The organism is Arthrobacter sp. CMU6, from assembly GCF_059090205.1.
On the sequence record NZ_JBNHFL010000006.1, the window covers coordinates 1 to 178971 of the forward strand.

Below are 178971 nucleotides of genomic sequence, written 5' to 3' on the forward strand. Positions count from 1 at the left end.
GAAACGCCCGGTCCCATTCCGAACCCGGAAGCTAAGACCCACAGCGCCGATGGTACTGCACCCGGGAGGGTGTGGGAGAGTAGGTCACCGCCGGACAACCATTAAAAAAGGTCGAGAGCCCCAACCAGTTCCTGGTTGGGGCTCTCCCGCATTTAAACCACTCCTTCACACCCGCCCCCGGGCCCCCGGGCCGGCCGCCCTTCGGACGCTTCCTCAGATCCTGCCGTCGTTTCCCCGACCCTTCCTCAGATCCTGCGTGCTTTACTCAAACGCTCCTGCAGGCCCCGCCAGCTGTGAGGACGCGTCGGGGTTGGGGCGACGGGATGTGAGGACGCGTCGGGGTTCGGGCCACGGGATGTGAGGAAGCGTCCGGATCGAGGACGTCAGGTACTGGGGGTGGACCCCAGCCGGAGGCCGCTTTTGGGTTGAAATCCTTGAAATACCGGTGATTTAGGTCAAAAAGTCGCGGAAACACGCGGAATTTGTCCCCCTCCCGGGTGCAAGCTGGTAAGTTTTCGAACAGTGGCTTGCACGCACGCCGCATGCAGGATCCAGAATCAAGAGCGTCCAGGAGGACATACATGGCTAAGAACCGTAGTGAACTTGTTTCAGAGGTAGCAGGCAAGGCCGGCACCAGCCAGGCAGCCGTCAACTCCGTGCTCGATGCACTGTTCGAGGTTTTCGAATCTTCTGTCGCCGCCGGCGAGAAGATCACCATCCCGGGCTGGCTCGCAGTTGAGCGCACCGACCGTGCAGCCCGCACTGGCCGCAACCCGCAGACCGGCGAGACCATCCAGATTGCAGCCGGCCACAGCGTCAAGCTGACCGCAGGCTCCAAGCTGAAGGCCGCTGTCTCCAAGAAGTAGTCTTTCGCAGCTCAGAGGAGCGGCAACCCGCGGGTTGCCGCTCCTCTTGCTTTAACCGTCGATCGGCCCGACCGTCGATTGGCCCAGCCGTCGATTCGCCGCCTTGGCGACGGTAGCGGACAATGGATAGGTGCCCTCAGCAGCAAAACCCCTTACTCCGCAACCCGCGCCCGATTCGGGCACGCGGGCCACCGACAGTGCCTTCGGCATTCAGCGGGCCTGGCAGCTGGCCGGACTCGGTGCCCTCTTCCTGGGGCTGGTGGCTGCCTTGCTGTTCTCAGGTGCCGCGGCCGCCCGTGAAGTTTCCGACCCCGGTGCGCTGGTACGTTGGGGCCTGCCGGTCAGCAAGGCCGTCCACAATGTTTCCATTGCCGCTGTAGTCGGCGGGCTCATCTTCGCGGCAGGTATCCTGCCGCACAAGCTTGGTGGTGCGCGGGCGAAGGACAATGACGCGCCCGAGCACCCCGCCTTCACCCGCGCGCTTGCCATCGCCGCAGCCGCAGGCGTGGCCTGGACGCTGTCCGCCATTGCCGTCCTGGTACTGACGTACTCCGACGTGGCGGGCCAGGGCATCTCCGGGGATGCTGAGTTCACCCGTGCCCTCGTCTTCTTCATGACAGACATTGAAACGGGGCGCGCCTGGCTGGCCGTCACTATCATCGCCGCTGTCGTAACAACAGCCCTCTTCGGGGTGCGCTCCCTGACCGGGCTGGTGTTTACGCTGCTGCTGGCATTGATCGGCCTGGTCCCCACTGCACTAATCGGCCACTCCGCCAGCTCCAACGACCACGAGGGCGCCATCAACTCGCTGGGCCTGCACCTGGTGGGGGTCAGCGTCTGGGTAGGCGGCATCATCCTGCTCGCCCTCCTCTCCGGTATCCTCGCGCCGCGCAGCCAGGCCCGCAGCGGCCACACGTCCCAGCCGGGCGTCCTCGACATCACCGAACCGGTCCTCCGCCGGTTCTCGTCACTCGCAGGGTTCGCATTTGCGCTGGTACTCGCATCGGGCGTCATCAATGCCAGCATCCGCGTGACCAGCTGGGCTGACCTCTTCGGCTCGGCCTACGGGCAGCTGATCCTCGCGAAGTCCGCCGCCACCCTGGTGCTGGGCGGAATCGGCTTCATGCACCGGCAGTGGGTCATCCCGCAGCTAGCCCGTGCGGGGGCTGCCATGTCCGCCCGGCGCGTGCTTTGGCAGCTGATTCTCATCGAACTCCTCATTATGGGCGCCACGTCCGGCATCGCCGTCGCGCTGGGCCGCTCGGCGCCGCCGGAACCAACAACCTACGCTGCGGACGCGTCTCCGGCGTTCATCCTCTCCGGCTACGAGCTGCCCCCGGAACTGACGCCCGAACGCTGGTTGACCGAATGGCGCCTGGACTGGCTCTGGATCGCCGTCGCCATTTTCGGCCTGGTGTCCTACCTCCTGGGCGTGGCCAAGGTCCGGGCGCGCGGGGACAAGTGGGCCTGGTTCCGCACCACAAACTGGATCATCGGCCTGCTGGTGCTGACCTACATCACGTCCGGACCGCCGTCGGTATACGGCCGCGTACTGTTCTCGGCGCACATGGTGGACCACATGGCCCTCACCATGGTGGCCCCGATCTTCCTGGTGCTCGGCGCCCCCGTGACGCTTGCGCTCCGGGCCCTTCCGGCTCGGAAGGACGGGTCCCGCGGGCTCCGGGAATGGCTCCTGCTGTTCGTTCACTCGAAGTTCTCGCAGGTGGTCACGCACCCGCTGTTCGCTGCCGCCAACTTCGCCGGCTCCATCGTGCTGTTCTACTACTCGGATGCCTTCAGCCTCGCGATGCGGGAACATGTGGGCCACGAGCTGATGAACCTGCACTTTGCGCTGACCGGCTACATCTTCGTGCTCAGCATGATCGGCACCGACCCGCTTCCCCGCCGCGCGCCGTACCCCCTGCGGCTCCTGCTCCTGCTGGCCACCATGGGCTTCCACGCCTTCTTCGGGGTGGCCATCATGGGCGGCACCAACCTGCTGGCCGCCGACTACTTCGGCAACCTCGGCCGCAGCTGGGGCGCCCCGGCGCTCCTGGACCAGCAAATGGGCGGCGCCGTGGCCTGGGGCATCGGTGAAGTTCCCACGCTGCTGGTGGCGATCGGCGTCGCCATCATGTGGTCCAGGTCCGATGAACGCGAGACCCGCCGCACCGACCGAGCCGCGGACAGGAATAACGACGCCGATCTCACCGCTTACAACGATATGTTTGCCAAATTGGCTGAACGTGACGCCAAGCTGGCTGAACGCGACTCAAAGCTGGAAGGACGCTGATGAGCGAAACCGTACGCACCCACCACCGGGTCCGCGCCTCCGAACTGGTGGGCCGCAACTGGCTGAACACCGGCGGCAAGACCCTGGACCTCCACGCCCTCCGCGGCAAAATCGTGCTCCTGGACTTCTGGACCTTTTGCTGCATCAACTGCCTCCACGTGCTGGATGAGCTCCGGCCGCTGGAGGAAAAGTACTCCGACGTCCTGGTCACCGTGGGCGTGCACTCGCCGAAGTTCGAGCACGAGGCCGATCCCGTAGCCCTTGCAGCAGCCGTTGAGCGCTACGAGATCCACCACCCGGTCCTGGACGACCCCGAACTGGAAACCTGGAAGGCCTACACCGCCCGCGCCTGGCCCACCCTGGTGGTCATCGACCCTGAGGGCTACATCGTGGCGCACCTTTCGGGCGAAGGCCATGCGGACGGCCTCGGTGTCCTCATCGCCGAGCTGATCGCCGAGCACGAAGCCCGCGGCACCCTGCACCGCGGCAGCGGCCCCTACGTGGCCCCGGAGCCGACGTCGGGGACCCTGCGCTTCCCGGGGAAGGCGCTGTACCTTCCGTCCGGCCGTGGTTCAGCGTCCGACGCCGGTGCTGCCGCCGGCGCCGCTGACGCCGGCACCTGGCTTGTCACCGATACCGGCCACCACCGCGTTCTGGAGCTTGCCACCGACTTCCACACCGTACTGAACACGTACGGCTCCGGGGAGAAGGGCCACTTCGACGGTGCCGCCGGCACCGCCCGGTTCAACGAACCCCAGGGTCTAGTCCTGCTGCCGGAAGACGTGGCAGCAAAGACGGGCTACGACGTCGTAATTGCCGACTCCGTCAACCACCGCCTGCGGGGACTGTCCCTTGCGGACGGAACCGTCACCACCCTCGTGGGCAGCGGTGTGCAGCGGCTCCTCGAAACCGGGCCCGCCCGCGTGGACGAGGACGCGGCCGGCTTCACCGGACGCCTGGGCGACCACCCACTGGACGTGGCCCTCAGCTCGCCGTGGGATGTCGTCTGGTCCAGCAAGCTGAACGCCGTGGTGATCGCCATGGCCGGCGTGCACCAGATCTTCAGCTACGAGCCGCTCACCGGGGACGTCTCGATCGTCGCTGGCAACGGACTGGAAGGCCTGCTGGACGGACCCGCCCACGAAGCCTGGTTCGCGCAGCCTTCAGGCGTGGCCGAGGACGCCGACGGAAACATCTGGGTTGCGGACTCCGAAACCTCTGCCCTGCGCAAGCTGGTAATCGGCGACGACGGAACAGTCACCGTTGAATCAGCCGTGGGCAAGGGCCTGTTCGACTTCGGCTTCCGCGACGGCGAGGCGTCCGGGGCACGCCTGCAGCACCCGCTGGGCGTCACCGTGCTGCCGGACGGGTCCGTGGCCATCGCCGACACCTACAACGGTGCTGTGCGCCGCTACGATCCGGCCGCCGGTACCGTGTCCACCCTGGCCCGGGGACTTGCCGAGCCGTCCGACGTGATCGTCGACCACACCCAGGTGGCCGGTTCCGAGCCGCTGCTGGTGGTGGTGGAGGCGAACAAGCACCAGCTGGTGTACGTGCCCATCCCCAAGGAAGCCCAGCAGGTGGACGAGGGCGCCTCCCAGACGCACCGGCCCAAGAGCCCCGTGGCGCCCGGGCTGCTGGAGCTCGCGGTCCGCTTCACGGCGCCCACCGGGCAGAAGCTCGATGACCGCTGGGGAGACCCCACGCAGCTGAAGATTTCCTCCACCCCGCCGGAGCTGCTCGTGGCCGGCGGCGGGACCTCCGTGGGCCTGCTCCGTACGCTCGAGCTGGCCTCCGACGTTCCGGAGGGCATCCTGCACATCACGGCCCGCGCAGCCGCTTGCGACGGCCCAGAAACCGAAGACGGCGAGATCCCCGACCACGCCGCCTGCCACCTGTACCAGCAGGACTGGGGCATCCCTGTGGTGCTGCAGGCTGACGGCGACACTGATCTGGTGCTGGACCTGCGCGGCATGGACTAAAGGTTCCCGCTGTTCTGACCAAGCGGCCCGGCTTTCAGCCCTCACGGCGAGAAGGCTGGGCCGCCGGCGTTAATGGACCGCTGGCGTTAAGGGGCTGCCGCTGGCTTAGGGCAGCGGGCATGAGGGTGCGGCGGGCCAAAAGCGGGTTCCGGCTCAGCGGAACCTAGAAGGTGAGCAGCGGCGTGACCTTGATGGTGTCGCCGTCGATGTCCAGCCGCGTGGTGAAGCTGAAATCGTGCTCCACGTCCAGGGGCGAGACAACTCCGGTGAACAGGTCGATCTGCTCGGCGGTAATCTTTGCCTTGCCGTCCAGCGGCGCCACCACCCACCGGCCGTCAAATGGCTCGATGGTGATCTTCGGGTACTCGGTGATGCTCCACTTGATGGTCCCGTCCACCACACGGTTGTTGGTCACGTGGTAGAACGGGCAGTCGGGTTGAAGCTTCTGCTGCTGGCCGGCTTCGGCCGCGCACTTGTCGAGGAACTCCTTGACCCGGGCGGACACCGCCTGGTTCAGTTCGTCCGTGGCATGCGTGAGCAGGTTCAGCGGGGCAGCGGGAGCTTCCCGCCCGGAGACCGTGGCCCGCGTGGGGGGAGCTGCGAAGTACTGGCCGTTCAGGGACGCCTCGTACTCGCCCGGGTAGAACACGGCGAAGCTGTTGTGGCCGCCCGGCATGTTCACCGGCACACCGTTCATCGTTGCCTCGCTGGAGTTCACCACCGTGACGTCCACAGTGGGCAGGGTGGTCGGCACGAAGGACCACTTATGGAAGAACAGCCACTCGGTGCCCGTGCTCTCGAGCAGGAACTCGGTGTGCAGCTGGCTGCCGTCGATGGTGTAGTCCATCGGCACCATAACCCGGTTGCCGCCGCGCCCCACTGCGGCGCCGAGCCTGACGTTCGTGATCCGCGATGCCGACGTCTGCAGTGCAGTGCCGTCGAGCATGGCGGCATCGGCGTCCGGCACCGACGCGCGGAGCAGGCCAAGCGCCCGCTCGCCTTCGCCGTGCTGCAGGGCCTCCAGATATTCGCGCACGGGCTGCTGCGGACTGGCCACGGAGGAGTTGACCAGATTGACCGAAACGATGGCGCCAACGATGGCAAGCATGAGGCCCAGCAGCCATCCGGCCGCCGTCTTCACCAACGCTTGACTCATTTGCACGCCCCCCACGTTACCTGCAACGCCACGCAACTCTGGAGTAGCGCCGGTCCCCATGACGCCCGCCCGGTGCGCAGGAACGCCCGACGGCGGGGCCTCACCCGCCGCTTTTGGCGTTACCTTCCGCTAGCGGCGGCGCCGGGACGAGGTGCCGAAAACGCCCCGCAGGAGCTCCCGGCCGAGCTGCGTTCCCATGGACCGGGCCATGCTTTTCAGGCCGCTGCCAAGGACCCCGCCGAGGGCGCCGGTGATGTCGTCCATCATGCCGCCCGGCTGGGGAGCCTGACGCCTGGCCGGGGGCGGAGGTACGGAACGGCCGTCGGCCTGCCCGCTGCTGGGCTGGCTGCTGCCCGGCTGCCTGCTGCTGGGGCGGCCGAGGATCTCCTCCTCGATGCGGCGGGCTTCGTCGTCGATGGCTGTTGGGTCGGGACTGCCCGGGACGAACACCTCGGGCGACGGCACGGGCGGCTGCCCGGGTGCCGCGGCGCCCGTGGACGCCCCGGCCTTGCCGGTCAGCTTCTCGTACGCTGAGACGTTGTCCACCGCGGTGCCATACTTCGCGAGCAGCGCTGACCCCGCCACGGTGCTCCTGACCAGTTCGACGGCGCTGGGACCCATCACGGACTCCGGCGCCCGGAGGCGGGTCAGGGCAACCGGCGTCGGGGCTCCTCTTTCGTTCATCACCGTGATGACGGCTTCGCCGATGCCCGCTGACGTCAGGGTTTCCTCGAGGTCGTAGTCGCTGACCGGGAACGTGGAGACAGTGGCCTTGAGGGCCTTCGCATCCTCCGGCGTGAATGCCCGGAGGGCGTGCTGGACACGGTTGGCCAGCTGCCCCAGGACATCTGCAGGGACATCCTTCGGGGTCTGCGTGACGAAGAAGATGCCCACGCCCTTGGAGCGGATCAGCCGGACCGTGGTGGTGATGGCTTCCAGGAAGGCCTTGGAGGCGTCATTGAAGAGCAGGTGCGCCTCATCCAGGAAGAACACGAGCTTGGGCTTGTCGAGGTCGCCGGCTTCGGGCAGGTCCTCGAACAGATCCGCGAGCAGCCACATGAGGAAGGTGGAGAAGACCAACGGCTTGGTCTGCAGGGTGGGCAGCTCCAGGCAGCTGATGACGCCACGCCCGTCAGGCGCCGTGCGGAGCAGCTCTGCGGTGTCGAACTCGGGCTCGCCGAAGAACCGCTCCATGCCCTGCGCCTCGAGGGTCACCAGTTCGCGGAGGATGACGCCGGCAGTGGCCTTGGAGAGGCCGCCCAGGTCCTTGAGCGCTTCCTTGCCCTCGTCGGAGATGAGGAACTGGATGACGGCACGCAGATCCTTCAGATCCACCAGCTCAAGGTTGTTCTTGTCCGCAAAGTGGAACACGAGCTGGAGGCTGGATTCCTGCGTGTCGTTGAGCTCCAGGACCCGGGCGAGCAGGATGGGCCCGAACGACGTAATCGTGGCGCGGACGGGAATACCGTCGCCGTCCCCGCCGAGGGCCAGGAACTCCACCGGAAACGTCTTCCCTGACCACGCCTGCCCGATGCTCTCGGTCCGTTTGGCCAGCTTCTCGCTCCCGGCGGCCGCCGTGGCCAGCCCTGAAAGGTCGCCCTTGATGTCCGCCAGGAATACCGGCACCCCGGCGGTCGAGAGCTGCTCCGCCATCATGTGCAGGGTGACGGTCTTGCCTGTCCCGGTGGCGCCGGCCACGAGTCCGTGCCGGTTCATCATGGACAGCGGCAGCCGGACCGGCGCGTCCTTGTGCAGTTCGCCGTCGACGATGGCGGCGCCCAGCTCGATGGTGGCACCCTCCAGGGCGTAGCCCTTTTGGATGGTGCCTACTTTATCTGCGGTGGACTTGTTGGCCATGCCGCCAGCATAGCGGGAGGCGCATTGGCGGGATATGTGGACAGCGTCACCGGCGCGGAAAGAAATAACCCGGGCTCCGCCGTCGTTGTTCCCAATGTGCCGGTCCCCCGCGAAGCCGGCAGCTGCGCTCCCCCTACGAAAGGCCATCCCGCCGTGACTGTTCCCCTCTCCATCCTCGACCTGGCAACCATCGGCAAGGGCCAGACGGCGGCGGAGAGCTTTGCCGGGAGCGTCGCCATGGCCCAGCTGGCCGAAAAACTTGGCTACCGGCGGGTCTGGTACGCCGAGCACCACAACATGTCCTCCATCGCGTCCTCTGCCACGTCCGTGCTGATCGCCCACGTGGCCGCCCACACCGAGAGCATCAGGCTGGGTGCCGGCGGCGTGATGCTGCCCAACCATTCCCCGCTCACCATCGCCGAGCAGTTCGGCACGCTGGAGACACTGCATCCCGGCCGGATTGACCTGGGCCTCGGCCGTGCGCCCGGCAGCGACCAGAACACCATGCGCGCACTGCGCCGTGACCCGCATTCGGCCGACACCTTCCCGCAGGACGTCCTGGAGCTGCAGGGCTACCTCAGCGGGCCCACCCGCGTGCAGGGCGTGGAGGCGACGCCGGGCAGGGGCACCAACGTGCCCCTCTACATTCTGGGGTCATCCCTCTTCGGGGCAAGGCTGGCGGCGCAGCTGGGGCTGCCGTACGCCTTCGCCTCCCACTTCGCTCCGAACGCGCTGCAGGACGCCGTCGCCGTTTACCGCCGCGAGTTCAAGCCGTCAGAGCAGCTGGCAGCGCCGCACGTCATTGCCGGCGTCAACGTGGTGGCCGCCGACTCCGCCTCGGACGCCCAGGAAATGCTTCGCGCCACGATGCGTGCCCGTGTCTCACTGTTCTTCGGCGGCGGACGGCAGTTCACCGACGACGAAGCGGACATGATCCTGGATTCCCCCCAGGGACAGCACGTCTCGCAGATGATGAAGTACTCGGCCGTGGGCACCCCGGACGTCGTGCTGGAGTACCTGGACGGCTTTGCCCGGCACGCCGACGCCGACGAGCTCATCGTGGCGCACCAGAGCACCGGAACGGCAGAACGGCTGCGCTCGGTTGAACTCCTTGCCGAGGTAGCCGGACTGGTCGGCGTCTGACCCGCTGGGCCAACGAAATATTTGCCGCCGCCCTCCGGGTGTGCTTTGACTAAACCCGCAGGTCAAAGCGGGAGTAACGAATATCGGTGTCCTTATAGGGCAATTCAGGGCCCCGGTTGTTCAACAGATATCTTTGACTTGGGCCGGTGCGGAACCTAGCTTTAAGTGCGCAAGGTCTCAATCTAAACACTCATTGCCGGCTGGGTTGAATGTAGCGGTCTCAAATCACAACATGCCGTTGTCCCGCCCCGGATACCGCGGGCGGGGTAATTCGGTGTGCGCGATCCTGATTCGCCAGGCTGTCATTCACCGCCTGTGATTTGCCGGCTGCGCGGGGGGTGCTTTACGAATAAGGCATTTGCTCTGCCATAAAGCACTTCCCGCCATGGATCAGATGCAGGTAAATAACATGAAGATACGTCAGCGCCGCCGGCAGTGACAGCAACTCCGGCGCAACCAGCACATCGGCCTGGAAGACGCTCTCCAAGGTCAACCAGGCGGTTCTCAAGCCAGGTGACACCGTCAGTTTCCGCCGCGGCGACACCTTCAGTGGCGGCGTGGTCACCGCCCAAAGCGGAACCTCCACCGCCCCCATCACGCTGAACAGTTACGGCACGGGCAACGCGCCCATCGTCACCGGCGGAAAATCCGGAAACTGCATCCGCATCAACGGCAGCTACACCACCGTTGAGGGTCTCCGCGCCGTGGCCTGCGGCTACGCCGGCATCAGCGTTACCGGCGACCGCAATACTGTGCGGAACTCCAGTGCGTCCAACAATGCCGTGGGGCTCAAAGTGGGCACCGGCTCGGACTTCGGAAAATACACGGGAAATTCACTGACCAGCAACAACGTGATGAATGTGAACACGCCGGGCACTAATTGCGGGACGTCGGCGGCCGTGAACTGCAGTGACGACTCGGGTGCTTTTGGCGTGCTGATTAATGGCAACGACAACGAGTTTTCCAACAACAGCGTCAGCGGGTCCACCGGCAAGTCCTATGACTACAACCAGGACGGCGGTGCGTTCGAGATCTACAACGGCAACCGCAACAACATTCACCACAACGTGTCGCTGGACAACAACAACTTCTCCGAACTTGGCAGGTCCTCGGGAACCGCGGACGGCAACATCTTCCGCTACAACCTGATCCGCTCAACCTGCGGCGCCAACTGCTCCGAGGCCAAGGGCCTCATTGCCCGTGGAAACGGAACATCGTTCGGTCCCACCAACGGCACCGTTTTCGAGTTCAACACTGTCTACCTGACCGGCGCGCAGTCGCAGGCGCTCGTGTGCCACGCGACGTGCCCGGCCTCAACGGTGATCCGCGCCAACATCCTTGCGGGCGTCAAGAACTCCCTGTGGATCAATGGGTCGGGCTGGACCGAGAAGCAGAACGTCCTGAACGGCCCCGCCAACATCGCCCCCAACAGCACGTCCACGACGGCACCCACCCGCTTCGCGAATGCGCCGGCGGACCTCAGCCTCACCGGCACCAGCCCCGCCATCGACAGGGCCGGCAGCACGCCCTACACGGTGGACCTCATGAGCAAGCCTTCAGTGCAGAACGGCGACTGCGCCGGAACGGCCGCTGCCGATGCCGGAGCCTACGAATACGATTCGCCCAACTGCTGATTCCAGCCGGCAGGAACAGGGCCCTGCAAAGTTACACGAACGCAATAAGGGGGATATTCAGGGGAAACGGCCGCGGCAGACACTTTAGGAGTCCAAGACCGATTGGGGATTATCCGAAGGATTGCCGCGCATGCCCACTCCGCTCAACCAAACGGTGGCCGATTCCGCACTGCTGACCAAATCCCTTCCCCTGGGCCTGCTGCGGGCCTTCGTTCAGTCGGAGGCGTCCGACGACGGGCTCACACCCCAGTTGCTCGCTGAACTTAGGGTCCTGGCCCGGACCCCGGGGCTGCTCGTCGCCTGCAATTACGGCGGAACCCTGTGTGCCGCGGAGGGCATCTCCACGGAAACACTGCCGCTGGGCGGCGCGGCCATCGCCCTCAGGGCCCTGGCCGCCCTGCCCAACACGCACGCCGCCGTCATCTCGGGGAGATCCCTGCGTGACCTGGCCGCGGTCTCCAGGCTTCCCGCCGAGGTCCATCTGGTGGGCTCGCACGGGGCCGAGTTCGACATGGGATTCGCACACGGACTCTCGCTGGCCACCGAGTCGGTGCTGCAGCAGGCCAACCAGGCGCTGCTCGAAGCGGTGGGTGCCTACAAAGGAATCACCATCGAACGGAAACCCGTCGCGGTCTCGGTCCATACCAGGTCCGCCGCGCCGGATGTCGCGGCCAAGTGTGCCCGGAAGGCGGAGGAGGTTGCCCGGGCCCTTGGGCTGTTCTTCATTGTGGACGGCTCCGTCCTGGACCTGTCCGTGGTGCAGCCCTCCAAAGCCGATGCCCTGGACCACCTGCGGGCCCGGCTGGGTGTGAGCGCTGCGCTGTACGCGGGGGATGCCGTAAGCGACGAACTGGCGCTGGCCACGCTGCGCGGCCCGGACATGGGGCTGTGGGTGGGGGACCTGCCGTCGCAGGCGAAATACCGGCTGAAGGATCCGGAATCGTTCGCCAGGGTGCTGGGGATCCTCTTCGAGCTGCGCCGCGCCTGGCTTTTCGGTGAGGATGCCGTTGGCCTGGAGCGGCACTCCATGATCGGGAACGGCTCCTCCACGGCACTCCTGACGCCCGAGGCAAAAATTTGCTGGATGAGCCACCCCCTGCCGGACTCGGGCTCCCTCTTTGCCCACATCCTGGGAGGCGACGCGGCCGGGCACTTCTCCGTGGAGCCGGTCAAGGCGTCGAGGGTACTTGGCCAGCGGTACGTGGACAGCACCATGATCGTGGAAACACGGTGGGCGGACGTCACAGTAACCGACTATCTTGAGCCTGCCCCGGAAGGCATCACCAGCCTGGTCCGGGTGCTGTCCGGCACCGGCGCGGCCCGGATCGTCTTCGCGCCCCGGCCGGATTACGCCAATGCGCCCTTCAGCATGGAGGCGCGCGGCGGGGAGCTTCACGTCGTCGGCACGTCCGACCCCATCATCCTGCTGGCGCCGGATGTCAGCTTCGCCGTCACCTCGGACGGACGGCACGCCACGGCCACCGCCGAGGTCAACCTGCAGCACGGACCGGTTGTCCTCAACCTCCGGTGCGGCGATACGGAGCCCCAGCACGCGTCCTGGAAGGACAACGCAGGGACGGACGAAGCGGACCGCAGGGCCGCCGTCGCCCATCACTCCCGCCGCTGGGTCCAGAACCTGGCGCTGCCATCCGTCAAGCCGTCCCTGGTGCGGCGCTCGGCCCTGGTGCTGCGCGCGCTGGTCCACGAGCCCACCGGCGCGGTGCTCGCGGCCCCCACCACGTCCCTTCCGGAGGGCATCGGGGGGACCCGCAACTGGGACTACCGCTACTGCTGGCTGCGCGACGGCTCCATGACCGTCAGTGCCCTGGTGGATCTGGGGTCAACGGGGGAGGCCGACGGTTTCCTGAGGTGGCTGACAGGCATCCTGGCCAACGCCCCGGGGCCGGAGTGGCTGCATCCGCTGTATTCGGTCACCGGCGCGCCGCTGTCCACGGAGGCCATTATCGAGAGCCTGCCCGGATATGCGGGCTCGCGTCCCGTGCGGATCGGCAACGCCGCGGACCACCAGGTCCAGCTGGATGTCTTCGGCCCGATCGCCGAGCTAATCCACGGGCTGAGCGAGTCCCGGGGTTCGCTGGCGGACGAGCACTGGGAGCTGCTGGTCCAGATGGCCAGTGCCGTGCTGGCCCGGTGGCATGAGCCGGACCACGGCATCTGGGAGGCGCGCCGCGCACCGAGGCACCACGTCTACACCAAGGTGATGTGCTGGGTCGCCCTGGACCGGGCACTGCGCACCGCCACACGCCACGGCCGCAGCCCCGAACCTGCCTGGGCGGACACGGCCGCGACCATCCGCGAAGAGGTGCTCAGCGAGGGGTGGGACCACACCGCCGCGTCCTACACTGTGGCCTACGACAGCCCCGACCTCGACGCCGCCGTCCTGCACATCGGGCTGTCCGGCCTGCTCGACGTCACCGACCAGCGGTTCCTGGACACCGTCACCGCCGTGGAGCGGGAACTCCGCGTGGGACCCACGGTTTTCCGGTACAAGTACGACGACGGCCTGCCGGGCCTGGAGGGCGGGTTCCACATCTGCACCACCTGGCTGATCGAGGCGTACGTGGCGGTGGGCCGTATCGCCGAGGCCTGGGACCTCTTCGACCAGCTGGTCAACCTCTTCGGACCGACAGGGTTGTTGCCGGAGGAGTACGACCCCGGCACCGAGACGCACCTGGGGAACCACCCGCAGGCCTACTCGCATCTCGGCTTCATCCGCTGCGCCCGGCTTCTGGACCGGCACCAGCGGAGCTGACCCGGGCGGTCCCGGTTGGGGTTCCCGCCCGGGGGGCCATTAGGCCCGAGGGTTCCCAGGCACGAGGGTTCTTAGGCCCGGGAGGCCGCGAAAATCGCCGGCGCGGGGCCTTCCCCGGTGGCAAGGTCAGCAAGGATCCGGCCCACCACCGGCGTGAACTTGAAGCCGTGGCCGGCGAAGCCCGCCCCTATGATCACCGGGCCGATCCGGTCCAGCACGAAGTTGTGGTCCGGAGCGGTCGTGTACGTGCAGCTGATATCGGTCATGGCGTCGGCGTCCACGCCGGGCAGCCAGTCCCTGGCGTACTGCTGCAGGGCGGCGCGCTGGCGCGGTTCGGGCAGGTAGGACCGCCTGTCCGGGTCCACCACGGGGCCCACTCCATGCCAGCCCGCCTTGACGCCCTCGCCGGGGGTGAGCATGCCGTACACGGGGGAGTAGAAGCCCGCGTAGTCGCCGCCCTCGCCGGGGAAATGGTTGAATCCGGGCCAGGTTGCGCCGTCGTCGGTGATGCCGAAGTGCGCGGGCTGCTCCTGCGTGACCGTCAGGCGCGGGGTGGCAATTGAGCCTGCGAGCAGCTTGGAGGTCCAGCCGCCAACGGTGACCACCGCCTGCCTGGCGGTGAGCACCTCCGTCCGCCCGCCGCCGTCCACGGTGAGCCGGACGCCGTCGTCGAGTATTTCCAGCCCCACAACCTTCACGCCGTGCCGGACGGCGGCGCCGTTGCGTGCCGCGAGCCGCTGGAACGCCGGGAGGGCGGCCTCGGGGTTGAGCTGGCCGCCGTCGGGCATGTGGAGCACCTGCTGGTCGAAGCGGATGCCGCGCCAGCGCTCGCCTGCCTCGGCGATCGGCACGAAGTCAGCCCGCAGTCCGGCGCTGTTCAGTGCCGCGTGGATCTCGCCGAGGCGGGGGTCAGGGCCGTGGTTGACGACGCCGGTGCGCGCGAGCAGCCGTTCGCCGCTCTCATCTTCGAGCTCGGCCCAGAGCTTCAGCGTTTCGGCCAGCATGGCCACGTACTCGGGCTCGGCGTAGGCAAGGCTCAGGTTCCGGGTGGCGCCGTGCGAGGCGCCCTTGTGGTGGCCGGGCGTGAACTGCTCGAGCAGCGTCACGTCGCGACCGCGGGCGGCCAGCGCCCAGGCGGCTGCGGAACCCATGGCTCCGCCTCCGATGATCACGGTGTCCAGGGTGCTGTTCAAGATTTCCTCCAGTTCGGGCGGCAGACGCGCGGAGCGGTCGGGGACGGGGCGGCAGTTATGCCAGAAGCAGGGCCACACCGATCATCGCAGGCACGGCAACGATCGTGGTGATCAGGACGGTGTCCTTGGCAACCGTAAGCCCGGCCTTGTACCGGCTGGCGGCGACGAACACATTCTGCGCGGTGGGCAGGGCGGACGTGACCACCACGGCGAACAGCGCGGGGCCGTCCAGCCCGAGGGCGAAGCGCGCGAAGAGATACGCGATCGCCGGGTGCACGAAGAGCTTGAAGCCGCTGGCCAGCAGGGCATCGGTTCTCCGGCCGGCCGCTGCCTGCAGCGGCTTTGACCCGTTCAGGCTCATGCCGAAGGCCATCAGCATGGCAGGAATTGCGGCGCCGCCGATCAGGTGGATGGGTTCCAGGAGCAGCGGCGGGACCTGCCACCCTGTGCCGGCGACCAGCAGGCCGAGGGCTGAACCGACGATCATGGGGTTCTTCAGGATCAGCATGACGAACCGGAGCGGCGTGGTGCGGTGCGAGCTGGTGGTGGCATCAAGGGCCATGAGGAAAATCGGCGTGAAAAAGGCCAGCTGAAAGATCAGCAGGGGAGCCACATGGCTGGCGTCGCCGAGGACGTACACGGCAATCGGGATGCCCAGGTTGGCGGAGTTGGCCAGCGATGCGCTCATGGACGACATCAGTGATTCCGGAACGGTGCGCTTGAGCAGGAACCTGACGATGACGAAGAACAGGGCAGCGGTGGTGACAGCGCCGACTGCCGCCACCAGCAGCGGCGCGGCGAACACGTCCCGCAGGCTCGCCCTGCTCAGCGTCTCGAAGAGCAGCGCGGGACTGGCCACGAAGAAGGTCAGCCCGCTCAGGACCTGGCGGGCATTCTCGCCGAGGATTTTCCGCCTGCCCACGAACATGCCCACCAGGATGATGGACCAGACCACAAAAAAGCCTGCGAGGACGCCTAGCACGGGGTCGCCGCCGGGGGCAGGCTAGGGCAGGGGGTGGCATCCACCATCCCAGCCTAATCAGATTTATTCAGCCGCGGTCCACGTTGTGGCGGGGATCTCGCTGCTGCGCCGGCTTGTATGCTTCCGCGTGGGTCCCCCGCGCGCTGGCTCTGCTGCTAGCTCAGCGCAGCGTTGTTTAGCGCGAACGGTGGCCTCATCAGGCCCGGTGTGAGGCCTTCGGCGGGGTCATTGCCCAGCTGGATGATGCGGTTGTCCTTGTCCACATGGACAACCCTGGGCTCGTACGCCTTGGCTTCCTCGGTGGTCATCTGCGCGTAGGTGATCAGAATGACGGTGTCGTTCTCATGCACCAGATGGGCAGCAGGGCCGTTGATCCCGATGACGCCGGAACCCCGTTCGCCGGCGATGGTGTACGTCTCGAGGCGGGCGCCGTTGGTGACATCCACAATGGCCACGAGCTCGCCAGGCAGGATGTCGGCAGCGTCGAGCAGGTCCAGGTCAACGGTGACGGAACCCACGTAGTGCAGGTCAGCGTGCGTGACGGTGGCCCGGTGGATCTTGGACTTAAACATTGTGCGATTCATAACGTCAACAGTCTAACGCCGGGGTCAACGCTTGGCTGTGAGCCAGGGAACACCCGCTACACGACTTCTCCGCTGGCTGCTGCGCCATTAATTGGTCCCTCGGTGCCGGCTGCTTGCGTTGCCGGCGTCGCCGCGGGGGCGCCGGAGGCGTCCGCGCCGGTGTCGATTTCCTGGGCAGCCGCGATGGTGGCGGCCGTGGAGGCGAGGATTTCGCGGGCGGCGAGGATGGCGGGGCGCTGCGCCCCGGAGCGCCGCACGGACGTGAAGACTGTGCGCCTCGGCTTGCCGGGGAGATCCAGCAGCTCGGCCGTGGTGCCCCGGCCGGTCCATACCAGGTCCGGCATCAGGGCGACGGCGTTTCCGGACTCGATCAGGCGGATCTGGGCCTGGAGGTCTGCTGTTTCAAAGCGGACATCGGGCTCGAAGCCTGCACTCCGGCAGGCCTGCTCTGCCCAGTGCCGCGACGCCGCGCCGCGCGGTTCCATCACCCAGGGCATCTCTGCGGTGTCTGCGAGTGAATCGATCTTCCTCCTGCCCTCGGCAGCCGGCGGGACTGCAAGCCGGATGGCGTCACTCGTGAGACGTACGCGGTCCAGCTCGGGGTAGCGGGGCGCCGCGTGGCCGGGGTACTGCTCGGCGATGACCAGGTCGAAGTCCCGGGCCCACGTTTCATGCAGCGCCGTCTCCGGTTCGCGCTGAGTCATTTCGATCCGGACCTCGGGGTAGGTCGTGGCCAGGCGGGTCAGCGCATCCGGCATGAGCGCAAGCGCTGCGGACTGGAAGACGGCGATTCGTACCGTGCCCGAAACCGTGGTCAGGGATGCCGCCAGGTCGGCCTCCGCCTGCTCCAGTGTTTCCAGCAGATGGGCTGTATGTGCCACCAGAACCTCAGCCTGCGGCGTCAGCTGCACGCGGCGCCCGGTTTTCCTGAGCAGTTCCACCCCGACTTCCTTCTCAAGGAGGGCCAATTGTTGGGAGACTGAGGAAGGACTGTACTGCAGGGCTGCGGCCACCTCGGCGAGCGTGCCCCGTATCTTCAGCTCGCGGAGCAGCCTCAACCGGCGGACATCAAGCATGGGCTGTTCCTTGGTTTACACAAATGAATAGTTGGACTAACGAATACTGGTTAGAAGTATGCACTTTATCTAATGCAACACTGCTTGCATACTAAACAGATTGAGTTACCCCCATCACAGGGCGAAATGATGGGGCCGCACCTACGCAGGAGTCCCGATGAGTACAACAGATCCGTCGCAGTCAATCTTGAGGCGCAAGCCCATTGACGACATCGAAGTAGAGAACAAGCACAGCGGCCTATTCAAGTCCCTCGGGCTGTGGCAGCTGACCGCCATCGGCGTCGGCGGGATCATCGGCGTCGGCATTTTTTCGCTGGCAGGCCTTGTGGCGCACGGCAGTGCTGACACTCCTGGCGTCGGACCTGCGGTGCTGATTTCCTTCCTGATCGCCGGCCTGGCCTCGGCCGCCGCGGCGCTGTCCTACGCAGAATTCGCCGGCATGATTCCGCGCGCCGGCTCGGCATACACCTACGGCTACGTGGCCCTGGGCGAAATCATCGGCTGGTTCATCGGCTGGGACCTGCTGTTGGAGTACATCGCGATTGTGGCCGTGGTGGCTATCGGTATCTCCGGTTACTTCGATGCCTTCCTGTCCGGCATCGGGATCCACATGCCCGTATGGATGACCTCCACCCCGGACGAAGGCAAGGGCGGCATCGTCAACATCCCCGCCATCGTCGTCTGCCTGCTGGTGACGTGGATCCTCTCCCGCGGGACCAAGACGTTCGGCCGGTTCGAACTCGTGGCCGTTGCCATCAAGGTCGTGCTGATTCTGTTCATCATCGGATTGGGCGTCTTCTACATCAACGCCGAGAACTTCAACCCGTTCATGCCCAGCGGCTTTGGACCCGTCCTGGCGGGCTCGGCCACCGTGTTCTTCGCCGTGTTCGGTTACGACGCCATGAGTACAGCGGCCGAAGAGGCGACCGACGGCAAGAAGCACATGCCAAAGGCCATCATCCTGTCCCTCGTCATCGCCATGCTGCTCTACGTTGCCGCCACCCTCGTGCTCACCGGAATGCAGAACTACAAGGACATCGATCCGGCTGCAGGCTTCGCGTCGGCGTTCCAGGGCGTCGGCCTCCCCGTCATCGCCACCATCATCTCGGTCTTCGCCGTGCTGTCCATTCTCACCGTGATGCTGACGTTCCTCCTCGGCGTCACCCGCGTGTGGTTCTCCATGAGCCGTGACGGCCTTCTCCCCGGCTGGTTCTCGAAGACGGACCGGCACGGAACCCCGCAGCGCGTGACCTGGATCGGCGGCATTGCGTCCGCGCTTCTGGCCGGCGTGTTCCCCATCAAGGCCGTCGCCGACCTCACCAACATCGGTATCCTCGCCGCGTTCGTGGTGGTGTGCGTTTCCGTGATCATCTTCCGCTACACCAAGCCGGACGCGCCCCGGACCTTCCGCCTGCCGCTGATGCCGGTGGTCCCCGCATTCGGTGTCCTGGCTTCCGCCTTCCTAATGTTCCAGCTGCACTGGGAAACCTGGCTGCGCTTCGGCATCTGGCTCGTGATCGGCCTGGTGATCTACTTCGCCTACGGCAAACGGCACTCCCTGATGAACCCGAACAGCCCGCGGCACGACGAGGCCGTGGAGATGCACACGCCCGTGTAGTTCTCCCTGTTCGCGCGCCTTACCGATGAACCCTCCCGCACCCCAGGTGCGGGAGGGTTCTTCTTTTGGCGGCGAAAGGTGATGGAGGGTTTGGATCTGGCGGCGAAAGGTGAGGGAGCGTTTGGGTTACCTGACCCTTCCTCACTTCTCGCAGCAAATCAGGCGACCCTTCCTCACTTCTCCGCGACTGCGGGGGCTGCATTTTGGGGTGTCCGGCGGGGCCACAGAATGATCGGTTTTTCTAAGGTGTATTGCTCAGAAAAGATCGCTTTATCTTAAGAGACTCGAGGCTCATACTGATGAATAAGACGATCCCACCGCACTGAAAGAACGAGGACAGCCATGACCAACACCGCAACGGATCACCGCGTGCAGGCAGGCAAGGGCGCCGCTGTTACCGGCGCCGTCGCCACCCCCTCGGCAGGGTCCAACGTCGCCGAAGCGACTGCCCTGGCCACGGACGCAGTCGCCCTCGTCCGCCGCTGGCTCACCGAAGCCAGCAAGTTTCCCGTGGACGCATCCGCTGAGCAGCTTGCTGGCGTCCTCAAGGACCCGAACGGCCTGGACTTCACCGTGGGCTTCGTCGACGGCGTGGTCCGTCCCGAGGACCTGCACGTGGCCGCCCGCAACCTCGCTGCCCTCGCCCCCAAGGTTCCCGCCTTCCTGCCCTGGTACATGCGCCGCGCTGTCCAGATGGGCGGCCTCATGGCACCGGTCCTGCCGCAGGTTGTCATTCCCGTGGCCCGCAAGGTCCTCCGCGAGATGGTGGGCCACCTGATCGTTGACGCCACCGACTCCAAGCTCGGCCCGGCCATTGCCAAGATCCGCAAGGACGGCATCAAGCTCAACGTGAACCTGCTCGGCGAGGCCGTGTTGGGCGAGCACGAGGCCTCCCGCCGGCTCGAGGGAACCCACACGCTGCTGGCCCGCCCGGACGTGGACTACGTCTCCATCAAGGTGTCCTCCACCGTGGCCCCGCACTCCGCCTGGGCCTTCGACGAGGCCGTGGAGCACGTCGTCGAGAAGCTCACGCCGCTGTTCGCCCGCGCCGCCTCCTTCTCCAAGCCCAAGTTCATCAACCTGGACATGGAGGAGTACAAGGACCTGGACATGACCATCGCGGTCTTCACCCGGATCCTGGACAAGCCCGAGTTCAAGAACCTGGAAGCCGGCATCGTGCTCCAGGCCTACCTTCCGGACGCGCTCGCCGCCATGATCCGGCTGCAGGACTGGGCTGCCGCACGCCGCGCCGGCGGCGGCGCAGCCATCAAGGTCCGCGTGGTCAAGGGCGCAAACCTTCCCATGGAGCAGGTGGAAGCCTCGCTGCACGACTGGCCGCTGGCCACGTGGGGCACCAAGCTCGACTCGGACATCAACTACAAGCGCGTCATCAACTACGCGCTGCACCCGGACCGGATCGGCAACATCCGCATCGGCGTCGCCGGCCACAACCTGTTCGACATCGCCTTCGCCTGGCTGCTGGCCAAGCAGCGCGGCGTCGAGTCGGGCATCGAATTCGAGATGCTGCTCGGCATGGCGCAGGGCCAGGCCGAAGCGGTCAAGAAGGACGTCGGCTCCCTGCTGCTCTACACGCCCGTGGTGCACCCGGCCGAATTCGACGTCGCCATCGCCTACTTGATCCGCCGGCTCGAAGAGGGCGCCAGCCAGGAAAACTTCATGTCCGCCGTCTTCGAGCTCAGCGAGAACGAAGGACTGTTCGAGCGCGAAAAGCAGCGCTTCCTGTCCTCCCTGCAGGAGCTCGACGACGAGGTGCCGCAGCCGAACCGCCTGCAGAACCGCAACGAGCCGGCAGAGCTGATGCCCCGCACCGGCTTCCGGAACACGCCGGACACCGATCCGTCCCTGCCCGCCAACCGCGACTGGGGCCGGGCCATCCTGGAGCGCGTTCCGGCCTCGACCTTGGGCAACGCCTCCGTCGAAGCCGCCACCATCACTGACGCTGACACCCTCAACAAGGTGATCGCCACCGCCGTCGAGAAGGGCAAGGCCTGGGGCGAGCTCTCCGGCAACGAGCGCGCCGAGATCCTGCACCGCGCCGGTGACGTCCTCGAGGCCCGCCGCGCGGACCTGCTCGAGGTGATGGCCAGCGAGACCGGCAAGACCATCGACCAGGGCGACCCCGAGGTCAGCGAGGCCGTTGACTTCGCCCACTACTACGCCGAGTCCGCCCGCAAGCTGGACCAGGTGGACGGTGCCACCTTCGTTCCGGCGAAGCTCACCGTGGTCACTCCGCCGTGGAACTTCCCGGTGGCCATCCCCGCCGGTTCCACGCTCGCGGCACTGGCCGCCGGTTCCGCCGTCGTGATCAAGCCGGCCAAGCAGGCCCGCCGCAGCGGCGCCGTGATGATCGAGGCACTGTGGGAGGCCGGCGTGCCGCGGGACGTGCTCACCATGGTGCAGCTGGGTGAACGCGAGCTCGGCCAGCAGCTGATCTCGCACCCGGCCGTTGACCGCGTTATCCTCACCGGCGGCTACGAGACCGCTGAACTGTTCCGTTCCTTCCGCAAGGACCTGCCGCTGCTGGCCGAAACCAGCGGCAAGAACGCGATCATCGTCACCCCCAGCGCCGACCTGGACCTCGCCGCCAAGGACGTGGCCTATTCAGCCTTCGGCCACGCCGGACAGAAGTGCTCCGCAGCCTCGCTGGTAATCCTGGTGGGCTCCGTTGCCACCTCGAAGCGGTTCCGCAACCAGCTGATCGACGCCGTGACCTCCCTCAAGGTGGGCTACCCGCAGGACCCCACCAGCCAGATGGGTCCGATCATCGAACCGGCCAAGGGCAAGCTGCTCAACGCGCTGACCACCCTGGGCGAGGGTGAGAACTGGGCCGTCGAGCCCCGCAAGCTCGACGACACCGGCCGGCTCTGGAGCCCGGGCGTGCGCTACGGCGTCAAGCGCGGCTCCTACTTCCACCTGACCGAATTCTTCGGCCCCGTCCTCGGCGTTATGACCGCGGACACCCTGGAAGAGGCCATCGCTATCCAGAACCAGATCGAGTACGGCCTCACCGCCGGCCTGCACTCACTCAACACCGGCGAGCTGGGGCTCTGGCTGGACACCATCCAGGCAGGCAACCTCTACATCAACCGCGGCATCACCGGTGCCATCGTGCAGCGCCAGCCGTTCGGCGGTTGGAAGAAGTCTGCAGTTGGCGCCGGCACCAAGGCTGGCGGCCCGAATTACCTCGCGGGCCTCGGCGACTGGACCAGCGCAGAGAGCACCCAGGGCGCCGCGGCGGGCATCGCCAACCGCAGGGTGCAGCGCCTCGTGGAAGCCGTGAAGGGCGAACTCGGCGCTGCCGACATCGAGGCCCTGCAGCGGGCGCTGGGCTCCGACGCCCTGGCTTGGGCGGACGAATTCGGCACCGCCAAGGACGTCTCGGGCCTGAGCGCCGAGCGGAACATCTTCCGCTACCGTGCGCTGCCGGTCACCGTCCGGCTGTCCGACGGCGGATCCCTCCGGGCGCTCGTCCGGACAGTTGCCGCCGGCGTACTTGCCGGTGCCCCGGTCACTGTTTCGTCCGGCGTCGAACTTCCCGCCCAGCTGCGTTCCGTACTCACCGGGCTGGACATCCCCGTGACGGTGGAGGACGACGCCGCGTGGCTGGCATCCGCGGGCCGTCTCGCCGCGGCGGGCAAGCTGTCCGGCGGACGCATCCGCCTGATCGGCGGCTCTGCAGCCGATCTCGCCGAGGCTACCGGCGGCCGCCCGGACCTGGCCATCTACGCCCACGAGGTGACGGAGGCCGGCCGTATCGAGATGCTGCCGTTCCTGCACGAGCAGGCCGTCAGCATTACGGCGCACCGCTTCGGCACACCGAACCACCTCTCCGATTCACTGATCTAGGGGCCGCTGATCCAGCGAACCCCACCAGGGCAATAGATCGGGCGGGCACCCTCCAGGTGCCCGCCCGATCTATTTGTCTTTGCTGCTTAGCCCAGATACCAGCCAGGCGGGGCCCATGATGCGGGGACACTGTGTGCGGAAAAGTCCTCGCAGCGCGTGCAGGTGTACGCCACTTCGCCCAGTTTCCGGACGGTGCCGTCCTGGCGGTGCTTGGGCGGCACGAAGGACTCGAGGTAGATGAACTCGTCTGTTCCGCACTTTTCGCAGTTGGGCTGGCCGACATATTCGGCGTCCACGGTCATGGAGTGGCGGGTATAGCGGGGGTTTGCGGCTGTGGTCACGGTGTACCTATCCCGAACAGGCGGGCGTCGTTGCCAAGCATGTTCGTTGTCGAAACCTGTGTGTTGACAGCCGCTGCATGACCGCAACATTCACAGCATAGGCCAGCTGCGAACCGTTATCAATCATTTTTCCGGGTGCAGCCCTGCCTCCAAACCCCGCTGTGGCGCCGGCTAACGCCCGCTGCAGCGCCAGCCGCAGCGCCCGCGGTGCCGCTAAACGGGCTTCTTCAGGGTCCGTCCCATGATGGCCTGGGTCAGGGCGTCGATGACCTCGGAGTTCGCCAACGGGTTCCTGATCAGCGTGAAATCGACATCCCCCACGGGCGGTAGCTCGAAGCGCCGGGTGATGATTTTCAGGTCCTCCGGCACCAGCGAGGACGGCATCACGGCCACCCCGATGCCGGCACGGACGGCCGCCAGGACCCCGCTGATCTGCTTGGTGGTGCACGTGATGCGCCACGTCCGGCCCACGGATTCGAGGGCGTCGATGGCAAGCTTGCGGCTCAGGCTGGGCGCCGGGTACGCGATCAGCGGCACGGGCTGGCCCGGCTCCAGTGCGGTCTGTTCGAGTCCCACCCAGGAAAAAGTGTCGTGCTGGACCACGGTGCCGTCCTTGGCTCCGGCCACCCACTTGACGAAGACGAGGTCCAGCTGGCCGGAATTCAGGCGCTTGTACAGCTGGTCGCTCTGGCCCACGGTGAGCTCGAGGTTGATCTGCGGGTAGATCTGCCGGAACTCACGCAGGATGCGCGGCAGCCCGGTAATGGCGAGGTCATCGGCGGTGCCGAAGCGCAGGCGACCGCGCATGGCCGAGCCGGAAAAATAGCGGGCGGCGGCATCGTGGGCCGCGAGGATGTTCCGTGCGAAGCCCGCCATGGCATCGCCGTTGTCCGTCAGCCTGACGTCCCTCGTGTCCCGGCTGATCAGCGTCCGCTTGGCGGCAGCCTCAAGCTTGCGCACGTGCTGGCTGACCGTCGGCTGGGCCAGGCCCAGGCGTTCTGCCGCCTTGGTGAAGCTCAGCGTTTCGGCGACGGCGAGGAACGAGCGGAGCTGGGCCGGTTCAAACATTCGTCCTCCTCGACCACCGGGCATCATTACGTTAAGCAATGATAGTTATAGGAGCAATAGTCTTCCACAATCGAAGGTGCGCGCCCTAGCGTTGAGGACATCCCCGCCGGCCCGCTCACCTGAGGAAACCCCTGTGACACCCCCACCGCCGCCACCGGCCACCGTCACCCAGCCCGTCGCCGTCGTCAGTGAACGTCTTCCGTGGCGCCACACCTTCATCTCACTCCGTGTTCCCAACTTCCGGCTCTTCGCCACGGGCCACTTCATTGCCGTGATCGCCATCTGGATGCAGCGAATCGCCCAGGACTGGCTGGTGCTCCAGCTCTCCGGTTCGGTCACCGCCGTGGGCTTCACGGTGGCGCTGCAGTTCCTGCCATCCCTCCTCCTCGGACCGTGGGGCGGAATGGTCGCGGACCGGTTCTCCAAGCGCAGGATCCTCATCATGTGCCAGAGCGCAGCGGCCGTCCTCGCCGCTGCCCTCGCCGCCCTCGCACTTACCGGGAGGATCGAGGTGTGGCACGTCTACGTCATCGCGCTGGTGCTCGGCCTGGTCACCGTGCTGGACCAGCCCGCCCGGCAGGTGTTCGTCCATGAGCTGGTGGGGCCGCGGTACCTGCGCAACGCCATCAGCGTGAACTCGACGACGTTCCAGCTGGGCGGGCTCATCGGTCCGGCGATCGCCGGGGTGCTGCTGACCGCCGTCGGCGCCGGCTGGGCCTTCGCCGCCAATGCCGCGGCGTGCTGCTCCACGGTGGCAATGCTCCTGCTGCTGCGCCGGGACGAACTGTTCGTCAGCGCGCCGGCACCCAAGTCCAAGGGCATGCTGCGCGAAGGGCTGCGGTACGCGCTGGGCAAGCCCACCATCTACTGGCCGTGGCTCATGGTGGGGTTCATCTCCGTGTTCGCCATGAGCCTGCCCGTGCTGCTGGCGGCTTTCGCGGACCGCGTGTACGGAATCGGCGCCGGCGGTTACGGCATGCTGAATGCCCTGGTGGCACTCGGGGCGCTGACCGGGGCGGTCGCCTCCACCCGGCGCCGGCAGCTCCGGCTGCGGTCAGTGGTCCTGGCGGCGGGTATGTACGGGCTGATGCTGTGCCTTTCGGCCGCCGTCCCCACCCTGCTGCTCTTCGGCGCCGCGCTGGTGCTGTCCGGGTTCTGGTGCCTGATGTTCCTTACCGCCTCCAACCAGCTTGTGCAGACCAGCTCCAACATGAGCATCCGCGGCCGCGTCATGAGCCTGTACATCATGGTGCTGATCGGCGGCCAGGCCCTCGGCGGACCGATGATCGGTTTCATTGCCGAGCACCTTGATCCGCACACGGGACTGCTGGTGGCAGGAGGGGTGCCGGCGCTCGCGGCGGCGACTGTCGCCGTCGTGCTTGCCCGCAAAGGTGGGCTGAGGCTGAAGGTGGACCTGCGGAACCGGCGGGGACCGCTGCGGGTGGTGCGCCGGGTGGCATGACGCCGCGGGCAGCGGATTCAAGGGTGGCTTGGAGCGGCTGACGGGAATCGAACCCGCGTATCAAGCTTGGGAAGCTAGCGCTCTACCATTGAGCTACAGCCGCAGTCGCACCGGAAACTGCCCGGGGCAGAACCTAGCTTAGCGCAGTTGTGCGGCGGCGCCGGCCATCTGGATCCCGAGTCCCCGCGCGTCGGGAAAGCCGGCCAAAAAGGCCTCCCGTAACTGTTCGGTAAAGGCCCGGGCGGTGCGCGGACGAGGGCCGGCGCGGGTGACTATCCTGAATCTCGTTAGCTGCAGTATGGGGAACGGGCTACGCAATACAGGCCCGACGTCGGAAAAGGATCCCCATGGCAGGTGCAGAACACGAGGTTCTCGTTGCGCGCGACGCCATGACGGTCTATTCATTCCTCCTGGACGGCGCGAATCTGCCCAGATGGCAGGCCGACGTCCGGAGCATAGGGCTCAGTTCGGGCAGCGCCGGCAGCGTGGGAGCGAGGTACCAGGTCACCATGGACGGGCCGCAGGGCCAGCCTGTGACGCGCAATTACGAGATCACCCAGGCGCGGCCCGGCGCCGAAATCCAGTTCCAGGTGGTGGCCGGTCCGTCACTCCTGCGCGGCGGTTTTTACCTCAGCACCGAGCGCGCCGGGACCCGGGTGCGGTTTGCACTGGAGGCCCCGGCACTCGGTTTCTGGAGCTTCCTCCGTCCGGCATACCGGCGCCAGCTCCGGGCGGCCGTGGGACAGCTGGCGAAGCTGCCCGGTGTTATCGAAGAGCGGACGACGGCGGACTGAGACTTCCGCTTTTATGCTAGAGCCTATTGGGCCAGCCGCTGGCCGGCCCACGGTCCGGGGACGGCCGACGGCGGTGACAGGACTCCGCCGTCAAGGTTCCAGTACTGCACGGGGCCCGCTTGCCCGGCGGTGCCGGTGCGCTGCAGAACCAGGCCGGCCGAGTAGGCGCCGGTGACGCCGCGCAGTGCGCGGACGGCTGTCACATCACCCCACCCGCTGGCGACCAGTGTCCGGGCTTCGGCTTTGGGCGACGGCCCTCCGGAACCCCGGTACAGCAGAACGTTTCCGTCGCTTTGGCGGGCCAGCAGGTCCTGGAAACCGTCGCCGTCGTAATCCGCCATGGCGAGACGCGTCGCGGAGACGCCCGAGGCGATGAGGGTGCGCTGGACCAGGTCTCCGGTGCCCCGGTTGGGGTAGAGCCAGAGGTTTGAGTCGGAGTCGAGGGCCAGCAGCTCGGGCAGGCGGTTGGTGGAGCACCAACCGCCCACTGCCAGCGTCAGTCCCGCCCAGCCGGACTGCCCGAGCGTGACCGGTGCCAGGAAGCCGCCCGTCAGCTGCCCGGGATAGAGGGTGAGACGGCCGTCGGACCATTGCGCCAGCACATCGAAGACGCCATCCCGGTCCCAGTCGGTAACGAAAACCTGCCGCGTGGGCGTGAAGCCGGAGCCGATGGTTTCGGGCGGTCCGAACTGTCCGGCGCCCAGTGCGGGCCGGTTGATGAGCTGCCCCGCTGCGTCGACCGAGACGATGTCCCCGGGGCTCCTGATGGCCGCTGTCGCGAGATCGAGAGTGGGCGGCATGTGCTTGACCAGGGGCTCGCACGCATCGGCCGGCTGTACGGGAACTGAGGTGCTGCCGCCCGGAGCGGCCGTGGTGCCGGCGGGGAGCGCCGAGTAGCCAAAGAAGTTCACGACGCCCCACATGGTGTAGCGGCTGGGGGTGGTTTGCCAGTTCCCGTCGGTGAAGGTGATGCCGATGCCGACCACGTTGAACCGGGGATCGGTGAGTATGGCGTTGTGGGCCGGCGAATTCTTCCACCATTCGACGAGCTGCGCGGCATCGCGGTCCCAGCGGACGGCAATGACCTCGCCTGCGCCGTTGTTCGGAGCCAGGGCGCGCGCGTCCGTCCAGAAATTCGCCCGGTGTTCAATGACCTCGCGGGAAGCGATGCTGTCCGACCATTCCTGCGCCATGCCGGCGACCGTCGCGTGGTACTTCACGGCTGGCAGGCCCAAGGACGCCCGATAGGTGTTGATGGCGTTGAAGACGGCGCCCACCTCGGCGGTGTTGCTGTCCGGCACCAGCGCCTGCGTCGTCAGCGGGCCCCTTGCGGCGCCGCCCGACTCCGTCCGGGCCGTGTATTGCGGTGTGGTGAAGGCATCCGCAGGGGCTGAGAGCGGCGGGATCGAAGCTGGTTCCGGCGGTCCCGCGGGCCCTGCGGGTTGGGAGGTCGGGGCCGGCGCGGGCGCGGGCTGTGGGGCGTGGCTTCGGGCGGCGGTTGGCTCCTGGGCGGCGGGTGCTGGGCCCGGCACGGCCGGAGTTGCAGCCGGCGTCGTCCCAGCCGGTGCTGCGGTGTCGGCCGGACCGGTGAGTGGAAGCCCGGGTGAGGGAACAACGGGGGCCGGACCGCCGTCGTCGGGCATGGCCGGGGACGCCGCAGAGGCGGCCGGCGGGGCAGCCGCGGTGCCCGGTCCGGCGTCAGTGGCGGCATCCGGTCCGGCGGTGGTGGTGCCCTGCCGGGAGGCAACGGCATCGGAAATGCCGGCGCGTGCCACTGTTGTGCTGCCACCCGTGGTTGGCTGGCCGCCTGCCGCGGGAGTCGCCAGCGCCAAGGCGCAGGCGAGTGCAACAGCGGCCTTGGCCGCAATCCTGTTCAAAATATCCCCAGCTCTATTTCTGACCGTGTGACGTGAGACCGCCGGCCTGATTGTTCACGCAACACTAGCGCCAGGGCAGGGGAGCGGCAATGGTATTTTTGACGGTGTGCTGATCTCTGACCGCGACATTCGTGCCGAAATTGATTCCGAACGGATCGTCCTCGATCCGTACGAAGCCGCGATGGTCCAGCCGTCCTCGGTGGATGTGCGGATTGACCGCTTTTTCCGGCTGTTCGACAACCACAAATACGCGCACATCGACCCCGCCGAAGAGCAGCCCGAGCTGACCCGGCTGGTGGAGGTGGAGGAGGGCGAAGCGTTCATCCTGCACCCCGGTGAATTCGTGCTCGGCTCCACTTACGAAACCGTCACGCTGCCGGACGACATCGCCGCGCGCCTCGAGGGCAAGTCCTCGCTAGGGCGCCTCGGCCTGCTGACGCACTCCACGGCCGGCTTCATCGATCCCGGTTTCTCGGGGCACGTCACGCTGGAACTTTCCAACATGGCCACGCTGCCCATCAAGCTCTGGCCGGGCATGAAGATCGGCCAGCTCTGCTTCTTCCGGCTGACCTCCGCCGCGGAGTTCCCCTACGGATCCGGCGAGTACGGCAACCGCTACCAGGGCCAGCGCGGACCCACCGCAAGCCGCAGCCACCTGAACTTCCACCGGACCGACATCTAGCGCGGCCTTCCTCGGGCCGGCCTTCCAGCGCCCAGGTCACGCGCCTAGAGGTGAGATCCCTTGGCTTGGGCGCTTCGTAAACGCCGACATCTCACCTCTCGATGGGCGGAGTAAGAAGACCCGGAACCAGCTCAGGCCGGGACAGGTTCCGGCCGCGCCGGGCGGGAGAATTTCTTGACGAGGGGTTCGACGTAGCGGGCAGCCAGCGGGCCGAGAACCGCCATAATCAGGACGTACGCCGTGGCCAGGGCGGCGAGCTCGTTCGTGACCGCCCCGGATGTCACGGCGAGGCCGGCGATGACAATGGAGAACTCGCCCCGGGCTATGAGCGCGGCTCCTGCGCGGAAGCGTCCCGGACGCGCTATGCCTGCACGCTTGGCGGCCCAGGCTCCGGTGATGATCTTGGTGACGGCGGTGAGCACCGCGAGTAAAAGCGCCCACGCCAGCACCGGCGGAATGGAGGTGGGGTCGGTGTTGAGCCCGAAAGCCACGAAGAAGATGGCGGCAAACAGGTCCCGCAGAGGCTCCAGGATCCGCGTCGCACTGTGGGCCGTGGCGCCGGAGATCGCGATGCCGAGCATGAAGGCGCCCACCGCGGCGGACACCTGCAGCGCCGCCGCCACGCCCGATACCAGCAGGGCGGCCCCCAGCAGGTTCAGCAGGAAAACCTCCGAATTTTCACTGTGCACGGCCTTGGAGACGTGGTGCCCGTGCCGCAGGGCCACCAGCAGCACCACGGTGACGACCGCCAGCGAAACGCCCACGGTCTGCAGGCCGCCCAGGAAGCTGATCCCGGCCAGCGTGGCGGTGAGGATCGGCAGGTAGATCGCCATGGCCAGGTCCTCGAAGACCAGGATGGAGAGGACCACGGGCGTCTCGCGGTTACCGATACGGCCAAGGTCTGTGATGACCTTGGCCGCGATGCCCGACGACGATATATACGTGACGCCGCCCATAACCATGGCGCCCACAACTCCCCAGCCGAGGAGCGCAGCCAGGGCAGCGCCGGGAACGAAGTTCAGGACGAAGTCGAGGATGCCCGCTTTCCACGATCTGCGCAGGCCGGTTACGAGTTCCGTCGCCGTATATTCCAGACCGAGCATCAGCAGGAGCAGGATGACGCCGATCTCACCAGAGAGGTGGGAAAACTCCTTCATGCCGCTGAGCTCCACCACGCCGCCGGCCCCGAAGCATAGTCCGCCCACCAAGTACAGCGGGATGGGGGACATCCCGATCCGCCCCGCGAGCCTCGCCAACAGACCGAGGCAGAACACGACTGCCCCCAATTCGATGAGGAACAGGGCCACGCGGTCCATGCGGGTCAGCCGTTGCGCAGGATGTCGGCCGCGGCGTCCAATCCTTCTTGGGTGCCCACGGCGACCAGCAGGTCACCGGGGTGAAGGAGGACGTCGGGGCCGGGCGAAGGAACCACCTCGCCTTCACGCATGATCGCCACAATTGAAACGCCGCACCTGGTGCGGATGCGGGCTTTGCCCATGGGCTGGTTCTGGAACGGGGAGTCCGCGGCAATGGAGAACTGCCGGGTGGCGATGCCGGGAATCTCCCGATGGGCCTCGGTCAGCGTCATGGCAAGGTGCTGGCCTCCCAGCAGATTTCCCAGGCATGCGGCCTCCTCGCTGGTCAGCGGAATCGAGGCCTGGCATGTGTCCGGATCATCCCAGGTGGAAACGAACAGCTCGGTCTGGCCCTCGCGCAGCTCCACCACCCCGATCCGCCGGCCGGATGCGGTCATGAAGTCCTTGCGCCTGCCCAGGCCCGGGAGGTCTGTCTCTTCCATGTACATAACATCAGCCTAGTCCGCGAACCTGCGATTTCGATTGAAACCGTGGGCCCTGCGGGGGCTTAAATGTCGGTTCGCGCCAGGTCCGGGGCCCCAAGTGTACGTTCGCGCCCAGAGCCGGGTCAGGACTGCGGGACGACCGCGATCTCGGCTTCGCTCGGGGCCTTGACCGGCAGGAGGACCAGCAGCCCCGCGAGCAGCACCACCATGATGCCGAGGATGCCCCAGCGCTGCGCTTCCCCTGGGGCCACCAGGGGAGTGGCAAGAGTGATGCACAGGGTGAACAGGGCGGGTGCGAGGAAGCTGACGGCCCGGCCGGTGGTCGCGTACAGGCCGAAGAGCTCACCGGATTCGCCCTGCGGGGCCAGCCGGGCGAGGTAGGCGCGGGAGGAGGACTGGGCGGGGCCGACGAACAGGCAGAGGAACAGGCCGAAAACCCAGAACGTCGTGGAACCCGACCAGGGCACACCGAAGAACGTGTGGTTGTCGTTGCCGAGCACCAGGATCACCGTTCCGGCGACCAGCAGGCCGGTGAGGGAGCCGATGATCACGGCCTTGGGGCCCACCCTGTCGTCCAGGAAGCCACCGATGATCGCGCCGACGGCCGCCACGATGTTGCCGAAGATGGCGAAGAAGATGACCTGCGGCAGGGCGAAGCCGAAGGTGCCGGCCGCGATGATCCCGCCGAAGGTGAAGACCGCCGCGAGCCCGTCACGGAAGATGGCGCTCGCCAGCAGGAAGAAGATGGTGTGCGGGCTGGTCCGGTAGATCGCCTTGATCCTGCGCGCCAGCAGGCCGTACGACGCCAGGAAGCCGAGGCTCGCCGCCCGCTTCGGCTTGGGCAGTTCCGGGACCGCGAACATCACCGGCATCGCGAAGATGAAGAACCACAGGGCGGAGAACACCGCCACCAGGCGGATATTCAGGCTGTCCTGGGTGGAGGCGCCGAACCAATCGAAGCGCGGCTGCACGAAAAGTTGGAGCACGATGAGCAGCGCCACGATGCCGCCGAGGTAGCCCATGCCCCAGCCGAACCCGCTGACCTTGCCGATGTTCCGCGGCGTCGAGATCTGCGCCAGCATGGCGTTGTAGTTGACGCCCGCGAACTCGAAGAACACATTGGCCAAGGCGATCAGGGACACTCCCAGGAGGAGGAACTCTGGCCGCGGAAACACGAAGAAGCACAGTGCGGTCAGGACGGCGACGGCGGCCGTGTTCACTCCCAGCCAGAGCTTGCGGCGGCCCCCGTTGTCCGACCGCTGGCCCGTGACGGGCGCCAGCAGCGCGATGGCCGCCCCCGCGATGGCCAGCGCTCCGCCGAGCACAGCTGAGGCCCGGTCTTCGCCGCCGAACGCCTGGGAGGTCAGGTAGACGGTGAAGACGAACGTCGTCATGACCGCGTTGAACGCCGCCGACCCCCAGTCCCACGCCGCCCAGGCCAGGACCCGGCCCTTGCCGGACGCCCCGGGACCTGCTTCAAGTTCCGACGACGGCTGCGTTGCCTCGGATGCGGCTGCGGAGTTCATACGCCGATGCTATCCGCCCATGGCGAACAGGGAATGGAAACTCTCCCGCAGGCTCGCGAAAGTTGCCCTGGCCGCGCCAGCGCGGGGAAAACTGTCGGTTTCCCCTTGATAAACTGTCCGGACCGAACCCAACGAATGACCGCCTGCTCCAACTTTTGATAACCGAATTCTGACTTTGCGGAGATACCAGTGATCACAGTCCTTGCCGTGCACTTCGCGGTGGCCGCTGTGGCGCCGTTCGTCTTCCGGAAGTTCGGCCGCAACTCGTTCTATGCGCTGGCCGCGGTGCCCGCCGGTTCATTCGTCTGGCTTCTGTTCCAGCACACCGCCGTCTACGGCACCGAAGCGCCGGCAACGACAGGAGCCTCCGCGCGGGCCGGCACCCCCGCCGAAACCTTCTCTTGGATTCCAAGCCTGGGCCTCGAATTCGCCTTCCGCATGGACGCCCTGGCATGGGTCATGTCGCTGCTGGTCCTGGGCGTCGGCGCCCTGGTGCTGGTCTACTGCGCACGTTACTTCAAGGACAAGGACAGCTACCTCGGCGGGTTCGGTGCGCAGCTGCTGGCCTTCGCCGGGGCGATGTTCGGGCTGGTCACGGCGGATGACCTGCTGATGATGTTCATCTTCTGGGAACTCACCACCGTCCTGTCCTACCTCCTGATCGGCTACGCCCGGACAAGGCTGGCTGCCCGCCGCTCCGCGCTGCAGGCCCTCATGGTCACCACCGCCGGCGGCCTGGCCATGCTCGTCGGCCTGGTCATGCTCGGCACCACAGCCGGCACCTACCGGATTTCTGGCATCCTCGAACAGGCGCCGCAGCTGGTCTCCGGACCGGCAGCGGGAGCCGTGGGCGCTGCCGTCGTCCTCATCCTGACCGGTGCGGTGACCAAATCCGCGCTGGTCCCCTTCCACTTCTGGCTTCCGGGCGCCATGGCCGCACCGACTCCCGTGAGCGCGTACCTGCACGCCGCAGCGATGGTGAAGGCCGGCGTGTACATCGTGGCGCGCCTCGCCCCCGGCTTCACCGACACCGCCTACTGGCTGCCGGTGGTCCTCGGGCTAGGGTTGGCCACCATGCTGGTGGGCGGCTACCGGGCACTGCGCCAGACGGACATCAAGCTCATCCTGGCCTACGGCACCGTGAGCCAGCTGGGGTTCATCACCATGGTGGTGGGTCTCGGCAAGCCCGACGCCGCGCTCGCCGGCCTGGCCATGCTGCTGGCGCACGGACTCTTCAAAGCCACACTCTTCCTTGTGGTGGGCATCATCGACCACCAGTCCGGCACGCGCGACATCCGCAAGCTCTCGGGCGTGTTCCGCTCCTCCCGGGCCCTCGGCGTCGTGGCCGGCGTCGGCGCCGCCTCCATGGCCGGCATCCCGCTGCTGGGCGGCTTCGTGGCCAAGGAGTCGGTGCTCGAGGCGTTCGTGCACTTCGCCGCCGCGCCCGGCTACGGCCCATGGGGCACGGTGGTCCTCGGCGGCGTGGTGCTTGGCTCCGTGCTGACCTTCGCCTACAGCGCCCGCTTCATGTGGGGCGCCTTTGCCGTGAAGCCGGGCGTTGAGCGCACCCCGTTCAAGGCCATCCGCCCCTCCTTCCTGGCGGCCCCCGCCATCCTGAGCGTCCTCACCATCGCTTACGGCCTGTGGCCGGTTCCGGTGGATGCGTGGATCCAGCCCTACGCGGCACTGTTCACCGGGGGAACGCACGACGCCGCTACTGCGGCAGGTGCCGCAGGGCACCTCGCGCTGTGGCATGGGCTGACCCCTGCCCTGGGTCTGACCGCCATCACCTTCGCAGCCGGCGCGGCAATGTTCTACGGACGGGCGGTCGTGGACCGGATCCAGAGCGCCGTTCCGCCCTGGTTCGACGCCGACCGCGGCTACCAGCTGACCATAGGCGCGCTGGACGATGTCGCCGTGTGGATCACCGGACGCACGCAGCGTGGTTCGCTGTATTTCTACCTGGCCGTGATCCTCAGTGTGGCCTTCGCCCTGCCCCTATCGGCCCTGATTGCGGCGAACAAGCCCCTTCCCGAGGGGCTGTATTTCGTCGACCCCAACTCGCCGCTACAGCTGGTGGCGGGAGCCGGGATCGTGATCGGGGCACTCGCCGCCGTCCGGGCCAACAAGCGCTTCCTTGCCGTGCTCATGGTTTCCGTCACCGGCTACGGCATCGCGCTGATGTTCGCGCTGCAGGGCGCCCCTGACCTGGCCCTGACGCAGATGCTCGTGGAGACCATCATCCTGGTGGCGTTCGTGCTTGCCATGCGCAGCCTCCCGGCGGAGCTGCGGGACCGCACCCGGGGCAAGTACCGGCTGGTCCGCGTGATCATCGGCCTGTCCTTCGGCGCAACCATGGTCTTCGCCGCCATCCACGCCATGGGCGCCCGCATCGCCACGCCCGTTTCCCTCGAGTTCCCCAAGCTGGCCTACGAGGGCGGCGGCGGGCTCAACATCGTCAACGTCACCCTCGTGGACATCCGCGCCTGGGACACCTTCGGTGAGATCTCCGTGCTGGCCCTGGCCGCCACCGGCGTGGCAAGCCTCATCTTTGTCCGTGGCCGCGGGGACCGGCTGCGCACGGCGTCCGCGGTGGCTGAAGGGACCGTGGGCCGCCGGCACGGCGTGGACAAATCCTCGCGGGACGGCGCCGCCCTGGCCTTGACCCGGAAGTTCGCCTCGGCCACGCGGGACCCGTGGCTCGTTGCCGGACGCACGCTGGCACCGGAGCGCCGCTCCATCATCTTCGAGGTGGTCACCAGGCTGATCTTCCACTCGATGATCATCTTCTCGCTGTACCTGCTGCTGGCCGGGCACAACCTCCCGGGCGGCGGCTTTGCCGGCGGCCTCATGGCCGGACTGGCCCTCACCCTGCGCTACCTTGCAGGCGGCCGCTTCGAACTGCGGGAAGCCACCCCCATCAGCGCCGGCACGCTGCTCGGAATCGGCCTGGCCACGGCCGCGTTGTCCGGCGCCGCGCCCGTTTTCTTGGGCGGCCAGGTGTTCCAGAGCGCCATCATCGAATTCTGGCTGCCGGTCTTTGGCGACATCAAGTTCGTCACCTCCACCATCTTCGACACCGGCGTCTACATCGTCGTCGTCGGCCTGGTGCTGGACGTGCTCCGCAGCCTTGGCGCCGAGATCGACGAGCACTTTGAAGAGCGTCCCCTGCATCTGGACGCGCAGGAGGGCGACGAGGGCAGCGAAGAGGTGCCCGGCGGCGTCCCGGCCGGATCGATCCGAGGCGGCACTTCATGACCGTTAACCTGACCCTGCTGACCGTCATGGGCGCCCTCTACGCCTGCGGCATCTACCTGATCCTGGAACGCAGCCTCACGCGCGTGCTGCTGGGGCTGATGCTGCTGGCCAACGCCACCAACCTGCTGATCCTTGCCACCGGCGGCTACGCCGGGCTGGCCCCCTTCTTCAGCAAGGCCACGGACCCAGGGGCCTACAACGACCCCCTGCCGCAGGCACTGATCCTGACGTCCATCGTCATTTCCTTCGCGGTCACCGCGTTCATGCTGGGCATCATCTACCGAACCTGGGTGCTTGCCCGCCAGGACGACATCCAGGACGACATCGAGGACCGCCGCGTGGCCGAAACACCCAGCTTCGACGCGGAGGACGACGCCGTCATCCCCGTGGAAACCTCCGAATTCCCGTTGCCCATGCGCGGACCGGACGGCTCCGCCGCGCCGGAGCCGGCGGCGACAGTCGAGGCAGGCGGGCGGACCCTCCTGGCCGAGCACGCGGCGCTGGAGGAGAAACCGGGATCCGCCAACGTCACCCCTGCCACAAACCCGGATGGAGGGGCGAAGTGAACCTCGCAAGCCTCGCCCCGCTCGCCGTCGTACTTCCCATCCTGGGGGCGGCGCTGACGTTCGTGCTTATCCGGCACTCCCGCGCGCAGCGCGCGGTAAGCATCGGCCTGCTCTCGCTCACCCTGCTGCTGGAGTGCCTCCTGCTGGCGTCCGTCTGGAACGGCGGCACGGCGGCGGTGAACATCGGCGGCTGGGTGCCGCCGTGGGGAATCGTCCTGGTAGTGGACCAGTTCTCCTCCCTCATGCTCGTGGTGTCCTCCGCGGTGAGCCTGGCCGTCCTCGTGTATGCCACCGGCCAGGGCATGGCCGACGGCGACCAGGACGCCCCGGTTTCGATCTTCCACCCCACCTACCTGATCCTCGTGGCCGGGGTCTCCAATGCGTTCCTCTCCGGGGACCTGTTCAACCTCTACGTCGGCTTCGAGATCCTGCTGACGGCAAGCTATGTGCTGATGACCCTCGGCGGCACAGGCCCGCGCATCCGTGCGGGGGTCACCTACGTGGTGGTCTCGGTGGTCTCCTCGGTGCTGTTCCTGATTGCCATCGCGATGGTCTACGGCGCAACCGGCACCATCAACATGGCGGACCTGGCCATCAAGCTGTCCGAACTGGACCAGGGAACCAAGACGCTCCTGCACGTCATGCTGCTGGTTGCCTTCGGCATCAAGGCCGCCGTCTTCCCCCTGTCCTTCTGGCTTCCGGACTCCTACCCCACCGCGCCGGCCCCGGTCACTGCCGTGTTCGCCGGCCTGCTGACCAAAGTGGGCGTCTACGCCATGGTCCGCACGGAAACCCTGCTGTTCCCCGGCGACAGCCTCAACACGCCGCTGATGGTGGTGGCGCTGCTGACCATGGTCGTCGGCATCCTGGGTGCCCTCGCCCAGAGCGACATCAAGCGTCTGCTGTCCTTCACCCTGGTCAGCCACATCGGCTACATGGTGTTCGGCCTGGCGATGTCCTCCGTGGCAGGCCTCGCCGCTGCCGTGTTCTACGTGGCCCACCACATCACCATCCAGACCAGCCTCTTCCTGGTCACCGGACTGATCGAGCGCCGCGGCGGCAGCTCCTCGGTGGACCGGCTCGCCGGGCTGGCCAAACTGTCCCCACTGCTGGCCCTGCTGTTCTTCGTGCCCGCCATGAACCTGGCCGGCATCCCGCCGTTCTCGGGTTTCCTCGGCAAGCTCGGCCTGATCCAGGCCGGCATCGGGCTGGGAACCCCGCTGGCCTACGCCCTGGTGATCGGCGGCGTGCTGACAAGCCTCCTGACCCTCCTGGCCGTCGCCCGGGTATGGAACCGTGCCTTCTGGCGCAAGGCCGAGGATGCTGAGCACCCCGACCCGGTACTCCTGGCGGTCCCCGTCCCGGAAAAGGGCACGACGGCGGTGCGCCTCCTGCCCCGGACCATGGTCGGGTCCACGCTGGGCCTGGTGGTGCTGGGCGTGGCGCTCACCGTCTTCGCCGGACCTCTTTTCCAGGTGGCGGACCAGTCCGCCGCGGCCATGCTGGACAGGTCCGCTTACATCCAGGCGGTGCTCGGTGACGCCGCGCCCGTTCCGGCCCTGGCGCTGAACGGAGGCGGAAAGTGAGCCGGAAAAGGGTGTCCCTGCGGCAGGAACTGCCGCTGCTGGTCTGGCTGGTCATCGTCTGGGGAGCACTCTGGCAGGACTTCAGCCCCGGCAACCTGCTCTTCGGCGCCCTGCTCGCGGTTGCGGTGGCGCGCCTGTTCTACCTGCCGCCGGTGGAGCTGAGCGGCCGGTTCAACGTGCTGCGGGCCGTTCCGTTCGCGGCGGTGTTCCTCGGCAGGGTGGTGGCCGCCAGCTGCCAGGTGTTCTACCTTGCGGTGGCCCAGGGGCCCAAGGTGACCAACGCCGTCGTCGCTGTTCCGTTGCGCAGCCATTCGGACCTGATGGTGACGGCGACCGGCCACGTGATCTCCCTGATCCCGGGGTCACTGGTTGTGGAGATGGACAGATCCACCTCCACGCTCTACATCCACGGACTGAACGTCCGCAACGGCGAGGATGTCCTCAAGCTGCGCAAGGAAGTCCGGGACACCGAAGCGGGGCTCATCAGGATCATGGGAACCAAGGAAGAGCTTGCCGCCCTGAACCAGGAGGTTGGCGCATGATGGAGCTGGTCCTCACCGTCACGGCTGTGGCGCTGGCCCTCGCCGCCGCGGGCGCGATCATCCGGATCGCCCGCGGCCCCTCGCTGCTGGACCGGGTCCTCGCCGCGGATGTGCTGCTGGCCATCCTCGGGGCGGCGCTGTGCATCGACATGGCCGTGAACCGGCACCTGAACAACCTGATGCTGGTGGTGGCGGTGTCCGTCATCGGGTTCATCGGCTCGGTCACGGTGGCCCGCTTCGTGGCCGACAGGCGGGAGCAGCCCAATGAGTCCTGAACCGAGTGCCGTGGATACCGTGATCGATGCTGTATCGGCCGTGTTCATGGTGGCGGGCGCGCTGATGTCCCTCGCCGCCGCCATCGGCCTGATCCGCTTCCCGGACTTGATGAGCCGCATGCACGCCGCCACCAAGCCGCAGGTGCTCGGGCTGTTCCTGCTGCTGGCGGCGGTGGGGCTGCAGCTGCGCACCTGGTGGGTGTGGCCGGTGCTGGTCGTGGCCTGGATCTTCCAGCTGCTCACCGCGCCGGTCTCGGCCCATATGGTGGGCCGCGCCGGCTACCGCACCAAACACCTCCACAAGGAGCTGCTCAGCACCGATGAGCTGGAGGCTGTGGTGCTGAAGGCCGCCAAGGCGGCCCGTGCATCGGAAGAGGACGACGGCGGCAACCGCACCTCTGGTTGAACCGGTAACCGTACAGCCGGTTTGAGCCCGTAGAACCGGGACGCCAGCACTGCCCGGTGCTCGGGCCGTGCGCCGCTAGACGATGTCCTGGGTCTTGGCGAAGCGGGTGATGGCCCGCTGGGTGCCGCGGTTGGCCAGCACCTGGATCACTGCGCTTACCGAGGCGGAGACGAGCGCGAACGTCAGGGCCGTGCGCAGCGTGGTGGGGACGTCGTCCTTGTCGCCTTTGGGGGGCTTTCTCCCGGTGACCTTTTCCCAGATGGTATCGACGGCCTTGGTGCCGGCGAAGCCTGCCAGCAGGCTGACGCCGGTGCCAAGCAGCTTGATGAAGAAACTCATTCCGGAACTCCTCGCGTGATGAACACTGGTCTTTCCCTAGCCTATCGGCATGGACCGGTGGATTTCCCGCAACGCCTGCACCACGAGGTCGTGGTCCGCCTTCTGCGGCAGCCCGGACACCGTGACCACGGCCACCGCGCCGACATCCCGGACATAGATGGGGAAGGCTCCGCCGTGGGCGGCATAGGCGGACTGGTCGAACCAGGCGTTGTCCTCGATCCGGCCCCCGCCCACCCTGCCGCGCAGGCCAACCAGCAGCGAGGGCTCCTCGTAGCGCACGGCAGTCCGCTGCTTGGCCCGCACCCAGCCCTCGTTGTCCGGGGTGGCGCCCTCAAGGGCAACGTGGAAGAGGACCTGTTCGCCCTTGGTGATGTCGATGGCGATGGGCAGATTGTCCTCCTTACCGCGTTCCACCAGTTCCAGGCCAAGCGCCAGGGCATCGTCCTTGCTGAACCTCGGGAACTGCAGTTCGGCGATTTCACCCTCGATCTGACCGATCAGGGCTTCCAGGGATCCCGCGGGCTGGTCCTCGGCGGAATCGGGGTCAAAGGCGGGCAGGGCAGCGCTGCCGGAGTCCTGTTGCGTCATGGCCACCAATGTACTCCGGACCGCCGTCCCGGCAGCGCAGGATGACTTCCGGATTGTGACGGCACCCCGCGTTCCCGGGGCCGCCGAGGTGTAAACTGGACCCGCCCACAAGGGCGGATTTATCACGACAGGGGAGCGCCGCCGTCGGGATGCAAAGGCAACTGCCAGCGCAACCGCGGATGGGCGCTGAGAGTGCGGACAGCCGCAGACCCTCGAACCTGATCCGGCTAGTACCGGCGCAAGGGAGTCGAGTTCTCAAAGTGCCCGGCAGCAGGTGGCCCAGCCACCGGCAACCGGGGGAACGCTTTCCCCTCCTGTTCCTCAGGAGGATCATCATGACAACTGCAGCAATCAAGAAGACCAGCTACAACTGGCGCGTGGCCGACATCGTGGTGGCGGCGCTCATCGCCGTTGCCGGCGGCGTGATCTTCTGGGCCTGGTCCCAGGGCGCCAACCTCATCTCCACCCCGGTCAACGCCGTCTACCCGCCGCTGACAGGCCTGTACGCAGGCGGCTGGATGATTCCGGCGGTCCTGGGCATGCTCATCATCCGCAAGCCCGGCGCGGCGCTGTTCTGCGAAACGGTGGCTGCCACGGGCGAGCTCCTCATGGGCTCGCAGTACGGCACCACGGTGCTGATCTCCGGTGTCCTTCAGGGCCTGGGCGCGGAGCTCGTGTTCGCCGCGCTGGTGTACCGGAAGTTCAACCTCCCGGCTTCGCTGCTTGCGGGTGCCGGCGCCGGCCTGTTCTGCGGCCTCAACGACTCGTTTGCGCCGTGGGGCTGGAACATCGCCTACGCCGCCGGCGACAAGCTCGCGTACATCATCTTCACGGCCATTTCCGGCGCGATCATCGCCGGTGCCCTGTCCTGGATCGCCACCCGCGGCCTGGCCAAGACGGGCGTGCTGAGTTCCTTCGCGTCCCGCAAGGCAGCCACGGAGCCCGTCTTCAACTGATGCCCGCATCCCACGACGGCGGCGTCCGCCCCGCCGCGGTTCACGCCCGCGGGTGGGGCTGGCGCCACGCCGGCCGCACCAAACCCGCCGTCCATGCCCTGGATTTGGACATCCGGCCCGGCGAACGGGTCCTGCTGCTCGGCCCGTCCGGGGCCGGCAAGTCCACGCTGCTCCACGCCCTGGCCGGTGTGCTGGGGGACAGCGACGAAGGCACCGGTTCCGCTGACAGCGACGACGCGGACGAGAGCGGCGAGCTGCTCATCGACGGCGCGTCCCCACGCGCGCAGCGGGGCCGTGCCGGACTCATGCAGCAGGACCCGGAAACCCAAGTGGTCCTCTCCCGCCTCGGCGACGACGTCGCCTTCGGCGCCGAGAACCTCTCCGTGCCGCGCGATGAGATCTGGCGCCGCGTGCACGAGGCACTGGACGACGTCGGACTCTCGCACCTGCCGCTGGACCACCCGACGTCGGCCCTGTCCGGCGGCCAGAAGCAGCGCCTGGCGCTCGCCGGTATCCTGGCGATGCGTCCTGGACTCATCCTGCTGGACGAGCCCACCGCGAACCTCGACCCCGCCGGCGTCCTGGAGGTCCGGGACGCCGTGGGCCGCAGCCTCGACAAGACCGGGGCCACCATGGTGGTGGTGGAGCATCGGGTGGCGGCCTGGAAAGACCTGGTGGACCGCATCGTGGTCCTGCAGCCGGGATCCGCCGTGAACGGCGCGGTGCTTATCGACGGGACACCGGACGAGGTCCTCGAACAGGCCCGCGGGATGCTTACCGCCGCTGGTGTCTGGGTCCCGGGCTACGTCCCCGAAACACGCCGCCGCCTGGCGGCCGGTATCCCCGGCAGTGACAGCGGCCAGCTGCTGCTCGCCGCCGAAAAGCTCGCAGTGTCGCGGGAACGGCCCCGGCGCCGCGGCTTCCGCTCCGTGCCGCCCGAGCCCGTATTGCGGGACGTCACGGCGCAGGTCCGCGCGGGGGAGGCGCTGACCGTCACCGGCCCCAACGGCGCCGGCAAGTCCACGTTCGCGCTGACCCTCGCCGGACTGCTGCCGCCGGTGGACGGCAAGGTCTCCGCGACTGTTGAGCTGAGCGGCGGAGCCGGAATCGACCCCTACAAGTGGCGGGCCGAACAGCTGATCGCCCGGATCGGCACAGTGTTCCAGGAACCTGAGCACCAATTCGTCACCGGCCGCGTCCTGGACGAGCTGCAGTTCGGACCGCGCCATCTGGGCCACGGCGAAGAGCGCGTCGACGAGCTGCTGGAGCGCCTGCGCCTCACGCATCTCGTGGACGCCAACCCGTACACCCTGTCCGGCGGGGAGAAACGCCGGCTGTCCGTGGCCACTGTCCTGGCCGCCCACCCGCAGGTGCTGGTCCTGGACGAGCCCACGTTCGGCCAGGACGCCAACACCTGGGCGGAGCTTGCCTCATTCCTTTCCGAGCTGCTCGACGCCGGCACGGCCGTGGTGTCCGTGACGCACGACGAGGAGTTCACCCATGTGCTCGGCGGCACCGAGCTGCGGCTGGGCTCCGGCGGGCGGTCCGGGCCTCGGTCGGCGGAACCGACGTCAGAACAGGCGGCGACATGAGGGACGCGCTGACACTCGCCGGAAACCGGGCCGTGCTGACACGCGCCAATCCGCTGGCCAAGTTCGCCGCGGTCTTCCTGATCACCCTGGTCCTGGCGCTGTCCATCGACTGGATGTCCGCCTCGGTGGCGCTCGCCTGCGAGCTGCTGGTCTTTCCGCTGGCCGGGCTGACGTTTTCGCTGCTGTGGCAGCGCGGCTGGCCGCTGATCCTGGCTGCAGCCGTGGGCGGCTGGAGCACCTCCATCCTGGCGCCCGACAGCGGAAGGATACTGCTCGACGTCGGCCTCTGGTCCATGAGCGAAGGTTCCCTTCAGCTGGGGCTGGGTTTTCTGCTGCGGGGCCTGGCCATTGCCCTGCCTGCGGTGCTGCTGATGAGCTGCACCGATCCCACCGACCTGGCTGACGCTCTGGCCCAGAAGGCGCGGCTGCCGCATCGTTTTGTGCTGGGGACGCTGGCTGCGATGCGGCTGGTCGGGCTGATGGCCGAGGAATGGCAGACCATCGGCATGGCCCGGCGTGCCCGCGGCGTCGGATCCCGCGGCAACCCGTGGCAACGGATGCGCGCCACCCTGGGGCAAAGCTTCGGCCTCCTGGTCCAGGCGATCCGCCGGGCCACCCGGCTGGCCGTGACCATGGAGGCCCGCGGATTCGGTGGGGCCAGCAGGACCTGGGCGCGGGTGTCCACTTACAGTGTGCTGGACATCTGGGTAGTGCTCGGCGGCGTCCTCATTGCAGCCGGCGCCGTGGCCGCCGCGCTGTGGGCCGGCACGTGGAACATGGTGTGGCTGGAGGGCCCCTAACCCCCGGTCCGCGCCATCCGGACCTCGGCCAGCCCTTCCCAGTCTTCGATCGTGTCCCGGTCACCGGTGAAGACGAAGCCGTTGCGCCGGTAAAAGGCCTGGGCGCGCGGGTTTTCCTCGGCGACCCACAGCCCGGCCGGCTCCTTCCCGATTGCGGCATCGAGCAGTGCCTGGCCGAGCCCGATGCCTTGGTGGGAGGCGAGGAGGTAGATGCCCCAGAGCTCGGTCTGCTCCCGCACCCCGTCCCCGGGCGACAGCGAGCCGGCAAACCCCACCAGGTTGGTGCCGTCGACCGCCACGTATTGCCGAGCCGCATGCGGACCGGCCAGAAGGTGCCGCCACATGGCCAGCCGTCCTTCCACACCCTGCCTGGCCATAAAGCCCGGTGACAGCAGGTGTGAGTAGGTTTCGCGCCAGCATTCCAGGTGGAGCCGGGCCAGGGCCTCAGCATCTTCGGCCGTCGCCTGGCGGACGCTGCAGGTGTGATCCATGCGGCCGAGTCTAACGCTGGCGGCCGTGGATCTCAGATGCATGAGTGGTTGTGGTCGAAGCCGTCGGCCACGAACTGGGTGAGGACAACCTTGCCCCCTGCGGTGAGGGGCGCCGCGGAACACATGCTCTTCGCCTCGGCGGCGGTGTGCGCTCCGGCAAGCCAGGTTGGCAGAGTGTAGAGGCTGCTGGCTGATCCCACGTCGCCCACAATCTGCCCCCACTGCCGGGCGGAGGAGTAGATTCCCACCCTGGCGCCGATGCTGTGGAAGAAGTCGGCCATGCCTTCGAGGTCCGCCCGGTTTGCGTTCCTGTCGCCCGACCAGCTGTTGCCTGTCTCCACGTCCAGCCACCAGAGGTATGTCTCAGGCTCGGGGACGGTGCGGAGGTAGGCGTCGTCAAAAGCCTTCGCGTACCCGTACATATAGGCGCATGCCGCGTCCTCCTGCCCCTGGCAGGTGCCGTACGGGTTGGCCACGGCCTCGCCGCCGTACTCGTTGTTCGTCGGCCACCAGGAGCCCCGCAGCCCCGGGTTGGCTGTGTTCACATAGAGCGCCAGGCGGGGCTGGCCCGTCCCGCCGGCCGAGTCATCCGCCCAGTCAAGCTGCTGGTGGAGGCACGGGTTCGTGGTGTTCGCCACCCCGTTGTTTACCCCGACAATCGCGAACGCAGGGTCGTCAGGCAGGTCGCCGCCGCACTGCGGCCAGGAGACGTCGTTGCCCAGCAGGGCTTCGTTGCCAGGCAGGGCCGGAGCGGACCCTGGCCGCTGCCGCGCGGGCTGCCGGTCCGCCGGCTGCGGGGCCGGCCGAGACGCGGGTGGCTGCGCCTGCGCGGCGCCGCTGGGAGTGGCGGAGGCCCTCGGTGCCGCCTGGGTGACGGCTGGTTCGGGTGCCGGTGGCGCGCCGTCGTCGAGCCTTGGTCCCGGGATAAAACCCACTGCGGTCGCGACCATGAAGGACAGCAGCGCTGAAGCCCGGCGCCCTGCGGGGCGCCTCCTGGACAGCCCAGCGGAGCTGAAAATGGACACGGCGGCCTCCCGTTCCCTTGTGGCCGCAACACGTACCGCTAGCTTGCTCCCGGATATGCTCCGTGGTCAAGGCGGGCATGGGACGCTTGACTAGGTGCGCGTACGCCTCCACGGATCCTGTCACGCGACTCCGGCCCGTTACTCAATATTTATGCGTGTAACGGGTATATCAAGGGAGCTTGACTCAGCTCCGCCGCTGAAAAAGCGACTTGATAACTCATATCTGATATATTTTTATTCATGACTCAACAGACCGCTGAACACGTCGGCCTTCTGCTCCGCGACGCCCGCGGCCAGAAGGGGTGGACCCAGGGCCAGCTTGCCGCCGAACTCGGCACCAGCCAGAGCGCCGTGGCCCGCATGGAACAGGGCAAACAGAACCTGAGCCTCAAAATGATCCAGCGGCTGGAGGCGATCTTCGGCCGAAGCATCGTCCAGCTCGGAAAACCCCAGATGACCCACCTCCGCGTGGAGGGCGGCCGGACGCTTTCGGGCTCCGTTGACGTCAACACCAGCAAAAACGCCGGGGTCGCCCTGCTTTGCGCCAGCCTCATCAACCGCGGCACCACGACGCTGCGGCGGCTGGCCCGGATCGAGGAAGTCAACCGCATCGTCGAGGTTCTGAGCAGCATCGGCGTCGAATGCACCTGGCTCAACGGCAACGACCTCCGCCTGCGCCGTCCCGCGGACCTTGACCTGGCGTCCATGGACGTCGAGGCCGCACGCCGGACCCGCAGCGTAATCATGCTGCTGGGCCCGCTGCTTGATGAGACGGATGAATACCGGCTGCCCTACGCCGGCGGCTGCGATCTGGGCATCCGCACCGTGGAACCGCACATGCAGGCACTGCGGCAGTTTGGCCTGTCCGTGGAGGCCAGCTCAGGCTTTTACGCCGTGCAGGCGCCCCCGACCGACGAGCTCGACCGTTCCTTCGTGCTGACCGAACGCGGCGACACCGTAACTGAAAACGCCATCATGGCGGCTGCCCACCGCTGCGGCACCACGGTCATCCGCAACGCCAGCCCCAACTACATGGTCCAGGATCTCTGCTTCTACCTGCAGCGGCTGGGCGTGGAGATCGACGGCGTCGGAACCACCACGCTGAAGATCACCGGCAAACCGATCATCGACGTCGACATCGAGTACTTCCCCTCGGAAGACCCCATCGAGGCGATGAGCCTCATCACTGCCGGGATCGTCACCAACTCCGAGGTGACCATCCGCCGCGTGCCCATCGAATTCATGGAGATCGAGCTGGCCACGCTGGAGCAGATGGGCCAGCAGCTGGAGGTCTCCGGCGAGTACATGGCCCGCAATGGCCGCACCCGGCTGGTGGACGTGACCACCAAGCCCTCCGAGCTGCGTGCGCCCGAGGACAAGATCCACCCCATGCCGTTCCCCGGGCTGAACATCGACAACCTGCCGTTCTTCGCGGTGATCGCCGGCAACGCCGAGGGCCAGACCATGATCCACGACTGGGTCTACGAGAACCGCGCCATCTACCTGACGGAACTGAACAAGCTGGGCGCCCGCGTGCAGCTGCTGGACCCGCACCGGATCTACGTCAACGGCCCCACCCGGTGGCGTGCCGCGGAGGTGGGCTGCCCGCCCGCGCTGCGTCCCGCCGCCTGCCTGCTGCTGGCCATGCTGGCGGCCAGAGGTGTGTCCGAGCTGCGCAACATCTATGTCATTGAGCGCGGTTACGAGGACCTCGCCGAGCGGCTCAACACCATCGGTGCCAAAATCGAGTACTTCCAGGACTGACCCACACGGGCGCGAACGGACACTTAAGCACCCCCAGGGAAGCGCGAACGGACACTTAAGCACCCCTTGACCTGCCGGTTAAGGGCCATAAGTGCCCGTTCGCGCTTCGTCATGTCGGGGACGTTTTCGCGGGTCTGGCGCACAATGTAGGCATGCGGACTTTTGGCGTGGAGGAAGAGCTCCTGATCGTTGATCCGGACAGCGGGGAACCGCTGGCGCTCGCCGATGCCCTGTTGGCGGGCCGCAAACTCGCCGCCGACGACGCCCCGGGCAAGCCCCGGCTGGTGAAGAAAATAGCCGAACCCAAGTGCGACGACGACGAAATGGGCTTGAGTGCCGAACTCAAGCTTGAGCAGATCGAGACGCAGACCCGTCCGTGCCTGGACCATGCGGAACTGCTGCGGCAGATCCACGCCGGCAGGGCACTGGCCAACGAGGCCGCCCAGGGCCACGGCGCCCGGATTGCTGCCCTGGCCACGTCACCGATGGCCCTCTCCAGCCACACCACGCCGGACCCGCGCTACGCCAAAATGCTGGAACGGTTCGGCCTGACCGCCCAGGAACAGCTCACCTGCGGCTTCCACGTCCACACCTATATCGAATCCCCGGACGAAGGCGTGGCCGTGTTGGACCGTATCCGGGACAAGCTGGCCGTCCTGATCGCGCTCAGCGCCAACTCGCCGTTCTGGAACGGCGTGGAGACCGGGTTCGAGAGCTACCGGACGCAGGCATGGAACCGCTGGCCGTCGTCGGGCCCGTCCGCCATTTACGGCAGCCTGTCCTCCTACCGCCGGCTCGTGACCCGGCTGCTGGACAGCGGCGTGGTGCTGGACGAGGGCATGATCTACTTCGACGCTCGGCTTTCCCGGAACCACCCCACCGTGGAGGTGCGGGTGGCGGACGTCTGCCTCCGTGCCGAGGACGCAGCGCTCATTGCCGTCCTGGTCCGTGCGCTCGTGGAATCTGCGTGCCGGGAATGGCGTGAGGGTGTGGATCCGGCGCCCGTGCCAACAGTGCTGCTGCGGATGGCCTCATGGCAGGCCAGCAACTTTGGCCTGCGCGGTGAACTGCTGGACTTCGGCAGCTTCCGGCCGGTGCCCGCCGAGGACGTGGTGCGCTCGCTGGTGGACTATCTGGAACCGGTGCTGGCCGAGAACGGCGAGCTGGACCTGGCCCGGGCCGGCATCGAGGAGATCTTCGCGCGCGGCACCGGCGCGGCTGAACAGCGCAACGTCCGGCAGGTGGTGCTGGACAAAGCCGAGCCCGACGACGGCGGGCTGGGTGCCGTCGTCGCGCACGCCGTGCGGGCCACGCTGAAGGGGACCGCCGCGGACACGGATCCCGACGGTGAACCCGCTCCGGAACTGCTGCGCGTCCGCCAGCTCTGACCCGAACACCCTCCGACCGCGAACCCGCGCGAAAGAACGGGAGCGCGAGCGGACACATGGGGCCCCTCCACGCGCGCGTTTTTTGGCCTTATCTGTCCGTTCGCGCTGGTGGAGCAGGGATGTTTCCGATGGTCATTTTCCGGTAAACCGCCTGAAATGTCGGCTGGCTAGTGTGGAACCACAAGAACTGCCCGCGGAAGGAACGGACCATGCGCGTTGGACTCATCAGGGCTATGACCACCACAGACCGGCGTCTGCTCAACTCGCACGGAAGGCTGCTGCGCGAGACCTTCGGGTTCGATGTCACGACGCGGTGCATTCCGGACCAGCCTTCCGGAGTCTATGACGCTGAGTCGCTGCAGCGTGCCGTGCCGAAGGTGGTGGAACTTGCCCTGGACATGGCGCCGGACGTCGACGCGCTGGTCATCAGCTGCGCCGCCGATCCCGGTTTGCCGGAGGCGCGGGCCCTGCTGGACATCCCCGTGGTGGGCGCCGGCTCCGCATCTGCGGCTGCGGCCCTCGCCTTCGGCGGCCGGGTGGGTGTGCTGGGCCTGAAACACTCAGTGCCGGGTCCCATTTCCGATGCCCTGGGCGACCGGATGCTCCTGATCGACGGCGCCGAGAGCGCGGAGACGCCCGACGGCTTCCTGCTTCCAACTGGCATCTTCGACGCGCTCGCAGCCGCCCACATGCTGGTGGACGCGGGAGCGGACGTCATCCTGGAGGCCAGCACTGGCCTGACGAGCATTGGCATGGCGGACGTCCTGCGGCGCAGGTTCGCGATACCTGTCATTGACCCCGTCATGGCCGCCGGCTCCATGCTCATCTCCGCCGTGGCATCCCGCGAGCTTCAGGCGGTGTGAGCCGTCCGCCGCTTGATTCTGTCCCGGAGCGAAGGCCAGCCGCCCCGGCCAAAGACGCCCATGACCCGCGTGCACAGTGCCCAGTAAGCCACCCCGGCTGCCAGGGACGCTGCCACGGCAAGCACCGGGCTGATTGTATCCAGCAGCGGGTAGACCAGCCAGTGCACGAGGTACGCGTAGAGGGAAGCGCTGGCCAGCAGGACCGCCAGCCGCTGCAGCCCCTTGGGCACCGGGACGGTGGGCAGCCAGGTGAGCAGCAGGATTCCGGCAACAAGGGTCAGCTCACGCTGTGTATCCCCGAAGAAGCATCCGGGGACCGTGAGGACCGCGAGGACGGATAATGCACCCCGCTGAACCCATGTCCGGGTCCTGGCAATGGCCCACCCCAGGGCAAACAGCCACAGGGTCGGCGACGGGTGGGGGATGCCGGGATCAACGATGTCATAGCGCGAGAGCAGCGCGAGGCCAGTGAGGGCTAGCGGAAAGAGCAGCGGGAACCGACGCTCCGCGCGGTCCGCCCAGGGTATGGCCAGCAGGGCGGTCATGCCCAGGAGGATGTACACCAGGACTTCGATGAACCAGAAATGCCACTGCGTGGTCACGGCTTCGGGACCGACCACGGAGTTGAGGAGCAGGACGTTGGCGACCGTGTACCGGTCGGTGATCAGGTAGGCCACCCCGATGAAGGCCACACTGGGCACCGCCACCCGTGACAGGCTGGTGAGTTGGCGCCGGAACCGGGGAAGCCGTTCCCCGCTGAGCTGGAACCGGGCGAAGTTGTACCCGGCGACCGCCATAAGTACGTGGGCCATTCCCGGCCATTTCATCAGCCCCACGTGGGTGCTGACGATGAGCACGATGGCCACGGCCCTGAGCACGATGCTGGTTTCGAGCGGGGCAACGAACCGGCGCATCTTCCTAGCAGGTTTTCTCCCCGCGGGCTGCTCCAGGTCGCGGACCGGCGTCACATGCCAGTCCGGGGGGAGATGCCCCAACAGCTGCTCCAGCCGGACGGACGTGGCCACATAGGACAGCGAATCGCCGCCGAGGGAGACGAACGTGTCGCCGTCGCCGATGTCCGTGCGCTCGAGCGTGTCGCGGAAGATCCGGTGCACATTGTCTGGTCCGGAGTCGGCCGGCTCCGGTTGTGGCATGGCAGTCTGTGACAGTGCAAGGACGGCCGGGTAGTCCACCTTGCCGGTGCCCAGGCGGGGGAGACGCTCGACGGCGTGCAGCTCCAGGGCCGCACGCGGTAGCCCGATGCCCTGCGCGAGGACCTTGGCCAGCAGCTGCGTGTCGTGGCTGCCCTCGACCGCGACGACGAGGCCCTCGTCGGTGCCCGCGCTCGCCGCTTCAACGCCGAGGTCGGCCAGGATGCGCTCCACCTGGCCGAGGTCCACCCGGAGGCCGACGATCTTGACGAACCTGCTGCGCCGCCCCACCACCTCGAAGACACCGGCGGGGTGCTTCCTGGCCAGATCTCCGGTACGGAGTTCGTGGACCGTGCGGCCGGCGCCGAGATCCTCCGCAGTCTCCGCGTAGCCGAGCATGACATTGGGTCCGGTGTAGACGAGTTCGCCGTGCTCGAGGCCGGGAACGGGGTCAATGCGGAAGGCACCGCCCGGCACCGGGATGCCAATGGCACCGGGGTGCTCGGCGGCCAGCCCGGGCGGAAGGTAGGCCATCCGGGCGGTGGCCTCCGTCTGGCCGTACATGACGAACAGTTCCCAGCCCTTCCGCCGGCCGAGTTCCGCGTAGCTCTGCACACGTTCGGGGGCGAGCCGGCCGCCGGCCTGGGTCACATAGCGCAGGCCGGGGAGGTCCATCCCGGCAAAGCCCACGCGTTCGAGCAGTTCGAAGGTGTATGGCACCGCGGCGAAGGACGTTGCCCCGCCAGCGCGGAAAAGCTCCCAGAAGCACGGGTCAACAACGGACAGGTCGGTGAGCACCAGGCCCGCGCCCCGGAGCAGGTGGCTGTTGATCACGGACAGCCCGTAGCAGTAGGACATCGGCAGCGTGGTTGCGGCGCGGTCGGCCGGGCCGATGTTCAGGTACTCGGCAATCGATTCCGCATTGGCCTGCAGATTGGTGGCGGACAGGCGCACCAGCTTGGGCGAGCCGGTGGACCCGGATGTGCTGAGCAGAAGCGCCAAGTCCGGATGGAGTTCATGCCGGGTGCCCGCCCTGCGTTCCTCGAGCACCGTCTGCCCGTCGGCGGAACGCAGCACGACGTCTGGATCGTACGCGGCCACCAGGGACTCTAGCGCCGCCGGCTTGTCCTCCGGAAGCAGGATCAGCGGGTGGCCGCCGACGAGTGCGGCAAGGTAGGCCACCAGGGATTCGACGTCGTTCGCCGCAGCCAATGCCACCAGGCGGCGCTGGGTGCCCAGCCGGAGCGCGAGGGCATCAACCCTGTCGGCGAGTTCCCGGTAGGTGAGAGTGAAATTGTCGGTGAGGATTGCGGGCCTGTCCCCGTGGCCTGCGAGATCGGCGGCGAAGGGCACCCGCGCGAAATCAAGCTGCGTGGTCACCGGAAGATGATATTAGTTAAGGCTTACCTAAGTAAAACCGTCCGGCTTCCTGTTACGCGTGCCATACTCAGTCCGTGGCTGAGACCTATGCCTTTCGTGCGCAGCTGTGGCTCTACCCGGGCGAAGCCGCCTGGCACTTCATTACGTTGCCGGTGGACATTTCGGAGGAGATCCACGAGGAGTCCGCGGGTCACCGCAAGGGGTTCGGCTCGGTGAAGGTGACGGCACACATCGCCGGCCATCAGTGGCAGACCTCGGTCTTTCCGGACGCCGGCAGCGGCTCGTACCTGCTGCCGGTCAAGAAGGCCGTGCGGATGGCGGCCCACATAACCGCGGGGGACGACGTCGAGGTCCGGCTGATCGTCGGCAACTAGGAGCCAGTCAGCCCAAAGGCACCATGTGGCGACGGCGGCTAGGCCGCCCCGGTCCAGCGGGCAGGCGCCGCTGCTGGCCTGCGCAGCGGCGTTCCGGTGGCATCCGACGCCGTGCGCTTGGTGCCGAAGCCCTGCCTTCGGTGGTCTGCCCGTGCTGACAAAGGCGTCTGGGCAGGTACCTGCGGCTTCGCACGCGGGTGCTCCGCGGGCTGGGCCGTGACCTGGGGTCCAGCCGGGGAGAGATCAGTGATGAGCCCCGTCCCGGCGCATTCGCGTACGTCGGCGATTGCGGCCGCGGCCGCACGCTTGTCCTCGAACGGTGCGGAGATTGCGAGGACGATTCCATTGGGGGCCTTCAGCCGGAACCGGAACTGGGACTCTGCATCAACAAAAACTTCAAATACTCCGGCCATGGCGGTCCTTCCGGTCAGGGAGGCTGCGCGCAGCGTCTTCGCGGCCGCAGCCCCGAACGCATCGCTGCGTCTGTCCTTGGGTGGTGCTGAACCAACAGGGGTTTCATCGGTTCATCGGTGTTATTCGAGTCTGCCCAGTGCGCACGGAGCCTCACAAGACCATCCGTGTAAACCCTGGGTAAACCCTGCCTGCCCACCCACTAAACCGCGCCGCAGCCTCGTTCTCAAGGACAGCCGAAACGAACGGACGCGCAGCACAACCCACGTTCAAAGCCCGCCATGGGAAGTAATAGCCGGACGACGAAGGGCCGCAAAAACTCAGATCTGCTTGAGAGCCTGCTCCAGGTCCGCGATGAGGTCATCCGCATCTTCCAGGCCCACGGACAGCCGCACCACCCCGTCGCTCAGTCCGATCGCGGCGCGTCCTTCGGGCCCCATGGCCCGGTGCGTTGTGGTGGCGGGGTGGGTGATCAGGGATTTGGCGTCGCCCAGGTTGTTGGAGATGTCAATGATTTTCAGGGCGTCCAGCAGCGCAAAGGCGGCTTCCTTGCCCGACTGGCCTGCCGTCGTCGCAAGCTCCAGCGTCAGGACGGTGCCGCCGGCCTTCATCTGCTTGGCCGCCAGTTCGAACTGTGGGTGCGATTTGAGCAGCGGGTACTTGACCCAGTTGACGGCGGGCTGGGTCTCCAGCCATTCGGCCAGGCGCAGCGCCGTGGCGGAGGAGTGGTTCACGCGGAGCGCCATGGTCTCCAGGCCCTTGGTGAGCACCCAGGCGTTGAACGAGGAAAGCGCCGGGCCGGTGTGGCGCATGAGCTGCTTGACCGGCCCGTCGATGAATTCCTTGGTGCCCAGGATGGCGCCGCCCATCACCCGGCCCTGGCCGTCGATGTGCTTGGTGCCGGAGTAGACCACCACGTCGGCGCCCAGGTCTCCGCAGCGCTGCAGCAGCGGGGTGGCGAAGACGTTGTCCGCCACCACCTTGGCGCCGGCGGCGTGGGCGAGCTCGCTGACCGCTGCGATGTCCACGATTTCCTGCATGGGGTTGGACGGGGATTCGAAGAAGACGGCCGTGGTGGGCACCGAGAGGGCCACACGCCACTGCTCGAGGTCCGGACCGTCCACGAACACGGTCTCCACACCCCAGCGCGGCAGGATTTCGTTAAGGATCACGAAGCAGGAGCCGAACAGGGAACGGCTGGCGACCACGCGGTCCCCGGCCGCGAGCAGCGCGCCAAGGGCGGTGAACACAGCGGACATGCCGGACGCCGTCGCAAAGCATGCCTCCGTGCCTTCCAGCAGCCGGAGCCGTTCCTGGAAGGTGGCCACGGACGGGTTGCCGTAGCGCGAGTAGACGAAGCGCTCATCCTCGCCGGTGAAGGCGCGTTCGGCGGCAGCGGCGGACTCGTAAACAAAGCCGGAGTTCAGGAAGACAGGCTCGGTGGTCTCTTGGAAATTGGTGCGGTCAAGCCCGCCGCGGACGGCCTGGGTGTCCGGGCTCCAGCCGGCGGCGTCGTGATTAAAGGTCAACTTAGTTCTTTCCCAGGTTCGTCGGCAGGCCGCGGTTCTTCCAGCCGTTCACGGTGCGCTCACCGTAGCGGTCGGGTTCGCCCTCGAAGCCTTCGAGGACGTTGTAGGCGGTGAAACCGGCCTGGGTGGCGGCGATGGCCGCGGCGATGGAGCGCTGGCCGGAGCGGCACAGGAACAGCAGCTCCACCCGGGTGTCCTCAGGCGCCTGCTGCTTCAGCTGCTCGATGAAGTCGGGGTTGGGAATGCCGCCGGGAAAGGTCCACTGGATGAACAGCGGATCATTCCGCTGATCGTTCGCGGACGCGGTTTCCGGGATGCCGATGTGCGCCCATTCACCCTCGGTCCGCACGTCCACCAGAACGGCACCCTGCTCGAGCCTGGCCCACGCGTCCTGCGGGGTGAGGTCTCCGGCGTAGCTCATGCGTGGCCCTCGTAGGCTTCTTCGCTAAGGTCGTCGTCGGAGTCCAGCCGGTCCACGGCGGTGGCGACGGCAGCATCTGCGGACGCGATGGCGGCAGGCAGGATGAGGGCCTGGGCCACGATGACAGTGGTGCCGTTGAAGGTTGCGGCAGGGCTGCCGTGCAGGACGTATCCCTCGGCCAGGGCGGCCGAGATGCGCTCACAGAATGCGCGGTCGTCCGGACCCGTGACCAGGCGGTAGGACAGCTTTTCCTCAGGTTTATCCTGCTGGGACGGCAGTGTTGCAACGGTGGGGGCGTCTGACATGACGGATCTCCTTTTCTCACGCTTGCAGCTCGAAGTGGTCGATATGCCGAGTATTCACCTGAGGCACCCCGCCGTGGAAGGAGGGTTGCCGACCGGCCAGTCAGGGCTTAATGCCGGTACTCATTACTCCCCAAAAACGTAACACTGACGGCGGCGGTGCGCACCGCCGCCGCCGTCATCTTCCGTAACGCATCCGGACACTGCCGGTCAGGGCAATCGACGCGCTGCGGTTACAAAGCCGGTGGCCGGGAGGATAATGACGGGAGATGACCCGCCGTAACGCCGGATGAAACCAGGCTGCAGTGAATGATTCGCCCGCGAATACAGTGACTCCCATGCTGCACTTTGGATGGTTTGTGGGCCATGGCTTCGGGGTTCAGGGCTGGGGGACGCCCGGCTACGGAATCGGTTATGACTGGAAGAAGCCCGCCCCCTACCAGCATGCGGTCCGGGAGTTCGAACGGGCCGGGCTGGACCTGTTCATCATCGAGGATTCGCTCACCGTCCCCGACACCTATGGCGGCAGCGCGGAGGTCTCGCTGGCGCAGGCGTCCTTTGCGCCGAAGCACGATCCGCTGGCCCTGGTGCCGTACCTGCTCTCCGCCACGGAGCACCTCGGTATTGTTCCCACCATCAGCGCCTCCTTCTATCCGCCGTTCACCGCCGCCCGGCTGCTGGCCACGCTGCAGCACTTCTCCAACGGGCAGCTGGGCTGGAACGTGGTGACCTCGGGCAGCGACCTCGCCGCGCAGAACTACGGGCTGGACCAGCAGATCGAGCACGACCTCCGCTACGAGAAGGCCGAGGAGTTCGTGGACGTTGTGCGCAAGCTCTGGCGCAGCTGGGAACCGGACGCCATCCTTGAGGACACGCAGGCAGGCATCTTCGCTGACCACACCAAGGTCCGGCCGATCCACCACGACGGGGAGTTCTTCAAGGTCCGGGGACCGCTGAACACGGCGCCGCTGCCGGAGGAACCGGTGCTGGTGCAGGCGGGGGCATCGCCGCGGGGCAAGGCCTTCGCCGGTGCGAACGCGGATGTTGCCATAGCCCTTGCCCGTGGCGTGGACGGCATGAAGGCGTATCGGGACTCCATCCGCGCCGAGGCTGCCGGGGCCGGCCGGAACCCCGACGACGTCAAGGTCCTGTTCGTCCTCAAACCCACGGTGACCGGTTCCCGGGCCGAAGCCGAGGAGCTGCGGGCTGCCCGCCGGGAGCTCACGCAGCGGGACATCGACAGCCAGCTCAACTCCATCTCCTATCTGTCCGTGATCGACTTCAAGCAGTTCGACCTTGACGAGCCACTCCCGGAGCTCAGCACCAACAGCAACCAGGGCACGCTGGAGCACTTCTCCAAGGCCGCGCCGCCGGGCTCCACCCTGCGGCAAATCCTGCAGGCCCGCAGCGGCGGCGCCGGCGACAGCATCATCGGCACCGCGGAGGAAATCGCCGACTACCTCGAGGAAACCGGGGCGGCAGTGGGCGGCGACGGGTTCCTCTTCTCCGGCTTCGTGGATCCGGCCACCATCCACGGCGTGCTGGACAGGCTGGCGCCGGTGCTTCGGAGCCGGGGACTGCTGCGGACGAGCTACGGCGACGGCGGATTCCGCCGGAACCTGCTGGACTTTTAGCGCCATGACAGGAGCCAGGGAGCACGACGGGCCGATGCCGGGCCTCCGGCACGGCACCTTCCTGATCGGCACGGCCCACATCCGTGCCGACGACGTGGCGGCAGCGGCCGCCGATCCCGGAGTCGAGGTGGTCCTCAGCGCCGAAGCCCTCGAGCTCGTGGGCCTCTCCCGTGAGGTGGTGCAGGCGGCCATCGATTCCGGCCACCGCGTCTACGGCCTGAACACCCTGCTCGGCTCCGGCCGTGACACGGCCGTGGAGCAGGAATCCATCCTTGACTTCCAGCTGCAGGTGGTGCGCTACCACCACAGCGGCGTCGGCGCGCTGCTGGACCGCGATGAAGTGCGCGCCCTCATCCTGGCAAGGCTCATCGGGTTCACCCGCGGAGGCTCGGGCGTGCGTCCGGAGACTGCCCGGTTCTACGCCGAGCTGCTCAACAGGGACGTGGTGCCGGCCGTTCCGCGCGACGGGTCCGTCGGCTCGTCGGACCTCACCCAGCTGGCGGCCGTTGCCGCCGTCGCCATCGGTGAGGGACAGGCGCTGACTCCCGACGGCGGCCTGCAGGACGGCGCGGAAGCGCTCACCGCCGCCGGGCTGGAACCGCTGGTCCTGGCGCCGGGCGAGGCCCTGGCGCTGGTCAGCGCCAACTCCTATTCGATCGGCGCCGGGGCGCTGGAGCTCCGCCGCCTCCGGTGGCTCGCCGATCTGGCGGACACCGCGCTGGCGCTGTCACTTGAGGCCACTGCCAGGTACGACGGCGGAGGGAACCTCAGCCCGTTCTCGCCGGCTGTGCAGTCTGCCAAGGCGGTGGACGGCCAGCGCGTCTCGGCGGCCAACGTCCGGCGCCTGGTGCGCGGCGGCTGGCTGGAGGATCCGCGGCGCCAGGTATCTGTCCAGGATGCCCTGTCCTTCCGCGCCGCACCGCAGACCCATGGTGCGTTCCGGAGCCAAGTGACGGCCTTGGCCGGGGCGCTCGAGGTGGAGCTCAACGGCAGGGGCGATAACCCCCTCACGGACATAGCCTCCGGCCGGATGGTGTCCGGCGGAAACTTCCAGCCCATGCAGCTGGCCCTGGCCTTCGAGGCGCTGCGGCTGGGGCTCGCACATGTGGGAATCAGCAGCGAGCGGCGGATCGCCAAGCTCTATCCGCCGCAGCGCCTGATCCGGCAGCTCAACCTCGAGGCGGCCCGGGCCGGCACCCCGCTGGCGTCCGAAGACCTGCCGGGACTGCTGTGGTACTCGGCCGCGGGATTGCTGGCGGAGCTGAAGTTCCTGGCGGCGCCAGCCACCCTCGGCGCCCCCACCCTGTCCGCGGACGTCGAGGACCACTCCACGCTTGCCCCGCTGGCCCTCCAGCAGCTGGAGCGCTCGGTGGAGGCCGCGGCCAATCTCCTCACCATCGAGGCGCTGACGGCCTCCTACCTGTTGGCGGAGGCACAGGACACGGATCTGCGGGAAGCGGAGACCCGGCGGCTGGGAGCAGCCACCGGCGCCGTAGTGGCGCGGCTGTCGGAGCTGCTGGCCGGGCAGCTGCCGGCGGCGGTGCTGGTTGACAGCGCGCGCGCTGCACTGGGGGAGCTGCTGGCAGGGCTGCCCGAATTACGGATACCGGACGCGGGTGGGCCGAATGGCTCCAGCCCGGATGATGGGGGAGGAGAATCATGACCACTGTGACAGGAAGCGGCAGCCAGCCAAGGCACGTGGTACCCATACTGGACCCGGCCGTGGACGCCGACGAGGTGCTGGCACGGGTGGGCAACACTCCGCTAGTGCCGCTGGACGTGCTGAGCCGCGGGCTGGGAAGCACCGTCTTCGTCAAACTCGAATCGGAGAACCCCGGCGGTTCCATCAAGGACCGGACCGCGTTGAGCATGGTCCGGGCGGCCGAGCGCAGCGGAGAGCTGCAGCCCGGCGGGACCATCGTGGAAAGCACCTCCGGGAACACCGGAATCGGGCTCGCCCTGATCGGGGCGCTGACCGGCCACCCGGTGGTGGTGGTCACGGGTGACTCCATTTCCTCGGAGAAGCTGGAGGCCCTCAACCGGTACGGGGCACGGGTGGTGTTCACCGACTGGAGCGCGCCCTCGGATTCGCCGGAGAACGCGCGGGCGGTGGCGGCCCGGATCACGGCCGAAATCCCCGGTGCCTGGCGTCCGCTGCAGTTCGACAATCCTGCCAACCCGCGGGCGCACTATGAGGGGACGGCGCCGGAGATCTGGGAGCAGACGGCGGGCCGGGTGACGCACTTCGTCGCAGGCGTGGGCACCGGCGGCACCATCAGCGGGAACGGACGGTACCTCAAGGAGAAGTCCGGGGGGCACGTGGAGGTGATCGGCGCGGACCCCTACGGCTCGGTCTACAGCGGCGGGCACCCCGGCCAGATCCTGGTGGACGGCGTGGGCAACTCCTGGCCCAAACCCGACTGGCCGAAGGTCTTCGACCGCGGCCTGCTGGACCGGTTCCTGCGGATTCCAAACGACGAGGTGTACACCACGCTGCACCGGCTGCTCAACGACGAAGGCCTGTCCCTGGGGCCGTCGTCGGGCCTGACGGTGGCGGCAGCACTCCGGGTGGCCAGGGCGGCGCCGCCCGGGTCAGTGGTGGTGGCGATCGCACCGGACACGGGCAGCAACTACCAGAGCAAGGCCTTCAATCCTGTGTGGCTGGCTGACAACCACATCCGCCTGGCCACGGATCTTGCGGAGGACTAGGTCAGGAGGCCGGGCCGCTGGTGGCCGTCTCGCTTTCGGAACGGATCCAGGCATTCCAGTCCAGCGGGTGGACGGAGGGCCTGCCCAGCAGGTAGCCCTGCGCAGCGGCCATGCCAAGTTCGGTCACGGCCTCGAGCTCCTCCGGCGTCTCCACGCCCTGGGCTCCGACCACGGCGTCAATGTACCGGGCCAGTTCGGCCATGGCCGCGGCCCTCAGGCGCTGGCCCGGGGAGTCCTCAATGCCCGCAATAAAACTCCGGTCCAGCTTGATGATGTCCGGGTGAAGTTCCAGGACCTGGTCCATGGACGTGAAGCCGACCTCGGCGCCGTTCACGGCGATCCGCAATCCGCGGCGCCGCAGCGGGGCGAGGGCGGCCGTCAGGGTTGGGTACTGCTCGAGGGGGACCGCGCCATTGAGGTCGATGACGATCCGTTCCATAGCCAGCTGGGAATGTTCCAGCAGTCCCGGGATCCTGGGGTCCGCGCATGTGGCGGGCGTCAGGTTCAGGGCGATGAACATGTGATCGGGCACCGCCTGCGCCGCAGAAAGGGCCCGGTGCAGTGCCGCGAGCTCAAGGTCGGTGCCCAGCCCCACGGACTCTGCCTCGTTGAACCAGTGGTCCGCGCTGGCACCGTCGTCGCTGACGAAGCGGGTCAGGGCCTCGACGCCGATCACGTGCCCTTCCGGAAGCCGGCGGATCGGCTGGAATGCGGTCATCAGCATCCTGTCGGCAAGGATGGCTTCAATCCGGTTCCTGCTGCGCCGCGTGAAGGGTACAGGCTCAGGCGCTGCCACGGCCTGGGATGGCTCGCCCACCGGGACGGCGCCGTTTTCGGCGTTGGCCAGCTCGGTGGTGGCGGTGAGGTGCTCGAGCAGCACGTGTTCGGGATTAGCCGGGTGGGCTTCGAGCAGGGCGCGCAGCTGGGCGCGGGTCCACGCGCTGGCCGGATCTGATTCGGCCAGCAGTTCAGTGATGATCTGGTGGGCTTGCCAGCGCACAGTCATCTCCCCCATGTCCGCCGGCTGCGCTGCCTTGGCCCCCAGGCCCGTGGGTAGTGAGTCCGTCAATGCGGGAAGGGAGTTCTCGTCCCAAGACATCGGCTATTCCTTTATGCGTACTCATTCCGGCTGAGCCCGGAACCAGACCGCGTGTCAGTACCCCTGCGGGTACGGGCAGTTGGCCGTGGAAGAAGACTACAACGCGGGGCACCGGCTTGTCCCGCATTTTTTTGAACGGTGCTATTTCGTTACTCGATGCCGGCAAACAGTTCGTTCAGCTCGGCGGTCAGCTGCTTACGGAGGGCCGGCGTGCCGATTTCGCGCCCGTCAATGTGATTGACCGGGGCCAGGAGGCGGATGCTGGAAATCAGCCAGACGGCGTCGGCATCCGCGAGGTCCTGGGGCTTCAGCGGGCCGTAGCCCAGTTCCCAGCCGGCGGCCTTGGCCGCGGCGAACAGGGCGCCCTGTGAGGTTCCGGGGAGAATGCCGCTGTCCAGCTGCGGCGTGACGAGTCGCTTAACTGTTGTGCCGTCGTCGTTCTTCTCCACGTTCGCCAGCAGCACGGTGGACGTGGGGCCCTCCAGCACGCGCCCGTCCGAGGATGTGAAGATGACATCATCCGCCCCCTGTTTGTGGGCATGGCGCAGCGCGGCCATGTTCACCGCGTAGGACAGGGTCTTGGCGCCGAGCAGCAGCCACGGGGCACGCTCGGCTGCATCGCTGTCGTACCCGCGGTCAAGGAGGATGACGTCGATGCCGGTCTCGCGCTGGCGCCGGCCGGCGGCTGCCACCGGGGACACCTGCACCCAGCAGGTGGGGGCGGAGGCGCCCTCGACGCCGCGGGTGACGATGAGCTTCACCACAGCCTCGTCCAGCTCCGGGGAGGAAGCGGGATTGTCGGAGCGGAACGCCGCGACCCCCGTCCCGACCGCACGGCGCCAGTGGTCCTGGCCCGGAATCTCCAGGTCCAGTGCCTGCGCCGACCGGTCCAGCCGGTCCAGGTGTGCCTGGATCTTCCGCGTGTGGCCGGCGACGGCGAGCATGGACTCGAACACCCCGTCACCGCGGGTGGCGCCCAGATCGGTGGCCATCAGCTGCGGCTTTTCGGGGTCGGCAAGCCGGCCGTTCTCATAGTCCGGATCCAGGAACACCAGCACTGTGTGGGAGGTACGAGAGGTCATGCCTCAAGCTTAGTGCGGCCGGTGCCCTATAGGCTGGCCTCACCGCTCCATACGGAATGGCTGCGAGGGTAAGAAATAACGGGGGTTTCATCTGTGTTGTGGCCATTTCCGCTTGCGGAAACACTGCCGGCCTGGCTGATCCTGCTGCTCAGCGGAGTGGACCTGGTCATCAGGGTGCTGGCCGTGGGCATCATCCCGGGCAACCGGCGGCCCACCACGGCCATGGCCTGGCTGCTGGGCATCTTCTTCGTGCCTGCCCTGGGACTGATCCTCTTCCTGCTCTTCGGCAACTTCAGGCTCTCGCGCCGCCGCACCGAGCAGCAGCAGCTGGTCAACGAGCGGGTCCGGGCTGGCAGCGCGGCGCTTTCCGACGTCGCCAGCGAGTATTCCGGCCCCGAATGGGTCCTCTCCGCGGCCGAACTCAACCGCCGGCTCGGGTCGATTCCCCTGGTGGACGGCAACCATGTGGAGCTGCTTCCCGGCTACCCTGACTCCATCCGCGCCATGACCGAGGCAGTCCGCAAGGCCAAGCACTTCGTCAACGCCGAGTTCTACATCATGAGCACGGACCACGTCACTGACGACCTCCTCACGGCCCTCGAGGAGGCGGCGGACCGCGGCGTCCAGGTCCGCGTGCTGTTCGACCACATCGGAACGCTGCGCGTGAAGGGGTACAACAAGCTCCTGAAACGGCTCAAGGCCAGCCGCATCCAGTGGCGGCGGATGCTGCCGCTGCTGCCCATCCACGGCCAGTGGCGCCGGCCGGACCTGCGCAACCACCGCAAGATCATGGTGATCGACGGCGTCGTCGCGTTCACGGGATCGCAGAACCTGATCGAGCCCTCCTACAACAACCCCAAGCACCGCAAGGCCGGCCGAGAATGGATCGAGCTGATGGCGTGCCTGCGGGGGCCGATAGTTCCCACCCTCAATGTCGTCTTTGCCACCGACTGGCTCAGCGAAACGGACGAGTCACTGGAGGACCAGCTGCAGCTGCCCGCCGGGCCGGCGGCGGGCAGCGTCACCGCCCAGGTGGTGCCCAGCGGCCCCGGCTTCACCACGGAGAACAACCTCCGGCTCTTCAACACGTTGATCTACTCGGCGCAGCACCGGATATCCGTCTGCAGCCCCTACTTCGTGCCCGATGACTCCCTGCTCTACGCCATCACCACCGCAGCGCAGCGCGGCGTGGACGTGGAACTGTTCGTCTCCGAGAAGGGCGACCAGTTCCTGGTCCACCACGCCCAGCAGTCCTACTACGAGGCCCTGCTGCGGGCCGGCGTCCGGATCTACCTCTACAAGGCGCCGTTCGTGCTCCACGCCAAACACTTCACCATCGACGACGAAGTGGCAGTCCTGGGCTCCAGCAACATGGACATGAGGTCCTTCTCCCTGAACCTGGAGGTTTCGGTGATGCTGCTGGGCGCGGACATCGTCAACAGCATGCGCGCGGTGGAGGACACCTACCGCGACATCTCCCATGAGCTGAAGCTCGAGGACTGGATGCGCCGGCCCCTCGCGGCAAGGTACGTGGACAACGTGGCCCGCCTCACCGCCACGGTCCAATAGAAGCGCGCCGGCAGCCCGCCACCCCTGGAGTTTTGTCCATTTGTCGCGGCTCGGAGGCCCTTTAGCTCGCGATATCTGGACAAAAACTCAATCGGGGAAGGCGGACCCCAGGGTGGAGAGCACACCGTAGGCCTTGGTGCGGATTTCCTCGTACTCGTCCTGGGGCACGGAATCGGCAGTGATGGCCCCCCCGACGCCGAGGCTGAGCCTTACCTTTCCGCCCGGAGCGTCCTCCTGCACCACCAGGGTGCGGATCGCCACGGCCAGATCCGTGGCGCCGTTCAGCGAGAAGTACCCGATCGCCCCGGAATAGACACCGCGCGGACCATCCTCCAGCCGGTCCAGGATGGCCATGGTGCTGATCTTCGGCGCCCCGGTCATCGAGCCGGCCGGGAAACAGGCAGCCACGGCCTCGGCCCGCGGCGACCCGGGCAGGAGAACAGCGTCGATGGTGCTCACCAGCTGGTGCACCGTGGCATAGCTTTCGATCTCGCACAGCCGGCTGACGGTCACTGATCCCGGCTCCGCGAAGTGGCTGAGGTCGTTCCGGAGCAGGTCCACGATCATGATGTTTTCCGCCCGGTCCTTCAGGGAAGTGGCCAGGTCGTGGCGGAGGGCGGCGTCGGTGTCCGGGTCAGCAGCCCGGCGGCGGGTTCCCTTGATCGGCTCGGCACGCATGCCGCCGTCGGACGCTATCCGCAGGAAGCGCTCCGGCGACGTGCTGGCCACCGATAGCCCGCCAAACCGCAGGTAACTCGCAAACGGCGCGGGGTTCTGCCGCCGGAGGGCAAGGTACGCCGCCCACGGGTCGAGCGCCCGCACCTCCGCTTCGAGGGTGGTGGTGAGGCAGACCTCGTAGGAATTCCCTTCGGCGATCTGGTGCTGTGCTTCGGCGATCTTGCGCTTGTAGCTCGCCTCGCTGTCCCGGCCGGCAAATGCCGGCGCCGTGTTGTGGGCCTGCGCGGCGGCATTTTCCGCCGCAAGTCCGACGCCGTTGCTGCCGCCGGCAACAGCCGCGGCGGTCACCGCATCACGGGCGCGGGCGAGCCAGTCCGCGGCGTCCGGCGCGTCCAGGGCCAGCAGCCACACCGCGTTGTCCGTGTGGTCCAGGACGGCGGCCCGGCCGGCAAAGATCAGGCCCGCATCAGGAGTGCCCGAGGGAATGTCTTGCCCGCCGGTTTCACGCTTCAGCTCATAGCCGAGGTAGCCCAGCCAGCCCAGCGTGAAGTCGCACGGGTAGGCCTCCGGTCCGCGCACCGCCTTCCGTCCCCACACGGTCTCCAGCCAGCGGAAGAACGGGCCGGACACGCTGGCCGTGGCGCATCCGGCGGTGATCCGGGTGACTCCGGAACTGTGCAGGACAGACTGGCCGAACGTGCCGCCGTCGTCCGCCAAAATACTGAAGCGGCTGCGTTCCGCCGCGGGGGTTCCCTGGCCGGTACCGGCTGTGCCGGCCGAACGCAGGGATGAGTCCAGCCAGACCGCGTTCCGGGACGTCCCGCACAAAGCCTGAAAAAGCGCGGCAGGATCAGGGCCGGCGTCGATGCGTTCCGCCAGCAGGCGCAGGCCGCGGCGCGACGACAGCTCGGGAACCAGGGCGCTGGTGAGCGCGGGCAGATAGGTGAGGGCCTGCAGGGCGTCCACGGGGGCGGTGCCGTCCGCGCGGTTGAGGACCCGGACGTCGGCGTGCCGCGGAATGTCGTCCGCGGCCAGGAGCTCCGCCTCCTGCCCGGCCCACTGGTCCCAGTACGGCTCGTACGTCTCGCCATCGCGGGCCAGCGCCCGGGTGCGGCGTTCGGCGTCGGGGGCGTCCGCCCAGATGACGGCGTCCAGGAGCGGCCTGGCCGCGGCGGCGGCTGCCCCGACGCCCTCCACGATGACGATCTCGGCGGGCAGCGTGACCCGGGGGTCGCCGTCGTGATGGGTTTTCCAGTCCCAGCTTATCCACGTGGCCGCTTCGCCGCGGCTCAGGGGCGCCAGCACCGTGGTGACGTAGCGTTCGATGCCGGCGGAGAGTCCGTCCCAGCCGGGATAGATGTCCTCCAGGTGGAACAGCGAGACCTTGTGGTGGTTCCGCAGCGTGGCCGCGAGTTCGATGGCCAATGTGGTTTTACCTGCGCCGGACCGCCCGTCAATGGCGATGATCACAGGTGCGGGGGTCATGAAATAGAGCGTACCTGCTGGCTGTCCCCAACCTGGACGTTGTGAAGCGGGCTGACGCCGGCAGCGAGGCTGTGACGCTTGCCGCTGCGTGTCCGGTGCCCGTCCATCCGGACCGGAGCAGCGACTGTGTCTGCTTCGTTCCGCCCGGCAAGCAGCGCGTCCTGCCTGATGGCGTCCTGCACGTAGCGGACGATGCCCGGGACAGCGGCCTGGACCTGGTCCCATACGGCCTCGAAGTCGGCGTGGCCGCCGTACCAGGGGTCCTCGATGCCCTGCTCGAGCGGATCGCGGTCCTCGAGGGCGGGGTCGAAGCTGCGGAGCATGCGGATCCTGGACAGCGACTCGTCGTCCGGGGCGGAAGCCCGGAGCCAGCCGTAGTGGTCCACGTCCAGCGCCAGTATGAGGTGCCGCTCGGTGAACCATTGGGATTGCCATTCCCGTGCAATGTGCCGGTCCGAGGAAAGGTTGTGGGTGGTGAGTTTCCGTGCCGCCCGGGGGTCGATGGGGCGCCCGGCCTCGTAGGCGGTGGTGCCCGCGGAATCAACGGTCACGAGGTCGGCGAGCCCGGCTTCCGCGAAGGCGGCACTCAGCATCAGCTCGGCCATGGGCGAGCGGCAGATGTTGCCGGTGCAGACGGTGATGACGCGGTATGGGCTCGTCGTTGAGTTCATTGGCTAAGCATGGAGGATGCCGGCCCTCCTTGGCTAGTAAGTGTCCTTATTATCAGCAGGCTTCGTAAAGTTCGTGAATTTTCCTGTCACAAGATTGCCAAGGTACCCGGCCGGGACTAGTGGATGAACGCCAGCAGCACGCCCACCGCGACGAACAGGACGCCGAAAATCCTGTTGAGCACGGTCTGGCCGTGGGCATTGTGGGTAAAGCGCTGGAACGATTTCGCCGCCGCCGCGAAGAAGAACCACATGACGAGGATGTCGATGAGAACCACGGTCGCCGCAAGGACGGCGTACTGGGGGAGGAGTGGGCTGGCGGGCCGGATGAACTGCGGCATGAACGCCAGGAAGAACACGATGGCCTTGGGGTTGAGCAGGTTGACCCACAGGCCCCTGCGGAACATGGACCAGGCAGGCTCGTTCCGGAGCGCGGCGACCTTCTCCTGGTCCAGGTCCGGCTTGCGCAGGAACTGCCGAATGCCGAGGTACACCAAATAGGCGGCACCGGCGTAGCGGATTGCGTTGAAGGCGACCTCGGAGCCGGCAACCAGGACGCCCACGCCGAGGGCAACAACAATGACGTGCAGAATCAGGGCGGCCTGTTGCCCCAGGATGCCCCAGATGGAGCGCTTGAAGCCGGCGGTCAGCGAATTGCTCATGGTGTTGATGGCGCCTGCGCCCGGAGTGAAGCTGATGAGGACGCCGGCGCCCGCGAGGGCCAGCCAAAGGGAGAATTGCACCCGTCAAGCTTAGTCGGCCTGTGGGGTGGGCTGTCCCGCGGGACGGTTTACCGGCGCTGACGGATTGGAGGAACTTCAGGCCCGGGCGATGACCTCGCCGTTGGGAATGAGGAACCAGCCGTCGTCGGTGGAGCCCCAGCGGTGCCAGCCGGCCGAGATGCGCGTGAGGTCGGCCTCCTGCGCGAAGCCGTACTCGAGGGCCTGCTCCGCAAAGGCCGAATGCAGCACGCGCTCGCCCCACACCCTGGCCTGCCAGCGGCGCTGCTGGCCCGTGGCGTAGAGCCAGTTGCTGCTGGTCGGCGCCACATCCGTGAAGCCCGCGGCCTGGGCCCACGAGACGAGCCTGCGGCCGGCGTCGGGCTCGGCGCCGTTGCGGCGGGCGATCCGCTGGTAGAGCTCCATCCACTCGTCGAGCTCGGGGATGGCGGGATACCAGCTCATGCCGTGGAAGTCCGCATCGCGGACGGCAACGATGCCGCCAGGCCTGGCCACCCGCCGCATTTCCCGCAGCGCCTCCACAGGATCGGTCAGGTGCTGCAGGACCTGGTGGGCGTGGACCACATCGAAGGTGTCGTCCTCGAAATCAAGGTCGTAGATGTTGCCCGCCACGAACTCCACGTTCTTTACGCCGCGGTCGGCCGCCAGCTCGCGGGCGTGGGTGATCACGTCGGGGGAGCGGTCCAGCCCCGTCACGTTTCCGGGGGCCACCAGCAGCGCGAAGTCGCACGTGATACTGCCCGGCCCGCACCCGACGTCGAGCACCGATACGCCAGGGGTAAGGTGCGGGATGACGAACGCGGCCGAATTTTCAGCTGTCCGCGAGGCATGGGCCCGGACCACGGACTCGTGGTGGCCGTGAGTGTAGACATCTTCGGGCTGCTGCGCGCTCATAGGGAAACGCTACTCCTTCTCCGCCTTCCGGACAGGTAGCAGCTTCGGACATGTAACAGGGGGCCGTTACGGCGCGCCGGAGGCTTCCTGGCTGGCCTGGACCGTTGCCGCGATCATCGCGTCCATGAACCGGGCGGCCGTCTCGAGTTCCTGCGCGGTGAACCCGGCCATGGCACTGTCCATGTGCCGGGCTAGGGGCGTGAACATGGCGGAGCCGTCCCGGTAGGCCTTGTCCGTCATCCGGAGCTGCACCTGCCGCCGGTCCTGCCCTTCGCGCACGCGGACCAGATGCCCCGAGCCGCACAACCGGTCGATCAGCGCCGTGGTGGCCGGGGAGCTGAGGTTCAGTTCCTTCCGCAGGGTTCCCGGGGTCACGACGTCACCATTTGCTGCGTGCCTCATGACGACGGCGAGGGCGTTGAGGTCGGTTCGGTGCATGCCGTTCCGGCCGCCCGCAGAGTCGACGTAGCGGTTGGCTTCCAAGGTGAACTCCTGAAGGAGCCGCACGAGGGGATGCGGTGTACCCGGGCTGGCGGATGCAGGCCTGTCGGGCTTCTGCGGGATGCCAGGGTTCCCGGCCATGTCCGCCTCCTCTCCTCGGTGTTGCCTTCCGGAGTTTACAGCCCGGGTGCCGGCCAGCCATCGGGAAACGGTAAATGTATCTCCATGGTAGAGATAGTCTAGGCTGGAATCACCATCGACGGCGGCCTGAAATGGCTGTCCCGCCCAGGAGGTCTTCCCAATGAACCAGGTCTTCCCTAAGCACCAGGCAGCCCGCACCCCGAGCATCCCGTACTGGCTTCGGTGGCTCATCCCGGTAGTCCTCGTGGTCGGCTGGGTGGCCATAGCCGGCGTCGGTGGGCCCACGTTCGGCAGGCTGGATGAGGTTTCGTCCAATGACCAGGCGTCCTTCCTTCCGGCCGGAGCGGAGGCCACCAAGGCCCGCGAGTGGCAGCAGAAGTTCCAGGACTCCGGCGAGGTGCCCGCCGTCGTCGTTATTGAAAGCGGCAGCGCCCTCACCCCGTCACAGCTGGGTGAGGCGGCCGCCCTCAAGGCCAGCCTGGAAGACCTGCAGCTGGGCAGCGCGGTGGTGGGGCCGGTCCCGTCGCAGGACCAGAAGGCCGTGCAGTTCATCGTGTCCATTGCGGCAGCGGAGCCGGCGGACGCCGTCGCAGAGTTGCGCAGCGAGGTACGGGCGACGGCTCCGGACGGCACGCAGACCTTCGTCACCGGTCCCGCTGGGCTCGCTGCCGACCTCACGGGAGCCTTCGCCGGCATCGACGGCATCCTGCTGCTCGTCGCGCTGGCAGCAGTGTTTGTCATCCTGCTGGTTGTCTACCGCTCCCTGATCCTGCCCTTCGCCGTGCTCCTGACCTCCGTGTTCGCACTGTGCGCCGCCATCCTGCTGGTGTTCGGCATGGCGAAGGCGGGCTGGATCCAGCTCAACGGCCAGAGCCAGGGCATCCTCTCCATCCTGGTAATCGGCGCCGCCACCGACTACGCCCTGCTCTACGTGGCCCGGCTCCGTGAGGCGTTCGAGCACACGGCCAACCGCACCGCCGCCGCGCTCGCCGCCTGGCGGGCCTCCTTCGCCCCGATCCTGGCCTCGGGCGCCACGGTTGCGATCGCCCTGCTGTGCCTGCTGTTTTCCGACCTCAACTCCAACAAGGCGCTGGGCCCGGTGGCGGCCGCGGGCATCGTGTGCTCCCTGTTCGCGGCGCTCACCCTGCTCCCGGCCTTCGCGGCACTCCTGGGGCGTGCCGCGTTCTGGCCGTTCCGGCCCAGGCTCCTGCCCGAAGAGGCGCGTGAGCCGGAGCTGACCACTGGCCTGGAGGGCCAGAAGGGGCTCTGGCGCGCCACCGGAACACTGGTGTCGCGGCGTCCCCGCACTGTGTGGATGGTATCCGTTCTCCTGCTGGTGGTGGCCTCGGCCGGGATCCTGCAGCTGAAGGCCAGCGGCGTGCCGCAGACGGCCGTCATCCTTAGCGCCTCCAACGCGGTGGACGGCCAGGAGGCCCTGGCGCGCCATTTCGACGCCGGCAGCGGCAGTCCCGTGGTCATCATCGCCAGCCAGGGCAAAGCCGGGGAAGTCCTCGAAGCGGTCAAGGCCGCCGACGGCGTGGGTGCCGCCTATCAACTCGCAGAGGGCAGTGTGCCCATCACGGGAGCCCCGGGAACGCCTGCCAGCCCGGCCGTGCGCGACGGCAGGGTGCTCCTCAACGCCACCCTCGACTTCGCGGCCGATTCTGATGCGGCGGAGAATGCCGTGGCAGTGATGCGGACCAGCTTGAAAAGCGTGGACCCCGGTGCCCTGGTGGGCGGCGTGACCGCCACTGCGCTGGACACGAACACCACGGCCCAGCGCGACCTCGCCACCATCATCCCCGTTGTCCTGGCCGTCATCCTCCTCATCCTCATGGTGCTGCTGCGGTCCGTCCTTGCACCCGTCCTGCTTGTTGCCTCGGTGGTCCTTTCCTACGCGGCCGCCATGGGTGTTTCCGCCCTGGTATTCAACAACATTCTGGGCTTCCCGGGAGCCGACGCCACGGTGCCGCTGTTCGGCTTCGTGTTCCTGGTGGCACTGGGTGTGGACTACAACATCTTCCTGATGAGCCGGGTTCGCGAGGAGTCGCTGAAGCACGGGACCCGGCCCGGGATCCTGCGCGGACTGGGCGTGACGGGGAGTGTGATCACCTCCGCCGGGGTGGTCCTGGCCGCCACGTTTGCCGCCCTGGGTGTCATCCCCATCATGTTCCTGGTGCAGCTGGCGTTCATCGTGGCGTTCGGGGTGCTGCTGGACACCGTGCTGGTCCGCTCGCTCCTGGTTCCCGCCCTGGCCTACGACCTGGGCCGGCGCATCTGGTGGCCCGGTAAGCTCGGCCGGCCCGAGGCGCAGGAAGCCAGCAAGCGGGAAGGCCCGGCGGAAGTTCTCATCCGCTAGCCTTCGGCGCTAGGTTCCGGCTTGGGTCCCCGCCGGCGTTCCTGCCGGCGTCCCCGCCGGCGTCCCTGCCCGGACCCGCTGCGAGCTCTGAGCGCCACCACTTCACGGTCTCCGCGGCTGCCGCCTGCAGGGGAGCCGGATGGAGGCCCATTTGCTCCTCACTGGCCCGCGAATCCATGACGAACGGCCGCTGGAACTGGTACAGCATCTCGCTGAGTTCCCGCGTGTCGGCCGAGAAGAGCCCCAGGGTGCGCAGGACCCAGCCCGGCACGGCCCGCACCTTCGCGGGCGGCACGCCGGCAGCGGCTGCGAAGGCCTCTGCGATCTGGCGCTGCGTGAGCGGCGGGTTGGTGGGCGCGTGCAGAACCCGGTTCCATAGTTCAGGCTTCCCGGCGGCCAGGATCATCGCCGCGGCCAAATCCGGAACGTAGGTGAAGGAATGCGGCTGGTCCGCGCTTCCCACCACCTGCACCGGGCGCCGGGCGAGGACGGCCGGCACCATGCGCTCGCCTGCGTGGGCCATCCGGACGCGGGGACCGAAAAAGTCGCCCGCCACCACGGACACGGTGTCAGTGGCGCTCGCAGCCCGCGCCCGCAGCAGCGCCGCGCGGATGCCGCGTTTGCCGCCCCGGGCCTCCCGCGGGCTGTCTTCGGTCATCACCCGCTCGGGATCGCTGTAGGAGTAGAGGCTTTCGGGAAAAACGACGACGGCGCCTGCCCTGCCTGCCGCCATGACCGCCTGCTCGGCCGCCGGTAGCTCTCGTTCCCAGGCCGCTGCGCTGTAGGACGATGCATGGATGCAGTGGAAGACCGCCGCCGCTCCTTCGAAGGCGTCTCCCAGCAGGCCCGGGTTGGCGACGTCCGCCTTCAGCTTCTCGACGTGCGGGTGGTCGGGCCCGCCGCCGGAGCGTGTGAGAAGGCGGACCCGCTCGCCCCGCTCCGCCAGCTGCTCTGCCACCGTCCAGCCCACGGGACCGGCGCCGGTGACCACATAGAGATCGGACATTGAATTTCTCCTTCGTGCGGATGGTTCCGGATGCTGCCAGCGGCGGATGAGAGCAGTGCTCTCGAAATAGAGGATCCTGTGGCCGATAGGCAAAGTCAAGAGCAGTGCTCTCAATTGTTGACGCTGCTCTGATCCGTGCCATGCTGGGCTGATGCCAGCCACCTCTCAGACCGCTGGCGGGGAACTCCGGACCCCGCGTGAACGGGCGCGTGCGCAGACCATCGCCGACATCATCCGGCTTGGCCGGCAGCACCTGGCGGAACGTGGCGCTGCCGCGCTGTCGCTCCGTGCCGTCGCCCGCGACCTCGGTGTGGTGTCCTCCGCCGTGTACCGGTACGTCGGGAGCCGCGACGAACTGCTGACCCTCCTGCTCGTGGATGCCTACAACGATCTCGGGGATGCCGTGGATGCCGCCGTCGAATCTGTTCCCGCGGAAGAACCCAGGAGCCGGTTCGCTGAGCTCGCCCGCGCCGTCCGCGGGTGGGCCCTCCGTGAGCCGGCGCGCTACGGCCTCCTGTTCGGCAGTCCGGTGCCTGGCTACCAGGCCCCGGCGGAGCGGACCACGGCGCCCGGCACGCGGGTGGTCAACAGTTTGGTGCAGATTCTGGACACCGCGCACCGGGCCGGACGCCTTGCCCTGCGCGCGGCTTCCGCAGTGCCCGCACCCCTGGCTGCCGACCTCGAGTCAATCCGGCGTGAGCTGGGCGTGGAGGTGCCGGACGCCCTGCTGGCCCGCGGCACCCTCGTCTGGACCTCACTCTTTGGCGCCGTCAGCTTTGAAGTGTTCGGGCAGTACGGCGCCGGTACCTTTTCCGCGCGGGACGAACTGTTCGAGCATCACATCGCCGTACTGGCGGATCTCGCCGGGCTGTAGCGCGGCCGGACTGGCCTCGGGTCCAGCCAACCGGGTCGACCCCGCCCGGCGGCGGCATCGGCCCCCTGTTGCTGCCCGGGCTAGCTGAGTAGACTGCCACTGCGTCCGGTCCAGGCGCGCCCAGTCCTTTCGAAGGAGTGATCAACCGATGACCGAAAACAGTCAGTCCGGCGACGCAGGCAAAACGCACAACAGCTCCCGGAATCCGGCACTCGAGGGGGACAGCGGCCAGTACGTGGAGGGTGATTACGGTGATGCCGGTGTGACCGGGCGGGAGCCGGCCGCCGAGGCCAAGGGCGAATACGCGGGAGGGGACTACGGACAAGCGGGAACTGTTGAGCCGTCCGCCGAGGCCGAAGAAGGCGAGTATCCGGAAGGCGACTATGGCCGGGCCGGCACCGTCGGCCAGGAGTTGCCTGGCGACGGGGAAGGCGAATACCCCGAGGGTGACTACGGCGCCGCCGGCACGGCCCCGGAAGGCGGCGCCGCCGAAGATCTGAAGGACGAGCTCATCGAGGGCCAGGTCAATGCACCGCGGAATGACGACGGCGGCACCTCCTCGGGAGGATAGGCGCTCGGGAGTAGGCGCCGGTTCACGCTGGGCGTAATCCGCCATCCATTTAGTGAAAAACCCCCGGTTTACGCGGATATCCCGTGGGCCAACCGGGGGTTCTTCTCTGTCGTCATGCTGCCCGGGCGCAAAGTTGAGCGTAGCTGACTCAAGTTTCGATTGACTTAAATTCTGTGCTGAGTAAAGTTGAGTGCAGATCGCTCAAGGAAGTGGGCGAGCCCAAGTTTCCACGGAAAGAAGGAAGCAACACATGTCACGTGCAGTAGGTATCGACCTCGGAACCACCAACTCCGTCGTCTCCGTTCTCGAAGGTGGCGAGCCCACCGTTATTGCCAACGCCGAGGGTGGCCGCACCACGCCGTCGGTCGTTGCGTTCTCCAAGTCCGGCGAAGTCCTGGTCGGCGAAATCGCCAAGCGCCAGGCCGTCAACAACATCGAGCGCACCATCGCCTCCGTCAAGCGCCACATGGGCACCGACTGGACGGTCGCCATCGACGACAAGAAGTACACGCCGCAGGAAATCTCCGCCCGTATCCTCATGAAGCTGAAGAACGACGCCGAGTCCTACCTCGGTGAAAAGGTCACCGACGCTGTGATCACCGTTCCGGCCTACTTCAATGACGCCGAGCGCCAGGCCACGAAGGAAGCCGGCGAAATCGCCGGCCTGAACGTCCTGCGCATCGTCAACGAGCCCACCGCAGCTGCCCTGGCCTACGGCCTGGACAAGGGCAAGGAAGACGAACTCATCCTGGTCTTCGACCTCGGTGGCGGCACGTTCGACGTCTCCCTGCTGGAAGTCGGCAAGGACGAGGACGACTTCTCCACCATCCAGGTGCGTGCCACCGCTGGTGACAACCGCCTCGGCGGCGACGACTGGGACAACCGCGTCGTCGAGTACCTGCTGAACCAGCTCAAGGTCAAGGGCATCGACCTGTCCAAGGACAAGATCGCCCTCCAGCGCCTCCGCGAAGCTGCCGAGCAGGCCAAGAAGGAACTCTCCTCCTCCACCAGCACCAACGTCTCGCTCCAGTACCTCTCCGTCACCCCGGACGGCCCGGTCCACCTGGACGAGCAGCTGACCCGCGCCAAGTTCCAGGACCTGACCAAGGACCTGCTCGAGCGCACCAAGAAGCCGTTCCACGACGTCATCAAGGAAGCCGGCATCAAGCTTTCCGACATCGACCACATCGTGCTCGTCGGCGGCTCCACCCGCATGCCCGCCGTCTCCGACCTCGTGAAGGAACTCGCCGGCGGCAAGGAGCCCAACAAGGGCGTCAACCCGGACGAGGTTGTGGCTGTTGGCGCAGCCCTGCAGGCCGGCGTGCTGAAGGGTGAGCGCAAGGACGTTCTCCTGATCGACGTCACCCCGCTGTCGCTGGGCATCGAAACCAAGGGCGGCGTCATGACGCACCTGATCGAGCGCAACACGGCCATCCCCACCAAGCGGTCCGAGACCTTCACCACGGCTGATGACAACCAGCCGTCCGTGGCCATCCAGGTCTTCCAGGGCGAGCGTGAATTCACCCGCGACAACAAGCCGCTGGGCACGTTCGAACTGACCGGCATCGCGCCGGCCCCGCGCGGCGTCCCGCAGGTCGAGGTCACCTTCGACATCGACGCCAACGGCATCGTGCACGTCTCGGCGAAGGACAAGGGCACCGGCAAGGAACAGTCCATGACCATCACCGGCGGCACCGCGCTCTCCAAGGAAGACATCGACCGCATGGTCAAGGACGCCGAGGAGCACGCAGCCGAGGACAAGGCACGCCGTGAGGCCACCGACACCCGCAACACCGCCGAGCAGCTCGCCTACTCCGTGGACAAGCTGATCGCCGACAACAGCGACAAGCTGCCGGAAGAGGTCAAGACCGAGGTCCAGGCCGACGTCGACGCCCTCAAGAAGGCCCTCGAAGGCACCGACGACGCCGCCGTCAAGACCGCGTTTGAGAAGCTGCAGGCTTCCCAGACCAAGCTCGGCGAGGCCATCTACGCCCAGGCCGGTTCCCCGGACGGCGCCACCGGCGCTGCAGGTGCTGAAGGTGCCGCTGCCGGCGGAAGCAAGGCTGACGAGGACATCGTCGACGCCGAGATCGTCGACGAAGAAGAGAAGAAGTAACCATGCCGCATCACGGTAACGAAGAAGAGCACGACTCTTCCCGAGACCAGAGCAGCAAGCGCGACGAGCCGGTCATCCGGGACCACCGCAAGGTGGACCCGGTGACCGGGGAGGCCCGGCATCCGGAGGGCACACAGTCCTCCGCGCCGGAAGCTGATTCCGACGGCGACGCCCTCGCCCAGGCTGAGGAAATCCTCAACCAGGTCGAGGTGCCCGCCGAGGAATCCGTGGCGCAGGGCACCGAGGCCGCCGCGGCGGCGGAGCTGAAGAACGACCTGCTCCGCCTGCAGGCCGAGTACGTCAACTACCGCAAGCGCGTCGAACGTGACCGCGCCGTGGCAGGGGAGATGGCCGTCATCGGCGTCCTGAACTCCCTGCTCCCGGTGCTGGATGACGTCGACGCCGCCCGCCAGCACGGTGACCTCGCGGACGGCCCGTTCGCCGCGATCGCCACCAAGCTGGAGAATGCGCTGAAGACGTACGGCCTGACCCGCATCGATGAGACCGGCGTGGAGTTCGATCCGAACATCCACGAGGCCCTCATCCAGCAGCCCGGCGATGACATCGAAGTTGACACCGTCAGCCAGGTGCTCCGCTCCGGCTACAAGTCAGGCGAGCGGGTCCTCCGGGCAGCCCAGGTCATCGTCGCAGTTCCGGCGTAGGTTCTATCCTCCACGCCGTAGCGGATGAGGGGCCCCGTCCGGGTTCCCTCATCCGCTACGGCGTTCAGCGGTAATCTCGCCTTAACGCTTTTGTACTTTGAAAGGAAACGCCATTGGCTAGCCAGGACTGGGTGGACAAGGACTTTTACAAGATCCTTGGTGTTGCCAAGGACGCTTCCGACGCTGACATTAAGAAGGCTTACCGGAAGCTCGCTCGGCAGCACCACCCTGACACGAACTCCGGGGATACTGCTGCGGAGAAGAAGTTCAAGGACATCTCCGAGGCGTACTCCGTGCTGTCGGATCCTGATGAGCGGCAGCAGTATGACGCCATCCGGGCCATGGGCGGCGGCGCGCGCTTTGCTCCGCACGGCGCGGGCAGCACCGCTAACGGCGGCTTCGAGGACCTCTTCGGCGGGCTGTTCACCGGCGGCGGCGGCCGCCACTCCGGCGGGTTCAGCACCGCCGGCGGCATCCCGCCCGAGTTCGCCGACCTGTTCGGCGGCGGCTTCGGCGGCGCGGGCGGCCCTGCCGGTTACCAGCGCGCACCGCAGAAGGGTGCCGACCGGACGGCCAGCACCAGCATTTCCTTCGCCGGATCCATCCGCGGAACCACGATCGGGCTGCGCGAACCGGACGGCGAGGTCATTGACGTCCGGGTGCCCGCTGGCATCAAGGACGGCCAGAAGGTGCGCGTCCGCGGCAAGGGCCAGTACGGCCCGGCGGGCAACGGGGACCTGCTGGTCACCGTCAACGTCAAGCCCCATGACTTTTACACCCGCGACGGCGACAACCTCCGGATCCATGTGCCCGTCAGCTTCCCGGAGGCTGCCTTGGGGGCCGACATCGAGGTTCCCACGATCGACGGCGAACACGTCCGGGTCCGGGTTCCCGCCGGCACCCCGTCGGGACGCACGCTCAGGGTCAAGGGCCGTGGCGTCAAAACGTCGAAGGGCACGGGGGACCTGCTGGTGACCATCGACGTCGCCGTACCCCAGAACCTGAGCAAGGAAGCCGAGGAGGCCGTGAAAGCATTTGCCGCCGCCACCACCGGCTCGGACGTCCGCCAGGGCCTGGCAGCCAAGGCCCGGCTTTAGGGACGGGTGCCGGCCGTGGACATCAATTTCGATCAGCCGATCTTCGTCATTTCGGTGGCCGCCGAGCTCGCCGACATGCACCCGCAGACGCTCCGCCAGTACGACCGGCTGGGCATCGTCTCGCCCAGCCGGGCGCCGGGCAAGTCCCGCCGCTACTCCCAGCGGGACGTGAACCGGCTCCGTGAGGTGCAGCGACTGTCCCATGAGGGCGTCTCGCTCGAAGGCATCAAGCGCATCCTGGAACTCGAAAACCAGGTTGCTGCCCTGCAGCACCGGGTGAGCGAACTGACCGAGGAACTGGGCCGCCGTCGTGAGCTGTTGGAGTCCCGGATCTTTGCCGCCGGCACCGCCGGTGACGTGGTGAGCCTGGCGCGGGGCCAGCGCCCCCGGCCCCGTTCGCAGGCCGTGGTGGTGTGGCGGCCACGCGGCGACGCCTAGCCAACCCCGTCTAACCCGTCCCGCCTTCCCCATTGCCAGAATCAGGTGCAGTGCCACAATAGGGTGCAGCGCCGGAACGGGGCCACCAGCCGCAATGCCGCGGCACCGGCTCCCGGGCAGAAGGGACGCAGGGTCATGACCTACATCAAGGACTTTGACCAGCTGGGACGCAACGATCTGGACGAGGCAGGCGGCAAGGGTGCCAACCTCGGCGAGCTGGCCAGGGCGGGCTTCCCGGTGCCGCCCGGCTTCGTGCTCACCACGGCGGCCTACCAGGACTTCGTCAACGCGAACGGGATCGCCGGCCGCATCCTTGAGCTCGCCGCACTCCCTGCAAGCGCATCGAATGATGACTATGACGCCGCCGCCGGGCAGATCCGGGCCCTGTTTGCCGAGAGCACGATGCCCGAGGAGATTGGCGGCGAACTCCGTGCGGCCTACGGGCGGCTGAGCCACCACACGGTGGCCGGAACAGGCGACGAAGCCGGTGCGGAGCCCAGCGGCGACCATGCCGCGCGGGTGGCAATTCGCTCCTCAGCCACCGCGGAAGACCTCGCCTCCGCCAGTTTCGCCGGGCAGCAGGACACGTACCTGAACGTCTCCGGGCCCGACTCCCTCGTCGCTGCCGTCATCAACTGCTGGGTGTCGCTGTGGAACGCCCGCGCCATGGCGTACCGTTCCCGGAACGGCGTCGACCCGGCCACCGTTCGCCTCGCCGTGGTCATCCAGGCGATGGTCGATGCAGAGGCCGCCGGCGTGCTGTTCACCGCCAACCCTGCCACCGGCCGCCGCGACCAGGTGGTGATCAGCGCCGCCTGGGGGCTGGGCGAATCCGTGGTCAGCGGGGCCGTCACCACGGACGACGTGGTGGTGGACGCCGCGTCCGGCCGCGTGGCGCAGCGCCGGACGGCGGACAAGGAGGTCATGACCGTCTACGACGGAACGGGCACCAGGGAGCAGCCGGTCCCCGACGGGAAGCGCCGGGCGCCCGTGCTCGACAACGACGCGGCGGCCGCGCTGGCCCGCCAGGGAACCGCCATCGCCAAGCACTTCGGGGTGCCCCAGGACATCGAGTGGGCGCAGGCGGCCGGGGACTTCTTCATTCTGCAGGCCCGTCCCATCACCGCCCTGTCCGAGCCCTCGGCCGATCCCCCGACGGAGTGGCCGCTGCCCTACCCGAACGGCATGTACTTCCGGGCCAGCATCGTTGAACAGCTGCCGGACCCGTTGTCGCCCCTGTTCGCCGACCTCATCGACGGCGCCGTGGTGCGGTCACTGAACGCCCTGCTGAATGAGGCATTCGGCAAGAGCGTGGTGCGGCCCGGGGACGTCTCGCTGCCCACCGTCAACGGCTACGCGTACTACTACTACAACAACGCCGGAATGCGGCGGGTGATGGGCAAGTCCCTGACGGCGATGCGCGCGCTGGCCCAGGGCAAGGCCCACATGGGAATCAAGGGCTGGCGCGACCACTCGCATCCGAAGTACCGCGGACTCGTGAAGTTCTGGGCTGCCAAGCCGCCGGCGGACCGTCCGGCCGCCGAATTGCTGGCGGGAATCTCGGCGCTGCTGGACGCCGGCGCGGCGTACTACACCGCCGTGCAGTCCATCATCCCCATCGCCGCAACCAGCGAGATCATGTTCCGGAGCTACTACGACAAGCTCGTCCGCCGGCCCGGCGACCCCTCCGCGGAGGTTTTCCTCCTCGGTTACGACAGCGAACCCATCCGCGCGGAGAAATCCCTGTACGACCTTGCAGCGTGGACCCGCGAGAGGCCGCAGCTTGCCTCGGCCGTCACGGAAGGATCAGCGGCCGGCATCGCCGAAGCTCTCCGCAGCGGAACGCCTCCTGCGGGCGCGGGCGGGAACGTGGACCAGGAAGACTGGAACCAGTGGCGTTCCCGTCTCCAGCGGCACCTGGACCGTTACGGGCATGCCGTCTACAACCTGGACTTCATCAATCCCGTGCCCGCCGATGACCCCTCCGCCCTGCTGGAGACCCTGCGGTATTTCGTGCGGGGGCAGGGGAAGGACCCGCACGAGCGCCAGCAGCGCTCAGCCGACCGGCGGGAAGCGCAGAGCCGGCTGGTCAGCGCCAGGCTCGGGCCACGCCGCCGGGCCGTCTTCCGCAGGCTGCTGCGCTGGGCGCAGAAGGCGGCGCCCGTCCGCGAGGACGCGCTGGCCGACGTCGGACTCGCCTGGCCGCTGATGCGCCGGATGCTGCTGGAACTGGGGGAGCGGCTCACAGCCTCGGGTGTCATCGCCGCGCCGTCCGACATCTTCTGGCTCCGCCTCGACGAACTCCGCAACGCCATCGACTTCGGGCTTGCCACCCACGGCGCGGCCATCACCGGAACGGACCGGCCGGTGCGTGCGGAGGCCGTTGAACAGCGCAAGATGCTGTGGCGGGGCCAGCGGAAAGCCGCGGCCCCGCAGCTGCTGCCCGAGAGCCGCTGGATGGAACGGGCCTTTGGCAGCATGATGCCGGCGCGTTCGGTGCAGCGGTCCGGTGACGTCATCACCGGCGTTGGCGCGAGTTCCGGGCAGGTGAGCGCGGCGGCCCGGCTGCTGCACGGCCCCGACGACTTCGCCTCCATGCAGCCTGGCGAGGTGCTGGTGGCACGGATGACCACTCCCGCATGGACACCGCTGTTTGCGATGGCGTCCGGCGTCGTCACCGATGTTGGCGGACCTCTGAGCCACAGCTCGATTGTCGCCCGGGAATACGGCATTCCCGCAGTCCTTGGAACGGGCGTGGCTACCCAGCGGGTTTCCAGCGGACAGCACGTGACGGTCGACGGCGACGCAGGCACCGTTACGCTCGACGGTTCCGGGGCTATCGAGGGTACCTGAACCCTGGATGCGGGAGTGCACCACGGCGGGCCAAAATGTCACTGCCTCCTGACATGCTGTGGTTATGGATGGCAAAGCAACGGTGGAGACGATGAAGGGCATTGTGTCCGGCGTCGCTGCGTTGGCTGTTGTTGTGCGTCGGGCCGCCGGGACTGACGGTGCTGATCCTGTTGCGGGTGTGGATCCTGCTGCGGCTGATCCGCTTCGGGACCGGGCGGATGCATGTTTGGACGGCTTGGCTGAGTTGGGCAGCCTGGAGGCCCGGCTGGCGGCTCTGAAAGTCCATTTGGCCGCGGGGTATTCGACCCTTGACGAGGCCTTGGCGGGACCGGCCACTTCGGCGCAGGAGGGCAGCGCCCGGGAAATGTCCGTGACCGCTGAGGTCGCGGGTGCCCTGACCGTGAGCGAACGCAGTGCCGGCGCCCTGCTGTGCGAGGCGCTGACCCTGACCACCGAGCGGCCAGTGACGCTTTCCGCGCTGGAGTCAGGGCGGATTTCCTTTCAGCACGCGCGGATCTTGTGTGACGAAACAGCCAACCTGGAGCCCGCCGCGGCCCCGGCTCTGGAAGCCCATTTTCTCGACCCGGACGCTCCCGGGTACGCGCGCGGATGCTTTGCCGGGGAACTGGTCCGCGGGCAGGTTCCGGGCCAAGGCGCGGTACTGGCGGGAGCGGCATCATCCGGTCAGCATCGAGGCCCGGCACCGGAGCAGTGTGAAGGACCGCCGGCTGGAGTATGTGCCGGACCGGGACGGCATGGCCTGGCTCTCCGCGTACCTGCCCGCGGACCAGGCTGCCGCGATCTGGGACCGCGCCACTACCGCCGCCCGCGCCCTGCAGGGCCCCGCCGAGTCCCGGACCCTGACCCAGTTGCGCGTGGACGTTGCGGCTGCGTGGCTGGTGCGCGGGGTGGCTGAACGAAGCCCGTCTCCGGCGGCGCAGGTCCTGGTCACGGTTCCGGTGTTCTCGCTGCTCGGCCTGACCGAGGAACCAGCCACACTCGACGGGTACGGGCCGATCCCGCCGTCCATGGCCCGCCGGCTCGTCGCCGACGGCGCTTCATCATTTTTTCGGGTCCCGACCGATCCGCGGGACGGAGCTCCGCTGGAGATCGGGCGCACCAGCTACCGGCTCACCAAGCCAATGCGCCAATGGCTCCGGCTCAGAGACGCGCGGTGCACCTTCCCGGCCTGCAACAACCACTCCCTCGACAACGACGCCGACCACATCCTCGCCTGGTCCGCTGGCGGCGGCACCGGCGTCACGAACCTTGGCCAGCCCTGCCCCAAACACCACAGACTCAAACACACCACAGCCTGGAAACCTGTCGGAGCCACGCGGGACACCCCACCCGGCTGGATCTCACCGTCGGCCCGCTCCTACCCCAGCGAACAACAGGGCTGGGAACCACCACACTGTCCCGAGACGTTGCCTGGCCAGGAATGGCAGGATCCACCGATCCCACCAGAGCCGCCTCACTGGCCTGCGCCACCGGATGAGTTAGACGAGCCCTATGAGCCAGACCAGCTCTGTGAGCCAGACGAGCCCAATGACTTCGGTTGCATAGACGACCCCGGGGTCCTCGCGGGACTGAGCACGTCGCTGCCTTTGGATCCATGGCCCGACTGGTGCACACGAGCGGCCGCCTAAGGGGCGCCATATTCCGACGTACCAAACCGCAATTCCGAGGGGGTCCTGCCGTTCACGGAACGCTACGGAGTCAGCGCCCGGATCGGGTCCTGCCGTTCACGGAACGCTACGGAGTCAGCGTCCTGATGGGGGAACCGTCCAGCCATGCCCTGACGTCCTCGAGTGCGCCGCCGAAGAACGCCCGGTAGCTGGCGTCGGTCACGTATCCAAGATGCGGGGTTAGCAGGGTCCGTGGGGCGTCAAGGAGGGGATGGGCGGCCGGCAGCGGTTCCTGGTCGAACACGTCGAGTGCCGCCCCGCGGATCCAGCCCTCATGCAGCGCGGTGACGAGCGCCTGCTGGTCCACCAGGGGGCCGCGGGCGGTATTTACCAGCACGCCGTCCGGGCCGAGCAGCCGCAGTTCGCGTTCACCGACTGTTCCCTCCGAACGGGGCGACAGCCGCAGATGCAGGGACACGACGTCGGACTCCCGGAACAACTCGTCTTTGCCGACCTTCCGTGCGCCTGCCGCCGTAGCGGCCTCCTCGGTCAGGTTCTGGCTCCAGGCCAGCACCTCCATACCGAAGGCCCGGCCGTAGCCGGCGATCCGCGTTCCGATCTTCCCGAGCCCCACAATTCCAAGGGTCCTGCCGGACAGTTCGAAGCCGACGCCAGTCTGCCACCGCCCGTCGCGCAATGCGGCTTCCTCCTGCGTCAGGTTCCGGGCAAACGCCAGCAGCAGTGCCCACGTCAGCTCGGGCGCGGCCGCGGGGGAGCCGCCCGTTCCAGAGACGGTGATCCCCAGCCGTGATGCTGCCACCACGTCGATCGAGGCGTTGGCCGCGCCCGTGGTGACCAGCAGTTTCAGCCGGGGCAGCTTTTCGAGGATGCGGCCGGGAAACGGCGTCCGCTCCCGCATGGCAATGATGATGTCGGCCTCCCGCAGCGCTTCCACAGCCTCCGATTCGGAGGCGAAGTGATGGTTGTACACGGTGACGGCGACGCCACGCTGCTCGAGGGAGCTCCAATCGGCAAAGCGGTGTGCCACACGCTGGTAATCATCGAGAATGGCGAGCTGGTGCATGCTGTCCTTCTGCTGGAAATGAGGCCTGGCCGGAAACAAAATCTGCGCTGAAGCCAAATACGGCTTAAACGAAAGAGGTAGGAACCCGCTGGTGTGCGGGCCCCTACCTCCTGAGGCTAGCTGGCCTTGACGGCGAGCACGGGACAGGATGCCTCCAGCAGGATCTGCTGGGCCGTGCTGCCCATGATCAGCTTCCCAACCGGGGTCCTCTTCCTGAGGCCGATCACGATGAGTTCGGCCCGGTATTTCTCCGCGGCATCCAGCACCTCGTTGGCTGCGTCGTTGCCGCGGACGGGCTGGAGCACCAAGTGGTCGATCCCTTCCTGCTCCAGCCGTTGCGTCACCTCGTTGATGTCCGCAGCCTGGGCGTACCGTTTGTCCACGATGGCATCTCCGCGGGAGGAGTTGATGATGACCAGCCGGCTTTGGCTCTTGTGTGCCTCAGTGATGGCGCGGTCCAGGGCTGCGGTCCCCTCAGCCGTGGGGACGTAGCCGACGATGATGCTCACGGGTTCTCCTGTCCGTGGTTGGCGTGGTTGGCGTGGTTGGCGTAGTTGGCTTCCGCGGCATCTGCGCGGCGGCGGCCGGCATCATCACGTCGCACAGCCGCAGGTGCCTCGACAGCGGGTGAAAGATACGAGCCGGCTGCGGGTTCCTCATCCGAGGGGCCATCGGCAGGTCCACCCGCCATGACAAGCCCGGCGTTCCGCGGCCGCAGGCGGCGCCAGAGCTTTGCGAGGAGCGGCCAGGCCAGAACCAGGGCCACGATGATGTAAACGACGACGGCGATCGGCTCGCTCCACAGGCCGGACACGTCGCCCGCGCTCAGTTGCAGGGTCTTCCGCAGCTGGCCTTCGGCACGAGGCCCAAGGATGAGGCCGAGGATCAGCGGCAGCACGGGCAGGCCGTAGCGGCGCATCAGGAAGCCGAGCGCGCCCAGGACCAGCAGGATCACCAGGTCGAAGGCCTGCAGGTTCACTGCGTAGGCGCCCAGCGTGGCGAAAAACAGGATGCCGGCGTACAGGTAGGGCCGGGGCAGCCGGAGCAGCTTGGCCCACACCGGTGCCAGGGGCAGGTTCACCAGAAGGAGCAGCAGGTTACCGATGAAGAGGCTGGCGATCAGCGCCCAGACAAGGGGTCCTTCATTGGCGAACAGGAGCGGTCCGGGCTGGATGCCGAACTGCACGAACGCTGCGAGCATGACGGCGGCCGTGGCGTTCGTCGGCAGGCCCAGCGCCAGCATCGGGGTCAGCGTGCCGGCCGCGGCGGCGTTGTTGGCAGCCTCGGGTCCGGCGACGCCTTCGATGGCGCCCTTGCCGAACTCCTCAGGGTGCTTGGACAGCCGCTTCTCGGTCACATAGGACAGGAAAGTAGGGATCTCGGCGCCGCCGGCGGGCAATGCCCCGAAGGGGAAACCCAGGGCGGTGCCGCGCAGCCACGGTTTCCAGGACCGCTTCCAGTCCTGCTTGCCCATCCACGGCCGGCCGACGGGAATGATCTGCAGTGGGGTACGGCGCAGGTGCGCCGCGACCCAGAGGGCCTCGCCGACGGCGAAGATCGCCACCGCGACAACGACGACGTCGAGGCCGTCGGCCAGCAGGGGCTGGCCGAAGGTGAGGCGACGCTGGCCTGTCACGGAGTCGATACCCACCAGGCCGATGGCCAGGCCGAGGCCGAGGGAAGCAAAGCCGCGCAGCCGTGAGGCACCCAGGACTGCAGTGACTGCCAGCAGCGCGAGCACCATGATGGCCAAGTAGCTCGGCGAACCGAGGCTGACGGCGAACTGGACGACGATCGGCGCGAAGACCACCAGGAGGGTGGTGCCGATGGTGCCGGCGACGAACGAGCCGATGGCCGCCGTCGCGAGGGCCTGGGCGGCCTTGCCGGCCTTGGCCATCCTGTTGCCTTCAATGGCCGTGATCACCGAGGACGATTCGCCGGGGGTGTTAAGCAGGATCGACGTTGTCGAGCCGCCGTACATGCCGCCGTAGTAGATGCCCGCGAACATGATGAAGGCGCTGGTCGGTTCCAGGACGGTTGTCACGGGAAGCAGCAGGGCCACGGTCATGGCCGGGCCGATGCCGGGCAGGACGCCGACGGCGGTGCCCAGCAGGACGCCGATGAACGCGTACAGGAGGTTCATGGGGGTCAGCGCCGTCGCGAACCCGTCCATGAGTGAGGACACGATGTCCATCTAGAGAATCCCTTCAAGGAGCCCGGCGGGAAGTCCGATGCCGAGGCCGAGGTAGAAGCCGTAGAAGGTCAGCAGGGCAAGCGCCAAGGAGATCAGTCCGTCACGGACGTAGTGGCGGCTTCCGAGCGCCCAGACGCTGCCCCAGAAGAGCACCGTTCCGGAGATGACCCAGCCGGCCCAGTCGATGAGCAGGATGTTGGCGATGAAGGCGCCGGCCAGCGGGAGGACGGTCTTCCAGTCGCTGGGGTGGGTCAGGTCGACGTCCTCGCCGGCCTCAGCCTCGCCGCGGCCGCCGCGCAAGACGTTCACGGCCAGCATCACGGCGCAAACCACCAGGAGTGCTCCCACGACGATGGGCAGGGTCTTGGGGCCCACCGGGTCTGACTGGGAGTAGGGCACAACCAGGCGCGTTGCGTCCAGGAGGACCAAGGCGCCGACCGCCCCGAGCAGGGCTGCGACGCCCAGCTCGGAGCGGCCTTTAAGGCGGGTGGACAGAGAGGTCACGCCAGGCCGAGCTTCGTCAGAACGTCGGCAACGCGCTTGTCCTGGTCGGTGAGGAAGGACTTGAATTCGTCGCCGGTGATGAAGGCATCGGTCCAGCCGCGCGTCTTCAGGGTCTCCTTCCAGGCTGCCGACTCATGCATCTTCTCCAGGGTGGCGATCAGGGCGTCGCGGTCGGCGTCGCTGACGCCGGGGGGAGCCACGATGCCGCGCCAGTTGGTGAACACCAGGTCGATGTTGGATTCCTTGAGCGTGGGGGCGTCAACGCCTTCCAGCCGCTTTTCGCCGCTGGTCGCCAGCACGCGGATGTCTCCGGACTTGATCTGCTGGATGTATTCGCCGGCTCCGGAAGCCGCGAAGCCGAGCTTGTTGCCGATGATGGCCGGGAGCAGGTCGCCGCCGCCGTCGTAGGAAACGAAGTTGACCTTCTTGGCGTCGATGCCTACGGCGCCTGCGAGCTGCATGGGCAGGAGGTGGTCCGGGCCGCCGGGCGACGAGCCGCCGCCGACGCTGACCTTGGACGGGTCCTTCTTCCAGGCGGTGACAAGATCGTCGATGGTCTTGTACGGGGAGTCCTTGGAGACCATGATGGCGCCGGGCTCTTCAATGAGCTTCGCCAGCGGGGTGGTGTCGGTCAGCTTGGACTCGGACTTGTTGGTGTAGCTGGCGCCGACGACGCCCAGGCCCATGAGCATGGCGAGGTCGCCGTTGCCTTTTTCGTTGACGATGCGGGCCAGGCCGACGGTGCCGCCGGCGCCGGCCAGGTTGAAGACCTCCGGGTTGGTGGCCAGCTTCTCGTCCTCGAGAACCTTCGCCGCGGCGCGGGCCGTGGTGTCGTAACCGCCGCCCGCGGTGTTCGGCACCATGATGCGAAGCCCGGTAAGGGGGGCGGTGCTGGCTCCGCTCGTGGAGGGGCCGGCGGCAGTCTTGCCGGTTGCTCCGCAGCCTGAGGCCATCAGGGCGATGCCTGCCGCCACTGCCGCAACGCGCAATGCGCTCAATCCGCGCATGTTGTTCCTCTTCTCGTTGAATCCGTTGATCGGGGGTGCTTCCGATGCTAGGGCCGAACGTGACGGGGCTCACTCTTGTGTAAGCAGAGAAAGTTAAGTTCATTTCGTTCACGTTTCCGCTGTCCAACAGGGCGGCAAACGAAGGGGTAGGCCCGGTACCGTGTCAGGTATAGTTCACCCCACCCACGGATCCACAGGAAGAACAGCAGCACATGACTCGACGGCGAGGAATGTCCCTTGCGGGGCAGTATCTTCGGCTGCAGCTCCTCATTGTGCTGGCTGTGCTGGTGGCCGTGGTGGCGATCTCCCTGGCACAGTCGGCTGCAGCCTTTGAAAGGGTCGAGGGCCGCCTTTCGCTTTCAGCAGCCGAGACGTTGGCGGCCAACCCTGCAGTCCGCAGCCTGCTGCCGGATGCCCAGCCCCAGGGCAACTCCGTGCTCCCCTCGGTGTCAGAGGCGGTGCGGACCATTTCGGGTTCGTCCCAGGTGGCGCTGGCCCGTGCCGACCGGACGGTGGTGACGTCGTCGGACCCGTCCCAGGAGGGCCGGAAGCTGGAACTCGGCGACAGCGCGGTGATGTCCGGGAGGGCCTGGACGGGTGTTGTTGGAACGGGGGCAGGGGAAGCGGTCGCCGCGCACGTGCCGGTACTGGACGACGCCGGGAAAATGGTCGGAATTGCCGTGGTTGGCAGGAACTACCCTTCCGTGCTGGAGCGGCTGGGCGATGCGGTTCCGAACCTGCTGACGTACCTGGGCGTGGCGAGTGTCCTGGGTGTGGCAGGCTCGCTCCTGCTGGCCCGCCGGGTCAAGCGCCAGACGCTGGGCATGGAGCCGGACGAGATCACAGGCCTGGTGGAGAACCGGGAGGCCATGCTGCACGGGCTCAAGGAGGGCGTGGTTGCACTGGACCCCCAGGAGCGGATCACGGTGGTCAACGACAGTGCGCGGAGCCTGCTGAACCTGCCGCACGACTGCGTGGGCAAGGACCTGGGCAGCCTTGCCGTGCCGGCGGCGCTGCGCGAGGTCCTCACTGAGGACCAGCCAGGCTCGGACCGGCTGGTGCTGGTGGGGGAGAAGCTGCTGGTCCTGAACCGGATGCCCATGCGCTCGCACGGACGCGTGATCGGCTCGGTCACCACCCTGCGCGACCGGACGGAACTGGCGTCGTTGGAGCGCGAGCTGGGTACGACGCGGACGGCCACCGACACCCTCCGGGCACAGGCACACGAGTTCGCCAACCAGCTGCACACGATCTCGGGCCTGATCCAGATCGGCGAGTATGACGCCGTCGTGCAGTTCGTCAACGGCACGACGTCGAACCGGACCCGCCTGAATGACGACGTGACCAGCAGGATCGAAGACCCCGCCCTCGCCGCCCTGCTCATTGCAAAGTCCAGTCTCGCCGCCGAGCGCGGGGTGTCCCTGCAGCTCGCAGAGGAATCCCGGCTGGGCAGGGTGGATGAGGAACTGTCCCGTGACCTGACCACTGTGGTGGGCAACCTGGTGGACAACGCCCTCGACGCCGTCACCAACACCGCCGAAGCGAAGGTCGAGGTGCTGATCGGAGAGGACGACGGCGGCGTCCGGGTTGACGTGCGGGACTCGGGACCGGGGGTCCCGGTGGAGGTCATGGACGACATTTTCCGGCAGGGGTTCAGTACCAAGAACTCGCCCGACGGCGGCCGCGGCTATGGCCTGGCGCTCGCCAAGGTGGTCTGTCAGCGGCGGGGCGGGCGGCTCACGGTGCAGAACGACCACGGTGCGGTGTTTACGGCACTGCTGATGCGCAGAACTGCTGACGCGTAAGGGAGAGCAGCTTTGATCAAGGTACTTATCGTCGACGACGACTTCATGGTGGCCAAAGTCCACGCCGGCTTTATCCAGCGAACGCCGGGTTTCGCCGTCGTCGGGGTGGCGCACACGGGCGCGCAGGCGGTGCTGGAGACCGCACGGCTGCAGCCGGACCTGGTGCTGCTGGACATCCACCTGCCCGACGTCAACGGACTGGACCTGATGCACCAGCTGCGGGATGTGGCGCCCGAACTGGACGTGCTGGTCATCAGTGCTGCGCGCGAGGTGGAGACCGTGCGGAAGGCGCTTCGCGGCGGGATCGTCCACTACCTGATCAAGCCTTTTTCGCAGACCGACCTGCAGGAGCGGCTGGAGCACTACCGCAACACCTACCAGAGCCTCGACTCGTCCAAGGACGTGGCGGAGCAGTCGGACGTCAACCGCGTGTTCGGGCTCGAACGCGCGGACCGTCCCCTGCCGAAGGGCTGCAGTGCCGAGACGCTCCAGGTGGTGGAGAAGGCGCTGCGCGCCGCGGGGGCCGACGTGTCGGCAGCGGAACTGGCCATTGAGGTGGGGACGTCACGCGTCAGCGCGCGGCGCTATCTGGAGTACCTCAACGATGAGGGGCTGGTAGACGTGACACTCAAGTACGGCGTCGGACGTCCCGAACGGCGGTATGTCTGGAAGACGGGGTGAGCGGCGCTCTCACCAGGGCGCACGCTTGTCAGGGCCGCGCCCTGACGGCCTCGATGCCCTGCAGCGCGCTGACGGTGACGGCGTCAACGTCAGCCGTCCCGTCCACGCTTACCAGCAGCGCGCGCCGGCCGTAGCGCTCGATGACGGGCTCCGTTTCCTGCCGGTACAGCTCCAGCCGGTGGCGGATAACATCCTCAGTGTCATCGCTGCGACCCTCCGCCTCGGAGCGGAGCAGCAGCCGCCGGACGATCTCGTCGTCATGGGCGGTAATTTCCACCACGGCGTCGAGTCTGGTCCCTGCCGCGTCCAAGAGGCTGTCTAGGTCGTCCATCTGGCTCACGTTGCGCGGATAGCCGTCCAGCAGGAAGCCGTTCCGCGCGTCCCGTTCCTGCAGCCGCTCCCGCAGCATGGCGGTGGTGAGGTTATCCGGAACAAGGTTGCCGGCGTCGAGGAATTCCTTGATTTCCCGGCCCAGGGCGGAGCCGTTGGCCAGATGGCTGCGGAACATGTCTCCGGTGGAGATCTCGGGGATGTGCAGCTGTCCGCTGAGCCGGTGCGCCTGGGTGCCTTTGCCCGAGCCGGGCGGGCCGATGAGCAGGATGCGGGTCATGCTTTTGGTCCGATCTGCCGAGAAAGCACGCTACGGCCCATTGTTCCCCCCGCCTCCTCCCGCCGCAATGGACCGCAATGGATCGGTGCCCAGCTGCCCCGTTGTTCGCTGCTCCGAGGTGTCCTGCCGGGGTCATCACACCTGGTCAGATGCCAGCGGCGCGTTCCTCCAGGAGCTCCCGGGTGCGCTGGTTCCTGGCCAGTCCGGCGGCCGCCACGAATTCGGAGCGCGCCTCCGCGGTCCGCCCAAGCCGGACCAGCAGTTCCCCGCGGACGCTGGGCAGCAGGTGCGTTCCGCGCAGGGCCCCTCCGGCGGCGAGGCCGTCCACGATGGCCAGCGCGGCCGCCGGTCCGGTGGCCATGGACACCGCCACGGCCCTGTTCAGTTCCACCACGGGACTGGGAGCGATCCTGCCCAGCGCCTCGTAGAGCAGGACGATGCGCTGCCAGTCAGTGTCCTCGACGCTAGGCGCCATGGAGTGGCATTCGGCGATCGCGGCCTGCAGCGCGTAGTTGCCGCGGCCCCGGCCCAGCCCGTCGCAGCGGCGCAGGGCGGCCTGGCCCCGGCCAATCTGGGCACGGTCCCACCGGGTCCGGTCCTGGTCCGCCAGCAGGATCGGAGACCCGTCGGGAGCGGTCCGGGCGGGGAATCGGGACGCCTGGAACTCCATCAGGGCCACCAGCCCGTGGGCCTCCGGTTCGCTGGGGACCAGCCCGGCCAGGATGCGCCCGATCCGCAGGGCCTCGTGGGCCAGGTCTGGCCTGATCCACACATCTCCCGTGGTGGCGGCGTACCCTTCGGTGAACATCAGATAGACGACGCCGAGGACTGCTCCCAGCCGGGCGCCCCACTCGTTGGGCTCGGGAACCTCAAATGGCACCCGGGCCGCCGCCAGCGTTTTCTTGGCCCGCACGATGCGCTGCTGCACGGTGGCGACGGGAACGAGGAACAGCCTTGCGATCTCCTCGGTGGTGAGGCCGCCCACCACGCGCAGCGTCAGCGCCATCTGGGCCTCCCGGGAGAGGACCGGGTGGCAGGCGGCGAACACGAGCCTGAGCACGTCGTCCTCCAGCGGAACCCAGGCCACGCCGTCGTCGTCTTCCAAGTCCCGGGCCATGGCCCGGTACCGCTCCTCCAGCCGCTCGGACCGGCGCCACGCGTCGATGGCCTTGCGCTTGGCGACGGCGGTGAGCCAGGCGGCAGGATTGTCCGGCGTCCCGGATTCCGGCCATTGAGCCAGGGCCTCGGCCAAGGCTTCCTGGGCCAGATCCTCCGCGAAGCCAACGTCTCGGGTGGCACGGGCGAGGGCGGCGACGATGCGGGCACCGTCGATGCGCCACAGGGCATCAACGCGGCGCCGGACCGCAGCCGCAGCCTCCTCCATCGCCGCCCCTCCGTTCACAGCCCTTTCGTTCACCGCCCGCTCCGTCCCCGTCAGGTCTTCCCGGCTCCGTCAGCGGTCCGTCAGCCGGCTCAAGGCTGGTTCAGCTCCTGGCGCCACACTGCTTCCTTCTTGATGTACTCGTTGTCCGCAAAGTCGGCGAAGTCGTCGGCCTCGGCAATCCGGCGGACCTCAAGCTTCGATCCGGGACCAAGCGGGCAGCGGCTGGCCCACTCCTTCGCCTCCTCTTTGGAGGCCACCTGGACAATCCAAAAGCCGTTGAACAGCTCGTGCGTTTCGCCGTAGGGGCCGTCCGTCACCACGGGCGGTTCTTCGGAGAAATCGACCACGAAGGCCGAGCCCTCGGACAGGTCGGTCAGGCCTTCACCGGCGAGCATGACGCCCGCCTTGATGAGCTGTTCGTTGTAGGCGCCCATCTGGTTGAGGATCTCCTCGAACGGAACCTGCTTCGATGCCTCGATGGCTTCGTCCGTGGCGCGCATGATGAACATGTACTTCATGGTTCTCTCCTTGCCTTGACGTGGACGCTGTGTGCGTCCGTCTACTATTCCGTCGAACAGGTTTTGCGGAAATCGACAGGCAGCCACGAATTTTTTGCGGGCGGGCCTGTGCGGAGCGGGCGGGGTCAGGGAAGCCACATGCAGCTCTCGGTGCAGGCGGCGGTTCAGGCGGTGCCGAAGGGGTTGTCGATGGCGAACTTCCATCCCTCGCGTCCCTTGCGCAGGACGTCTGCCGTTGTGCCGTGGAGGTCCACGCTGCTGCCGTCTGCCGCCGTGCCCTTAATGGCCCATTCGGCTATGGCGAGGGCAATATCGCCGAGGATGTAGACGTGGCGCGTAGTCATCCTCATGGGCAGCCCCGCCTGCAGGAATCCCATCATCGCGTTGACGCTGTCTTCGCCCGTCGTGGGCACGCCGGGCTGGGGAACAAACACCGCATCCGGCTCGAAGAATTCCAGCATTCCGTCGACGTCCCTGGCATTAAAGCGCGCGGCCCACGCCATGTGGATGGCATGCGGATCCGTAATTCCCACGGTGCCCTCCCCAGGACTCCTTCGCTCTGAGGTGGGCAATCTATCAGCAGCCGGGTGTGGACGCCAGAGGCAAACTGCACGTTGCCGGAGGCGCCTAGCCGCGCCGGCGGACCTCGATCTGGCCGTCGTTAACGCGGGCTTCGTAACTTGGCTGGGGGGTGGTTGCCGGCCCCCTGACTATGTGGCCGTCCCCGAGCCGGAACGTGCTGCCGTGCCAGGGGCAGGTGACGCAGCCCTCCGCGACTGTTCCCTCCTCGAGCGGCCCTCCCATGTGGCTGCACACGCTGTCCAGAGCCAGGATCCCGGCCCCGGAGCGGTACAGCAGGACCGAGATTTTGCCCGCGTCCACTTTTCGGTGCTCCCCGTCTCCGAGTTCGGACTCGGCCAGGACGGGCGTCCACTCCCGCGGGCCTGTCCTGCCTGCGGTCTTGTTGACGTTGACCGCATTGCTGAAGCTGAGGTGGCCGCCGAGGAAGCCGCCGAACATCAGTACACCGAAGCCGGCCAGCCCAAGGGCCTTTCCGATGCTCCGGCTGCCGGAGGCCCGGGCAACGGCAGAGGACGAGAACAGGCAGAGCGCCGATCCGTTGGCAACCGCGTGGACCAGGCCCACCCGCCGTGACTTTCCCTGCGTGTCGGACCAGTCGTTGAGGCCGGCGGCTGCGGTTGGGACCGCCGTTGCTATCCCGACGGCGATCAGGATGTCCGCGGCTTGCTCGGAAGCGGGCCCTCCCGCGGTGTCCAGGACAGTTGCCATGGTCCAGGCCCCGATGGGGAAATCCGTCAGGACGGGATGCAGCGGATGGCCAAGTGACGAGCCGCTGAGGGCGTTGCGGACCGGCCGCGGCTGCACTGCTTTACCAACGGCCTTGGAGATGGTGGAAGCCACCCCGTCCAGCCGGTCGAAGTGTTCAATGGCATCAATCAACTCATGCAACGGGTTCACGGCGGACTCCTTGGGCCTGGCGGTCAGGACAGGTGGTGCACCAAAGTGTGCATCCGCCGTCGCCCCGGTGACAAGGTGCCTGCAGACTGGACTCCGGTAACGTACTTTCACATGCCGCTGTCATTGCTCCGAATATCCCGCGACCCCGCCGCCCCCGTTTCCGAGGGGCTGGTCAGGCCGGTCATGGCGGGCATAGTGACGGCGCTTGTCGGCTTCACCTCGACCTTCGCCGTGATTCTCTCCGGCCTCCGTGCCGTGGGGGCAAATTCGCAGCAGGCATCGAGCGGCCTGCTGGCTCTTTGCTTGGTGGTGGGCGCGGGCGTTGTGCTCCTCGCCTGGCGGAGCCGGCTTCCGGTAACACTCGCCTGGTCGACGCCGGGGGCCGCCCTGCTGGCCGTCGCCGGCGTTCCCGACGGCGGGTGGGCCGCCGCCGTCGGCGCCTTTCTGGTGACCGGGGTTCTGATCGCTGTGACGGGGATGGTCCGCCCTTTGGGCAGGCTCATCAGCAGCATCCCGACGCCCTTGGCGCAGGCCATGCTGGCGGGGGTTCTGCTGCCCTTGTGCCTCGCCCCCGTGAAGGCGCTGCAGACCGCTCCGCTCCTGGTGGTTCCGGTGCTGCTGTGCTGGCTGGTGCTGTCACGGTTCGCGCCCCGCTGGTCGGTGCCCGGCGCGCTGGCCGTGGCGCTCGCGGGCATCGTGGTCCAGGTGGTTGCTGACGGACGGGCTGTGCCGGCGGACGGTCTGCTGCCGGTGATGGAGTGGACCACGCCTTCGTGGTCACTGGGCGCCGTGGCGGGCATCGCACTGCCGCTGTACATCGTCACCATGGCATCCCAGAACGTTCCCGGAGTGGCGGTCCTGGGGTCCTTCGGTTACCGGGCGCCATGGCGTGCCTCCATGCTGGTCACCGGTGCCGGCACGTTGGTGGCTGCGCCGTTCGGCGGCCACGCCATCAACCTTGCCGCTCTCAGCGCCGCTTTGGCCGCCGGGGAGGAAGCAGGCGCCGACCGAAGCCGGCGCTGGGTGGCAGGCTTTGTCTCCGGGCTGGCCTACCTCCTTCTGGGAGGCTTCTCCGCCGGGCTGGCCGCGCTGGTGGCTGCGGCTCCGCCGGGCGTGCTGGAAGCCGTCGCCGGACTCGCCCTGCTGGGCACGCTCGCAAGCTCAGCCGCCTCGGCGCTGGCGGAAGCCGGCGAACGGACGGGCGCCGTCGTGACCTTCCTCGTGGCCGCATCAGGGCTGAGTTTCATGGGTATCGGCGCGGCGTTCTGGGCCCTCCTGGCAGGGCTTCTGGTCCGGGAGGTCCTCAAGGACCGGAACAAGCCGCCGGGCAAGGCAGCGGGTTAATTGCCGGCAGCCCGCTGTGTTCTGTGTTCGGCAGCCGGGTAGACGCCAAGGATCCATACCTCGGTAGTGAAGAAGTCCAACTCCTCCAGCGCAAGCTTCAGCGGCAGGTCCTCGGGGTGCCCCTCGACATCCGCCATGAACATGGTTGCGGCAAACTCGTTGCCCACCATGTAGCTTTCGAGCCGGGTCATGTTGACGCCGTTCGTGGCGAAGCCGCCCAAGGCCTTGTAGAGCGCGGAGGGGACGTTCCGCACACGGAACACGAAGCTCGTGACTGCCGGTCCGGGCAGGGTTTTCCGGGCCGGCAATTCCGTCTCCCTGGCAAGGACTACAAAACGTGTGGTGTTGGAGGGGTCGTCCTCCACCGCGGAAGCCAGAACCTCAAGGCCGTAGAGCTCGGCGGCCAGCGGCGGCGCCAGGGACAGCTTGGTGGGATCGTTCCACTCGCGCACCTCACGGGCCGACCCTGCGGTATCGCCGGCGATCACAGGTTTGAGGCCGGCCTCACGAATCAGCTTCCGGCACTGGCCCAGGGCGTGAATGTGGCTGTGGACCTCGGTAGCCCCCTCGATGGTGCTGCCGGGGATGCCGAGCAGGTCGAAGTGGATGGGCAGGAAAAACTCTCCCACGATCTGCAGGCCCGAGTGTGGCAGCAGCAGGTGGATGTCCGCCACCCGGCCGGCGATGGAGTTTTCGATCGGGATCATGGCCAGATCCGTCTCGCCGCTGGACACCAGCTCGAAAGCGTCCTCGAAGCTGGCGCAGGGAATGCTCTTCAGGCCGGGGTACATCTGCTTGCAGGCTATATCTGAGTTGGCGCCGGGCTCACCCTGGAACGCAATTTTCTGGGCCATGCTCCGTATGATGTCACGCCCGGCGCCGCCTCACCCAAATGGTGGTGTCACCTCTTCGCGTAGTCGGAGAACCCTTGCCAGTCGATCACCACGCAGGCTTCATCGCCCACGGTCCAAGCATCATGTCCGGGCGGGATGATCCCGAAATCGCCGGGCCCGAACTCGATCTCCTCGCCGTCATCCATGACGACCTTCATCCGGCCGGAGACGAAGTATCCCATGTGGGCGGCCTGGCAACTGTCCGTCTTGGCGATCGGTTTGACATGCTCTGACCACCGCCAGCCTGGCTCGAACGTGGCCCGGCCGACGGCGCCACGCTCCATATTGACCAGTTGGAGCTGGCCCTTGCCGTCCTCGAACGGCCGGGTCTCCTCCGGGGAATCGAAACTCATGCGGATTGGGCCTGGCATCTTAACCTCCTGTGGTGGACATTCCTGATTCGGGGATGAAAGCCCTGGAATGCAGATACGGCTGCCTGTTATGGCACTTTGTAGGCCCGGGTCGCAGGGATGTCAAGGACTGAAAAGTCCGCTCAGACATCGGGGTCACGGACGTGGGCGCACTGGTCGAGCAACCCGCGGAGGGTCCTCAGGGCGGCGAGGGCCCGGCGGCTCACCATGGCGGGAGAAATGCCGAACTGCACTGCCACCTCGGCCACCGTGAGCCGACCGTAGTGCAGGGCCAGCAGGACGTCCCGTTGCTCCAGATCGAGCATCATCAGGGCCTCGCTGACGCGGGAGTCCGCCGGCTCGCTTTGGGCATTGACCATGGAGACAGGCTGGCGCGGTGGCCTTTGGGATTCCTGACGGCGCGCACCCCAAAACTGGGCGGCCCGGCCGCTGCAGCCCTTCTCCCGGACGCCGGGTATCAGGCGCCGCGTGGGCACCGCCCCTTCGGTGTGGGCGGCCGCCTACTGGGCGGCGTCAAACCCGGCGAGCAGACGGCGCGAGGCGGTTTGCATGTGTGAGCGCATCGTCGCGGTGACGGCGGCGGGGTCATGGGCTTCCAGTGCGGTGAAGATTTCGCGGTGTTCCTTGAGCGCTGCGGCGGCGTGGCCTTCGTCGGTCAGGGCGCGGTCAACCCAGATGCGAAGCAGTGAGCGGATGCTTTGGAGCAGTTCGCGGAGTACCTGGTTGCCCGAGCTGACAGCGATCTCGCGGTGGAAGGCGGCGTCTGCCTCGACGAACGCGGCCAGGTCGTCGAGGTTGTCTTCCATGGCCTGCAGATTGCCCCGCATGCGGTCCAGCGCTGCATCGTTGATGCGCTCGGCGGCCAGCTGCGCTGCCTGCACCTCGAGCCCGCTCCGGAGCTCCACCAGCTCTCGGGTGCGGGGAGCGCCCAGCATGAGGCCCCAGCTCAGCGTGCGGGGCAGCAGTTCCGAGATGCCGTCCCGCAGGTACGTTCCCGATCCCGGCCTGACAATCACGATGCCCAAGATCTCCAGGGCCGCCAGGGCTTCGCGGACGGCTGAGCGTCCCACGCCAAGGGACGCGGCAAGTGTCCGCTCAGCCGGAAGCCGGGTTCCGACCGCTATGTCCCCACTGGTGAAGTAGGCCAGCAGGCGTTCCGCGACCTCGGATACCACCGACCCCTGTTCCATGGAGCCAAGGGCGGCGCTGATCTTGGCCGTAGCGGCTGCGGAGTTCTCGGACATCTTCAAAGCGTAGCAACCGGCTGACCAATCTCCGGAGAAAAGGGACGTAAACAGATAAATTCGTCAACCGGTTGACCAATTTGTCCTTCCGGCCGTATGGTTGATCTCACAACGCGTAGCCAATGCCGGTCTCCTTCCGGCGGACGGCATTGAGACAAAACCCCCAAGCATCCAGAGCAGGACGCGCCCGGGGCTACCAACATCTAGGAGTCAACGTGGACACCACACAATCGGTGGTCGAAAGATCTGCAATCAGGAAAGTGGCAATCCGGCTGGTGCCGTTTGTCGCTTTGATGTTCTTCATCAACTACCTGGACCGCACGGCCATCTCCTTTGCCGGCCCCAACGGCATGAACACGGACCTCGCCCTCTCCGCGGCGCAGTTCGGCTTCGCGTCCGGTGTCTTCTTCATCGGCTACATCCTGCTCGAGGTTCCCAGCAACCTGGCCCTGCACAAGTTCGGCGCCCGGCGCTGGCTTGCCCGCATCATGGTCAGCTGGGGCATCGTCTCGCTCCTGTTCACCTGGGTGGGCAACGTTGAGCAGCTCTACATCCTGCGCTTCATCCTCGGTGTGGCCGAGGCCGGCTTCTTCCCGGGCGCCATCCTCTTCCTGAGCCTCTGGGTCCCGGCCCGGCACCGCAGCAAGATCCTTGCCCTGTTCTACCTGGCCCAGCCCCTGACCACCGTCATCGGTGCCCCGTTGGCCGGCCTCCTCATCCAGCAGCACGGCCTCTTCGGACTCGCAGGCTGGCGCGTCATGTTCTTCGGCGTCGCACTCCCTGCGATCATCATCGGCGTCATCGCGTGGTTCTACCTGGCCGATTCCCCGGCCAAGGCCAAGTGGCTGACGGCCGAGGAGAAGACCTGGCTGACCGGTGCCCTGGAGAAGGAAAAGAAGGAAACCGCCGCCAGCAACAAGCACGTCAGCGTCCGCACCGTCTTCGGCAACGGCCGCGTCTGGATGCTGGCCGCCATCTACTTTGGCTTCATCTACGGCCTCTACGCCCTCGGGTTCTTCCTGCCCACCATCATCGCGGGCTTCGAAGGCATCTACGGCACCAAGTTCGATGTTTTCCAGAAGGGCCTCATCACCGCGATTCCGTACCTGCCGGCAGCTTTCGCCCTGTACTTCTGGTCCAAGGACGCCACCAAGCGGGGCGTCAAGACCTGGCACATCGCCATCCCTGCCCTCATCGGCGGACTGAGCATCCCGCTGGCCCTGTTCGCGGGGTCACCGGCCGCCACGATCGCCGTCATCACCATCACAGCGATGTCGATCTTCGCCGCACTCCCCAACTTCTGGACCGTTCCCACGCAGTTCCTCACCGGCGCAGCAGCCGCTGCCGGCATCGCGCTGATCAACACGGTGGGCAACCTGGCCGGCTTCAGTGCCGGCTACATCACCGGCTGGCTGAAGGACTGGACCGGCGGCTACACAGTGCCCATGTTCGTCGTCGGTGGCTTCATGCTCCTGTCCTGCATCCTCATGGTGGCACTGAGCCGCGCCGGCAAGGTCAGCGAAGGTGTGCCTGCCGAGGCGCTTGACCCCGCGGGCGCCGGACACCACTCGGAGCCCTAGCCCCCAACCCCAACCGGTGGTCGAGCCTGTCGAGACCAGATATCGACAGGCTCAATCACCGGTCCGACAAGACCCGCCCCACACCCGTACCGACTTCCGCTAGTTAGGCCCAGGAGCTCCCAATGACCCGCCTGTTCAATGAACCCGCAGCGTTCGCTGATGAGATGATCGAGGGCTTTGTTGCCTCCCACGGCCGGTGGGTGCGGCGCGTTTCCGGCGGCGTGGCCCGCAGCACGAAGAGCACCCCGGATACCGTGGCACTGGTGATCGGCGGCGGCTCCGGGCACTATCCGGCGTTCGCCGGCCTCGTGGGCCAGGGCCTGGCCCACGGCGCCGCGATGGGCAACCTCTTTGCCTCACCCTCGGCGCAGCAGGTCTACGGCGTCGCCAAGGCCGCCAACAACGGCGCGGGCGTCCTGCTGGGCTACGGCAACTACGCCGGCGACGTCCTGCACTTCACCCAGGCCCAGGAGCGCCTCCGCCGTGAGGGCATCGACTGCCGCAGCATCGCCGTTACGGACGACGTCTCTTCCGCTCCGCTGGAGGAACGCCACAAGCGGCGCGGCATCGCCGGCGACCTGACGGTCTTCAAGGTCGCGGCCGCCGCAGCCGAGGCCGGCTACAGCATGGACCGCATCGTCGAAATCGCCGAACGCGCCAACGACCGCACCCGCTCCGTCGGCGTCGCATTCACCGGCTGCACCCTCCCCGGGGCCGAGAAGCCGCTGTTCACCGTCCCCGAGGGGCGGATGGCCGTGGGCATGGGCATCCACGGCGAGCCGGGCATCGATGAAACGGACATCCCGACGGCGGATGAACTCGCCGAACTGCTCGTGGGCAAGCTGCTCACCGAGGTACCGGAGGGCCTTCAGGTCCGGGGGGCACGCGTGGTCCCGATCCTCAACGGCCTCGGCAGCGTCAAGTACGAGGAACTGTTCGTGGTCTACCGCCGCGTCGCGCAGCTCCTCGCCGAGGCCGGCCTGGAAGCTGTTGACCCGCAGGTGGGCGAGCTGGTCACCAGCTTCGACATGGGCGGCACCTCGCTGACCGTGTTCTGGCTCGACGAGGAACTCGAAACCCTCTGGAACGCACCTGCCGACGCCCCGGCCTTCCGCCGCGGCGCCGTCACGGCCGCCGCCCTGAACGCCGACGAGATGTCCGCGGAAGCGGCAGAGGATGTGGCGATCCCGGAAGCCACGAACGAATCGCGGGCAGCCGCAGTCCGCGTCCTGGCCGCCCTCGCCGCCGCCAAGGACATCATCGACGCGAACGTCGAGGAACTGGGCCGCATCGATGCAATCGCCGGCGACGGCGACCACGGTATCGGCATGGAGCGCGGTGTCAGGGCAGCGGTCGAGGCCGCAACAGACGCCGTCGAACGCGGTGCCGGAGCGGCCAGCACCCTGCACCGGGCCGCCGACGCCTGGGCCGACCGGGCCGGCGGCACCTCCGGTGCGCTCTGGGGCATGGCCCTGCGGGCAGTCGGGGACGCGGTCGGGGACAGCAGCACGCCCGACGCCGGCGCTGTCGCCGCCGGGGTGGCGGAGGCCGCCGCCTCGATCATGGGCTTTGGCAAGGCCAAGGTGGGCGACAAGACCCTCGTGGACGTGCTGGTTCCGTTCCGCGACGCCCTGGCCGACGCCGTCGGCTCCGGGCAGTCCCTCACCGACGCCTGGGGCGCGGCAGCCACCGTGGCCCAGCAGGCCGCGGAGGAAACCGCCAACCTGCTGCCCCTCATGGGCAGGGCACGCCCGCACGCCGAGAAGAGCCTGGGCACCCCGGACGCCGGAGCCGTATCCATGGCGCTGATCGTCCGCGCAATCCACAACACCTTCGCCGAGGCGAAAGCTGCAGCAACCACCACTAAGGAGAACGCATGAGCGCCAAACTGCGCCTGGTCGTCGGTTCCGACGACGCCGGATTCGAGTACAAGGAAGCCCTGAAGGCGGACCTGGAGGCCAGTGAGCTGGTCGAGTCCGTGCAGGACGTCGGAGTGGATGCCACCAGCCACACCCCGTACCCGTCCGTGGCCATCGCCGCCGCCGAACTCATCGCCGCCGGCAAGGCCGACCGCGCCCTGCTGGTCTGCGGCACGGGCCTCGGCGTCGCGATCGCCGCGAACAAGGTCCCCGGCGTCCGCGCCGTCACCGCGCACGACAGCTTCTCCGTTGAGCGCTCCATCCTGAGCAACAACGCCCAGGTCCTCACCTTCGGCCAGCGCGTCGTGGGCCTGGAACTCGCCCGCCGCCTCGCCAAGGAATGGCTGACCTACACCTTTGACGAGTCCTCGGCCTCCGCCGAGAAAGTCACCCTGATTAAGGACTACGAAGGTGTCACTTCCTGCTAACCCCTCCACCGCCGGCGGCAGTGCACGCGCTTCGTCCGGCTCCGCGCAGCCAAAGGCCATCATCGGCGTCAGCCTGAAGATGTACTTCGGCTACGAGCGCACCCTGGACTGGTGCCGGGACGTGGCCGAGATCGCCTCGGCCCACCCGGCCGTCCGCAGCGGCGATATCGAACTGTTCGCCCTGCCGGCCCATCCGGTGCTGCCCGAGTGCGCGCGGATCCTGTCCGCCGCCGGGGCGGCTGCAGGCGCCCAGGACATTTTCTGGGAGGACGAAGGAGCATTCACCGGCGAGGTCAGCGGCAAGATGGTGGCCGAAACCGGCGGCCGGTACGCCGAGGTGGGCCACGCCGAGCGGCGCCGCATCTTCGGCGAGGACGACGACGTAATCGGGCTGAAGACCGCGGCCGCCTACCGCAACGGCCTCACCCCGGTGCTGTGCGTGGGTGAACCCGTCAGCGGCACCGCGGCAGATGCCATCAAGCACTGCATCCGTGAAATCGACGGCGTCCTGAACCGTGCCGGAAGCCTCGGCAGCACCGGGCGCACCATCGTGGCGTACGAGCCGCAGTGGGCCATCGGTGCAGCCGAACCGGCCTCGCCGGAGTTCATCAGCGAAGTCATCACCGGACTGGACGCCCACCTGCGCAGCCGCCCGGGCCAGGAAGACAGCCGGGTTATTTACGGCGGCAGTGCCGGTCCAGGCCTCATCAGCCAGCTCGGCCCCGCCGTCAACGGACTGTTCCTGGGACGCTTCGCCCACAACCCGGCCGCGGTTCGGGACATCCTGGACGAGGCCGCACAGCGGCTCGGCCTGGAGTCCGCACTGCTGGAACCAGTTGGGGGAGGGGCATGAGCGCCGCGGGTGGCCAGGGTTCACGGATCGGCTTGAGCAGCTACGCGTTCTTCTGGCAGCTTTCGGACCGGGTTTCCCGTCCGCTGAGCATCCACGAGGCGCTGGAGCGGACCGCGGCGCTGGGCGTGGACCTGTTCCAGATCTGCGACTACGCACCGCTGGAAACCATGGGCGACGAGGAACTGCGGGCCGTGCGGGCCACCGCCGACTCGCTCGGAATCAGCCTGGAGGTGGGCACCAAGGGCATCCGCCCGGAGCACCTGCGCCGGTTCCTGCACATCGCCAGGATCCTTGGCGCGCCGCTGCTGCGGACCATGTTCAACACGCCGGGCCACACCCCGACGGCGGACGAGGCGGTGGAGATCTTCACCGAGGTCCTGCCCGAGTTCAAGGCAGCCGGAGTGCGGATCGCAGTGGAGACCTACGAGCAGGTCCCCACTTCCCGGATCCTGGAGGTCGTGGAGCGCGTCGGAAGCCTGTACCTGGGCGTGTGCAGCGACCCCGCCAATACCGTGGCGGCCCTGGAGTCGCCGCGCGAGGTGATTGACGCCATCGCACCCCACGTCCTGAACATGCACATCAAAGACTTTGCGTTCAGCCGCAAGGAGGGGTGGGTCGGGTTCACATACTCCGGCGCGCCGCTCGGCGAAGGCCTTCTGGACTACGACTACATGGCCCGGAAGCTTCAGCCCAAAGAAAGAAACATCAACCAGATCGTCGAACACTGGCTGCCGTGGCAGGACTCCGAGGACGAAACCATCCGCCTCGAAAACCAGTGGACCAAGCAAAGCCTCGATTTCCTAAGGAGCAAATGAAATGTCTGCAGAACAGTTGACCGTCGCCGTTATCGGAGCCGGAGGCAAGATGGGAATGCGCGTTTCCCGGAACCTCCAGAAGTCCAGCCACACCGTGTTCTACTCCGAGAATTCACCCGCCGGCCAGGACCGCGTCCGCGCCGAAGGCCGGGAAATCACCGCCACCGACGAAGCCGTCAAGGGCGCCGACGTCGTAATCCTCGCCGTTCCGGACACCGTCCTGGGCGTCGTGTCCCAGGGTGTGGTCCCGCAGATGAAGTCCGGCGCCATCCTCCTCACGCTCGACCCGGCCGCCGCCTACGCCGGCCTGCTCGCCCAGCGCGAGGACGTCGTCCAGGCCGTGGCCCACCCCTGCCACCCCTCCGTGTTCCTGGAGCGCACCACCAAGGAAGAGTGGGCCGACACCTTCGGCGGCGAGGGCGCTCCGCAGAACGTCGTCGCAGCGATCGACGAGGACGCCACGGAGGCCACCAAGGCTGCCGCCGAGGCCACCATCCGCGTCATTTACGCCCCCGTGATCGACGTCCACTGGGTCACCGTGAAGCAGCTCGCCATCCTCGAGCCCACCCTCGTGGAGACCGTGGCCTGCATGATCGGCACCCTGCTCAACGAGGCGCTGCACGAGACCGTCCACACCGCCGGCGTGCCCGAGGAAGCCGCCAAGGCCATGCTGTTCGGCCACGTGCAGATCGCACTGACCAACGCCCTGCGCGGCTCCAACCCGTTCTCGGAGGCCTGCGAAATCGCCATCCAGTACGGCAAGGACACCATCATCAAGGATGACTGGAAGAAGATCTTCGACGACTCCGAGCTCGACAGCGTCATCGCCAAGATGCTGAAGCTGGACGCCGTCAAGCGCTAAGGCAGCGCGCCAAAAACCCGGCCTAATCGGCAATGGGTCCGTCCCCTGGGGCGGACCCATTGCCGTTTAAGCGCTGATGCCAAAGTAAGCGCTGATGCCAAAGATTTCCGGCCGGTAAAATCTTTCCCGGACCATCCGATGTCGGGCGCGTGCCGCTCTCGTTTGACTTGAACAGCGCCGGATTTTCCTACCGGCTCTGTGGGCCTGAGGCTCCGGGGACGAGCTCTTAGTGGGCTGCCCAGGCTTTATGCAAACGAATGGATTAGTTCCCAAGTTTTCGCTTCATGTCCGGCCTGACCTCGTGTTTCTTCTCACGGCAGGCACCCTTGCGGCCTCCATCGGGGCGTCAATAGCGTGGATCAGGACCCTTCGAACGAGCTAAGGACTGATATGCCCTCGCCAGCCGCCATGGATCCAGGCCCCATCCACCCCGGCAGGAGCCGGATACCACTCCTGGCACGCCTGACATCCGGCCTCCGCTGGGACCTTCCTGCATCCCTCGTGGTGTTCCTCGTTGCCGTCCCGCTGTCGCTCGGCATCGCCGCGGCGTCGGGCGCTCCGGTCATGGCCGGGCTGATCGCGGCTGCTGTCGGCGGCATCGTGGCCGGCAGCCTGGGCGGCGCACCGCTGCAGGTCAGCGGCCCCGCAGCCGGCCTGACGGTCATCGTGGCCGGCCTCATAGAACAGTTCGGCTGGCCCGTCACCTGCGCCATCACCGTAGCGGCCGGGGTCCTGCAGGTGCTGCTGGGGATGGCGCGGGTGGGACGCGTGGCGCTGGCCATCGCACCCGTGGTGGTGCATGCCATGCTCGCCGGCATCGGCATCATCATCGTCCTGCAGCAGCTGCATGTGATACTCGGCGCCGAAGCGGGCGAGGCTGCACTGCATAACATCCTGGCCCTGCCGGACAGCCTCGCAGCCGTCGACCCGCAGGCCGCCTTCCTGGGGGCTGTGGTCATCGCACTGCTCGCCGGATGGAAGCACATGCCGGCCGCAATCCGCCGGGTGCCCGGTCCGCTCGTTGCCGTTGTGGCAGCGACGCTGCTGTCGCTGCCGTTCAATTCCGACGTCGACCGGATCACCTTCGACGGGTCGCTGCTGGACGCCCTCTCCCTTCCGCACCTGCCGCAGGGGGAGTGGACCGCCATCGCGGTGGGCGTCGTGACCATCGCACTGGTGGCCAGCGTCGAGTCGCTGCTGTCCGCCGTCGCCGTCGACAAGATGCACCACGGCCAGCGGACGGATTTCAACCGCGAGCTTCTCGGCCAGGGCGCCGCCAACGTGACGTCGGGCATGCTGGGCGGGCTTCCCGTCACCGGTGTGATCGTCCGCAGCGCCACCAACCTTGACGCCGGTGCTCGGACCCGCAAATCCGCCATCCTTCACGGCATCTGGGTCCTCGTCTGTTCGCTGCTGCTGGCGGGAGTCATCCAGCTGGTACCCCAGGCCGTGCTTGCCGGGCTGCTCATCATGATCGGGATCCGGCTCGTGAAGGTGGCTGATTTCCAGACGGCGCGTGTCACCGGTGACCTGGCCGTCTACGCCGCCACGCTGCTCACGGTGGTGTTCGTCAACCTTCTCGCCGGGGTGCTGATCGGCCTCGCCCTGGCCGTGCTGCTGGTCGTATGGCGCGTGGTCCGGGCCAGCATCCACGCCGAGCCCCTCGCCGGAGCAGCTGAAGGCCGCTGGCGGGTGGTCATCGACGGGTCCTGCACGTTCCTGTCGCTTCCCCGCCTGAGCAAGGTGCTGGCCGCGGTGCCGCCGGCGGCCCACGTCACGGTGGAGCTCGACGTCGACTACCTGGACCACCCGGTCCACGACACCCTGGAGGCCTGGCGCGTCCGGCACGTCAACAACGGCGGCAGCGTCGATATTGAAGAAACCGGCACCGCCACCCTGCATGCCGCCCAGGCGGGAACCCCCGCACGCGGGTCATCACGCTCCGCACTGCGCGGCGGCTTCGCCCCGTGGCGGAGCTGGCAGCGGCACAGCGCACCGCTGGCCGCAGGGGCAGCCGGGCATGTCCCGGCCCCGGTCCGCTCGGTGCTCAACGGGGTGGACAGCTACCACCGCCGGCACGCCCACCTGCTGCGGCCGCACGTCCAGGAGCTGTCCGCCTTCCAGGATCCCGACACGCTGTTCATCACCTGCGCCGACTCCCGGCTGGTGCCCAACCTGATCACCAGCAGCGGCCCGGGTGACCTGTTCACGGTCAGGAACGTGGGCAACGTGGTGGGAAGCGACCGCCTCGAACCGTCGGTCGAGGCATCGCTGAAGTTCGCCCTCGACGAGCTGTCTGTCACCTCGGTGGTGGTCTGCGGCCACTCCAGCTGCGGCGCCATGACGGCCCTGCTCGCCGGACCTTCCGGGGACAAGAGTCCGGAAGGCCGGGAGGAACGTTGCCCCGTGGAGTCCTGGCTGGACCACGGCCGGCCGAGCCTGGAGTCATTCCACGCGGGCCATCCCGTCCAGGTTGCCGCGGAGCAGGCCGGGTACGGAGCGGTGGACCAGCTGGCCATGGTCAACGTTGCCGTCCAGCTCGAGCGGCTGCAGCGGCACGCCACCCTGCAGGACGCCGTCCGGAACGGTGACGTCCATGTGACCGGCCTGTTCTATGACATCGCCACGGCCCGGGTCCTGCAGATCACGCCCACCGGCATCAGCCACCTGGATCCGCTGCCGCGGGCGGAGGAGCTGTCGCCGGCCTGACGGGAGCTAAGCCAGATCTGAACAGAGTGCGCAGTCCGGCGGCTAATCAGCGAAAGGCCGTCGGACTGCGTACCGCTGCGTAGGGGCGAGTGCTGCGGCCGGCAAAGACGGGTAGCCGGCCCCCGTGACTTGCCGGACCTTGCGCCGTTGAATGGTCACACGCAAGCCGGCGAGGTCGCCGGAAAAGGGAATTACGGCGGAGGAGACGACATGGAAGGGTGCAGGCCATGAATTCCGGGACGGCGTCAGCGGCACAGTTCGCCGGATCCTTGCCGGGGTCCATCCTGCTGACGCTGGCACAGGCCGTGGTGGTGGTGTGCGCCTGTTCCGACATGGTCCGCCTGCTCTCGGTGCCACGCTCCCACCGGCGGTACCTGGCCAACACCGTCTTCCGCACCCTGGCACCGCCGGCGATCCTGGCCACCGCGCTGAGGGCACTGCTGGATGCTGCCACCGGCGTGTGGCCGAACGTCACAGCCGGGATGTTTGTGCTGGTGGTGCTGATCTACCGCTGGCGCACCGACACGGATGAGGACAGTTGGTGGAAAGGCAAGGGCAAGGCCCTGGGACGGTGGTTCAGTAAGCGCAGTGCCTTCGGTCTCCGGCCGGCCCCGGCCGCCGCGATGCAGGGCTGGCTGCTGGCTGGGAACCGCGGCCCGCAGTATCCGTCAGTCGTTGAAGAGCCCCGCCAGGTCCTCCGCCGTTAGCGCACCGCCCGAGAGCGCATCGCCCTCCATCACGTCGGCGAACAGCTGTGACTTCCTGGCCTTGAGCGCCATGACCTTTTCCTCGATGGTGTCCTTGGCAACCAGCCGGTACACCATGACGTTCCTGGCCTGGCCGATGCGGTGCGTGCGGTCCACGGCCTGCGCCTCTGATGCCGGGTTCCACCACGGGTCGAGCAGGAACACGTAGTCCGCCTCGGTCAGGTTCAGGCCGAACCCGCCGGCCTTGAGGCTGATCAGGAATACCGGTGCCGTGCCGTTCTTGAACTCGTTGACGACGTCGGTACGGTTCCGGGTGCCGCCGTCGAGATAGCAGAACTCAATGTTTTCCTCGATGAGGCGCTCGCGGACCTTGCCGAGGAAGCCGGTGAACTGGCTGAAAATGAGGGCGCGGTGGCCCTCGGCCACGAGGTCCTCCAGCTGCTCGAACAACACGTCCAGCTTGCTCGACCGCACGCCGGACAGGGACTCATCCACCAGCGAGGCGTCCAGGCTGAGCTGGCGCAGCAGCGTCAGCGACTGGAAGATGGTGAAGCGGTTCTTGTTCACGTCCTCGATGAGGCCCAGGATCTTTTGCCGCTCACGCTGCAGGTGGGTCTGGTAAACCTTCTGGTGCCGCGGGTTGAGCACCACCTCCAGGACCTGTTCCTGTTTGGGAGGCAGGTCCTTGATGACCTGCTCCTTGGTGCGGCGCATCATGAGCGGACGGACCCGACGGCGGAGCTTGTCCAGCTGCCCCTTGTCGCCGTTCTTCTCCACCGGCTTCTGGTAATACTCCGCGAAGCGCGACGGGCTGGCGAACAGCCCGGGCGCCACGATGGACGTCAGGGCCCAGAACTCCATGAGGTTGTTCTCCAGCGGCGTGCCGGTGATGGCCAGTTTGAACGCCGCCGGAAGCTTGCGGGCGCACTGGTAGGCCTTGGACTGGTGGTTCTTGACGAACTGCGCCTCGTCCAGCACCAGCCCCGCCCAGCGCCGTCCGGCATAGGACTCGTAGTCGATCCGGAACAGTGCATAGGACGTGATGACGATGTCCGCCCCGGCCATGGCCTCGGCGGGACTGGCGCCGCTTTTGGCGAAGGTCTCGCCGACGGCACGGACCGTAAGGCCCGGCGCGAAGCGTGCCGCTTCGGCCTCCCAGTTGCCCACGACGCTGGTGGGCGCCACCACCAAAAAGGGCGTGCCGCCGTCGTTCCCTGGTTTGGGGGCCGCTGGTTTGGGGTCCGCTGTTGTGGCGTCCGTTTCCGTTGCGTCCCCTTTCCCGGCGTCCGCGGAAGACGCGGCGTGTTCCTTGGCTGCGCACATCAGGGCCAGCGCCTGGACCGTCTTTCCCAGGCCCATGTCATCGGCGAGCACGCCGCCGAGGCTGTGGCGGTACAGGAAGCTCAGCCAGTTGTAGCCTTCGAGCTGGTACGGGCGCAGCTCGGCGTTGAGCGTGGCCGGGAGCGGCAGGCCCTGGACGCCCTCCTCCAGCAGCCCGCCCACCGCCGCGCGCCAGGCAGCCGCCTGCTCATCCACGATCCCCAGCTGGGCAAGTTCATCCCAGAGGCCGGCCTGGAACCGGCTGATCTGCAGCGGGGCGTCCTTGTTGTCCTGAAGGCTGCGGGCCTCGTCGATCAGCGCCCGCAGCTGGTGCAGCTCGGGCAGGTCGAGGGAGAAGTACGCACCGCTGGGCAGCAGCATGCGCGTCTGCCCGGCGGCGAGGGCGGAGAAGAGGGCCGCGAAGGACACCGGCTGGCCCTCGAGGGTGATCACGATGCCAAGGTCAAACCAGTCGCGTTGGTCCGTGGCTTTCGTGGAAATCGCCACCACCGGCGCCTCTTCGGCCTCCCGGTAGTCCGCGATGTCGCCGGAGGTGTCCACGTCGACGCCGGGGGTCGCCTTCAGCCGGGGGAGGACCTCCTCCGTGAACGCCAGGGTGTCCAGCCCGCTCAGCTCCGCGGTGGCCGCGAGCCGTGGCGTGCCCCAGCCGCCGGTGGCTGACTCGCCGAGCTTGGGCACCACGTCCCAGGGCTGGCCCACAGCCTCCAGGATGCGGGCCTCGGCCGGATCGTCACGGTAGCCGTGGTCGCCGGGATGGCGCCAGAGCGGCTGTGCGGTGACGATGCTTCCGGACTTGTAGTGCCACTCCCAGTGCAGGCGCACGCGGTGGTCGGTGCCGTAGTTGGCCAGCAGCGAGAGCGTCGGAAGGGCGAGCTCGGGCAGCTCGACGGACTCGTCCGCCGCCGTCACCCGCGCGGTCTGCTTCAGTTTGGGGTAGAAGCCGGTGAGGAAGCGGCCTTCATCACGAGCGGGGATGTGCAGCGTGCTGCCGGCCGTGACGAAGGCCAGCAGTTCCTCGCTAAGGCCGCTCTCGAGCGGCGCAAGCGTGATGGTCTCGTCCGCGGCGACCCCCGGCAGCGCGTCCGCGCTGGAGGTGAGGAATATGCCGTGCGCCGGGCGGCCGATGGTGCCCACCGACGCCGGATCGACCTCGGTGCCGCCGACCGTGATGGTGGACGCCAGCTCCAGGCCCCCGTCCTGGGTGTCATTCCCGTAGCGGCCCAGGTTAAGGCCCAAAGTGGCGGGCTCCGCCGCCACTTTCACGGGTTCCTGGCCGCGGCTGTGCACCAGTGCGACGCCGACCTGCCGGGCTTCCTCCAGCAGGCTCCACATGTTCTTGCCGGCGAAGGTGTTAAGCCCCAGCCAGAGGGACGAGGAAGAGAACGCCGCCCGGTTCGCGCCGGCGGTGTGTGCGGCGAGGAAGGCCTGCAGCCACTCCACATGCGCCTGGTTGCACTCGCGCTTGAAGCTCAGGTAGCTCAGCGTGTTCCAGGAGACGTCGCCGCGGATCCAGTTGCCCTTGGCACCCATGATCACCGGGCGGGCCTTGAGCTGGCGGACGCTGCGGAGCGGATCCCGGCGGCCGGTGTAGGAGAAGTGCGGGGCCGGTTCCTCCACCTCGAACTGCAGGGCCAGGGGAGTGCCGCCGCTTTGCTGGGCAGGGCCGGCCTGCGAAATGAGGGGGCTGAGCGCCTGCTCCCAGTCCGAGAGCGCCGGCACGGACTTGTCCCGCGACACCCGAGAGACGTCAGCGGGGGACAGCAGCTGCACCCTCACCGCCGCGTTGTCCTCGGCCGCGAACAGGAGCGCGGCCACGTGCTTGCAGTCCTTGCGGACCGGGCAGCTGCAGACGCCCACGGTGCAGCTCCAGCCGCCGCCCTTGCGGACCAGCTTGGCCGTGGTGGAATAGGGCACCTCGGAGCCGCCGCGGACCTTGCCGAGCATGAGCCCGGTGGAGGGCTCGAACGATATTCCGGAGACACGGCCGCCCATGGCATAGGCGAGCCCGGCCGCCAGGGAACGGTCGTTGATCGCGGGGGTCTGGATTGCCAGTGCCGCACTGTCGTCCGGTTGGGAAGGCATGGGTGCGCGCTACTTTCGGCAGGTCGAAAATCTGCAGGTTATCTGATCCATCTTAGTCGGGCGGGAGGGGCCCTCAAATTTGCCGCCGCCCGCCGTCGGGCTCTCCTGTTTTTGCCCCCTAGGGCTGCGGCGCAAACTTCGCCTGACGTTCACTTCGCCCTAAACCTGCGGGCTGCCGGCGGCACGTACGTTGAGAGAGTCCTGAGCACCACCGGCTTTCTGCAGTAAGGATTTCCCATGACTTCCAGCGAATACCCCGTTGTCCTGACCGTCGAAGGCGCCGCAGGCGTCGCCGGCGCCAGTGACGAAGAGATCGTTGATTCAAACGTTGCCGTGGTGAACACCATGTACCAGGAGCTCCTCGGCTCGGGGGAGATCGCACCCAACGCCCTGCGCAGCTACTTCGCGGACTTCTACCTGACGCAGTCCCTGGGCGGCGGCTTTGCGCAGTACGTCTTCACCGCCCCGGACCGTGAGGAGCTTGACGCCTACATCCGCGAGGGCCTCGAAGGCATGGGCGCCGCCGGGCACGTTGACCTCTTCGACCGCACGGTGGAGGCATTCGAGTCCCTGTCCGAGGAGGAAACGGACATCTACCTGGACGGCGGGGCCGACGCCGGTGGATCTGAGGAGGACGGCGAGGTCCGGGAACGCGTTCAGGCCATGGAGGACCTCGACGCCGAATTCGAATCGCTCCTCGAAACGGAGGACATCGTGGCCCTCAACGCGGCGTGGCTGCGCAGCCAGGAAGACCTGCTGGTCCTGACCGACGACGAGCTCACCGCACACATCGCCAAGCGCGTGGCGGCGCTGCCGGACCTCGAGGAGCGGCGCGCCGAGGCCGAGGAAGAGGCACTGGAGAACGCCCCGGAATTCGAGGTCATCATCCGCGAGCTGTGCGACATCGCCGGGTACGAGCTGCAGAAAATCACCCTGGGCGATCCGAACTACGAGCACAACGGCGAGACGGTGCTCGCCTGGCGCTTCAGCACCGACCACGGCGACTTCCTCATGATCGAGGACGACGACGAGGCCTTCATGCTCAACCCGGACACCAAGGAAATCGTGGCCGCCGTGGAGTTCGAAGAGCTGGACGAGGACCTCGTAGAGGCATAGCGCTGCGGGGCGGGCCGGCGTTTCCGGCGCCGGCCGGCCCCCTGTGCGTCCGCCCTGTTGAGGGGGCGCACGGTTTTCCTTCAAGGTTTCCGCAGGGTGCCGTCCGGATACTGGCATCCTCTTCAGATCATGGACCTGAAGAGGATCACCTCGCTGGGTCTCAGCCGGGTGAAGTCTGGGGCCTTTGAGGGGAGCTTTCCATGAAACCTGCAAGAATTCGTCCACGCCTGGCAGCCGCCGTCACGGCCGGCGCACTGCTTGCGCTGGCCGTTCCAACCGCGGCTGTTCCGGCTTTCGCCGTCATCAGTGACCCGGGTACGCACGTCATCACTGTTTTCCCGGAACGGGACATGGTCTCGGCCGAAGGATACGCGGACAGTGACCGTCCCACCATCCAGGTGCTTCGCGGCGGAACGGTCATTGGCACGGCCTCGAACCTGGTGCCTGTCGGCGGCATCGTGGAAGTCAACCATCCGCCTGCAGGGTGCTGGGAAGGAACCACTCCGGACATCCGGTCCGGTGACGTGATCCGTGTCCTGACAGCGCCCGACGTCGGCGACCAGACGTTCGTGGGCAACGTCGTCGTCACGCAGCCGGCCACCAAGATCGACGCCGGCACCGTGGTGATGAAGGGTACCGCGATTGCGCCCGGCGGAGGGCAGCTCCCGGCGGACCAGCTGGAAGCCAGGGTCGTTGCGGCCAACCAGGAGTTTGCGCTCAACGGGCGGCGCACGCTGCGTGCCAGTGCCCCCGGGGCCGGGGACGACGGCGTCATTTCCTACGACGGGCCGGGCCTCACCACCTGGACCGCTACCTGGACGGGCCTCACCGGCGTTGGTGCCGACGGCGTGTCCGATGCAGACCGCGCGGTCTCGGCCACCAACGCGGAAAGCCGGGGCATGTGGCTGGGGCGCAACGCCGCCATCGGCAACGAAGTCACGATTTTCGAGTACGGGGCCATCGGCGGACCTGCCGGCCCGGAGTGCACAGCACCCCTGGCCAAGGGGCCGAGCACGCCTGACCTGACCGCGGCAAGTGACACCGGCCGCCTGAACACGGACAACATCACGCGCAGCACCACCCCCAGCTTCACGGGTGCCGTTGCGCTGGCGGACGCCGCCAGCGTCAACCTCTACATCGACGGCGTGGCGAGCGGCTCGGCAACGGTGGCTGCGAACGGCAGCTACTCGATCACGTCCAACCGGCCGCTGGCCAACGGCCGCCACACCGTGACGGCCGGCGAGGTCAGCCCGGGCGGAGTCGAAACACGCTCCGTCGGGTCTTTGGCCTTCACCGTCGACACGGTGGCACCTTCGGTGTCCGCCAAGGCTCCGGCCATCAACCAGCTGATGGTCAGCCAGACGGCCAACGTCACGGCAACCTTCAGCGAAGCGATCACCGGCCTGGGAACCGCATCCTTCACCCTGAAGAACTCCGCAGGGTCGGTCCTTGCCGCTCCGGTCACGTGGAACGCCACCACCCGGGTTGCCACAATGAACCCGAATGCAACACTGGCGGCTGACCGCAAACACACCGCAACGCTGACGGCGGGCATCACGGACATCGCGGGCAACCCGATCGCTGCTAACTCCTGGGCGTTCACCACGGGACCGCAGCCGACGGTCGTTGGCCGGACACCGGCAATCAATGCAACCCGCGTGAGCCGGACCGCCAACGTCACGGCAACCACCAGTGAGAGGGTGACGGGCGTTACAACGGGCACCTTTGCCCTGCGGAAGGCGGGCACCACAGGCGTAATACCCGCTGTTGTCAGCTACAACTCCACCACGCGGGTAGCAACACTGAACCCTAGCGTGACCCTGGCTGCCAACACGAAGTACACCGCGGTGGTTTCCATCAGCATCCGCGACCTTGCCGGAAACCCGATGGTGAACACCTCATGGAGTTTCACAACCGGCCCCTAAGCAGTTACTGGCAAGAGCCGCGCGCTCCGGCCCGGTGCCGCCCGAAAGGGCAGCGCCGGGCCGGAGCCGTGTCCGGCGCGTGTGAAGAGTGATGCTTGACACATGCAAAACGTTTTGTGTACTCTCGTTCACACCGAACCAAAACGTTTTGCAAAGGAAGTCGATGACGACGCGAGTAGGGATACGCGAAGTGGCCAAGGCCGCCGGAGTCTCAGTGACCACTGTGTCCCACGCACTTAACGACGCCACCAGCTCACGGGTCAAAGCGGAAACCCAGCAGCACGTCCGGGACGTGGCCAGGAACCTTGGCTACGCTCCCAACCGGCTCGCCAGCGGGCTGCGCAACCAGCGCTCTCAGATCCTCGGCCTGGTCAGCGATGAGATCACCACCACGCCCTTCGCCGGGGCCATGATCCGCGGGGCGCAGGACGCAGCCTATGAGCGGGGCTACGTGGTCATGGTCGTGAACTCGGGCCTGGACAGCGAGCTCGAACACCGCGAAATCACCATGCTTCAGCAGCACCAGGTGGACGGCGTGGTGTACGCCCGGCTGTACCACCAGGGAGTCGAACTGCCGCCGGCACTCTCCGGGATCCCGACCGTGCTGCTGGATGCCGTCACAGGGGACCCCTCGGTCTCCTCCATAGTCCCGGACGAGGTCGACGCTGCCGAAACCGCCGTGGAAGCGCTCATCCGGGCCGGCCACACGCGGATCGGAATGATCAACAACGTGGACGACATTCCCGCTACGCACGGCCGGCTGGAAGGATTCCACAATGCCCTGCGCCGCCATGGCATAGAGCACGATCCGCGGCACCTCGTCATCGCCGAGCCGGAGACCTCGGGTGGCCGCAAGGCAGCTCTGGCTCTTCTCGGCCAGCCCGGCAGGCCAACGGCCCTGTTCTGTTTCAGTGACAGGGTGGCCATGGGCGCGTACCAGGCGGCCGCAGCGCTGGGACTGTCCGTCCCGGAGGATGTTTCGGTTGTCGGCATCGACAACCTGGAACTGATTGCAGACTCGCTGTGGCCGGGCCTGACCACGGTGGCCCTGCCGCACTACGACATGGGGCGATGGGCGGTCAACCGCGTTCTTGACGACGTTGACAACCCGGGCACGCCGCCGGAACAGGTGCGGCTGGCCTGTCCCCTGATCGAACGCGGCTCCGTGGGGCCGCCCAGGACCTGACAACACTCCAGAACATCAACCAGCACTCCCACCACCCGGGTGCCCAAACGAGAAAGGGACGCAGCCGTTGCAGCGGCCACGCCCCTTCAGGACCTCCGGGCCAATCATCCACGCGCAAAATCAGCAGAAAGACTGGACCTCCATGAACAAGCGATTCACACGGATCCTGGCCACCAGCATAGCCGCGGCGGCACTCCTGGGCAGCCTCGCTGCCTGCGGCAAGGGCAGCGCGTCCGCCACGACCGAAGACGGCAACGAGATCACGATGTGGACTCACAACGCGGGCAACCCTGACGAGCTCGCCGCCATCAAGGCCATCGTCGACAAGTACAACAAGAGCGGCGCCGCGAAGGCCCAAATCAAGGTGCAGGCATTCCCGCAGGACTCCTACAACGACTCCGTGGTCTCGGCCGCCGCTGCCGGGAAGCTGCCGTGCATCGTGGACATCGACGGGCCCAACGTGCCCAACTGGGCCTGGGCCAAGTACCTGACCCCGCTGAAGCTCTCGGCCGACCTGTCCAAGAACCTCCCCAGCACCGTCGCCAAGTGGGAGGGCGAAACGTACGCGGTGGGTTACTACGACGTCGCCCTCGCCATGCTGGCCCGCGCCTCCGACCTCAAGGCGGCCGGCGTCCGCGCGGCCACGGTGGAAAAGCCGTGGACCAAGGAGGAATTCCAGGACGCGCTGACCAAGCTCAAGGCCATGGGCAAGTGGCAGTACCCACTCGACATGGGGACTGCCGGCACCGGCGAGTGGCTGCCCTACGCTTACTCGCCGCTGCTTCAGTCCTTCGGCGGAGACCTCGTCAACCGCGACGGCTTCCAGTCGGCGGACGGGGCCCTCAATGGAGAGAAAGCTGTGGAATGGGCCGGGTGGTTCCGCGGACTCGCGGATCAGGGCTTCATGGCCAAGAAGAGCGGCAAGGATTCCACCCAGGACTTCCTGAACAACAAGAGCGGCATCGTCTACACCGGCTCCTGGGCCGCGGACAAGGCGCGCAAGGCGCTCGGCAAGGATCTGGCGGTCATGCCTACCGTTGACCTCGGCAACGGCCCGAAGATCGGTGGCGCCTCGTGGCAGTGGGGCGTGACCAGCGGCTGCAAGAACTCCGAGGCCGCGATGGACTACCTCTCCTACTCGCTGAAACCGGAAAACATCGCCGCCGTGGCCAAGGCAACAGGAACCATCCCGGCTACCGATGAAGCTGCAGCCCTGATCCCCGCCTTCGCCGAGGGAGGCGAAAACAGGGTGTTCATGGACATCTCCCGCCAGCAGGCCGTCATGCGGCCGGAAACGCCTGCGTACCCGTTCATCGCGACGGAGTACGGCAAAGCCGTCCAGGACATCCTGGCCGGGGCAGACCCCAAGACTGTCCTGGACAAGGCGGTCAAAGCGATTGACGCCAACATCAAGTCCAACGGCGGCTACAAGAACTAGCCGGCTGCCGAAAGGCGGGACGACGGCGGCACGCAACTGCCGCCGTCGTCCTCCCTCCGGCACTGACTGTCAACGGAGACTCCCATGACAACCACCCAGCTTCCCACCGGCCGCCGCCAGGCCGTTCCCCCGACGGCGGCGCCGGCTCCCGCTACTCCGCGCCGCCGTCCCGGCCGTCTGCGCGAACAGCTCAGCGGCTGGGGCATGATCGCCCCCGCTGCCATCCTGCTCCTTGCCTTCGTCTTCCTCCCCGCGATCCTCGGCTTCGGCCTTGCCTTCACGAACGCCCGCCTCATCTCCCCGCGGCCCGTGGAGTTCGTCGGGATGGACAACTTTGCCCGGCTCTTCACCGACCCCACATTCTGGCGGGCGCTCCTGAACGTCAGCTACTTCGCTGTGGTGGTGGTGCCGGTGCAGTCGGGCCTCGCACTGGCCATGGCGCTGCTGATCAACAAGAAGTTCCGCGGCGTGAACTTCTTCCGCACTGTCTACTTCCTCCCTGTGGTCACGTCCATGGTGGTGGTGTCGCTGCTCTGGCTCTTCATGTACCGCAAGGACGGGCTGATCAACGAGCTGCTGTCCACGTTCAGCTTCGGCCTGATCCCGGGCGCCGACTGGCTGAACGATCCCGCCACCGCCATGCCGGCCATCATCGCGCTCTCCATCTGGCAGGCCGCCGGTTTCCACATGATCATCTGGCTGGCCGGGCTGCAAAGCATCTCCGGCGAGCTGTACGAGGCAGCCCAGCTGGACGGGGCAAGCCGCTGGCACCAGTTCCGGTACGTGACCTGGCCGGGCCTGAAGCACACCCGCACCCTCGTCCTGGTGACCATCACCATCCAGGCCCTTGGCCTCTTCGACCAGGTGAGCGTCATGACGCAGGGCGGCCCGCTCGACTCGACGACCACCATCATTTACGAGGCGGTCCGCTCCGGCTTCAAGCAGCAGGAGACCTCCTACGCTTCCGCCATCTCGCTCGTATTCTTCGTCCTGGTACTGCTGATCTCGGCTGTCCAGCGCTACCTGACCCGAGAGAAGGACTGAAGTGAAAAACGTGCTCCGCCTCAATTCGATCGGCGCCATGGCCGTGCGCATCCTGTTTGCCGCCGTCGCCGCCTTCCCCATCGTGTTCATGCTCGTGTCCTCGCTCAAGCCGGACCAGCAGATCTTCGGTGACATGTCCTCCGTTGCGGCCTTCCTGCCCATCGGCAACATCTCGCTGGACAACTACACCGCCGTCTTCGACCGGGTTCCGGCCGCGCGCTTCCTCATCAACTCCGTCGGTGTTTCCGCGGTGACAGTGGTGCTGGGAATCTTTGTCAACAGCCTGTGCGCCTTCGCGCTGTCCCGCATGCAGGTCCGCGGCAAGCGCGTCGTGTTCACGGCGATCCTGGCAACCCTCATCGTGCCGTTCCAGACTCTCGCCCTGCCGCTGGTGTGGTGGGTGAACCAGCTGCCCTACTTCGAACTCAACGGCTTCAGCCTGGAGATCTCGAAGGGCTGGCTGGACACCTACCAGGTGCAGATCATTCCGTTCATCGCCAATGCGTTCTCCATCTACCTCTACCACCAGTACTTCGAGTCCATCCCCAAGGAACTGGACGAGGCCGCCAGGATCGACGGTGCCGGCTGGTTCAAGATCTACCGCCAGGTGGTCATGCCGCTCGCCGGGCCCGCCACGGCCACCGTGGCCATCCTGACATTCCTGCCCGCATGGAACTCCTACCTCTGGCCGCTCATGGTGGTCCAGTCCGAGGAGCTTCGCCCGGTGATGATCGGCATCCAGTACTTCTTCCAGCTCAACGTCTCATGGGGCGAGGTGATGGCCTACGCTTCCCTGATCACGGTGCCCGTGGTCATCCTGTTCATCGCGTTCCAACGTTCCTTCATCAACAGCATCGCCTCCAGCGGTGTCAAAGGCTGATCCCGTTTCTAGTTCGAAAGCGAACCATGACTTCCCTGAATGCAACGCCCGCGCTCGACTGCCGCTACCGGCCCAAATGGCACTACGCTGCCGAGCGCAACTGGCTGAACGACCCCAACGGGCTGGTGTACGCCAACGGCGTCTACCACCTCTTCTACCAGCACAATCCGCAGGGCAATATCTGGGGCAACATGTCCTGGGGCCATGCCACCTCGACGGACCTGCTCCACTGGGACGAGCAGCCTGTCGCCATAGCGTGTGATGAGCAGGAGGCCATCTTCTCCGGGTCAGCCGTGGTGGATGTCCACAACACCAGCGGGTTCGGTGCGCGGGGAGTGCCGCCGCTGGTGGCGGTCTACACCAGTGCCTACTCCCCGGCGTCACCACTTGCCGGGCGGCAGGCGCAGTCCCTGGCGTACAGCACGGACGGCGGCGCCACCTGGACGAAGTATGTGGGGAACCCGGTGCTGGACCGGGCGTCCGCGGACTTCCGGGACCCCAAGGTTTTTTGGTACGACGGCGCGGCCGGAGGCTACTGGGTGATGGTTGCCGTAGAGGCACTTGAGCATGAAGTGGTTCTCTACAAGTCCTCGGACCTGAAGTCCTGGGAGTACCTGAGCACCTTCGGTCCGGCGAACGCCACGGACGGCGTCTGGGAGTGCCCGGACCTGTTCGAACTGCCCGTGGACGGCGACGCCGGAAACACCCGGTGGGTGCTGGTGGTCAACCTGAGCCCCGGCGGAATCGCCGGCGGCTCCGGCGGCCAGTACTTCATTGGAACGTTCGACGGCGTGGCGTTCCGTTCCGAAACCACTGTCACCGAGGGCATGCAAACCGACGACAGCCGGATGCCGGATTACGGCTGGCTTGACTGGGGCCGGGACTACTACGCCGCCGTGTCCTTCAGCAACGCTCCCGGCGGGCGCCGCCTCATGATCGGCTGGATGAACAACTGGCAATACGCGGCCAGCACCCCCTCAGACGGCTGGCGCAGCGCGATGTCACTGGTCCGTGAGGTCCGGCTGGAGACCCGCGCCGGCCGCCCGGTGCTCGTCCAGGCGGCCTTGGACCCGTTCCAGGCTTCCGGTACGGAGCTGTTTACCGCCGGACCGGAACAGCTGGCAGACGGCGTGCGGTGGCTGCCCGCTGAGGCCTCCGGGGATGTGCTGCGCATCGAGGCCGAATTCCGGCCAGGTTCGGCGGGCAAAGTCGGGCTGGTGCTGCGCTCCGGTGAGGCCGGCAGCATGCAGGAACGGACCGTGCTGGCTTACTCCACCTTGACTGGCGAGCTCAGCCTGGACCGCACCGCGTCCGGAAACGTCGGGTTCCATGCCGATTTTCCGTCCGTAGAGCGGGTACCGGTTTACCTGGACGGCAGCGGCCTGCTGCGGCTGAGGATCTTCCTTGACCGCTGCTCGGTGGAGGTCTTTGCCCAGGACGGGCTGGTGACCCTTACGGACCAGATCTTCCCGGCCGAGTCCAGCACCGCCGTCGGGATCCTTGCCGAAGGCGACGGGGCCACCCTGGTAAGCCTCAGCGTCACCGGCTGACCCCATCGAAAACCGGCCGTTGGGTTGATCTCGTCGACACCCTCGCTGGTTGAGCTTGTCGACACCCTCGCTGGTTGAGCTTGACGAAACCGGGATGAGTGCCGCTGGTTGAGCTTGTCGAAACCTGGTGGGCAGCAATTGTCCACATACCGTCGGTGGGTGCTTGCTCTGGAATGAACCCCCGCGACCATGCTCGCGGCATGTCCCATGTATACATGCTTCGGTGCTCGGACGGCTCCTACTACGTCGGCAGCACTGTGAATCTCGAAGTTCGGATCTGCCAGCACCAAGCTGGAGACGGCGCAGCGTACACACGCCGACGACGACCAATAGAGCTGGTCTGGGCGGAGGAATATGACCGTGTCGACGAAGCCTATGCCCGCGAAAAACAAGTTCAAGGATGGAGCCGAGCCAAGCGAGAGGCGTTGATCCAGGGGAACTACCAAGCGTTGCCGCGTCTCTCGGCCAGCAGGCCGAGCCCCGCCGATCGACCGTCCGCTGGTTGAGCTTGTCGAACCTTCGCTGGTTGAGCTTGTCGAAACCTTGATCTCGACAGGCTCGATCAGCGGTGGATGGCTCGATCGGCGGTGCCTGGATCTCGACGGGCTCGATCAGCGGATCAGCGGCCGGCGGTGGCGGCGCTGGTCAGCTGTTTTGCTCGAGCGCCGTCTCCAGGAAGTCCAGGAATTCCTGGTCCACCTGGTCCTCCGAGGTGAGCCGGACCTTGCGATCGAAGAAATCGCCCTCGCGGACCTTGACCGCCTTGAGGCGCTCCCCAATCGGCGCCTCAAGGCGGAGCGTCACATCCACTGCTGTGTTGTTTGCCCGGGTCACCTGTGCGAACTTCCGGCGGCTGCTGTGCAGCGATACGTAGCCTTTGCGCATCTGGATTGCCACGCCCGGATGGGCTGCGGCCCATGCCAGGAGGGTGTTGGCGATGGGCCGCAGGTTCGGGTGGTCCATGTACTGGCCATCAAGGAGTTCATCGGCGTCCTGCAGCATGAACCCGGGATAGCCGAACATTTCCCAGGACACGGCGTATTGGGCGTAGCCCGTGATTCCGTGCTCGGCACGCATCCATTCGCGCAGCTCCGCGTCGCTCTTCACTCCGGCGGAGCGTCCCTGCTCCGCCCACCAATGAACGTCATGTCCTGACTTCCGCAGCAGCAGTGCCTGGTTGCTGTCCACCATGGACTGCCAGGTTCCGGCCGCTGCTTTCAGATCGTGTGGATTCGCCATGCTCCGATGGTAGTGCCGGCGCCCCCGACGAGGCGCCGGCCCATCCGTGCAGGCTTTACTTGATCATGGTCCCGTCGGGTGCCACGAGGTACCAGACGTTGCCGACACCCTGGCCGGTGATGTCCCCGGGGGCCTTGTCCTTCTCCCACAGGTAGACGGGCATGCCGTTGACCGTCACCTGCTTCTTGCCGTCGGGCGTATCAATGGTGCCGACCGTCCCCGTTACGCCCTCGACCTTGGGGGTGTCCGTGGCAGCAATCACCGGAGGCCACTTCACGAGGCAGTCGCCAGTGCAGTTGCTCTTGCCTGAATCCTTGACATCCTTCGTGAAGTAGTAGACGCTCATGCCTTTGCCGTCCACCACGATGTCACCCTTGCTGGACGACGCCGTCTTGAGGTCCACCGTGGCGCTGTCGCTGGCGGACGCGGTGGCGGACGCGCTGGCGGTGGTGGCCGGTGACTCGGTGGCCGGGGCCGGCGCCGTAGTGGTGGTGGTTGTGCCGGATCCGCCGCCGCAGGCGGTCAGCGAGGCGGCAAGGGCCATAACTGCGAGGCCAACGCTCAGTTGCTTCTTCATGTGCTGCTCCTTGGCTCGGGCCGGCAGACTGAGGGACCGGCGCTATCTGGAATGACGCACAAAGGTGAAGAATGGTTCAAAGAATCTGACGCTGACCGGAAGTGAACTTATCGCCGGCCGCCGACGTCGTATTTGCCAGGAAGGCCGGCCCTCGGATCCGGCTTCATAGGTCATTGCAGGGAGGCCGAAGGTGCCGCTGGATGAGGACTTGGTTGCAGCGATCTACCGCGAGCACGGAACTGCACTCCGCCGGTTTGTGCTCAGTGCTTCCCGCGACCCGCACCTTGCCGACGACATCGTGCAGGAAACAGTGCTCCGCGTCTGGCAGCAGGCGCCCAAGATCACGGGCAGCATGCGCAGCTACCTGTTCCGGACTGCCCGGAACATAATGATCGACAACTACCGGAAAGCCCAGCGCCGGCCGCTGGAAGCCGAGGACCGTGACATCGCGGACCCGGAGGAGGCCACCGGACGGGTTGACGATCTCCTGAACAAGGTACTGATGGAGGAAGCGCTGCTGCGACTGAGTTCGGAACACCGTGATGTGCTGGTGGCACTGCACTACCGGCGGTTCACGGTGGGTGAGGCGGCGGTACAGCTGAACATTCCGAGCGGAACGGTGAAATCCAGGGCGTTCTACGCGGTGAAGGCCCTGCGGACAATACTCGACGAAATGGGTGTGGAACGGTGAACGGCAAGGAAGTCCATGAGCTGCTGGGGGCGTACCTGCTGGGAGGGCTCGACGACGCGGACAGGCTGCGCTTCAAGGACCACCTCAAGCATTGTGGCACATGCCGCGATGAACTGTCGGACCTGGAATCCCTGCCGGGACTGCTGGATGCCGTGCCTGTCCCGGACGCCGTGGCGCTCGCCGTCCCGGCGGCCCGCAGGCCCGGATCGGACGCCGCGTCACCCGAACCTGCCCCCGTTCCCCGGCCGGTTCTGGACGAACTGGCTGCCCGCCGTCGTAATTCCCGACAGCGGCTCACGGCCCTTGTGGGGGTGGTGGCGGCGGCCTGCCTGGCTCTGGGATTTGCGGCGGCGCCGCTCTTTGATCCCGCCGACAAGCCCGACGCCAGCTACTCGGTCAAGGCCGATACCGGCATGCAGGTCACGGTGGGAATGGTCAAGAAAACCTGGGGTACCGAACTGGCGGTCGACGGCCGGAGCCTGCCCCAGAACGGACGGCTTTCACTGTGGGTGAAGGACCGTGCCGGGGTTGAGGACCGGGCCTGTGCGTGGATGGCGACGCCGAGCGGAAGGGTCCGGGTCACCAGCGCTACCCCGCTGCAGTACACGAGCATCGCCAGCGTCGAGGTGCGCAACGACCGGCAGCAGACCATTGCCGTCATTTCCGTGCCGGGCACGTGAACTGTCCCGGCGCCTGAACCGCTGCGGCAGATTTGCATCCTGGCGGAGTCACATCCTGGCGAGGCGCGCCCGCACCACCGTGAAGGCCCCGTAGCAGATGAGCCCGGCGCCCACCGCGGCAAGCACGTACACCCCGTAGGGCTGTTCCCGCAGTGCGTGGAGCCCGCCGTCGAGGCCTGTGGACTGCTCGGGATGGGCGGTCACTGCCGCGATAACCACCAGCAGGCCTGTCACGAACAGCGCAACGCCTTTGGCGACATACCCCGCTATGCCCAGGGTGGTGACGGCTTTGCGCCCGCCCGGGGTCGACGGGGGATTGATGTGCTTTTCAAAAGACTTTTTGAACCCGCGGACAACATAGACGATCCCGACGACGGCCACGGCGGCCCCGATCAGCACCAGGAGCAGCACGCCGCCCGGTGCCTTCATCAGGTTGACCGTGAAGTCGCTGGTTGATTCCCGGGTGTCCTTGCCGGCGCCCCGCGCGAAGGCGGCCAGCGTGATGGCCAGGCCGGCATAAACGGCCGCCTGCGCCCCGGCCTTCAGCTTCTTGCCGGCCTTGTCCTTGGCGGGTAGGTGTTCGAAATCGAAAATTGCGTCACTGGCCTGCCACAGGGCCAGGGCCACACATCCGGCGAAGCTGAACCACAGGAGCAGGGGGCCGGCGGGCTGGGTGGCAAGTTCGGCGACAGCGCCGCTGACGTCCGCTTGCCCGCCTCCGCCTCTGGCGAGCCCGAAGGCAATGAGACCGACCAGGATGTGGAGCACACCGCTGGCGGCAAAGCCGCCGCGCGCCAGCATTTCGAGGGGCTTCGAGTTCGTGGCTTCCTCGGCCTTGCCGGCTGCGCTTCTCAATTCTCGTTTGATGACCGTTCCTTCGCGCCGGCAGCTGCTGTGGCACTCCGCCACACGACTTATCGTGCCACGGCGGGCCGCCGGGGAACAGAGGCCCCGGATAGGCATCGATCGGGCGTCGCTGCGGCGCCGAATGCCGGGGACGGAGTTGCCGGATTCGCGGGCTGGCGCGGCCCGATCCGGCCATCCGGCGCTGCTAAATCCGGCGGTAGCAGAGGTCGAAAATCATGCGGCCGGCTTCGTGGGCCTTGTTCTCGAAGCTGGTGCGGATCCGTCCCTCGAAACGCGGGGCCCAGCCGCCTCGTTCGTCGATGCCCTCGTTGGGTCCCGTGTGTTCCGTGCTCACGGGTGCCCGCCCCTCTTTCACCGGCGCGCCGCCCACCAGCGACTCGACGCCGGTCTGCCACACGTGGGTAAGGGGACTCTCGGGGCCGCTGCGCTCGCCGTCGTGAAGGTTTTCGAATGCCTCGGATCCGGCGAGGACGTCGCGGACGTGCACGGCGTAGTTGGACCAGTCGGTGGCGATGCGCCAGAGGCCGCCCGGCTTCAGCGCCTTCGCGGCGAGCTCGGCGAATTCGGGCTGGATCAGGCGGCGCTTGTGGTGCCGGGACTTGTGCCAGGGGTCCGGGAAGAAGACCCAGAGTTCGCTGACCGAGCCGGCCGGCAGCATGGTGGCGAGGACCTCGGGGGCGTTCGCCTCCACCACGCGCACGTTGGTCAGGCCACGGCTGTTGATCTTGATCATGGTGTTGGCCAGGCCGGGAGTGTAGACCTCCACGGCGAGGAAGTCCTTGTCCGGGTTTTCCTCTGCGGCGTGGCAGACGGCCTCACCCAGGCCCGAGCCGATCTCGACGATCAGCGGCGCCCGGCGTCCGAACTCGGCTTCGGCGTCGAACGAGTAGTCGGGGTGGACCGACGTGTTGGCCACGTGGCGGGGCACGTCGATGGCCCAGCGGCCGGAGTGTTCCTCCCAGGCCGCCTGGCGTCGCCCTTGCAGCCGGGTTCCGCGGCGAACGAAGCTGACCGGCCGTCCGCCGTAGGTTCCGTAGGAGGCCTGGCTTCCCGGCGTGACCGGCCGGGGCTGGTTCGGATTTGCCGGCGGCTGCGGGGTTTCGGGAGTTTCGCTCATCCCATCCAGAATACCGGCGGTCCGCAGGGCCAACTGCCCGTTTCCGCCCGGTGCCGGCGGGCGTACAGTATTGCTATTCCACCGGCCGCCCAAGCGAAACGCTGATGAGCTGCCCGTGTCCCTCGGGACGTTTTCCCGCCGCGACGGCGGATGAATGCATGACAACGCAGCTTCAGGAAACGCTATGGAACCATTTGCCTTCCCCTCCGAACCCGTGAAGTCCTTCGGCACCATAGCCATTCTTGGGGCCGGACCGGCGGGGCTGCTACTCGCCATCGCCCTTGCCCGGCGGGGCCTTTTCGCCACAGTCATCGAGCGCGACGTCGCTCCGGACATTGCACCCCGGTTCAACCCGGACCGTTCCTACACCATCGACATTTCGGGACATGGGCTCAAGGCGCTCCGCCACATCGACGCCGTGGCCGAGTTCGACCGACGGATGTACCGGTTTAAGGGGCTCAAGATCCCCGGGCGCGGAACGGAGGAGTGGACGCTGCCCGGGTGGACCGGCTCGCGGGGCGACATCCTCCGGGCACTTATGTCGGTACTGGGCGGGTACGGGGACAGGGTGGCTATGGAGTTCGAAACCAACGTGGAAGCCGTCGACCCCGTCACAGGGTCACTGACATCCCGGCAGCGATCCGGGGAAGCGATTGTCAGGAGCTTCGACCTGCTCGTAGGCGCGGACGGAGCCGGGTCCACTGTCCGTTCGTCACTGCAATCCCACGTGCCCGGGTTCACGGTCACCTCCAAGTCCTTTCCCAATTACTGCACAATGATTGAGCTCGACAATGTGGGTGATCGGCTGGACAAGCACTATCTCCACGGCCTCTCCACCCGGCCGTTCTGCGTGGCCGGTGCGATCCGGGGGGACGATGACGGCCAGGACTCGGCCAGGTGGTTCTGCGCCATCGGAACCAAAGACCGGATCGGCTTTGCCGGGGCTGGGGAAGCCCGGAAGTTCCTGCAGCACCGGTGCCCCCGCGTTCTGGAATTCGCCGGCGACGAACAGGTCCGGGCCTTTGCGGGCCGGACGTGCTACCACATTGGACGCAGCCTGACCTGTTCCCAGTTCCATGGCGGGAAGGCCGTGTTGATCGGGGACGCCGCCGCGCCCTACCCGCCGATCGGGCAGGGAGTGAACGGCGCCATGGAGTCAGCAATGGTCCTTGACGAGTGCATTGGGGATGCCGGCAGTTCACCTGGCTCCTTGCCCCGGGCGGCCGCCCAATACACGGAGCGGTGGAAGCCGGAAGCTGATGCAGTGTCCTGGATCAGCGAACGAAGCCTCTTCGAAAACCGGTTCCACACGGTCCGCGCGCTGGCCACATCAATGTTGGGCGTGAGCATCTTCGAGCAGGCAAAAAGCGCGGAAGTGCCGTACTCCCAGGTGCGCCGCCGGGCCGAGCGGCTCTGGCCGCTGTGGGCCCGCTGATCCTGCGCCGGCAGGCTGGCGGGTCACGAGAAGGCATCAAATTCGCCTATGAACAAGGGGAGGACAATTAGGGCGGTTGCCGCGGCTGCCACGATCAGGCCGGCGACACCTGTGCGCCGTACACTGGCGCCTTGGGTTGACCGTCTGACGGCAAGGATCCCGAAGGTCAGGGACAGTATTGCAAGCAGCGCAGGCAGGCTGTAGAAGACGACGTTCGCCACCCACTCCATCCCATTGCTGCCTGTGTCAGGCCGGGTGAACAGCATGGCCAGAATAGCGAAATACGCGGTGACGAAGGCGCTGGGCAGGATCAGCACGCCACACACCAGGCTGGCCACCGCAAGGCCGTACCCGGAAGGGCTCTGGTAGCCACGGCCCGGCGTGCCCGGACCAGACCCCAAAGGACCCTGTGCCCAAGGACCCGGACCCGCTCGTTGCCCTCCCACCTCGGGGCCTGCGGGGCCGTGCGGTGGTGGCGGATCGCTGGACTCCGGGGCCTGCGGAAAGCTCATGGTTCTCCTCATGGATTCGGCCGGCCGGCTCCCTGGCCGGCTACGTGCCAGCCAGACTATTGGCCCGCGTGCGGCGGGGGATACCGTACTGCGCCTGTATGTGGATAAGTCCAGTAGGCAACGTGCCGCCGGTGGCCTAGGCCCCGGCACGCACTGTGGTCCTGCAACAATGGGCGGGTGATCGACGCCCAGAACTCACGCCAACACGACGGCACTCCGCCGCAACGCAAGGCCGCCGGCACCGCGGACACGCTCATCGACGCAGAGGCGGACGACGTTCCCGCCGCTGAACCCACCCGGGTGATCGGACGCCGGGCCCTGGCCTACCTGGGACTGTGCCTGGTGCTGATCGGGCTGAACCTGCGGACGGTGTTCTCGAGTTTTTCCGCGGTACTCCCCGAGGTGGCGTCCGACGCCGGCCTGCCCGGCTGGGCGGTGGTGGTGCTGACCACGGTGCCGGTGACCCTGCTCGGCGTGTTTGCGCCGCTGGCACCGGTGCTGGCCCGCAGGTTCGGTACGGAACGGGTCCTGCTCGGGGCGATGGCGGTGCTGACAGCCGGCCTGCTCCTGCGGCCCGCCGAGGTCCCGGGCGCCGGGCATCTTCCGGCGCTGTTCGCCGGAACGGCAGCCTGCGGGGCCGCCATTGCGCTGTGCAACGTGCTGTTGCCCGGGCTGGTGAAGCGGGACTTCCCGCACCGACTCGGCCTGATGGGCGGCCTGTACACCACCGCCATCTGCGCCTCGGCCGCCCTGGGTGCCGGATTCACCTACCCCGTTTTCAGCGCTACCGGACAGTGGACTTCGGCGCTGTGGTTCTGGGCGGCACCGGCCGCCGTCGTGCTTTTGCTCTTCCTGCCGGTGGCGGTACGGCAGCGGCACGGGCAGCACTCAGCCGTGCGGGAGGGCGTGAATGTGTGGCGCTCGGCGGTGGCCTGGCAGGTCACGATCTTCATGGTGCTGCAGGCGATGATGTCCTTCAGCGTCTTCGCCTGGCTCGCGCCGATCCTGCGCGAACGCGGCGTGGATGGCGGAACGGCCGGGCTGATCGTGTCGGCGTCCATTGTGCTGCAGATGCTCGGCTCGCTGTTCGCGCCAGCACTTGCCGCCCGGTTCCGCGACCAGAGGGCGATCAACACCGTGGTGGCCCTCATGACCGGCGGCGGCTTTGCCCTGAGCATCTTCGGCCCGCTCGAGCTGGTCTGGGTCTGGACGGGCCTGCTGGGGCTGGGCCAGGGAAGCCTCACCGCCGTCGCCCTGACAATGATCATGCTCCGCACCCGCGACGGGCACACCGCAGCCCACCTCTCCGGCATGATGCAGGGGGTGGGCTACGGGCTCGGCTCCACCGGCACGCTGCTGGTGGGTCAGCTGCACCAGGGCACCGGATCGTTTGCTGCGGCGGGGGTCCTGTTCCTGGTGGTGGGAACGCTGGCGGCGGTGTTCGGCTACCGGGCGGGACGCGACAGGTTTATCGGGGGCTAGTGCGCCAGGTCCTTGCCCTTGGTCTCGGGGATGGTGAAGATGAACGCCACGCTGACGGCCAGCAGCACCACCGCGTAGACGTTGAACAGATCCGGCATGTGGACGGTGGTGCCCAGCCACTGCTGCAGGTACGGGGCCGTCCCGCCGAACACTGCCACGCAGATGGAGTACGGCACGCCCACGCCCACGGTGCGGATGCTTGTGGGGAACAACTCGGCGTAGACGGCCGGAACGATGGCGGCGCTCGCGGCGATGAAGATGAGCATCACGGACATGCCCACGGCCAGCTGCCAGGCGGAATCCTTCAGCAGCCACGTCATCGGGAAGTGCATCACGGCGGAGCCGATCGCACCGGCCCACAGCACCTTCTTGCGTCCGATCCGGTCGGACAGCTTGCCCCAGACCGGAAGCGCGGCAATGAAGACGATGTTCCCGATGACGCCGGCCCAGAGGGCCTCACCGCGGTCGATCTTCAGGGCGGTGGTCGCGTAGCTGGGAGCGACGACGCCCCAGATGTAGTAGATGACGGTCAGGCCCACGGTCAGGCCGATCACCTGCAGGGCCTGCTTCCGGTACCGGACGATCTGCGGCCAGAGCGGGGCGCGTTTCTCCGTTGCGGTCTCGCCCTCGAAGACGTCCGTTTCGTGCAGCCGGGACCGCATGATCAGCGCGTACAGGCCCATCGCGGCTCCGATGAGGAACGGGATGCGCCAGCCCCAGGCGTTCATGACCTCGGTGGTGAGCGCCATGTTGAGCACCGCGCCCAGCAGGGTTCCAAACAGGATCCCGACCGTCCCGGAGGTGTAGATCAGCGTGGCCCAGAAGCCGCGGTGTTCCCGGGGCGCCATTTCAGAGAGATAAGTCTGCGACGACGGCAGTTCGCCGCCGTGTGCCAGGCCCTGGACCAGCCGGGCCACCAGCAGCATCAGGGAAGCGAAGGCTCCGACGCTGGCGAACGTGGGGGCGATGCCGATCATGAGGCTGCCCAGGGACGCCAGGCCGACGGCGAGCGTCATGGACGCCTTGCGGCCCACCCGGTCACCGATCCAGCCAAACAGGAAACCGCCGAAAGGACGGGCCACGAAGCCGACGGCGAAGATCGCCAGCGTGGACAGCACGGCTGAGGCGGGGTCGGACTTGCTGAACAGCTGGCTGGCGATGAACGGGGTGAAGGTGGCGTAGATGGCCCAGTCGTACCATTCAACGGCGTTTCCGATACCGGTGCCTACGATGGTTTTGCGGGTCGAGGTGCTGTTCTGGTGCTGGGCGTTGATGATGGCGGTCATGGTTGTCTCCCTGGAGTGGGCGGGCTAGAGAGCCGGGACGGAAGCGGGGACCCGGGTGCCGGCGGCGGCCAGGGCATCCAGGCGGCTGATGGCGAGTTCCGCGTAGAGCGCGGCACCGTCCGCCAGCACGCCGTCGTCGAACGTTGCGTACGGCGAGTGGTTGAACGGGGAGGTGGCGTGGTCCGCGTCCTGGGGGACGGCGCTCAGCCCGACAAAGGTGCCGGGCACCTCGGCCAGGACCCGGGAGAAGTCCTCGGAGCCGCTGAGCGGCGTGGCCCACCGGGAGAGCCGCGAGTCGCCGAACAGTTCGGTGATGACCTTTTCCGCTGTGTGCGTCTCGTCCTGGTCGGTGATGGTGAGCGGGTATTCCTGCTGGTAGTCCACATCGACGTCGAGGCCGTGCGCCGCTGCGATGCCCTTGAGCAGCCGCGGCACGGCATCCATCATCCGCTGCCGGTTCTGCTCGGAGAACGTGCGGATGGTGGCTTCGATGCGGGCCGTTTCCGGGATGACGTTGCGCTTGGTGCCTGCGTGGAGCACCCCGACGGAGAGGACCACGGGATCGAACATGTTGAACTGGCGGGTGACCATCACCTGCAGGGCCGTGACCATCTCGGCTGCAGCCGTCACGGGATCCTTGGCCGAATGCGGGGCGGAGCCGTGGCCGCCGGCGCCGAGCACGGTGACAACCAGGCCGTCGGAGGCGCTGAGCATCACGCCGGGCTTGGTGCAGAACGTTCCGTGCGGCTCGAGGGAGGAGAACACGTGCATGCCGTAGGCCGCGTCCACGCGCCTGCCGGGCGCGTCCAGGACGCCTTCGCGGATCATGTAGCTGGCGCCGTCGCAACCTTCCTCGCCGGGCTGGAACATCAGGACGACGTCGCCCGCCAGCCGGTGCCGGCGCTCGGCGAGGAGGGTGGCCGCGCCCGTGAGCATGGAGGTGTGGAGGTCATGGCCGCACGCGTGCATCGCGCCGTCGATGGTGGAGGTGTAGTCGACGCCGGTCTTCTCCTGGACGGGAAGCCCGTCCATGTCCGCCCGGAGCAGGACGGCGGGTGCGGTGCCTGCAGCGACGCCGGAACCGCCGCCCCGCAGGACCGCGGTGACCGACGTCGTCTCCTTGCCCAGGGTGATTTCGTACGGGAGGCCCTCCAGCGCCGTAAGTACCTTTTCCTGGGTCCGCGGCAGCTGCAGTCCGATTTCAGGTTCCCGGTGCAGGTCGTGGCGGAACCGGGCAAGGTCTTCCTGCATCTGGCGGGCGTCTGCGGCAATCGGCACGTGTTCTCCTCGTTGGTGGTCCGGTGCTGTGGGTCTATTCTGGAGTGGCCTGCTTCACATCTGGCTGAAGTGCTGGAAAAATGCAAAACCAAGCGCCACTATGCAGGATTCATGCAGGACCGCTGGGAAAGGAAAGTCGCTGGACGTCACGGAGGAGGATCTCGCGCTGATCAACGCCCTGCAGATCGCGCCGCGGCTGAGCTGGGCCGACGCCGCAGAGGTCCTGGGCGTGCACGCCACCACACTGGCAGCGCGGTGGGAGCGCCTCACCGCCGCCGGCGCCGCATGGGTCACCGCGCACCCGATGGGGGATCCGCAGAAGATGTGCCTGGCGTTCGTCGACGTCGAATGCGAGCTGCACCGGCGGGCGGAGGTCACCCAGGCACTCGCTGCTGTGCCCGAGATCGTCACCGTGGAGGAGGCGGCGAGCAACCGGGACCTGATGCTGACGGTCATCACCGGTTCGCTGCAGCACTTCACCGCTGTGGCGTCGAAGCTGCACGCCATTGAAGGGCTGGTCAAGTACCAGACCTCCCTTGCCACGCGGCTGCACACCGGCGCCTACGCCTGGCGCATCAACGTCCTCAACCGCAGCCAGCTCCAGGCGCTCCGGGCCCTCGCCGGACCCGAGGCTGCGGGGTCGGCGCCCTCCGCGGCGGTGGGGGAGCCGCTGCCCGCCAGCCACCTCGCGATCCTGCCGTTCCTGTCGAAGGACGGCCGGGCCACCGCGGCGGAAATCGCCAGGGCGCTGGACCGGCATCCGGCCACCGTGCAGCGCCAGCTGAACCGGGTGCTCGCCAGCGGCGTCCTCTCCTTCCGCTGCGAGATTGCGCAGAGGTATTCGGGCTTCCCGGTGACCTGCCACTGGTTCGCCAACGTCCCGCCCGGCCAGCATGAAGCGGCGGCCGAGGAGCTCCGCGGCTTCCGGAATGTGCGGTTGAGCGCCTCCACCACCGGGCGCACCAACTTCGTCATCATCATGTGGCTGCAGTCGCTCGCCGACGTCATGACCGCCGAGCTGGCCCTTCAGCAGCGCATCCCGGGCATCGAGCTGGTGGAGAGCGTCGTCATGCTGCGGACCGTCAAGCGCGTGGGCTGGATGCTCAACCCCGATTCGACGGCCAGCGGTGACGTTGTGGCCGTGACCACCGGCGCCCCTGAGCTGGTGGGCTGACCGTGCGCGAATCAGCCGTGTCCGCTCCGCCCGGCGCCGGGATCCTCCAGCGGCCCTACCTGCTGGTGACGGTGGGCGCCTGCGCCCTGGTGTTCCTGGCCGCGTTCGAGTCCCTCGCGGTCACCACCGTCATGCCCGTGGTGAGCCGGGAACTCGGCGGGGCCGGCCTGTACGCGCTCGCCTTCGCGGGGCCGCTGGCCACCGGCGTGATCGGCATGGTGGGCGCCGGAAACTGGTCCGACAGGCGCGGGCCCGTCGGCCCGCTGCTCGCCTCGGTGGCGGTCTTCGCACTGGGCCTGCTGGTGGCGGGCACGGCCGGCACCATGTGGGCGGTGGTGGCCGGCCGGCTGGTGCAGGGGCTGGGCGGCGGGGCCATGACGGTGGCCCTGTACGTGGTGGTGGCGCGGGTCTATCCGGCCGTCCTGCACCCCAAGATCTTCGCCGCCTTCTCCGCCGCGTGGGTGATCCCGTCGCTCGTGGGGCCGTTCGCCGCCGGCCTCGTGGCCCAGTTGGCGAGCTGGCACTGGGTGTTCCTCGGCGTCGTCGTGCTGGTGCTGCCGGCCCTGGCGATGCTGTTGCCTGCCCTGCGCGGCGTCAGGTCCGGCAACGCCAACGGCAACACCAACGGGAACGGTTCAGGCGGCAACGGTTCCGGCGGCGGAAGCGCGTCAGAGCCGGCGGCTGCCCCGGTGCCCTGGGCGCCGGGACGGCTGGCCTGGGCGGCCCTGGCCGCGCTGGCGGTACTGGGCCTGAACCTGTCCGCCGGGATTCCGGTGGCCGGGCCGCTCCTGGCGGGGGCCGCCGTCGTAATTGCGCTGCTGGCCGTCAGGCCGCTGGTGCCGCGCGGAACCCTCACGGCCCGGCGGGGCCTGCCCAGCGTGATCCTCATCCGCGGACTGGTTGCGGCCGGTTTCTTCGGTGCAGAGGTCTACCTCCCGTACTTGCTCGTGGAGCGCTACGCCTTCTCGCCCACCTTCGCCGGCCTCACGCTGACCGGCGGAGCCCTTGCCTGGGCGGCGGCGTCGGGCGTCCAGAGCCGTCTGGGCGGGAGGCTGGGCAGCCCGGTCGCCGTGCGGATCGGCTCGGTGATGGTGCTGCTGGCGATCGCCCTGGCCCTGATGACCACCGCGCTTGGCTGGCCGGCCGCCGTCGCAATTGCCGGCTGGGTCCTTGCCGGCGGCGGCATGGGACTCATGTATCCGCGGCTGAGCGTGATGACGCTGGCACTTTCCACGCCGGACACGGAGGGTTTCAACAGCTCGGCGATGTCCATTTCCGACTCGCTCGGGGGTGCCCTCTCGCTCGCCGCCACGGGGATCGTGTTCACGGCGTTTACGACGACGGCGGCCTCCTTCGCCGGCGTCTTCGTGCTGACCGCGGTGATCGCCGCAGCCGCGGTCGCCATAGCGCCCCGCGTCGCCCGCTAGTGGAGTTTTTGTCCACGTATCGCGACTTAGCCCGCCTCGAAGTCGCGATACGTGGACAAAACTCCAACGGAAGTCAGATGCGGGGGAGGACCTTGTAGTAGAGGTGGGTCACGGCGTCGCCCTGGATCACGGCTGTCTGCTCCAGCTTCACCGGGGCCGCGGCAAGGTTGTCGAAGAACCGGATGCCGTGGCCGAGGATCCACGGCGCCAGGTTCACCCGGATCTCCTCCACCAGTCCGGCGTCGATCGCCTGCCGGATGATGTCCGGACCGGCCAGGGCCACGTCCTTGTCCCCGGCCAGCGCGGTGGCGGCCCTCACCGCGTCCGCGAAGCCGGTGGTGACAAACGTGTACGGGATGCCGTCGCGGGGCCAGCCGTCCGGGACCGAATGGCTGAGGACCACGATGGGGCAGTCGATGGGGTGCTGGCCGCCCCAGCCGTCCGTCAGGTCGAAGATGCGGCGGCCCACCAGCATTGCACCGGCCGTGGACATGGTGCGCCGCAGGTGCATGGCGCTGGCTTCGGTCACATGCCAGGTCATGTCCGGCCTGGCCGTGGAGACCTCCACGGGGCCGTTGTTGTACCAGTCGAACAGGCCGTTGACGGAGTCGTCGGGGAGGGCGATGAAGCCGTCCAGGGACATCGTCATCTCGGCGACCAACCTGGCCATCCATGCGCTCCTCTTGATGGGTGTGGAGTTTTTGTCCAGATGTCGCGGGTTGGGGGCCCCTGAAGTCGCGATATCTGGACAAGAACTCCTGTCTAGGTGGGTGGTGGCTGCAGACGCGTGGCCCGCAGGACGGCGTCGGCGAGCACGGCCGACTGCCCGTCCGGACCAGTGGCCTCCCGTTCCCGGCTGGCTGCAACATCCACACGCCACCCCGGCGGGGCGATGCCGAGCTCGGCCGCGGCCTGCTCCGCCGTGAAGAACATCTCCGATGCCGCATGGCCCTCGCCCCCGTGCGAATGGCTGCGCCCCCCGGCGTGGCCGTCCTCGTCTTGGCTCTCGTCCGGCTGGCTGTCCTCCGAGATGCTTCGCCAGGGCGGCAGGCCGTCGGGGTGGTGGCCGACAATCAGCAGCGTCCCGCCCGGGCGCACCGCATCCGCGGCCACCCGGTGCGGCCGCTGCCACGGGGCCTCGGTGGAGTGCAGGAACTGGGCGGACACGAGATCGAACTGCTCCTCCGGCGCCCACGCGTCAAGGTCGCGCTGCAGCCACGTGATGCGTTTCCCGGCTGCTGAGGCCGCGGTATGCTGTTTGGCCCGTTCCAGCGCGACGGCGGAGACGTCTACCGCTGTCACCTTCCAGCCCTGCTCGGCGAGCCACAGGGCATCGGCGCCCTCTCCGCAGCCCAGGTCCAGGGCAGTCCCGGGCTCCAGCCCGGCCGCTTCGGCCACCAGCTGCGGGTTGGGCCGGCCGCTCCACACCCGCGGCCGGCTCCGGTACATCTCGTCCCAGTGGCGCGCGGCGGCGTCGTTCCCCTCGTGGTCCATGGGACATACCCTGCCACAGAATCCGGGGTCCAACTAGGACACGTCAGGGAAAGCCAGGACCCGTCAGGGAAGCAGGACAACCACGTTTTGCGATTCGTCCGCGAACACCGGATAGCTGCGCAGGTGACCGGTGCCGGTGGTCGAGCAGCCGGTCTCCAGCTCAAACGCATGCTGGTGCAGCGGGCAGACCACCACGGAGCGGTCGATGGTGCCGTCGGCGATAGGGCCGCCCTTGTGCGGGCAGACGGCGGACACCGCGCGGAGGGACCCGTCCCGGAGGCGGAACACCGCGATCTGTTCACCGCCCACGCCGTACGCCCGCCCCTCGCCCACGGGGATCTGGTCCATGGGACCGAGGACGTGCTGCCCGCCGCCGGGCAATCCGGCGGACAGCCCCGCGCCGGGCACTCCGGCGCTCATCGGAGCGGCACCTGGGGTAGCACCTCGAGCGGGAGCGAAGTGCGGAACTGGCCGGGGGTGAAGGGGCTGCTGCCTTCATTCCACGGGTCCACGTAGGCGTCCACCGACTCCTGTATGGCGGCGTCCAGCTGCGCCGCCAGGCCATCGGTGTCGTCCACGATGACCGCACGGAGGTGTTCGATCCCCACGCGCGGCACGAAGGCATACGTGCGTTCAAGCCAGTTGGCGCGTTCGCGGTAGTACTGCATGAACCGCCCGGCCAGCAGCGTCACGGTCTCGGGATCGTCTACGGTGGCCAGCAGGTCGCCCTTGCGGATGTGGGCGCCCGCAGCGCCGCCGACGTAGATCTCCCAGCGTCCGCCGTCGACCGCTACCACGCCCACGTCCTTGACCAGCGATTCAGCGCAGTTCCGCGGACAGCCTGACACCGCGAGCTTCAGTTTGGCCGGCGACTCGATGCCCTGGAACCGCGACTCAATCTCGATGCCCAGCTTCGTCGAATCACCCGTGCCGAAGCGGCAGAACTCCTGCCCCACGCAGGTCTTGACGGTCCGGAAGCTCTTTCCGTACGCGTAGCCGGACGGCATGTCCAGGTCCGCCCAGACCTTCGGCAGGTCCTCCTTCGGAACGCCGAGCAGGTCGATCCGCTGCCCGCCCGTCAGCTTCACCATGGGGATGTTGTATTTGTCCGCAACGTCGGCGATCCGGCGGAGCTGGTCCGGGGAGGTCACCCCGCCCTTCATCTGCGGTACCACCGAGAAGGTGCCGTCGCGCTGGATGTTGGCGTGGACGCGGTCGTTGACGAACCGCGCGTCGCGCTCGTCGATGTACTTACCGGCCCACATCATCTTCAGCAGGGACGCCAGGCCCATCTTGGATTTCGCGTCCTCTGCGCCGCCCGGCGCCAGCGCCGCGAATACGGCAGACACGGACCGCAGGCCCTGCTCCCGGATCGCCGCCATCAGTGCGGCCTTCTCCAACGGCACACCGGGAACGTAGTACGCCGCCGCGGGGTCCTCCTCCACAGCACCGTCGGCGGCCCATTCCACCACCTGACGGACCAGCAGCTTGCAGGAGCCGCAGCCCTTGCCGGCCCGGGTGGCGTCCATGACGCCGGACAGTGTGGTGCAGCCGCCCTTGACTGTGTCAGTGATGGCCTGTTTGCTGACGCCGTTGCAGTTGCAGACCTGGGCATCGCCGTCGAGTTCGGCCACACCGGCTTCCTCGCCGGGTCCGCCGAGATCGAACAGCAGCGAGACCCGTTCCTCAGGCAGCGGCAGCCCGCGGTCGAACGCCTGCGTCAGGTAGGCCACCTTCCGGCTGTCCCCGAGCAGCGTTGCGCCCACGATCTTGCTGTCGCGGATCACGACGGACTTGAACACGCCCCTGCTGGGCTCGGAAAACACCACGTGCTCGTCAGTGTCCCGTTCCGGCGCCTGGAGCCCCATGGAAGCGACGTCGACGCCGGCCACCTTGAGTTTCGTGGCTGTGCGGGAGCCCAGGTAGGCGGCCTTCGGGTTGGCTCCGGTGACGTGGTCGGCCAGCACTGCGGCCTGCTCCCACAGCGGCGCCACCAGCCCATAGACCTCGCCGCGGTGCTGGACGCATTCACCGACGGCGTAGATCTCGTCCTCGTCCGGAACGCGCATGTGGTCGTCCACCACGATGGCCCGCTCCACCGGCAGGCCGCTGGTCACGGCCACCTCCACATTGGGGCGGATTCCGGCGGCTACCACCACCATGTCGCAAGCGATGTCCGGCGCGTCCCGCAGCTGGACGCCGCGCACCTTGTCGCCGCCCAGGATGGCAGTCGTCCGGCTGCTCGTATGGACCCGGATCCCGAGCGCCTCGACGCTCCGGCGCAGGACAGCGCCGCCGTCGGGCCCCATTTGTGCGTTCATCAGGTGCCCGCCGGAATGGACGACGTCGACGCCGATGCCGTGGCTTTGCAGGCCCCGGGCGGCTTCCAGCCCCAGCAGTCCGCCCCCGATTACGACGGCGCGCCGGTGGTGGTCCTGCTGGGCATAGGAGACCATGCCCCGGGTGTCGTCGATGGTGCGGAAGGCGAACACTCCTGGCAGCAGCCGCCCGCCTGGCGTATAGAGGCCTTCGACGGCGGGCATGAACGAGCGGCTGCCGGTGGCGATGATCAGGACGTCGTACGGGGTGGCCCGGCTGTCGTCGGAAAAGACCAGCTTGGCGAAGCGGTCGATTTTCTCGACCCGGACGCCCGCGTGCAGCGTGATGTCGTTCTCGCGGTACCAGTCCAGCGAATTCAGGAAAATGCCGCCGGCGTCCTCCTCGCCGGACAGGACATGGCTGAGCATGATGCGGTTGTAGTTGCCGTAGGGCTCGTCGCCGAACATGGTGATCCGGTGCTGTACAGCCCCGCCGCGGGCCAGGATTTCCTCGACGGCGCGGGCACCGGCCATCCCGTTGCCGATCACCACGAGCCGGCGCCGGGCATCACCCGGCGTGCTCCGCCCGGAGCGGCTGGCAAGGGCGGTCATCAGTGCTCCACCATGCCCATGTCGACCACGACCGATCCGCTGACCCCTGTGTCCGCCAGCAGCCTCAGCTCGATCAGCGAGCCGCCGTCGATGTCCTCCACGACGCGCAGCGGCACGTGGACGTCACCCCTGGCCGCAATCGGGAAGTACCGCATGGGCACGCCATCGCGCATCAGCACCACCGTGATCAGTTCCCCGGACGAGTTGCCGCCGCGGAAATACAGGGTCTGGTTGATGACGCCGTCCGGGACGAAGTGCGAGAGCTGGCTGTGGATGGGCACGGCTTTTTCGAGCCCGGCACCGTCGAACGGGAAGATGCCCTGAAGGAAGATGTTCTTCAAGATCACGGTTCAGATCCTTTCGGCGGAGGAACACTGCGGGCACTGGCATCAGCCCGGTATGACTCCATCCTTCGCCGCACGTGTTACAGCGCCCGGCGGCCCGTGTAATTTCCGCATAACACCTTCCTCACCGTCTTCCGGGCGGGCACCCTGCGGAGGAAAGCAGGAGAAGGAAAGCAAGAACCGCGCTGCGGACCACCGGGGTGGCCGCAGCGCGGTTCTTGAGGATGCTGCCCTGTTGGGGCGGAAGGATCTAGCCCTTGGCGGTGCCGGCGGCGGGGATGCTGGCGCCCTCCGCCTTCCATTCCGCGAGACGGGCCTGCTGCAGCGGCGTCTGGCGGTTGAAGTACCAGGCGGCGCCCAGCAGCAGGAACCACACGGGTGCCACTACCAGCGCGAGGCGGGTGTCCTCGGCCTGGGCAAGCGCCACCAGCATGAACACGAAGAACGCCAGGACTACGTAGGGCATGAAGGCAGAACCCGGCATCTTGAAGGCGGACGCCTCGTGGAGTTCCGGCCGGCGGCGGCGGAACACGATGTAGCTGATGAGGATCATCGACCAGACGAACATGGTCAGCACCGATGCCACGGAGGTGACGATGGTGAAGGCGCCGATCACGGAGTCGCCCGCGTACAGCAGGACCAGGCCGGCCAGCAGGAAGATGCAGGAAAACAGCAGTGCGTTCTGCGGAACCTTGCGGGAGCTCAGCTTGCCGAAAGCCTTGGGAGCATTGCCATCCTGGGCGAGGCCATAGACCATGCGCGAGGTGGAGTAGATGCCCGAGTTGGCGCTGGAGGCGGCCGAGGTCAGGACCACCAGGTTGATCACGACGGCGGCAATCCCCAGGCCGGCGAGGGTGAACATGCCGATGAACGGGCTGCTGGCGGAGTCGATGCTGCGCCACGGGTTGACGGCCATGATGACCACCAGGGCGCCCACGTAGAAGAGCAGGACGCGGATCGGGATCGAGTTGATGGCCCGGGGAAGGTTCTTTTCCGGATCCTTGGTTTCCGCGGCCGCAGTGCCCACGAGTTCGATGCCGGCGAAGGCGAAGATGGCGATCTGGAAACCGAGGATGAAGCCGAACATGCCGTGCGGGAACATGCCGCCGTCGTTCCACATGTTCGCCAGGTTGGCCACCGCGCCGCTCGGCGAGGTGAAGTTGGTGGCGATCATGACCACACCGGTGGCGATCAGGGCGAGGATAGCCACCACCTTGATGATGGCGAACCAGAATTCCGCTTCGCCGAAGGCCTTGACTGTGGGGAGGTTCAGCAGAATGAGTACCACGGGGGTGATCAGTGCAGGGATCCAGAGGGGCGTGCCCGGAGCGAGCTTGTCCACGTAGCCGGCGATGGCCACGATATCGGCCACGCCCGTCACCACCCAGAAGAACCAGTACGACCAGCCGGTGAAGAAGCCTGCCCAGGGGCCCAGGATGTCGCCGGCGAAGTCGCTGAAGGACTTGTAGTTCAGGTTGGAGAGCAGGATCTCGCCCATGGCCCGCATCACAAAGAACAGCATGAAGCCGATGATCATGTACACGAAGATGACGGACGGGCCGGCAAGGGAGATGGTCTTGCCGGAGCCCATGAACAGGCCGGTGCCGATGGCGCCGCCGATAGCCAAAAGCTGGATGTGGCGGTTGCCAAGTCCGCGGGCGAGGTGCGGTTCCCTGCTCTGGCCGGGTTCATCACGTTCTGTGGAGGGTTGAACGGAAATGCTGGTGGTGCGTTCAGACATCAAGTCTTCTTCCTTGTCACAGGTGCCGGCACGTGCGGGAGGTTGCCGTGCCGGCCGCGTCGGTCCGCCGGAGATGTGACGGAACTAACAATTGGGATGGTGTTAAGACTATGAGCGGCGGAGCGCGGCAAGTGCGCGCCTGCCGCCCGCACCGCATGGCGGCGGGCAGGCGGGAGGCCTGCGGCCCGGGCGGATCGGCGCGGCAGGAGAAGCGCATTCCCGCAGTCCAGCCGGGAATCGCGCCCGTCAGCGGGAAATTCGCAGTGGGCCCGAAACCCCGCAATAGTCTTCGACATATGTCCAGCATGACAGCCTCAAAAGTCGTCCATTGTTGTCCGTGAGCTGCGTCACGCAATACCGGGCGGCGGTGGGAAGGGGTGAACAGCGCGGTCGGCCCCCCGAACCGAAGCCGCCACGGAACCCGAAAGGGCCAGAGCCGAAGCCGGAAGGGGTCGGAAAGGGCCAGGAAGCGGCGCCGGAAAGGGCCCGCGGGGCGTGATGCTAGACTGGTGGAACTTGATGTGCAGTGATGCCCGCTTTTGGTGGGCTTTTTTCATGTGAGAGGCACATCCTGCGTCGATGAACGCTATTGGTCCCGGCGGCCGCTGTTTGAACATGGCAGCAGCCCGGTTGATCACCTGACTTTTCTTCGGCGACCCCCTGGGCCAACCGGCGTAGGGGGCCGATATCCGCTGGATACCGCCTGAAAGACCCTGATAAACGCATATGACTACTTTTGCTGCCCTCGGCACGCCCAAGGCACTCGCCGACACGCTGACCGCCCAGGGAATCACTGAGCCGTTCCCCATTCAGGTCAAAACCCTGCCGGACACCCTGGCCGGCCGCGACGTCCTGGGCCGTGGCCGCACCGGCTCCGGTAAGACCATCGCCTTCGCCGTCCCGCTGGTTGCCCGCCTCGCCGAGCGCGAAGCCGCCTACTTCCGCAAGCCGGGCCGCCCCCTGGGTCTGGTCCTGGCACCCACCCGTGAACTGGCCACCCAGATCAACGCGACGATCGAGCCGCTGGCCAAGGCCATGGGCCTGAACACCACCGTGATCTACGGCGGCATCTCCCAGGCGCGCCAGGAAAAGGCGCTGCGCGCCGGCGTCGACATCGTCATCGCCTGCCCGGGCCGGCTGGAGGACCTGATCCGCCAGCGCATCCTGACCCTCGAAGCCGTCGAGGTGACGGTGCTCGACGAGGCCGACCACATGGCCGACCTCGGCTTCCTGCCCGTGGTCAAGAAGCTCATGGACATGACCCCGAGCCAGGGCCAGCGCCTGCTGTTCTCCGCCACGCTGGACAACGGCGTGGACAAGATCGTCCAGCGCTACCTGTCCAACCCGCTGACCCACTCCGTGGACGATCCGCAGGCCGCGGTGACCACCATGGAGCACCACGTGCTGGTGGTCAACGACCAGACCGTCAAGAAGCAGCTGATCGTCGAGCTGGCCTCCGGCGCCGGCCGTCGCGTGCTGTTCATGCGGACCAAGCACCACGCCCGTAAGCTGGCCAAGACCCTGACCGACGCCGGGATCCCCGCCGTCGACCTGCACGGCAACCTGTCGCAGAACGCCCGTGACCGCAACCTCGCCGAGTTCTCCTCCGGGGACGTCCGCGTCCTGGTGGCTACCGACGTCGCCGCCCGCGGTGTCCACGTCGACGACGTCGAGCTGGTCATCCACGTGGACCCGCCCACCGAACACAAGGCTTACCTGCACCGCTCCGGCCGTACCGCCCGCGCCGGCTCCGACGGTACCGTGGTCACGCTGACCCTGCCCGAGCAGCAGACGGACGTCCGGAAGCTCATGAAGGCTGCCGGCGTCGAGGTCACCTTCGAGCGCGTCACGGCCGGCTCGCCGATCGTGGCCGGGCTGGTGGGCGAAATGGCCGACAAGATCGATCCCCGCACCCGTGCGGCACTGCTCGCAGCGAAGGCTGCGCAGCAGGGTGGCGGCAAGTCCACCGGTGCCAACGCCGAGCGCAAGCGCGCACGCCGCCAGGCATCACCCACGGCCGGTGGCCGGGGCGGCCGCGGAGGCCGCGGACGGGTTGCCGCCGAGGCTCCCCGCACGGACCTCCCCCGCGCCGAACGCCGTGCCGCAGCCTACGAGGGCCGCGCCGCTGCCCGCGACGCTGTAGAGCGCGTGGCTGAGCAGAACGAGGACCGCGCCACCGCGGCAGCTGCGGCCCGCCGCAACGCCCGCGGCCGCGGCACCGCCGCCAGCACGCACCGCAACGACGTCCCTGCCGCTGGTGGCCGCTCCTCGGCCGGCCGCGGTTCGGATGGGCGCGCGGCAGAGGGCCGGGGCGATTCCCGCTTTACGCGCAGCGAATCCCCCCGTGGCGGCACCGGCCGCCCGAGCAGCGGCGGCCAGCGGACCGGGCGTCCCGCCACGGGCCAGCGGGCAGCAGCCGGCAGCAAGGCCGGCGGCAGCGCCCCGGTCTGGTCCTCCACCAGCGGCGGCACGTCCGGCGGCTCGTACTCGGGCGGTTCCTCCGCGGGCGGCAGCGGCCGCTCCGGTGACGGCCGTCCGGCCCGGAAGTCCCCGCGCCGCGCGTCGGCCCCGGCGTCGAACGAGCGCCGCGGCCGCTAGAACCTGACCGGTGGTTGGGCTTGCCGAAACCCGGGTTTCGGCAAGCTCAACCACCGGCTTTTTAATACCCGGGTTCACCAGCCGCGGGCGCGCCACTCCTCAAGGTGCGGGCGTTCCGCGCCGAGCGTGGTGGGCTTGCCGTGGCCCGGGTGCACCACGGTGTCGTCCGGGTAGACGCCGAAGATCCGCTCGGTGACGTCCGCGAGCAGCTGGTTGAACCGTTCCGGGTCCTTCTGGGTGTTGCCCACGCCGCCGGGGAACAGCGAGTCACCGGAGAAGATGTGGGCGGGTCCCTCCGGATCCTGGTAGACCAGCGCCACCGAACCGGGGGTGTGGCCGCGCAGGTGGACGGCGGTGACGTCGAACCCGTCGAAGTTCCCGACGTCGCCGTGGTCCAGCAGCACGTCCACCGGCACGGGCAGTTCCGGGGCGTCGTCCGTGCCGGCTGCGGTCGTCGCACCGGTGGCTGCGACGAGGCCCGGCAGGGCCCGCACGTGGTCCCAGTGCTGGTGCGTTGTGGCGATGAGTGCCAGCTTCGCCTCGCTGGACGTGTCCGCCGCGGCGTCCGCGAGCAGGCCCTGGATGGCGGGCAGGTCATCCGCGGCGTCAATCAGCAGCTGCGCCCCGGACTCCCTGGCCGTCAACAGATACACGTTGTTGTCCATCTCGCTGACCGAGATCCGGCGGATGGTGATGTCCCGAAGTGAATGAATGAGCGTGTCCATCAGCCCAGTCTAGGGATGAGCCCCGTCATGGGATTCAGCCGGCTCGGGAGCGGCATCGGTACCGCGCCGACGGGAAGGGGCCGCCGGCAGCATCTTGAGCCCGGCCGCGCATCCCACAATGCCCGCGATGAACAGCACCTTGAGGAGACTGAAGGGCTCGACGCCGGTGGCCATGGCCCAGCCGACCGTCAGGGCCGCGCCGATCCCCACCCAAACCGCGTAGGCGGTGCCGAGAGGGATCTGTTTCACCGCCATGCCCAGGCCCTGCATGCTGAGGGCGGCCGTCGCAACGAAGACAACGGTGGGCAGCGGCCGGGTCAGGCCCTCGGACAGGCCCAGTGCCGTGGCCCAGACGGCTTCCAGGACGGCGGAGGCGAGCAGGATAATCCAGGCTGTGGCTGGCTTCGCGAGCATTACGCCACCGCCTTCAGGCCAACCACGCACGCGGCGATACCGGCGAGCAGCAGCAGCCGCGCCGCCGTCGGCCGTTCAACTTTGGCCACGATTGCGTAGGCGGACGTCAGCACCACGCCCACGCCCACCCACACCGCGTAGGCGGTGCCGGTGGGAATGGACTGCATCGCGATGCCGAGGCCTGCGGTGCTGGCCACGACCGCGACGAGGAAGAGGGCCCCGGCGGCAACCCGGCGCCGTCCCGAAGACTGGGACGCCCGGTGCAGCGCTGCCGCCCACACCGCCTCGAGGGCGCCGGAAAGAATGAGGATGAACCACGACATGACAGATCCTTTGGCCAGTCTTGTCGCGCACCGGGTACTGAACCGTCGTCCGGAGGTCCGGGAAGGGGACCTTGGCATTTACCCTAGCAACGCCCGACGGCGGCGGCCACCGTTGGTGGCAAATCTCACCACCCTAGGCGTGGTTAGGTTTCCCGGTCAGAGCCTGCCGCCGGCCGCTTCCGGTGCCGCGGCGTCACGGCCGCCGTCGCCGATGGTTTCACGGGCAACGAAGTTCTCGATGTCGAAGGAGTTGTCCGCCCGCTCGGCGATGTTCAGAAGCGTGGTCATCGAGGCGACCTCCTCCACCTGTTCCTTGAGGAACCAGAGCATGAACTGCTCGCCGAGCGCGTCATCCTCGGCCCGTGCCGCGCGGAACAGGCTTTCGATGCTGCGGGTGACTTCTTTCTCCTGCTGGAGTGCGAGCCTGAGCGGGTCCGTTACCGAAGCAAAGTCGTTGCGGACGGCGGGCACCCCAGGGATGGGGACGGCGACGCCGCGGTCCACCATGTACTGGACCATCATCATGGCGTGGTTGCGTTCCTCCACCGACTGCCGGTAGAAGTACCTGGCCAACTGCGGCAGGTCCTGGTTGGTGAACCAGACCGCCACGGCAATGTACTGCTGCGAGGCCGCGAATTCGTTGCCGATCTGGAGCAGCAGGAGATCACTGAATTTTGACTTGGTCATGGCACCGAGTCTAGGTTCCGGCACCGGCCGGGACCAGAGCTGTCTAGTCCGTCACCGGATCAAGGGACACCACGGCCAGGAAACCGCGGCCCAGGATTTCCGGCGTCTGGCTGTCCGAGCCCACCACCGCGTCGTAGCGGCCGAGTTCCACGGGCGCGCTGTCCTGGCCGCCGCTGCCGGACCCGGCGCCAGCCGAACTGCCGGCTTTCCCTGGGCTGACCGTGGCCTGGCCCTGCAGCAGGATGCCCAGCTGGCCCTCGAACACTGGATGGGCCCGCTTCTTGGACAGCTCCACGATGGAGGTGTACGCCTTGAAGGCGCCTTCCCGGGCGATGACGTTGAGGTTGCGGATATCCCCGGTGGGCAGGGCAGAGGAGGAGGCCGCGCCGCCAGGAAAGCGGAAAGGCCGGTACTTTTCGAGCGGGTGCTCGGCCCCGTCCACGGCCAGCAACAGCAGTTCGCCCTCGACGACGGTCAGCACCCGCTCCATACCCGGAAAGGCGGAGTGCTCCCCGGCACTGGTGACGTCGGCAATGCTGACCCGCCAGTCCCACGCCCCGTCGCCGGAAGTCCCGTCGCCGGAAGAAGCGGCCCCGGCGGAAGCGCCGCCACGATGGCTGGCCAGTTCACGGGTGACCCCGCCGCCGTTGCGCCAGGGCTGGGGTTTGAGGTCGGAGAACCGGATGATCTGCATCAGCCCAGCCTATCCGCGCGTTGCCCGGACACTCCCTCCCGCGTAAAGTCGGCGACGGATCGCTGCAGTGGTGGGCGACGCTTTCAACAACGAGGAGCCGGTGAATGTTCGTCAAAATCTGCGGCCTGAGCACGCCTGAATCAGTCCGGGAGGCCGTGGAAGCCGGAGCGGACGCCGTCGGCTTTGTCCTGACGGCCAGCCCCCGCGTGGTTTCACCCGCGCAGGTCACCCAGCTCGTGAAGGCCGTGCCTGACGGCGTGGCCGCCGTCGGCGTCTTCCGTGCCGAACCGGCCGCCGACGCGGTGGCGATTGCCCGCGCCGCCGGGCTGAGCTGGATCCAGCTCCACGGCGAGCGCACACCGGGCGACGTGAAAACAGCGCACGACGCCGGCATGAAGGTCATCCGCGCCGTCACCATGGGTGACAAGCCGGACGCATTCGCCGACTGGGGAGAGGAACTGCTGCTCATCGACGCCGCGGTTCCCGGTTCCGGCGAGGCCTGGGACTACGGTTCCGTGCGCGCCAAAGGCCTGGAGGGACGGCAATGGCTCCTGGCCGGCGGCCTCGACCCCGCCAACGTGTCCCAGGCCGCCCGCGACGCCGGAGCATGGGGCGTGGACGTCTCCTCCGGCGTCGAACAAAGCAGGGGCGTAAAGGACCTGGCCAAGATCAGGGCGTTCGTGGCAGCAGCCAAAGGCTGACCGCCCCCGTGACTCCGCCGGTAACAGTCGGCGGCGCCAGGACACCCGCGGCTCCCCTCTACGCTGCCGGCTTCGTGACCGCGTTCGGAGCCCACAGCATTGCCGCCGGCATGGGTGCGCAGAGCGGCAACATCGGCCTGACCCTGCTGAACCTGGGAATCCTGCTGGCCGTCTACGACATCTCCGAGGTGTTCCTCAAGCCCGTCTTCGGTGCGTTGAGTGACCGGATCGGCGCCAAACCGGTCATCGTCGGCGGACTCACCGGCTTCGCGGCCCTGTCCCTGATCGGCCTGTGGGCCGCCGACCCGCTGCTGCTGGGCCTTGCCCGCCTGGGCCAGGGGGCCGCCGCGTCGGCGTTCTCCCCGGCGTCCTCCGCGATGGTGGCCCGGCTGTCGGCGGGGAAGAACGCAGGCACCTTCTTCGGCAGGTACGGGTCCTGGAAGAGCCTTGGATATGTGATCGGCCCGCTGCTCGGCGCCGGGCTGATTGCCGCCGGCGGCTTTGCGCTGCTGTTCGGGGCGCTGTCCGCCCTTGCCGCGGCCACTGCCGTGTGGGTCCTTCTGGCCGTGCCGCACCTGCCGCCGCTCCCGCGCCAGCGGTACACCGTGCTGGACCTGGCGCGGCAGGTGGCTGAGCGCAGGTTCCTGGTGCCCACCCTGGTGCTGGCAGCATCGATGGGGGCCATGGGGGCGGCTATCGGTTTCCTCCCGGCCCTTGCCGTGCAGCACGGCCTGGACCCGCTGGCGGGCACCGCCGCCGTCAGCGTGCTGGCCGTGGCCTCACTGCTGGTCCAGCCGCGGGTTGGAGCGATGCGCGACATGCACCGGATCGGCGACGCCGGCGGCATGCGCACCGGCCTGCTGCTCACCGCCGCCGGGGTTGCCCTCGTGGCCGCAGCGCCGGGACCGGTCACTATTTTTATCGCCGCGGCGGTCATTGGCGCCGGTGTCGGCGCGGCCACCCCTCTGGGTTTTGCGCATTTGGCGGACAGCACGCCGAAGGACAGGATGGGTCGGACCATGGGCTCGGCCGAACTGGGACGCGAACTCGGCGACGCCGGCGGCCCGCTCCTGGTGGGAGCCGTCGCCACCGCGGCCTCGCTTCCGCTCGGGCTAGGGTTGCTCGCACTGCTGGTCGCGGCAGCCGGGATACCGCACCTCAGTCCAAAGGCGGTTGCTGCCACGGGTGAAGGTCGGCAGGCTGAAGGTTAAGGGTTAAATCAGGGCAGACCCCGGGGCACGGGAAGCTTCCCTACCGGCAGAATGGACGGATGAAGACACTCCTGAACATCATCTGGCTGGTTTTCGGCGGTTTCTGGCTGGCGCTCGGCTACTTCGCCGCCGGGATCATCTGCTGCCTGCTCATCGTGACCATCCCCTGGGGCATCGCCTCCTTCCGGATCGCGTCCTACACCCTGTGGCCCTTCGGGCGGATGGTGGTGGATAAGCCGGGCGGAAATGGCGTGTTTTCGCTGCTCGGCAACGTGATCTGGCTGCTGGTGGCCGGCATCTGGATCGCCATAGGGCATGTGGTCACTGCCGTCGCCATGGCCCTGACCATCATCGGGATCCCGCTGGCCATCGCCAACCTGAAGCTGATTCCGGTGTCCCTGATGCCGCTGGGCAAGCAGATCGTGCCCACGGACAGGCCATTCATCACCGCCTACCGCTGACCCCACGCCGGCCTGTCAGTCCGGGCGAAGCCCCGGTCAGGCCAGTTCGCCCTGCAGGTTCCGCCGGGCGGCGTCAAGCCACAGCTTTCGGGCCCGCTCGGTATGGAAGAGCGGGTCCAGTGCCAGCAGTTGGCGGACGACGGCGGCCCTTCCGGCCGCGAAATCGGCGTCGCCAATGTGCGCATAGTCTTCCCGGACGGCAGCAACGTACCGGGCGTAGGACTCCGGCTCCCCGCCCAGAACGGACAGGTCTGCGTCGCAGAGGAGGGCGCCGTCGTCGTCCCCCGCTGCCGGCCGGTGGTCCGACGTGAGCCGGACCAGCCGCGCGACTTCTGCCACGTCGGCCTCCGCCAGGCCAGCCTGGCCGAGCCTGAGCTCGGCGAGCCGGGCGGATTCCTCCTCGTCCTGGCCGGCAACGCCCCGGTAGACGGCGTCGTGGAACCAGGCCGCCAGCAGCACGGTGCGCGGCGGCCGGGCGGGTGCGGTGAGCAGGTCCAGGGCTTCCAGCACGGCGAGCAGGTGGGTGCAGCCGTGATACCTGCGGTGGCTCTCGCTCCAGCGGTCCAGCAGATCCAGGAACAGGGCATCATGGCCCGGCATCACCATGTTCCACCGCGTGAGCAGGGGCGTTTTGAGGGACTTCGTCCGGCTGCGCGCCGGGATCCGGAGCCCGCTGGCGATCAGTTTACGGACCAGGACCCGTGCCTCCACCGGAATGGCGCCGGCGGCCACCAGATCGTCATAGCGGCGCTGCGGGACGTCGTAGTGGTCGCCGTCGAATGCCCGCTCCGGGATGCCCGCGGCGGTGGCGAAGGCGTGCAGTTCCGCCAGGGAGGTGTCCGAAATCAGGTGCGAGAACAGTGTTTCGTGGGCAGGCCAGAGCGGCGGATCGAGATAGACGGCCATGGGGGAGAGTCTAGTCGGCGCCCGCCCGCACCACCGCCCCGCATTGGCCTACTTCTGTTCGATGCCGAAGCTGTCCGTGAAGGTGTAACCGGCCGCCGGTACGAACCGTGCTGAGAGTCGGTCCGCGGTGGCGGTCACGTCCAGGGTGCCGAGGGCGGCGTCGCGGTTCTTCCCGGACGAAGCAGCAAAGTAGGGGGATTCTGGATCCTGGATGTTGACGTCGTAGAGCCCCACGCCACCGGTTCCCACGGTGGCGAACACCGTTCCAGCGCCCTGAACCATGGCATTGTCAGCGTCCGCGAGGCAGCCTCCGGCGAACGTGTCCGGCACCAGCGCCGGGCAATCCTGGCCGCGGCCCAGCTGATGGCTCCGCTGGTAGTTATGGTCGTGGCCCGTCAGCACCAGGTCCGCCTTCTTGTCGATGAGCAGGTTGGTGAAATCGCGGCCGGCCTGGCAGTCGTACTTGCCCACGCTGAGGCACGGCGTGTGCATGCCGACGACGGTCCACGGGATCTTCTTGGACCTCGCACCGGCAAGCGCGGCAGCTGTCCACTGCCAGCGCTCACTGCCCCTGGAGTAGTCCAGGGTGTTTCCGTCGTGGAACTTGATGCCGGGGGACACCATGATGAAGCGCACCAGCGGGTCCCGTTCCGGGTAGTCGGCGTACCACTGGATTCCGTACTCGCCCTGGAGCCCCGGAAGTTTGTTGGGCAGGCATTTGACGATGTTGGCAATGTCACCGTCGTGGCCGTCGCTCTCGTGGTTTCCCGTGACCACCTGGTAGGGAAAGTCCCCGCCCAGCTTGCCGGCGACCATGTCGCAGAACTCCTGCTCGCGGCCGGCCTCGTAGGAGAAATCCCCGAGGGCCAGGTTCAGCTCGGGACGCAGGCCGGACACGGTATCGAGAACCTCACGTGCTCCCGTACTCAGCCCAATATCGCCCTGGGCCGTGAAATGGACGGCGGCCGGCGATGTGGCCGGGGCTGACTGTGTTGCCGAGGAAGGGGCAGCCGGCGAGGGGGTCTCCACGGGGCCGGGCGGCTCTGAAGTCGCCGGCGGTCCGTTCCCGGTCGCAGGCGGCGGACCCGACGGCGCCGGAGGCGTGCCGGGCTGGCATGCGCTGAGCAGCAGCATCAGCGAAAGAACGGCGGCCGGGACCACGCCGGAGCATCTCCGCTGTTGTGACGGTCCAGTCATAATCCCTCGCATCACGGAACTGAGCCTGATGCCGCTGCAGGCCGGGAGAACAGTAAGTACTGCTAGGCCCTCAGGGTAATGCCGGCAGCCCTGCCAGGCCAGATGTGGCCCTGCATCCCCCGCTATGACAATTTCGGTCATAAACATGACACGGCACCTTTGGCAGGGACATCGCGGGCGGCAGCACCACCACCGTTTCAGCCGCCCCCTTCGTGGCGCAAATTTCCTTCGACTCCGCAGGCGCCAACGTGGAGTGCACCGGCAGCCAAGTCGCAGTGAGCTGGGTCATCACGGCCAAGCACTGCAACTCCACGAGCCTGGGGTCGGTCCGGCTGGGCAGCAGCTACCTCGGAACCGGAAGTGCGGTCCGTTCAGTGGCCGCACGCTACGCGGCGCCGGCCGGCGACGTCCTGCTGCTGAAGCTGGCCACGTCGTACTACGGTTCCTTCGTTGGCCTGTCCGGTTCCTTTCCTGCCACCGGAACGCCCTCGACGGTGTATGGCTGGGGCGACCAGTCCGAGGGATCCGGCGCCATGTCCTACTACCTCAAGGCGGCGGGCGTCTCGGTGGTCTGGCAGGGCGTGGACAACCATGGCGGCCCCTCCGTCCGGACGCGGTCGGACAGTGGCCACCCGCTCAGTGGCGACGCCGCGGGCCGCTGATCATGAACGGCAAACTGGCGGGGGTCCGGTCCACATGGACATCCTGCCAACCCGGAACCCTCGAATTACACCGGCTACTGCAACGACCACGCCTCCGTGGTCCGCAGCCTCGCCTGGATCACCAGCGTCTCGGGGGTTCGGGGCTCGTAGGGGTTACATCCCGGGCAGGTCCAAGGTCTCGTACACCTGGATGCTGGCACCGGGCATCATGAGGTGGGGATGCCCTTCGAGCAGGGCCAGAGCGCCGTCCATGTCCTCGGCCTGCAAGATGCCGTATCCACCGACGCTTGTGTTCGTGTCCGAGGTGCCCGACTGGCTGACCTCCTTGCCGGCACCCAGGGGCTGGCCCATGTCCACGATGCCGTTGCCGGCCCGGGACGCCCACTCCATCCATGCCTTCATGCCCTCCTGTGCGGCCTCGGGGGAGCTCTCCGCCATCTGGGATTGTGCCGACTGCGGTGCGTTGTAAAGAACTACAAACTTCTTCATTGCCGGTCCTGTCTGTGGAGCAGTGGTCTTCGGGTTGTGGACTGCTGGGGCAGGCGCTGTCGGTTGCGGTCTGTCTATCCGTGGACCGGCGCCCCCAGGGCATGACCCTCGCAGCCACAGATCGATCCTAGGGGGATTCGGCCTGCGGGGATACAGTTCAAGGACCACCGTTCACGGAAAATTCGCCCGGCCACCGGTGGGAGTTTCGCTGTGGGAAAACTTGGCTTGAAGACCCAAAAAAGCAAAGTTGAGCGTAGTAGACTCAAGTTAGCTAACCGTCTTCGAAAGGAGCTCTCTTTGGACGTCAAATTCACCACCAAGAGCCAGGAGGCTCTTTCGGCTGCCGCCATGAACGCCTCCACGGCCGGGAATCCGCAGGTGGAACCCGCCCACCTGCTCAAGGCACTGATGGATCAGCGGGAGGGTGTCGCCGTCGCACTCCTCCGCGCCACTGGAGCGGACCCGGACGCTGTCAGCGTCCAGGCCAGTACCGCCATCAAGGCACTGCCCGCCACATCCGGAAGCTCGGTCCAGCAGGCCCAGCTGTCGCGGCCTTCCCTGCAGGCGATCCAGAACGCCCAAAGCGAGGCAGACAAGCTGGGTGATTCCTTCGTCTCCACCGAGCACCTGCTGCTGGGGCTCTCGGCCGGGAGTGACGGCGTAGGCAGGCTGCTGCGCGACGCCGGCGCGTCCCACGAGGCGCTGGCCGCTGCACTTCCGGGTGTCCGCGGCGACCGCAAGGTCAACTCTCCCGATCCCGAAAACACTTTCCAAGCCCTCGAGAAGTTCGGCACCGACCTCACCGCGGTGGCGCGTTCCGGGAAGCTCGATCCGGTCATTGGCCGTGACAGTGAAATCCGGCGCGTCGTGCAGGTGCTCAGCCGCCGGACCAAGAACAACCCCGTGCTGATTGGCGAACCGGGCGTCGGCAAGACCGCCGTTGTGGAGGGCCTGGCCCAGCGGATGGTTGCCGGCGACGTGCCGGAGAGCCTTCGGGGCAAAACCCTGATCGCCCTGGACCTGGCCTCCATGGTGGCCGGTGCCAAGTACCGCGGCGAGTTTGAGGAGCGGCTCAAGGCCGTCCTTGAGGAGATTAAGAACTCCGAAGGCCGGATCGTCACGTTCATCGATGAGCTGCATACCGTGGTGGGGGCCGGTGCCAGCGGCGAAAGTGCCATGGACGCCGGTAACATGCTCAAGCCGATGCTGGCCCGGGGCGAGCTCCGGCTGATCGGCGCCACCACCCTCGACGAGTACCGCGAGAACATCGAGAAGGACCCCGCCCTGGAGCGGCGCTTCCAGCAGGTGTACGTCGGTGAGCCCAGCGTGGACGACACCATCGGCATCCTCCGCGGACTGAAGGAGCGGTACGAGGCCCACCACAAGGTCGCCATTGCCGACTCTGCGCTGGTCGCTGCCGCGACACTGTCCAACCGCTACATTTCCGGCCGGCAGCTGCCGGACAAGGCGATCGACCTCGTGGACGAGGCCGCCTCCCGGCTGCGGATGGAGATCGACTCCGCCCCCGAAGAAATCGACCAGCTGCGGCGCTCCGTCGACCGGCTCACCATGGAGGAGCTCGCCCTGCAGGGCGAGACGGACGCCGCGTCCGTTGAGCGGCTCGCTGCCTTGCGGGCGGACATGGCGGACAAGAAGGAGCAGCTGGCCGGCCTGAACGCCCGCTGGGAGGCGGAGAAGGCGGGCCTGAACCGCGTGGGCGACCTGAAGGCAAAGCTGGATGAGCTGCGGTCCACGGCGGACAAGGCGCAGCGCGAGGGGGACCTGGAGACGGCGTCGCGGATCCTTTATGGAGAAATCCCGGCGCTGGAGCGCGAACTGAACGCCGCCGCCGAGGCGGAGGCCGCCGTCGCCGACAAGTCCGCGCTGATGGTGGCCGAGGAAGTCACCGCCACTGACATCGCCGAGGTCATCGCGGCGTGGACCGGCATTCCGGCCGGCCGCATGCTGCAGGGCGAAAGCCAGAAGCTGCTGCACATGGAGGAGGAACTGGGCAAGCGGCTGATCGGCCAGTCCAAGGCCGTCACGGCCGTGTCCGACGCCGTGCGCCGTGCCCGGGCCGGCATCAGCGACCCGAACCGGCCCACCGGCTCCTTCCTGTTCCTCGGCCCCACCGGCGTCGGCAAGACCGAGCTCGCCAAGGCGCTCGCGGACTTCCTGTTCGACGACGAACGCGCCATGGTGCGGATCGACATGTCCGAGTACAGCGAGAAACACTCCGTGGCGCGCCTCGTCGGCGCCCCTCCCGGCTACGTCGGTTACGAGGAGGGCGGCCAGCTGACCGAGGCCGTCCGCCGCCGGCCGTACTCCGTGGTGCTGCTGGACGAGGTGGAGAAGGCCCACCCCGAGGTGTTCGACATCCTGCTGCAGGTGCTCGACGACGGCCGCCTCACCGACGGCCAGGGCCGCACCGTGGACTTCCGCAACGTGATCCTGGTGCTCACCTCCAACCTGGGCAGCCAGTTCCTTGTTGACCCGACGCTGGATGCGAACGCCAAGCGCAACGCGGTCATGGCCACGGTGAACGCCTCCTTCAAGCCGGAGTTCCTGAACCGGCTGGACGAGGTGGTGCTGTTCGATCCGCTGTCCGTCGAGGAGCTCGCCCGCATTGTGGAGCTGCAGGTGGCGGAGCTGGCCAAGCGCCTGCACGAGCGGCGCCTCTCGCTCGAGGTCACAGAAGGCGCCCGCGCCTGGCTGGCAATGTCCGGCTTCGACGCGGCATACGGCGCCCGGCCGCTGCGCCGCCTCGTGCAGCGCGAGATCGGCGACCGGCTGGCCAAGGCCATCCTCGCCGGTGAAATCTCAGACGGCGACACGGTCCTGGTGGATACCGCCGCGGACCTTGGGGAGCTCACCGTCGAGGGCCTGGAAGCACTCTCCCGGCCCGACGGCGGCGCACTCCTGGGCAGCGGCCTCACGGTCCGCCGCCGGGACTAAGCCAGGAGACCCGGCTGAGGGAGCAGGGCCAGGGGACCAGGGCTACGGGAGCAGGCTTGCCTTGATGATGTTGCCTGACGCAGTGACGTAGCAGTCCACGCGGCGGTCGCCCTTGGCCCAGCTCGCCGTGCTGGGGTAGGCGAGGCGGTAGTTCAGGTTGTAGGCATTGGACTTCTCCGTCAGGGCCGCCGTCTGGCATGTCTCCCTGGCCCTGGTCTTCAGGGCTTCCCGGCCCGGGTACGCGTCGCCGTCGGCGTAATGCGTGACCGCCACCAGCTGGGCGGAATGGTCGGCGGTGCACGCAACCACTGTGGATTTGGAAGCCTCAGGGTCGAAGTCCTTGAAGCAGTCGCCAACCCGGAAGTCCAACGGGCTCACGTTGGTCAGGGGCAGGCTGGGCCGGGGCGACGCCGCCGGCGCGGCGGGGGAGGGCTCCGCCGCGGCTGCCTCGGGCCGGTTGGCCGCCTGCATGGTGGCGTTGGCGAGGAGTGACGTCAGCAGCCACACGAGCAGGCCGCCCACAACAAGCAGCGCGGCGACAAAGCCGGCCTTGAGCAGGGTTTGCCGGACCTCCGTCTGCACGAGCCGGGAACGGATCGAGCCGGGCAGGCTTTTGAACTGGGCAGCCACGGGCTGGGCTTGTTTCCGCCCGGCTGGTTCCGGCCTTGCCGGCCTGGGCTCAAGCGGTTCCGGCCGTGCCGTTTCCGCCGGCTCGAGGCCGGCTGGTCTGGGCTCAGCGGGCTCGGGCTGCACGGCGACGGAGCGGACCGGCCCGCGTTCCCCGTCGCGGCTGGGATCGTTGCTGTTCATATGGGGGCGGCACCCCTTCCTGGCGTTCCCTCGGCGGAGGGGATCCGGCATAAATGCGTTTCGGCGGTGTGGCCATGGCGGCCCCGTTGCCGGATTCCCATGCCCGCTTAATTCAGTCGTTCAGGAGACTCTATCGAACAAAAAATCTCTGCGAGCCCCGGATTGCCGCGGAGAAGCGGGCTGCGGCGGCCTCCGGAGGCCCGCGTGGCAAGCAGATGCCGCCGAAAGCATGTAATCTAGGGGTACGACAAATTGACCAAACATTCCGGGGCCTCACCGATCGCCAAAGGTGACCACCTCCGGTCCAAGTACAAAAGGGGGTCACGCCATGGGGCGCGGCCGTCAAAAGGCAAAAGCTACCAAGCAGGCTCGGGACATCAAGTACTACTCCCCGAACACCGATTATTCGGCCCTACAGCGCGAGCTCACGGGTCCGGGAAGTCGTGCCACGAGCCATTTCGCGAATGAACCGGTCGAGCCGGACTATTCAGCCTACGTGGATAAGTACGCGGACGATTTGGATGAAGACGACGACGAGGTAGACAGCCGTCGTATCGGTTAGTCGTTCCCGCTGAACTGCCGAAAGGCAATTGGCTGAACGCCGCCGTCGTGCACCTCCTGGGTATATCCCGCATTCGGGTTGCCTGTTTCCCTGCCTGACCCGGAAAACCGGTCATAGCCAGAGTCTTGGCCGCAAGGGAAGTCCGGTGCCGCCACAGTCATCAGACCCGTTTGGGCACGCCAGTCTTTGGCGTGCCCAAACGGGCCTTTTTGTATCCAAGGGGAACTAGGCTGGAGGCAACTCAGCCAACGAAAGGTTCGCACGCATGGTTCAGCGCAGCGGGTACAGCCTCGGAGAGCTCTGCTGGGCGGACGTCCAGGCGCCGGACGTGGCTGCCGCCAAGGCCTTCTACGCCGCCGTGTTCGGGTGGCGCTACGAGGACCTGCCGACTCCGGACGGCCGCAGCTACGCGAAGGCCTTCCTGGATGATGACCTCGTCGCCGCGGTGGCACCGCAGCCGCAGCAGGGTCATCCAGAACGGCCCGCGCAGTGGAACGTCTACTTCGCCACGGATGACGCCCGGTCCACCGCGGAGGAAGCCGAGCACGCCGGCGGTACGGTGCAGTTCGGGCCGGAGGACATCGGGGACACCGGAACCATGGTGTTCGTGGAGCCGCCGGGCGGCGGGGCCACCGGCGTCTGGCAGGCCGGTACCCACCCGGGCAGCAGGCGGTACAACGAGCCCGGTGCGTTCGCCTGGGCCGAACTGATCACGTCGGAGCCGCAGGCCGCCGTCGGATTCTTCCAGCAGCTGTTCGGGCACGGGGTGACCGAATACCCCCAGGACGACGGCGGAACCTATACCACGCTGACGGTGAACGGCGCGGAGGTGGCGGGCATCGCCGCCGCTCCGGACGAGGGCGGGGACGGCGACGACGGCACCAGCGGGTGGCAGGTCTACTTCGGCGTCTCCAGCGTTAAGGAAGCGGTGCTGTCGGCCGTCTCTGCCGGAGCCGAGGTGCTGGTGGAGCCGGAGTTCGACGAGGACGGCGGCACCATCGCCACCCTAAAGGATCCCCAGGGCGGCGTGTTCAGCGTCCTGCAGGTTTAAATAGCCGAGTGCTCCCCACCAGCCCGGGGGGAGCACTCGGCTGACTTGTTTAAGCGTAGGCGTTGACCAGCTGGACTGCGCCGCCGTCCACGCCCTTGGCACCCTGCACGTAGTCCGGACCGGCCTTGACCACGGCGTCGGAATCGGCACTGACGGCACCCATGATCCAGGACGGCAGGCCGCGCTCGTTCAGGCGGGCCACGGCGGCGTCCGCAGCGTCGGCAGACACCACGGCCACCATGCCGACGCCCAGGTTCAGCGTGCGCTCCAGGTCGGGCAGCGGGACACGGCCCAGCTCCGAGACGAGCTTGAAGATGGCGGGCAGCTCCCAGGTGGAGCGGTCGACGGTGGCCACGAGGCCCTGCGGCAGCACGCGGGCCAGGTTGGCTGCCAGGCCGCCGCCGGTGACGTGGCTGAAGCCGTGCACCGCCTTGTCCGCGGTGACGGGGAAGGCCCGTGCGAGGTCCAGGCAGTCGGCGGCGTAGACGCGAGTGGGTTCCAGCAGTTCCTCGCCCAACGTGCGGCCGAGCTCGGAGACCTGGCGGTCCAGGGCCCAGCCGGCGTGGTTGATGACGCGCCGAACCAGTGAGTAGCCGTTGGAGTGCAGGCCGGAGGACGCCATGCCGATCACCACGTCGCCGGCCCGGACGCGGTCCGGTCCGAGCAGTGCGTCGGCTTCCACAACGCCGGTGGCGGCGCCCGCGACGTCGTACTCGTGTTCGCCCAGCAGGCCGGGGTGTTCGGCGGTTTCGCCGCCCACCAGCGCGGTGCCGGCCACGGAGCAGGCGGCAGCGATGCCGCGCACGATGTCCGCGATGCGCTCCGGAACCACCTTGCCGCAGGCGATGTAGTCGGTCATGTACAGCGGTTCGGCCCCCACCACCACGATGTCGTCGACCACCATGCCCACGAGGTCGTAGCCGATGGTGTCGTGGATGTCCATGGCCTGGGCGATGGCCACCTTGGTGCCCACGCCGTCCGTGGACGTGGCGAGCAGTGGCTTCTTGTAGGTGAGGAGCCTGGAGACGTCGTACAGGCCTGCGAAACCGCCGACGCCGCCAATCACCGATGCGTTGTGGGTCGCCTTGACGGCGTCCTTCATGAGCTCGACGGCGCGGTCGCCGGCCTCGACGTCCACACCGGCGGCCGCGTAGGTGATGCCGGTGTTGTTCTGGGCAGCATTCATGTCAGCAGTGGAGGAGGCGGAAGTCATAGGGACTCTTTCTTGTCAGCGCCGACGGTCGCAGCGTCGTGGTGGAGATCGGGCACGCGGTCGGCGTCGGTGAGCAGGTTCTCGAATTCGGAGTCCGGTCCCGGGTCACAGCCCGTGGCACCCGGCTTTTCCGCGGGGTCCTCGGTCACCGGGATGCTGTCAGGGTTGCCGGGGCTGGCGGTAGCCGGTTCGATGGCGGCCTCGGCGGCGGCGTCCGCTGCGGAACCGGCGGCGGGGGCAGCGCCGGAGGAGGCAGGCAGGCCGCCAAGGTCCGTGCGCTCCAGCAGGTTCTTGCCGAGCTTGTCGGCGCCGGGCAGCTCAATCGGGTACTTGCCCGTGAAGCATGCCGTGCAGAGCCGTTCGCGGGGCTGCTGGGTGGCGCCAATCATGCCGTCTTCGGAAATGTACGCCAGCGAATCGGCACCGATGGCCTGGGAGATCTCCTCGATGGTGGCGCCGTTGGCGATGAGCTCTGCCCGGGAGGCGAAGTCGATGCCGTAGAAGCAGGGCCACTGGACCGGCGGGGAGGAAATCTTGACGTGGACGGCGGCGGCGCCGGCTTCGCGAAGCATCCGGACGATGGCGCGCTGGGTGTTGCCGCGGACGATCGAGTCATCCACCACCACCACACGCTTGCCGCGGATCACGGACTCCAGGGCGTTGAGCTTCAGCCGGATGCCCAGCTGGCGCAGCGTCTGCGACGGCTGGATAAACGTGCGGCCCACGTAGGAGTTCTTGACGAAGCCGTGCGCGAACGGGATGCCTGATTCCTCGGCGTAGCCCACGGCCGCGGGGGTGCCGGATTCGGGGACCGGGATGACGATGTCAGCGGTCTGGGTGTTCTCGCGGGCCAGCTGGCGGCCCATCTCCACGCGGGATTCGTAGACGGAGCGTCCGGCGATGGCGGCGTCGGGACGCGCGAGGTAGACGTATTCGAAAACGCAGCCGGCCGGCGTCGCGTCCGCGAAGCGGCTGGACCGCACGCCCTGTTCATCGATGGCGATGAACTCGCCGGGCTCGATCTCCCGGATGAAGCTGGCGCCAACGGTGGCGAGGGCGGACTGCTCGGAAGCGACCACCCAGCCGCGCTCCAGCCGGCCCAGGCAGAGCGGCCGGATGCCGAAGGTGTCGCGGGCTGCGTAAAGCGTGCCCTCGTCCATGAAGACGAAGCAGAAGCCGCCGCGGATCTTGGGAAGCAGTTCGAGGGCGGTCTGCTCAAGGGACTTGCCCTCTTCGCCTTCCAGCAGCGCCGTCACCAGGGCGGTGTCGGAGGTGTTGCCCTGCTTCATTTCACCGCTGAGCTGGCCGCCGTTGCGCTCATGGATCATGGCGTTGAGTTCGGCCGTGTTGGTGAGGTTGCCGTTGTGCGCCAGGGCCACCGTGCCGGTGGCGGTAGCGCCCAGCGTGGGCTGCGCGTTGGCCCAGTGGCTGGCTCCGGTGGTGGAGTAGCGGCAGTGGCCGACGGCCAGGTGCCCGGTCAGGGTGTTCAGCGTGGTCTCGTCGAAGACCTGGGACACGAGGCCCATGTCCTTGTAGACGTTGATCCGCTTGCCGTCGCTGGTGGCTATACCAGCCGACTCCTGACCGCGGTGCTGCAGCGCGTACAGCCCGTAGTAGGTAAGTTTTGCTACTTCTTCACCTGGTGCCCAGACCCCGAAGACGCCGCAAGCGTCCATCGGGCCTTTTTCGCCAGGGAGAAGATCATGAGAAAGTTTTCCATCGCCGCGTGCCACTGGTCGATTATCTCACGTCATGGGGTAGGGAAATTCCGGCCGCCGGATTATGACCGCTGGCCGGGCCCGCCGTCGTCCGTGGCCCGCTCCGGGGCAGTCCCGGGTTCGGTGCCCGCTGCCGTGCCCGCTTCTGTGGCCGGATCCGTGGCTGGCGCCGCGCCTGCCTGCGTCTCTGGGTGCGTTCCTGGCTGAGTGCCGCCGGTGGAGAGTTCCTCTTCAGGCACGGCTTCGACGACGCCGCGGCGGGCACGGCGCACGCTGGCCCGGTCCAGCACCAGGGCGGCGATTGCGCCGAGAATCACACCGGCCGCGGCGCACGGCACCATGAAGAAGCCGTACACGGCGCCGCGGTCGTAGCTGGCATCGCCCGGCAGGGCGTACGCAATGACCGCCGCCGCGGCGAACCCCGCCAGCCCGCCCAGGACCAGGAAGGGGACATACTTGGGGGCGCGCCGGACGGTGATCTCGCGCCGTTCGGGAATTTGGCGCTCGGGGGTGGGCTGGTCGGAAGACATGCCATCTAGCCTACTGTCATCCACGCCGCCAGCCCGCCCCGCGGGTTCAGTCCTGCGGCCCGGCCGGCACCAGGCGCTGGCGTTGTTCGCCCAGGAGGTCCCCGCCGGACATCCGCATGACGTCCCCGGCTTTCAGGTACGGGAAGCGGCCGGACAGTGCCACGCCCTCCGGGGTGCCGGTGGTGATGAGATCGCCGGGTTCGAGCACCATGTACTGCGAGAGACGGCGGACCAGTTCGGCCGGTCCGAAGACCATGTCCGCCGTCGAGCTGTCCTGCCGAACCTCGTCGTTGACCCAGGAGGCGAGGCGGATATCGTCTGCCTGTACTGCAGCGGCGGCCACCAGCCAGGGCCCCACCGGGTTGAAGGTAGGACACGACTTGCCGAGGGACCACTGCGGCCCTGAGTGCTCCAGCTGGTACTCGCGCTCGGAGACGTCGTTGGACAGGACGTAGCCGGCGATGCAGTCCGCTGCCTCGGCGTCGGATGCCAGGTAGCTGGCGCGCCGGCCGATGACCACGCCCAGCTCCACCTCCCAGTCCACCCGCTGCGCCCCGGGCGGGATGGCGACGTCGTCGTCGGGGCCCACCACGGTGTTGGGGTGCTTGAAGAAGATGATGGGACGCTCGGGCACCGGCAGGCCGGATTCTGCGGCGTGCGCGGCGTAGTTCAGCCCCACGCCGATCACAGCGCCGGGCCTGGCGACCGGCGCGCCGATCCGTTTGCCGTCGAGGGCCACCCGGGGGAGTCCGGTCAGGTCCAGGTCCGCCAGCCGGCCGGTCCAGGTCTGCAGGAAGTCCCCGTCAATGTCCTGGGTGACAGGCCGCAGGTCATAGGCCTGGCCGTCACCGTCGACGATCACCGGAACCTCCTGGCCCGCCGGGCCAATGCGCATCAGCCGCATGCTGTCTCCTTTCAGCTGCCGCGGTAGGTGGAGTAGGCGAACGGGCTCAGCAGCAGCGGCACGTGGTAGTGCTCGGTGCCGGTGACCTCGAAGACCAGGTCCACCTCCGGGAAGAACGTAGCGCCGCCCTGCTGGGCGTAGTAGTCGCCGGTGGCGAAGTTGAGCCGGTAGTTCCCGGGGGCCAGGACCTCCGGTCCCAGGTCCTTCGCGCGGCCGTCCGCATCGGTGGTGCCGCTGCCCAGCTCTGTCCAACTGCCGCCGTCGTTCGCGTAAAGCACGACGGCGATACCCGCGGCCGGGCGCCCGGCGCCCGTGTCCAGGACGTGGGTTGTCACGTGGGAAACGCTCATTCGCTGATCACTCCTTCCAGGCGCAGCAGGGCGATTTCCCGCAGCTGCTGCGCAACAATGACGTCTTCCTGCTCCGGTGTATTGGCCAGGCGCTCGTTCAGCGCTGCCAAAATTTCGGGGGCGGTGCGCCCGGCGGCGCGGATCAGGAAGACCCGGCCGAACTTTTCCTCGTACACGCGGTTGCCGCGCGCCAGGGCGTCGGCCACCTCCGTGTCCGCCGGGTCCACGCCGGCCTGTTCGGAGCGGGACATGGCGGCCTCTGTGGTCTGCGCGGCGGGGCGTTCGCCGATCCGCGGGTGATGTGCCATGGCACCTTCCACCTCCTCCCGGGTAAACGGGGCGGCGGCGGCCCGGGCTCCATCGAGGAGATCCCGGACAGAGGCGAACGGGCGCGCCTCGGCGATCTGGTCCACCCAGCGCGGGACGTCGATGCAGGGGCGCAGGACTGCGCTGGCGGCGTCCCTGTCCGCGGCATTGAATTCGGCAAGCTTCACGTTGTGATCCTCAAACAGTTGCTGGCATCCATGGTGACGGCTATGCGGAGGTCCGGGTCCTCTCCCGGTGATCGCCTTCCCCGCGATCGGGACAGGCGAGTTCCGCATCATGGAACTGTTATTTCAGCATACGTAATAGTGAAGCCGAGCACGTCCGCCGGTGTCAAGAGACTACAGCAGGGGCCGGGCTGGGCCGGATAGTATCGGCGGCGGGGGGACTTGACGCTGGGTCGGAGTCCCGCGTGGTGATAGGGGACGGATGAAAGGCACCAGCGCTCGGACGCTCCCGGAGCAGGACATTGACCGGCAGGCCGCGCTGCAGGCATACGGGTTGCTTTCCGGCCAGGAGGGCACGACGGCCCCGCCCCCAGGCGGAAGTTCCCGCGGCAGCACGGCCAACGCCGCCGCTGCGCGGACGGCCTTGGACAACCTCGTGGACCTGGCCGCCAAGCTGTGCCACGTGCCCTTTGGCGTGGTGAACGTGATCACCCCGGACCAGCAGCGCCAGATCGCGGCGTCGGGGGTCGAGCCGGGCATCTGCTCCCGTGAGGACTCGATGTGCGCCCGGGTCTTCCTGACCCGGGAGACCACCGTGGTCCACGATGCGTCAGAGGACCCGCGTTTTGCCACCAATCCGTTTGTGACCGGCGAGATCGCCAACGTCCGGTTTTACGCCACGGTGCCGCTGGAGACCGCTTCCGGCTTCGTGCTGGGCTCGCTGTGCGTTTTCTCCGATGCGCCGGCAAACCCCGAGCCGGAGCAGATCGCCATGCTGGAGCTCCTCGCCCAGCAGGCCGTGGAGCTGCTGGAACTCCAGCACCGGACGCTGCAGCTGAATGTGGCGCTGGACGAGGTGCGGCGGAGCAATGCCAAGCTGGGCGAATTCGCCGGCCGGGTGAGCCACGACCTGCGCATCCCGCTGACCACGATTCTTGGGTACGTGGAACTGAGCGAGGACGATCCGGACATGCCGCCGGAGCATCCGGCCGCCGAGTACCTGAACCTCATCGGCGCCAGCGGCCACCGCATGCTGGCCATGCTCGAGGACGTCCTTGACTACTCGAAGGTGGGCGGTGCCCTGCATCCCCGGCCCCTCTCGCTCCGCACCGCCGTCCTGGACGCGGCCCGGGACCTGGGCATCCCGTTTGGCAGCGGGGGGACGCTGGACTCGGACGACGCGCAGCTGCATGCCGATCCGCTCCAGCTGCGCACCCTGTTGCAGAATCTGCTCTCCAACGCCCTGAACTACCGCAGCCCGGAACGTCCGCTGCAGATCCGGGTCAGCGCAGTCTCGAACTACCACGGGACCGCGGTCCTGGTCGCGGACAACGGCAAGGGAATCGGTCCGGAGGACCGGCAGCGGGTGCTTGAGCCGCTGGTCCGCCTGCACAGGGAAGGGGATGGCCCGGGATCCGGGCTGGGCCTGGCCACCTGCAGGCGGATCGCGCAGGCCCACGGGGGTGACCTGACCTTGACGGAGACGCCTGGCGGCGGAACCACCGTGGTGCTGACCTTCCCTGCCGCACCGTGAAAAGCGCTTTGAGCAGCGTCGAAAGCCGGCGTCCCCGTGCACGCCTCAGTTTCGGGTTCGCCGCGGCTGCCGCCGCCGTGCTGGTGCTCCTGGCCATGCTGTTGCCGGCGGGCCTGGCGGCAGCGGCCGCGGCGGCGCCCCCGCTGGCGGCCCCTGCCTCTTTGCGTACATCCGTGGCGCATGCGGGCACTGTGAATGCGTCGGGCACCGTGGAAACGGCGGGCACAGGCGAGGGGCCGCTCCTGGGCGCCGCACTGGAATGGGGCGAGGACAGCGCCGCCGGTTTCGCGGAGCGCCTGGGGGCGGTGCCGGCCCTCTTCGGTCACGACATCGCCTTCCCGCTGCAGGAATCTGAAGAGGTCCATATCCGTGAATTCTTCAGGCAAAGCGACTCGCAGGGAGCCCACGCCCTGCTGACGGTCAAGCCCTCGCGGGCCCTTGACCAGGTGCCCGCCGATGACGCAGCCGCCTTTGCGCGGACAGTGGAGCAGCTCAGCACCGGGTTCCAGGGCATCGTGTACGTCAGGTTCGCGCCCGACATGAACACCAGCTGGGTGTCCTGGGGCCAGCAGCCGGAGGCTTACACGAAGGCGTTCCGGGCGGTGGCGGCAGCGTTCAAATCCCTTGACGACGCCGGCACGGTCATGGTCTGGCAGCCCTTCCTGGGCCGCGACTACCCGTTCCAGCGGAACCGGAATGCGCCGGGCCCGGGCTCGGACGGCTTTAAGCTGCTCGACACCAACGGCGACGGACGCTGGGACGGAACGGACGACGCCTACTCTCCGTACTACCCCGGCGGCGACGCCGTGGAGTGGTCCGGCCTGGGCGCCTACCACGACGATTCGGGCGGTGGATCCGCCGTCAACACCCTGCCGGCCGACGGCGAGCTGACCGGGATGCTGACCGGCAGTGACGGCCGCGGCGGCTACGAAAACTTCTACGCGGACTACGTGCAGGGCCGCGGCAAGCCGCTGATGCTGCAGACGGCCGCGTTCTTCAGCTCCACCACCGGCGGCCCGGCGGAGGGTGAGATCAAGCTGGCCTGGTGGGACCAGATGCTCGCCGCCGCGTCATCCCCGCGGTTCGGTGACATTGGAGCCGTCGTCTGGGACGAGCGGACCAGCACCCGGGACACTGGGGTGGCGGCCATCGACTGGCGGCTGACGGGCCAGCCCGGAATTGCAGAGGCCGCCGGCGCGCGGCTGAAGGAGTCAGCGCTGGTCACCGGTCCGGTGACCGCCCACGGCGGTCTGGCCGGCACCGATTCCGGCGGCGTGGGGAAAGTCCTCGGCGGAATCGGCGCGTGGACGACGGCGGGCGCCCTGGCCGCCGTCGTCTGCTTGCTTTGGCTGCTCCCGCGATTCCTGCCCCGGGCCGCCGGTTGGGCATACGGCGATCCCTCCACCCGTGATTCCCGCGTGGACTTCCTGCGCGGCCTCGCCATCGTGTTCGTGGTGGTCAACCACGTGGGCATGACCTCGCTGTTCCAGCTGTTTACCCACGAAGCGGTGGGCTTCGTCTCGGGCGCGGAGCTGTTTGTCCTCTTTTCGGGGCTCGTGCTGGGCATGGTGTTCGGCCCCCGCGTGAAGGACAGTTTCGGTGACGTGGTTGACCACACCACCAAGCGCGCCGGCAAGCTCTATGTCACTGCGCTCACGGTGCTGATCGGGGTGTTCCTGATCTCCCTAGTTCCCGGCATCAACGCGGACACCCTGACGTCCTTCGTGGACCAGGGCACGGGGGCGGCCGGACGCGGCGGGGCGGGCCGCTCCTACGACCTGTACGCCGGAATGGATTCGCTGCTGCACTTCCCGGTGGCGCCGGAGGTCATTCCCGGCATCCTGCTGCTGCAGTTCGGCCCCTGGCAGTTCAATGTCATGGGCCTGTACGTGATCCTGCTCCTGGCCAGCCCGCTGGTCCTCTGGGCCCTGTCGCACGGAAAGGCCGTCTGGGTGCTGGCCGCCACCACCGCGCTGTACACGGCCGGGTCCATCTTCCGGATCCGGCTCCTGCCGTCCGAGTTCGAGGATTCCTTCCCGCTGCTGGTGTGGCAGGTGCTGTTCGTTGCCGGCATGGTGGCGGGCTACCACCGGCGCCGGATCATCGGCTGGCTCGCCGCCTATTCGTGGGTGGTGATGTTGTGCACCGTGCTGGCCGCTGCCCTTGCCTTCCTGGCCTGGGGCAATCCGTACCTGGCCAACAACTTCGACGTCCGCGTGGCCATCCTGCCGGACACGTCGTACCGTGCGCTGTACGATGCCTACTTCGGCAGGACCTACCTCGGAGTGGGACGGCTGCTGAACGTCCTGGTGCTCGTGGTTGCCGCCTATGCGCTGCTGACGGCGTACTGGAAGCCCGTCCACGGGGTCCTGGGCTGGTTCCTGATCCCGCTGGGCCGGGCCACGCTGTACGTCTTCATCATCCACGTCGCCCTGATCGCCGTCATCGCGAACATCCCGGCCCTGCAGGAAGGCCGGGTCCTGCTCAACACGGCCGCCTACGCCGTGGTCCTGGCGCTGCTCTGGGTCATGGTCCGGACCCGGTTCCTCTTCCGCATCATCCCCACCTGACGGCGCTCACCGGTGCTGCCGGGCTAGCCCCGGCGGGCGGCCAGGGCGTTGCGCAGGGCGTCCGTCGCGGCGGTGCTGCTGTTGATCCGCCAGTCGGTTTCCTTGTTGAAGTGGAACCAGGTCAGGGCACTGACATCTCCCTGGGCGGCCAGGTAGCCCACCAGGGACGACGTCCATTCGGCCTTCGAGCCACCCTGCTCTGCCGAGGACGTCTCGCCGATGAGGATCTGCTTGCCGGGAGCCAGGTTCCGGAGCTGGGCAAGGCCGTCCCCGAACAGCCCGGAGGGCGAGACCCACGTGCTCCATAACGCCGACGTGCCCCAGTTGTAGCCGTCGAGCGCCGTCGCGTCCACATAGGAAGGGCCTGGGTAGAGGGCGTCCAACGGAGTGGAGCCCCAGTACGGAACGTTCGGGTTCCACACCCAGGTTATGTTGGATGCGCCGGTGGAGGAAACGACGTCGTGGACGTGCCGCCAGGCGGCAACGTAGTCACCCGGGCCGTTCCCGTTGAGCTGCTCGGACCACGGGTACCAGTTGCCGTTCATCTCGTGGCCGAAGCGCAGCATCACCGGATGGCCCCAGCTTGCCAGTGCCTGCCCCCACTGCCTCAGGTAGGGATCGAAGTCGCCTGCCGTGATGCGGTCCAGCGCGTAGGCGGGCTGGGAGGTGCCTGCGCCCCAGGCCCACGGCTCCCACGTCAGCAGGACAACAGCACCACGGCTCCGGGCGGCCTCGAGCTCGGCCAGCGGCGGCATTTGGTTGAAATCCTTGTAGGACAGGATGATCGACGGTGCTTCCCCGGCCAGCGCGGCCACCTCGTCGAGCTCCGCCGAGGCCAGCGGGCCGCCGGGCGTACCCACCCCAAACCGCAGGAGGGCTGTGCTGGGCTGCGGCGCTGACGGCGCCGGTGACGTTGCGGTGCTTCCTCCCGCTGGGGCGGAGGCCGGCGTCAGCTCCGGAGCCGGATCGGCTGCGGAAGGGGAGCTGTACGTCAGGGTGAACGGGGCCGATGCAATCACCTTGCCGGACACTGCCGTTACCGGAACCACGGGATCGGCGCTGTCCGGAATGACAACGGCAGCCGTGAAGTAGCCGGATGCGCTGGCCGCGAACTGAACGCTGTTTGCCCCGGCGCTGAGCGTTCCGGAGGTCTTCCTGGGAAAGCCGGTCCCGGTCACGGTGACGGTGGTACCCGCGGGGCCGGAGCCGGTGTCGAGTTTGATGGCGGCTGTTGCGGCCTGTGCCGTTGCGGTGCCGGCCGCCGTTACGCCTGGCAAGGCTACGCACAGGGCAGCGATGACGGTGGCAAGTAACCGGGGCAGTCTGATCATCCGCTCAAATTACCGTCAACTTCTGGGCGCACGCGCTGCAAGAGCGCAGTTTCAGCCAAAGATTTGCGCAGCTCAGCGGGTCGCGATGCCGAAAGCTGCGTGCCGTTTCGACTGGCACGCAGGAGCGGTCAGGAACCGATGGGGTCCCGCGACAGGATCCAGGTGTTCGTATCGTCCTCCCGCGTAAACGTCACGGTGGTGACCAGTGCGCGGATCAGGGCCAGGCCGCGTCCCGACTCGGCGTCCTCGCCGGGCATGGCGGGGTCGGCGTAGTCGATCCCCGGGCTGGCCGCGCCGAAGGCGCTGACCTCGGCCCGCAGACTGGACTGCCGGATGCAGATCTCCACGCCCAGTTCCACCGGGTCCGCCGATTCCGGCTCCGCGTGCTGGACCACGTTGGCGGCGGCCTCGATCACGGCGGTGGCGAACGTCATCCGGTCCATGTCGGGAACGAACGGGGCATCCTCCCAGAGGTCGTCCAGCTGGCCGTGCACGGCATCGACGGCCTCAGGCGTCGCCACGTTCCGGAAGCTGCGGCGGGCCAGGATGTCAGTCATCGCCGAACGCCTCATCGGCGGTGGCGTAGGACGTGAGCACGCGGTCCATGCTGGTCAGTTCCAGGACCATTTTCACCTGCGGCTGGACGGCGGCGATGCGGAGGTCGCCGCCTGCCTGCCGGGCCGCCTTCAGGCAACCGATGAGGGCTCCGAGTCCCGAGGAATCCATGAACGCGGTGTCCTCCAGGTTCACCACGATCCGGCTGGATCCAGAGGCTACAACGTCCGCCACGAACTCCCGCAGCTTGGGCGCTGACACCATGTTCAGGCGGCCGGCGGCCTTGATTTCGGCGTACGAGTCCTTGACCTCGTAACTAAGATCCATCCGTCTTCCTCTCTTCGATCAAACCCTCTGCCGGAATGTTCTCTGGACCCGAACCCACTTCGGCGCCGTCTACCTCAAAACCCTTGTACAGCACGGCCCGGACCAGGATGCTCATCACCACGAGGTCGAACACCACCCAGGCCACGTTGACCAGCGTACCGATCGGTTCCGACATCCCGGCGGCAAGCCGCGCGATGCCCACCACCGACGAAATGGCCAGCAGCACCGAGACCACAATCTGCGGTCTGATCAGGCTCCAGCTGGGCCCGCCCGTCTGGCGGTCCTTGGGGGTGACGGCAAACCCAAGGGGACGTCCGAACCAGACGTTCCGGGCCGCCGTCGTGCATGCCTTGATCCAGGTGGGGAACAGCGCAAGGCTGTACTGCTGCCCGCGCCAGGTGGGAATGCCGCGGCCGGCGATGGCAAACAGCAGCTGGTTCACCACCATGAACGGAATAAACCGGATGAAGAAGTCGGCGCTGAGGCTGGTGACCGGCAGGATCCCGAGCAGCAGGTAGACGATGGGGGCGGCAAAGTAGATCACCGCGGCGAAGCCGCTCAGGTAGGTCCACATGGTGGCGAAGTACATGAGCCGCTGGCCCAGTTTCAGGCCGCGCTGAACCAGCGGGTTTTCACGGAGCATCACCTGGATGGTGCCCTGGGCCCAGCGCAGGCGCTGCGTCAGCATGGTGGCAAGGTCTTCCGGGGCAAGGCCGTAGGCCAGGACCTCGTGGTGGTAGACGCTCTCCCATCCCATGCCATGGATGCGCATGGCGGTGGCCATGTCCTCGGTTACGGAGATGGTGGCCAGCGGCATGACGGGCTGGGCTTCGCCGGTGCGTTCCACGGAAAGGGCGTCCAGCACGGCCTGCACTGATTCGATGGCACCGAGCGGGGACCAGTCCCGGGCGGACATGCGCTGCACGGCGTCGTCGGCAACCACGGGCACGCCGGAGTCGCCCACGTGCGCCAGTTCCATGGCCGCGATTTCCTCAAGGTCTGCCTGCAGCGCGGACACGTCGGCCTGGACGAGCGCCTGGACAGCCTGGTCCACCTTCCGGCGGACACGGTACGTGATCTCGCTCAGGGACTCGCCGTCATCGAGCCGGCGCCGGGCCTCCGCGGTGGCGGCCTCCACCTCGTCCAGCATCTGCGCCACGAGCAGGTTGTCCGAATCGGCAGATTTCCGTGCCTGGCGGATGGCTGACTGGGATGCGGCGAGGGCGCGGCGGATGCTCTTTTCCGTCTCCTTGACGTACCCCACCAGGCCCAGCTGCATGAGGGCCTCGCGGCGGAGGATGGCGTTGGAGCCGCAGAAGAAGGCCGCGTTCCAGCCGTCCTTGCCCTGCTGGATGGGGCCGTAGAACAGCGGCGCCTGGCTGCCCAGGGGATCGGAGGCGGGGACGTTGCTGAAGTACTGCGGCGTCTGCACCAGCGCAACCTTGGGGTTGGTGAAGTAGCCCAGCGTCTTGTCGAGGATGTCCGGCTCGGGGATCTGGTCGGCGTCGAGGATCAGCAGGAACTCGCCCTCGGTGACCATCAGGGCGTTGTTGAGGTTACCCGCCTTCGCATGGCGGGGCATGTTCTTCCAGTCCGCGCTGCGGGTGACGTATCCCAGTCCGTGCTCCTCGGCGAGGCGTTGCATCTCGGGGCGGGCGCCGTCGTCGAGGATCCAGGTGCTGTGCGGATGCCGGATGCGTCTCGCGGCGAGGGCCGTGGTCATCACGAGGTCCAGCGGCTCGTTGTACGTGGTGATGAAGACGTCCACCGTGGCGCCGGCCGGAGGCGGCGGCGCGGCCTTGCGGATTTTCAGGCGCCAAACGGTCATGCCGAACAGCATGACGTCGATGAGGCTGTAGGTCTCCGCGGCCACGAGCGGCACGGCGATCCACCAGGCCTCCCAGTTCAGCGAGGCCAGCCACCGCCACGCGATGTAGTTGATCCCCAGGAGCACCGTCAGGAGCACCACCACCCGGGTCCAGAAACGCGTCACACCAAAGCCGTTCCGGCCGTCCCTGCCAGGCGCCGCACCATGACCGCGGTGACGTCGTCCTCCGCGGTCTCGGCCGGAGCCAGCCGGAGCAGGGCGGCGCAGGCCGCCTCGGCGGTGGGCTGCCCGTGCGTCGACTGGCGGACGGCGTCGGTGAATTCCTCGACGGAGCCAAACACATCAAGGACGCCGTCGCTGACGACGACGAGCGAGTCACCGGGGGACAGCTCCAGGTCAGCTTCGCTCCAGTTGGCATCACCCCAGGCCCCGACGGGAGGGCCGGCAGACGGCAGCCGCTGTGCGCCCCCGTCTGCCTGGAGGTGAATCGCCAGGCCGTGGCCGGCGTCGACATAGCTGACTTTTCCGGAACCGGCGTCCAGCCGGGCGTGGAACAGCGTGACGAAGGACCCGGAGATGTCCAGGTCCGACGCGATCGAGCGGCTGGCGAGGTTAAAGGCATTTCCGAGGTCCGGATCGTGGCGGACTGAGCGCATGACTGCCCGTGCGGTGGCCGCGATGAGGGCGGCGCCCATGCCCTTGCCCATGGCGTCGGCGAATGTCAGGTGGAGGCCGCCGGGGGTCTGGTACCAGTCATAGAAGTCGCCGCCTACGCTGCGCGAGGGGCGGAACACGCCCGCCACCTCGTAGCCGTCCAGCCGGACCTCCTCGCGGGGGAGCAGGCTTTGCTGCACCTCGGCGGCGCGGCGGAGGTCGTTCTGGGCCGCTTCGTCCGCGGCAGGCGTGCGGGAGCGGCGGAACAGCGCGTTGATCCGCGACTGGAACTCACGGGGACTGAAGGGCTTGTTGATGTAGTCGTCCGCCCCGTTGTCCAGGCCGGTGAGCTTGTCCAGCTCATCCACCCTGGCCGTGAGCATGATGATGAACGCGTCCGAGAACTCACGCAGCCGCTTGCAGACCTCCAGCCCGTCCAGATCGGGAAGGTTGAGGTCCAGCGTGACAAGGTCGGCCCTGGTGTTGCGCACCGCCTCGATGCCAGGGAAACCGGCACCGGCTTCGGTGACCTCGAAGCCCTGCTTGGTCAGGACCCGGACCAGCAGCCCCCGAATGTCCGGGTCATCCTCGATCACGACGGCGCGGCGCGGCTCAGGGGTTGAAGACATGCCTCTATTAACTACTGTCTTTACAGACTTGTCACGCCGGAGGCGCAGCGTGTCCAGCCCGTTCGGCCCGCGTGAACTCCGTGTCAACGCTCCTTCACTTTCCGTCGGCGTTCTTCCGGTCCTCTCTCACCATTCGCGCTCTTTTGGCCGTCCCTTCCGCACCCGGTGCAGGAGGGTTGGGGTTTTTCCTGCAGGAGGTGAGGCAGGGTTGGTGTTTTTCTTGCGGGATGTGAGAGAGGGGTGGTGGTGTCGGAGGGGGTGGCCGGGGCCCTCGGTGGCCCAAGAATTGTCAAAGCTCGGAGAACTAGGCTGTTCAAGCCGTGGCTATCCGCCGCGGCACCGTTCCGGCCGGAAGATAATCGGATATGCAGATCCTGGTGGTTGAAGACGACGAATCGGTGGCCGCAGGCGTGCTGGAAGGGCTCACCCGGGCCGGGTTCCAGGCCCGGCACGTCGCCGACGGGGCAGGGGCGCTCGCCGAGGTCCGCTCCTCCAGCCCTGACTTCGTGCTCCTTGATCTGGGGCTGCCGGACATGGACGGCACGGACGTGTGCCGCTCCATCCGGTCTCTGACCAGTACGCCAATCATCGTTGTCAGTGCCCGCGACGAGGAGATCGACCGCGTGCTGGCCCTGGAGCTCGGGGCGGACGACTATCTGGTGAAGCCGTTCGGAATGCGGGAACTCATCGCACGGATCCGCGCCGTGGCGCGCCGCACGGCCGACCCGCAGTCCGGGGCTGCTCCGCCGGCCGACGGCATGCGGGTCATCGGCACGCTCAGCATCGACCAGCGTTCGCGCAGGGTGATGGTGGACGGCGCCGAAATCCACCTCACCGCCAAGGAGTTCGAGCTCCTCTACTACCTGGCGGAGGACCCCGGTGCCGTCTGCCAGCGCACCGACATTCTCCGCGCGGTGTGGGACGGCACCTGGTACGGAACCACCAAGACCCTGGACGCGCACGTGGCCGCGATCCGGAAGAAACTCGGCGATCCCCGCTGGATCGAGGCGGTGCGCGGCGTGGGATTCAGGCTGGATGTACCCGGATGAGATGGCGGCTGATCGGCGCGTTCATGGCCATCACGCTCCTGGTGGTGCTGGTGCAGGACATCCCGCTGGGCAGCTACCTCGTGCGGGTGGAACGCGACCGGCTGGCGACCTCCCTTGAACGCGACGCCTTCCTGCTCAGCGGGCGGGCGCGGCAGCTGCTCGAAACCGGCGGTCCGGAACCCGGGACCGTTGCCGCCGCCGTCCGCGATTACGGCCGCGCCAGCGGTGCCCGTGTGGTGGTGGTGAACCGCGCAGGTACCGCGGTGGCAACGTCCGACGACGACCAGTCGTCCACCGGATCCTCTTACCTTTCGCGCCCCGAAATTTCCGCCGCCCTCGCCGGCCGGATCACCTCCGGCCAGCGGCATTCGGACACCCTGGGCTTCGATCTCGTGTACGTCACGGTTCCCGTCCTCAGCGGCGAGAACATCACAGGTGCGGTGCGCCTGACCTACCCGGCCTCCGTGGTGGAGGACCGCGTGTCCGGCCAGCTGAGGGTGATGTGGGCGGTAGCAGGCACCACCGTGCTGCTTGCCGGGCTGCTGGCCTACCTGATGGCCGGCGCCGTGACCGGGCGGATCAAGCGGCTGCAGAAGGCCACCGAACTGCTGGCGGAGGGCAACCTCGCCACCCGCACCGAGGAGGAGCAGGGCCCGCCGGAGCTGCGCACCCTGGCCCGGTCCTTCAACCAGATGGCGGACCGGCTGGAGCGCCTGCTGCAGCAGCAGCGGGGATTTGCCAGCGATGCATCCCACCAGCTGCGCACCCCGCTGACGGGACTGCGGCTGCGGCTGGAGAACGCGGTGGACGCCGTCGGCAGCGATCCCGACGGCGCGCGCATCATGGTGGCCGATTCGCTGGAGGAAACGTACCGGCTGCAGCGCATCATTGACGGCCTGCTCCTCCTGAGCCGGGCCGACAGCCGGCACGTTGACCGGGAGGAAGTGGACCTCAGCGAGATCGCCCGGAACCGCGTTGAGCAGTGGGAGGCGCTGGCCGAGGAAAACGGAGTCCGGACAGTGCTGGATGCGGTTCCTGAGGCGAGGGTGGTGGCCATGCCGGGCGCGGCGGAACAGATCATCGACAATCTCATCGACAACGCCCTGGCCGTGGCGCCGCCGGACTCGGAGATCCGCCTTGTGGTCTGCCCGGACGGTGCCGCCGGCGGCTTTGAGCTCCACGTGCTCGACGACGGTCCCGGGCTTTCCGAGGAGGACCGGCACCGGGCCTTCAACCGCTTTTGGCGCGGCCAGTCGACGTCCGAGGGCAGCGGCCTGGGCCTGGCCATCGTCCAGCAGCTCGCCGAGGCCAGCGGCGCGGCGGCGTCCCTCGACGCCAGGCCCGGCACTCCGGGCCTGGACGCCCGCGTCACATTCAGGGCCGCCTCGCACCCCTGACCGGTAAACGACCAGCGCCCGGACGGCAGATGCACCATAAAGGGTTTCGCCATATTCTGGCCAAGTGGATACAAGCACCGTGAACTCCGGCGAACAGGTTGACCGGCAGGAGCGCATTCTCGAAGCGGCGCTGGACCTGCTGTCGCGCCACGGCATCTCCGGTGTGAACATGCGCGCTGTTGCCCGCGAAGCCGGGGTGGCCCTGGGGCTCGTGAACTACTACTACGAGGACAAGTCGAGCCTGATCCGGGCTGCCCTGCACCGGATTGACGAGCGCGACCTTAAGCTCGTTGCGCCGGACCCCGCGTCGGCCCCGGACGAACAGCTGCAGAAAGCCCTTCGGCGCGTGGCGGACCCGGAGTTGCTGACCACACAACACCTGTCCCTGCGCCTCCACCTTTGGGCGCTGGCGCAAGCCCACGAAGACTTTGCGCTGATAAATGCGGCGGCGTTTGACCGGTATCTCGACGGGCTTGCGGCGCTGATCGGGAATGCCAGGCCCGAGCTTTCCGGCGAGGAATGCAGGGAGCGGGCGGCTGACATCGTCGTCGTGCAAAACGGCATGTGGCTCACGGCGCTCCTTGGCGTGGACGAGGCCTCCATCCGGCGGAGCATCGCCCGCACGGAGCAGATCGCCTTTTCCGGCTAGCGGCTAAAGCCCCACCGAAGACAAACACCACTGGAACAAGCTCAGCCAACATAAGCACAACCCCACCTCAGCTGACCACGCAAGAAAAATCTTGAACATCGGTTCAGTTTTAACCTTGAACACTTGTTCAAGGTGCACTAGTCTGCATGTGTATGACCTACACCACACAAACGGGGTTCCGGGGAAATAAAGGCGTTTCGCCGGCCGCTTGCGCGTTCCACCCCAGGGGAGACTCCACTCACCCCACCTCCCTGCCCGCCTCGGCAACCCCCACGCCGGGCTAAGGGCCACCCACTTACAGACCCACCCCCAGGCACGTGCTGCACCAGGCGACCCGGGGGAACCACAACGTTTCCGGGGCAGGGCGTATCGCGCAGCTTCCGGATCAAGGACACCCGCCTTTGGCGGTTGATCTGCACCAGGTAGAAGGAGATCTTGCATGACACAGACCACTTATGACTACGTCATCGTCGGCGGCGGCAGCGCGGGTTCCGTGCTCGCCAACCGCCTGAGCGACGGAGGCCAGAGCAGCGTCCTGGTACTCGAGGCCGGACGGAGCGACTACCCCTGGGACCTTTTCATCCAGATGCCCGCCGCACTGACCTTCCCCAGCGGCAACCCGTTCTATGACTGGCGCTACGAGTCCGATCCCGAGCCCCACATGGGCGGCCGGCGCGTGGCGCACGCCCGCGGCAAGGTCCTGGGCGGCTCGAGCTCCATCAACGGCATGATCTTCCAGCGCGGAAACCCGCTCGACTATGAGCGCTGGGGCGCCGACGCCGGGATGGAAACGTGGGACTTCGCGCACTGCCTCCCGTACTTCAACCGGATGGAAAACGCGCTGGCCGCCGACCCCGACGATGAACTGCGCGGACACTCCGGTCCGCTGGTGCTGGAGCGAGGTCCCGCCACCAACCCGCTGTTCCAGGCCTTCTTCGCCGCCGCCCAGGAAGCCGGCTACCCCCTGACCGACGACGTCAACGGCTACCGCCAGGAGGGCTTCGCGGCGTTCGACCGCAACGTCCACAAGGGCCAGCGGCTCTCCGCCTCCCGCGCCTACCTGCGGCCTGAATTCGGCCGGAAGAACCTGACCGTCCTGACCCGTGCGCTCGTCACCAAGGTCAACTTCAAGGGCAACGTGGCCACCGGTGTCACCTACCGCCGCAACGGCAAAACCCACCAGGTGACCGCGGGTGAAGTGATCCTGGCCGGCGGCGCCATCAACACCCCGCAGCTGCTGCAGCTCTCCGGCGTGGGCAACGCGGCCCACCTGAACTCGCTGGGCATCAACTCAGTGGTCAACCTGCCCGGCGTCGGCGAAAACCTCCAGGACCACCTCGAGGTCTACATCCAGCACGCCTGCACCCAGCCGGTCTCCATGCAGCCGAACCTGGACCTGTGGCGCTACCCGCTCATCGGGCTGCAGTGGATGCTGGGCCGGAAGGGCCCGGCCGCCACCAACCACTTCGAAGGCGGCGGCTTCGTCCGCTCCAACGAGGACGTGGCGTACCCCAACCTGATGTTCCACTTCCTCCCGGTCGCCGTCCGCTACGACGGCCAGAAGGCCGACGCCAAGCACGGATACCAGGTGCACATCGGCCCCATGTACTCCGACGCCCGCGGCAGCCTGAAGATCAAGTCCACTGATCCCACGGTCCACCCGTCCATGCTGTTCAACTACCTCTCCACGGAGCAGGACCGCCGCGAATGGGTCGAGGCGATCCATGTTGCCCGTGACATCCTTGGCCAGTCCGCCATGAGTCCCTTCAACGGCGGCGAGCTTTCCCCCGGCCGGAGCGTGCAGACGGACGCGGAAATCCTTGACTGGGTTGCCCGCGACGCCGAGACGGCGCTGCACCCGTCCTGCACCGCGAAGATGGGCCCGGACTCCGATCCCATGGCGGTGGTGAACCCGCTGGACATGACCGTGCACGGCACACGCGGCCTCCGCGTGGTGGACGCCTCGGCCATGCCGTACGTCACCAACGGCAACATCTACGCCCCGGTGATGATGCTCGCCGAAAAGGCTGCCGACCTGATCGCCGGCAAGGCGCCGCTCGCGCCCCAGCACGCCGAGTTTTACCGGCACGGCGTGAGCCCGCTGGAACGCGGCGGCTCCGGGCCCGTGGCAGCCGCCGGCGCCGTGGCAGCGAAGGGCTAAGGGCATGAGCGTGACGATCGATACTCAACTGGAGCTCGCCCGCGGCCTGTACATCGACGGCGCCTGGCAGGAGGCGTCCGACGGCGGGACCACCACCGTGCGCTGCCCGGCGGACGGCCGCGAAGTGGCTGTCGTGGCCTCCTCGACGGTGCAGGACGCGGAACGGGCGATCGCCAGTGCACGGGCCGCGTTCGACGAGGGCCCGTGGCGCCAGCTCACGGACATCGAGCGCGGCGCGGTCATGCTCCGCGTCGCGGACCTCCTCGAACGGGACAAGGCCGCCTATGCGCGGGCCGAAGCGCTCGACACGGGCAAGCGGCTCGTGGAGGCCGAGTACGACATGGACGATATCGCCGCGTGCTTCCGGTACTACGGCAAGGTCGCCGGGCTCGACGCCGGCCGCGTCATCGACACCGGCCGGCCGGACGCGATCAGCCGCGTCGTGTACGAGCCGCTCGGGGTCTGCGCGCTCATTGCGCCGTGGAACTACCCGCTCCTCCAGGCGGCGTGGAAGGTCGCACCGGCACTCGTTGCCGGGAACTCCTTCGTGCTCAAGCCCAGCGAGCTCACGCCGTCGACCTCCATCCTGCTCATGGAGACCCTCGCGGAGGCAGGCGTCCCCGCCGGTGTCGCGAACCTGGTCACCGGGAAAGGGTCGAAGGTGGGCGGCCCACTCAGCTCCGACCCGCGCGTGGACCTTGTCTCGCTCACCGGCGGGCTCTCCACCGGGCAAACGATCATGGCTGCTGCCGCCGAAACCGTAAAGCGCGTGGCCTTCGAGCTCGGCGGGAAAAACCCGAACGTGGTCTTTGCGGACGCTGATTGGGACGCCGCCGTGGACAACGCCCTTACGGCGGTCTTCCTGCACTCCGGACAGGTCTGCTCGGCAGGGGCACGGCTCGTCGTCGAGGAGACGATTGCCGGGCGTTTCGTGACCGAGGTGGTGGAACGGGCGAAGAAGATCCGGATGGGCGGACCGTTCGATCCCGACGCCGAGACCGGGCCGCTCATCTCCGCCAGGCACCGCGAACAGGTCCACGCCTACGTCCAGGCCGGGATCGCGGAGGGCGCAGAGCTGTTGTGCGGCGGCTACATCCCCGACGACGGGCCGCTCGCGGACGGATTCTTCTACCCGCCCACCGTGCTCGGCAACTGCCGCCCGGGCATGAGCGTGCTGCGGGAGGAATCGTTCGGCCCGGTGCTGACCGTCGAAACGTTCAGGACCGAAGCCGAGGCCGTCGCAATCGCGAATGACACCGAGTACGGCCTGGCCGGCGCGGTATGGACATCGGACGCTTCGAAGGCGCAGCGCGTCGCGGGCGCCCTCCGCCATGGAACGGTGTGGATCAACGACTACCACCCGTACGTCCCGCAGGCGGAGTGGGGCGGTTTCGGGAAGTCGGGAATCGGCCGTGAGCTCGGCCAGGCCGGGCTGGCCGAGTACCGGGAAGCCAAGCACATCTGGCAGAACATCGCCCCCGCCCCGAGCGGATGGTTCGGCTCGGCTCCCGGGGACAACGCCGGGGCAACGGTGGCGGGCCCGGCCAGCTAGGCATCAGCTTGGGGGGAGACGGCCGGGCGCTGCAGCGCGGTGCCCGGCCCTCGATTTTCACCTGCGCGCAGTATCACCTGCGTGTAGTGTTATCCGCGTCCAAAGGCGGCCGCGGGTCATCACCATCGTGCTTTTCTGAATAGGAGTTCAGATGTTGGAACCCAGCAAGAGTACTGATTCAAGCGGCATGGACGAGTTCGGCTATGCCCAGACCCTGGACCGGAGCATCGGCAAGTTCGCCAGCTTCGCCGCAGGCGTCAGCTACATTTCCATCCTCACCGGCGTTTTTCAACTGTTCTACTTTGGTTTCTCCATGGCCGGCCCGGCGTACGCGTGGTCCTGGCCCATCGTTTTCGTCGGCCAGCTGATGGTGGCGCTGTGCTTTGCCGAACTGGCAGGCCGCTACCCCGTCGCCGGCTCGGTCTACAACTGGGCCAAGCGCCTCGCCTCCGGGACCTCGGCCTGGCTCGCCGGCTGGCTGCTGCTGCTGTCCTCGATCATGGCTCTGGGCTCCGTTGCGCTGGCACTGCAGATCACCCTGCCGCAGCTGTGGTCCGGATTCCAGATCATTGGCGACGGCACCGGCACTTACGACTTCGCCCTTAACGGAGTTTTGCTCGCCACCATCATGATCACCATCTCCACCCTCATCAACGCGTTCGGTGTGAAGCTCATGACCAGGATCAACAGCATCGGCGTTTTCGTCGAGCTGATCGCGGCCGTGCTGCTCATCGTTGCGCTGGCCTGGCACGTGGCGCGGGGACCCGAGGTCTTCTTCGACACTGCCGGCTTCGGCGAGGGCCACGACCTTGGCTTCTTCGGAGTCTTCCTCATCGGCGCCATGGCCTCCGGCTACGTCATGTACGGCTTCGACACCGCCAGCTCCCTCGGCGAGGAAACCAAGGACCCGAAGCGCACCGCCCCCAAAGCCATCCTGCGCGCCGTCACCGCGTCCTTCCTGCTGGGCGGGCTGATCCTGCTCTTCGGCATCCTGGCCGCGCCGGACCTCGCCGACCCCAAGATCGGAGCTGCCGACGGCGGCCTGCAGCACATCGTGCTCTCCGTCCTCGGCGGCCCCTTCGGCAAGGCCTTCCTGGTGTGCATCGTGGTTGCCGTGGTGGTCTGCACGCTGGCCGTCCACGCCGCCGCCATCCGGATGATGTTCGCCATGGCCAGGGACAACAACCTGCCCTTCAGCCGCCAGCTCAGCAAGGTGGACCCGGTCCGCAAGACCCCCACCGTGGCGGCCATCGTGATCGGCGTCCTGGCCGTCATTCCGCTGCTCGTCAACATCACGCAGCCCGCGATCTTCACCATTCTGTCCAGCATCAGCATCGTCCTGATCTACCTGTCCTACCTGCTGGTGACCGTCCCCATGCTGCGCAAGCGCCTGGTGAAGAAGTGGCCGGGCGCCGGAGACCACTCCGAGGCCGGCTTCAGCATGGGCAAGTGGGGACTGCCCGTGAACATCCTGGCGGTCCTGTGGGGCGGCGCCATGACGCTGAACCTGATCTGGCCGCGCCCCGAAATCTACAACTCGGTGCCGCCTTTCGAGTGGTACCTGCAGTGGGGCGGGGTCCTCTTCGTCGCCGCCGTCACCGGCGGCGGGGCGCTGCTCTACCGGCTGAAGATCAGGCACCAGACAGGCATCCTCGCTGAGCACGCCACAGTGCACGCCGCCCCGCTGCAGATTCCTGCGCAGGAGCCGCCTGCCGGCGCCGGCACCAGCAGCACGGCCAGCGGAATGTCCGGTCCTCGGGACGGGGATTTCGAACCGCAGCAAGTCGGTTAGATTTGGCTGAGGTGCCGTAGCCAAAGTGCCCCCGGGCTCAGGAAAGGAACGCGATTTTATGGTTCATAAAGTGAAGGCTGTTGTTGTCAGGGCGAAGGATGCTCCGGTGTCGGTGGAGACGATTCTGGTGCCGGATCC

At 67.5% G+C, this 178971-nt stretch carries 154 protein-coding genes, 1 tRNA gene, 1 rRNA gene, 2 pseudogenes and 3 riboswitches; of the genes and pseudogenes, 79 read left to right on the forward strand and 79 right to left on the reverse strand.

All coding sequences use genetic code 11. The features are described 5' to 3' along the window. From rrf to AC5RWD_RS05640, 4 genes are all read left to right on the forward strand, one after another. Positions 1 to 96: ribosomal RNA gene (gene rrf, locus AC5RWD_RS05625) — 5S ribosomal RNA — on the forward strand; the annotation flags it as partial. A gap of 485 nt (positions 97 to 581) precedes the next feature. After that, on the forward strand, positions 582 to 866 hold the full coding sequence (locus AC5RWD_RS05630) for an HU family DNA-binding protein (RefSeq protein ID WP_003803320.1): 285 nt from the start codon (positions 582 to 584) through the stop codon (positions 864 to 866). A 130-nt stretch (positions 867 to 996) separates the two neighbouring features. Then, the gene (locus AC5RWD_RS05635; protein ID WP_494019072.1) at positions 997 to 3159 is read left to right on the forward strand and encodes a bifunctional copper resistance protein CopD/cytochrome c oxidase assembly protein; all 2163 of its coding nucleotides are present in this window, start codon (positions 997 to 999) and stop codon (positions 3157 to 3159) included. Further along, entirely contained in the window at positions 3159 to 5141 is a 1983-nt protein-coding gene (locus AC5RWD_RS05640; RefSeq protein ID WP_494019073.1) for an NHL domain-containing thioredoxin family protein, read from the forward strand. Before AC5RWD_RS05635 ends, AC5RWD_RS05640 begins: the two co-directional genes overlap by 1 nt. Before the next feature lie 163 nt (positions 5142 to 5304). Here AC5RWD_RS05640 and AC5RWD_RS05645 read toward each other — a convergent pair whose 3' ends face one another. Together AC5RWD_RS05645 and AC5RWD_RS05650 are read right to left on the reverse strand one after the other, a co-directional pair. Next, positions 5305 to 6297, reverse strand: a complete 993-nt coding sequence (locus AC5RWD_RS05645) for a hypothetical protein (RefSeq protein ID WP_494019074.1) — start codon at positions 6295 to 6297, stop codon at positions 5305 to 5307. Between the two features lie 129 nt (positions 6298 to 6426). Then, a complete protein-coding gene (locus AC5RWD_RS05650) occupies positions 6427 to 8154 on the reverse strand; it encodes a helicase HerA-like domain-containing protein (RefSeq protein ID WP_494019075.1) in 1728 nt (575 codons plus the stop codon). Between the two features lie 153 nt (positions 8155 to 8307). Between AC5RWD_RS05650 and AC5RWD_RS05655 the strand changes: the two genes are divergently transcribed. Beyond that, positions 8308 to 9297, forward strand: a complete 990-nt coding sequence (locus AC5RWD_RS05655; protein ID WP_494019076.1) for an LLM class flavin-dependent oxidoreductase — start codon at positions 8308 to 8310, stop codon at positions 9295 to 9297. A 343-nt stretch (positions 9298 to 9640) separates the two neighbouring features. Here the strand turns inward: AC5RWD_RS05655 and AC5RWD_RS05660 are convergent, their stop codons facing one another. Next, positions 9641 to 9862 carry a hypothetical protein gene (locus AC5RWD_RS05660; RefSeq protein ID WP_494019077.1) on the reverse strand — a complete coding sequence of 74 codons (222 nt, stop codon included), beginning with the start codon at positions 9860 to 9862 and terminating at the stop codon, positions 9641 to 9643. Here AC5RWD_RS05660 and AC5RWD_RS05665 point away from each other — a divergent pair. Further along, positions 9855 to 10931 (forward strand): right-handed parallel beta-helix repeat-containing protein, encoded by a 1077-nt coding sequence (locus tag AC5RWD_RS05665; protein ID WP_494019078.1) that lies wholly within the window; start codon positions 9855 to 9857, stop codon positions 10929 to 10931. The genes AC5RWD_RS05660 and AC5RWD_RS05665 overlap by 8 nt on opposite strands. Positions 10932 to 11061: 130 nt before the next feature. Then, entirely contained in the window at positions 11062 to 13704 is a 2643-nt protein-coding gene (locus AC5RWD_RS05670) for a trehalase-like domain-containing protein (protein ID WP_494019079.1), read from the forward strand. 71 nt (positions 13705 to 13775) lie between these two features. Here AC5RWD_RS05670 and AC5RWD_RS05675 read toward each other — a convergent pair whose 3' ends face one another. From AC5RWD_RS05675 to AC5RWD_RS05690, 4 genes are all read right to left on the reverse strand, one after another. Continuing rightward, positions 13776 to 14897: an FAD-dependent oxidoreductase gene (locus AC5RWD_RS05675; protein ID WP_494019080.1), complete on the reverse strand. Its 1122-nt coding sequence runs from the start codon at positions 14895 to 14897 to the stop codon at positions 13776 to 13778. Positions 14898 to 14952: 55 nt separating this feature from the next. Then, the gene (locus tag AC5RWD_RS05680) at positions 14953 to 15879 is read right to left on the reverse strand and encodes an AEC family transporter (protein ID WP_494019081.1); all 927 of its coding nucleotides are present in this window, start codon (positions 15877 to 15879) and stop codon (positions 14953 to 14955) included. 155 nt (positions 15880 to 16034) lie between these two features. After that, positions 16035 to 16463, reverse strand: coding sequence for an aspartate 1-decarboxylase (panD, locus tag AC5RWD_RS05685; protein WP_494019082.1), 429 nt, complete (start codon positions 16461 to 16463; stop codon positions 16035 to 16037). 56 nt (positions 16464 to 16519) lie between these two features. Further along, a complete protein-coding gene (locus tag AC5RWD_RS05690; protein WP_494019083.1) occupies positions 16520 to 17539 on the reverse strand; it encodes a LysR substrate-binding domain-containing protein in 1020 nt (339 codons plus the stop codon). Positions 17540 to 17696: 157 nt separating this feature from the next. Here AC5RWD_RS05690 and AC5RWD_RS05695 point away from each other — a divergent pair, with 157 nt between their 5' ends. Both AC5RWD_RS05695 and AC5RWD_RS05700 read left to right on the forward strand, forming a co-directional pair. Beyond that, positions 17697 to 19157: an amino acid permease gene (locus AC5RWD_RS05695; protein WP_494019084.1), complete on the forward strand. Its 1461-nt coding sequence runs from the start codon at positions 17697 to 17699 to the stop codon at positions 19155 to 19157. A gap of 342 nt (positions 19158 to 19499) precedes the next feature. After that, complete coding sequence (locus AC5RWD_RS05700; RefSeq protein WP_494019085.1) at positions 19500 to 23024, forward strand: bifunctional proline dehydrogenase/L-glutamate gamma-semialdehyde dehydrogenase; 3525 nt, start codon at positions 19500 to 19502, stop codon at positions 23022 to 23024. A gap of 86 nt (positions 23025 to 23110) precedes the next feature. On the opposite strand, the gene AC5RWD_RS05705 is transcribed toward AC5RWD_RS05700, so the two are convergent. Both AC5RWD_RS05705 and AC5RWD_RS05710 read right to left on the reverse strand, forming a co-directional pair. After that, positions 23111 to 23365 (reverse strand): hypothetical protein, encoded by a 255-nt coding sequence (locus AC5RWD_RS05705; protein ID WP_307031559.1) that lies wholly within the window; start codon positions 23363 to 23365, stop codon positions 23111 to 23113. Positions 23366 to 23578: 213 nt separating this feature from the next. Then, positions 23579 to 24433, reverse strand: coding sequence for a LysR family transcriptional regulator (locus tag AC5RWD_RS05710; RefSeq protein ID WP_494019086.1), 855 nt, complete (start codon positions 24431 to 24433; stop codon positions 23579 to 23581). Positions 24434 to 24566: 133 nt separating this feature from the next. On the opposite strand from AC5RWD_RS05710, the gene AC5RWD_RS05715 reads away from it, so the two are divergent. Beyond that, entirely contained in the window at positions 24567 to 25895 is a 1329-nt protein-coding gene (locus AC5RWD_RS05715; protein ID WP_494019087.1) for an MFS transporter, read from the forward strand. A 29-nt stretch (positions 25896 to 25924) separates the two neighbouring features. Here AC5RWD_RS05715 and AC5RWD_RS05720 read toward each other — a convergent pair. Beyond that, a tRNA-Gly gene (locus AC5RWD_RS05720) sits at positions 25925 to 25998 on the reverse strand. 244 nt (positions 25999 to 26242) lie between these two features. Between AC5RWD_RS05720 and AC5RWD_RS05725 the strand changes: the two genes are divergently transcribed. Further along, positions 26243 to 26689, forward strand: coding sequence for an SRPBCC family protein (locus tag AC5RWD_RS05725; protein WP_494019088.1), 447 nt, complete (start codon positions 26243 to 26245; stop codon positions 26687 to 26689). A 23-nt stretch (positions 26690 to 26712) separates the two neighbouring features. On the opposite strand, the gene AC5RWD_RS05730 is transcribed toward AC5RWD_RS05725, so the two are convergent. Beyond that, on the reverse strand, positions 26713 to 28566 hold the full coding sequence (locus tag AC5RWD_RS05730; protein ID WP_494019089.1) for a CAP domain-containing protein: 1854 nt from the start codon (positions 28564 to 28566) through the stop codon (positions 26713 to 26715). A 106-nt stretch (positions 28567 to 28672) separates the two neighbouring features. Here AC5RWD_RS05730 and dcd point away from each other — a divergent pair, with 106 nt between their 5' ends. Further along, positions 28673 to 29248, forward strand: coding sequence for a dCTP deaminase (dcd, locus tag AC5RWD_RS05735; RefSeq protein ID WP_494019090.1), 576 nt, complete (start codon positions 28673 to 28675; stop codon positions 29246 to 29248). 131 nt (positions 29249 to 29379) lie between these two features. On the opposite strand, the gene AC5RWD_RS05740 is transcribed toward dcd, so the two are convergent. The 3 genes from AC5RWD_RS05740 to AC5RWD_RS05750 form a co-directional block, all read right to left on the reverse strand. Continuing rightward, entirely contained in the window at positions 29380 to 30564 is a 1185-nt protein-coding gene (locus tag AC5RWD_RS05740; protein WP_494019091.1) for a cation:proton antiporter, read from the reverse strand. Between the two features lie 5 nt (positions 30565 to 30569). Continuing rightward, entirely contained in the window at positions 30570 to 31052 is a 483-nt protein-coding gene (locus AC5RWD_RS05745) for a cation:proton antiporter regulatory subunit (protein ID WP_494019092.1), read from the reverse strand. 119 nt (positions 31053 to 31171) lie between these two features. Beyond that, a complete protein-coding gene (locus AC5RWD_RS05750) occupies positions 31172 to 32575 on the reverse strand; it encodes an MFS transporter (RefSeq protein WP_494019093.1) in 1404 nt (467 codons plus the stop codon). Positions 32576 to 32764: 189 nt separating this feature from the next. Between AC5RWD_RS05750 and AC5RWD_RS05755 the strand changes: the two genes are divergently transcribed. The 6 genes from AC5RWD_RS05755 to mnhG are packed head-to-tail and all read left to right on the forward strand — an operon-like array spanning position 32765 to position 39208. After that, positions 32765 to 35833, forward strand: coding sequence for a Na+/H+ antiporter subunit A (locus tag AC5RWD_RS05755; protein ID WP_494019094.1), 3069 nt, complete (start codon positions 32765 to 32767; stop codon positions 35831 to 35833). Beyond that, the gene (locus AC5RWD_RS05760) at positions 35830 to 36399 is read left to right on the forward strand and encodes a Na(+)/H(+) antiporter subunit C (protein WP_494019095.1); all 570 of its coding nucleotides are present in this window, start codon (positions 35830 to 35832) and stop codon (positions 36397 to 36399) included. Before AC5RWD_RS05755 ends, AC5RWD_RS05760 begins: the two co-directional genes overlap by 4 nt. After that, a complete protein-coding gene (locus tag AC5RWD_RS05765) occupies positions 36396 to 37985 on the forward strand; it encodes a Na+/H+ antiporter subunit D (protein ID WP_494019096.1) in 1590 nt (529 codons plus the stop codon). The genes AC5RWD_RS05760 and AC5RWD_RS05765 overlap by 4 nt, the downstream gene beginning before the upstream one ends. Further along, positions 37982 to 38527, forward strand: coding sequence for a Na+/H+ antiporter subunit E (locus AC5RWD_RS05770; RefSeq protein ID WP_494019097.1), 546 nt, complete (start codon positions 37982 to 37984; stop codon positions 38525 to 38527). Before AC5RWD_RS05765 ends, AC5RWD_RS05770 begins: the two co-directional genes overlap by 4 nt. Continuing rightward, positions 38524 to 38802, forward strand: coding sequence for an MrpF/PhaF family protein (locus tag AC5RWD_RS05775; RefSeq protein ID WP_314194345.1), 279 nt, complete (start codon positions 38524 to 38526; stop codon positions 38800 to 38802). The genes AC5RWD_RS05770 and AC5RWD_RS05775 overlap by 4 nt, the downstream gene beginning before the upstream one ends. Beyond that, entirely contained in the window at positions 38792 to 39208 is a 417-nt protein-coding gene (gene mnhG, locus AC5RWD_RS05780; RefSeq protein WP_494019098.1) for a monovalent cation/H(+) antiporter subunit G, read from the forward strand. Before AC5RWD_RS05775 ends, mnhG begins: the two co-directional genes overlap by 11 nt. A gap of 75 nt (positions 39209 to 39283) precedes the next feature. Here mnhG and AC5RWD_RS05785 read toward each other — a convergent pair whose 3' ends face one another. Together AC5RWD_RS05785 and AC5RWD_RS05790 are read right to left on the reverse strand one after the other, a co-directional pair. Beyond that, on the reverse strand, positions 39284 to 39547 hold the full coding sequence (locus tag AC5RWD_RS05785; RefSeq protein WP_494019099.1) for a DUF4235 domain-containing protein: 264 nt from the start codon (positions 39545 to 39547) through the stop codon (positions 39284 to 39286). 36 nt (positions 39548 to 39583) lie between these two features. After that, positions 39584 to 40135 carry a heme-degrading domain-containing protein gene (locus AC5RWD_RS05790; RefSeq protein WP_494019100.1) on the reverse strand — a complete coding sequence of 184 codons (552 nt, stop codon included), beginning with the start codon at positions 40133 to 40135 and terminating at the stop codon, positions 39584 to 39586. Positions 40136 to 40254: 119 nt separating this feature from the next. Further along, a riboswitch (TPP riboswitch) is annotated at positions 40255 to 40398 on the forward strand. A 72-nt stretch (positions 40399 to 40470) separates the two neighbouring features. Between AC5RWD_RS05790 and AC5RWD_RS05795 the strand changes: the two genes are divergently transcribed. From AC5RWD_RS05795 to AC5RWD_RS05805, 3 genes are read left to right on the forward strand one after another with little or no spacing between them, the layout of a single operon-like run. Then, positions 40471 to 41091 carry an ECF transporter S component gene (locus tag AC5RWD_RS05795; RefSeq protein WP_494019101.1) on the forward strand — a complete coding sequence of 207 codons (621 nt, stop codon included), beginning with the start codon at positions 40471 to 40473 and terminating at the stop codon, positions 41089 to 41091. Beyond that, positions 41091 to 42683, forward strand: a complete 1593-nt coding sequence (locus AC5RWD_RS05800; RefSeq protein WP_494019102.1) for an ABC transporter ATP-binding protein — start codon at positions 41091 to 41093, stop codon at positions 42681 to 42683. Before AC5RWD_RS05795 ends, AC5RWD_RS05800 begins: the two co-directional genes overlap by 1 nt. Next, positions 42680 to 43483, forward strand: a complete 804-nt coding sequence (locus tag AC5RWD_RS05805; protein WP_494019103.1) for an energy-coupling factor transporter transmembrane component T family protein — start codon at positions 42680 to 42682, stop codon at positions 43481 to 43483. The genes AC5RWD_RS05800 and AC5RWD_RS05805 overlap by 4 nt, the downstream gene beginning before the upstream one ends. Here the strand turns inward: AC5RWD_RS05805 and AC5RWD_RS05810 are convergent. Further along, complete coding sequence (locus tag AC5RWD_RS05810) at positions 43480 to 43974, reverse strand: GNAT family N-acetyltransferase (protein ID WP_494019104.1); 495 nt, start codon at positions 43972 to 43974, stop codon at positions 43480 to 43482. The two genes, AC5RWD_RS05805 and AC5RWD_RS05810, sit on opposite strands and share 4 nt — an antisense overlap. Positions 43975 to 44006: 32 nt before the next feature. Further along, positions 44007 to 44999 carry a glycoside hydrolase family 25 domain-containing protein gene (locus AC5RWD_RS05815; protein ID WP_494019105.1) on the reverse strand — a complete coding sequence of 331 codons (993 nt, stop codon included), beginning with the start codon at positions 44997 to 44999 and terminating at the stop codon, positions 44007 to 44009. A 240-nt stretch (positions 45000 to 45239) separates the two neighbouring features. On the opposite strand from AC5RWD_RS05815, the gene AC5RWD_RS05820 reads away from it, so the two are divergent. From AC5RWD_RS05820 to AC5RWD_RS05830, 3 genes are all read left to right on the forward strand, one after another. Continuing rightward, on the forward strand, positions 45240 to 46763 hold the full coding sequence (locus AC5RWD_RS05820; RefSeq protein WP_494019106.1) for a UDP-N-acetylglucosamine 1-carboxyvinyltransferase: 1524 nt from the start codon (positions 45240 to 45242) through the stop codon (positions 46761 to 46763). Positions 46764 to 46915: 152 nt separating this feature from the next. Beyond that, entirely contained in the window at positions 46916 to 48151 is a 1236-nt protein-coding gene (locus tag AC5RWD_RS05825) for a glutamate--cysteine ligase 2 (protein ID WP_494019107.1), read from the forward strand. A gap of 209 nt (positions 48152 to 48360) precedes the next feature. Beyond that, positions 48361 to 49014 (forward strand): aspartate/glutamate racemase family protein, encoded by a 654-nt coding sequence (locus tag AC5RWD_RS05830; RefSeq protein ID WP_494019108.1) that lies wholly within the window; start codon positions 48361 to 48363, stop codon positions 49012 to 49014. On the opposite strand, the gene AC5RWD_RS05835 is transcribed toward AC5RWD_RS05830, so the two are convergent. Then, the gene (locus AC5RWD_RS05835; protein WP_494019109.1) at positions 49002 to 51545 is read right to left on the reverse strand and encodes an AMP-binding protein; all 2544 of its coding nucleotides are present in this window, start codon (positions 51543 to 51545) and stop codon (positions 49002 to 49004) included. The two genes, AC5RWD_RS05830 and AC5RWD_RS05835, sit on opposite strands and share 13 nt — an antisense overlap. A 74-nt stretch (positions 51546 to 51619) precedes the next feature. Here AC5RWD_RS05835 and AC5RWD_RS05840 point away from each other — a divergent pair, with 74 nt between their 5' ends. Continuing rightward, complete coding sequence (locus tag AC5RWD_RS05840; RefSeq protein ID WP_494019110.1) at positions 51620 to 51919, forward strand: DUF1905 domain-containing protein; 300 nt, start codon at positions 51620 to 51622, stop codon at positions 51917 to 51919. A 38-nt stretch (positions 51920 to 51957) separates the two neighbouring features. Here AC5RWD_RS05840 and AC5RWD_RS05845 read toward each other — a convergent pair whose 3' ends face one another. From AC5RWD_RS05845 to AC5RWD_RS05860, 4 genes are all read right to left on the reverse strand, one after another. Next, on the reverse strand, positions 51958 to 52332 hold the full coding sequence (locus AC5RWD_RS05845; protein WP_494019111.1) for a YegP family protein: 375 nt from the start codon (positions 52330 to 52332) through the stop codon (positions 51958 to 51960). A 318-nt stretch (positions 52333 to 52650) separates the two neighbouring features. Beyond that, positions 52651 to 53859, reverse strand: a complete 1209-nt coding sequence (locus AC5RWD_RS05850) for an O-succinylhomoserine sulfhydrylase (protein WP_494019112.1) — start codon at positions 53857 to 53859, stop codon at positions 52651 to 52653. A 1-nt stretch (position 53860) separates the two neighbouring features. Then, positions 53861 to 54280: a rhodanese-like domain-containing protein gene (locus AC5RWD_RS05855; RefSeq protein WP_494019113.1), complete on the reverse strand. Its 420-nt coding sequence runs from the start codon at positions 54278 to 54280 to the stop codon at positions 53861 to 53863. After that, complete coding sequence (locus tag AC5RWD_RS05860; protein ID WP_494019114.1) at positions 54277 to 54585, reverse strand: DUF1737 domain-containing protein; 309 nt, start codon at positions 54583 to 54585, stop codon at positions 54277 to 54279. Before AC5RWD_RS05860 ends, AC5RWD_RS05855 begins: the two co-directional genes overlap by 4 nt. A 13-nt stretch (positions 54586 to 54598) precedes the next feature. Next, positions 54599 to 54713: riboswitch (SAM riboswitch) on the reverse strand. A 207-nt stretch (positions 54714 to 54920) separates the two neighbouring features. Here AC5RWD_RS05860 and AC5RWD_RS05865 point away from each other — a divergent pair. The 3 genes from AC5RWD_RS05865 to AC5RWD_RS05875 are packed head-to-tail and all read left to right on the forward strand — an operon-like array spanning position 54921 to position 58925. Beyond that, complete coding sequence (locus AC5RWD_RS05865; protein WP_494019115.1) at positions 54921 to 56216, forward strand: NtaA/DmoA family FMN-dependent monooxygenase; 1296 nt, start codon at positions 54921 to 54923, stop codon at positions 56214 to 56216. A gap of 34 nt (positions 56217 to 56250) precedes the next feature. Next, positions 56251 to 57879 (forward strand): aromatic amino acid ammonia-lyase, encoded by a 1629-nt coding sequence (locus tag AC5RWD_RS05870; RefSeq protein WP_494019207.1) that lies wholly within the window; start codon positions 56251 to 56253, stop codon positions 57877 to 57879. Continuing rightward, positions 57876 to 58925 carry a PLP-dependent cysteine synthase family protein gene (locus AC5RWD_RS05875; protein ID WP_494019116.1) on the forward strand — a complete coding sequence of 350 codons (1050 nt, stop codon included), beginning with the start codon at positions 57876 to 57878 and terminating at the stop codon, positions 58923 to 58925. Before AC5RWD_RS05870 ends, AC5RWD_RS05875 begins: the two co-directional genes overlap by 4 nt. 1 nt (position 58926) lies before the next feature. On the opposite strand, the gene AC5RWD_RS05880 is transcribed toward AC5RWD_RS05875, so the two are convergent. Then, positions 58927 to 60024 carry an EAL domain-containing protein gene (locus tag AC5RWD_RS05880; RefSeq protein ID WP_494019117.1) on the reverse strand — a complete coding sequence of 366 codons (1098 nt, stop codon included), beginning with the start codon at positions 60022 to 60024 and terminating at the stop codon, positions 58927 to 58929. A gap of 149 nt (positions 60025 to 60173) precedes the next feature. Beyond that, the gene (locus tag AC5RWD_RS05885; protein ID WP_494019118.1) at positions 60174 to 61106 is read right to left on the reverse strand and encodes an aminodeoxychorismate lyase; all 933 of its coding nucleotides are present in this window, start codon (positions 61104 to 61106) and stop codon (positions 60174 to 60176) included. Positions 61107 to 61202: 96 nt separating this feature from the next. Here AC5RWD_RS05885 and cls point away from each other — a divergent pair, with 96 nt between their 5' ends. Next, on the forward strand, positions 61203 to 62675 hold the full coding sequence (gene cls / locus AC5RWD_RS05890; RefSeq protein WP_494019208.1) for a cardiolipin synthase: 1473 nt from the start codon (positions 61203 to 61205) through the stop codon (positions 62673 to 62675). 87 nt (positions 62676 to 62762) lie between these two features. Here the strand turns inward: cls and pabB are convergent, their stop codons facing one another. The 5 genes and pseudogenes from pabB to AC5RWD_RS05915 form a co-directional block, all read right to left on the reverse strand. Further along, a complete protein-coding gene (gene pabB, locus AC5RWD_RS05895; protein WP_494019119.1) occupies positions 62763 to 64838 on the reverse strand; it encodes an aminodeoxychorismate synthase component I in 2076 nt (691 codons plus the stop codon). 161 nt (positions 64839 to 64999) lie between these two features. Then, positions 65000 to 65509: pseudogene (locus tag AC5RWD_RS05900) on the reverse strand (low molecular weight protein-tyrosine-phosphatase); the annotation flags it as partial. 116 nt (positions 65510 to 65625) lie between these two features. After that, positions 65626 to 66249, reverse strand: coding sequence for a LysE family transporter (locus AC5RWD_RS05905; RefSeq protein ID WP_494019120.1), 624 nt, complete (start codon positions 66247 to 66249; stop codon positions 65626 to 65628). Positions 66250 to 66324: 75 nt separating this feature from the next. Beyond that, the gene (locus tag AC5RWD_RS05910) at positions 66325 to 67140 is read right to left on the reverse strand and encodes a class I SAM-dependent methyltransferase (protein WP_494019121.1); all 816 of its coding nucleotides are present in this window, start codon (positions 67138 to 67140) and stop codon (positions 66325 to 66327) included. A 66-nt stretch (positions 67141 to 67206) separates the two neighbouring features. Continuing rightward, positions 67207 to 67722, reverse strand: coding sequence for a MarR family winged helix-turn-helix transcriptional regulator (locus AC5RWD_RS05915; protein WP_494019122.1), 516 nt, complete (start codon positions 67720 to 67722; stop codon positions 67207 to 67209). A gap of 160 nt (positions 67723 to 67882) precedes the next feature. Here AC5RWD_RS05915 and AC5RWD_RS05920 point away from each other — a divergent pair, with 160 nt between their 5' ends. Continuing rightward, on the forward strand, positions 67883 to 70081 hold the full coding sequence (locus tag AC5RWD_RS05920) for an MMPL family transporter (protein ID WP_494019123.1): 2199 nt from the start codon (positions 67883 to 67885) through the stop codon (positions 70079 to 70081). Here the strand turns inward: AC5RWD_RS05920 and AC5RWD_RS05925 are convergent. Then, on the reverse strand, positions 70071 to 71087 hold the full coding sequence (locus AC5RWD_RS05925; protein ID WP_494019124.1) for an NAD-dependent epimerase/dehydratase family protein: 1017 nt from the start codon (positions 71085 to 71087) through the stop codon (positions 70071 to 70073). The genes AC5RWD_RS05920 and AC5RWD_RS05925 overlap by 11 nt on opposite strands. A 151-nt stretch (positions 71088 to 71238) precedes the next feature. Between AC5RWD_RS05925 and AC5RWD_RS05930 the strand changes: the two genes are divergently transcribed. The 8 genes and pseudogenes from AC5RWD_RS05930 (at position 71239) to AC5RWD_RS05965 (ending at position 81347) form a co-directional block, all read left to right on the forward strand. Further along, the gene (locus AC5RWD_RS05930; protein WP_494019125.1) at positions 71239 to 71961 is read left to right on the forward strand and encodes a TetR/AcrR family transcriptional regulator; all 723 of its coding nucleotides are present in this window, start codon (positions 71239 to 71241) and stop codon (positions 71959 to 71961) included. Between the two features lie 148 nt (positions 71962 to 72109). Continuing rightward, positions 72110 to 72532, forward strand: coding sequence for a hypothetical protein (locus AC5RWD_RS05935; protein ID WP_494019126.1), 423 nt, complete (start codon positions 72110 to 72112; stop codon positions 72530 to 72532). A 250-nt stretch (positions 72533 to 72782) separates the two neighbouring features. Then, positions 72783 to 74648 carry a molecular chaperone DnaK gene (gene dnaK / locus AC5RWD_RS05940; protein WP_494019127.1) on the forward strand — a complete coding sequence of 622 codons (1866 nt, stop codon included), beginning with the start codon at positions 72783 to 72785 and terminating at the stop codon, positions 74646 to 74648. 2 nt (positions 74649 to 74650) lie between these two features. Continuing rightward, positions 74651 to 75310 (forward strand): nucleotide exchange factor GrpE, encoded by a 660-nt coding sequence (locus tag AC5RWD_RS05945; protein ID WP_494019128.1) that lies wholly within the window; start codon positions 74651 to 74653, stop codon positions 75308 to 75310. A gap of 113 nt (positions 75311 to 75423) precedes the next feature. Continuing rightward, positions 75424 to 76407 (forward strand): DnaJ C-terminal domain-containing protein, encoded by a 984-nt coding sequence (locus AC5RWD_RS05950; RefSeq protein WP_494019129.1) that lies wholly within the window; start codon positions 75424 to 75426, stop codon positions 76405 to 76407. Positions 76408 to 76422: 15 nt separating this feature from the next. Continuing rightward, on the forward strand, positions 76423 to 76845 hold the full coding sequence (locus tag AC5RWD_RS05955) for a heat shock protein transcriptional repressor HspR (protein ID WP_306926468.1): 423 nt from the start codon (positions 76423 to 76425) through the stop codon (positions 76843 to 76845). Between the two features lie 135 nt (positions 76846 to 76980). Continuing rightward, a complete protein-coding gene (locus AC5RWD_RS05960; protein ID WP_494019130.1) occupies positions 76981 to 79698 on the forward strand; it encodes a PEP/pyruvate-binding domain-containing protein in 2718 nt (905 codons plus the stop codon). A 64-nt stretch (positions 79699 to 79762) separates the two neighbouring features. After that, positions 79763 to 81347, forward strand: a pseudogene (locus AC5RWD_RS05965) (HNH endonuclease signature motif containing protein). Between the two features lie 106 nt (positions 81348 to 81453). Here AC5RWD_RS05965 and AC5RWD_RS05970 read toward each other — a convergent pair. The 5 genes from AC5RWD_RS05970 to AC5RWD_RS05990 form a co-directional block, all read right to left on the reverse strand. After that, positions 81454 to 82410 carry a D-2-hydroxyacid dehydrogenase family protein gene (locus AC5RWD_RS05970; RefSeq protein ID WP_494019131.1) on the reverse strand — a complete coding sequence of 319 codons (957 nt, stop codon included), beginning with the start codon at positions 82408 to 82410 and terminating at the stop codon, positions 81454 to 81456. Positions 82411 to 82526: 116 nt separating this feature from the next. Then, positions 82527 to 82919 carry a universal stress protein gene (locus tag AC5RWD_RS05975; protein ID WP_494019132.1) on the reverse strand — a complete coding sequence of 131 codons (393 nt, stop codon included), beginning with the start codon at positions 82917 to 82919 and terminating at the stop codon, positions 82527 to 82529. Further along, positions 82916 to 84604 carry a tripartite tricarboxylate transporter permease gene (locus AC5RWD_RS05980; RefSeq protein ID WP_494019133.1) on the reverse strand — a complete coding sequence of 563 codons (1689 nt, stop codon included), beginning with the start codon at positions 84602 to 84604 and terminating at the stop codon, positions 82916 to 82918. Before AC5RWD_RS05980 ends, AC5RWD_RS05975 begins: the two co-directional genes overlap by 4 nt. Continuing rightward, a complete protein-coding gene (locus AC5RWD_RS05985; RefSeq protein WP_494019134.1) occupies positions 84605 to 85108 on the reverse strand; it encodes a tripartite tricarboxylate transporter TctB family protein in 504 nt (167 codons plus the stop codon). Then, a complete protein-coding gene (locus AC5RWD_RS05990) occupies positions 85105 to 86115 on the reverse strand; it encodes a Bug family tripartite tricarboxylate transporter substrate binding protein (RefSeq protein WP_307105596.1) in 1011 nt (336 codons plus the stop codon). The genes AC5RWD_RS05985 and AC5RWD_RS05990 overlap by 4 nt, the downstream gene beginning before the upstream one ends. 230 nt (positions 86116 to 86345) lie before the next feature. On the opposite strand from AC5RWD_RS05990, the gene AC5RWD_RS05995 reads away from it, so the two are divergent. Further along, on the forward strand, positions 86346 to 87920 hold the full coding sequence (locus AC5RWD_RS05995; RefSeq protein WP_494019209.1) for a sensor histidine kinase: 1575 nt from the start codon (positions 86346 to 86348) through the stop codon (positions 87918 to 87920). 12 nt (positions 87921 to 87932) lie between these two features. After that, entirely contained in the window at positions 87933 to 88601 is a 669-nt protein-coding gene (locus AC5RWD_RS06000) for a response regulator (RefSeq protein ID WP_494019135.1), read from the forward strand. Between the two features lie 28 nt (positions 88602 to 88629). Here AC5RWD_RS06000 and AC5RWD_RS06005 read toward each other — a convergent pair whose 3' ends face one another. The 5 genes from AC5RWD_RS06005 to AC5RWD_RS06025 form a co-directional block, all read right to left on the reverse strand. Then, positions 88630 to 89211, reverse strand: a complete 582-nt coding sequence (locus AC5RWD_RS06005; protein WP_494019136.1) for an adenylate kinase — start codon at positions 89209 to 89211, stop codon at positions 88630 to 88632. A 145-nt stretch (positions 89212 to 89356) separates the two neighbouring features. Next, positions 89357 to 90595 carry an RNA polymerase sigma factor gene (locus AC5RWD_RS06010; protein WP_494019210.1) on the reverse strand — a complete coding sequence of 413 codons (1239 nt, stop codon included), beginning with the start codon at positions 90593 to 90595 and terminating at the stop codon, positions 89357 to 89359. Positions 90596 to 90684: 89 nt separating this feature from the next. Then, the gene (locus tag AC5RWD_RS06015; RefSeq protein ID WP_076799765.1) at positions 90685 to 91113 is read right to left on the reverse strand and encodes a YciI family protein; all 429 of its coding nucleotides are present in this window, start codon (positions 91111 to 91113) and stop codon (positions 90685 to 90687) included. Between the two features lie 164 nt (positions 91114 to 91277). Then, positions 91278 to 91646: a YybH family protein gene (locus AC5RWD_RS06020; protein WP_494019137.1), complete on the reverse strand. Its 369-nt coding sequence runs from the start codon at positions 91644 to 91646 to the stop codon at positions 91278 to 91280. 94 nt (positions 91647 to 91740) lie between these two features. Next, complete coding sequence (locus AC5RWD_RS06025; protein ID WP_494019138.1) at positions 91741 to 92592, reverse strand: Rieske (2Fe-2S) protein; 852 nt, start codon at positions 92590 to 92592, stop codon at positions 91741 to 91743. 183 nt (positions 92593 to 92775) lie between these two features. Between AC5RWD_RS06025 and AC5RWD_RS06030 the strand changes: the two genes are divergently transcribed. Continuing rightward, on the forward strand, positions 92776 to 93936 hold the full coding sequence (locus AC5RWD_RS06030; protein WP_494019211.1) for a benzoate/H(+) symporter BenE family transporter: 1161 nt from the start codon (positions 92776 to 92778) through the stop codon (positions 93934 to 93936). Here AC5RWD_RS06030 and AC5RWD_RS06035 read toward each other — a convergent pair. The 4 genes from AC5RWD_RS06035 to AC5RWD_RS06050 form a co-directional block, all read right to left on the reverse strand. After that, positions 93933 to 94790, reverse strand: a complete 858-nt coding sequence (locus AC5RWD_RS06035; protein ID WP_494019139.1) for a prephenate dehydratase — start codon at positions 94788 to 94790, stop codon at positions 93933 to 93935. The genes AC5RWD_RS06030 and AC5RWD_RS06035 overlap by 4 nt on opposite strands. Positions 94791 to 94837: 47 nt before the next feature. Continuing rightward, on the reverse strand, positions 94838 to 95200 hold the full coding sequence (locus tag AC5RWD_RS06040; RefSeq protein ID WP_494019140.1) for a cupin domain-containing protein: 363 nt from the start codon (positions 95198 to 95200) through the stop codon (positions 94838 to 94840). Between the two features lie 122 nt (positions 95201 to 95322). Beyond that, a complete protein-coding gene (locus AC5RWD_RS06045; protein ID WP_494019141.1) occupies positions 95323 to 95559 on the reverse strand; it encodes an RNA polymerase sigma factor in 237 nt (78 codons plus the stop codon). Between the two features lie 141 nt (positions 95560 to 95700). Next, on the reverse strand, positions 95701 to 96444 hold the full coding sequence (locus AC5RWD_RS06050; RefSeq protein ID WP_494019142.1) for a FadR/GntR family transcriptional regulator: 744 nt from the start codon (positions 96442 to 96444) through the stop codon (positions 95701 to 95703). A 215-nt stretch (positions 96445 to 96659) separates the two neighbouring features. Here AC5RWD_RS06050 and AC5RWD_RS06055 point away from each other — a divergent pair, with 215 nt between their 5' ends. The 8 genes from AC5RWD_RS06055 (at position 96660) to AC5RWD_RS06090 (ending at position 106317) form a co-directional block, all read left to right on the forward strand. After that, complete coding sequence (locus AC5RWD_RS06055) at positions 96660 to 98024, forward strand: MFS transporter (RefSeq protein WP_494019143.1); 1365 nt, start codon at positions 96660 to 96662, stop codon at positions 98022 to 98024. A gap of 122 nt (positions 98025 to 98146) precedes the next feature. Next, positions 98147 to 99904, forward strand: a complete 1758-nt coding sequence (locus AC5RWD_RS06060; RefSeq protein ID WP_494019144.1) for a dihydroxyacetone kinase family protein — start codon at positions 98147 to 98149, stop codon at positions 99902 to 99904. Further along, positions 99901 to 100371: a ribose-5-phosphate isomerase gene (locus tag AC5RWD_RS06065; RefSeq protein WP_306926423.1), complete on the forward strand. Its 471-nt coding sequence runs from the start codon at positions 99901 to 99903 to the stop codon at positions 100369 to 100371. Before AC5RWD_RS06060 ends, AC5RWD_RS06065 begins: the two co-directional genes overlap by 4 nt. Continuing rightward, positions 100355 to 101224, forward strand: a complete 870-nt coding sequence (locus tag AC5RWD_RS06070) for a triose-phosphate isomerase family protein (protein ID WP_494019145.1) — start codon at positions 100355 to 100357, stop codon at positions 101222 to 101224. Before AC5RWD_RS06065 ends, AC5RWD_RS06070 begins: the two co-directional genes overlap by 17 nt. Continuing rightward, on the forward strand, positions 101221 to 102039 hold the full coding sequence (locus AC5RWD_RS06075) for a sugar phosphate isomerase/epimerase family protein (RefSeq protein ID WP_494019146.1): 819 nt from the start codon (positions 101221 to 101223) through the stop codon (positions 102037 to 102039). Before AC5RWD_RS06070 ends, AC5RWD_RS06075 begins: the two co-directional genes overlap by 4 nt. A 1-nt stretch (position 102040) precedes the next feature. After that, the gene (locus AC5RWD_RS06080) at positions 102041 to 102901 is read left to right on the forward strand and encodes a phosphogluconate dehydrogenase C-terminal domain-containing protein (protein WP_494019147.1); all 861 of its coding nucleotides are present in this window, start codon (positions 102041 to 102043) and stop codon (positions 102899 to 102901) included. A 390-nt stretch (positions 102902 to 103291) separates the two neighbouring features. After that, on the forward strand, positions 103292 to 105610 hold the full coding sequence (locus AC5RWD_RS06085; RefSeq protein ID WP_494019148.1) for a SulP family inorganic anion transporter: 2319 nt from the start codon (positions 103292 to 103294) through the stop codon (positions 105608 to 105610). Between the two features lie 227 nt (positions 105611 to 105837). Further along, positions 105838 to 106317, forward strand: a complete 480-nt coding sequence (locus AC5RWD_RS06090) for a hypothetical protein (protein ID WP_494019149.1) — start codon at positions 105838 to 105840, stop codon at positions 106315 to 106317. On the opposite strand, the gene AC5RWD_RS06095 is transcribed toward AC5RWD_RS06090, so the two are convergent. Beyond that, positions 106279 to 109740: a DEAD/DEAH box helicase gene (locus AC5RWD_RS06095; RefSeq protein ID WP_494019150.1), complete on the reverse strand. Its 3462-nt coding sequence runs from the start codon at positions 109738 to 109740 to the stop codon at positions 106279 to 106281. The two genes, AC5RWD_RS06090 and AC5RWD_RS06095, sit on opposite strands and share 39 nt — an antisense overlap. Positions 109741 to 109977: 237 nt before the next feature. On the opposite strand from AC5RWD_RS06095, the gene AC5RWD_RS06100 reads away from it, so the two are divergent. The 8 genes from AC5RWD_RS06100 (at position 109978) to AC5RWD_RS06135 (ending at position 119385) form a co-directional block, all read left to right on the forward strand. Next, positions 109978 to 110856: a DMP19 family protein gene (locus AC5RWD_RS06100; RefSeq protein ID WP_494019151.1), complete on the forward strand. Its 879-nt coding sequence runs from the start codon at positions 109978 to 109980 to the stop codon at positions 110854 to 110856. A gap of 200 nt (positions 110857 to 111056) precedes the next feature. Then, a complete protein-coding gene (locus tag AC5RWD_RS06105; protein WP_494019152.1) occupies positions 111057 to 112781 on the forward strand; it encodes an Ig-like domain-containing protein in 1725 nt (574 codons plus the stop codon). 163 nt (positions 112782 to 112944) lie between these two features. After that, on the forward strand, positions 112945 to 113967 hold the full coding sequence (locus AC5RWD_RS06110) for a LacI family DNA-binding transcriptional regulator (protein WP_494019153.1): 1023 nt from the start codon (positions 112945 to 112947) through the stop codon (positions 113965 to 113967). 142 nt (positions 113968 to 114109) lie between these two features. Beyond that, a complete protein-coding gene (locus AC5RWD_RS06115) occupies positions 114110 to 115405 on the forward strand; it encodes a sugar ABC transporter substrate-binding protein (protein ID WP_494019154.1) in 1296 nt (431 codons plus the stop codon). An 84-nt stretch (positions 115406 to 115489) separates the two neighbouring features. Continuing rightward, positions 115490 to 116449 carry a carbohydrate ABC transporter permease gene (locus tag AC5RWD_RS06120; RefSeq protein WP_494019155.1) on the forward strand — a complete coding sequence of 320 codons (960 nt, stop codon included), beginning with the start codon at positions 115490 to 115492 and terminating at the stop codon, positions 116447 to 116449. 1 nt (position 116450) lies between these two features. After that, positions 116451 to 117329 carry a carbohydrate ABC transporter permease gene (locus tag AC5RWD_RS06125; protein ID WP_494019156.1) on the forward strand — a complete coding sequence of 293 codons (879 nt, stop codon included), beginning with the start codon at positions 116451 to 116453 and terminating at the stop codon, positions 117327 to 117329. A 26-nt stretch (positions 117330 to 117355) separates the two neighbouring features. Next, positions 117356 to 118879: a glycoside hydrolase family 32 protein gene (locus tag AC5RWD_RS06130; RefSeq protein WP_494019157.1), complete on the forward strand. Its 1524-nt coding sequence runs from the start codon at positions 117356 to 117358 to the stop codon at positions 118877 to 118879. A gap of 215 nt (positions 118880 to 119094) precedes the next feature. Next, the gene (locus tag AC5RWD_RS06135) at positions 119095 to 119385 is read left to right on the forward strand and encodes a GIY-YIG nuclease family protein (protein ID WP_494019212.1); all 291 of its coding nucleotides are present in this window, start codon (positions 119095 to 119097) and stop codon (positions 119383 to 119385) included. A 139-nt stretch (positions 119386 to 119524) separates the two neighbouring features. Here AC5RWD_RS06135 and AC5RWD_RS06140 read toward each other — a convergent pair whose 3' ends face one another. Further along, positions 119525 to 120118 (reverse strand): DUF5655 domain-containing protein, encoded by a 594-nt coding sequence (locus AC5RWD_RS06140; RefSeq protein ID WP_494019158.1) that lies wholly within the window; start codon positions 120116 to 120118, stop codon positions 119525 to 119527. Between the two features lie 55 nt (positions 120119 to 120173). Beyond that, on the reverse strand, positions 120174 to 120695 hold the full coding sequence (locus AC5RWD_RS06145) for a COG4315 family predicted lipoprotein (protein ID WP_494019159.1): 522 nt from the start codon (positions 120693 to 120695) through the stop codon (positions 120174 to 120176). 190 nt (positions 120696 to 120885) lie between these two features. Between AC5RWD_RS06145 and AC5RWD_RS06150 the strand changes: the two genes are divergently transcribed. After that, complete coding sequence (locus AC5RWD_RS06150) at positions 120886 to 121386, forward strand: sigma-70 family RNA polymerase sigma factor (RefSeq protein ID WP_494019160.1); 501 nt, start codon at positions 120886 to 120888, stop codon at positions 121384 to 121386. Continuing rightward, positions 121383 to 122066, forward strand: coding sequence for a zf-HC2 domain-containing protein (locus AC5RWD_RS06155; RefSeq protein WP_494019161.1), 684 nt, complete (start codon positions 121383 to 121385; stop codon positions 122064 to 122066). The genes AC5RWD_RS06150 and AC5RWD_RS06155 overlap by 4 nt, the downstream gene beginning before the upstream one ends. Positions 122067 to 122114: 48 nt before the next feature. On the opposite strand, the gene AC5RWD_RS06160 is transcribed toward AC5RWD_RS06155, so the two are convergent. Then, on the reverse strand, positions 122115 to 122921 hold the full coding sequence (locus AC5RWD_RS06160; protein WP_494019162.1) for a DUF1206 domain-containing protein: 807 nt from the start codon (positions 122919 to 122921) through the stop codon (positions 122115 to 122117). 196 nt (positions 122922 to 123117) lie between these two features. Then, positions 123118 to 124050, reverse strand: a complete 933-nt coding sequence (trmB, locus tag AC5RWD_RS06165; protein WP_494019163.1) for a tRNA (guanosine(46)-N7)-methyltransferase TrmB — start codon at positions 124048 to 124050, stop codon at positions 123118 to 123120. A gap of 184 nt (positions 124051 to 124234) precedes the next feature. Here trmB and AC5RWD_RS06170 point away from each other — a divergent pair, with 184 nt between their 5' ends. Next, entirely contained in the window at positions 124235 to 125485 is a 1251-nt protein-coding gene (locus AC5RWD_RS06170) for an FAD-dependent oxidoreductase (protein ID WP_494019164.1), read from the forward strand. Positions 125486 to 125508: 23 nt separating this feature from the next. Here the strand turns inward: AC5RWD_RS06170 and AC5RWD_RS06175 are convergent, their stop codons facing one another. Then, positions 125509 to 125823: a hypothetical protein gene (locus tag AC5RWD_RS06175; RefSeq protein WP_494019165.1), complete on the reverse strand. Its 315-nt coding sequence runs from the start codon at positions 125821 to 125823 to the stop codon at positions 125509 to 125511. 429 nt (positions 125824 to 126252) lie between these two features. Between AC5RWD_RS06175 and AC5RWD_RS06180 the strand changes: the two genes are divergently transcribed. Continuing rightward, entirely contained in the window at positions 126253 to 127479 is a 1227-nt protein-coding gene (locus AC5RWD_RS06180; RefSeq protein ID WP_494019213.1) for an MFS transporter, read from the forward strand. Here the strand turns inward: AC5RWD_RS06180 and AC5RWD_RS06185 are convergent. Beyond that, positions 127476 to 128765 carry an MFS transporter gene (locus AC5RWD_RS06185; RefSeq protein ID WP_494019166.1) on the reverse strand — a complete coding sequence of 430 codons (1290 nt, stop codon included), beginning with the start codon at positions 128763 to 128765 and terminating at the stop codon, positions 127476 to 127478. The two genes, AC5RWD_RS06180 and AC5RWD_RS06185, sit on opposite strands and share 4 nt — an antisense overlap. Positions 128766 to 128789: 24 nt before the next feature. Continuing rightward, entirely contained in the window at positions 128790 to 130043 is a 1254-nt protein-coding gene (locus AC5RWD_RS06190; protein WP_494019167.1) for a M20 metallopeptidase family protein, read from the reverse strand. Between the two features lie 100 nt (positions 130044 to 130143). On the opposite strand from AC5RWD_RS06190, the gene AC5RWD_RS06195 reads away from it, so the two are divergent. Both AC5RWD_RS06195 and AC5RWD_RS06200 read left to right on the forward strand, forming a co-directional pair. Further along, positions 130144 to 131217: an Lrp/AsnC family transcriptional regulator gene (locus AC5RWD_RS06195; RefSeq protein WP_494019168.1), complete on the forward strand. Its 1074-nt coding sequence runs from the start codon at positions 130144 to 130146 to the stop codon at positions 131215 to 131217. Positions 131218 to 131219: 2 nt separating this feature from the next. Continuing rightward, on the forward strand, positions 131220 to 132644 hold the full coding sequence (locus AC5RWD_RS06200; protein ID WP_494019169.1) for an MFS transporter: 1425 nt from the start codon (positions 131220 to 131222) through the stop codon (positions 132642 to 132644). Between the two features lie 73 nt (positions 132645 to 132717). On the opposite strand, the gene AC5RWD_RS06205 is transcribed toward AC5RWD_RS06200, so the two are convergent. From AC5RWD_RS06205 to cycA, 6 genes are all read right to left on the reverse strand, one after another. After that, a complete protein-coding gene (locus AC5RWD_RS06205) occupies positions 132718 to 133314 on the reverse strand; it encodes a dihydrofolate reductase family protein (RefSeq protein ID WP_494019170.1) in 597 nt (198 codons plus the stop codon). A 92-nt stretch (positions 133315 to 133406) separates the two neighbouring features. After that, positions 133407 to 134138 (reverse strand): SAM-dependent methyltransferase, encoded by a 732-nt coding sequence (locus tag AC5RWD_RS06210; protein ID WP_494019171.1) that lies wholly within the window; start codon positions 134136 to 134138, stop codon positions 133407 to 133409. Positions 134139 to 134201: 63 nt separating this feature from the next. Next, positions 134202 to 134558: a Rieske (2Fe-2S) protein gene (locus AC5RWD_RS06215; RefSeq protein WP_494019172.1), complete on the reverse strand. Its 357-nt coding sequence runs from the start codon at positions 134556 to 134558 to the stop codon at positions 134202 to 134204. Continuing rightward, positions 134555 to 137068, reverse strand: a complete 2514-nt coding sequence (nirB, locus tag AC5RWD_RS06220; RefSeq protein WP_494019173.1) for a nitrite reductase large subunit NirB — start codon at positions 137066 to 137068, stop codon at positions 134555 to 134557. Before nirB ends, AC5RWD_RS06215 begins: the two co-directional genes overlap by 4 nt. After that, positions 137068 to 137415, reverse strand: coding sequence for a molybdopterin oxidoreductase (locus tag AC5RWD_RS06225; protein WP_190604760.1), 348 nt, complete (start codon positions 137413 to 137415; stop codon positions 137068 to 137070). Before AC5RWD_RS06225 ends, nirB begins: the two co-directional genes overlap by 1 nt. 247 nt (positions 137416 to 137662) lie before the next feature. Beyond that, complete coding sequence (cycA, locus tag AC5RWD_RS06230; RefSeq protein ID WP_494019174.1) at positions 137663 to 139153, reverse strand: D-serine/D-alanine/glycine transporter; 1491 nt, start codon at positions 139151 to 139153, stop codon at positions 137663 to 137665. 726 nt (positions 139154 to 139879) lie between these two features. Between cycA and AC5RWD_RS06235 the strand changes: the two genes are divergently transcribed. Beyond that, the gene (locus AC5RWD_RS06235) at positions 139880 to 141751 is read left to right on the forward strand and encodes a DEAD/DEAH box helicase (RefSeq protein ID WP_494019175.1); all 1872 of its coding nucleotides are present in this window, start codon (positions 139880 to 139882) and stop codon (positions 141749 to 141751) included. A gap of 74 nt (positions 141752 to 141825) precedes the next feature. Here AC5RWD_RS06235 and AC5RWD_RS06240 read toward each other — a convergent pair whose 3' ends face one another. The 5 genes from AC5RWD_RS06240 to AC5RWD_RS06260 all read right to left on the reverse strand — a co-directional run bounded on the left by AC5RWD_RS06240 (position 141826) and on the right by AC5RWD_RS06260 (position 144594). Then, positions 141826 to 142476: an MBL fold metallo-hydrolase gene (locus AC5RWD_RS06240; protein ID WP_494019176.1), complete on the reverse strand. Its 651-nt coding sequence runs from the start codon at positions 142474 to 142476 to the stop codon at positions 141826 to 141828. Positions 142477 to 142485: 9 nt separating this feature from the next. Then, a complete protein-coding gene (locus tag AC5RWD_RS06245) occupies positions 142486 to 142890 on the reverse strand; it encodes a DMT family transporter (protein ID WP_494019177.1) in 405 nt (134 codons plus the stop codon). Continuing rightward, entirely contained in the window at positions 142890 to 143213 is a 324-nt protein-coding gene (locus tag AC5RWD_RS06250; RefSeq protein WP_494019178.1) for a DMT family transporter, read from the reverse strand. The genes AC5RWD_RS06245 and AC5RWD_RS06250 overlap by 1 nt, the downstream gene beginning before the upstream one ends. Positions 143214 to 143222: 9 nt before the next feature. After that, positions 143223 to 143288: riboswitch (guanidine-III (ykkC-III) riboswitch) on the reverse strand. A gap of 81 nt (positions 143289 to 143369) precedes the next feature. After that, positions 143370 to 143900: a ferritin gene (locus tag AC5RWD_RS06255; protein ID WP_494019179.1), complete on the reverse strand. Its 531-nt coding sequence runs from the start codon at positions 143898 to 143900 to the stop codon at positions 143370 to 143372. A 43-nt stretch (positions 143901 to 143943) separates the two neighbouring features. Then, positions 143944 to 144594 carry a HutD/Ves family protein gene (locus AC5RWD_RS06260; protein WP_494019180.1) on the reverse strand — a complete coding sequence of 217 codons (651 nt, stop codon included), beginning with the start codon at positions 144592 to 144594 and terminating at the stop codon, positions 143944 to 143946. 104 nt (positions 144595 to 144698) lie between these two features. On the opposite strand from AC5RWD_RS06260, the gene AC5RWD_RS06265 reads away from it, so the two are divergent. The 3 genes from AC5RWD_RS06265 to AC5RWD_RS06275 are packed head-to-tail and all read left to right on the forward strand — an operon-like array spanning position 144699 to position 146967. Further along, positions 144699 to 145295, forward strand: coding sequence for a phosphoribosylanthranilate isomerase (locus tag AC5RWD_RS06265; protein WP_494019181.1), 597 nt, complete (start codon positions 144699 to 144701; stop codon positions 145293 to 145295). Positions 145296 to 145303: 8 nt separating this feature from the next. Further along, entirely contained in the window at positions 145304 to 146506 is a 1203-nt protein-coding gene (locus AC5RWD_RS06270; protein ID WP_494019182.1) for an MFS transporter, read from the forward strand. A gap of 59 nt (positions 146507 to 146565) precedes the next feature. Then, positions 146566 to 146967 (forward strand): YccF domain-containing protein, encoded by a 402-nt coding sequence (locus AC5RWD_RS06275; RefSeq protein ID WP_306926363.1) that lies wholly within the window; start codon positions 146566 to 146568, stop codon positions 146965 to 146967. A 36-nt stretch (positions 146968 to 147003) separates the two neighbouring features. Here AC5RWD_RS06275 and AC5RWD_RS06280 read toward each other — a convergent pair whose 3' ends face one another. Then, the gene (locus AC5RWD_RS06280) at positions 147004 to 147873 is read right to left on the reverse strand and encodes a DUF4031 domain-containing protein (RefSeq protein WP_494019183.1); all 870 of its coding nucleotides are present in this window, start codon (positions 147871 to 147873) and stop codon (positions 147004 to 147006) included. A gap of 48 nt (positions 147874 to 147921) precedes the next feature. Then, positions 147922 to 149070 (reverse strand): metallophosphoesterase, encoded by a 1149-nt coding sequence (locus AC5RWD_RS06285; RefSeq protein WP_494019184.1) that lies wholly within the window; start codon positions 149068 to 149070, stop codon positions 147922 to 147924. A gap of 170 nt (positions 149071 to 149240) precedes the next feature. On the opposite strand from AC5RWD_RS06285, the gene AC5RWD_RS06290 reads away from it, so the two are divergent. Next, on the forward strand, positions 149241 to 149732 hold the full coding sequence (locus AC5RWD_RS06290; RefSeq protein WP_494019214.1) for a trypsin-like serine protease: 492 nt from the start codon (positions 149241 to 149243) through the stop codon (positions 149730 to 149732). A gap of 153 nt (positions 149733 to 149885) precedes the next feature. Here the strand turns inward: AC5RWD_RS06290 and AC5RWD_RS06295 are convergent, their stop codons facing one another. Continuing rightward, a complete protein-coding gene (locus AC5RWD_RS06295; protein WP_494019185.1) occupies positions 149886 to 150221 on the reverse strand; it encodes a YciI family protein in 336 nt (111 codons plus the stop codon). Positions 150222 to 150518: 297 nt separating this feature from the next. Between AC5RWD_RS06295 and clpB the strand changes: the two genes are divergently transcribed. After that, positions 150519 to 153176, forward strand: a complete 2658-nt coding sequence (gene clpB / locus AC5RWD_RS06300; protein ID WP_494019186.1) for an ATP-dependent chaperone ClpB — start codon at positions 150519 to 150521, stop codon at positions 153174 to 153176. A gap of 42 nt (positions 153177 to 153218) precedes the next feature. Here clpB and AC5RWD_RS06305 read toward each other — a convergent pair whose 3' ends face one another. Continuing rightward, complete coding sequence (locus tag AC5RWD_RS06305; RefSeq protein WP_494019187.1) at positions 153219 to 153986, reverse strand: septum formation family protein; 768 nt, start codon at positions 153984 to 153986, stop codon at positions 153219 to 153221. 328 nt (positions 153987 to 154314) lie between these two features. On the opposite strand from AC5RWD_RS06305, the gene AC5RWD_RS06310 reads away from it, so the two are divergent. Both AC5RWD_RS06310 and AC5RWD_RS06315 read left to right on the forward strand, forming a co-directional pair. Continuing rightward, positions 154315 to 154548 carry a DUF3073 domain-containing protein gene (locus tag AC5RWD_RS06310; RefSeq protein WP_003803040.1) on the forward strand — a complete coding sequence of 78 codons (234 nt, stop codon included), beginning with the start codon at positions 154315 to 154317 and terminating at the stop codon, positions 154546 to 154548. Positions 154549 to 154813: 265 nt separating this feature from the next. After that, positions 154814 to 155599 (forward strand): VOC family protein, encoded by a 786-nt coding sequence (locus tag AC5RWD_RS06315; RefSeq protein ID WP_494019188.1) that lies wholly within the window; start codon positions 154814 to 154816, stop codon positions 155597 to 155599. A 49-nt stretch (positions 155600 to 155648) separates the two neighbouring features. On the opposite strand, the gene purM is transcribed toward AC5RWD_RS06315, so the two are convergent. Genes purM through uraD form a run of 6 tightly spaced genes read right to left on the reverse strand, consistent with a single transcriptional unit; the run spans position 155649 to position 160808 of the window. Next, positions 155649 to 156812 (reverse strand): phosphoribosylformylglycinamidine cyclo-ligase, encoded by a 1164-nt coding sequence (purM, locus tag AC5RWD_RS06320; RefSeq protein ID WP_494019189.1) that lies wholly within the window; start codon positions 156810 to 156812, stop codon positions 155649 to 155651. After that, positions 156809 to 158545 carry an amidophosphoribosyltransferase gene (gene purF / locus AC5RWD_RS06325; RefSeq protein ID WP_494019190.1) on the reverse strand — a complete coding sequence of 579 codons (1737 nt, stop codon included), beginning with the start codon at positions 158543 to 158545 and terminating at the stop codon, positions 156809 to 156811. The genes purM and purF overlap by 4 nt, the downstream gene beginning before the upstream one ends. A gap of 47 nt (positions 158546 to 158592) precedes the next feature. Beyond that, positions 158593 to 159060: a hypothetical protein gene (locus tag AC5RWD_RS06330; protein WP_494019191.1), complete on the reverse strand. Its 468-nt coding sequence runs from the start codon at positions 159058 to 159060 to the stop codon at positions 158593 to 158595. A 46-nt stretch (positions 159061 to 159106) separates the two neighbouring features. Further along, the gene (locus AC5RWD_RS06335) at positions 159107 to 159964 is read right to left on the reverse strand and encodes a fumarylacetoacetate hydrolase family protein (protein WP_494019192.1); all 858 of its coding nucleotides are present in this window, start codon (positions 159962 to 159964) and stop codon (positions 159107 to 159109) included. Between the two features lie 11 nt (positions 159965 to 159975). Next, the gene (gene uraH / locus AC5RWD_RS06340) at positions 159976 to 160314 is read right to left on the reverse strand and encodes a hydroxyisourate hydrolase (RefSeq protein ID WP_494019193.1); all 339 of its coding nucleotides are present in this window, start codon (positions 160312 to 160314) and stop codon (positions 159976 to 159978) included. Next, on the reverse strand, positions 160311 to 160808 hold the full coding sequence (uraD, locus tag AC5RWD_RS06345) for a 2-oxo-4-hydroxy-4-carboxy-5-ureidoimidazoline decarboxylase (RefSeq protein ID WP_494019194.1): 498 nt from the start codon (positions 160806 to 160808) through the stop codon (positions 160311 to 160313). Before uraD ends, uraH begins: the two co-directional genes overlap by 4 nt. Positions 160809 to 161067: 259 nt before the next feature. On the opposite strand from uraD, the gene AC5RWD_RS06350 reads away from it, so the two are divergent. Continuing rightward, positions 161068 to 162339: a GAF domain-containing sensor histidine kinase gene (locus AC5RWD_RS06350; RefSeq protein WP_494019195.1), complete on the forward strand. Its 1272-nt coding sequence runs from the start codon at positions 161068 to 161070 to the stop codon at positions 162337 to 162339. A 95-nt stretch (positions 162340 to 162434) separates the two neighbouring features. Beyond that, complete coding sequence (locus AC5RWD_RS06355) at positions 162435 to 164909, forward strand: OpgC family protein (protein ID WP_494019215.1); 2475 nt, start codon at positions 162435 to 162437, stop codon at positions 164907 to 164909. A gap of 23 nt (positions 164910 to 164932) precedes the next feature. Here the strand turns inward: AC5RWD_RS06355 and AC5RWD_RS06360 are convergent, their stop codons facing one another. The 5 genes from AC5RWD_RS06360 to AC5RWD_RS06380 form a co-directional block, all read right to left on the reverse strand. Beyond that, positions 164933 to 166240: a glycoside hydrolase family 26 protein gene (locus AC5RWD_RS06360; protein WP_494019196.1), complete on the reverse strand. Its 1308-nt coding sequence runs from the start codon at positions 166238 to 166240 to the stop codon at positions 164933 to 164935. Positions 166241 to 166368: 128 nt separating this feature from the next. Then, the gene (locus AC5RWD_RS06365; RefSeq protein ID WP_494019197.1) at positions 166369 to 166797 is read right to left on the reverse strand and encodes an ATP-binding protein; all 429 of its coding nucleotides are present in this window, start codon (positions 166795 to 166797) and stop codon (positions 166369 to 166371) included. After that, positions 166790 to 167122, reverse strand: coding sequence for an STAS domain-containing protein (locus tag AC5RWD_RS06370; protein ID WP_494019198.1), 333 nt, complete (start codon positions 167120 to 167122; stop codon positions 166790 to 166792). The genes AC5RWD_RS06365 and AC5RWD_RS06370 overlap by 8 nt, the downstream gene beginning before the upstream one ends. Then, on the reverse strand, positions 167112 to 169115 hold the full coding sequence (locus AC5RWD_RS06375; RefSeq protein WP_494019199.1) for a glycosyltransferase family 2 protein: 2004 nt from the start codon (positions 169113 to 169115) through the stop codon (positions 167112 to 167114). Before AC5RWD_RS06375 ends, AC5RWD_RS06370 begins: the two co-directional genes overlap by 11 nt. Beyond that, entirely contained in the window at positions 169112 to 170233 is a 1122-nt protein-coding gene (locus tag AC5RWD_RS06380) for a PP2C family protein-serine/threonine phosphatase (protein ID WP_494019200.1), read from the reverse strand. Before AC5RWD_RS06380 ends, AC5RWD_RS06375 begins: the two co-directional genes overlap by 4 nt. 365 nt (positions 170234 to 170598) lie before the next feature. Here AC5RWD_RS06380 and AC5RWD_RS06385 point away from each other — a divergent pair, with 365 nt between their 5' ends. From AC5RWD_RS06385 to AC5RWD_RS06410, 6 genes are all read left to right on the forward strand, one after another. Then, the gene (locus AC5RWD_RS06385; protein WP_494019201.1) at positions 170599 to 171282 is read left to right on the forward strand and encodes a response regulator transcription factor; all 684 of its coding nucleotides are present in this window, start codon (positions 170599 to 170601) and stop codon (positions 171280 to 171282) included. Continuing rightward, positions 171279 to 172679: a sensor histidine kinase gene (locus tag AC5RWD_RS06390; protein ID WP_494019202.1), complete on the forward strand. Its 1401-nt coding sequence runs from the start codon at positions 171279 to 171281 to the stop codon at positions 172677 to 172679. The genes AC5RWD_RS06385 and AC5RWD_RS06390 overlap by 4 nt, the downstream gene beginning before the upstream one ends. Positions 172680 to 172743: 64 nt before the next feature. Continuing rightward, positions 172744 to 173328, forward strand: a complete 585-nt coding sequence (locus tag AC5RWD_RS06395; protein WP_494019203.1) for a TetR/AcrR family transcriptional regulator — start codon at positions 172744 to 172746, stop codon at positions 173326 to 173328. A gap of 439 nt (positions 173329 to 173767) precedes the next feature. Then, complete coding sequence (gene betA, locus AC5RWD_RS06400; RefSeq protein ID WP_494019204.1) at positions 173768 to 175489, forward strand: choline dehydrogenase; 1722 nt, start codon at positions 173768 to 173770, stop codon at positions 175487 to 175489. Positions 175490 to 175493: 4 nt separating this feature from the next. Next, the gene (locus AC5RWD_RS06405; RefSeq protein ID WP_494019205.1) at positions 175494 to 177041 is read left to right on the forward strand and encodes an aldehyde dehydrogenase family protein; all 1548 of its coding nucleotides are present in this window, start codon (positions 175494 to 175496) and stop codon (positions 177039 to 177041) included. Between the two features lie 151 nt (positions 177042 to 177192). Further along, entirely contained in the window at positions 177193 to 178833 is a 1641-nt protein-coding gene (locus tag AC5RWD_RS06410; RefSeq protein ID WP_494019206.1) for an APC family permease, read from the forward strand. Positions 178834 to 178971 lie beyond the last annotated feature (138 nt).

What these genes read in the sequence shown, in the direction of transcription:
- AC5RWD_RS05630 (WP_003803320.1), top strand. Translation starts at nt 582, where the DNA reads ATGGCTAAGAACCGTAGTGAACTTGTTTCAGAGGTAGCAGGCAAGGCC.
- AC5RWD_RS05640 (WP_494019073.1), top strand. Translation starts at nt 3,159, where the DNA reads ATGAGCGAAACCGTACGCACCCACCACCGGGTCCGCGCCTCCGAACTG.
- AC5RWD_RS05645 (WP_494019074.1), bottom strand. Translation starts at nt 6,297, where the DNA reads ATGAGTCAAGCGTTGGTGAAGACGGCGGCCGGATGGCTGCTGGGCCTC.
- AC5RWD_RS05650 (WP_494019075.1), bottom strand. Translation starts at nt 8,154, where the DNA reads ATGGCCAACAAGTCCACCGCAGATAAAGTAGGCACCATCCAAAAGGGC.
- AC5RWD_RS05670 (WP_494019079.1), top strand. Translation starts at nt 11,062, where the DNA reads ATGCCCACTCCGCTCAACCAAACGGTGGCCGATTCCGCACTGCTGACC.
- panD (WP_494019082.1), bottom strand. Translation starts at nt 16,463, where the DNA reads ATGAATCGCACAATGTTTAAGTCCAAGATCCACCGGGCCACCGTCACG.
- AC5RWD_RS05690 (WP_494019083.1), bottom strand. Translation starts at nt 17,539, where the DNA reads ATGCTTGATGTCCGCCGGTTGAGGCTGCTCCGCGAGCTGAAGATACGG.
- AC5RWD_RS05695 (WP_494019084.1), top strand. Translation starts at nt 17,697, where the DNA reads ATGAGTACAACAGATCCGTCGCAGTCAATCTTGAGGCGCAAGCCCATT.
- AC5RWD_RS05700 (WP_494019085.1), top strand. Translation starts at nt 19,500, where the DNA reads ATGACCAACACCGCAACGGATCACCGCGTGCAGGCAGGCAAGGGCGCC.
- AC5RWD_RS05710 (WP_494019086.1), bottom strand. Translation starts at nt 24,433, where the DNA reads ATGTTTGAACCGGCCCAGCTCCGCTCGTTCCTCGCCGTCGCCGAAACG.
- AC5RWD_RS05725 (WP_494019088.1), top strand. Translation starts at nt 26,243, where the DNA reads ATGGCAGGTGCAGAACACGAGGTTCTCGTTGCGCGCGACGCCATGACG.
- AC5RWD_RS05740 (WP_494019091.1), bottom strand. Translation starts at nt 30,564, where the DNA reads ATGGACCGCGTGGCCCTGTTCCTCATCGAATTGGGGGCAGTCGTGTTC.
- AC5RWD_RS05745 (WP_494019092.1), bottom strand. Translation starts at nt 31,052, where the DNA reads ATGTACATGGAAGAGACAGACCTCCCGGGCCTGGGCAGGCGCAAGGAC.
- AC5RWD_RS05750 (WP_494019093.1), bottom strand. Translation starts at nt 32,575, where the DNA reads ATGAACTCCGCAGCCGCATCCGAGGCAACGCAGCCGTCGTCGGAACTT.
- AC5RWD_RS05760 (WP_494019095.1), top strand. Translation starts at nt 35,830, where the DNA reads ATGACCGTTAACCTGACCCTGCTGACCGTCATGGGCGCCCTCTACGCC.
- AC5RWD_RS05775 (WP_314194345.1), top strand. Translation starts at nt 38,524, where the DNA reads ATGATGGAGCTGGTCCTCACCGTCACGGCTGTGGCGCTGGCCCTCGCC.
- mnhG (WP_494019098.1), top strand. Translation starts at nt 38,792, where the DNA reads ATGAGTCCTGAACCGAGTGCCGTGGATACCGTGATCGATGCTGTATCG.
- AC5RWD_RS05785 (WP_494019099.1), bottom strand. Translation starts at nt 39,547, where the DNA reads ATGAGTTTCTTCATCAAGCTGCTTGGCACCGGCGTCAGCCTGCTGGCA.
- AC5RWD_RS05790 (WP_494019100.1), bottom strand. Translation starts at nt 40,135, where the DNA reads ATGACGCAACAGGACTCCGGCAGCGCTGCCCTGCCCGCCTTTGACCCC.
- AC5RWD_RS05795 (WP_494019101.1), top strand. Translation starts at nt 40,471, where the DNA reads ATGACAACTGCAGCAATCAAGAAGACCAGCTACAACTGGCGCGTGGCC.
- AC5RWD_RS05800 (WP_494019102.1), top strand. Translation starts at nt 41,091, where the DNA reads ATGCCCGCATCCCACGACGGCGGCGTCCGCCCCGCCGCGGTTCACGCC.
- AC5RWD_RS05805 (WP_494019103.1), top strand. Translation starts at nt 42,680, where the DNA reads ATGAGGGACGCGCTGACACTCGCCGGAAACCGGGCCGTGCTGACACGC.
- AC5RWD_RS05810 (WP_494019104.1), bottom strand. Translation starts at nt 43,974, where the DNA reads ATGGATCACACCTGCAGCGTCCGCCAGGCGACGGCCGAAGATGCTGAG.
- AC5RWD_RS05820 (WP_494019106.1), top strand. Translation starts at nt 45,240, where the DNA reads ATGACTCAACAGACCGCTGAACACGTCGGCCTTCTGCTCCGCGACGCC.
- AC5RWD_RS05825 (WP_494019107.1), top strand. Translation starts at nt 46,916, where the DNA reads ATGCGGACTTTTGGCGTGGAGGAAGAGCTCCTGATCGTTGATCCGGAC.
- AC5RWD_RS05830 (WP_494019108.1), top strand. Translation starts at nt 48,361, where the DNA reads ATGCGCGTTGGACTCATCAGGGCTATGACCACCACAGACCGGCGTCTG.
- AC5RWD_RS05845 (WP_494019111.1), bottom strand. Translation starts at nt 52,332, where the DNA reads ATGGCCGGAGTATTTGAAGTTTTTGTTGATGCAGAGTCCCAGTTCCGG.
- AC5RWD_RS05855 (WP_494019113.1), bottom strand. Translation starts at nt 54,280, where the DNA reads ATGAGCTACGCCGGAGACCTCACCCCGCAGGACGCGTGGGCCAGGCTC.
- AC5RWD_RS05860 (WP_494019114.1), bottom strand. Translation starts at nt 54,585, where the DNA reads ATGTCAGACGCCCCCACCGTTGCAACACTGCCGTCCCAGCAGGATAAA.
- AC5RWD_RS05865 (WP_494019115.1), top strand. Translation starts at nt 54,921, where the DNA reads ATGCTGCACTTTGGATGGTTTGTGGGCCATGGCTTCGGGGTTCAGGGC.
- AC5RWD_RS05870 (WP_494019207.1), top strand. Translation starts at nt 56,251, where the DNA reads ATGCCGGGCCTCCGGCACGGCACCTTCCTGATCGGCACGGCCCACATC.
- AC5RWD_RS05875 (WP_494019116.1), top strand. Translation starts at nt 57,876, where the DNA reads ATGACCACTGTGACAGGAAGCGGCAGCCAGCCAAGGCACGTGGTACCC.
- AC5RWD_RS05880 (WP_494019117.1), bottom strand. Translation starts at nt 60,024, where the DNA reads ATGTCTTGGGACGAGAACTCCCTTCCCGCATTGACGGACTCACTACCC.
- AC5RWD_RS05885 (WP_494019118.1), bottom strand. Translation starts at nt 61,106, where the DNA reads ATGACCTCTCGTACCTCCCACACAGTGCTGGTGTTCCTGGATCCGGAC.
- pabB (WP_494019119.1), bottom strand. Translation starts at nt 64,838, where the DNA reads ATGACCCCCGCACCTGTGATCATCGCCATTGACGGGCGGTCCGGCGCA.
- AC5RWD_RS05910 (WP_494019121.1), bottom strand. Translation starts at nt 67,140, where the DNA reads ATGAGCGCGCAGCAGCCCGAAGATGTCTACACTCACGGCCACCACGAG.
- AC5RWD_RS05915 (WP_494019122.1), bottom strand. Translation starts at nt 67,722, where the DNA reads ATGGCCGGGAACCCTGGCATCCCGCAGAAGCCCGACAGGCCTGCATCC.
- AC5RWD_RS05920 (WP_494019123.1), top strand. Translation starts at nt 67,883, where the DNA reads ATGAACCAGGTCTTCCCTAAGCACCAGGCAGCCCGCACCCCGAGCATC.
- AC5RWD_RS05925 (WP_494019124.1), bottom strand. Translation starts at nt 71,087, where the DNA reads ATGTCCGATCTCTATGTGGTCACCGGCGCCGGTCCCGTGGGCTGGACG.
- AC5RWD_RS05930 (WP_494019125.1), top strand. Translation starts at nt 71,239, where the DNA reads ATGCCAGCCACCTCTCAGACCGCTGGCGGGGAACTCCGGACCCCGCGT.
- AC5RWD_RS05935 (WP_494019126.1), top strand. Translation starts at nt 72,110, where the DNA reads ATGACCGAAAACAGTCAGTCCGGCGACGCAGGCAAAACGCACAACAGC.
- dnaK (WP_494019127.1), top strand. Translation starts at nt 72,783, where the DNA reads ATGTCACGTGCAGTAGGTATCGACCTCGGAACCACCAACTCCGTCGTC.
- AC5RWD_RS05945 (WP_494019128.1), top strand. Translation starts at nt 74,651, where the DNA reads ATGCCGCATCACGGTAACGAAGAAGAGCACGACTCTTCCCGAGACCAG.
- AC5RWD_RS05960 (WP_494019130.1), top strand. Translation starts at nt 76,981, where the DNA reads ATGACCTACATCAAGGACTTTGACCAGCTGGGACGCAACGATCTGGAC.
- AC5RWD_RS05970 (WP_494019131.1), bottom strand. Translation starts at nt 82,410, where the DNA reads ATGCACCAGCTCGCCATTCTCGATGATTACCAGCGTGTGGCACACCGC.
- AC5RWD_RS05980 (WP_494019133.1), bottom strand. Translation starts at nt 84,604, where the DNA reads ATGGACATCGTGTCCTCACTCATGGACGGGTTCGCGACGGCGCTGACC.
- AC5RWD_RS05990 (WP_307105596.1), bottom strand. Translation starts at nt 86,115, where the DNA reads ATGCGCGGATTGAGCGCATTGCGCGTTGCGGCAGTGGCGGCAGGCATC.
- AC5RWD_RS05995 (WP_494019209.1), top strand. Translation starts at nt 86,346, where the DNA reads ATGTCCCTTGCGGGGCAGTATCTTCGGCTGCAGCTCCTCATTGTGCTG.
- AC5RWD_RS06005 (WP_494019136.1), bottom strand. Translation starts at nt 89,211, where the DNA reads ATGACCCGCATCCTGCTCATCGGCCCGCCCGGCTCGGGCAAAGGCACC.
- AC5RWD_RS06010 (WP_494019210.1), bottom strand. Translation starts at nt 90,595, where the DNA reads ATGGAGGAGGCTGCGGCTGCGGTCCGGCGCCGCGTTGATGCCCTGTGG.
- AC5RWD_RS06015 (WP_076799765.1), bottom strand. Translation starts at nt 91,113, where the DNA reads ATGAAGTACATGTTCATCATGCGCGCCACGGACGAAGCCATCGAGGCA.
- AC5RWD_RS06030 (WP_494019211.1), top strand. Translation starts at nt 92,776, where the DNA reads ATGGCGGGCATAGTGACGGCGCTTGTCGGCTTCACCTCGACCTTCGCC.
- AC5RWD_RS06035 (WP_494019139.1), bottom strand. Translation starts at nt 94,790, where the DNA reads ATGGCCCAGAAAATTGCGTTCCAGGGTGAGCCCGGCGCCAACTCAGAT.
- AC5RWD_RS06040 (WP_494019140.1), bottom strand. Translation starts at nt 95,200, where the DNA reads ATGCCAGGCCCAATCCGCATGAGTTTCGATTCCCCGGAGGAGACCCGG.
- AC5RWD_RS06045 (WP_494019141.1), bottom strand. Translation starts at nt 95,559, where the DNA reads ATGGTCAATGCCCAAAGCGAGCCGGCGGACTCCCGCGTCAGCGAGGCC.
- AC5RWD_RS06050 (WP_494019142.1), bottom strand. Translation starts at nt 96,444, where the DNA reads ATGTCCGAGAACTCCGCAGCCGCTACGGCCAAGATCAGCGCCGCCCTT.
- AC5RWD_RS06060 (WP_494019144.1), top strand. Translation starts at nt 98,147, where the DNA reads ATGACCCGCCTGTTCAATGAACCCGCAGCGTTCGCTGATGAGATGATC.
- AC5RWD_RS06065 (WP_306926423.1), top strand. Translation starts at nt 99,901, where the DNA reads ATGAGCGCCAAACTGCGCCTGGTCGTCGGTTCCGACGACGCCGGATTC.
- AC5RWD_RS06075 (WP_494019146.1), top strand. Translation starts at nt 101,221, where the DNA reads ATGAGCGCCGCGGGTGGCCAGGGTTCACGGATCGGCTTGAGCAGCTAC.
- AC5RWD_RS06080 (WP_494019147.1), top strand. Translation starts at nt 102,041, where the DNA reads ATGTCTGCAGAACAGTTGACCGTCGCCGTTATCGGAGCCGGAGGCAAG.
- AC5RWD_RS06085 (WP_494019148.1), top strand. Translation starts at nt 103,292, where the DNA reads ATGCCCTCGCCAGCCGCCATGGATCCAGGCCCCATCCACCCCGGCAGG.
- AC5RWD_RS06090 (WP_494019149.1), top strand. Translation starts at nt 105,838, where the DNA reads ATGAATTCCGGGACGGCGTCAGCGGCACAGTTCGCCGGATCCTTGCCG.
- AC5RWD_RS06095 (WP_494019150.1), bottom strand. Translation starts at nt 109,740, where the DNA reads ATGCCTTCCCAACCGGACGACAGTGCGGCACTGGCAATCCAGACCCCC.
- AC5RWD_RS06100 (WP_494019151.1), top strand. Translation starts at nt 109,978, where the DNA reads ATGACTTCCAGCGAATACCCCGTTGTCCTGACCGTCGAAGGCGCCGCA.
- AC5RWD_RS06105 (WP_494019152.1), top strand. Translation starts at nt 111,057, where the DNA reads ATGAAACCTGCAAGAATTCGTCCACGCCTGGCAGCCGCCGTCACGGCC.
- AC5RWD_RS06110 (WP_494019153.1), top strand. Translation starts at nt 112,945, where the DNA reads ATGACGACGCGAGTAGGGATACGCGAAGTGGCCAAGGCCGCCGGAGTC.
- AC5RWD_RS06115 (WP_494019154.1), top strand. Translation starts at nt 114,110, where the DNA reads ATGAACAAGCGATTCACACGGATCCTGGCCACCAGCATAGCCGCGGCG.
- AC5RWD_RS06120 (WP_494019155.1), top strand. Translation starts at nt 115,490, where the DNA reads ATGACAACCACCCAGCTTCCCACCGGCCGCCGCCAGGCCGTTCCCCCG.
- AC5RWD_RS06130 (WP_494019157.1), top strand. Translation starts at nt 117,356, where the DNA reads ATGACTTCCCTGAATGCAACGCCCGCGCTCGACTGCCGCTACCGGCCC.
- AC5RWD_RS06135 (WP_494019212.1), top strand. Translation starts at nt 119,095, where the DNA reads ATGCTTCGGTGCTCGGACGGCTCCTACTACGTCGGCAGCACTGTGAAT.
- AC5RWD_RS06140 (WP_494019158.1), bottom strand. Translation starts at nt 120,118, where the DNA reads ATGGCGAATCCACACGATCTGAAAGCAGCGGCCGGAACCTGGCAGTCC.
- AC5RWD_RS06145 (WP_494019159.1), bottom strand. Translation starts at nt 120,695, where the DNA reads ATGAAGAAGCAACTGAGCGTTGGCCTCGCAGTTATGGCCCTTGCCGCC.
- trmB (WP_494019163.1), bottom strand. Translation starts at nt 124,050, where the DNA reads ATGAGCGAAACTCCCGAAACCCCGCAGCCGCCGGCAAATCCGAACCAG.
- AC5RWD_RS06170 (WP_494019164.1), top strand. Translation starts at nt 124,235, where the DNA reads ATGGAACCATTTGCCTTCCCCTCCGAACCCGTGAAGTCCTTCGGCACC.
- AC5RWD_RS06185 (WP_494019166.1), bottom strand. Translation starts at nt 128,765, where the DNA reads ATGACCGCCATCATCAACGCCCAGCACCAGAACAGCACCTCGACCCGC.
- AC5RWD_RS06195 (WP_494019168.1), top strand. Translation starts at nt 130,144, where the DNA reads ATGCAGGATTCATGCAGGACCGCTGGGAAAGGAAAGTCGCTGGACGTC.
- AC5RWD_RS06205 (WP_494019170.1), bottom strand. Translation starts at nt 133,314, where the DNA reads ATGGCCAGGTTGGTCGCCGAGATGACGATGTCCCTGGACGGCTTCATC.
- AC5RWD_RS06210 (WP_494019171.1), bottom strand. Translation starts at nt 134,138, where the DNA reads ATGGACCACGAGGGGAACGACGCCGCCGCGCGCCACTGGGACGAGATG.
- AC5RWD_RS06215 (WP_494019172.1), bottom strand. Translation starts at nt 134,558, where the DNA reads ATGAGCGCCGGAGTGCCCGGCGCGGGGCTGTCCGCCGGATTGCCCGGC.
- nirB (WP_494019173.1), bottom strand. Translation starts at nt 137,068, where the DNA reads ATGACCGCCCTTGCCAGCCGCTCCGGGCGGAGCACGCCGGGTGATGCC.
- cycA (WP_494019174.1), bottom strand. Translation starts at nt 139,153, where the DNA reads ATGTCTGAACGCACCACCAGCATTTCCGTTCAACCCTCCACAGAACGT.
- AC5RWD_RS06235 (WP_494019175.1), top strand. Translation starts at nt 139,880, where the DNA reads ATGACTACTTTTGCTGCCCTCGGCACGCCCAAGGCACTCGCCGACACG.
- AC5RWD_RS06240 (WP_494019176.1), bottom strand. Translation starts at nt 142,476, where the DNA reads ATGGACACGCTCATTCATTCACTTCGGGACATCACCATCCGCCGGATC.
- AC5RWD_RS06245 (WP_494019177.1), bottom strand. Translation starts at nt 142,890, where the DNA reads ATGCTCGCGAAGCCAGCCACAGCCTGGATTATCCTGCTCGCCTCCGCC.
- AC5RWD_RS06250 (WP_494019178.1), bottom strand. Translation starts at nt 143,213, where the DNA reads ATGTCGTGGTTCATCCTCATTCTTTCCGGCGCCCTCGAGGCGGTGTGG.
- AC5RWD_RS06255 (WP_494019179.1), bottom strand. Translation starts at nt 143,900, where the DNA reads ATGACCAAGTCAAAATTCAGTGATCTCCTGCTGCTCCAGATCGGCAAC.
- AC5RWD_RS06260 (WP_494019180.1), bottom strand. Translation starts at nt 144,594, where the DNA reads ATGCAGATCATCCGGTTCTCCGACCTCAAACCCCAGCCCTGGCGCAAC.
- AC5RWD_RS06265 (WP_494019181.1), top strand. Translation starts at nt 144,699, where the DNA reads ATGTTCGTCAAAATCTGCGGCCTGAGCACGCCTGAATCAGTCCGGGAG.
- AC5RWD_RS06275 (WP_306926363.1), top strand. Translation starts at nt 146,566, where the DNA reads ATGAAGACACTCCTGAACATCATCTGGCTGGTTTTCGGCGGTTTCTGG.
- AC5RWD_RS06280 (WP_494019183.1), bottom strand. Translation starts at nt 147,873, where the DNA reads ATGGCCGTCTATCTCGATCCGCCGCTCTGGCCTGCCCACGAAACACTG.
- AC5RWD_RS06285 (WP_494019184.1), bottom strand. Translation starts at nt 149,070, where the DNA reads ATGACTGGACCGTCACAACAGCGGAGATGCTCCGGCGTGGTCCCGGCC.
- AC5RWD_RS06295 (WP_494019185.1), bottom strand. Translation starts at nt 150,221, where the DNA reads ATGAAGAAGTTTGTAGTTCTTTACAACGCACCGCAGTCGGCACAATCC.
- AC5RWD_RS06305 (WP_494019187.1), bottom strand. Translation starts at nt 153,986, where the DNA reads ATGAACAGCAACGATCCCAGCCGCGACGGGGAACGCGGGCCGGTCCGC.
- AC5RWD_RS06310 (WP_003803040.1), top strand. Translation starts at nt 154,315, where the DNA reads ATGGGGCGCGGCCGTCAAAAGGCAAAAGCTACCAAGCAGGCTCGGGAC.
- AC5RWD_RS06315 (WP_494019188.1), top strand. Translation starts at nt 154,814, where the DNA reads ATGGTTCAGCGCAGCGGGTACAGCCTCGGAGAGCTCTGCTGGGCGGAC.
- purM (WP_494019189.1), bottom strand. Translation starts at nt 156,812, where the DNA reads ATGACTTCCGCCTCCTCCACTGCTGACATGAATGCTGCCCAGAACAAC.
- AC5RWD_RS06330 (WP_494019191.1), bottom strand. Translation starts at nt 159,060, where the DNA reads ATGTCTTCCGACCAGCCCACCCCCGAGCGCCAAATTCCCGAACGGCGC.
- AC5RWD_RS06335 (WP_494019192.1), bottom strand. Translation starts at nt 159,964, where the DNA reads ATGCGGCTGATGCGCATTGGCCCGGCGGGCCAGGAGGTTCCGGTGATC.
- uraH (WP_494019193.1), bottom strand. Translation starts at nt 160,314, where the DNA reads ATGAGCGTTTCCCACGTGACAACCCACGTCCTGGACACGGGCGCCGGG.
- AC5RWD_RS06350 (WP_494019195.1), top strand. Translation starts at nt 161,068, where the DNA reads ATGAAAGGCACCAGCGCTCGGACGCTCCCGGAGCAGGACATTGACCGG.
- AC5RWD_RS06355 (WP_494019215.1), top strand. Translation starts at nt 162,435, where the DNA reads ATGCTGTTGCCGGCGGGCCTGGCGGCAGCGGCCGCGGCGGCGCCCCCG.
- AC5RWD_RS06360 (WP_494019196.1), bottom strand. Translation starts at nt 166,240, where the DNA reads ATGATCAGACTGCCCCGGTTACTTGCCACCGTCATCGCTGCCCTGTGC.
- AC5RWD_RS06365 (WP_494019197.1), bottom strand. Translation starts at nt 166,797, where the DNA reads ATGACTGACATCCTGGCCCGCCGCAGCTTCCGGAACGTGGCGACGCCT.
- AC5RWD_RS06370 (WP_494019198.1), bottom strand. Translation starts at nt 167,122, where the DNA reads ATGGATCTTAGTTACGAGGTCAAGGACTCGTACGCCGAAATCAAGGCC.
- AC5RWD_RS06380 (WP_494019200.1), bottom strand. Translation starts at nt 170,233, where the DNA reads ATGTCTTCAACCCCTGAGCCGCGCCGCGCCGTCGTGATCGAGGATGAC.
- AC5RWD_RS06385 (WP_494019201.1), top strand. Translation starts at nt 170,599, where the DNA reads ATGCAGATCCTGGTGGTTGAAGACGACGAATCGGTGGCCGCAGGCGTG.
- AC5RWD_RS06390 (WP_494019202.1), top strand. Translation starts at nt 171,279, where the DNA reads ATGAGATGGCGGCTGATCGGCGCGTTCATGGCCATCACGCTCCTGGTG.
- betA (WP_494019204.1), top strand. Translation starts at nt 173,768, where the DNA reads ATGACACAGACCACTTATGACTACGTCATCGTCGGCGGCGGCAGCGCG.
- AC5RWD_RS06405 (WP_494019205.1), top strand. Translation starts at nt 175,494, where the DNA reads ATGAGCGTGACGATCGATACTCAACTGGAGCTCGCCCGCGGCCTGTAC.
- AC5RWD_RS06410 (WP_494019206.1), top strand. Translation starts at nt 177,193, where the DNA reads ATGTTGGAACCCAGCAAGAGTACTGATTCAAGCGGCATGGACGAGTTC.